208 protein-coding genes, 3 tRNA genes, 3 rRNA genes, 1 pseudogene and 4 riboswitches are annotated in these 229222 nt (G+C 73.2%); of the genes and pseudogenes, 110 read left to right on the forward strand and 105 right to left on the reverse strand.

The features are described from left to right. Positions 1-293: hypothetical protein (locus ATJ88_RS18180; protein WP_211287422.1), on the forward strand; the 293-nt coding region annotated here is incomplete at its 5' end. Positions 294-400: 107 nt separating this feature from the next. Here ATJ88_RS18180 and ATJ88_RS00010 read toward each other — a convergent pair. From ATJ88_RS00010 to ATJ88_RS00020, 3 genes and pseudogenes are all read right to left on the reverse strand, one after another. Next, positions 401-1891 (reverse strand): annotated as a pseudogene (locus tag ATJ88_RS00010) (APC family permease). Between the two features lie 87 nt (positions 1892-1978). Then, positions 1979-2803 (reverse strand): ABC transporter permease, encoded by an 825-nt coding sequence (locus ATJ88_RS00015; RefSeq protein ID WP_098461802.1) that lies wholly within the window; start codon positions 2801-2803, stop codon positions 1979-1981. Then, on the reverse strand, positions 2800-3651 hold the full coding sequence (locus tag ATJ88_RS00020; RefSeq protein WP_342744864.1) for an ATP-binding cassette domain-containing protein: 852 nt from the start codon (positions 3649-3651) through the stop codon (positions 2800-2802). The genes ATJ88_RS00015 and ATJ88_RS00020 overlap by 4 nt, the downstream gene beginning before the upstream one ends. Positions 3652-4011: 360 nt before the next feature. Here ATJ88_RS00020 and ATJ88_RS00025 point away from each other — a divergent pair, with 360 nt between their 5' ends. Continuing rightward, on the forward strand, positions 4012-4872 hold the full coding sequence (locus ATJ88_RS00025; RefSeq protein WP_211287423.1) for a TetR/AcrR family transcriptional regulator: 861 nt from the start codon (positions 4012-4014) through the stop codon (positions 4870-4872). Positions 4873-5012: 140 nt separating this feature from the next. After that, positions 5013-6290: a beta-ketoacyl-[acyl-carrier-protein] synthase family protein gene (locus ATJ88_RS00030; RefSeq protein WP_098461807.1), complete on the forward strand. Its 1278-nt coding sequence runs from the start codon at positions 5013-5015 to the stop codon at positions 6288-6290. A 103-nt stretch (positions 6291-6393) separates the two neighbouring features. Here the strand turns inward: ATJ88_RS00030 and ATJ88_RS00035 are convergent, their stop codons facing one another. After that, a complete protein-coding gene (locus ATJ88_RS00035) occupies positions 6394-10080 on the reverse strand; it encodes a S8 family serine peptidase (RefSeq protein WP_098461808.1) in 3687 nt (1228 codons plus the stop codon). A gap of 141 nt (positions 10081-10221) precedes the next feature. Here ATJ88_RS00035 and ATJ88_RS00040 point away from each other — a divergent pair, with 141 nt between their 5' ends. Together ATJ88_RS00040 and ATJ88_RS00045 are read left to right on the forward strand one after the other, a co-directional pair. Continuing rightward, positions 10222-11295: a helix-turn-helix domain-containing protein gene (locus ATJ88_RS00040; RefSeq protein WP_098461811.1), complete on the forward strand. Its 1074-nt coding sequence runs from the start codon at positions 10222-10224 to the stop codon at positions 11293-11295. Between the two features lie 114 nt (positions 11296-11409). Next, a complete protein-coding gene (locus ATJ88_RS00045; protein WP_098465013.1) occupies positions 11410-12003 on the forward strand; it encodes a DNA-3-methyladenine glycosylase I in 594 nt (197 codons plus the stop codon). A 4-nt stretch (positions 12004-12007) separates the two neighbouring features. Here ATJ88_RS00045 and ATJ88_RS00050 read toward each other — a convergent pair whose 3' ends face one another. Then, a complete protein-coding gene (locus tag ATJ88_RS00050) occupies positions 12008-12451 on the reverse strand; it encodes a DoxX family protein (RefSeq protein WP_098461812.1) in 444 nt (147 codons plus the stop codon). A gap of 147 nt (positions 12452-12598) precedes the next feature. Here ATJ88_RS00050 and ATJ88_RS00055 point away from each other — a divergent pair, with 147 nt between their 5' ends. From ATJ88_RS00055 to ATJ88_RS00065, 4 genes are all read left to right on the forward strand, one after another. Beyond that, entirely contained in the window at positions 12599-13330 is a 732-nt protein-coding gene (locus ATJ88_RS00055) for a ZIP family metal transporter (protein WP_098461814.1), read from the forward strand. 1 nt (position 13331) lies between these two features. Beyond that, positions 13332-14456, forward strand: a complete 1125-nt coding sequence (locus tag ATJ88_RS00060; protein WP_098461815.1) for an App1 family protein phosphatidate phosphatase — start codon at positions 13332-13334, stop codon at positions 14454-14456. A 155-nt stretch (positions 14457-14611) separates the two neighbouring features. Next, entirely contained in the window at positions 14612-15055 is a 444-nt protein-coding gene (locus ATJ88_RS18185; RefSeq protein ID WP_170023461.1) for a hypothetical protein, read from the forward strand. Beyond that, the gene (locus tag ATJ88_RS00065) at positions 15043-15639 is read left to right on the forward strand and encodes a TetR/AcrR family transcriptional regulator (RefSeq protein ID WP_170023463.1); all 597 of its coding nucleotides are present in this window, start codon (positions 15043-15045) and stop codon (positions 15637-15639) included. Before ATJ88_RS18185 ends, ATJ88_RS00065 begins: the two co-directional genes overlap by 13 nt. A gap of 1 nt (position 15640) precedes the next feature. Here the strand turns inward: ATJ88_RS00065 and ATJ88_RS00070 are convergent, their stop codons facing one another. Continuing rightward, positions 15641-16285, reverse strand: a complete 645-nt coding sequence (locus tag ATJ88_RS00070) for a lysophospholipid acyltransferase family protein (RefSeq protein WP_098461818.1) — start codon at positions 16283-16285, stop codon at positions 15641-15643. Between the two features lie 61 nt (positions 16286-16346). Next, positions 16347-17588 (reverse strand): NYN domain-containing protein, encoded by a 1242-nt coding sequence (locus tag ATJ88_RS00075; RefSeq protein WP_098461820.1) that lies wholly within the window; start codon positions 17586-17588, stop codon positions 16347-16349. Positions 17589-17761: 173 nt separating this feature from the next. Between ATJ88_RS00075 and ATJ88_RS18190 the strand changes: the two genes are divergently transcribed. After that, positions 17762-18868 (forward strand): hypothetical protein, encoded by a 1107-nt coding sequence (locus ATJ88_RS18190; RefSeq protein WP_211287424.1) that lies wholly within the window; start codon positions 17762-17764, stop codon positions 18866-18868. 104 nt (positions 18869-18972) lie between these two features. On the opposite strand, the gene ATJ88_RS00085 is transcribed toward ATJ88_RS18190, so the two are convergent. Next, positions 18973-21585 (reverse strand): helix-turn-helix transcriptional regulator, encoded by a 2613-nt coding sequence (locus tag ATJ88_RS00085; protein WP_098461821.1) that lies wholly within the window; start codon positions 21583-21585, stop codon positions 18973-18975. Positions 21586-21719: 134 nt separating this feature from the next. Then, a riboswitch (SAM riboswitch) is annotated at positions 21720-21827 on the forward strand. A gap of 5 nt (positions 21828-21832) precedes the next feature. Here ATJ88_RS00085 and ATJ88_RS00090 point away from each other — a divergent pair. Next, entirely contained in the window at positions 21833-22813 is a 981-nt protein-coding gene (locus ATJ88_RS00090) for a methylenetetrahydrofolate reductase (RefSeq protein WP_098461822.1), read from the forward strand. Positions 22814-22905: 92 nt separating this feature from the next. Next, positions 22906-25326, forward strand: coding sequence for a 5-methyltetrahydropteroyltriglutamate--homocysteine S-methyltransferase (gene metE, locus ATJ88_RS00095; RefSeq protein ID WP_098461823.1), 2421 nt, complete (start codon positions 22906-22908; stop codon positions 25324-25326). 156 nt (positions 25327-25482) lie between these two features. Here the strand turns inward: metE and ATJ88_RS00100 are convergent, their stop codons facing one another. Continuing rightward, positions 25483-25974 carry an SRPBCC family protein gene (locus ATJ88_RS00100; RefSeq protein WP_098461824.1) on the reverse strand — a complete coding sequence of 164 codons (492 nt, stop codon included), beginning with the start codon at positions 25972-25974 and terminating at the stop codon, positions 25483-25485. Between the two features lie 16 nt (positions 25975-25990). On the opposite strand from ATJ88_RS00100, the gene ATJ88_RS00105 reads away from it, so the two are divergent. Then, positions 25991-26326 carry an ArsR/SmtB family transcription factor gene (locus ATJ88_RS00105; RefSeq protein ID WP_211287425.1) on the forward strand — a complete coding sequence of 112 codons (336 nt, stop codon included), beginning with the start codon at positions 25991-25993 and terminating at the stop codon, positions 26324-26326. A gap of 163 nt (positions 26327-26489) precedes the next feature. Further along, a complete protein-coding gene (locus ATJ88_RS00110; RefSeq protein WP_098461827.1) occupies positions 26490-26909 on the forward strand; it encodes an Hsp20/alpha crystallin family protein in 420 nt (139 codons plus the stop codon). Between the two features lie 106 nt (positions 26910-27015). Here the strand turns inward: ATJ88_RS00110 and rplI are convergent, their stop codons facing one another. From rplI to ATJ88_RS00135, 5 genes are all read right to left on the reverse strand, one after another. Next, positions 27016-27465, reverse strand: a complete 450-nt coding sequence (rplI, locus tag ATJ88_RS00115) for a 50S ribosomal protein L9 (RefSeq protein WP_098461828.1) — start codon at positions 27463-27465, stop codon at positions 27016-27018. Positions 27466-27483: 18 nt separating this feature from the next. Next, positions 27484-27720 (reverse strand): 30S ribosomal protein S18, encoded by a 237-nt coding sequence (gene rpsR / locus ATJ88_RS00120; protein WP_068203247.1) that lies wholly within the window; start codon positions 27718-27720, stop codon positions 27484-27486. A 66-nt stretch (positions 27721-27786) separates the two neighbouring features. Next, a complete protein-coding gene (locus ATJ88_RS00125) occupies positions 27787-28329 on the reverse strand; it encodes a single-stranded DNA-binding protein (protein ID WP_098461830.1) in 543 nt (180 codons plus the stop codon). Between the two features lie 120 nt (positions 28330-28449). Further along, a complete protein-coding gene (rpsF, locus tag ATJ88_RS00130) occupies positions 28450-28740 on the reverse strand; it encodes a 30S ribosomal protein S6 (protein ID WP_098461831.1) in 291 nt (96 codons plus the stop codon). A 154-nt stretch (positions 28741-28894) separates the two neighbouring features. Continuing rightward, positions 28895-31402 carry a transglycosylase domain-containing protein gene (locus ATJ88_RS00135; protein WP_141538576.1) on the reverse strand — a complete coding sequence of 836 codons (2508 nt, stop codon included), beginning with the start codon at positions 31400-31402 and terminating at the stop codon, positions 28895-28897. A gap of 317 nt (positions 31403-31719) precedes the next feature. On the opposite strand from ATJ88_RS00135, the gene ATJ88_RS00140 reads away from it, so the two are divergent. The 4 genes from ATJ88_RS00140 (at position 31720) to ATJ88_RS00155 (ending at position 37087) form a co-directional block, all read left to right on the forward strand. After that, positions 31720-32385 (forward strand): PadR family transcriptional regulator, encoded by a 666-nt coding sequence (locus tag ATJ88_RS00140; protein ID WP_098461840.1) that lies wholly within the window; start codon positions 31720-31722, stop codon positions 32383-32385. Beyond that, entirely contained in the window at positions 32382-33473 is a 1092-nt protein-coding gene (locus ATJ88_RS00145) for an inositol-3-phosphate synthase (RefSeq protein ID WP_098461841.1), read from the forward strand. The genes ATJ88_RS00140 and ATJ88_RS00145 overlap by 4 nt, the downstream gene beginning before the upstream one ends. Positions 33474-34113: 640 nt before the next feature. Continuing rightward, positions 34114-35454, forward strand: coding sequence for an MFS transporter (locus tag ATJ88_RS00150; protein ID WP_098461843.1), 1341 nt, complete (start codon positions 34114-34116; stop codon positions 35452-35454). A 151-nt stretch (positions 35455-35605) separates the two neighbouring features. Then, positions 35606-37087: a DHA2 family efflux MFS transporter permease subunit gene (locus ATJ88_RS00155; protein WP_098461844.1), complete on the forward strand. Its 1482-nt coding sequence runs from the start codon at positions 35606-35608 to the stop codon at positions 37085-37087. Between the two features lie 6 nt (positions 37088-37093). Here ATJ88_RS00155 and ATJ88_RS00160 read toward each other — a convergent pair whose 3' ends face one another. Then, positions 37094-38287, reverse strand: a complete 1194-nt coding sequence (locus ATJ88_RS00160) for an MFS transporter (RefSeq protein WP_211287426.1) — start codon at positions 38285-38287, stop codon at positions 37094-37096. Positions 38288-38353: 66 nt separating this feature from the next. After that, on the reverse strand, positions 38354-39826 hold the full coding sequence (locus tag ATJ88_RS00165; protein WP_425432637.1) for a CCA tRNA nucleotidyltransferase: 1473 nt from the start codon (positions 39824-39826) through the stop codon (positions 38354-38356). A 168-nt stretch (positions 39827-39994) separates the two neighbouring features. On the opposite strand from ATJ88_RS00165, the gene ATJ88_RS00170 reads away from it, so the two are divergent. From ATJ88_RS00170 to trxA, 6 genes are all read left to right on the forward strand, one after another. Beyond that, a complete protein-coding gene (locus ATJ88_RS00170) occupies positions 39995-40600 on the forward strand; it encodes an NUDIX hydrolase (RefSeq protein WP_098461847.1) in 606 nt (201 codons plus the stop codon). A gap of 10 nt (positions 40601-40610) precedes the next feature. After that, a complete protein-coding gene (locus ATJ88_RS00175) occupies positions 40611-42713 on the forward strand; it encodes a DUF6049 family protein (RefSeq protein WP_098461849.1) in 2103 nt (700 codons plus the stop codon). Further along, positions 42710-44446, forward strand: coding sequence for a murein biosynthesis integral membrane protein MurJ (gene murJ / locus ATJ88_RS00180; protein WP_098461851.1), 1737 nt, complete (start codon positions 42710-42712; stop codon positions 44444-44446). The genes ATJ88_RS00175 and murJ overlap by 4 nt, the downstream gene beginning before the upstream one ends. A 106-nt stretch (positions 44447-44552) precedes the next feature. Continuing rightward, entirely contained in the window at positions 44553-46400 is a 1848-nt protein-coding gene (locus ATJ88_RS00185) for a protein kinase family protein (protein WP_098461852.1), read from the forward strand. A 95-nt stretch (positions 46401-46495) separates the two neighbouring features. Beyond that, the gene (gene trxB, locus ATJ88_RS00190) at positions 46496-47503 is read left to right on the forward strand and encodes a thioredoxin-disulfide reductase (protein WP_098461854.1); all 1008 of its coding nucleotides are present in this window, start codon (positions 46496-46498) and stop codon (positions 47501-47503) included. 33 nt (positions 47504-47536) lie between these two features. Then, on the forward strand, positions 47537-47863 hold the full coding sequence (gene trxA / locus ATJ88_RS00195; RefSeq protein ID WP_098461855.1) for a thioredoxin: 327 nt from the start codon (positions 47537-47539) through the stop codon (positions 47861-47863). A gap of 1376 nt (positions 47864-49239) precedes the next feature. On the opposite strand, the gene ATJ88_RS00200 is transcribed toward trxA, so the two are convergent. The 8 genes from ATJ88_RS00200 to rpmH all read right to left on the reverse strand — a co-directional run bounded on the left by ATJ88_RS00200 (position 49240) and on the right by rpmH (position 55806). After that, positions 49240-50574: a ParB/RepB/Spo0J family partition protein gene (locus ATJ88_RS00200; RefSeq protein WP_098461857.1), complete on the reverse strand. Its 1335-nt coding sequence runs from the start codon at positions 50572-50574 to the stop codon at positions 49240-49242. Between the two features lie 111 nt (positions 50575-50685). Then, positions 50686-51717 (reverse strand): ParA family protein, encoded by a 1032-nt coding sequence (locus ATJ88_RS00205; protein WP_425432638.1) that lies wholly within the window; start codon positions 51715-51717, stop codon positions 50686-50688. A 1034-nt stretch (positions 51718-52751) separates the two neighbouring features. Then, positions 52752-53387 (reverse strand): 16S rRNA (guanine(527)-N(7))-methyltransferase RsmG, encoded by a 636-nt coding sequence (gene rsmG / locus ATJ88_RS00210; protein WP_245852018.1) that lies wholly within the window; start codon positions 53385-53387, stop codon positions 52752-52754. 110 nt (positions 53388-53497) lie between these two features. After that, positions 53498-54007 (reverse strand): Jag family protein, encoded by a 510-nt coding sequence (locus ATJ88_RS00215; RefSeq protein ID WP_098461866.1) that lies wholly within the window; start codon positions 54005-54007, stop codon positions 53498-53500. A 9-nt stretch (positions 54008-54016) separates the two neighbouring features. Next, positions 54017-54958, reverse strand: coding sequence for a membrane protein insertase YidC (yidC, locus tag ATJ88_RS00220; RefSeq protein WP_098461868.1), 942 nt, complete (start codon positions 54956-54958; stop codon positions 54017-54019). 54 nt (positions 54959-55012) lie between these two features. Next, positions 55013-55309: a membrane protein insertion efficiency factor YidD gene (yidD, locus tag ATJ88_RS00225; protein ID WP_098461869.1), complete on the reverse strand. Its 297-nt coding sequence runs from the start codon at positions 55307-55309 to the stop codon at positions 55013-55015. Continuing rightward, positions 55306-55665 carry a ribonuclease P protein component gene (gene rnpA, locus ATJ88_RS00230; protein ID WP_098461871.1) on the reverse strand — a complete coding sequence of 120 codons (360 nt, stop codon included), beginning with the start codon at positions 55663-55665 and terminating at the stop codon, positions 55306-55308. The genes yidD and rnpA overlap by 4 nt, the downstream gene beginning before the upstream one ends. A 3-nt stretch (positions 55666-55668) precedes the next feature. Next, positions 55669-55806 carry a 50S ribosomal protein L34 gene (gene rpmH / locus ATJ88_RS00235; protein WP_013840089.1) on the reverse strand — a complete coding sequence of 46 codons (138 nt, stop codon included), beginning with the start codon at positions 55804-55806 and terminating at the stop codon, positions 55669-55671. Positions 55807-56132: 326 nt separating this feature from the next. On the opposite strand from rpmH, the gene dnaA reads away from it, so the two are divergent. The 12 genes from dnaA (at position 56133) to ATJ88_RS00290 (ending at position 69356) form a co-directional block, all read left to right on the forward strand. After that, entirely contained in the window at positions 56133-57563 is a 1431-nt protein-coding gene (dnaA, locus tag ATJ88_RS00240; protein WP_098461872.1) for a chromosomal replication initiator protein DnaA, read from the forward strand. Positions 57564-58116: 553 nt separating this feature from the next. Next, entirely contained in the window at positions 58117-59250 is a 1134-nt protein-coding gene (dnaN, locus tag ATJ88_RS00245) for a DNA polymerase III subunit beta (RefSeq protein WP_098461874.1), read from the forward strand. 76 nt (positions 59251-59326) lie between these two features. Beyond that, positions 59327-60223, forward strand: coding sequence for a phosphogluconate dehydrogenase (NAD(+)-dependent, decarboxylating) (gene gnd / locus ATJ88_RS00250; protein ID WP_098461875.1), 897 nt, complete (start codon positions 59327-59329; stop codon positions 60221-60223). 19 nt (positions 60224-60242) lie between these two features. Beyond that, a complete protein-coding gene (gene recF / locus ATJ88_RS00255) occupies positions 60243-61415 on the forward strand; it encodes a DNA replication/repair protein RecF (protein WP_098461877.1) in 1173 nt (390 codons plus the stop codon). A gap of 91 nt (positions 61416-61506) precedes the next feature. Further along, complete coding sequence (locus ATJ88_RS00260; protein ID WP_245852569.1) at positions 61507-61983, forward strand: DciA family protein; 477 nt, start codon at positions 61507-61509, stop codon at positions 61981-61983. A gap of 250 nt (positions 61984-62233) precedes the next feature. After that, positions 62234-64315 carry a DNA topoisomerase (ATP-hydrolyzing) subunit B gene (gyrB, locus tag ATJ88_RS00265; protein WP_098461880.1) on the forward strand — a complete coding sequence of 694 codons (2082 nt, stop codon included), beginning with the start codon at positions 62234-62236 and terminating at the stop codon, positions 64313-64315. 98 nt (positions 64316-64413) lie between these two features. After that, on the forward strand, positions 64414-67047 hold the full coding sequence (gene gyrA / locus ATJ88_RS00270) for a DNA gyrase subunit A (RefSeq protein WP_098461881.1): 2634 nt from the start codon (positions 64414-64416) through the stop codon (positions 67045-67047). After that, on the forward strand, positions 67047-67955 hold the full coding sequence (locus ATJ88_RS18635; RefSeq protein WP_245852020.1) for a DUF3566 domain-containing protein: 909 nt from the start codon (positions 67047-67049) through the stop codon (positions 67953-67955). The genes gyrA and ATJ88_RS18635 overlap by 1 nt, the downstream gene beginning before the upstream one ends. A 119-nt stretch (positions 67956-68074) precedes the next feature. Next, a tRNA-Ile gene (locus ATJ88_RS00280) sits at positions 68075-68148 on the forward strand. A 21-nt stretch (positions 68149-68169) separates the two neighbouring features. Further along, positions 68170-68289, forward strand: coding sequence for a DLW-39 family protein (locus ATJ88_RS18490; RefSeq protein WP_211287427.1), 120 nt, complete (start codon positions 68170-68172; stop codon positions 68287-68289). 27 nt (positions 68290-68316) lie between these two features. Continuing rightward, positions 68317-68392: transfer RNA gene (locus ATJ88_RS00285), tRNA-Ala, on the forward strand. A gap of 202 nt (positions 68393-68594) precedes the next feature. After that, positions 68595-69356 carry a DUF4839 domain-containing protein gene (locus ATJ88_RS00290; RefSeq protein ID WP_141538578.1) on the forward strand — a complete coding sequence of 254 codons (762 nt, stop codon included), beginning with the start codon at positions 68595-68597 and terminating at the stop codon, positions 69354-69356. A gap of 56 nt (positions 69357-69412) precedes the next feature. On the opposite strand, the gene ATJ88_RS18195 is transcribed toward ATJ88_RS00290, so the two are convergent. Continuing rightward, a complete protein-coding gene (locus tag ATJ88_RS18195) occupies positions 69413-70234 on the reverse strand; it encodes a hypothetical protein (RefSeq protein ID WP_098461884.1) in 822 nt (273 codons plus the stop codon). 87 nt (positions 70235-70321) lie between these two features. Between ATJ88_RS18195 and ATJ88_RS00300 the strand changes: the two genes are divergently transcribed. Next, positions 70322-70861 (forward strand): peptidylprolyl isomerase, encoded by a 540-nt coding sequence (locus tag ATJ88_RS00300; RefSeq protein WP_098461886.1) that lies wholly within the window; start codon positions 70322-70324, stop codon positions 70859-70861. 188 nt (positions 70862-71049) lie between these two features. Further along, on the forward strand, positions 71050-71781 hold the full coding sequence (locus ATJ88_RS00305) for a rhomboid family intramembrane serine protease (protein ID WP_342744821.1): 732 nt from the start codon (positions 71050-71052) through the stop codon (positions 71779-71781). 57 nt (positions 71782-71838) lie between these two features. On the opposite strand, the gene ATJ88_RS00310 is transcribed toward ATJ88_RS00305, so the two are convergent. Further along, a complete protein-coding gene (locus ATJ88_RS00310) occupies positions 71839-72096 on the reverse strand; it encodes a cell division protein CrgA (protein ID WP_098461887.1) in 258 nt (85 codons plus the stop codon). Between the two features lie 124 nt (positions 72097-72220). On the opposite strand from ATJ88_RS00310, the gene ATJ88_RS00315 reads away from it, so the two are divergent. From ATJ88_RS00315 to ATJ88_RS00325, 4 genes are read left to right on the forward strand one after another with little or no spacing between them, the layout of a single operon-like run. Then, a complete protein-coding gene (locus ATJ88_RS00315; RefSeq protein ID WP_098461894.1) occupies positions 72221-72952 on the forward strand; it encodes a DUF881 domain-containing protein in 732 nt (243 codons plus the stop codon). Continuing rightward, entirely contained in the window at positions 72949-73809 is an 861-nt protein-coding gene (locus tag ATJ88_RS00320) for a class E sortase (protein ID WP_245852021.1), read from the forward strand. Before ATJ88_RS00315 ends, ATJ88_RS00320 begins: the two co-directional genes overlap by 4 nt. Beyond that, complete coding sequence (locus tag ATJ88_RS18200; RefSeq protein WP_170023467.1) at positions 73809-73973, forward strand: hypothetical protein; 165 nt, start codon at positions 73809-73811, stop codon at positions 73971-73973. Before ATJ88_RS00320 ends, ATJ88_RS18200 begins: the two co-directional genes overlap by 1 nt. Beyond that, positions 73970-74623 (forward strand): aminodeoxychorismate/anthranilate synthase component II, encoded by a 654-nt coding sequence (locus tag ATJ88_RS00325; protein ID WP_098461897.1) that lies wholly within the window; start codon positions 73970-73972, stop codon positions 74621-74623. The genes ATJ88_RS18200 and ATJ88_RS00325 overlap by 4 nt, the downstream gene beginning before the upstream one ends. A 100-nt stretch (positions 74624-74723) precedes the next feature. Here the strand turns inward: ATJ88_RS00325 and pknB are convergent, their stop codons facing one another. From pknB to ATJ88_RS00360, 7 genes are read right to left on the reverse strand one after another with little or no spacing between them, the layout of a single operon-like run. Continuing rightward, positions 74724-76778: a Stk1 family PASTA domain-containing Ser/Thr kinase gene (gene pknB, locus ATJ88_RS00330; RefSeq protein ID WP_170023469.1), complete on the reverse strand. Its 2055-nt coding sequence runs from the start codon at positions 76776-76778 to the stop codon at positions 74724-74726. Continuing rightward, complete coding sequence (locus tag ATJ88_RS00335; RefSeq protein ID WP_098461899.1) at positions 76779-78212, reverse strand: serine/threonine-protein kinase; 1434 nt, start codon at positions 78210-78212, stop codon at positions 76779-76781. Next, complete coding sequence (locus ATJ88_RS00340) at positions 78209-79675, reverse strand: peptidoglycan D,D-transpeptidase FtsI family protein (protein WP_098461901.1); 1467 nt, start codon at positions 79673-79675, stop codon at positions 78209-78211. Before ATJ88_RS00340 ends, ATJ88_RS00335 begins: the two co-directional genes overlap by 4 nt. After that, the gene (locus ATJ88_RS00345; RefSeq protein WP_245852022.1) at positions 79672-81249 is read right to left on the reverse strand and encodes an FtsW/RodA/SpoVE family cell cycle protein; all 1578 of its coding nucleotides are present in this window, start codon (positions 81247-81249) and stop codon (positions 79672-79674) included. The genes ATJ88_RS00340 and ATJ88_RS00345 overlap by 4 nt, the downstream gene beginning before the upstream one ends. Then, positions 81246-82565 carry a PP2C family protein-serine/threonine phosphatase gene (locus ATJ88_RS00350; RefSeq protein WP_098461903.1) on the reverse strand — a complete coding sequence of 440 codons (1320 nt, stop codon included), beginning with the start codon at positions 82563-82565 and terminating at the stop codon, positions 81246-81248. Before ATJ88_RS00350 ends, ATJ88_RS00345 begins: the two co-directional genes overlap by 4 nt. Positions 82566-82571: 6 nt before the next feature. Further along, positions 82572-83057 (reverse strand): FHA domain-containing protein FhaB/FipA, encoded by a 486-nt coding sequence (locus ATJ88_RS00355; RefSeq protein WP_098461904.1) that lies wholly within the window; start codon positions 83055-83057, stop codon positions 82572-82574. 10 nt (positions 83058-83067) lie between these two features. After that, positions 83068-83787: an FHA domain-containing protein gene (locus ATJ88_RS00360; protein ID WP_098461906.1), complete on the reverse strand. Its 720-nt coding sequence runs from the start codon at positions 83785-83787 to the stop codon at positions 83068-83070. Between the two features lie 242 nt (positions 83788-84029). Between ATJ88_RS00360 and ATJ88_RS00365 the strand changes: the two genes are divergently transcribed. After that, positions 84030-84113: transfer RNA gene (locus ATJ88_RS00365), tRNA-Leu, on the forward strand. 321 nt (positions 84114-84434) lie between these two features. Here the strand turns inward: ATJ88_RS00365 and ATJ88_RS00370 are convergent. The 5 genes from ATJ88_RS00370 to ATJ88_RS18210 all read right to left on the reverse strand — a co-directional run bounded on the left by ATJ88_RS00370 (position 84435) and on the right by ATJ88_RS18210 (position 89625). Next, positions 84435-84761, reverse strand: coding sequence for a Fic family protein (locus ATJ88_RS00370; RefSeq protein ID WP_211287428.1), 327 nt, complete (start codon positions 84759-84761; stop codon positions 84435-84437). Between the two features lie 306 nt (positions 84762-85067). Continuing rightward, entirely contained in the window at positions 85068-85220 is a 153-nt protein-coding gene (locus ATJ88_RS18205) for a hypothetical protein (protein ID WP_170023470.1), read from the reverse strand. A 231-nt stretch (positions 85221-85451) separates the two neighbouring features. Further along, positions 85452-86132 carry a hypothetical protein gene (locus ATJ88_RS00375; protein ID WP_098461908.1) on the reverse strand — a complete coding sequence of 227 codons (681 nt, stop codon included), beginning with the start codon at positions 86130-86132 and terminating at the stop codon, positions 85452-85454. A 166-nt stretch (positions 86133-86298) separates the two neighbouring features. After that, positions 86299-87456: an SLC13 family permease gene (locus ATJ88_RS00380; RefSeq protein ID WP_098465020.1), complete on the reverse strand. Its 1158-nt coding sequence runs from the start codon at positions 87454-87456 to the stop codon at positions 86299-86301. A gap of 132 nt (positions 87457-87588) precedes the next feature. After that, the gene (locus tag ATJ88_RS18210) at positions 87589-89625 is read right to left on the reverse strand and encodes an Rv1352/Rv1906c domain-containing protein (RefSeq protein ID WP_098461910.1); all 2037 of its coding nucleotides are present in this window, start codon (positions 89623-89625) and stop codon (positions 87589-87591) included. A 262-nt stretch (positions 89626-89887) separates the two neighbouring features. On the opposite strand from ATJ88_RS18210, the gene ATJ88_RS00390 reads away from it, so the two are divergent. Continuing rightward, entirely contained in the window at positions 89888-93334 is a 3447-nt protein-coding gene (locus ATJ88_RS00390) for a S8 family peptidase (RefSeq protein WP_141538579.1), read from the forward strand. A gap of 58 nt (positions 93335-93392) precedes the next feature. Here the strand turns inward: ATJ88_RS00390 and ATJ88_RS00395 are convergent, their stop codons facing one another. Continuing rightward, positions 93393-94346, reverse strand: a complete 954-nt coding sequence (locus tag ATJ88_RS00395) for a TrmB family transcriptional regulator (protein WP_098461913.1) — start codon at positions 94344-94346, stop codon at positions 93393-93395. A 123-nt stretch (positions 94347-94469) separates the two neighbouring features. Between ATJ88_RS00395 and ATJ88_RS00400 the strand changes: the two genes are divergently transcribed. Further along, positions 94470-95270, forward strand: a complete 801-nt coding sequence (locus tag ATJ88_RS00400; protein WP_245852023.1) for an SDR family oxidoreductase — start codon at positions 94470-94472, stop codon at positions 95268-95270. Positions 95271-95396: 126 nt separating this feature from the next. Further along, positions 95397-96434, forward strand: a complete 1038-nt coding sequence (locus ATJ88_RS00405; protein WP_098461916.1) for a hypothetical protein — start codon at positions 95397-95399, stop codon at positions 96432-96434. 4 nt (positions 96435-96438) lie between these two features. Here ATJ88_RS00405 and ATJ88_RS00410 read toward each other — a convergent pair whose 3' ends face one another. Together ATJ88_RS00410 and ATJ88_RS00415 are read right to left on the reverse strand one after the other, a co-directional pair. Next, positions 96439-97104 carry a response regulator gene (locus tag ATJ88_RS00410; protein ID WP_098461917.1) on the reverse strand — a complete coding sequence of 222 codons (666 nt, stop codon included), beginning with the start codon at positions 97102-97104 and terminating at the stop codon, positions 96439-96441. Then, a complete protein-coding gene (locus tag ATJ88_RS00415; protein ID WP_245852024.1) occupies positions 97101-98357 on the reverse strand; it encodes a sensor histidine kinase in 1257 nt (418 codons plus the stop codon). The genes ATJ88_RS00410 and ATJ88_RS00415 overlap by 4 nt, the downstream gene beginning before the upstream one ends. Before the next feature lie 190 nt (positions 98358-98547). Here ATJ88_RS00415 and ATJ88_RS00420 point away from each other — a divergent pair, with 190 nt between their 5' ends. Continuing rightward, positions 98548-98727 carry a hypothetical protein gene (locus ATJ88_RS00420; RefSeq protein WP_098461921.1) on the forward strand — a complete coding sequence of 60 codons (180 nt, stop codon included), beginning with the start codon at positions 98548-98550 and terminating at the stop codon, positions 98725-98727. A 114-nt stretch (positions 98728-98841) separates the two neighbouring features. On the opposite strand, the gene ATJ88_RS00425 is transcribed toward ATJ88_RS00420, so the two are convergent. From ATJ88_RS00425 to ATJ88_RS00435, 3 genes are all read right to left on the reverse strand, one after another. Continuing rightward, positions 98842-100269 carry a pectate lyase family protein gene (locus ATJ88_RS00425; protein ID WP_245852025.1) on the reverse strand — a complete coding sequence of 476 codons (1428 nt, stop codon included), beginning with the start codon at positions 100267-100269 and terminating at the stop codon, positions 98842-98844. 87 nt (positions 100270-100356) lie between these two features. After that, positions 100357-101622 carry a threonine/serine exporter family protein gene (locus tag ATJ88_RS00430; RefSeq protein ID WP_098461929.1) on the reverse strand — a complete coding sequence of 422 codons (1266 nt, stop codon included), beginning with the start codon at positions 101620-101622 and terminating at the stop codon, positions 100357-100359. Positions 101623-101664: 42 nt separating this feature from the next. Next, positions 101665-102429, reverse strand: coding sequence for a GTP pyrophosphokinase (locus ATJ88_RS00435; RefSeq protein WP_098461931.1), 765 nt, complete (start codon positions 102427-102429; stop codon positions 101665-101667). A 316-nt stretch (positions 102430-102745) separates the two neighbouring features. Between ATJ88_RS00435 and ATJ88_RS00440 the strand changes: the two genes are divergently transcribed. Further along, a complete protein-coding gene (locus ATJ88_RS00440; RefSeq protein ID WP_098461933.1) occupies positions 102746-105454 on the forward strand; it encodes a pectate lyase family protein in 2709 nt (902 codons plus the stop codon). A gap of 91 nt (positions 105455-105545) precedes the next feature. On the opposite strand, the gene ATJ88_RS00445 is transcribed toward ATJ88_RS00440, so the two are convergent. The 3 genes from ATJ88_RS00445 to ATJ88_RS00455 form a co-directional block, all read right to left on the reverse strand. Further along, positions 105546-106109 (reverse strand): hypothetical protein, encoded by a 564-nt coding sequence (locus ATJ88_RS00445; RefSeq protein WP_211287429.1) that lies wholly within the window; start codon positions 106107-106109, stop codon positions 105546-105548. A gap of 78 nt (positions 106110-106187) precedes the next feature. Beyond that, positions 106188-106574 (reverse strand): DUF302 domain-containing protein, encoded by a 387-nt coding sequence (locus tag ATJ88_RS00450; RefSeq protein ID WP_098461936.1) that lies wholly within the window; start codon positions 106572-106574, stop codon positions 106188-106190. A 23-nt stretch (positions 106575-106597) separates the two neighbouring features. Next, positions 106598-106981 carry a hypothetical protein gene (locus tag ATJ88_RS00455; protein WP_098461937.1) on the reverse strand — a complete coding sequence of 128 codons (384 nt, stop codon included), beginning with the start codon at positions 106979-106981 and terminating at the stop codon, positions 106598-106600. Positions 106982-107137: 156 nt separating this feature from the next. Here ATJ88_RS00455 and ATJ88_RS00460 point away from each other — a divergent pair, with 156 nt between their 5' ends. Beyond that, a complete protein-coding gene (locus tag ATJ88_RS00460) occupies positions 107138-107635 on the forward strand; it encodes a DUF6328 family protein (protein ID WP_098461939.1) in 498 nt (165 codons plus the stop codon). Here the strand turns inward: ATJ88_RS00460 and ATJ88_RS00465 are convergent. Continuing rightward, positions 107604-108299 (reverse strand): DUF2306 domain-containing protein, encoded by a 696-nt coding sequence (locus tag ATJ88_RS00465; protein WP_098461940.1) that lies wholly within the window; start codon positions 108297-108299, stop codon positions 107604-107606. The genes ATJ88_RS00460 and ATJ88_RS00465 overlap by 32 nt on opposite strands. Positions 108300-108453: 154 nt before the next feature. Here ATJ88_RS00465 and ATJ88_RS18215 point away from each other — a divergent pair, with 154 nt between their 5' ends. Continuing rightward, positions 108454-109089 carry a hypothetical protein gene (locus ATJ88_RS18215; RefSeq protein ID WP_098461942.1) on the forward strand — a complete coding sequence of 212 codons (636 nt, stop codon included), beginning with the start codon at positions 108454-108456 and terminating at the stop codon, positions 109087-109089. 198 nt (positions 109090-109287) lie between these two features. Here ATJ88_RS18215 and ATJ88_RS00475 read toward each other — a convergent pair whose 3' ends face one another. The 3 genes from ATJ88_RS00475 to ATJ88_RS00485 are packed head-to-tail and all read right to left on the reverse strand — an operon-like array spanning position 109288 to position 112178. Continuing rightward, positions 109288-110217: an NmrA family NAD(P)-binding protein gene (locus tag ATJ88_RS00475; RefSeq protein ID WP_098461943.1), complete on the reverse strand. Its 930-nt coding sequence runs from the start codon at positions 110215-110217 to the stop codon at positions 109288-109290. 9 nt (positions 110218-110226) lie between these two features. Continuing rightward, entirely contained in the window at positions 110227-111327 is a 1101-nt protein-coding gene (locus ATJ88_RS00480) for an alpha/beta hydrolase (RefSeq protein ID WP_098461945.1), read from the reverse strand. 47 nt (positions 111328-111374) lie between these two features. Further along, on the reverse strand, positions 111375-112178 hold the full coding sequence (locus tag ATJ88_RS00485) for a Nif3-like dinuclear metal center hexameric protein (protein WP_098465022.1): 804 nt from the start codon (positions 112176-112178) through the stop codon (positions 111375-111377). A gap of 71 nt (positions 112179-112249) precedes the next feature. On the opposite strand from ATJ88_RS00485, the gene ATJ88_RS00490 reads away from it, so the two are divergent. Beyond that, complete coding sequence (locus tag ATJ88_RS00490) at positions 112250-113425, forward strand: pyridoxal phosphate-dependent aminotransferase (protein ID WP_098461946.1); 1176 nt, start codon at positions 112250-112252, stop codon at positions 113423-113425. Between the two features lie 69 nt (positions 113426-113494). Here ATJ88_RS00490 and ATJ88_RS00495 read toward each other — a convergent pair whose 3' ends face one another. Continuing rightward, positions 113495-113995, reverse strand: coding sequence for a CBU_0592 family membrane protein (locus ATJ88_RS00495; protein ID WP_098461948.1), 501 nt, complete (start codon positions 113993-113995; stop codon positions 113495-113497). Positions 113996-114173: 178 nt separating this feature from the next. Here ATJ88_RS00495 and ATJ88_RS00500 point away from each other — a divergent pair, with 178 nt between their 5' ends. The 6 genes from ATJ88_RS00500 to ATJ88_RS00525 all read left to right on the forward strand — a co-directional run bounded on the left by ATJ88_RS00500 (position 114174) and on the right by ATJ88_RS00525 (position 120965). Beyond that, entirely contained in the window at positions 114174-115082 is a 909-nt protein-coding gene (locus tag ATJ88_RS00500) for a LysR family transcriptional regulator (protein WP_098461949.1), read from the forward strand. Positions 115083-115232: 150 nt separating this feature from the next. Then, positions 115233-115327, forward strand: a riboswitch (glycine riboswitch). Between the two features lie 89 nt (positions 115328-115416). Next, positions 115417-118341, forward strand: a complete 2925-nt coding sequence (gcvP, locus tag ATJ88_RS00505; protein ID WP_098461951.1) for an aminomethyl-transferring glycine dehydrogenase — start codon at positions 115417-115419, stop codon at positions 118339-118341. Between the two features lie 9 nt (positions 118342-118350). Continuing rightward, a complete protein-coding gene (gcvT, locus tag ATJ88_RS00510; protein WP_098461952.1) occupies positions 118351-119535 on the forward strand; it encodes a glycine cleavage system aminomethyltransferase GcvT in 1185 nt (394 codons plus the stop codon). 44 nt (positions 119536-119579) lie between these two features. Continuing rightward, positions 119580-119948, forward strand: a complete 369-nt coding sequence (gene gcvH, locus ATJ88_RS00515; RefSeq protein WP_098461954.1) for a glycine cleavage system protein GcvH — start codon at positions 119580-119582, stop codon at positions 119946-119948. Between the two features lie 248 nt (positions 119949-120196). Next, entirely contained in the window at positions 120197-120430 is a 234-nt protein-coding gene (locus ATJ88_RS00520; RefSeq protein WP_098461955.1) for a helix-turn-helix domain-containing protein, read from the forward strand. Between the two features lie 112 nt (positions 120431-120542). Beyond that, on the forward strand, positions 120543-120965 hold the full coding sequence (locus ATJ88_RS00525; RefSeq protein ID WP_098461957.1) for a (deoxy)nucleoside triphosphate pyrophosphohydrolase: 423 nt from the start codon (positions 120543-120545) through the stop codon (positions 120963-120965). A gap of 99 nt (positions 120966-121064) precedes the next feature. Here ATJ88_RS00525 and ATJ88_RS00530 read toward each other — a convergent pair whose 3' ends face one another. From ATJ88_RS00530 to ggt, 3 genes are read right to left on the reverse strand one after another with little or no spacing between them, the layout of a single operon-like run. Beyond that, a complete protein-coding gene (locus ATJ88_RS00530) occupies positions 121065-121637 on the reverse strand; it encodes a P-loop NTPase family protein (protein WP_098461958.1) in 573 nt (190 codons plus the stop codon). 37 nt (positions 121638-121674) lie between these two features. Then, positions 121675-122220, reverse strand: coding sequence for a P-loop NTPase family protein (locus ATJ88_RS00535; RefSeq protein ID WP_098461960.1), 546 nt, complete (start codon positions 122218-122220; stop codon positions 121675-121677). Positions 122221-122261: 41 nt separating this feature from the next. Continuing rightward, the gene (gene ggt, locus ATJ88_RS00540) at positions 122262-124160 is read right to left on the reverse strand and encodes a gamma-glutamyltransferase (RefSeq protein ID WP_098461961.1); all 1899 of its coding nucleotides are present in this window, start codon (positions 124158-124160) and stop codon (positions 122262-122264) included. A 110-nt stretch (positions 124161-124270) separates the two neighbouring features. Between ggt and ATJ88_RS00545 the strand changes: the two genes are divergently transcribed. Then, positions 124271-124834, forward strand: coding sequence for an MOSC domain-containing protein (locus ATJ88_RS00545; protein WP_098461963.1), 564 nt, complete (start codon positions 124271-124273; stop codon positions 124832-124834). Between the two features lie 21 nt (positions 124835-124855). Further along, positions 124856-125074 (forward strand): hypothetical protein, encoded by a 219-nt coding sequence (locus ATJ88_RS00550; protein WP_098461964.1) that lies wholly within the window; start codon positions 124856-124858, stop codon positions 125072-125074. 61 nt (positions 125075-125135) lie between these two features. On the opposite strand, the gene ATJ88_RS00555 is transcribed toward ATJ88_RS00550, so the two are convergent. Continuing rightward, positions 125136-126449 (reverse strand): MATE family efflux transporter, encoded by a 1314-nt coding sequence (locus tag ATJ88_RS00555; protein ID WP_245852027.1) that lies wholly within the window; start codon positions 126447-126449, stop codon positions 125136-125138. Positions 126450-126753: 304 nt separating this feature from the next. Between ATJ88_RS00555 and dnaB the strand changes: the two genes are divergently transcribed. Continuing rightward, entirely contained in the window at positions 126754-128121 is a 1368-nt protein-coding gene (gene dnaB, locus ATJ88_RS00560) for a replicative DNA helicase (protein ID WP_098461968.1), read from the forward strand. A 301-nt stretch (positions 128122-128422) separates the two neighbouring features. Here dnaB and ATJ88_RS00565 read toward each other — a convergent pair whose 3' ends face one another. The 3 genes from ATJ88_RS00565 to ATJ88_RS00575 all read right to left on the reverse strand — a co-directional run bounded on the left by ATJ88_RS00565 (position 128423) and on the right by ATJ88_RS00575 (position 130921). Continuing rightward, complete coding sequence (locus tag ATJ88_RS00565) at positions 128423-129109, reverse strand: NAD(P)H-dependent oxidoreductase (protein ID WP_098461969.1); 687 nt, start codon at positions 129107-129109, stop codon at positions 128423-128425. Positions 129110-129221: 112 nt separating this feature from the next. Continuing rightward, positions 129222-129872, reverse strand: a complete 651-nt coding sequence (locus tag ATJ88_RS00570; protein WP_098461971.1) for an NADPH-dependent F420 reductase — start codon at positions 129870-129872, stop codon at positions 129222-129224. Continuing rightward, positions 129869-130921, reverse strand: a complete 1053-nt coding sequence (locus tag ATJ88_RS00575; RefSeq protein ID WP_098461972.1) for an LLM class flavin-dependent oxidoreductase — start codon at positions 130919-130921, stop codon at positions 129869-129871. Before ATJ88_RS00575 ends, ATJ88_RS00570 begins: the two co-directional genes overlap by 4 nt. A gap of 92 nt (positions 130922-131013) precedes the next feature. Between ATJ88_RS00575 and ATJ88_RS00580 the strand changes: the two genes are divergently transcribed. After that, positions 131014-131493 carry a MarR family winged helix-turn-helix transcriptional regulator gene (locus ATJ88_RS00580; RefSeq protein WP_245852028.1) on the forward strand — a complete coding sequence of 160 codons (480 nt, stop codon included), beginning with the start codon at positions 131014-131016 and terminating at the stop codon, positions 131491-131493. A 249-nt stretch (positions 131494-131742) separates the two neighbouring features. On the opposite strand, the gene ATJ88_RS00585 is transcribed toward ATJ88_RS00580, so the two are convergent. Beyond that, on the reverse strand, positions 131743-132957 hold the full coding sequence (locus ATJ88_RS00585) for an FAD-dependent monooxygenase (protein WP_098461974.1): 1215 nt from the start codon (positions 132955-132957) through the stop codon (positions 131743-131745). A gap of 94 nt (positions 132958-133051) precedes the next feature. On the opposite strand from ATJ88_RS00585, the gene ATJ88_RS00590 reads away from it, so the two are divergent. Then, entirely contained in the window at positions 133052-133702 is a 651-nt protein-coding gene (locus ATJ88_RS00590) for a TetR/AcrR family transcriptional regulator (protein ID WP_211287430.1), read from the forward strand. Positions 133703-133752: 50 nt separating this feature from the next. Here the strand turns inward: ATJ88_RS00590 and ATJ88_RS00595 are convergent, their stop codons facing one another. After that, positions 133753-134610, reverse strand: a complete 858-nt coding sequence (locus ATJ88_RS00595; RefSeq protein WP_098461977.1) for an SDR family oxidoreductase — start codon at positions 134608-134610, stop codon at positions 133753-133755. Positions 134611-134691: 81 nt separating this feature from the next. Further along, a complete protein-coding gene (locus tag ATJ88_RS00600; protein WP_098461978.1) occupies positions 134692-135126 on the reverse strand; it encodes a cupin domain-containing protein in 435 nt (144 codons plus the stop codon). A gap of 265 nt (positions 135127-135391) precedes the next feature. Here ATJ88_RS00600 and ATJ88_RS00605 point away from each other — a divergent pair, with 265 nt between their 5' ends. Both ATJ88_RS00605 and ATJ88_RS00610 read left to right on the forward strand, forming a co-directional pair. Then, positions 135392-135631, forward strand: a complete 240-nt coding sequence (locus ATJ88_RS00605) for a helix-turn-helix domain-containing protein (RefSeq protein WP_098461980.1) — start codon at positions 135392-135394, stop codon at positions 135629-135631. Further along, positions 135624-136868, forward strand: coding sequence for a type II toxin-antitoxin system HipA family toxin (locus tag ATJ88_RS00610; RefSeq protein WP_098461982.1), 1245 nt, complete (start codon positions 135624-135626; stop codon positions 136866-136868). Before ATJ88_RS00605 ends, ATJ88_RS00610 begins: the two co-directional genes overlap by 8 nt. A gap of 98 nt (positions 136869-136966) precedes the next feature. On the opposite strand, the gene ATJ88_RS00615 is transcribed toward ATJ88_RS00610, so the two are convergent. Genes ATJ88_RS00615 through ATJ88_RS00635 form a run of 5 tightly spaced genes read right to left on the reverse strand, consistent with a single transcriptional unit; the run spans position 136967 to position 143041 of the window. Next, positions 136967-138799, reverse strand: coding sequence for a family 43 glycosylhydrolase (locus ATJ88_RS00615; RefSeq protein ID WP_098461983.1), 1833 nt, complete (start codon positions 138797-138799; stop codon positions 136967-136969). Between the two features lie 60 nt (positions 138800-138859). Then, on the reverse strand, positions 138860-139849 hold the full coding sequence (locus ATJ88_RS00620) for a glycoside hydrolase family 43 protein (RefSeq protein WP_098461985.1): 990 nt from the start codon (positions 139847-139849) through the stop codon (positions 138860-138862). Beyond that, entirely contained in the window at positions 139846-140733 is an 888-nt protein-coding gene (locus tag ATJ88_RS00625) for a carbohydrate ABC transporter permease (protein ID WP_098461986.1), read from the reverse strand. Before ATJ88_RS00625 ends, ATJ88_RS00620 begins: the two co-directional genes overlap by 4 nt. After that, the gene (locus ATJ88_RS00630) at positions 140730-141728 is read right to left on the reverse strand and encodes a carbohydrate ABC transporter permease (RefSeq protein WP_098461988.1); all 999 of its coding nucleotides are present in this window, start codon (positions 141726-141728) and stop codon (positions 140730-140732) included. The genes ATJ88_RS00625 and ATJ88_RS00630 overlap by 4 nt, the downstream gene beginning before the upstream one ends. Positions 141729-141730: 2 nt before the next feature. Continuing rightward, positions 141731-143041 (reverse strand): ABC transporter substrate-binding protein, encoded by a 1311-nt coding sequence (locus ATJ88_RS00635; RefSeq protein WP_098461990.1) that lies wholly within the window; start codon positions 143039-143041, stop codon positions 141731-141733. Between the two features lie 145 nt (positions 143042-143186). On the opposite strand from ATJ88_RS00635, the gene ATJ88_RS00640 reads away from it, so the two are divergent. From ATJ88_RS00640 to ATJ88_RS00665, 6 genes are all read left to right on the forward strand, one after another. After that, positions 143187-144203: a LacI family DNA-binding transcriptional regulator gene (locus ATJ88_RS00640; protein WP_098461991.1), complete on the forward strand. Its 1017-nt coding sequence runs from the start codon at positions 143187-143189 to the stop codon at positions 144201-144203. A 75-nt stretch (positions 144204-144278) separates the two neighbouring features. Beyond that, positions 144279-146105, forward strand: a complete 1827-nt coding sequence (locus ATJ88_RS00645; protein ID WP_098461993.1) for a glycoside hydrolase family 2 protein — start codon at positions 144279-144281, stop codon at positions 146103-146105. 248 nt (positions 146106-146353) lie between these two features. Then, positions 146354-147448, forward strand: coding sequence for a fatty acid desaturase family protein (locus tag ATJ88_RS00650; RefSeq protein WP_098461994.1), 1095 nt, complete (start codon positions 146354-146356; stop codon positions 147446-147448). A 102-nt stretch (positions 147449-147550) separates the two neighbouring features. Then, complete coding sequence (locus tag ATJ88_RS00655; protein ID WP_098461996.1) at positions 147551-147904, forward strand: LapA family protein; 354 nt, start codon at positions 147551-147553, stop codon at positions 147902-147904. A 37-nt stretch (positions 147905-147941) separates the two neighbouring features. Beyond that, complete coding sequence (locus tag ATJ88_RS00660; protein ID WP_141538580.1) at positions 147942-148205, forward strand: hypothetical protein; 264 nt, start codon at positions 147942-147944, stop codon at positions 148203-148205. A gap of 449 nt (positions 148206-148654) precedes the next feature. Further along, on the forward strand, positions 148655-149008 hold the full coding sequence (locus ATJ88_RS00665; protein WP_098461999.1) for a hypothetical protein: 354 nt from the start codon (positions 148655-148657) through the stop codon (positions 149006-149008). Positions 149009-149032: 24 nt separating this feature from the next. Here ATJ88_RS00665 and hutI read toward each other — a convergent pair whose 3' ends face one another. The 5 genes from hutI to hutH form a co-directional block, all read right to left on the reverse strand. Beyond that, the gene (hutI, locus tag ATJ88_RS00670; RefSeq protein ID WP_098462001.1) at positions 149033-150205 is read right to left on the reverse strand and encodes an imidazolonepropionase; all 1173 of its coding nucleotides are present in this window, start codon (positions 150203-150205) and stop codon (positions 149033-149035) included. After that, entirely contained in the window at positions 150202-151509 is a 1308-nt protein-coding gene (locus ATJ88_RS00675; RefSeq protein ID WP_245852029.1) for a formimidoylglutamate deiminase, read from the reverse strand. The genes hutI and ATJ88_RS00675 overlap by 4 nt, the downstream gene beginning before the upstream one ends. A gap of 116 nt (positions 151510-151625) precedes the next feature. Next, positions 151626-152837: an allantoate amidohydrolase gene (locus tag ATJ88_RS00680; RefSeq protein WP_245852030.1), complete on the reverse strand. Its 1212-nt coding sequence runs from the start codon at positions 152835-152837 to the stop codon at positions 151626-151628. Beyond that, a complete protein-coding gene (gene hutU, locus ATJ88_RS00685; protein WP_098462002.1) occupies positions 152834-154495 on the reverse strand; it encodes a urocanate hydratase in 1662 nt (553 codons plus the stop codon). Before hutU ends, ATJ88_RS00680 begins: the two co-directional genes overlap by 4 nt. Positions 154496-154519: 24 nt before the next feature. Continuing rightward, positions 154520-156079 carry a histidine ammonia-lyase gene (gene hutH, locus ATJ88_RS00690; protein WP_098462003.1) on the reverse strand — a complete coding sequence of 520 codons (1560 nt, stop codon included), beginning with the start codon at positions 156077-156079 and terminating at the stop codon, positions 154520-154522. A 108-nt stretch (positions 156080-156187) separates the two neighbouring features. On the opposite strand from hutH, the gene ATJ88_RS00695 reads away from it, so the two are divergent. Then, positions 156188-156976, forward strand: coding sequence for an IclR family transcriptional regulator (locus ATJ88_RS00695; RefSeq protein ID WP_098465026.1), 789 nt, complete (start codon positions 156188-156190; stop codon positions 156974-156976). 116 nt (positions 156977-157092) lie between these two features. Beyond that, entirely contained in the window at positions 157093-158277 is a 1185-nt protein-coding gene (locus tag ATJ88_RS00700; RefSeq protein ID WP_098462004.1) for an AI-2E family transporter, read from the forward strand. A 9-nt stretch (positions 158278-158286) separates the two neighbouring features. Here the strand turns inward: ATJ88_RS00700 and ATJ88_RS00705 are convergent, their stop codons facing one another. Continuing rightward, on the reverse strand, positions 158287-159033 hold the full coding sequence (locus tag ATJ88_RS00705) for a sulfite exporter TauE/SafE family protein (protein WP_245852031.1): 747 nt from the start codon (positions 159031-159033) through the stop codon (positions 158287-158289). Between the two features lie 87 nt (positions 159034-159120). On the opposite strand from ATJ88_RS00705, the gene ATJ88_RS00710 reads away from it, so the two are divergent. From ATJ88_RS00710 to ATJ88_RS00760, 11 genes are all read left to right on the forward strand, one after another. Next, positions 159121-159567: a GNAT family N-acetyltransferase gene (locus ATJ88_RS00710; RefSeq protein ID WP_098462005.1), complete on the forward strand. Its 447-nt coding sequence runs from the start codon at positions 159121-159123 to the stop codon at positions 159565-159567. A gap of 652 nt (positions 159568-160219) precedes the next feature. Beyond that, positions 160220-161738 (forward strand): 16S ribosomal RNA (locus tag ATJ88_RS00715). A gap of 512 nt (positions 161739-162250) precedes the next feature. Further along, positions 162251-165366, forward strand: a 23S ribosomal RNA gene (locus ATJ88_RS00720). A gap of 113 nt (positions 165367-165479) precedes the next feature. Beyond that, positions 165480-165596, forward strand: a 5S ribosomal RNA gene (gene rrf, locus ATJ88_RS00725). Together the 16S, 23S and 5S rRNA genes form the textbook arrangement of a ribosomal RNA operon. 215 nt (positions 165597-165811) lie before the next feature. Then, positions 165812-166339, forward strand: a complete 528-nt coding sequence (locus tag ATJ88_RS00730) for a hypothetical protein (protein WP_098462006.1) — start codon at positions 165812-165814, stop codon at positions 166337-166339. 94 nt (positions 166340-166433) lie between these two features. Further along, positions 166434-167021: a DUF305 domain-containing protein gene (locus ATJ88_RS00735; RefSeq protein WP_245852032.1), complete on the forward strand. Its 588-nt coding sequence runs from the start codon at positions 166434-166436 to the stop codon at positions 167019-167021. 66 nt (positions 167022-167087) lie between these two features. Then, positions 167088-168011 (forward strand): WD40/YVTN/BNR-like repeat-containing protein, encoded by a 924-nt coding sequence (locus tag ATJ88_RS00740; protein ID WP_098462007.1) that lies wholly within the window; start codon positions 167088-167090, stop codon positions 168009-168011. Positions 168012-168113: 102 nt separating this feature from the next. Continuing rightward, positions 168114-168270, forward strand: a riboswitch (cyclic di-AMP (ydaO/yuaA leader). A 132-nt stretch (positions 168271-168402) separates the two neighbouring features. Further along, positions 168403-169353, forward strand: a complete 951-nt coding sequence (locus ATJ88_RS00745) for a M15 family metallopeptidase (RefSeq protein ID WP_098462008.1) — start codon at positions 168403-168405, stop codon at positions 169351-169353. Between the two features lie 81 nt (positions 169354-169434). Next, positions 169435-172176, forward strand: a complete 2742-nt coding sequence (locus ATJ88_RS00750) for a helix-turn-helix transcriptional regulator (protein WP_098462009.1) — start codon at positions 169435-169437, stop codon at positions 172174-172176. A 135-nt stretch (positions 172177-172311) separates the two neighbouring features. Next, complete coding sequence (locus ATJ88_RS00755; protein WP_098462011.1) at positions 172312-173136, forward strand: alpha/beta fold hydrolase; 825 nt, start codon at positions 172312-172314, stop codon at positions 173134-173136. 11 nt (positions 173137-173147) lie between these two features. Beyond that, positions 173148-173990: an alpha/beta hydrolase gene (locus ATJ88_RS00760; RefSeq protein WP_098462012.1), complete on the forward strand. Its 843-nt coding sequence runs from the start codon at positions 173148-173150 to the stop codon at positions 173988-173990. Between the two features lie 58 nt (positions 173991-174048). Here the strand turns inward: ATJ88_RS00760 and ATJ88_RS00765 are convergent, their stop codons facing one another. The 3 genes from ATJ88_RS00765 to ATJ88_RS00775 form a co-directional block, all read right to left on the reverse strand. Continuing rightward, a complete protein-coding gene (locus ATJ88_RS00765; RefSeq protein WP_098462014.1) occupies positions 174049-175284 on the reverse strand; it encodes an alkaline phosphatase family protein in 1236 nt (411 codons plus the stop codon). Between the two features lie 82 nt (positions 175285-175366). After that, positions 175367-176569: a chromate efflux transporter gene (chrA, locus tag ATJ88_RS00770; protein WP_098462015.1), complete on the reverse strand. Its 1203-nt coding sequence runs from the start codon at positions 176567-176569 to the stop codon at positions 175367-175369. A gap of 86 nt (positions 176570-176655) precedes the next feature. After that, positions 176656-177219 carry a TIGR03086 family metal-binding protein gene (locus ATJ88_RS00775; RefSeq protein ID WP_211287431.1) on the reverse strand — a complete coding sequence of 188 codons (564 nt, stop codon included), beginning with the start codon at positions 177217-177219 and terminating at the stop codon, positions 176656-176658. A 184-nt stretch (positions 177220-177403) separates the two neighbouring features. On the opposite strand from ATJ88_RS00775, the gene ATJ88_RS00780 reads away from it, so the two are divergent. Further along, a complete protein-coding gene (locus tag ATJ88_RS00780) occupies positions 177404-177697 on the forward strand; it encodes a hypothetical protein (RefSeq protein WP_098462018.1) in 294 nt (97 codons plus the stop codon). Positions 177698-177745: 48 nt separating this feature from the next. Here the strand turns inward: ATJ88_RS00780 and ATJ88_RS00785 are convergent, their stop codons facing one another. The 5 genes from ATJ88_RS00785 to ATJ88_RS00805 all read right to left on the reverse strand — a co-directional run bounded on the left by ATJ88_RS00785 (position 177746) and on the right by ATJ88_RS00805 (position 183707). Continuing rightward, positions 177746-178681: an SDR family oxidoreductase gene (locus tag ATJ88_RS00785; RefSeq protein ID WP_098462020.1), complete on the reverse strand. Its 936-nt coding sequence runs from the start codon at positions 178679-178681 to the stop codon at positions 177746-177748. 141 nt (positions 178682-178822) lie between these two features. After that, on the reverse strand, positions 178823-180217 hold the full coding sequence (locus ATJ88_RS00790) for a polysaccharide deacetylase family protein (protein ID WP_098462021.1): 1395 nt from the start codon (positions 180215-180217) through the stop codon (positions 178823-178825). Positions 180218-180335: 118 nt separating this feature from the next. Continuing rightward, entirely contained in the window at positions 180336-180983 is a 648-nt protein-coding gene (locus ATJ88_RS00795; RefSeq protein WP_098462023.1) for a response regulator transcription factor, read from the reverse strand. Next, complete coding sequence (locus tag ATJ88_RS00800; protein WP_098462024.1) at positions 180980-182317, reverse strand: sensor histidine kinase; 1338 nt, start codon at positions 182315-182317, stop codon at positions 180980-180982. The genes ATJ88_RS00795 and ATJ88_RS00800 overlap by 4 nt, the downstream gene beginning before the upstream one ends. A 226-nt stretch (positions 182318-182543) precedes the next feature. Then, positions 182544-183707: a ThuA domain-containing protein gene (locus ATJ88_RS00805; RefSeq protein WP_098462029.1), complete on the reverse strand. Its 1164-nt coding sequence runs from the start codon at positions 183705-183707 to the stop codon at positions 182544-182546. Positions 183708-183825: 118 nt separating this feature from the next. Here ATJ88_RS00805 and ATJ88_RS00810 point away from each other — a divergent pair, with 118 nt between their 5' ends. The 4 genes from ATJ88_RS00810 (at position 183826) to ATJ88_RS00825 (ending at position 187986) form a co-directional block, all read left to right on the forward strand. Beyond that, positions 183826-184848, forward strand: a complete 1023-nt coding sequence (locus ATJ88_RS00810; protein ID WP_170023471.1) for an RDD family protein — start codon at positions 183826-183828, stop codon at positions 184846-184848. A 60-nt stretch (positions 184849-184908) separates the two neighbouring features. Continuing rightward, positions 184909-185592 carry a phosphatase PAP2 family protein gene (locus ATJ88_RS00815; protein WP_098462032.1) on the forward strand — a complete coding sequence of 228 codons (684 nt, stop codon included), beginning with the start codon at positions 184909-184911 and terminating at the stop codon, positions 185590-185592. Beyond that, on the forward strand, positions 185593-186306 hold the full coding sequence (locus ATJ88_RS00820; RefSeq protein WP_098462034.1) for a phosphatase PAP2 family protein: 714 nt from the start codon (positions 185593-185595) through the stop codon (positions 186304-186306). Between the two features lie 90 nt (positions 186307-186396). Beyond that, the gene (locus ATJ88_RS00825) at positions 186397-187986 is read left to right on the forward strand and encodes a catalase (RefSeq protein ID WP_098462035.1); all 1590 of its coding nucleotides are present in this window, start codon (positions 186397-186399) and stop codon (positions 187984-187986) included. Positions 187987-188051: 65 nt separating this feature from the next. On the opposite strand, the gene ATJ88_RS00830 is transcribed toward ATJ88_RS00825, so the two are convergent. Next, positions 188052-188264 (reverse strand): PspC domain-containing protein, encoded by a 213-nt coding sequence (locus ATJ88_RS00830; protein ID WP_098462037.1) that lies wholly within the window; start codon positions 188262-188264, stop codon positions 188052-188054. A gap of 86 nt (positions 188265-188350) precedes the next feature. After that, complete coding sequence (locus ATJ88_RS00835; protein WP_098462038.1) at positions 188351-189037, reverse strand: DedA family protein; 687 nt, start codon at positions 189035-189037, stop codon at positions 188351-188353. Between the two features lie 93 nt (positions 189038-189130). Between ATJ88_RS00835 and ATJ88_RS00840 the strand changes: the two genes are divergently transcribed. The 13 genes from ATJ88_RS00840 (at position 189131) to ATJ88_RS00895 (ending at position 197311) form a co-directional block, all read left to right on the forward strand. Further along, on the forward strand, positions 189131-189784 hold the full coding sequence (locus ATJ88_RS00840; protein WP_098462040.1) for a GyrI-like domain-containing protein: 654 nt from the start codon (positions 189131-189133) through the stop codon (positions 189782-189784). A 68-nt stretch (positions 189785-189852) separates the two neighbouring features. Continuing rightward, positions 189853-189918, forward strand: a riboswitch (guanidine-III (ykkC-III) riboswitch). Positions 189919-189934: 16 nt separating this feature from the next. Further along, positions 189935-190249 (forward strand): DMT family transporter, encoded by a 315-nt coding sequence (locus tag ATJ88_RS00845; protein ID WP_098465029.1) that lies wholly within the window; start codon positions 189935-189937, stop codon positions 190247-190249. A 2-nt stretch (positions 190250-190251) separates the two neighbouring features. Beyond that, the gene (locus ATJ88_RS00850; RefSeq protein WP_098462041.1) at positions 190252-190608 is read left to right on the forward strand and encodes a DMT family transporter; all 357 of its coding nucleotides are present in this window, start codon (positions 190252-190254) and stop codon (positions 190606-190608) included. Positions 190609-190617: 9 nt separating this feature from the next. Next, on the forward strand, positions 190618-191160 hold the full coding sequence (locus ATJ88_RS00855) for a GNAT family N-acetyltransferase (RefSeq protein WP_245852033.1): 543 nt from the start codon (positions 190618-190620) through the stop codon (positions 191158-191160). Between the two features lie 21 nt (positions 191161-191181). Further along, a complete protein-coding gene (locus tag ATJ88_RS18220) occupies positions 191182-191448 on the forward strand; it encodes a hypothetical protein (RefSeq protein WP_170023472.1) in 267 nt (88 codons plus the stop codon). After that, entirely contained in the window at positions 191445-191918 is a 474-nt protein-coding gene (locus ATJ88_RS18225) for a type II toxin-antitoxin system VapC family toxin (protein WP_170023473.1), read from the forward strand. The genes ATJ88_RS18220 and ATJ88_RS18225 overlap by 4 nt, the downstream gene beginning before the upstream one ends. 152 nt (positions 191919-192070) lie before the next feature. After that, positions 192071-192391, forward strand: coding sequence for a DUF4235 domain-containing protein (locus tag ATJ88_RS00865; RefSeq protein ID WP_245852034.1), 321 nt, complete (start codon positions 192071-192073; stop codon positions 192389-192391). 76 nt (positions 192392-192467) lie between these two features. Continuing rightward, on the forward strand, positions 192468-193925 hold the full coding sequence (locus ATJ88_RS00870) for an MDR family MFS transporter (protein ID WP_245852035.1): 1458 nt from the start codon (positions 192468-192470) through the stop codon (positions 193923-193925). A gap of 96 nt (positions 193926-194021) precedes the next feature. Continuing rightward, positions 194022-195629: an Ig-like domain repeat protein gene (locus ATJ88_RS00875; RefSeq protein ID WP_141538582.1), complete on the forward strand. Its 1608-nt coding sequence runs from the start codon at positions 194022-194024 to the stop codon at positions 195627-195629. Between the two features lie 34 nt (positions 195630-195663). Continuing rightward, on the forward strand, positions 195664-195903 hold the full coding sequence (locus ATJ88_RS00880; RefSeq protein ID WP_098462046.1) for a hypothetical protein: 240 nt from the start codon (positions 195664-195666) through the stop codon (positions 195901-195903). A gap of 67 nt (positions 195904-195970) precedes the next feature. Next, complete coding sequence (locus ATJ88_RS00885; RefSeq protein WP_211287432.1) at positions 195971-196459, forward strand: nitroreductase family deazaflavin-dependent oxidoreductase; 489 nt, start codon at positions 195971-195973, stop codon at positions 196457-196459. 71 nt (positions 196460-196530) lie between these two features. Then, complete coding sequence (locus ATJ88_RS00890) at positions 196531-196845, forward strand: STAS domain-containing protein (RefSeq protein WP_098462047.1); 315 nt, start codon at positions 196531-196533, stop codon at positions 196843-196845. A gap of 16 nt (positions 196846-196861) precedes the next feature. Continuing rightward, positions 196862-197311: an ATP-binding protein gene (locus tag ATJ88_RS00895; RefSeq protein WP_098462049.1), complete on the forward strand. Its 450-nt coding sequence runs from the start codon at positions 196862-196864 to the stop codon at positions 197309-197311. Positions 197312-197330: 19 nt separating this feature from the next. On the opposite strand, the gene ATJ88_RS00900 is transcribed toward ATJ88_RS00895, so the two are convergent. Beyond that, positions 197331-199589 (reverse strand): SpoIIE family protein phosphatase, encoded by a 2259-nt coding sequence (locus ATJ88_RS00900; protein WP_098462050.1) that lies wholly within the window; start codon positions 199587-199589, stop codon positions 197331-197333. A gap of 79 nt (positions 199590-199668) precedes the next feature. Here ATJ88_RS00900 and ATJ88_RS00905 point away from each other — a divergent pair, with 79 nt between their 5' ends. After that, complete coding sequence (locus tag ATJ88_RS00905; protein WP_098462052.1) at positions 199669-200076, forward strand: VOC family protein; 408 nt, start codon at positions 199669-199671, stop codon at positions 200074-200076. Positions 200077-200172: 96 nt separating this feature from the next. Here the strand turns inward: ATJ88_RS00905 and ATJ88_RS00910 are convergent, their stop codons facing one another. From ATJ88_RS00910 to ATJ88_RS00930, 5 genes are all read right to left on the reverse strand, one after another. Continuing rightward, a complete protein-coding gene (locus ATJ88_RS00910; RefSeq protein ID WP_098462053.1) occupies positions 200173-202515 on the reverse strand; it encodes an arylsulfatase in 2343 nt (780 codons plus the stop codon). Then, the gene (locus ATJ88_RS00915; RefSeq protein ID WP_098462055.1) at positions 202512-203555 is read right to left on the reverse strand and encodes an ABC transporter substrate-binding protein; all 1044 of its coding nucleotides are present in this window, start codon (positions 203553-203555) and stop codon (positions 202512-202514) included. Before ATJ88_RS00915 ends, ATJ88_RS00910 begins: the two co-directional genes overlap by 4 nt. Before the next feature lie 73 nt (positions 203556-203628). After that, positions 203629-204387: an ABC transporter ATP-binding protein gene (locus ATJ88_RS00920; protein WP_098462056.1), complete on the reverse strand. Its 759-nt coding sequence runs from the start codon at positions 204385-204387 to the stop codon at positions 203629-203631. Continuing rightward, on the reverse strand, positions 204360-205268 hold the full coding sequence (locus ATJ88_RS00925; protein ID WP_098462058.1) for an ABC transporter permease: 909 nt from the start codon (positions 205266-205268) through the stop codon (positions 204360-204362). Before ATJ88_RS00925 ends, ATJ88_RS00920 begins: the two co-directional genes overlap by 28 nt. Before the next feature lie 111 nt (positions 205269-205379). Continuing rightward, on the reverse strand, positions 205380-205997 hold the full coding sequence (locus tag ATJ88_RS00930) for a cupin domain-containing protein (protein ID WP_098462059.1): 618 nt from the start codon (positions 205995-205997) through the stop codon (positions 205380-205382). A 174-nt stretch (positions 205998-206171) separates the two neighbouring features. Between ATJ88_RS00930 and ATJ88_RS00935 the strand changes: the two genes are divergently transcribed. After that, positions 206172-206981, forward strand: a complete 810-nt coding sequence (locus ATJ88_RS00935; RefSeq protein ID WP_245852036.1) for a helix-turn-helix transcriptional regulator — start codon at positions 206172-206174, stop codon at positions 206979-206981. 45 nt (positions 206982-207026) lie between these two features. Here ATJ88_RS00935 and arfB read toward each other — a convergent pair whose 3' ends face one another. From arfB to ATJ88_RS00950, 3 genes are all read right to left on the reverse strand, one after another. After that, a complete protein-coding gene (gene arfB, locus ATJ88_RS00940; protein ID WP_098462061.1) occupies positions 207027-207473 on the reverse strand; it encodes an alternative ribosome rescue aminoacyl-tRNA hydrolase ArfB in 447 nt (148 codons plus the stop codon). Between the two features lie 70 nt (positions 207474-207543). Further along, a complete protein-coding gene (locus ATJ88_RS00945; protein ID WP_098462062.1) occupies positions 207544-208554 on the reverse strand; it encodes an NADP-dependent oxidoreductase in 1011 nt (336 codons plus the stop codon). Between the two features lie 25 nt (positions 208555-208579). After that, a complete protein-coding gene (locus tag ATJ88_RS00950; RefSeq protein ID WP_098462063.1) occupies positions 208580-208963 on the reverse strand; it encodes a DUF1304 domain-containing protein in 384 nt (127 codons plus the stop codon). Between the two features lie 36 nt (positions 208964-208999). On the opposite strand from ATJ88_RS00950, the gene ATJ88_RS00955 reads away from it, so the two are divergent. After that, positions 209000-209656: a TetR/AcrR family transcriptional regulator gene (locus tag ATJ88_RS00955; RefSeq protein WP_342744824.1), complete on the forward strand. Its 657-nt coding sequence runs from the start codon at positions 209000-209002 to the stop codon at positions 209654-209656. Positions 209657-209753: 97 nt separating this feature from the next. Here the strand turns inward: ATJ88_RS00955 and ATJ88_RS00960 are convergent, their stop codons facing one another. From ATJ88_RS00960 to ATJ88_RS00975, 4 genes are read right to left on the reverse strand one after another with little or no spacing between them, the layout of a single operon-like run. Further along, on the reverse strand, positions 209754-210806 hold the full coding sequence (locus ATJ88_RS00960; protein ID WP_098462066.1) for a sulfate/molybdate ABC transporter ATP-binding protein: 1053 nt from the start codon (positions 210804-210806) through the stop codon (positions 209754-209756). Beyond that, a complete protein-coding gene (locus ATJ88_RS00965) occupies positions 210803-211621 on the reverse strand; it encodes an ABC transporter permease (protein ID WP_098462068.1) in 819 nt (272 codons plus the stop codon). Before ATJ88_RS00965 ends, ATJ88_RS00960 begins: the two co-directional genes overlap by 4 nt. Then, entirely contained in the window at positions 211618-212448 is an 831-nt protein-coding gene (modA, locus tag ATJ88_RS00970) for a molybdate ABC transporter substrate-binding protein (RefSeq protein WP_245852037.1), read from the reverse strand. The genes ATJ88_RS00965 and modA overlap by 4 nt, the downstream gene beginning before the upstream one ends. Then, positions 212445-212849 carry a TOBE domain-containing protein gene (locus ATJ88_RS00975; protein ID WP_098462069.1) on the reverse strand — a complete coding sequence of 135 codons (405 nt, stop codon included), beginning with the start codon at positions 212847-212849 and terminating at the stop codon, positions 212445-212447. The genes modA and ATJ88_RS00975 overlap by 4 nt, the downstream gene beginning before the upstream one ends. Positions 212850-213045: 196 nt before the next feature. Between ATJ88_RS00975 and ATJ88_RS00980 the strand changes: the two genes are divergently transcribed. The 5 genes from ATJ88_RS00980 to ATJ88_RS01000 all read left to right on the forward strand — a co-directional run bounded on the left by ATJ88_RS00980 (position 213046) and on the right by ATJ88_RS01000 (position 217105). After that, positions 213046-213687 carry a sugar O-acetyltransferase gene (locus ATJ88_RS00980; RefSeq protein ID WP_098462071.1) on the forward strand — a complete coding sequence of 214 codons (642 nt, stop codon included), beginning with the start codon at positions 213046-213048 and terminating at the stop codon, positions 213685-213687. After that, positions 213684-214286 (forward strand): TetR/AcrR family transcriptional regulator, encoded by a 603-nt coding sequence (locus ATJ88_RS00985; protein ID WP_098462072.1) that lies wholly within the window; start codon positions 213684-213686, stop codon positions 214284-214286. Before ATJ88_RS00980 ends, ATJ88_RS00985 begins: the two co-directional genes overlap by 4 nt. A gap of 17 nt (positions 214287-214303) precedes the next feature. Continuing rightward, a complete protein-coding gene (locus ATJ88_RS00990; protein ID WP_098462074.1) occupies positions 214304-215575 on the forward strand; it encodes an MFS transporter in 1272 nt (423 codons plus the stop codon). Then, the gene (locus ATJ88_RS00995; protein ID WP_211287433.1) at positions 215572-216603 is read left to right on the forward strand and encodes an adenosine deaminase; all 1032 of its coding nucleotides are present in this window, start codon (positions 215572-215574) and stop codon (positions 216601-216603) included. The genes ATJ88_RS00990 and ATJ88_RS00995 overlap by 4 nt, the downstream gene beginning before the upstream one ends. 181 nt (positions 216604-216784) lie before the next feature. Then, positions 216785-217105, forward strand: a complete 321-nt coding sequence (locus ATJ88_RS01000) for a DUF5808 domain-containing protein (protein ID WP_098462075.1) — start codon at positions 216785-216787, stop codon at positions 217103-217105. A gap of 54 nt (positions 217106-217159) precedes the next feature. Here the strand turns inward: ATJ88_RS01000 and ATJ88_RS01005 are convergent, their stop codons facing one another. The 6 genes from ATJ88_RS01005 to ATJ88_RS01030 form a co-directional block, all read right to left on the reverse strand. Then, positions 217160-217819 (reverse strand): hypothetical protein, encoded by a 660-nt coding sequence (locus ATJ88_RS01005; RefSeq protein WP_098462077.1) that lies wholly within the window; start codon positions 217817-217819, stop codon positions 217160-217162. An 89-nt stretch (positions 217820-217908) separates the two neighbouring features. Beyond that, entirely contained in the window at positions 217909-218079 is a 171-nt protein-coding gene (locus tag ATJ88_RS18230; RefSeq protein ID WP_098462085.1) for a hypothetical protein, read from the reverse strand. Between the two features lie 33 nt (positions 218080-218112). Beyond that, the gene (locus ATJ88_RS01015) at positions 218113-218391 is read right to left on the reverse strand and encodes a metal-sensitive transcriptional regulator (RefSeq protein ID WP_098462086.1); all 279 of its coding nucleotides are present in this window, start codon (positions 218389-218391) and stop codon (positions 218113-218115) included. A gap of 23 nt (positions 218392-218414) precedes the next feature. Continuing rightward, the gene (locus ATJ88_RS01020) at positions 218415-220103 is read right to left on the reverse strand and encodes an FAD-dependent oxidoreductase (protein WP_098462088.1); all 1689 of its coding nucleotides are present in this window, start codon (positions 220101-220103) and stop codon (positions 218415-218417) included. Between the two features lie 84 nt (positions 220104-220187). After that, positions 220188-220478, reverse strand: coding sequence for a UBP-type zinc finger domain-containing protein (locus ATJ88_RS01025; RefSeq protein ID WP_098462090.1), 291 nt, complete (start codon positions 220476-220478; stop codon positions 220188-220190). 136 nt (positions 220479-220614) lie between these two features. Continuing rightward, positions 220615-224988 (reverse strand): S8 family serine peptidase, encoded by a 4374-nt coding sequence (locus tag ATJ88_RS01030; protein WP_098462091.1) that lies wholly within the window; start codon positions 224986-224988, stop codon positions 220615-220617. A gap of 184 nt (positions 224989-225172) precedes the next feature. On the opposite strand from ATJ88_RS01030, the gene ATJ88_RS01035 reads away from it, so the two are divergent. Then, positions 225173-226864 (forward strand): NAD(P)/FAD-dependent oxidoreductase, encoded by a 1692-nt coding sequence (locus ATJ88_RS01035; RefSeq protein ID WP_098462093.1) that lies wholly within the window; start codon positions 225173-225175, stop codon positions 226862-226864. A gap of 28 nt (positions 226865-226892) precedes the next feature. Here ATJ88_RS01035 and ATJ88_RS01040 read toward each other — a convergent pair whose 3' ends face one another. The 3 genes from ATJ88_RS01040 to ATJ88_RS01050 are packed head-to-tail and all read right to left on the reverse strand — an operon-like array spanning position 226893 to position 229183. Continuing rightward, positions 226893-227351 (reverse strand): nitroreductase/quinone reductase family protein, encoded by a 459-nt coding sequence (locus tag ATJ88_RS01040; protein WP_098462094.1) that lies wholly within the window; start codon positions 227349-227351, stop codon positions 226893-226895. A gap of 60 nt (positions 227352-227411) precedes the next feature. Next, complete coding sequence (locus ATJ88_RS01045) at positions 227412-228221, reverse strand: ABC transporter permease (RefSeq protein WP_098462096.1); 810 nt, start codon at positions 228219-228221, stop codon at positions 227412-227414. Next, positions 228218-229183 (reverse strand): ATP-binding cassette domain-containing protein, encoded by a 966-nt coding sequence (locus ATJ88_RS01050; protein ID WP_245852038.1) that lies wholly within the window; start codon positions 229181-229183, stop codon positions 228218-228220. The genes ATJ88_RS01045 and ATJ88_RS01050 overlap by 4 nt, the downstream gene beginning before the upstream one ends. Between the last annotated feature and the right edge of the window lie 39 nt (positions 229184-229222).

The following is a 229222-nucleotide window of genomic DNA, read 5'->3' on the forward strand; positions in this document are numbered from 1 at the left end:
ACCTCACGGGCGACATGTTCGACCTCATGGCGGCCGGGTTCGTCCTCAAGAGCGTCGGCATGGTCATGGTGCTCGGCGTGCTGCGCGCCGGCGGCGAGGTGCGGTTCTGCCTGCTGCTCGACGCCGGGGCGCAGTGGGGACTGCTGCTGCCCGTCGCGTGGGCTGCGGGACGTCGCCGGGCGTCCGCCCTCGTCCTGTTCGCCGTGCCCCTGCTGGAGGAGGCCGTGCGGATCGTCGTCGCGGGCGCGCGCATCCGGTCGCGGCGGTGGTTGCGCGACCTGGTCGTCACCTGACCCGGACGTCGCCCCCGCGACCCCGCGGACGCGACGAGCGTGCCGGGAGACTCCTCGTCCACAGGCTGCGAGGAGCTCCTGGCACGCTCGTCGTACGGACGGACCGGTCAGCGCTTCGGGTAGCCCGCCTGCGGCTTGTCGGTGTCGAGGTCCTCGACGTGCTCGAAGTGGATCTTCTCGTGCTTGGCCGTGCGGCGGTACAGCCAGGTGAAGAACGACAGCACGAGGCCGACGGCGACGAGCGCGCCCGCGATGAGGTACTGCTCCTGCTGCTCGGCCGCTGCGCGCCAGGGCCCCGCGAGGAACGCGCACGTGAGCGCCCCGACGACGGCCAGCGGCGTCCACGTGCGGAAGTGCTGGTGCTCGACGGGCCGGCGGCGCAGCACCAGCAGGGGCGACGTTCACCACGGTGAACACGACGAGCAGCAGCAGCGACGTCGTGCCACCGAGCAGCGCGATCGCGTCGGACCCGGCCTCGGTGCCGCTCTGGCGCACCACGTAGGTGATCAGGCCGTAGGAGATGAGCGTGGTCACGACGATCGACACCCACGGCGTCTGCCGGGTGCGGTGCACGCGGCCGGAACGCGCGCGGCAGCACCCCCTGGTTGGCGAGCCCGTACAGCAGGCGCGACGCCATGAGCATGTTGATGAGCGCCGAGTTCGCGACGGCGAACATGCCGATGAACGGGAAGATGACGTCGAACGGCAGGTTCGGGGCGCCCGCCGCCACCACCTGGGTCAGCGCGGACGCCTTCGTCGGGTCGGTGAGGTCGCCGACGGGCACCAGCGCCACCGCGGTGGATGGCGACCGCGACGTAGATGAGCCCGGTGACGGACAGGCCGGTGAGCATGACCCGCGGGAAGTCCTTGACGGGGTCCTTGCACTCCTCGGCCATGTTGACGGAGTCCTCGAACCCGACCATCGCGAAGAACGCGAGCGTCGTTGCGGCCGTGACGGCGAGGAACACCGACTTGTCGTCGCCCGACTCGAACACGACGACGCGCGAGAAGTCCGCACGCCCCTGGGTGACGCCCCACAGGCCGACGAAGATGACGAGCAGCAGACCCGACAGCTCCACGAGGGTGAGCACCACGTTCGCCTTGACGCTCTCCCCCACGCCGCGGAAGTTCACCAGGGCGACCAGCGTCATGAACCCCAGCGCGATGAGCAGCAACGGCGTCGAGCCGTCCGCCATCCCCAGGCCGAACCCGTCGTTGAGGAACCCGGCGAACGCGTTGGACGCCGTGGACGCCGACGTGATCCCCGAGCTCATCACCATGAACGCGACGACGAAGGTCACCAGGTGGATGCCGAACGCCTTGTGCGTGTACAGCGCCGCACCGGCCGCCTGCGGGTACTTGGTGACGAGCTCCAGGTACGAGAACGCCGTGATCGTCGCGACGACGAACGCGATGAGGAACGGCGCCCACGCCGCACCCCCCACCTCGCCGGCGACCTGCCCCGTCAGGGCGTACACGCCCGTGCCGAGGATGTCCCCGACGATGAACAGCAGCAGGAGCTTGCGCCCCATGACTCGCTTCAGCCCGGGCTCGGCGGGGTCGCCGCTCTGCTCGGGTGCCTCGGTCGTCCGGCTCATGGCCGACCTCCTCGTCCACCTGGTCCCGGATGTCGGGATTCCGTCGTCCATGAAACCCGCCGACGCGGGATCGCGCGCGTCGAGCGGTCAGCGACGCCGGCGGAACGCCGCGGCGGAGGCCGCCGCGAACACCGCCGACAGGCCCACGCACCAGGCGACGGCGAGCACGATCGTGTCGGTGAGGGCGTCACCCGTGGGAGCCCCGGGCGTGCCGCCCACGAGCAGGCCCCGGACGGACTCGATGACCGGGGTGACGGGCTGGTGCTCGGCGAACCCGCGCAGCCAGGTCGGCATGGACTCCACGGGCACGAACGCGCTCGACACGTACGGCAGGAACATGACGACGAACGTGAAGCCGCTCGCGGCGTCGGGCGAGCGGACGAGGACGCCCACCAGCACCGCCGACCACGTGATGGCGTGCAGGAACAGCACGAGGACGCCGATCGCGCCGAGCCACCCGGCGACGTCGGCGGTCGGTCGGAACCCGACGGCCCACGCGACGGCGAAGACGATCGCCGTGGTGAGGAGGTTCTTCACCAGGCTGGCCGCGACGTGCCCCGCCAGGACGGTCCACGCGACGACGGGCATCGACCGGACGCGGTCGATCATGCCGCCCGACATGTCGCGCTCGACGAACAGGGCGGTGCTGGCGGCGCCGAACCCGGCGGCGAGCAGGATGATGCCGGGCGTCGCGTAGGTGATGTACGACGTGCCGACGTCCATCGCCCCGCCGAACACGTACGTGAACATGAGCAGGATGACCACCGGCAGGACGGCCGCCGTGATCATGGAGTCGACGTCGCGGACCGTGAGGCGGACGGCACGCGCGGCCATGGCCCCGAGGTCGGCGACGAGGCCGCGCACGGCACCGACGGGGGCGTCGGAACGGGCGGGCAGGGTGAGCGCGGTCATGCCGCCACCTCCGTCGCGGTCCGGGCGGACGCGGGCGCGGCACCGTCGTCGTCCGGCGGGCCGTCACCCCCGGACCGGGCGGGGTCGACGCCGCGGGCGTGCCGGCCGGTCAGGGTGAGGAAGACGTCGTCGAGGGTAGGGGCGGTGAGGTCCCAGCGCAGCGGGGTGACGTCGGTGGCCTCCACCCGGCCGAGGAGCTCGCGCACCCCGCCGACGCTGCCGTCGGTGGGCACGCGCACACGGACCGCGCTCTCGGTGACCACGGGGACCCCGGCGGCCCCGAGCGCGCGCACGACCCGGTCGGCGTCGTCGGCGTCGGCCAGCACGAGGTCGAGCCCCGCCTCCCCGACGCGCCGCTTGAGCTCGCCCGGGGTGCCCTCGGCCGCGACCCGGCCGCCGTCGACCAGGGCGACGCGGTCGGCGAGCCGGTCGGCCTCCTCCAGGTACTGGGTGGTGAGGAACAGGCTGGTGCCCTGCGCGACGACCTCGCGCACGACCTCCCACAGCGCGAGGCGGGAGCGGGGGTCCAGGCCGGTGGTGGGCTCGTCGAGGAACAGCACCTCGGGACGCGTGACGAGTCCGGCGGCCAGGTCGAGGCGGCGGCGCATGCCGCCGGACCACGTGCCGACCTGCCGGTCGGCGACGTCGGCGAGGTCGAACGCGTCGAGGAGGTCGAGGACGCGTGCCTGCGCGGTGCGCTGCGGCAGGTGGGAGAGCCGGCCATCATCGCGAGGTTCTCGCGGCCGGTCTGCTTGTCGTCGACGGCCGCGTGCTGGCCGGTGAGGCTGATGCGCTCGCGGACGTGCCGCGCCTGGGTGACGACGTCGTACCCGGCCACCGTGAGCCAGCCGGAGTCGGGCGGCAGGAGGGTGGCGAGGATGCGGACGGTGGTGGTCTTGCCGGCACCGTTCGGGCCGAGGAGGGCGAGGACCTCGCCGCGGTGCAGCGTGAGGTCGACGCCCCTCAGGACGGTCTTGCGCCGGCGGCCGGTGCCGTAGGCCTTGGTGAGGGCCTCGGCGCGGACGACGACGTCGGCGGGGTCGGTCATGGTGACTCCTTCGATCTGCGTCGGCAACAAACTGTTTATGGTCTACGCGTTACTGTGGATGCTATACACAGTGCGTGGGGGCGCGTCAAGAGCCGCGTCTCGCGCCACGTCGCGGCCCCGCGACGGACACCCACCCCCGGGGCAGGGCACGATGGACCCGATGAGCACCGACCCGACCGACCTCACGATGCAGCGCCTCTGGGGCCGCCAGCCCCGCCCCCGGCGCGGCCCCAAGCCCGCGCTCAGCGCCGAACGGATCGTGGAGACCGCCTTCGAGCTCGCCGAGGCCGACGGGCTCGACGCGGTGTCGATGGCACGCGTCGCCGAGACCCTCGGCTGCTCCCCCATGGCGCTCTACCGCCACGTCAGCAGCAAGGACGAGCTGCTCGTGCTGCTCACCGACCGGGTCGCGGCGCTCCTGCCCGACCTCACGCCCGGGCTCGGCTGGCGCGCCGGGCTCGAACGGTGGACCCGCCTCCAGATCGAGCTCGTCGTCGCGCACCCCTGGTACCTCGACCTGCCCCTGGCCACCGCGCTCCCCGGCCCGCACCGGCTGCGCTGGTTCGACCAGGCGCTCGAGGCGCTGTCCGGCGTCCCCCTGCCGTTCGACGAGAAGCTCGGCATCCTCGGGCTGCTCGCCCAGCACGTCCTCGGCGAGGCGCAGGTGCAGGTCGACACCCGCCGTGCCGCCGTCGCGACGGTGCGGGCCACCACCGGCGTCGCACCCGACGTCCCCGACGCCGACCTCGACCCCGACGCCGTCGACCGCGCCAACCTCTACTACGACTTCGAGAAGCTCCTCACCAGCCTGGCGACCCCCGAGCACTACCCCCACCTGTTCGCGGCCGCCGCGGCGTGGGACCCGCAGGACGCTCCCCCCGCGAGCCCCACGGACGACATCGCGTTCGGGATCGGCGTCGTGCTCGACGGGATCGAGGTGTACCTCCGGCGCCGCACCGGCGGGGCCGTCGACAGCCCCGTCCCCGCACCCGCCGATCCCGACCGACCCCCCACCACCTGACGAACCGGACCCTTCCATGGCGCAACATCGCAGGTCACAGGCTTGCGCGTGTCACTGGAGCCCGGCCGTCCCGATAGGGCAGGGTGGGGTACGAACGGCCCCGCCTACGCAGGGCCGCCCGGCGACGGAGGTGCCCGCAGGTGCGACGGACGGTGGTCACAGGGATCGGGGCGGTCACGCCCCTCGGCCTCACGCTCGACGAGACGTGGCAGGGGTTGCGCACCGGCCGGTCCGGGGTGGGCGCCCTCGACGCCGACTGGCCCGCCGACGTGCCGGTCCGGATCGGGGCGCTCGTCGACGACCGGTTCGCCGACGCCCTCCAGGTGCGCGAGCAGCGGCGCACCGACCGCGGGGAACAGCTCGCGCTCGTCGCCGGCCGGCAGGCCTGGGACGACGCGGGCGCCCCCGACGTCGAGCCGGAACGCCTCGGCGTCGCGATCGGCACCGCCAACGGCGGGTTCGGCACCACGCTGCGCCAGCACCTGCTCCTCAAGGAGCAGGGGCACCGCGCCGTCAGCCCGCACGCCGTCACCATGGTGATGAACAACGGCCCCGCCGCCTGGGTGTCGATCGACCTGGGCGCGAAGGCCGGGGCGCGCGCCCCCGTCAGCGCCTGCGCCGCCGGCGTCGAGGCGATCCTCGCCGCCCGGTCCATGATCCGCGACGGCGACGCCGACGTCGTCGTCTGCGGCGGCGTCGAGGCCACGGTCGTCGACCTGTGCGTGTCCGCGTTCGCCCGCTCCCGCGCCATGTCGACCCGCAACGACGAGCCCGAACGGGCGTCCCGACCCTTCGACGTCGCCCGCGACGGCTTCGTCATGGGCGAGGGCTGCGTGCTGCTCGTCCTGGAGGCCGAGGAGCACGCCCGCGCGCGCGGCGCCCGCGTCCGGGGCGTGGTCGAGGGCGGCGCCCTCACCTCCGACGCCCACGACATCGTCGGCGGCGAGCCCGGCAACCAGGCGCGCACCGTCGGCCTCGCCCTCCGCTCCGCGGGCCTGACGCCCGCCGACGTCGGGTTCGTGCACGCCCACGCCACCTCCACCCCCGCCGGCGACGTCAACGAGGCCCGCGCCCTGCGCGCCGTGTTCGGCGACCCCCCGCCCGTCACCGCCACCAAGGCGTCCACCGGGCACCTGCTCGGCGCGTCCGGACCGCTCGGCGTCCTCGCGGCGCTCGGTGGGCTGGGTGGTCTCGCGAGTCCCGGGAGCCGCAGGGGGCCGACCGGCACCGCAGGGCTCGACGCTCCGGGGGCGTCCGGGGACGCCGTCGTCCCGCCGACCCTCAACCTCGACGACCTCGACCCGCAGATCGACCTCGACGTCGTCACCGCCGCCCGCCCGACGACGGCACGGCACGCCCTGGTCGACGCGTTCGGGTTCGGCGGCCACAGCTCCGCCCTGGTGCTGTCACGGGACTGACCCCGACCCCCTGGACGCAACGAGCGTGCTGGGTCGGTACCTCAAACCGTGGTTTGAGGTACCGACCCAGCACGCTCGTTGCAGCAGAGAGGGGGGACAGGCGTCAGCTCAGGCCGAACGCCCGCACCACCTCCTGCGTGACCGCGTTGCCCGCGTCGTCGTGCGCCGTCGTGCGCAGCGACACCGACCCGCCACCCTTCGGGGTGCTCAGCTGCGCGGTCCAGTCGTCACCGGAACGCTCGACGGTCACGGGCGACCACGTGGCGCCCTCGTCGTAGGACACCTCGAGGGCGACGTCCGTCACGGTGCCCGCGCCGACGGCGCCCACCGGGTGCGCGACCTCCAGGCCGACCGTCGTCCGGCCGCCGGCACGCACGGTGCCGTCGAGACCCGTCGCGACGTCGTAGCCGATCCCGAGCAGCGGCAGCGTGCCGACGTCGGCACGGTCGGTGACGAACGTCCACGCCGACGCGGTGCGTGTCGACCAGGCCCACGTCGTGGGCTCGACGGTCGTGTCGAGCTCGTAGCGGTACGTCTGCGGCCCGGCGGCGTCGGTCCGGGACCACGAGATCGACTGCGACGCTCCGGAGCGCAGCAGCGTGTCCCCCAGGTAGAGGCGCGACGCGATCTTGCGGCCCGACCCGAACGAACCGGTGAGCTCGCCCGGACCGGACGCCGTCGGCGTGTTCATCTTGAGGATCGTGCCGGTGTTGTTCGCCAGCCAGAAGCCGTCGCCCTGGCGCGGCGCGGTGACGCCGAACCAGTCGATCGTCTGGGTCTGCCCCGCGGTGTAGCGGGTCTGGAGGTCACGCACCTCCCGACCGTTCGCCGCGTCCACGGCGGCGAACCACGCGGCACCCGCACCCACGGCTGCCGGGCTGAGGTAGGTGACGTGCTCGGAGGCCGACTCCCAGGCCTGGCTCATGCCGAGGCACTTGAGCAGGAACGTCGAGCAGTCGTAGCGCAGGAGGTTGAGCGGGCGCGCCTCGGTGTCCGCGAACCGGTCGGTGACGACCGCGAGGTCGCCCGTGCGGGGTGCGACGACGAGGTCCGCGGGCGCCGAGCCCTCCCACGTGCGCTGGTAGTCGTACGCGTAGCCCGGGTAGGCGTCGGCTGTGCCCCGGATCGACGCGGTGCCGGCGGACAGCAGCCGCTCGCCGTCGGCGGCGCTGACCGACACCGTCGGCACGGTGCCGCCGGCGAGGTCGAACAGGGTGCCCGGGCCGTCGTTGACGACGACGAGCAGGGCGGCCCCGGCGTCCCGTGCCGCAGCGGCACGGGCGAGCGGGGTGACCGTCGCGCTCCTCGTCACGACCAGCGCCTTGCCGGCCGCGTCCACGGCCGCGACCTCGGCGGGCGTGCCCGTCCCGGCGGCGACGACCTCCAGGTCGACCTTCCCGTCGAGGCGGGTGCTGCGCGACTGGTAGACGGTGTCGAGCGTCCACGACGACGGCGTGTGCGCGCGGACCTCGAGCAGCGGCGCGAGACGGGACCAGCGGGCCGTCAGGTAGTACGGCCCGTCGGGGACGTCCCCGGTGGGCAGCACCCACGCCTCCGCGCCGGGGGCGACGGGCGTCGACATGCCGAACGGGATGCCGCCGGAGGGCGCGTGGTACCAGTCGACACGACCGGCCTGCGCGACGCTGGGGCGCGGGGTGTCGAGCCGCACGGGGGTGGCGTCGCGGGCGTCGAGCACGACGTGCACGTCCCCGTCCTCGACGGCGACGTGCGGCTCGGCCAGCCAGTACAGACGGTCGGTGCCGTCGTCGTCGGCGTAGCGCAGCTTGGTGGACACCGCGAGGGTGCGCGGCTCCACGCGCTTCGTGGCGATGCGGCCGTCGGCGTCCGCCTGCTCCGTGCGGAACACGCCGTTGGTGTAGTCGTAGACGAGCACCTCGGCGCCCGCGACCGGCGCACCGGACGTGCCCAGGACGGTGACGTCGACGTCGTACTTCTCGACCTCGCGGCTCAGGCCGGTGCCGGTGCGGGCCACGACGGTGCCCGCAGCGTCGGTCGCGACGACCTCGCCCAGGTAGTGGCCGGTCACGGGGGCGTCGGCGAACGACGCGGTGGCGTCCACCGTGGCGGTGCCGTGCGCGGGGACGACGACGTGGTCGGCGGAGAGCCGCACCACGTCGGCGGGACCGTCGGAGGTGGTGGACAGGTCGAGCGCGAGCTCGGCGTCCGTGTCGTTGAAGTAGGTGATGGTGCGGGTCTGCGGCGTGGGATCCGGGTCGCCCCAGGTGGCCAGGCCGAAGAAGACGGACCCGGTGGCGGACACGTCGTCGAGCGTCGCGGGGACGTCGAGGCGGCCCGTGCCGACCTCGTACAGGCTGCCGTCGACCTCCGTGGCGGACGACATGAGGGCGTCCTTGAGGCGCTGCGCGCCCCAGTCGGGGTGCTCGACGGCGAGCAGCGCGGCGGCGCCCGCGACGTGCGGCGTCGCCATGGAGGTGCCGCTCATCGTCGTGTAGTAGCCGGACCCGCGGGTGTGGTGGGAGCGGGCGGCGGTGATGTTCACGCCGGGGGCGGCCATGTCGGGCTTGAGGCCCTCGTCGAGGCCGCGCGGGCCCTGCGACGAGAAGGAGGCGAGCCGGTCGTCGTCGTCCGTCGCGGCGATCGTCAGGGCGGCGTCCGCCGTGCCCGGGCTCGTCACGGTGCCGGGGGCGCCGGAGTTGCCGGCCGCGACGACGAACAGCACGTCGTGCTCCGCGGACAGCGCGTTGAGGGACTGCGCCATCGGGTCGGTCTGGTCGGTGAGGGCGTCGTCGCCGAGGCTCATGCTGACGACGTCCGCGTCGGCCTCGGTGGCGGCCCACTCCATGCCGGCGATGATCCACGAGTCGAGGCCGTAGCCGTTGTCCGCGAGGACCTTGCCGACCGCGAGCTCGGCGCCCGGCGCGACGCCGGTGTTCTTCCCGTCGCTGGCCGCGCCGGACCCGGCGACGGTGGAGGCGACGTGGGTGCCGTGCCCGGCGCCGTCGGCGACCTCCTGGCCGGGGACGAACGAGGCGGTGGTCACGACGGCGTCGGCGAGGTCGGGGTGGTCGAGGTCGACGCCGGTGTCCAGGACGGCGACGCGGGCGCCGGTGCCGTCGTTGCCCGCGGCCCACGCCTCGGGCGCGCCGACGAGCGGGACGGAGACGTCGAGGGTCGCGGAGACCCGACCGTCGAGCCACAGCTTGGTCCAGCCGCCCACGAGGGTCCCGGGCGCGGTGGCCGACCGGGTGCCGCGCGTGGTGGCGGCGCCGGTGACGGCGGCCCAGAAATCGCTCGCCTCGTCCGCGTCGGTGCGCAGCGCGGCGCCGTCGACCGACGGCAGGTCGAGGGTCTTCGTGCTGCCCGCGGGAGCCTTCGGGGTGCTGCGCAGCCGCGCGGCGTGCTGCGCGATGACGGGGATGCCGCCGGAGGCGTCGTCGTAGCCGTACTCGACGAGGTCGGTGACGTTGAACAGCTCCCGGTCCAGCGCGTCGGAGGCGAGGTACGGCAGCGCCGCGTCGGGCACGACGTAGGTGTCGCCGTCGACGACGAGGGTCTGCGCCGGCGCGGTGGATCCCGGTGCGGGGTCGACCGTGATCGCCTCCTGGCCGTCCGTCGTCGTGGCGACGTGGACGACGTCGCCGGTGACGAGCGTGACCGTGACGGTCTCGCCGGTGGACGCGCCGGCGGTGGCCGCCGAGGTCGAGCCGTTGTCGGTGGGCGGGGTCGCTCCCCAGCCGGGGAGGACTCCCACCGCCAGCACGGCTCCCGCCGCGGTCGCGGCGATCCCGGCTCGGACGAGTGGTCGCATGGTGGCGCCTTTCGCGAGAACTGTTCGGTGCCTCGGGACACTTTCAGGCAACACGTGGCGGGCACAATGGCGGAGACTGGCGAGAATGCGCCATGACGGGAACCCGCAAGGACGGTCCCCGGGCAGGGAGGGGTGCGAGAGATGACGGACGGCAGCGTGCCGGGCGACGACGTCGGCGACCTCCTGGGCACCGCCGCCGGGCTGTCGGCCGACCTGCTCGCCGTCTACCGGCTGCTGGTCGCGACGCCGGGCGCGTCGGCGGGTCACGTCGCCGCGACCCTGGACGTCCCGCGGGGCGCCGCCCGCGAGCGCCTCGCCGCGCTCGCCGAGCGCGGGTTCGCCAGCGTCTCGGCGCGTCCCGACGACGGTGGCGACACCGGTGACGACGACGTCCGGTACGTGGCCGCGCCACCGTCGGTGGTGCTGGGCGGGCGCCTGGCCGCGCACGAGGTGGCGGTGCGGCGCGCGCAGGCGGAGCTCGACACCCTGGAGGAGATGTACCGGCACGCGGGTGCGGAGGGTGGCGCCGACGACGTGGTGCAGGTGGTGCGCGGCGCGGCCGAGGTGGCGCACTGGTTCGCGCGGGTGCAGTCGGGCGCGCGCGGCGAGGTGCGGGCGTTCGTGCAGCACCCGGTGGCGGTGACCGGTGCGGACGAGAACCACGTGGAGGACGAGCTGGTCCGCCGGGGCGTGCGGTACCGGGTGCTGTTCGAGCAGGCGGCGCTGGACACGTTCCCGGGCGGGCTGGACGCGTTCGCGGCCGGGCTGCGGGCCGGGGAGTCGGCGCGGGTGATCGACGCGCTGCCGCTGCGCATGGTGATCGCCGACGACGGCCTGGCGCTGCTGCCGGTGCTCAGCGCGCCGGAGCGGGCGTCCGCGGCGGCGATGCTGGTACGGCCGAGCGCGCTCCTCACGGGCCTGATCGCGCTGTTCGACACCCTGTGGACGCGCGCGGCCCCCGTCATCCTCGACGCGCCGTCCGGTGTGCCGTCGGTCGGGGTGGCGGACGACGTCGACGCCCGCCTGTTGTCCCTGCTGCTGGCGGGGAGCACGGACGAGTCGGCGGCGCACCAGCTCGGCATCTCGACGCGGACGGTGCAGCGCCGGATCCGCGAGCTGATGGACCGGGCGGGCGTGCGCACGCGCGCGCAGCTCGGGTGGCACGCGGCGCGCGCGGGGTGGGGCGACGAGCCGCCCGGCGCCGAGCGTCTCTGAAAGTCCGGGGTGTGGGCCTGATCCCGGACTTTCAGAGACGCTCGACGGTGGACGGAGCGCACCGGGCCTGTGGACGACCGCCACGGTGTCGGTCCCGTGCGGCAGCCTGAGGCCATGACGACCGCGACCGACCCCTCACCGGTGCCCGCCGGCCGCTGCTTCGGCGACGGCGACCCCCTCTACGCGCACTACCACGACACCGAGTGGGGCCTGCCGGTCCACGGCGAGGCCGAGCTGCTGGAACGGATCGCGCTGGAGGGCTTCCAGTCCGGGCTGTCGTGGCTGACGATCCTGCGCAAGCGGGAGGCGTTCCGGGAGGTCTTCGGCGGGTTCGAGCCGGAGCGGGTCGCGGCCCTGGGCCCGGACGACGTCGAACGGCTCCTGGGCGACGCCCGGATCGTGCGCAACCGCGCCAAGATCGAGGCGACGATCGCCAACGGCCGCGCCGTCCTCGCGCTGCACGAGGCCGGGCGGACCCTCGACGAGCTGTTCTGGTCCTTCGCTCCCCCGCCGCGGGCCGCCCGGGTGGCGACGTGGACGGACGTGCCGGCCCTCACCGACGAGTCGAAGGCGATGGCCAAGGCCCTGAAGAAGGAGGGTTTCCGGTTCTTCGGTCCGACGACGGCGTACGCGGCGATGCAGGCGTGCGGCCTCGTGGACGACCACCTGGCCACGTGCCCGGTCGTGCTCGGCGCGGCCACGTCCTGACGGATCAGTCCCGGTGCAGGGCGCGCCGGGTCGCCGACCACGCGCCGGTCGACCACAGGGCGAGGGCGACGAGGACGGCCTGGAACGGCAGGCGGGCGAGCCGCTTCGCGTCGGTGTCGAGCCCGAACCCGTCCTGGTGCTCCAGCCACTGCGCGACGTTGCCGGGGAAGATCACGACGAAGAACGCCGCGGCGATCAGCCCGACGGCGACCTTCCACCGGGACAGGGCGACCAGCGACCCGCCGATGACGATCTCGACCACGCCGGACGCGAGGACGGTGACGTCCTCGTCGACGGGGAACCAGGACGGCACCTGCGCCCGGAACTCCTCGCGCGCGACGGTGAGGTGGGAGATCCCCGCGCCGGCGAGCGCCAGGCCGAGGGCGATCCGCCCGAGCGTGCGCGGGAGGGAGGTCGCGGTGGGCTTGGTGAGCTCGGCGAGGTCCATGCCCGCGATGCTTCCACCGGTGGTCCGGGACCGCACCCGCGGACACGGCCCGGGCGGTGCGGGGTGCGGGCGGCCGGCGGCGTGGGCCGGCGGCGTGGGCCGGCGGCCCGAACGGCGGACCGGGCCCTGATCTGGTCGAATGTTCCGGTGGAGGGCTTCTGGTGGGGACTGCTGGGCAGCTCGTCGCTCCTGCTCGGCGCGGGGATCGTGCTCGTCCGGCCCCTGAGCCAGCGGGTCGTGGGGCTCGTCATGGCGTTCGGCGCGGGCATCCTCATCAGCGCGGTCGCGTACGACCTCGTGGAGGACGCCGCGGAGTCGACGGACGGCGGCTGGGTGCTGCTGGTCGGGCTGACGGCGGGTGCGTCCGCGTTCTTCGTGGGCGACCTGCTGATCGACCGGCGGGGCGGCCAGGGGCGCAAGCGGTCCACGGGCGAGCAGGCCCAGGGGTCCGGTGGCGCGATCGCGCTCGGCACCGTGCTGGACGGCGTGCCGGAGTCGGTGGTGCTGGGGGCGACCCTGGTGGGCGGCGGCGGGATCAGCGTCGCGATGCTGGCCGCGGTGTTCCTGTCGAACCTGCCCGAGGCGATGTCCGCGACGGCGGGCCTGCGGCAGGCCGGCACGTCCCGGGCGCGGCTGTTCCTGCTGTGGGGCGGCACGACCCTGGTGTCGGCCGTCGCGGCCGGGGTCGGCTACGCGGCGCTCGGCTCGGCGTCGGCGGCGACCGTCGCGCTCGTGCAGGCGTTCGCCGCGGGGGCCCTCCTGACGATGCTGGTGGACACGATGATCCCGGAGGCCGCGGAGTTCGCGGGCCCGGTGGGAGGACTGATGACGGTGCTGGGTTTCGCGGCGGCCTTCGGGCTGTCCCAGGTGGGTGGTTGACATGACGACCTCCCCCGACGGCGCTCGGACGGACCGGGGCGCGGGCCAGACCGCGGGCCGGGGCGCGGTGGCGACACCGCACCCGACGCAGCGCCCCCACCTGGCGGCCGTGGTCGAGGACGCGTTCTACGACGTGCTCGGCGGCGTGCTGCGGCGCCTCGGCTGGCGTCCGCGGGTGCAGCCGTTCACCGGCTACGGGTCGCCGGACCGGGTGCGGGTCCTGGCGCGCGTGCTGCTCTCTCCCCCGCAGGCCGCGCGACGGGACGAGCGCCGCGCCGCTCGGCGCGGGTTCCGGCACTTCCTCACCGTCCCCGCCCCGCAGACCGACGTGCGTCTCCACGTCGGCGGACGCACGTACGCGGTGGTGACGGACCGGTCCGGGTACGTGGACGTCGAGATCGACCTCGACGCGCCGCTGGGGCCCGGCTGGCAGGACGTGACGATCGAGCCGCGCGACCCGGTGCGCGACGTCGTCGGGGAGCGCGCGGTCGCGCCGCTGCTGGTGCTCGCGCCCGCCGCCCGGTTCGGCGTGATCAGCGACGTCGACGACACGACCCTCGTCACCGCCGTCCCCCGCCCGTTGCTCGCCACGTGGAACACGTTCGTGCGGCACGGCACCGCACGCCGCGCGGTGCCGGGGATGCCGGTGCTGTACCGGCGGCTGCGGGACGAGCACGCGGACGCCGTCGTCGTCTACCTGTCGAACGGAGCGTGGAACATCGCGGGCGCCCTGCGCGCGTTCCTGTCCCGCAACGAGTACCCCGCCGGTCCGCTGCTCCTCACCGACTGGGGTCCCACGCTGACCGGCTGGTTCCGCAGCGGCCCGGCGCACAAGGCGTCCAGCATCGACCTGCTGATGTCCCGGTTCCCCGACGTGCGGTGGCTGCTGGTGGGCGACGACGGCCAGCACGACCCGGAGATCTACGCCCGGGCGGTGGAGCGGTGGCCCGGGCGGGTGCGCGCGGTCGCCATCCGCCAGGTCGGCGGGGGCCGCCCGGTCGCCCCCGACCAGCTCGACGGCCTGCTCGCCGACGACGTCCCGGTGGTCCGCGCGCCGGACGGCGCCGGGCTGTGCGAGCAGCTCGCGCAGGTGCCGGGCATCTTCGACGGCCCCGCCACGCGCTGACGACGGGTGCTCGGCGCTGCGGGTCGGTCACGGTGTCGACGCGTGGTCGGGCGCGCCGTCCAGAGATCGTGATCCATCTCATCGGCGGACGGCTTCATCATCTCGCTCTCGACGAGCTATTTTGATGACGACACGACGTCTTCAAAGGAGCAAGTATGACCACCGATGTGGCCGCAACCCGGCCGTCTCTCGTATCCACGATGCGCCGCGGAGCGCTCCACGGAGCACGGATCACCGCTTGGGCGATCTTCGCGATGGCCTGGGGTCAGATCGCGACCGCCGGCTATGGCCTCTTCGCCATCGACTCGTTGCCCATGACGGATGCCGGTAGCCTCGACGCTCATCGGCTGCTCGGCTATGCGACGGAGATTGTCGGGCTGGTCCTGGTCGCTCTCGTGGTGGCGGCCTGGCCCCGCTGGTTCCTCCTCTGGCCCACGCTGACGCTGCTCGCGGTGCTGATGGTGCAGCCGGTTCTTCAGCGCCTCGGCGACGACGTGGCGATGCTCGGTGCGGTGCATGCCGCCAACGCGATCGTCACAATCGGCCTCTCCCTCCTCATCGCCCGACGAGCAGCCAAGGAGCTGACGTGCCACGGCTGACCAGCGGGAGCACGATCTCCGAGCACCGTGCCCATGTCGAGTCCAACCTGCTCGATGCCTTCGAGACCGTGCTGGCGGACGTCGGCTGGGACGCGCTCACGCTCCGCGATGTCGCCGTGCAAGCCGGGGTGAGCCGCACCGTCGTCTACAACTACTTCCGCGACCGCGCATCGATGCTCATCGCGTGGACGGGACGGGAGATGGACCAGTTCCTGGACCTGTGCGAGCGCGAGCTCGCACCGGCCAAGGGTCCGGTCCGACGCCTCGAGCTGCTCGTGAGCCTCGTCCTGGCTGAGTACGCCTGCCAGCGCGGCCCCGCCCTGGAGATACACGGCGTACTTTCCCCCGCGGACAAGGCCGCCCTCATGGATCACGTCGAACCCTTGCGGGACCTGGTCACCCATATCCTTCGCACCGGGCACGACGTGGGGGTCATGGACTGCCCGGACGTCGACATGGCAGCCCAGGTCGTCCTCGCCGCCCTTGAGTCCCAGCGTGATGCGTTGCACCAGGGTGGACGGCTCGACGACGCGGCCGAGCGACTGTGGCCACTCGTCCAGCGCATCATCGGAGTGATGAGCTAGCTCAGGCGACGAGCTCCTGGCCGCTCATCGCGTGGATGGACGCCATGACCTGGTCGGTGAGCTCGCGGCGGGCCTGGGCGGGCTTCGTCCCGGCGGCGATCTGCCGGGACGGGTCGATCGGCGGGCCGAACTGGACCTGGATGCCGCGCACGGGCCGCGGCATCTTGCCGACGGGCTGCACCTTGTCGGTGCCGCGCAGCGCGACCGGGACCACGGGGGTCGACCCCGCGAGCGCCAGCCACGCGACACCCGTGTGCCCCTTCTGGAGGCGTCCGTCGCGGGAGCGGGTGCCCTCGGGGTAGATGCCGAACGCGCCGCCGCGCTGGAGCACGAGCAGGGCGTCCTCGAGCGACCGCTGCCCGGCGCGCGGGTCGGTGCGGTCCACGGGGATGTGCCCCATCGTGGTGAAGAACCACCGTGACACGCGGCCCTTGAGGCCGCGGCCCGTCCAGTACTCGGCCTTCGCGATGAAGGTGACGTGCCGGGGCACCACGAGCGGCAGGATGATCGAGTCGATGAACGACAGGTGGTTGCTCGCGATGATGACGGGCCCACGGGTGGGGATGTGGTGCAGGCCGGTCACCCGGGGCCGCAGGAAGACGGCGACCAGGAGCGACGCGATCAGCTTCAGCACACGGTAGGTCACGGCCCCATTGTGCCCCGGGCGAGGGCCGGTGCCGTGAACCCCGCCCGGGTACGGCCCGGTGTCAGGCCGCGGTGCCGAGCGTCACCACGTAGTCGTCGGCGTCGTCGTCCCAGGCCAGGGCCACCGCGCCCGCCGCCTCGGCGCCCTTGCAGAACTGCAGGAAGCCGCGGTAGCCGAGCGCCTTCTCGGAGAAGTCGGGGCGGCGCTTGCGCAGGTGGTTCTTCAGGCCGGAGAGCTGCGCGGAGCCGCCCTCCTCCGCGACGACGGAACGCAGGAGGTCGAACGCGCCCGCACCGTCCTGCTGCTCGGGCAGAGCGACCACGGGGTCGCCGGTGGAAGGCCCGTCGGACAGCACGACGACGTCGCGGTCGGCGAGGTAGCGCAGGAACTCCGTGAAGGTACGGAAGCCGTAGTCCGCCTCGGAGAACGTGGGCTCCTTGCGCACGAGGGTGCGCTTGAGCTGCGACGCCGTGATCGAGCCGGACGACGACGCCTGCAGCCCGGCGAGGGTCTGGGCGACCTTGACCTCCATGGGCGCGTCGGCGGCCGGCGCGTCGTCGTCCTCGTCCGGGACGGGCGCGGGGACGGGCTCGGGGGCCGGTGCGGGGTCGGCCTTGCGGCGACGGCGGCCGCCGGACGACGCGGGTGCGGCGTCCTCGGCCGGCGGCTCGACGGCGGTCTGCTGCTCCTTGGCCGCCTCCGCGGCGGGGGCCTCGGCGGGCGAGGTCGTCGACGCGGCGACCTTCGCGCGGCCTCCGCGGCCGCCCGAGGTCGACCGGCGTGCGGCACCGCGCCCGGACGGCTTGCGCTCCGACTCGTCGGGGACGTCCACGCCCTCGAGGCGGTCGTAGAAGATGAACTCGTCGCACGACGACGGCAGGAGCCGGGACGTGGACTTCTCGACGCCGACCCCGATGACGCGCTTGTCGAGCTCGCGCAGCTTGTTGACCAGCGGGGAGAAGTCGGAGTCGCCTGTACACATGACGAACGTCGAGATGTACTCCCGCTCGAACGCCATCTCGATGGCGTCGACCACCATCTTGATGTCCGCCGCGTTCTTGCGCGACGCCCCCATCCGCTGCGGCATCTCGATCAGCTCGACCTGGTGCCGGGTCAGCGCCCGCCGGTCCTCGTCGAAGTACGACCAGTCCGCGTAGGCGCGCCTCGTCACCACCCGGCCGCGCACCGCGAGGGCGTCCGCGATCGGCTGGAAGTCGAACTGCATCCCACCCAGGTGCTCCCGCGCACCCAGCGCCAGGTTCTCGTAGTCCAGGAAGACGGCCAGGCGCTCTTCGGTGTCCATGCCCGCCAGCCTATGCCGCGCGGGCACCCACCACCCTCCCGGCCGTCCCGCGCCCCCGCTCCTGCACGGGCACCACCCACTCCGGGCACCGGTACCACCCATCCGCGGGCCCCCGAACCGTGCGCGCGCGAGGTGGACCGGAACCTGGGCACGACCGAACCCAGGAGACCCCCATGCGCGCCCGTCCCTCGACCACCCGCACCGTCCTCGCCGCCGGCGCGGCCACCGCCCTCGTCCTGCTGCCCGTCGGCATCGCCGTCGCGGGCGGGTCCGACGCGCCGGTCCCCTACGACGTCTCCCCGGCAGGCCTGACGCTCCCCGCCGGGTCGACGTTCCCCGACAACGGGCACGTCAACGTCAAGTACACCGTCGACGGTGTGAAGAAGAACGCGCACGTGCACTTCGAGTCGCGGAACAACCAGCCGTCGGGTCAGTTCATCGGGCGCGACTTCCTGCCCTGGTCGTACCTGATCTCCGCCGACGACTTCTGCATCACGTGGGTGCAGGTGTCGACGTTCAACGAGCACTTCGGCGAGGGCGGTCAGGACCCCGTCTGCACGACGCCCGTCGAGCCGACGCCGGAGCCCACCCCGACCGAGCCGACGCCCGAGCCCAGCGAGCCCACGCCCGAGCCCACCGACCCGGTCACCCCCACCCCGGACCCGACCGAGCCCACCCCGACCGAGCCCACGCCCGAGCCCAGCGAGCCCACGCCGGAACCCACCCCGACCGAGCCCACGCCCGAGCCCAGCGAGCCCACGCCGGAACCCACCCCGACCGAGCCCACGCCCGAGCCCAGCGAGCCCACGCCGGAACCCACCCCGACCGAGCCGACGCCGGACCCCAGCGAGCCGGTCACCCCCACCCCGGACCCGACCGAGCCCACGCCCGAGCCCACCGACCCGGTCACCCCCACCCCGGAGCCCACCGACCCGGTCACCCCCACCCCGGAGCCCACCGACCCGGTCACCCCCACCCCGGAGCCCACCGACCCGGTGACCCCGACGCCCGAGCCGACCGGCACCGTCGTGCCCACCCCGGACCCGACGGAGCCCGCGGACTCGACGACCGTCGTCGACACGGACGACCCCACGACGGGCGGCCCGGCGACGAGCACCGTCACGACCACGGTCACGACGCGGGACGCCGCGACGCAGGGTGCGGTCGTGGACCGGCTGCCCTGGACGGGGTCCGCGGCGCTGACCACGGGTGCCGTGGCTGCCGGTCTGGTGCTGGCGGGCGGCGCGGTGCTGCTGGTCCGCCGCCGGCTCTCGCACTGACCGTCGCACGCACGCTCACGCTGCGTCACGCACGGCCCGCCGTCCGGCACGACCGGACGGCGGGCCGTCGTGCGTCCGGACCGGTCGGGCCGCGGCCGGTCCGGTCAGGCGGAGCGGTCGCGCAGCAGCGCGACGAGGGCGGGGCGGCCGTCGACGGCGAGCTTGCGGTAGACGCGGTTGAGGTGGTTCTCGACCGTGGACACGGTGATGCCGAGGCGGTGCGCGGCCTGCTGGTTGGACAGTCCTGCCTCGACGAGCCGGACCACCTCGAGCTCGCGCACGGTGAGCCGGGCGAGGTCCACGGCCGGGACGAGCGAGGCGATCATCTCGGCGGGCAGCACGTCGGTCGCCTCGTCGACGAGCCGGTCGGCCGGGGCGACGTCGCCGGCGGACCGGAGGATGCGGACGGCGAGGGCGAGCGCCCGCCCGGCGACGAGCACGGCGCCGCGGGTGCGGGCGTCGCGGTAGAGCGCGAGCGCGGGTTCCGGACCGGTCGCGCCGCCCGCCCGCGCGAGCGCGATCATGTCGTCGATCCCGTCGCCCTGACCGGCGGGGAGGCAGCGCGCGAGCCGGTCGGCGCGCCCGTCGTCGGGGGCGGCGCCGAGGGCGAGGATCCCCGCCACCCCGGCGGCGGCGGCGTAGCCGCGTGCGGCCAGCAGGTCGGCCTCCGCCCAGTAGGCCTCGGCCTCCGCCGCGGGGTCCCCGGCGGCGCGCGCCGCGACGACGGGCTCGATCCAGCCGACGGACATGAGCGGCCAGGGGCCGGGCACGGTGGTGACGTCCTGCGCCTGGCGGGCGAGCAGCAGGGCGCTGTCGACGGCGCCCTGCTGGAGGGCGGCGTACGCCCCGAGGGCGAGGTTGCCGACGGCGTGGTGGAACTGGCGCAGGGGGATGACGCCGACGGACATGACGGCGCCGACGTGGTCGCGCAGCTCGGAGAACCGGCCGAGGGTCGCGAGGGCGAGGGAGCGGGTGTACCCGTGCAGCCACACGCCGTCGAGGTCGAGGTCGTCCAGGGCCTCGTCGAGGCGACGGTCGGCCTCCGCGAGCGCCTCCCGGGGGCGTCCGGCGAGGACCTTGGCGAGGCCGAGCGCGGCGTGACGGGGCCGGTCCCACGCCCCGGTGGCGGGGGTGGCGGCCAGGACGGCGAGGGCGTCGGCGGCGTGCCCCTGGGCCACGAGCCGTTCGGCGTGGACCACGCCCTCGACCTCGTCGCGGAGCGCGGTGACGCTGCTGGGTTCGGCGTCGGCGGGCCGGGGGGCGTCCGGGTGGGCGCGGGCGGGACGCTCGCCGGCACCTTCGACGACGAGGGTGAGGCGGTCGTCGAGCGCCGCGAGGAGGCCGGCGAGGCCGGGTTCCTGGGCGAGGGTGGTCGGCAGGGGTGCGGTGAGGGCGTGGTGGGCGGCGGCGCCGTCGTCGTCCTCGACGACGCACCGCACGGCCTCCATGGCGCGCAGCACGGCGACGGTGACGGGGTCGCCGGACTCCTCGGTGGCGGCGACGACCTCGGCGGCGCCCTTGGCGCCCTGGACGAGCAGGGTCTCGAGGTAGGGCACGGCGGTGTCGGCGGTGGGGCGGTGCTCCCACTCGGCCCGGCGGACGGTGCGCTGCCGCAGGACGTGCTCGGCGATGAGGCGGGCGCGGACGCCTGCGGCCTCGCGGCCGCCGTCGCTGGTGGACACCTCGAGGGCGGCTCGGACCTGCCGCGGCTCGACGACGGGGCCGCTGAGGCCCTCGGGTTCCTCGCCGGAGAGCGCGAGGCTGATCTCCTGGGTGACGCGCAGCCGGAGCGTGCTGCGGCCGGCGTTCTGGAACTGCTCGGCGACGAGCGGCGGGTAGAGGGTCACGTAGTCGTGCTCGGCCTGGCGCAGCGTCCGGAGCAGGCCGTGGCCGTCGAGGGCTTCCAGGACCGGCCACGGGACGAGGCGGCGGGCGACGGTGGTGGTGACGGGACCGGCGAGGGCGAGCACCTGGACGGCGTGGAGCGCGTCGGCGTCGAGGCTGACGGTGAGGCGTTCCACGGTCGCCGACAGCGCGGGCGCCCAGAGCTCGCCGCGGGCCCGCCAGACGCCGTCGACGCGGACGAGGTGCCCGGCGCGGCGGGCGGTCCGGACGACGGCGTCGACGAACCCGGGCAGTCCCCCGGACTTGGCGTGGATGCGGCCGGCGGTCTCCGCGGCGAGCGGTCCGCCGAGGACGCTCTCGGCGAGGCGGGCGGAGTCCTCGTACGACAGGGGCGGCAGCTCGACGCGGTCGACGGGGGTGACGGACGCGACGAGGCCGCGCCCGTCGGCGGCCAGCAGGGTGGGGCGGGACGTGGCGACGAGGGGGAACGGGACCCGGCCCCAGGCGGCGACGAGCGCGCCGACGGACTCCTCGTCGAGGTCGTCGACGTCGTCGACGAGCAGGACGAGGCGTCCGCCCTGGGCCAGCCGTTCGACGGCGGTGACGTAGGTCGCCAGGAGGGAGGCGCCGCGGGTGGGTCGGTCGGCGCCGAGGTCGCTGACGGCGAGGGCCTCCAGCGAGTGGTCGCGCAGCGCGCGGGCGCCGCGGACGGCGAGGACGCGGTGGCCGTCGTCGCCGAGGAGCTCGCCGAGGCGTTGCAGGACGGCGGTGCGGCCGGCGCCGGGCAGGCCGGTGACGACGGCGCTCGTGCCGGAGCGCACGCCGTCGAGGAGGTCGGCGGTCACGCGCTCGTGCAGCCGGGGCAGCGCCATGGGGTCATGCTAGGAAGGACGGACGCGACGTGCCTGGTGAGCGGTCGTCGTGGTGGGGCGACGAGAACAGACGGAGATGTCTCACGATGTGGCCGGTGTTGTCCGAGGGTCGAACGGGCTCTAGAGTCGTCGGCAAGCCATCCAGAGCGGCCGAGAGTCCTGGCTCGACGACGCCGCAGCAACCCGTTCTCCGACGGAAGCCTCCCGAGGACGAAGGTGCTCAACACCAGGCCCGATGGAGTGACGCATGGTCGCAGAGGCACAACCGCACCCGCACCGCCCGACGGTGAGCTTCGAGCTCATGCCGCCGCGGCGGCCCGACGCCGCGCCCCGGTTCTGGGAGACGGCGCGCCGCCTCGTCGACGCCCGTCCCGACTTCGTGTCGGTCACGTACGGCGCCGGCGGCGGTGACCGCGACACCGCGCGCGAGGTCGTCTCCACCCTGCTCGCCGGCACCTCCGTGCTGCCGGTGGCGCACCTGACCTGCGTCGGCGCGTCCCGCGAGGACGTGTCCGACGTCATCGACTCGTTCCTCGAGGCCGGCGTGCGCACCGTCCTCGCGCTGCGCGGCGATCCCCCGAAGGACCAGCCGGACTGGCGCCCGCCCGCGGACGGCGTGCACTCGTCCGTCGAGCTCATCGCCCTGCTCCGCGAGGTCGAGGCGCGCCGCTGCGCGTCCGACCCGTCCACCGCGCTGCGCGGCGCCGCCCGCCCGCTGACGATCGCCGTCGCGACGTTCGTCGACGGGAACGTCCAGGCCGGCACGACCCGCGCCCAGGAGGTGCAGCGCCTCCTGGAGAAGCAGCAGGCCGGGGCGTCGTTCGCCATCACCCAGCTGTTCTACGAGGCCGCCTCGTACACCGACTTCGTCACGGAGGCCCGCGCGGCCGGCGTGACGATCCCGATCCTCGCCGGGCTGCTGCCCACGACGGACCCACGCCGGCTCCGTCGCGTCGAGGAGCTCACCGGCGTCCGCGCGCCCCAGCACCTGCTGGACGCGCTCGACGCCCTGCCGGACCCGGAGGCGCAGCACGCCTACGGCACGGCGTACGGCAGCGAGCTCGCCCAGCGCGTGCTCGACGCCGGCGCCCCCGGCCTGCACGTGTACACGTTCAACCAGTACCGTCCCGCTCTGGACCTGCTCGAGGGTGTTCACCTCGGCGGTACGCCGTCCGACGGCGTCGACCTGGCCAGAAGGCCGTGGGTACCGAGCATCCCCGCAGTCTGACCCGCTGACCGCCCGCGGCTCCCCCGTCGTCCTCCACGACGACGGGTGCCGCGGCGTACCTCGGCGACGTCACCCATCACTGAGGAGAGCTCATGTCCAGCACCGACCACCCGACCACCCCCGTCACCCCGACCACGGGCCCGGCCTTCCCCGGCGGCACCGTCCTCGGCTACCCCCGCATCGGGCGCCGCCGCGAGCTCAAGCGCGCCGTGGAGGCGTTCTGGGCCGGCCGCACCACCGCCGCCGAGCTGGAGTCCGCCGCCGCCGACCTGCGTCTCGCCACGGTCCGCCGTCTCGTCGAGCTCGGCCTCGACGCGACCGACGGCTCCGTGCCCGGGTCGTTCTCGTTCTACGACCAGGTCCTCGACGTCGTCGCGACGCTCGGCGCCGTCCCCGCCCGTTTCACCGGCCTCCTCGACGAGTCCGGCCGGCTCGACGTCGCGGGGTACTCCACCGTGGCGCGCGGCGCCGGTGACCGAGGCGTGTCGGGCGCCGCGCTCGAGATGACCAAGTGGTTCGACACGAACTACCACTACCTCGTGCCGGAGATCGGCCCGGACACCCCGATCTCGTTCGTCGACGACCGGTTCGTCGCGGCGTTCGTCGAGGCGAAGGAGGCGGGCGTCGTGACCCGCCCGGTCGTCGTCGGGCCGGTGACGTTCCTCGCGCTGTCGAAGGCCGCCGACGACGCACCCGAGGGCTTCCGGCCCCTCGACCGCCTCGACGACGTCGTCGCCGCGTACGCCGACCTGCTGCGCGCGCTCGCCGCCGCCGGTGCGCCGTGGGTCCAGCTCGACGAGCCGGCGCTGGTCACCGACTCCGTCGACGCGACCTTCGCCGAGCTGTCGGCGGCCGTGACCACCGCGTACGGCGCCCTCGCGACCGACCTCGCGGTCGGCACCGACCGCCCGGCGGTCCTCGTCGCGGCGCCGTTCGGCGGCCTGCGCTCGGACGCCGGCGACGGGCTCGCGCTGCTGGCCGGCACGGACGTCGACGCGATCGCCGTGGACCTCGTCAAGGGTGCCGTGCCCACCGGCGCCGTCCCCGGTCTGGCCGGCAAGACGCTCGTCGCGGGCGTCGTCGACGGCCACAACGTGTGGCGGGCGGACCTCGCCGCCAAGCTTGACGTCGTGGACGCCCTCGCGGGCCTCGGCGCGGGCGGCCTCGCCGTCGGCACGTCGACGTCGCTGCTGCACGTGCCCCACGACGTGGAGGACGAGGTGTTCGGCGGCCCCGGGACGCCCGGCACGGTGCTCGACCCGCGCCTGCGCGACTGGCTCGCCTTCGCCGACCAGAAGGTCGTCGAGGTCGCGACGCTCGCCCGCGGCCTCGCCGAGGGGCGGGACGCCGTCGCCGCCGAGCTCGCCGCCTCCGCCGCCGCCGTGGCGTCGCGGACCGCCGCGGCGGGCGTCGTCGTGCCGGCCGTGCGCGAGCGTGCCGCCGCGCTCACCGACGCGGACTTCGCGCGCGGGTCGTACGCCGACCGCGCCGCCGCGCAGGCCGAGCGCCTGGACCTCCCGCCGCTGCCCACGACCACCATCGGGTCGTTCCCGCAGACCCCGGAGATCCGCCGCGCCCGCGCCCTGTGGACGAAGGGCGAGCTGTCCGACGCCGACTACACGACGGCGATGCGCGCGGAGGTCGCCCGGGTCGTGCGGCTCCAGGAGGACCTCGGCCTCGACGTCCTCGTGCACGGCGAGCCCGAGCGCAACGACATGGTCCAGTACTTCGCGGAGCACCTCGACGGGTTCGCGGTCACCGCGAACGGCTGGGTGCAGTCCTACGGCTCCCGCTGCGTGCGCCCGCCGATCCTGTGGGGCGACGTGCAGCGCCCCGCCCCCATCACCGTCGAGTGGTCGGCGTACACCGCGTCCCTGACCGACAAGCCGGTCAAGGGCATGCTCACGGGCCCCGTGACGATCCTCGCGTGGTCGTTCGTGCGCGACGACCAGCCGCTCGGCGACACCGCGAACCAGGTGGGACTCGCGCTGCGCGACGAGATCGCGGACCTCGAGGCCGCCGGCATCGGCATCGTGCAGGTCGACGAGCCGGCGCTGCGCGAACTGCTGCCGCTGCGCAAGGCCGACCAGCCCGCCTACCTCGACTGGTCGGTGCGGTCGTTCCGTCTGGCCACGTCGGGCGTGGACACCGCCACGCAGATCCACACCCACCTGTGCTACTCGGAGTTCGGCGAGGTCATCGGGGCGATCGACGGCCTCGACGCCGACGTGACGTCGGTCGAGGCGGCGCGCTCCCGCATGGAGATCGTGCCGGAGCTGCGCGACGCCGGGTACTCGCGGGGCATCGGGCCGGGCGTGTACGACATCCACTCCCCCCGCGTGCCGTCCGTCGACGAGGTGACCGAGCTGCTGCGGCTCGCCGCGAAGTCGATCGACCCGCGCGTCGTGTGGGTGAACCCGGACTGCGGCCTGAAGACCCGCCGCTACGAGGAGACCGTGCCGTCGCTGGAGCACCTGGTCGCCGCCGCGCAGGCGGTCCGCGCCACGCTCTGACGCCAACCCGGCGCCGGCCGTCGTCGGGGCGGTGCCGGCCGAGGCCGACCATGCGGTGGGCGCCCGTCTGCTCGTGCGGACGGGCGCTCACCGCATGGTCCGCCGGTGCGGGTCCGTGGTCGGCGGGGACCCCGCACGGCGCGGCCCGCCCGGGGGTCAGCCGGCGTTGCGGTCCACGTAGAAGCCGTCGCGCAGGTTGATGCCGTGCTCGACCCACGCCTTGAGCGCGGCCAGCATCCCCGTCCAGCCCTCGCAGTTCCCGAACGCGTTGCGGGCGCCGTCGGGGGTCGCGCTCCACGCGGACTCGGTGATGGTGACCAGGGTCGCGGTGTCGCCGTCGAGCGGCTCGAGCTCGAACGTCGTGCGGGTCCGGCCGCTGCCGTCGGCGGTCGCCTCACCGCCCCACTCGATGACGATGCGGCGGGGCGGGACGGCCTCGACGACGGTCACGGGGAACCGTCCGGGGAAGTCGGCGAAGTCCCACGTGACCTCCTGGCCCGCCTCCAGGCGCCCGCGTGCGCCACCGGTCGTGAAGTAGCGGGAGAGCTGGGCGGGGTCGGCGACGGCCTCGTAGGTCACCCGGCACGGACGCGCGATGCGCCCGGACACCGTGAAGGTCAGTTCCGTGAGCTGCTGCGTCTCGTTCATGTTGTATTTTTACCACATGAACTCTTCCGGCGACAGGACGACGGCCGCCTCCGACGACGACCTGGTCTTCAAGGCGCTCGCCTCACCCCACCGACGCCGGATGCTCGATGCCCTGCGGGAGGCGACGCGGACGACGGGCGAGCTGGTCGCCGCGGTCCCCGAGCTCGACCGCACCACCGTCCTGCAGCACCTGCGGGTCCTGGAGAGGGCCGGCCTGGTCACCGGCCGCAAGGTCGGCCGCGAACGCCGACTCGCGCTCGCCCCGCTGCCCATCAAGCGCATCCACGACCGCTGGATCAGCGACTACACCCGCGCCGCGGTCGAGCTGCTCGACCGCCTCGACCAGGGGTGAGCAGGGCCGATGCGGCTGTTCGCTCAGGGCGAACAGAGGACGTTGGCACTCTGGCATCGAGAGTGCTAATCCTGGAGGCGTAGCCAGGTGACGCCGGAAGGACCGGCGCACTGCTCGCGGACAGGGCCGCGGACACGCGGCCCCATCGAGGAGGTGATGCGCGATGGCTACGTACTGGGACCCGTTCCAGGAGATGGACCGACTCTTCGGGTCGATCGCGGCGAACAACCGCACCGCACCCGCCATGCCGATGGACCTCTTCCGCGAGGGCGACCACTTCGTCCTCGCCGTCGACCTCCCCGGCATCGACCCCGGCAGCATCGACGTCTCGTGCGAGGACCGGACGCTCACCATCCGCGCCGAACGCACCCCCCGCTCCGGCGAGGGCCAGTGGCTCCTGCGCGAACGCACCACCGGCACCGTCGCCCGACAGGTCGCCCTCGGGCGCGGGCTCGCGCTCGACGACATCAGCGCGTCGTACGCCGACGGCGTGCTCACCCTCACCATCCCCGTCGCCGAGGAGGCGAAGCCGCGCCGCATCGAGGTCACGCACGCCCGCACCGACCACACGATCGAGGCCTGACCCAACTCTCCTCCCACCACCCGAGCCGCCGCGCCGAGCCATGCGACGCACGAAGGCCCCGGCTCCCCTCGCGGGAGGCCGGGGCCTTCGGTCAGACGTCAGGCGTTCAGCCCGCGACGACCTCGAGCGCGATCTTCGCCGACACCTCGGGGTGCAGGCGGACCGACACGGTGTAGCCACCGGTCGACTTGATCGGCTGGCCGATCTCGATCTTGCGCTTGTCGATCGACGGACCACCGGCCGCGGAGACCGCGGCGGCGATGTCGGCCGTCGTCACGGCACCGAACAGGCGGCCGGACTCACCGGCGTGCGCCGACACGGTGTACGTGCGCGACTGGATCGACTCGGCGACCGACTGGGCGTCGTCGCGCGAGGCGATCTCGCGGGCCTTGCGAGCCTTGCGGATCGCGGAGACCTGCGACTCGGCACCCTTGGTCCACGGCGTCGCCAGCGAACGCGGGACGAGGAAGTTACGGGCGTACCCGTCCTTCACCTCGACGACGTCGCCGGGCTCACCGAGGCCGGTCACCTCGTGGGTCAGGATCAGCTTTGCCATGATCTGTGATCCTTCCGGTCAGCGGGCCGACGACGAGTACGGCAGCAGGGCCATCTCGCGCGCGTTCTTGACGGCCTTGGCGATCTGGCGCTGCTCCTGCACGGAGACGCCGGTCACGCGACGGGCACGGATCTTGCCGCGGTCGGAGATGAACTTGCGAAGCAGAGCGGTGTCCTTGTAGTCCACCGACTCGATCTTCGCGGCCTTCAGCGGGTTGGCCTTCTTCTTGGGCTTGCGCACCACAGGCTTCGCCATGGTGGTCGCTCCTTCACAGGTGCAGTCCCCTGGCGGGGACGGGGTGATCGTGGGTGTGGACGACGATCAGAACGGGGGTTCGTCCGAGAACCCGCCACCCGCGTTCGACGGACCTGCCGTCGCCCACGGGTCGTTCTGCTGACCGCCGCCGGAGGAGCCGAAGCCGCCGCCCTGGTTGCCACCGCCGGCGTTGCCGCCGCCGTAGCCACCGCCACCGCCGAAACCGCCACCGCCGCCACCGCTGCGCTGGGCACGAGTGACCTTCGCCGAGGCGTACCTCAGCGACGGACCGATCTCGTCCACCTGCAGCTCGACGACGGTGCGCTTCTCGCCCTCGCGGGTCTCGTACGAGCGCTGCGTCAGACGGCCCTGCGCGATGACGCGCATGCCCTTCGTCAGCGACTCCGCGACGTTCTCCGCGGCCTCGCGCCAGATGGAGCAGCGCAGGAACAGCGCCTCTCCGTCCTTCCACTCGTTCGACTGACGGTCGAACGTGCGCGGGGTGGACGCGATCGTGAAGTTGGCGACGGCTGCACCCGACGGGGTGAAGCGAAGCTCCGGGTCCGCGGTCAGGTTTCCGACGACCGTGATGACGGTCTCACCAGCCATGCCAATCTCCTTCGTTCGTCCGCACGGTTCGGCTGTGCACGATTTCCAGGTGGCATCCCATCACGAGGCACCGACAGGTGCCCAACCGACGGGGATGCCGGCGTCTCGGCTCAGCTGGTCTCAGCGAGCGTCGGCGCGCAGGATCTTGGTGCGCAGCACGGCCTCGTTCAGGCCGAGCTGGCGGTCCAGCTCCTTCGCGGTGTCCGAGGTCGACGTGAAGTCGACGACGGCGTAGATGCCCTCGGAGCGCTTGTTGATGTCGTAGGCCATACGGCGACGACCCCAGATGTCCACGTTGTCGACGGAACCGCCCTCGGTCTTGATGACCGTCAGCAGCTTCTCGAGCGACGGGGCAACGGTGCGCTCCTCGACCTCCGGGTCCAGGATCACCATCAGTTCGTACTGACGCATGAGTTCAACCCACCTCCTCTGGTCTCAGCGGCCACGGTCGTTCCGTGGCAGGAGGGTTAGTGCGTGCGTCGGCCGCGCCCGGAGAGGCACGGCCAGTCGTCCAGGATACCCGGTGCCGGGCACCCTGGACGAGGTCGTGGTCAGGTGGCGTCGGTCACCCCTCGTCACCGCCGCCGCCACCGCCGCCGCCACCGCCGGGATTCCCGTTGCCCGGGTCCTCGGAGGTCGACGGTTCGGGGTCGGGCTCGGTCGGCAGGGTGATCTCCGGACCGCGCGAGACGCCGAGGGTCACGGTGCTGCCGTCCTCGACGGTGTTGCCGGCGCCCGGGTCGGTCCAGATCACCACGCCGACCGGCTGGTCGCTGTACTCCTCGACGGTGCTCACCTGGAGCCCGAGCCGCCGGAGCTGGTTCTCCGCGGCGGCCGCGGGCTGGCCCGCCACGTTCGGCACGGCCACACCCTCGGGCTCGTCCGACTCGCCCGTCGACACCCACAGGGTGATCGTCGAGCCCGCGGGCACCTTCCCGGAGTTGCTCACGTTGACGACGGTGCCCTTGCGCGACTCGTCGTCCTGCGCCTGCGTGGAGACCGTCAGGCCGAGGTCCTGCAGCGCCTTCGTCGCGCGCGCCACGTCCATCCCGACGAGGTTCCCGGGCACCTCCACCCACTCCGGGGTGGACTCGCTCGGGGACGGCGACGGGGACGGCGAGAACGACGGACGCGGCGGCGTGTACTCGGGGAACTCCACGACCTCCTTGCCGTCGAGCGCGACCTGCATGAAGTCGGTCCACGCCTCGGCCGGCCACGTGGAGCCGGTGATCTCGGGGTAGCCGCCGAACGTGTCGATCGGGTCCTGCCCGCCGATGACCCCCTCCTCGAGATCGAAGTCCCGGTACTGCCGGACGTTGACGACCGTCGCGAGCTGCGGCGTGAAGCCGGCGAACCACGCCGTCTTGTTGTCGTTCGCCGTACCGGTCTTGCCCGCGACCGGGCGTCGCTGGCCGTCCGGGCCGGTGAGCTCCAGCGCGGCGCGTCCCGAGCCCTGCTCGACCACCTGGGTCATCGCGTACGTGGCGGGCGTGATGACGTCCGCGGTGAAGCGGCGCTCCGCCGTCATCTCCGGCTCGTAGCGCAGCGAGCCGTCGAGGTGCTCGACCTTCGCCACGAAGTGCGGCTTCACGTAGTAGCCGCCGGACGCGATCGTCGCGTACGCCGAGGCCATGTCGATCGGGTACACGTCGGCGACGCCGAGCACGTTCGACGTGACGTCGGGGATCACGGTGTCCTCGCGGATGCCGAGCCGGTGGGCGACCTCGACGGTCTTCTCCGGTCCGATCTCGTCGTTGAGGGTGGCGTACACCGTGTTCACGGAGTTCGCGGTGGCCTTCACCAGGTCGATCTGGCCGAAGCTCTGCTGGCCGAAGTTGGTCGGCCACGGCTTGCCGTCCTCGACGAACTGCCCCGGCGAGTTCCCGTCGAACGTCTCGTCGAGGGTGTACCCCGCCTCCAGGGCGCCGATGAGCGTGAACGGCTTGAACGTCGAACCGGCCTGCACGGCGTCGTCCGTCGCCATGCTGAGGTACTGCTTGGTGTAGTCCGGGCCACCGTACGCGGCGACGACGGCACCCGTCTCCGGGTCGATCGAGACGATGGAGGGCCGGATCTTGCGGTTCGCGTCGTCCGGCATGTTCTTGACGATCTTCGCGGCCTCGCGCTGCAGCTTCGGCTTGATCGTCGTGTAGATGCGCAGGCCGCCGGACTCGAGCTCCTCGTCGGAGAACCCGTTGGTCTTCAGCTCCTTCTTCACCGCGGCCATGATGTAGCCGCGCTGACCACCGAGGCTGTTGGTGGTCTCCTTCTCCACGAAGTCCGGGAACCCGTCGGCCTTGGCGGACGCCGCCTCGTCGGCGGTGATGTAGCCCTGCTCGGCCATCCGGTTCAGGCTGCGCTCCCAGCGGTCCTGGGACACCTCGGGGCCGACCGACGGGTCGTACCTCACCGGGGACGGGATGATGCCGGACAGCATCGCGGCCTCGGAGTAGGTGAGGTCCACGGCGTCCTTCGCGAAGTACGCCTTCGCGGCCGCCTGGATCCCGTACGCGCCGCGGCCGAAGTAGATCGTGTTGAGGTAGCGGCCCAGGATCATCTCCTTCTCCTGGGTCTGCGTGATCTTCAGCGCGATGATCGCCTCGCGCGCCTTGCCCACCAGGTCGGTGGTGCTGCCCAGGTAGTACCGCTCCACGTACTGCTGCGTGAGCGTGGACCCGCCCTGGCGGGCGCTGGGGTTGCGCACGTTGTTGACGACCGCGCGGAACAGGCCCTTGACGTCGATGCCGGGGTCGTCCCAGAAGGTCGCGTTCTCCGAGGCGACGACGGCGTTGCCCACGTAGTCCGGCAGCGTCTCGAAGTCGACGATCTCGCGCTGCATCTCCGAGAAGGAGCCGACCTCCTTGCCGTTGCCGTAGTAGACGGTCGTGGCCTGGTTCTGGACCTCGTCGAGGTCGTCGGGGATCTCCGTGGAGGTCCAGGCGGCGAAGAAGACACCGCCGCCCAGGGCGATGCCGGCCAGCAGGCAGCCGACGACCACGCGCCAGGACGGCAGCCACCGCTGGACGACACCCTTGCCGCGGCGGGGATAGTTCCAGAAGCGACGCATGCGCATGTTCGCCACGTCCACCTTTCGATCGGTCGGTTGCCCGGCGCCCGACCCGTCGGAGGGCAGGAGCAGCCAGGGGAACCCTAGGCGATCGGCCTGGCGCGTTGTCCAGGCCGAACAACGCCTGACCGGCTTTCTTGCCGCCTGTCCGCAGACCCCTGCCCGCGGCTCCACGTCCCCTTCACAAACAGGCGTACCGTCGGGGTCCGATGCCCCGGGCAGCGGCCGCGTTGCCGCGACCGACGCACCGGCCTATCCTCACGATGTATCGACTCGATACAACGAGTCGACGCCGTCAGGACGACCGGAGGGAGGGGAGCCTGGTGCGCAGCCGGTCCAACGTGCTCGAGACCGCCGTCCTCGGCCTCCTCAGCTCCTCGCCCCTGCACGGCTACGAGCTGCGCAAGCGGCTCAACCTGCTCCTCGGGTCGTTCCGCGCCTTCTCGTACGGGACGCTCTACCCCGCCCTCAAGTCGCTCGTCGCCCGCGGCCTCATCGAGACCGCCGACCCCGAGCCGGCGCCCACCCGCGCGACGACGCCCTCGACCGGCCGACCGGCCGCGGGGACCAAGCCCCTCGCCGGCCGCCGTGGACGCATCGTGTACCGGCTCACCGCCGAGGGCAAGGAGCACCTTCAGACCACTCTCGCCTCCGCAGGCCCCGCGGCCTGGGAGGACGAGAGCTTCGACGTCCGGTTCGCGTTCTTCGCGCAGACGGACGCCGAGACCCGCCTCCGCATCCTCGAGGGCCGGCGCACCCGGCTGACCGAGCGGCTGGAGGCTGTCCGGGAGTCCGCTGCCCGGACCCGCGAGCGGCTCGACGAGTACACGCTCGAGCTGCAGCGGCACGGGCTGGAGCAGGTCGAGCGCGAGGTGCGCTGGCTCGACGGGCTCATCACCACCGAGCGCGACCGCGTCAGCGGCCGCGACCGCGACCGAAACGCCGGGGCGCACGACGCCCCGGCCCAGAGAAACAAGGAGCGAGGATGACCTCCGTCCGCGTTGCCATCGTCGGAGTCGGGAACTGCGCGTCGTCCCTGGTGCAGGGTGTGCAGTTCTACCGCGACGCCGACCCGTCCGACACCGTCCCGGGCCTCATGCACGTGCAGTTCGGCGACTACCACGTGCGCGACCTCGAGTTCGTCGCGGCGTTCGACGTCGACGCGAAGAAGGTCGGGTTCGACCTCGCCGAGGCGATCTACGCCTCCGAGAACAACACGATCAAGATCGCCGACGTGCCGCCGACCGGCGTCATGGTCCAGCGCGGCCCCACGCTGGACGGCCTCGGCCAGTACTACTCCGCCACCATCGACGAGGCCGAGGGCGACCCGGTCGACGTCGTCCAGGCGCTCAAGGACGCGCAGGTCGACGTCCTCGTGTCCTACCTGCCGGTGGGCTCCGAGGAGGCCGACAAGTTCTACGCCCAGTGCGCCATCGACGCGGGCGTCGGCTTCGTCAACGCCCTGCCCGTCTTCATCGCGTCCGACCCCGTCTGGGCGAAGAAGTTCGAGGACGCCGGCGTGCCGATCGTCGGCGACGACATCAAGTCGCAGGTCGGCGCCACGATCACGCACCGCGTCCTCGCGAAGCTGTTCGAGGACCGCGGCGTCGCGCTGGACCGCACGTACCAGCTGAACGTCGGCGGCAACATGGACTTCAAGAACATGCTGCAGCGCGACCGGCTGGAGTCCAAGAAGGTCTCCAAGACGCAGGCCGTCACCTCCAACCTCACCGGCACCCTCGCCGGCAAGAAGGAGGACCGCAACGTCCACATCGGCCCGTCCGACTACGTGGCGTGGCTCGACGACCGCAAGTGGGCGTACGTCCGCCTCGAAGGCCGCGCGTTCGGCGAGGTCCCCCTGAACCTGGAGTACAAGCTCGAGGTCTGGGACTCCCCCAACTCCGCCGGCATCATCATCGACGCCATCCGCGCCGCGAAGATCGCCAAGGACCGCGGCATCGGCGGCCCCATCCTGTCCGCGTCGACGTACTTCATGAAGTCGCCGCCGGTCCAGATGGAGGACACGGAGGGTCGCGCGCAGCTCGAGGCCTTCATCCGCGGCGACGTCGAGCGCTGACCTGCGGCACGACGACGGCGCCGTCGTGCGTTGACGCGAGTCAGCGCACGACGGCGCCACTCAGCGCAGTTCCCCGCGACTCAGCGTTGCGTTGCGCGACTCAGCGCGGTTGTGCGCGAGTCAGCGCTGGCCGCCGCGACTCAGCGCAGAACCCGGCGACTCAGCGCGATTCAGCGCGATTCAGCGCGACTCAGCGCGGTTCAGCGCGACTCAGCGCGACTCAGCGCGACTCAGCGCGACTCAGCGCGACTCAGCGCACGACGCTGGACAGAACGACTGGTCGAAGCAACCGCCCTGCCCTGGCAACCCGGTCGCTGTGCTGACTCACGTGACGTAACGCTGACTCACGGGAATCTGCGCTGACTCGCGCAGAACCGCGCTGACTCACGAGAATCTGCGCTGACTCGCGGAGGTCGCTCGACCCGGGACGAGCGCGGGGTGACGCCCCGACGGCGGGTGGTGGGTCCCGCGCGTCGTCGTCAGGCCCGAAGTGGAGGGCCCCCTGGGGCCCGTGAACGCGACGGCGCGCGGGACCCACCACCCACCGCGCCCACCGCGACCCGCGCTGAGCCGCGCAACGCGACGCTGACTCGCGCGGAACTGCGCTGACTCGCGGACGACGGCATGGGAAGGTGGGCACGTGGGGGCACTGCGAGAGACCGTGCACGACCTGCGCGACCTGCTGCGGCTGCCGCGGTTCCGGCGCCTGTTCGCCGTCCGGCTGGTGTCCCAGGCGGGCGACGGCATGTTCCAGGTCGGGCTGGCGTCGCTGCTGTTCTTCTCCCCCGAGCGGGCGGGTACCGCGGTCGGGGTGGCGGGAGCGTTCGCGGTCATGCTGGCGCCGTTCACGGTGGTGGGTCCGTTCGCGGGCGTGCTGCTGGACCGGTGGCGTCGCCGTCAGGTGCTGGCGGTCGGGAACGCGGTGCGGGTGCTGGTGACGGCCGCGATGGCGGCGGTCATGCTGACGGTGGGTCTGGACGGTCCGGGCGGGGCGACGGTGATCGTGCTCGGGCTGGTGGCGTTGAGCGTCAACCGGTTCCTGCTGGCGGCGCTGAGCGCGGGCCTGCCCCGCGTGGTGGACGGTCCGCTGCTGCTGACCGCGAACGCCCTCACCCCGACGCTCGGGGCGGGGGCGCTGTTCGTGGGCGGTGGCGTCGGGTTCGTGCTGGGGCTCGGGCTGGCGCCGGGGGCGTTGCACGACGCGGCGGCGCTGCTGTGCGCGGCGGTGGTGTTCGGGGTGGCGTTGTTGCTGACGTTGCGGCTGGGCCGGGACGAGCTGGGTCCGGACCGTCCGTCGCGGGAGCCGCTGGGTGCGGAGCTGGTGGCGGTGGCGCACGGCCTGGCCGACGGCGCCCGCTACCTGGTGGCGCGGCGTACGCCGGGGCAGGGTCTGCTGGTGATGGCGGCGCACCGGTTCCTGTACGGGGTGGTGTTCATCGCCGCGATCCTCATCTCCCGCAACCTGCTGGCGGAGCCGGGCGACACGTCGGCGGGCCTGGCGAACTTCGCGCTGGTCATCGCGATGACGGGGGTCGGGGGTGCCGCGGCGGTGCTGGTCACGCCGGTGTTCTCGCGGCGCACGGGTCCGCAGGGGTGGATCGTGTGCATGCTGCTGCTGGCGGCGGCGTCGCAGCTGCTCCTGGCGACGGTCCCGACGCGCACGGTGGTCCTGGTGGGGGCGGGTCTGCTGGGGCTGGCGGCGCAGAGCGCGAAGATCGCGGTGGACACGATCGTGCAGCGCGACACGCACGACGACTACCGGGGGCGGGCGTTCGCGTTCTACGACGTGCTGTACAACGCGGCGTTCGTGGGCGCGGCGGTGCTGGCGGCGTGGGTGGTGCCGGACGACGGCTGGTCGCGCGCGCTGTTCGTGGTGCTGGCGGTCGCGTACGTGCTGGTGGCGACGTGGCTGGGGCTGCGTGGCGCGCGCGTGCCGGCGGACGTCCCGGTCGCCGTCGGGCCGAGGCCGGCCACCGCCTGACGGTGCTGGACGGCACCGATGAGTCGGGGCCGGAAATCAGGTCGACCCTGGCGTCGGGAATACGGCACGCTCGAGGAGCACTTCTTCTGTCAGACCTCTGGCGTGCGCAGCGTGGCCCGCGATCCAGGCAGCCCGAATCTTGAGGGGAATCATGACTGCCCACACCTCCGAGGCCCCGCCCGGGCCTTCCGTCCCGCCCGAGCGGGACGCCGACCATCTGTCCCGCGAGCACTTCGTCGTCATCGCGCTGCTGCTCGTGTCCGCGTTCGTCGTCATCCTCAACGAGACGACGATGGGGATCGCGCTGCCGGCGATCATGGACGAGCTGGACATCACGCCGGCGGTCGGCCAGTGGCTGACGACGGCGTTCATGCTGACGATGGCGGTCGTCATCCCGACGACGGGCTGGCTGCTGCAGCGGCTCGGCACGCGGGGCGCGTTCGTGCTGGCGATGTCCCTGTTCTCGACGGGGACGCTGCTGGCGGCGCTGTCGCCGGCGTTCGGGCTGCTGGTGACGGCGCGCGTCGTGCAGGCGACGGGGACGGCGATCATGATGCCGCTGCTCATGACGACGGTGATGACGCTGGTGCCGCCGCGGCACCGCGGCCGGGTCATGGGCAACGTGTCCCTGGTCATCGCGGTCGCGCCGGCGCTGGGCCCGACGATGTCGGGCGCGGTGACGACGTCGCTGGGCTGGCGGGCCGTGTTCTGGGTGGTGCTGCCGATCGCCCTGACGGCGCTCGTGGTGGGCGCCCTGATGGTGCGGGACGTCGCGACGCGCGCGAACAACCGTCTCGACCCGGTGTCCCTCGTGCTGTCGGCGTTCGCGTTCGGCGGTCTGGTGTACGGCCTGACGGCGTTCGGCGAGGCCGCGCAGCACGAGATGCCGGTGCCGCCGGCGGTGCCGGTCGTAGTGGGCGTGCTGGCGCTGGGCGCGTTCGTGTGGCGTCAGCTGGTGCTGCAGCGCACGGACGCGGCGCTGCTGGACCTGCGGGTGTTCCGGGCGCCGGGGTTCACGGTGGGCCTGTCGGTGATGGCGGTCAGCATGATCGCGATGTTCGGCATGATCATCGGCCTGCCGCTGGTGCTGCAGGAGGCGATGGGTCTGGAGCCGCTGGCGAGCGGTCTCATCATGCTGCCGGGCGGCCTGCTCATGGGTCTGCTCGGGCCGGTCGTGGGCAACCTGTACGACAAGGTGGGTCCTCGCCCGCTGGTCATCCCGGGCCTCGCGGCCGTGGGGGTGTCGATGGTGCTGTTCGCGACCCTGACGACGTCGTCGCCGGTGTGGTGGGTGGTGCTGGGTCACCTGGTGCTGAGCCTCGGGCTGGCGCTGGTGTTCACGCCGACGTTCACGTCGGCGCTGGGCGGTCTGGTGCCGAGCCTGTACTCGCACGGTTCCGCGGTGATCAGCACGCTCCAGCAGCTCGCGGGAGCCGCGGGCACGGCGCTGTTCGTGGCGCTGCTGACCGTGCGGTCGGTGGCGCTGCTGGACGACGGCGCGTCGGCGGCGGAGGCGACGGCCGGGGGCGCCGAGCTCGGCTTCACGGTCGCGGCGGTCGTGATGATCGGTGCGATCGCGGTCGCGACACGGCTGCGGCGTGCGCCCGTGGTCGAGGGCGCTGCCGCGCACTGAGCGACGTCACCGCGGCGGGGTGCCGGCCACCTCGCCGCGGTGGGCGTCCGACGTCGCGGGACGGAACGCGGGGGCGAGCGCGACGACGCCGAGGGCGAGCACCGCGGGGACGGCGAAGGCCCACCGCAGGTCGGCGAGCTCGGCGACGCCGCCGACGACGGCCGCTCCCAGGACGAACCCCACGTAGTTGAAGACGTTGACGCGCGCCACGGCGACGCCGGTCCGGTCGAGCGCACCGGCGACGGAGAACGCGAGGGGCACGACGACGCTGAGCCCCAGCCCGGTGGCGCCGAACCCCAGGACCGCGACCGACGGCGTCGGTGCGACGGCGACGAGCAGGAGGCCCGCGGCGCCGACGGTCCCGCCGACGACGACGGTCCGGCGCGGCCCGACCCGGTCGACGACGGTGTCGGCGGCGAGCCGCCCGACGAGCTGGCACCCGAGGTAGGCGGCGAGCCCGAGGGGTGCGACGGCGTCGGCGGCGGCGAGGACGTCCGCGACGTACTTGGTCGACCAGCTGGAGACGGCGGAGTCCGCGAGGTAGACGATCGCGACGGCGGTCCCGACGAGGAGGACGGGACGCCAGGGCACGGGCACGGCGGCGACGACCGGCACGGGACCGGCCGGGGACGACGTCGGACCGTCGGCGCGGGCGTCGAGGAACGGGGCCGCGGCGAGGTCGACGGCGACGCCGACCACGGCGACGAGCGCCAGTCCCCCGGCGAGGCTCCAGCCGAGGCCGTGCGCGAGCACCGCGGCGAGGGCGCCGAGGATCCCGCCGACGCTCCAGCAGCCGTGGAACGAGTTGAGCAGGCTGCGTCCGTACCGGCGCTGCACCGCGACGCCTTGCATGTTCATGGTCGCGTCGACGACGCCCAGCAGCAGGCCCACGACCGCGACCACGGGGTACAGCACGAGGGCGGAAGGCGCGAAGGCGGTCGTCAGGACGGCCACCGCGACGAGCGGGCCGGCGACGCGCAGGAGCCACGCGCTGCCCGTCCGCGGGGCGAGGTGACCGGCGAGGACGCTGCCCGCCCCGGCGACCACCGGCACGACGAGCAGCACGAGCGTGAGCTCGGCGTCGGAGATCCCCAGCCCGCGCTGGAGGGTCGGCACCTGGGCCAGCAGCCCGGCGAAGCACAGGCCCTGCACGAAGAAGAAGGCGCCGGCCGCCGCGCGTGCCCTGCGTTCGGTCCCCACGAGAGCCTCCGCTCGCCCCTGCGCCCGCTCCACCGCGGGCGCCCGGGGCAACCCTAGGCCCGCGGGTCAGCCCTGACGAGCCCCCCACCAGGCGCGCAGCTCGTCGGCGGCGCGCTCCTCGCCCAGCGGGCCGTGCTCCATGCGCAGGGCCAGCAGGTGCTGGTAGGCCTCGCCGACCTGCCGGCCGGGTGCGATGCCGAGGACCGCCATGATCTGCGTCCCGTCGAGGTCGGGACGGATCGCGTCGATCTCCTCCTGCTCACGGAGCTGGGCGATGCGCTGCTCGAGGTCGGTGTAGGCGTCCGAGAGGCCCTTCGCCTTGCGCTTGTTGCGGGTGGTGCAGTCGGCGCGGGTCAGGCGGTGCAGGCGCTCCAGCAGCGGCCCCGCGTCGGTGACGTAGCGACGCACCGCCGAGTCGGTCCACGCGCCGTCGCCGTAGCCGTGGAACCGCAGGTGCAGCTCCACGAGGCGCGCCACGTCCTTGACGACGTGCTTCTCGAACTTCAGGGCGCGCAGCCGCTTCGCCACCAGCTTGGCGCCCACGACCTCGTGGTGGTGGAAGCTCACGCCGCCGCCCGGCTCGAACCGGCGCGTGGCCGGCTTGCCGATGTCGTGCAGCAGCGCCGCGAGCCGCAGCACGAGGTCCGGAGCGGGCACCGCGCCGTCGGGACCCGTCTCCTGCGCGATCGCCTGGTCCAGCACGATGAGGGAGTGCTCGTAGACGTCCTTGTGGCGGTGGTGCTCGTCGATCTCCAGGCGCAGCGCCGGCAGCTCGGGCAGCACCTGGTCGGCCATGCCGGTGTCCACGAGCACGCGCAAACCCTCGCGGGGCGACGCCGCGCACAGCAGCTTCGTCAGCTCGGCCTGCACGCGCTCCGCGGACACGATGTCGAGGCGCGACGCCATCTGCTCGATCGCGGCCCGGGTGGCGTCCTCGACCGAGAAACCGAGCTGGGCGGCGAACCGGGCGGCACGCAGCATCCGCAGCGGGTCGTCGTCGAACGACCGCTCCGGCTCGATCGGCGTGCGCAGCACACCTGCCGCGAGGTCGGTGAGACCGCCGAACGGGTCGACGAACGTGAGGTCCGGCAGGCGCACCGCCATCGCGTTCACCGTGAAGTCACGCCGCGACAGGTCACCGTCGAGGGTGTCGCCGAACGCGACCACCGGCTTGCGGGACGACGGGTCGTACTCGTCGGTGCGGTACGTCGTCACCTCGACGACGACGTCGTCCGCGCCGTCGCGGCCGAACCGGCGCGCGCCGATGGTGCCGAACTCCTTGCCGATGTCCCAGTGCGCGTCGCCCCACCGCGCGAGCAGGCGCTGCGTCTCGTCCGGGGAGGCGGAGGTCGCGAAGTCGAGGTCGGCGCTCGCGCGGCCCAGGAACGCGTCGCGCACCGGACCGCCCACGAGGGCCAGCTCGTGCCCGGCGGCGGTGAACACCTCGCCCAGCTCGATCGCGGCGGGCGCCATCTCGGTGAGCACGCCGAGCGCGCGGCGCAGCAGGGCCGCGGGGGGCAGAGGTTCAGCAGTCGACACGACGTCCCATCCTCCCAGATACCCGACCCGGGTGCGCACCGGCACGCCCCGCGGTGCCCGACCGTCGGGCGGCACGGCCCGCGACCTGCACCGCCGCCGCGGCACGTGGTCGGCCCGGCCCCGTCCGGGGTCGTCCGGCGGAGCGGGTGAACTCGGTAGGGTGGGCCCATGTCATCCGCGGTACCGGCACCAGGGGCCCCCGAGGGGCGCCCGTCCGTGCCGGTGCCCGTCCCACCCGGGGGGCACCCTCTGCGCGTCGACCCCGCCCGTCTCGCGACCGGCGCCGTCGGTCCGGCCGCCGGCGTCCCCGCCGGTCAGCTGCCCGTGGTCGACGAGACCTCCGCCGGCGGGCTCGTCGTCGACCCGCACCGCTCCGGACCGCGTGCCGCCGTCATCCTGCGGCGCAACCGGGCGGGCCGGCTGGAGATGTGCCTGCCGAAGGGCCACCTCGAGGGGCGCGAGACGCCCGCGGAGGCCGCCGTCCGCGAGATCCACGAGGAGACCGGCATCATCGGGTCCGTGCGCACCACGCTCGGTGTCATCGACTACTGGTTCAGCGGCGACGACCGCCGCGTCCACAAGGTCGTGCACCACTTCCTGCTGCGTGCCGAGGGCGGCACCATCACCGCCGCCGGGGATCCCGACGGGGAGGCCGAGGACGCCCGCTGGGTGCCGCTCGTCGACCTCCCCGAGCTCCTCGCCTACCCGAACGAGCAGCGCCTCGCCGCCACCGCGCTGCAGGTCATCGGCCGGACCCCGGACCTCGTCGAGTGAGCGTGCCCGCGTGAACCCCTCCCGTCCGGCCGGGTCGCTGCCCGGCGCCCTGGCCGTCGCGCCCGTCCTGCTCCTGCTGCTCGCGCTGCTGGTCGGCACGCCCGTCGCCCCCGCCCGCGCCGCCGACGGCGACGTCACCGTGGAGCTCGTCGCGGTCGCGCCGACGGTCGTCGGCCCCGCCGGCACCCAGCGGGTCACCGCCCGCGTCACCAACCCCGGCACCGGGACGGTCACCGGCCTGCGCGCCGAGCTCGGCGTCGGGTGGCGCGTCGTGGCGAGCCGCGCCGACGTCGCCGCGTGGACGGACGGCGGTCGCGGGGTCGCCACCGGCCAGCTCGACCTCCCCCTCGACGACCTGGCTCCCGGCACGTCCACCGACGTCACGTTCGAGCTCGACGTCCGCTCCCTCCAGCTCGGCGCCGACGCCGAGTGGGGACCTCGCGAGATGTCGGTCCGCGTGTCCGACGCCACCGGCACCCGCGCCGTCCTGCACTCCTTCCTCCTCTACGACCCGGACGGCGGCACCCGCCGGGCGGGGCGGACCGCGCCGGACGCGGTCGGGCTCGCCGTCGTCGCCCCCCTCACGGGTCCCGCGCTCGACCCCGCCGCGCCCGACGAGTACGTCGACGCCGTCGCCGACAGCACCGCCGACGGGGCGACCGCCGGACGCCTCCTCGACGCCGCCACGAACGGCAGCGCGCCGCTGTCGCTCGCCGTCGACCCCGCCGTCGTCGCGGCCGCCGCCACCAGCACCGACACCGCGGCGAACACCTGGGCCGACCGCCTCCAGCGGGCCGGTGGCGCCGACGTCACCCTCCTGCCCCCGTTCGACACGGACCTCGCGGCCCTCGCGCACGCCGACGTCGATGCCGCGGCCGTCGCCGACCTCACCGACCTCGACGTGCTCGACACCGACTGGACCCCGCCCGACACCTGGGACACGCGCGTCGCCTGGCCCGTCGGCACCCCCGACCGGCCCACGCTCGTCGCGGCCACCGCGAGCGGTGCGCAGCACGTCGTCGTCGAGTCCGGCGCCCGCGCCCCGGCCAGCACCGTCCCCTCCGCGGTCGGCACCGCCGCCGCCGGCGGCGACGACGTGCCCGTCGTCGTCGCGGACGAGACCCTCAGCGCCCTGGTGGCCGGGACGTCCACCGACAGCTCGACACCCGAGCTGCTCCAGCACCTCCTCGCCGACACGGCCGTGCTCGCCACCCAGGCCGGCTCGTCGGCCGCCGACGTCGACGTCGTCGCGACCCTCCCCCGCGGCTGGGCGCCCGACGTCGAGGCGTTCGACACCGTGCTGTCGACCCTCGCCGCGCAGGACTGGGTGGACGTCTCCCCCTTCAGCCGGCTCGTCGACACCGAGCCCGGCACCACCTACGCGGTCGACCGGGACGCCGTCTCCGACGCCGAGCTCGACCCCGCCTCCGTGACGGACGTCGTCACGACCCGCGCCGGCCTCGACGCCTTCGCGACCGTCGCCGACGACCCCGCCGCGCTCACCGGCTCCGCCCACCGCGACCTCGCCGCCCCGCTGTCCGTCGCGTTCCGCACCGACCCCGACGCCCGCGCCAGCGCCGTCGGCCTCGCCACCGCCCAGGCCGACCAGATCCAGGACGGCATCGCCGTCGCCGACCGCGCCGACGTCACCCTCATCAGCGACGCCGGGAACCTGCCCGTGCGCATCCGCAACGACCTGCCCGTCGACGCGACCGTCACCGTCCGGCTCACGCCCGACGACCCGCGCCTCGTCGTCGAGACCAGCCCGACGACCGTCGTGGCCGCCGGCACCTCCCGCGACGCCGAGGTGCGGGTCCGCGCCATCGGCTCCGGCGACGTCACGCTCGCCGTCGAGGTCCTCGCGCCCAGCGGCGTCGCCGTCACCGACCCCACCGAGCTCACCGTCAAGGTGCGCGCCGGGTGGGAGACCGTCGGGACCGCCGTCATCGCGGGCGGCGTCGGCCTGCTGTTCGTCGCCGGCATCTGGCGCACCGTGCGCCGCGGTCGCTCCGACCGCCGCACCACCGGCGAGCAGGTCACCGAGGCCGCCGTCCCCACCGGACCGCAGCACACCATCCCCACCGACGACCACCCGGAGGACCGCGCACCATGACCGCCGAGCCGCCCGTGCCGAACTCCGGCGGGCCGTCGCCCGACGACACCGGGTCGCCCGCCGCCGGGAGCAGCACCGGCGGCGCGGGCGTCCGACGCGCCAGCCTCGGTCGCGGGTCCCTCGCGATGTCGCTCGGCACCACGGCGTCCCGCGCGTCCGGCCTCGTGCGCACCATGCTGCTCGTCGCGTGCGTGGGGGCCACGGGCACGGTCGCCGACGCGTTCGACATCGCGAACAAGCTGCCCAACATGCTGTTCGCGCTGATCTCCGCCGGCGTCCTCCAGGCGGTGCTCGTGCCGCAGATCCTCAAGTCGATGCAGGCGCACAACGCCCGCGAACGGCTCGACAAGCTGCTCTCCATCTCCGGGCTCGGCCTGCTGTCGGGCACGATCGTCCTGGTCGCCGCCGCGCCGGTCGTCGTGCACCTCATGACCCTCAGCCCCGCCTGGACGCCCGAGGCACGCGAGCTCGCCGTCGTGTTCGCCTACTGGTGCCTCCCGCAGGTGTTCTTCTACGGCCTGTACACCCTGCTCGGGCAGGTGCTCAGCGCGCACGGCCGGTTCGCCGCCTACGGGTGGGCGCCCGTGGCGAACAACGTCGTCTCCCTGATCGGGTTCGGCGTGTTCCTCGTGCTGTTCGGCGACGCGCCCGCCGCGGGCATCACCGACCTGTCGTCGTGGACCACCACGCAGACGCTGCTCCTGGCCGGCACCGCGACGCTCGGGATCGCCGCGCAGGCGCTGCTGCTCATCCTCCCGCTGCGCCGCGCCGGCTTCCGCTGGGGCTTCCGGCTCGGGCTCCGCGGCATCGGGCTGCGCTCCGCCGGCAAGGTCGTCGGCTGGACCATCGGCGCCGTCGTGCTCGAACAGCTCGGCGTCATCTACCTGACCAACGTGCTCGGCGCCGCCGGCCAGACCGGCGCCGACGCCGACACCGCCCTCGCCGGCAACGCCGCGTACACCAACGCGATGACGATCTACCTGCTGCCCCACTCCCTCGTCGTCGTCTCCATCGTCACCGTCCTGTTCCCGCGCATGAGCGCCGCCGTCACCGCCGGCGACCTGCCCGCCGTGCGCCGCGACATGTCGATCGGGCTCCGCTCCGCCGGCGTGTTCTCCGTGTTCTCCGCCGCCGCGCTCATCACCCTGGCGCACCCGCTGGTCAAGACCCTCGTGCCGACCGCGTCCGGGCTCGCCGTCGCCGCCATCGCGCCCATCCTGCAGGCCATGGCCGTCGGCTGCATCGCGCTCGGCGCCACCGTCCTCGTGCGCCGCATGTACTTCGCGTTCGAGGACGGGCGCAGCGTCTTCGTCATCCAGATCTTCGCCACCGTGTCGATGGTCGTCGCCCTGTGGATCGCCGTCGAGACCCTGCCCGTCGAGTACTGGGCCGTCGCCGCCGGCGGCGCGTTCGCCCTGTCCACCTGGATCTCCCTGCTGCTGCGCGTGCGTGGCATGAGCCGCAAGCTCCAGGGCATGGACGGCGCCCGCGTGCTGTCCCTCTACGGGCGCGCCGCGCTGTCCGCGCTCGTCGCCGCCGGGCTCGGCTGGCTCGCCGTCGAGCTCCTCGGCTGGACCGAGGACGCGTCCTGGACGTGGGCCCTGCTCGTCACCGCCGTCGCGGGGACCGTCATGGCGGTCACCTACCTCGGCCTGCTCAAGCTGCTCCGCGTGCGCGAGCTCGACGACGCACTTGCGCCGATCCTGCGCAGGGTTCGTCGGGGCGCGTCATGACGGGCCTCGTCGTGAGCACTTCCCCCTACCATGGACCGATGGAGCGGCACACCCGCTGGTCCGGCCAGGGTCCACACCCCCACCACACCACCACGGAGGCGTCCAGGTGAGCAACGTCCAGCCCGGGACCGTCATGGTCGACCGTTACCGGCTGACCCGCCCCGCCGCGACCGATCTCGCCGAGGCGGAAGCCTGGGAGGCGCAGGACCAGATCCTCGACCGCGGCGTCCGCGTCACTTTCGTGACCGGCCCGAACGCCCCGGCCGCCATGGACGCCGCCCGCCGCGCAGCCCTCGTCGCCGACCCCCGGCTCTGCCGTGTGCTCGACGTCGGCAGCACCGACCTCGGCGACGGCGAGAAGTCCTACGTCATCACCGAGCCCTACGCCGGCGAGTCCCTCACCCAGATCGTGTCCCGCGGACTCGTCGACGCCCAGCAGGCACGCGCCCTCGTCGGCGAGGCCGCCACCGCGCTCGAGGCCGCCCGCCAGCGCGGCGTGCACCACCTCGCCCTGCGCCCCGAGGCCGTCCGGGTGGACGGGCACCGGGTCGTCGTCACCGGGCTCGGCATCGACGCCGGCCTGGCGGGCGTCGAGGCGTCCGACGTCGACGCCGGGGCGACCGACGCGCGCGGCCTCGTCGCGCTCGGCTACTACGCGCTCACGGCCCGCTGGCCCGGCGAGCCGCTCGACAACCCCTGGATCGCGACGGACGCCGTCCGCCCGCTGCCCGCCCAGGGCGACGCCGACGGCGCCGTGCCCCTGTCGTCCCTCGTCCCGCACGTCGACCCCGAGCTCGACGCCCTCGCCCGCCGGACGTTCGGCGCCGGCGACGACGTCCCCGCAGGCCCCGGCGACGTCATCGCGGCCCTCGAGCCCTGGGGACAGGTGTCCGTCATGGCCGCTCTGCCCCAGTTCGTCCAGCCGACGCCGGACCGACCCGTGCGCGCCTCCGTCCTCGGGACCGGCAGCACCGGCGAGAGCCGACCCGGCACCCCGCCGCCCGCCCCGCCCGTGCGCCGCCCGTCCACCACGGGCCGCATCGCCCGCGCCGGGGCCGTCGGAGCCGTCGCCGGCGCCGCCTACGGGCAGGCCGCACCCACCGCCGCCTACTCCCCCGCGGGCTACGGCACGCCGCCCACCGCGCCGCCCGCGCCCGCCCCGTACGGGCAGCAGCCCGCCCCGCAGCCGGCCTACGCCGCCCAGCCGGTCCAGGGCCAGCAGCACGCCCCCGTGCCCGCCCCGCCCGGCGGCTACGGCGCCCCGCCCGCGCCCCCGTCCTCCGGCAGCCCCACCACCGGGTCGTTCGCGTCCACCGCCGCCCCCAAGCGGCGCGGCGTCAACCCGACCCCCATCGTGCTCGGCATCATCCTCGTCCTCGTCGTCATCGCGGCCGTCTGGGCCGTCGGGCAGGCCGTCCGCCCGTTCGACGCGCCGCCGCCCGTCGCCGAGACCTCCGAGAGCGCCGCCCCCACCGACGGCGCCACCGAGGGCAGCGAGGCCACCCCGACCGAGGAGGAGACCCCCGAGGTGCGGCCCATCATCGACACCGGTGCCGTCGTCGCGCTCGAGGGCGAGGCCGACAAGCCCGAGGCCGCCGAGCTCGCGTACGACTCCGACCCGTCGACGTTCTGGTACACGTACACCTACCGCAACAACCCCGTCTTCGGCGGGTACAAGCAGGGCCTCGGCTACGAGATCCGGCTCCGCGAGAACGCCCCCGTCTCCCGCGTCGACCTGCTCACCAACAGCGACGGCGGCCACTGGGAGCTCCGGAACACCGACGCGGACGACCCGTCCGGCGGCGACCTCCTCGCCGAGGGCTCCTTCGAGTCCGAGACGGCCATCAAGCTCGACGAGCCCGTCATCCTCGGCGACATGGTCCTGTGGATCACCGAGCTCCCCACGACCGACGGCGACTACCGCCTCGAGCTCAACGAGATCACCCTGTCCTGACCCCGGAACACACGGCGACGCCGGTGTGTTGACAACCCTGGCGAGCCCGGGACCCCGTCCCGGCGCCGGACCATGACCGACCACCTGGAGCGAACGTGACCGACCAGTCGACCTCGACCCCGACGCACGACATCGTCATCGTGGGATCCGGCCCCGCCGGATACACCGCGGCGATCTACGCGGCACGAGCCGGCCTGGCGCCCGTCGTCATCGCGGGCTCCGTCACCGCCGGCGGTGCGCTCATGAACACCACCGAGGTCGAGAACTTCCCCGGCTTCCCCGGCGGCGTCCAGGGCCCCGAGCTCATGGAGCAGCTGCGGGAGCAGGCCGAGAAGTTCGACGCCAAGGTCCTGTGGGACGACGCCGAGACCCTCGAGCTGGACGGTGACGTCAAGACGATCGTCACCGGCAGCGGCGAGACCTTCCGCGCCCGCGCCGTCATCCTCGCCACCGGCTCCGCCTACCGCGAGCTCGGCCTCGACGACGAGAAGCGCCTCTCCGGCCGCGGCGTCTCGTGGTGCGCCACCTGCGACGGGTTCTTCTTCCGCGACCAGCACATCGTCGTCGTGGGCGGCGGCGACTCCGCGATGGAGGAAGCCACCTTCCTCACGCGGTTCGCGTCCAAGGTGACCGTCGTGCACCGCCGCGACTCCCTGCGCGCCTCCAAGATCATGGCCGACCGCGCCACCGCGAACGAGAAGATCGAGTTCGCCTGGAACAGCGCCGTCGTCGGCATCGAGGGCGAGGACAAGGTCACCGGCCTGCGCCTCCAGAACACCGTCACCGGCGAGGAGACGCACCTCGACGCCACCGGCCTGTTCGTCGCCATCGGCCACGACCCGCGCAGCGAGCTCCTCCGAGGCCAGATCGACCTCGACGACGAGGGCTACGTCCTCGTCGAAGGCCGGTCCACGCGCACCAACCTGCGCGGCGTCTTCGCCTGCGGCGACCTCGTCGACCACACCTACCGTCAGGCCATCACCGCCGCCGGCTCCGGCTGCGCCGCCGCCCTCGACGCCCAGTCCTTCCTCTCCGAGATCGCCGGCCAGGACGAGGCCGCGCCCGAGGAGCTCCCGGCCGCCCTCGACGCCGTCGCCGGCTGACCGACCTCCCACCCACCACCGAAGGAGCCCCACATGGCCACCGTCGCCGTCACCGACGACACCTTCAAGACCGAGGTCCTCGAGTCGGACGTCCCCGTCCTGGTGGACTTCTGGGCCACCTGGTGCGGCCCGTGCCGCATGGTCGCCCCCATCCTCGAGGAGCTCTCCGAGGAGTACGAGGGCAAGGTCAAGATCGTCAAGCTCGACACCGACGCCAACCAGGCCACCACCATGGCCTACGGCATCACCTCGATCCCCACGCTCAACGTCTACTCCGGCGGCGAGATCGTGAAGTCGATCATCGGCGCGCGCCCCAAGCGCGCGCTCGCCGAGGAGATCGACCAGGTCCTCGCGTCCTGACCGACCCGCCCCCACGAAGGCCGCTCTCCCTCGGGAGGGCGGCCTTCGGCGTTCCTGGTGACGTCCTCGCGCGGGAGTGTGCGTCGTCGCTCCGGGGTGTTGCCGCGCCCGGCTGGTGTTCCCCTCCTGCCGACACCGGGCCTTCGTGGACACGGGGTGCCCAGGGCTCGCGGTTGATGCGATCCGGGCTCACGCCGCACCGCGCAGCCAATTGCGGTGCCGCCTCCGCGTTCCGCGTCCCGGCGGCCCACGCCTCACGCCTCGCGCCTCGTGGCCCTTGCCTCACGCCTCGCGGCCCACGCCTCGCGGCCCACGCCTCGCGGCCCACGCCTCGCGGCCCACGGCCCACGGCCCACGGCCCACGGCCCACGTCTCCACGCCTCACGTGAGGCAGGAGCGCGTGCGCGAGCCGAGCAGTGACGTAGCTGGGGTGTGGCGCGGCGCTGCCGGAGGCGGCGCTGCCGGGGGCGGCAGCGGCGAGTTGGCCGACGGCGGCGCGCCCGAGGGCGCGCAGGTCGACGCCGAGCGTGGTCAGGGACGCGTCGACGAGTGACGCGATGTCGGAGCGTCCGGTGCCTGTTTCACGTGAAACATGGCGGTGTGCACTGGAGCCGTCATGTCCGACAAGCCGGAACAGGTGGGCGCCCAAGCTGTTGCCAGACCGTCCCGGCTTCCCGCAGGTGCCCGTGAACCACGGGAGCCTTGCCGTCGCGGGGCGGGCGTCGCCGCTCACCTCGGCCGGGGTGTCGGTGCGGGGCATCGGCCGCCCATGGCGTCGGGCTGTCGGTGCGGGCCATCGTGATGGCGTTCCCTTGCCCGGTCTGGTTCACCGCCCCGGCCCCCCGTATCCTGCGCCGGGCCGTTCCAGAGCCCCGCACCTCGCTCCATGCTGGCCCCTACCCCCACGCTGCACCGCACGTCAGCCCGAGGCATCGCCCCGCACGCGCCTGCGTACGTCTCAGGGCTGCGAGACATCACAGGTCGCCGCGCTGCCCACGGTTCGTCGTGACGAGGCACCGACTGCAGGCGCTGATCTGCGAGTCCGGGCAGGTCGCCGCGCTGCCCACGGTCACCGTCACGAGGCACCGACTCCAGGCACTGGTCGGCATGTCCGGGCAGGTCACGGCACGTGATGGCCCTCATGACCGTCCGGATCTCACCGGTGGCGTGCGGCCCTGTCGTCCGCGCCCAACCCTGCGGTCGTCGCATCGACGCTCGGCCTCCGCACCGAGCGCGCGCAGACTGCGCCCCGGGCACGCATCGAGCACCGCGCCTCTCGCTCCCGCCGTCCACGCGCTGGTGAGCCCTCGACCGCCACCACGCACGAGGCCCCGCTGTTTCACGTGAAACAGCGGGGCCTCGACCGTCAGGAGCCGTCAGGGCTTGAGCAGGCCGGGATCCTCCGGGGCCATCACCGCCAGGATCCGGTTGAGGTCCTCGACCGAGGCGAACTCCACGGTCATGCGGCCCTTGGTCTTCCCGAGGTCCACCTTGACGCGCGTCTCGAAGCGGTCGGACAGGCGGGTGGCCAGCTCCGTCATCGCCTCGCTGCGCTGGCCGGCACGCGGAGACCGCCGCGCCGGCTTCTCCGCCCCTCCGTCGGCCATGAGGGTGACGATCTCCTCGGTCGCACGCACCGACAGGCCCTCGGAAACGATGCGCTGGGCGAGGCGCTCGATCTCCGCGCCGTCCGACAGGCCGAGGAGCGCGCGAGCATGCCCCGCGGACAGCACGCCGGCCGCGACACGTCGCTGGACCAGCGGCGGCAGCTTCAGCAGACGCAAGGTGTTCGAGATCTGGGGACGGGAACGGGCGATGCGTACCGCCAGCTCTTCGTGGGTGCACCCGAAGTCGTCGAGCAGCTGGCGGTAGGCGGCCGCCTCCTCCAGGGGGTTCAGCGCGGCGCGGTGCAGGTTCTCGAGCAGCGCGTCCCGCAGCATCTGCGAGTCCTCGGTCTCCCGCACGATCGCCGGGATGACTTCGAGGCCTGCCGCCTGGGCGGCGCGCCAGCGCCGCTCGCCCATGATGAGCTCGTAGCTGCCGTCGCCGTCGAGGTCGGGACGCACGATGATCGGCTGGAGCACGCCGATCTGCGAGATGGAGTCGACCAGCTCGTCGAGGTCGCCCTCGTCGAACACCGTGCGGGGCTGGCGCGCGTTGGGTCGGATCGCCAGCACCGGCAGCTCGGCGAACCGCGCACCAGGTACGGGAACGAGGTCGTCGTCAGCCACCGGGGCAGCGACCGCCGATGCGGAGCTGCTGACCGCCGGCATCTCTCCCGTGGCCGTGGCGGCGGCAAGATCGTCGGGCGCGTCGTGCTCGGCCACCAGGACGGTCGTGACGACTCCGAGCTCCTGGATGGCATCGGACTCCGAGGCCTCCGACTCCAGTCGCGAGGCCAGACCGGCCAGCTCCGACAGCGGGTCTATCCCGGCGTCCGCTCCCCCGCGTGCCTGACTGTTGATCGCCAGGCGACCGCCGGCGATCGCCGAGTCCCAGGTCGCCGTCCTCCGGTCCCCCCGACTGGCACTGGTCGCCGAGTCGGTCGAGGCGCCGTCCCGTGTCGTCGCGTCCTCGTCAGCCGCCGCGACCGACGTCGACGGCGACGGGCCGGACGACGGGAAGAACACGTCGACCGGCTTCTCCTGAGGCGGTCCCTGCGGGATGAGGGCGCCCAGCCCGCGACCCAGACCGCGCTTCTTCTGGCTCATGATCCCCCGGCCTCCTGGTCGTCGACGGGACGTCCGAACCCGCCGACCTCGCTCTTCCGACGCGGTGAGCACACCTCGCCGTTCGTCACCCTGTTCACGATGCTACGCGCGTCACTGCAGGTCAGCGCGTTGAACGGCATGCTCCGCCAGCTCCCGCGCGGCCTCGAGATAGGCCAGTGCACCGGTCGAGCCAGGATCGTACGTCATGACCGTCTGCCCGTGCGAGGGCGCCTCGGAGATGCGCACAGACCGTGGCACGGTGGTCCGGAGCGTCTGGTCGGGGAAGTGGGTCCGCACCTCCGTGGCCACCTGCTGGGCGAGGTTCGTCCGCCCGTCGTACATCGTCAGGAGGATCGTCGAGACGACCAGCTCCGGGTTCAGGTGAGCCTTGATGAGCTCGATCGTCTTGAGGAGCTGGCTGAGGCCCTCGAGCGCGTAGTACTCGCACTGGATGGGGATCAGGACCTCGCGGCCCGTGACGAACGCGTTCACCGTCAGCAGGCCGAGGCTCGGCGGGCAGTCGACGAACACGTAGTCAATGGGCTCCTCGCCCCGCTCGACGCGGTCCCGCAAGTAGATGTCGAGAGCCTTGCGCAGCCGCGTCTCGCGGGACACCAGGGACACCAGCTCGATCTCCGCACCGGAGAGGTCGATCGTCGCGGGCACGCCCCACAGGCCCTCGACGTCCGGGCAGGCCTGGACGGCCGTCGCGAGCGGGGCGTCGTCGACCAGTACCTCGTAGATCGACGGGGTGCCGGCACGGTGATCGATGCCGAGCGCGGTCGACGCGTTGCCCTGGGGGTCGTTGTCGATCACGAGCACCTTGAGCCCCGCGCGTGCGAGACCGGCAGCGACATTGACGGTCGTCGTCGTCTTGCCGACGCCACCCTTCTGGTTCGCCACCGTGATGATCCGGGTCTGCTGAGGACGAGGGAACCGTCGACCTGAGAGGTCGATGCGACGGCGTGCGTCCAGAGCGAGCTGTGCCGCCAGTGGGGTCTCCTCGTCCATGTCCGGGACGGAATCCATCAAGGCACTGCGTTGCGCGTCGGGGTCAGGCGCGGGGATCTCCTGCACGGGCCACCCGTCGCCCGTCGTTTCACGTGAAACGTCGGTGTCCGCCCATCGGCCCTCGGACGGCACGTCCGGGTGCTCCGCTCTTATGCTCACCGGTGTCCTCCACGTCGCGACTCCATGCCGCGATCACTCTACGGGCTCGTAGGCCGGAGCGGACGTCCGACAGCCCGGATGCGCTCGACTCCACGAGGATTCCTTTGACCACGGCGTTCGCCTGGCGCTGCGGTGGTCCCTGAGGCCCAGAAGCTCCGATCCTGCACGGGCGGCCCTCGATCAGACTGCCGGGGGAACGGACGGCTTCGTTTCACGTGAAACGGCAGACCGGCCACGGAGTACTCGAACGCCGCCAGCCCATGCTCCTCGCCTGTCGGCCCCACCCTTGGCGTCCGGGGACCTGGAGCGTTCCCCGCGTGTCAGTGCGGGCCAGCATCACTCCACGCGTCAGGTGTCGGCGATCGAGGCGGGCGGTCACGCGGCGCTGACCAGGGAGAACGCCGGTTCGGCACCGGTTCCTCCTCGCTGACCCCTCGACAGGAACGGGGCAGCGCGGCATCCGACCCCATCGGCCCACATCGCAGCCCAGGCACCGCCCCCGCGGCTCCCTCGCCAGAGCCGATCGACGCTGGGTGCGCCCTGTTTCACGTGGAACACCCATCGACCCGCGAGACAGTGCACCGATCTGCCCCGTCGCGCTCGGAGCGGATGCGTCGCACCACTGCCACAGCGAGCCGAGGCCGGCTCACCCGGCGTCGCCACCCTGTTCCGTCGATCCCCAGGGCAGCCAGATGGACTGGCTGCCCTGCGCTCGATGTCAGGCGGCGCCACAGCAGGCTCGCAGAGCCTCGAGTCGACGCGCTGTTTCACGTGAAACATCACCGGCGCCGACGCCCCTACGACTCCCCCGGGTGCCACCGCACGCCACCAGCGCTGTTTCACGTGAAACGGCGCGGCGCCTCCGCGATCCCCTCGACGAGAGACCCCGGGTGGGACGCCTCGCCCGAGGTCCCCGGGGGACTCCGCGTCAGGGCCCCGCCGCGGCCGGGTGCGCGACCTGGAGAGGGCCAGGGATCGACGCTCCGCGACGCGGATGCCGCGTCTGATCAGCCCCGACGCACCCGAAGGATGGTCGTCGTCTCGACGCCCGGCACGGTCGCGCCCTCGAGGATCTCGGGCTCGCCCGCCTTGAAGGACCGCAGCACCTTGCGCGCCGGGTCGATCTCCTTGTCGACGTTGCGCCCCTTGAGGACGATCATCTCGCCGCCGCGCCGCAGCAACGGCATGCTCATCCGCGCGAGCTTGGACAGCGCCGCGACGGCGCGGGAGGTGACGACGTCCACCTCGAACGCACCGTCGTACTCCTCGGCCCGGCCGTGCTTGACCTCGACGTTCGCCAGGTCGAGGTCCTCGGCGATCTCCGTGAGCCAGGCGACCCGCCGTTCCATGGGCTCGACGAGGTAGACCTGCGTCTGCGGTCGCATGAACGCGATGACGATGCCGGGGAGGCCGGCTCCGGAGCCGATGTCGGCGACGGTCCGCGCCTCGCCGAGGTAGGGAACCACAGCCGCGGAGTTCAGCAGGTGCCGCTCCCACAGGCGCTCCACCTCGCGGGGGCCGATGAGTCCGCGCGTCTCGCCCTCGTCGCGCAGTCGGTCGTGGAACCGCACCGCGGCCTCGTAGGCGTCACCGAAGAAGTCCTTGACCTCGGCGCTCGTCCCGATCGTCTCGTCCGTACCCATGGTTCCCATCCTGTCTCATCCGCGTCCTGTGCTGCAGCGCGACGGCCCCGTGGGACCGGCAGACGAAGGCCCGCCGTCTCCGGTGAGACGGCGGGCCGGCGTCGGTTCGTTCAGTGGGCGGTCGCCGGGTGGATGACGACGTGCCGGTTCGGCTCGGTGCCCGCGGAGTCGCTGACCAGGCCCGCAGCCGCGACGACGTCGTGCACGACCTTGCGCTCGAAGGCGTTCATCGGCTCGAGCGAGACGGTAGTGCCGCTCTCCTGGACCCGCGCGACGGCGTCCTGCGCGACGGACTCCAGCTCGGAACGGCGTCCCGCCCGGTAGCCGCCGACGTCCAGCATGAGTCGGCTCCGCTCCCCCGTGCGGGCGAGGACGGCGAGGCGGGTGAGGTCCTGGAGTGCCTCGAGGACCTCGCCGTCGCGCCCGACCAGGGGCGACAGGAGCTCGGGCGCGTCCTCGGACACGATCTCGACGGCGGCACGGTCGTGCTTGATGTCGAGGTCGATGTCTCCGTCGAGGTCGGCGATGTCGAGGAGCTCCTCGAGGTAGTCGGCCGCGATCTCGCCCTCTTCCTCGAGACGGGCGACGGTGGACTTCTCGGGGGTCGTGTCAGCGCTCATCGGTCGACCTCACTTCTTCTTCTTCTGGCGGTTCTTCCGCACGGGCTGCTGCCGCTGGCCGCGGACCTCGGGCGCCTCGGGGGCCTCGTCCTCGGTGACGACGTTCCCCTGCTTGGCCGCCTTGAGGGCCTTCTTCTCGTTGAGGAGACGCTCGGCCTCGGACCCGGGCGCGGGCATGCGCTTGATCGTGTAGAACTGCTGCCCCATCGACCAGAGGTTGGTCGTGGTCCAGTAGATGAGCACACCGACCGGGAAGTTCACGCCGGAGATGAGGAAGATCAGCGGCAGCGCGTACAGCATGATCTTCTGCGTGTTCGCCATCGGGCCCTCGAGCGCGGCCTTGGGCATGTTCTTCATGGTGAGCTGGCGCTGCGTGAAGAACGTGGTGGCGCTCATCGCGACGATGAGGACGAGGATGACGGCGCGGACGCTCCAGTCCTCCGTCTGCATGAAGACGTCGGAGAGCTTCGCGCCGAGGAGGTCGGAGTTCTCGATGTCGCTGGCGACGGCCGCGTTGATGGGACCGATCGGGTCCTTGGCGCCGGTGGCGATGGGCTGCAGGTTGTAGAGCACCCGGAACAGGGCGAAGAAGATCGGCGACTGCAGCAGGACCGGCATGCAGGACGCGAACGGGTTCGTGCCGTGCTTGCGGTACAGCTCCATGGTCTCGCGGCCCATGGCCTCGCGGGACGACGGGTCCGTCTTGCCCTTGTACTTCTTCTGGATGGCCTGCAGCTCGGGCTGCATGATCTGCATGCCGCGGGACGCCTTGATCTGCTTGAAGAACAGCGGGATCAGGAGGATACGGATGACGATCGTCAGGGCGACGATGGACAGGACCCAGGCGAGCCCGGGGCCGTCCTGCATCCCCAGGGCGGTGAGCACCTGGTGCGAGCCGTACATGATCCAGGCAACGACCCACTGGATCGGGTACAGGATGGTGTCGATCATCCCGGTTTGTCTCCTCTGTCGGAAGTCCGTGCTCCGGGCGGCGCGTCCCGGGGCTCAGTGCGTGTGGGCGCCGCTGTGCTCGTGCGTTCGAGCCGGCGGGACGTCGTCGACGCCGCCGAGGCTCCAGGGGTTGCACCGCAGGATCCGCCAGAGGGCGAGGCCGGTACCGCGCAGAGGTCCGTGCGTGCGGATCGCGACGAGCGCGTAGTGGGAGCAGGAGGGGTAGTACTTGCAGGTGGGGCCGGTCATCGGTGACACGACCGCCTGGTAGACGCGGATCGCCCCGACCAGCACGGCCGTGGGGACGATGCGCAGGAGCTCGCGTCCTCTGCTCAGGATGGGGGAGCTCATCGGACGGGCCCGGAGGCGCGGTCGAGCGCGCGGTCGATGCCGCGTGCGACGTCCCGTTCGAGGTGGGCGTAGTCGACGTCGAGGGCGCGCGGAAGCGCGCGCAGCACGACGAGGGTGTCGTCGGGCAGCACGCTGATGCGCTGTGCTGCGGCGGTGCGCAGACGGCGTTTCACCAGGTTGCGGTGCACGGCGTGGCCCACGGCCTTGGAGACGACGAGACCGACGAGTGGTCCGTCCGTCCGGTCCGCGTCACGGACCAGATGGACGACCACCGTCGGTCGTCCCGCGCGCGTGCCGCCGCGCACCGCCCGTTCGAAGTCGACCGAGCGGCGCATGCGGCGCGCCGCGGGGAGCATCGCTCAGGCAGAGAGCTCGGCGCGACCCTTGCGGCGGCGGTTCGCCAGGATGGCGCGGCCGGCGCGGGTGCGCATGCGAAGGCGGAAGCCGTGGGTCTTGGCACGACGGCGGTTGTTCGGCTGGAAGGTCCGCTTGCTCACGAGGTACTCCAAGAAACGTCGGGGAGGCACACCGTCTGGTCCTCGACGATGTCGGTCAGGTTGCAGGTCGTCCGCTGCAGCGGCAGTGTGACGGCCGGGCCGACCCAAGGCCTGCGCCCGAGTGTGGGCGCGCAAAAGTACCTGGAACGGCTGTCCGACGTTACGCCGTCGCGGGCTCTCAGGTCAACTGCTGCCGACGTGACGACGACGACACGCGTGGTCCTGCCGGTGGAGTTTCCACACCGCTGTCCACAGGGTCCACAGGGTGTGGAAAACTATGTGGACACTGCACAGCGACGCTGCACCGAGCAAGCCGGAGGAACCCCGTGCCACAGTCCGACGCGAACATCACCGACGTCTGGTCCCAGACGTTGGCGACCCTCGAGGCCCGCTCGGACATCTCCGCCCGGCAGCTCGCGTTCATCCGGCTCGCCAAGCCGATGGCCATCCTGGACGACACCGTGTTCATCGCGGTCCCCCACGAGCAGACCCGCACCTACCTCGAGACGAGCGCCCGCGACCAGCTCGTGTCGGCGATGTCCTCGACGCTGGGGCGCGACGTCCGCTTCGGCATCACGGTGGACCCCGAGCTGAGCCACGAGTCCCTGACGGGCCCCGCCCAGGACTACGCGCCGCCGGTGGAGACGCCCGCGGAGCCGGACGTGCCCGTGACGGTGCCGACCTCGCCGCTGCCCGCCGACCGCAAGGATCGGGTGGAGCCGACCCGGCTGCACCCGAAGTACATCTTCGAGACGTTCGTCATCGGCTCGTCCAACCGGTTCGCGCACGCGGCCGCGGTGGCGGTGGCCGAGGCGCCGGCCAAGGCGTACAACCCGCTGTTCATCTACGGCGACTCGGGGCTGGGCAAGACGCACCTGCTGCACGCGATCGGCCACTACGCCCACAACCTCTATCCCCACGTGCGTGTGCGCTACGTGAACTCGGAGGAGTTCACGAACGACTTCATCAACAGCATCGGTGACGGTCGCACGGGTGCGTTCCAGCGCCGGTACCGCGACGTCGACGTGCTCCTCATCGACGACATCCAGTTCCTGCAGGGCAAGGAGCAGACGATGGAGGAGTTCTTCCACACCTTCAACGCCCTGCACAACGCCGACAAGCAGGTCGTCATCACCTCGGACGTGCCGCCGAAGAAGCTGGACGGGTTCGAGGACCGTCTGCGGTCCCGGTTCGAGTGGGGCCTCATCACGGACGTGCAGCCACCCGACCTGGAGACGCGGATCGCGATCCTGCGCAAGAAGGCGGCGAGCGAGCGCCTGGACGTCCCGGCGGAGGTCCTCAGCTACATCGGCTCGCGGATCTCGACGAACATCCGCGAGCTGGAGGGCGCGCTGATCCGCGTCACGGCGTTCGCGAACCTCAACAAGCAGCAGGTGGACCTCGCGCTGGCGGAGATCGTCCTCAAGGACCTGTTGACGGACGACGACCAGGCGGCCGAGATCACCCCGGCGGTCGTCATCGCACAGACGGCCGCCTACTTCGGTCTGACGATCGAGGACCTGTGCGGGACGTCGCGGTCGCGCGTGCTGGTCACGGCGCGGCAGATCGCCATGTACCTGTGCCGCGAGCTGACGGACCTGTCGCTGCCGAAGATCGGTCAGCAGTTCGGCGGTCGGGACCACACGACGGTCATGCACGCGAACCGCAAGATCGCCGGTCAGATGGCGGAGCGCCGGTCGACGTACAACCAGGTGACCGAGCTGACGAGCCGCATCAAGCAGCAGCACCGCGGCTGATCCGGCGTCGTCCCCACCGGTCCACACCTGTCCACGAGGGTGTGGACGGGCTCCGCTCACAGGGTTGCCCACAGCCCCTCCTCCGGAATCGTCCGGATCGGGGCGAGATCTCCCCAGCGTGTGGACACGCATGGTGGACAACTCGGTCGGACTCGGGCAGGCCGTCGTGCACACCTGTGGACAGATCTGTGGATGCCTGTGGAACACGCCGCCGTACCGGTGGACGAACACCAGGTGAACGGTGGACGCCTGTGGGTACAAGATGCGCCGCCCACAGGCACCGCCGGCCACCCACAGGTTGTCCCCACCCGCTACCCACACGCCGACACGGCCTCTGACCTGCGGCGACATCGGTTCTCCCCAGATTCCACAGGTGCTATGACGACGATGAACGTGTTCTTCAAGGGGATGGACGACCCGCCTTCATCACCCGACGCAGCCCGGGACGAGCGACCGACCGGCCGAGGCTCGGCGCGGTAGTGTGGGGGCCGGTGCGGTACCGCCACCTGCCCGGACGGCACCGACGCACCGCACGAGAAACCTGAGGAGTGGGATGAAGTTCCGCGTCGAGCGCGACGTCCTGGCCGAGGCCGTGACCTGGACGGCTCGCACCCTCCCCACGCGCCCCCCGGCACCGGTGCTCGCCGGTGTCCGGATCGAGGCGGACGCCGCCGGCACGATCGTCCTGGCCAGCTTCGACTACGAGGTCTCGGCACGCTCCGAGATCGCGGCCGAGGTCGCCGAGCCCGGGACGGTGCTCGTCTCCGGCCGGCTGCTGGCGGAGATCTCGCGTGCCCTGCCGAACAAGCCGGTGGACGTCTCGGTGGAGGGCAACAAGGTCGTCCTCACCTGCGGGGCGTCCCGCTTCACGCTGCTGACGATGCCGGTGGAGGAGTACCCGTCCCTGCCGACCCTGCCCGAGCTCACGGGCACGGTCTCGGGCGACGCGCTCACGCACGCGGTCGCGCAGGTCAGCGTCGCGGCGAGCCGCGACGACACGCTCCCCCTGCTGACGGGCGTCCGCGTGGAGATCGAGGGCGAGCGGATCACGCTGCTCGCCACGGACCGCTACCGCCTCGCGCTGCGCGAGCTGACGTGGACGCCGGCGACCCCGGGCTACTCGACGGTGGCCCTGGTGCGCGCCCGCACGCTCAACGACGTCGCCAAGTCCCTCGGGTCGGGCGGCGGCCTGGTCAACATCGGCCTGTCCACCGGCGAGGGTCTGGACCTCATCGGCTTCGAGGCCGGCGGACGCCAGACGACCTCGCAGCTCGTCGACGGGGACTACCCGGCCGTGCGCCGCCTGTTCCCCGACGCGACGCCCATCCACGCCGTCGTCCCCACCCAGGCGCTCATCGATGCGGCCAAGCGCGTGTCGCTGGTCGCCGAGCGCAACACCCCGATCCGGCTGGCGTTCTCCGAGGGCCAGGTCGTGCTCGACGCCGGCCAGGGCGACGACGCGCAGGCCTCGGAGGCGCTCGAGGCGGTCCTGGTGGGCGAGGACATCCAGGTGGCGTTCAACCCGCAGTTCCTGCTCGACGGCCTGGGTGCGCTGGGCACCGACTTCGTGCGGCTGTCGTTCACCCACCCCAACAAGCCGGTGGAGTTCACGGGCCAGGGCTCGCTCGACGGCGAGGACTCGTCGGAGTACCGCTACCTGCTGGTGCCGATCCGCTTCTCGTCCTGACCCGGTCCGTCGCAGCCCGCGCGGCGGCGACGGACGCGCCCTACGCTCGCACCGACGGCTACCGGAGGTTATCCACATGGTCACCCACCTGGGTCTTGTCGGTCTGGGCAAGATGGGCAACAACATGCGCGAGCGGCTGCGTCGCGGCGGCATCGAGGTCACGGGCTACGACCCGCGACCGGAGGTGTCGGACGTCGCGACGCTCGCGGACCTGGTGGCGGCCCTCCCCGGCCCGCGACGCGTGGTCTGGGTGATGGTGCCCGCCGGCGACCCGACGCGGTCCGTCGTGCGCGAGCTGGGGACGCTCCTGTCCGAGGGCGACGTGGTCGTCGAGGGCGGGAACTCCCACTACCCGGAGGACCAGGCGCGCGCGGCCGAGCTGGGCGAGCACGGCGTCGGCTACGTCGACGTGGGTGTGTCCGGCGGCGTGTGGGGCCTGGAGAACGGCTACGGCCTGATGTGCGGCGGCTCGGAGGCCGACGTCGAGCTCCTCATGCCGGTGTTCGACGCGCTGCGGCCGGAGGGTCCCCGCGAGGAGGGCTTCGTGCACGCCGGCGGTGTCGGCGCCGGGCACTTCGCGAAGATGGTCCACAACGGCATCGAGTACGGCCTGATGCAGGCGTACGCGGAGGGCTACGAGCTCCTCGCGGCGAAGGACGGCCTGGTCACGGACGTGCACGGCACCATGAAGGCGTGGATGCGCGGCACGGTGGTGCGGTCGTGGCTGCTGGACCTCATGGTGCTCGCCCTGGAGCACGACCCGAGCCTCGCGGCGATCGACGACTGGGTCGACGACTCGGGCGAGGGCCGCTGGACCGTGGACGAGGCCATCGACAACGCGGTGCCGCTGCCCGTGATCTCCGCCGCGCTGTTCGCGCGCTTCGCGTCCCGCCAGACGGAGTCGCCCGCCATGAAGGCGGTCGCGGCGCTGCGCCAGCAGTTCGGCGGGCACGCGGTCAAGCCCGCCACGTAAGCGGCGCGAGACTGGTCCCATGTACGTCTCGCACCTGTCTCTGCTGGACTTCCGCTCCTACGAGGCGGCCGACGTCGAGCTCGAGCCCGGTCCGAACGCGTTCGTGGGGCGCAACGGACGCGGCAAGACGAACCTCGTGGAGGCGATCGGCTACGTCGCGACGCTCGGCAGCCACCGCGTCGCGAACGACGCCCCCCTCATCCGGGCGGGCGCGGACCGTGCGGTGGTGCGCGCCCGCGTGGTGCGGGCGGACCGCGCCTCCACCGTGGAGCTGGAGATCACGGCGGGCAAGGCCAACCGGGCGCGGATCAACCGCGGTCAGCTCGGCCGGGCGCGGGACGTCCTGGGGATCCTGCGCACGGTGCTGTTCGCGCCGGAGGACCTCGCGCTGGTCAAGGGCGACCCGGACGGCCGACGACGTTTCCTCGACCAGCTCGTCGTGCAGCTCCTGCCGCGGGCGGCGTCCGTGCACGCGGACTACGACCGGGTGCTGCGGCAGCGTTCCGCCCTGCTGAAGTCGTTGCGGGGGCACCGGGCGGCGGGCCGCTCCCCCGACACCGCGACGCTGGAGGTCTGGGACGCCCGGGCCGCGCAGCTCGGCGCGCAGGTGCTGGCGTGGCGCACGTCGTTGGTCCGTTCCATGGCGCCGCTGGTCGCGGACGCGTACGCGCAGGTCAGCGACTCCGACGGCGAGGCGGTGGTCGAGTACCGCTCGGCGGTCCTCGACGCCGCGGACGGCACGGACCAGGGCGACCTGGAGAAGGCGATGCTCGCCGTGCTGCAGGAGCGCCGTGACGCCGAGGTGGAGCGCGGGCAGAGCTTGGTGGGCCCGCACCGTGACGACCTCGTGCTGGCCCTCGGCGGCCTGCCAGCGAAGGGGTACGCGAGCCACGGGGAGTCGTGGTCGTTCGCGCTCGCGCTGCGCCTGGCGTCGTTCCGGCTGCTGGGCGGGGCGGACGAGCTGACGGGTCATGCGGTCTTCTGGGACCCGGACCACGGCTCGGACGCGGATCCCGTGCTGATCCTGGACGACGTGTTCGCGGAGCTGGACGTGCGGCGCCGTGAGCGGCTGGCGGAGCTGGTGCTGCCCGCCCGCCAGGTGCTCGTGACGGCGGCGGTGCCGCAGGACGTCCCGGAGCTGCTGGCGGGCGCTCGCTTCGAGGTGACGCCGGGCGTGGTGCGGCGTGTCTGACGCGTCGGCGGACGACGACGCCTCGGGCGGTCCGCGGGAGCGTGACCCGCGGCCCGTCGCGGCCCGCGGCGACCTCACGCCGCCGTCGGAGGTGGCTCGGGAGGCGCTGAACCGGGCGAAGGCGGCGGCGCGGGCGAAGGGCCTGCGGCCGGGCGCCCCGTCGCGTCGCTCGCCCCTGGCGGAGCCGCACACGGAGCGCAAGGGCCCGGGGGCGCGGGACCCGCGGACGCTGTCGGACGTCGTGGGCCGGCTGCTGCGGGACAAGGGCTGGACGCAGGACGTGTCGGTGGGCGGCGTGATCGGCCGGTGGCGCGAGGTCGTGGGCGACCAGGTGGCGGACCACTGCGTCCCGGAGACGTTCGAGGACAAGGTGCTGGTGGTCCGCACGGACTCCACGGCGTGGGCGACGCAGGTGCGGATGCTGACGCCGACCCTGCTGCGACGGCTCGCCGAGGAGGTCGGCGAGGGCGTCGTGGAGCAGGTGCAGGTGCTCGGTCCGGCGGGGCCGAGCTTCCGCCGCGGACGCCGTTCGGTGAGGGGTCCGGGGCCCGGCGACACGTACGGCTGACCGTCGGCGCGGCAGGTGTGGAGAACCCTGTGGAAAACGTGGGGCAACGCACACGCGCGGGGGCGTCGGACCCGCGGTTTCACGGGCATTCGCGGTAGACTCGTCTGGTGTTCCGGGGGGCGTCCCGGGGCCGATTCGAGCACCGACGAGCAGCCGGCACGCCACCCCTGTGCCATTCCCGTGCGCTGCGGCCCGGACGCGTCCGGGTGCCCCTGTCGCGTGCGTGGAACGACGAGGAGTGCTCCCGCCTGTGGCACAGCGATCCGACGGCGCCTACGACGCCGGGAACATCACCGTCCTCGAGGGTCTCGAGGCGGTCCGCAAGCGACCCGGCATGTACATCGGGTCCACCGGCGAGCGAGGCCTGCACCACCTCGTGTACGAGGTCGTCGACAACTCGGTGGACGAGGCGCTGGCCGGGCACGCGGACACGATCGACGTGACGCTGCTCGCCGACGGCGGCGTGCGCGTCCGCGACAACGGTCGTGGCATCCCGGTGGCCATGCACCCGACGGAGGGCAAGCCGACCGTCGAGGTCGTCATGACGATCCTGCACGCCGGCGGCAAGTTCGGTGGCGGCGGGTACGCGGTCTCGGGCGGTCTGCACGGCGTGGGCATCTCCGTGGTCAACGCGCTGTCGACGCGCGTGGTGACCGAGGTGCAGCGCGACGGTCACGCGTGGCGCCAGGAGTTCGCGGACGGCGGCAACCCGGTCACGGGCCTGGAGCAGCTCGGCGAGTCCACGCAGACGGGCACCACGCAGACGTTCTGGGCCGACCCCGGCATCTTCGAGACGACGGTCTACGACTTCGAGACCCTGCGGTCGCGGTTCCAGCAGATGGCGTTCCTCAACAAGGGCCTGCGCATCACGCTGACCGACGAGCGCGTCGAGCACGTGTCCGGTCCGGACGAGGTCACGGGCACGCTGGACTCGCGCGACGTGGTGGCCGCGCTGGCCGCGCAGGACGAGGACGCCACGGCCTCCCCGGACGACGCGGTGCACGACGCCGAGTCGGTCGCCGGTCCGGTGCGCACGGTCACCTTCAAGTACGACGGCGGTCTGACGGACTACGTCCGGCACATCAACGGCGCGAAGAAGGCCGAGATCGTCCACCCCGAGGTCATCGACATCGAGGCGGAGGACACGGAGGCGACCATCTCCGTGGAGATCGCGATGCAGTGGACGACGGCGTACAGCGAGTCGGTGCACACCTTCGCGAACACGATCTCGACGACGGAGGGCGGCACGCACGAGGAGGGCTTCCGTGCGGCGCTGACGACGCTCGTCAACAGCTACGCCCGGGAGAAGGGGATCCTCAAGGAGAAGGAGGAGAACCTCACGGGCGACGACATCCGCGAGGGCCTCACGGCGGTGCTCAGCGTGAAGCTCGGCGAGCCGCAGTTCGAGGGCCAGACGAAGACGAAGCTCGGCAACACCGAGGCGAAGTCGTTCGTGCAGCGGGTGGTCCGGGAGCGTCTGGTCGACTGGTTCGACTCGCACCCCAACGAGGCGCGCGACGTGATCCGCAAGGCGATCTCGGCGTCGCAGGCCCGCATCGCGGCCCGCAAGGCGCGCGAGGCGACCCGGCGCAAGGGCATCCTCAGCTCGGGCGGCATGCCCGGCAAGCTGAAGGACTGCCAGTCGGGCCGTCCGGAGGAGTGCGAGATCTACATCGTCGAGGGTGACTCGGCGGGCGGTTCCGCGGTTCGCGGCCGCGACCCGCACCACCAGGCGATCCTGCCGCTGCGCGGCAAGATCCTCAACGTGGAGCGGGCGCGCCTGGACAAGGCGCTGTCGAACGCCGAGGTGCAGGCGCTGATCACGGCGTTCGGCACGGGCATCGGCGAGGACTTCGACATCGCGCGGCTGCGGTACCACAAGATCGTGCTCATGGCCGACGCCGACGTCGACGGCCAGCACATCTGCACGCTGCTCCTCACGCTGCTGTTCCGCTACATGCGTCCGCTCATCGAGCACGGGCACGTGTACCTCGCCCAGCCGCCGCTGTACCGGCTCAAGTGGTCGAACGCCCCGCACGACTACGTGTACTCCGACCGGGAGCGCGACGCGTTCCTCAAGGAGGGCCTGGCGAGCGGCAAGCGGATCCCGAAGGAGAACGGGATCCAGCGGTACAAGGGTCTGGGCGAGATGGACTACAGCGAGCTGTGGGACACCACGATGGACCCGGAGCACCGCACGCTGCTGCAGGTCACGATGGACGACGCGGCCGCGGCGGACGAGATCTTCTCCGTGCTCATGGGCGAGGACGTCGAGTCCCGCCGCAGCTTCATCCAGCGCAACGCCAAGGACGTCCGGTTCCTCGACATCTGACCCCGGCGGACCGTGTACATCCATGCACGGTCCGCTTGTACATCGGATGACGAGGACAGGATCCGCGCCCCGGCGGCGCAGGAAGGAACGATGACACGGTGACGGACGAGACCCCGGGCCCCGAGAACGACCTCCCCGAGGACGGCTCCCCCGAGACCCCCGTGGCGGTGCGCCACGGGCGCATCGAGCAGGTGGACCTCCAGCTCGAGATGCAGCGGAGCTACCTCGACTACGCGATGAGCGTCATCGTCGGGCGCGCGCTGCCCGACGTCCGTGACGGCCTCAAGCCGGTGCACCGGCGCGTGCTGTACGCGATGTACGACGGCGGCTACCGGCCCGACCGCTCGTTCTCGAAGTGCTCGCGCGTCGTCGGCGACGTCATGGGCAAGTACCACCCGCACGGCGACACGGCGATCTACGACACCCTCGTGCGCCTCGTGCAGGACTGGGTGCTGCGCTACCCGCTGGTGGCCGGCCAGGGCAACTTCGGTTCCCCCGGCAACGACCCGGCTGCGGCCCCCCGGTACACCGAGTGCCGCATGGCGCCGCTCGCGCTGGAGATGGTCCGGGACATCGAGAAGGACACCGTCGAGTTCCAGGACAACTACGACGGCCGCACGCAGGAGCCCACGGTCCTGCCGTCGCGCATCCCGAACCTGCTGGTCAACGGCTCGGCCGGCATCGCGGTGGGCATGGCGACCAACATCCCGCCGCACAACCTCCGTGAGGTCGCCGAGGGCGTCCGCTGGCACCTGGCGAACCCGGACGCGTCGAAGGAGGAGCTGCTCGCGGCCCTCATGAAGCGGATCAAGGGCCCGGACTTCCCGACCGGCGCGCAGATCCTCGGCACCAAGGGCATCGAGGAGGCGTACCGCACCGGTCGCGGCTCCATCACCATGCGCGCGGTGGTGAACATCGAGGAGATCCAGAACCGGATCTGCCTCGTCATCACCGAGCTGCCCTACATGGTCAACCCGGACAACCTCGCGGCGAAGATCGCCGACCTCGTCAACGACGGCCGCATCCAGGGCATCGCGAACATCCGCGACGAGACGTCGGGCCGCACCGGCCAGCGCCTCGTCATCGTGCTCAAGCGCGACGCGGTGGCCAAGGTCGTGCTGAACAACCTGTACAAGCACACGCCCCTGCAGGAGAACTTCAGCGCGAACATGCTCGCGCTCGTCGACGAGGTGCCGCGCACGCTCAGCCTCGACGCGTTCGTGCGCCACTGGACGACGCACCAGATCGACGTCGTGCGCCGCCGCACCGCGTTCGAGCTGCGCGAGGCCGAGGACAAGATCCACGTCTACGTGGGCTACCTCCGCGCGCTCGACGCGCTGGACGAGGTCATCGCGCTCATCCGCCGCTCCCCCGACGTCGAGCAGGCCCGCACGGGCCTCATCGAGCTGCTCGGGATCGACGAGGTGCAGGCGAACGCCATCCTCGCGCTCCAGCTGCGCCGCCTGGCCGCGCTCGAGCGGCAGAAGATCCTCGAGGAGCACGCCAAGCTCGAGGCCGTGATCGTCGACTGCCGCGACATCCTCGCGCGCCCGGAGCGTCAGCGGGACATCGTCGGCGCCGAGCTCGACGAGGTCACCGACAAGTGGGGCGACGAGCGCCGCACGACGATCCTCCCGTACGACGGGGACATGTCCGTCGAGGACCTCATCCCCGAGGAGGACGTGGTCGTCACGATCACGCGCGGCGGCTACGCCAAGCGCACGCGGTCGGACAACTACCGGGCGCAGCGCCGCGGCGGCAAGGGGGTGACCGGCGCCAAGCTCCGCGAGGACGACATCGTCGAGCACTTCTTCGTCACCACGACGCACAACTGGCTGCTGTTCTTCACGGACGCCGGCCGCGTCTACCGCGCGAAGGGCTACGAGCTGCCCGAGGGCGGCCGGGACGCCAAGGGTCAGCACGTCGCGAACCTGCTGGCGTTCCAGCCGGGCGAGCGCATCGCCCAGGTCCTCGCGCTGCGCGACTACGACGCCGCCGAGCACCTCGTGCTCGCCACGCGTCGTGGCCTCGTGAAGAAGACGCGGCTGACGGACTACGACTCCCCGCGCAGCGGTGGCCTCATCGCGATCAACCTGCGCGAGGACGACGAGGGGAACGCGGACGAGCTGGTCGCCGCCCGCCTGGTGAACTCCGACGACGAGCTCATCCTCGTGTCCCGCAAGGGCCAGTCCATCCGGTTCGCGGCCGACGACGAGACGCTGCGCCCGATGGGCCGCGCGACGTCGGGCGTCACGGGCATGAAGTTCCGCGAGGGCGACGAGCTGCTGGCCGCGGACGTCGTGCGTCCCGACACCGCGCTGTTCGTCGTCACCGAGGGCGGTTTCGCGAAGCGCACCCGCATCGACGAGTACCGCGTCCAGGGCCGCAACGGCTACGGCATCAAGGTCGCGAACCTCGTGGAGGCCCGCGGCGACCTCGTCGGGGCCCTGGTCACCGAGGACGACACCGAGGTGCTCGTCATCATGCAGCAGGGCAAGATCGTGCGCTCACGCGTCGACGAGGTGAACCTGACGGGCCGCAACACGCAGGGCGTCACGTTCGCCAAGCCGGCCAAGAAGGACCGCATCATCGCGATCGCCCGGAACGTCGAGCGTCGTGAGGACGACGAGTCGGCTAGCGTGGAGGAGCAGCCCGTCGAGGACGGGCTCACCGACGAGGCCCCGGCGAGCACGCCGGAGCAGCAGGACGAGACCGGGGACGGTAACAGCTGATGGCCAGCGACAACACCTCGCCGAAGGCGGGGACGAGGACGGCGGAGGCGGCCGCGGACAGCACGCAGCCGCTGGCCCCCGTGGACGCCTCGGACGCGGGCACGACCGACGCCGCGTCGGTCCCGGGCACGAAGAGCACCGCGACGGGCTCGTCGAACGGCGCCGCATCCAACGGCGCCGCATCGAACGGTGCGGCATCCACCGGTGTCGCGTCCCAGCCCACGCCGACCGCCGCACCGGCGTCCGACGAGGCCACCGCGCCGGGCACGGCCGTCAAGGACGGTGCCGTGAAGGCCGCCGCCGCCGCCCTCGCGGCGGCCCGCACCGCCGCGAAGAAGGTCCAGTCGGCCGCGTCGTCGGCATCCGCGAGCGTCGCGGGGTCGCAGCCCGCGCAGGGCTCGTCCGCCACGCCGCCGCCGGCGGACGCCACGGAGTCGGCGTCGCGCCCCCAGATGCACTACTCGGCGGGCGGCGTGCACGGCACGGCGCAGCCGGAGCAGACGGGCGGGAACGACGCCCCCGAGCCCGTCGAGGAGGCGGCGCTGGGCAGCCCACGCCGCGTCCGCCTGTCGGTGTCGCGCATCGACCCGTGGTCGATCATGAAGCTGGCGTTCCTGCTGTCGGTCGCGATCGGCGTCATGACGGTCGTCGCGACGGTCGTCGTCTGGTACTCACTGAACTCGCTGGGCACGTTCGCCACGATCCAGGAGTTCATGGTGGAGACGCTCGGCCCGCAGGCCGTGAACCTCACCCAGTTCGTCGAGTTCGAGCGCATGGTGTCCCTGGCGACGCTCATCGCGCTGGTGAACATCGTGCTGCTGACCGCCATCGCCACGATCATGGCGATGCTGTACAACATCACGGCGGCGCTGGTCGGGGGCATCCACCTCACGCTGACGGACGAGTGACGGGCTCCGTCGCCGACCGCGACGGACGTCACACCGGTCCTGCCCCCGCCGGGTTTGGGGGCAGGACCACCGGTACGGTAATGTTCCGTGCTGCACGCGCTTCTCGGAGCAGCGTGCATGGGGCTATAGCTCAGACGGTTAGAGCGCTTCCCTGATAAGGAAGAGGTCGGAGGTTCAAGTCCTCCTAGCCCCACATCCGACGAGGAGGTCCAGCATGAAGAAGCTGATGATCGTGCTGCTCGCCGCTGCGGCGGGCTACCTCGTCTGGCGCCGGGTCTCCACCGACGCGGCCGACCGGGACCTGTGGACCGAGGTCACCGACACCCTCGACTGAGCCCCCGGCTCGTCGAACCTCCCCCTCGGGGCCATGGCGCAATTGGTAGCGCACCTGCTTTGCAAGCAGGGGGTTAGGGGTTCGAGTCCCCTTGGCTCCACCATCCACGACGAGAGCCCCCGTCCTCAACGGACGGGGGCTCTCGTCGTGTTGGAAGCACTTCAGTAGCCGAGTAAAGGCACCTTGAGAACGGAGTTCACCCACCGGGATTGCTGAACTCCTCCAACCGGACGGCTAGCGTGTGGGCGTTTGACCGGTCTTGGGGAGGAAGTTCGTTGCGTGCTGGAGTAGTGGTTGGTGCGTTGGTGATTCTGGCGGTAGTGGCGGGGTGCAGCGACGGGGAGCCGCCGACGATGCCGGATGTGGTGGGTCAACAACTCGACGTTGCGTTGAGCGACATCGACCGCGCCGGCATTTCAGACGAGGCAGAGATCATCGGTGGTGGCCTCTTCGGCGTGGTGGACGAGTCGAACTGGACCGTGTGCGATCAGTTGCCCCTTGCAGGTGATGCGGCAGTGGAGCAACCGCGACTCACCGTGGAACGGGCATGCGGTGGGGACTCGGCCTTGGAAGGGGTGCAGACTGACGAGGACGAGTCTGAGCTCGAAACGAAAGCGTCGGAGGATGTGGCGGGCACAGGGGTGAAGGAGGGCGCTGACGGCATTGGTGACCCAGGGGTGCTTACCCGCAAGTCAAGTGACGAGATGGCCGCAGTGCTCGACGAGCGGGACAACTGCTCCGAGCTCATCGGTGCGTTTGCCAAGAAGTACCAGGGCCAAGAGATCCAGTTCAATGGGACGTTCGTGTACATGGCTCTGCATGGCGACTACAGCACGAGGTACGACTTCCTGATCCAGCAGGGTGACGTTGACCCCTCCGCTGCAGGGACGGGGCCTGTGTTTCAGTTCAGAGATGTGAACATCGTGCACGACCTGCATCTCGCCGGCGACATCCCCGAGACGGTCGGCCAGGGGGACAGGGCCCGCTTCACGGCCGAGGTTTCCGAGTACAACCCGGACACCTGCGTACTCCAGCTACGTCCAGTGCGGACCGTCATTCGGCGCTGACACGAGAGCCCCCGTCCGGTGAGGACGGGGGCTCTCGTCGTCTGCGTCGGGACGAACTACTTGGTGTCGTCCGTGTCGCCGGTCTTGTCCTCGACAGCGCGGCCGGCGTCCTCCACCGCCTCGGCGGCGTCCTCGGCGGCCTCGCCCGTCTTCTTGCGGGCGCGGGACGCGCGGGCGGCGACGTCCTCGCGGACCTCCGCCGCCTTCTCCGTCAGCTTCTCGCCGGCCTCACGGCTCTTGGCGACGGCGGCACCGGCGGCCTCGCCGACGGCCTCCGCGGCGTCACCGACGACGTGCCGGGCGTCCCGGGCGGCGCCGTCGAAGTCCGGGGCGGTGGACTGCTCCCACGGCTCGGCCCAGGGGTCGTTCTGCGGCTGGGCGCGACGGTAGAACGCGTACCCGGCGGCCGCGGTCGCACCGAGGACGGCCGTCCACACGAGCGCCTTGCGCCGTCGGCCCTTGCGCTGCTGCTTCTTGGCGGCCTTCTCCGCCTCCTTGGCCGCCTTGTGAGCGGCCTTCGCCACCTCCTCCGCGGTGGCGCCCGCGCGAGCCGCGGCGGCATTGAACGCCGTCACCAGCTTCGGCAGGTACTCGTCGACGATCTTCTCGTGGGCCGTGTCGACCAGCGGCCCGGCCTTGGTCGCGGCCTGCTCGACGCGCGGGGCCGCGGCCTGCACGCTGTCGTTCCAGGCCTTCTCGGCGCGCGGGCGGAGCCACTCGACGAACGAGTCCACGCGCGGCGACGCCCAGTCCTTGGCCTGACCTGCTGCGTCGCGGGCACCGTCGGCGGCGCGGGAGCCCGCACCGACCAGTGCGGCCGCGACCTCGGCGGCCGAGTCCTTCACCTTGTCCGTGTCGATCTTCGGGGTCTGCACCATGACCCCACTCTGCCACCGAGGCTCCCCGAGCGCACCGTCACACGCCCCTCGGCCCGACGGACGGCCGCAGGTGCCAGAATGGGAAACATGTTCGCAACCCTGCACACCTCCGCCGGTGACATCCGTATCGAGCTGCTCCCGGACCACGCTCCGAAGACGGTCGCCAACTTCGTCGGGCTCGCCCAGGGCACGAAGGCCTGGACCGACCCGCGCACGGGCGCCGAGCGCACCGACCCCCTGTACGACGGCGTGATCTTCCACCGGGTCATCGACAACTTCATGATCCAGGGCGGTGACCCCCTGGGCACCGGCACCGGTGGCCCCGGCTACACCTTCAACGACGAGATCCACCCCGAGCTCGGCTTCTCGGAGAAGTACATCCTCGCGATGGCGAACGCCGGCAAGCGGCGCAACCCGGTCTCGGGCGAGGTCGAGGGCACCAACGGCTCGCAGTTCTTCATCACCACCACGGAGACCCCGTGGCTGAACGGCAAGCACACCATCTTCGGCAAGGTCGCGGACGACGAGTCCCGCACGGTCGTCGACGCCATCGGCACGACCCGCACCCGCCCGGGCGACCGCCCGGTCGAGGACATCGTCATCAACTCGGTCACGATCGAGGACTGACCTCCCCCGACCCGGACCGACCGACCCGACCCGCGGAGGGCCGAGCCATCTCCACGCCACAGCCAGCCCCGCAGCAGGGGGGCGAGGCCCCGGTGTGCCCGCGTCACCCGGACCGGGTCGCCTACGTCCGCTGCCAGCGCTGCGGGCGCCCCACGTGCCCCGAGTGCCAGCGTCCGGCCGCGGTCGGTGTGCAGTGCGTCGACTGCGTCGCCCAGGCGGCGCGGTCGACGCGCAGCGCCCGCACCCTGTTCGGGGCGACGGTGCGCGAGGGCCGGCCCGTGGTGACCCTGACGATCATCGCGCTGTGCGCGGTGAGCTGGGTCCTGCAGCTCACGACGCCCTCGTGGACGTCGCAGTGGGCGTTCGCTCCGTGGATCGCGCAGGAGGAGCCCTGGCGGTTCCTCACGGCGGCGTTCCTGCACTCGCGCAGCCCGTTGCACATCCTGTTCAACATGTACGCGCTGTGGCTCGTCGGACCGTTCCTCGAGCAGGCGTTCGGCCGGGCGCGCTTCCTCGCGCTGTACGTCCTGGCGGCCGTCGGCGGCTCGGTCGGCGTGCTGCTGCTGGCGTCGCCCTACGAGGCGAGCTGGATGCAGGCCGTCGTGGGGGCGTCCGGCGCCGTGTTCGGCCTGTTCGGCGCGATCATCCCGGTGCTGCGGCGCATGGGACGCGACGCCGGACAGATCGTCGTCCTCATCGCGATCAACATGGCGCTGCCGCTCTTCGTCGGGGGCATCGCCTGGCAGGCGCACGTGGGCGGGCTGGTCGTGGGCCTGGTGATCGGCGCCGGGTACGCGGCCGCCCCGCGCGAGCGGCAACGACTGGTCGGGTGGGCGCTGCCCGCCGTCGTCGCCGTCGCGCTCGTCGGGCTGACGGTCTGGAAGTACTCGACCGTGCCCGCCCTGATCAACCTGTTCTGAGGACTGTCCCCAGGGTTGTACACAGGTGTGGAATCACACCCGTGTACTTGTACAGCCCTACTTCCAGCGGGTCGTCAGCGCGAAGCCGGAGATGATCAGCACGAAGCCGACGACGAGGTTCCAGTTGCCGAGGGCCGGGATCGGCAGGCCCAGGTTCTGGCTCGTCAGGTAGTAGGTGACGATCCACGCGAGACCCGCGATCATGAGCGTCAGCATGGTCGGGACGAGCCAGCGCGGGTTCAGCGACGTCCGTCCCGGCACGGCCACGGGCTCGGCCTTCTTCTTCTCCGGCTTCGACGACTTCGACTCGGACACGGCTGGACTCCTGTCAGCTCTGGTGCGACGTGAGGACGGGCCTGCACGCCGACGACGGTTCGTCGTCTAGCGTAGTGGCCAGCACGCCGCGCCCGTGCATCGTCATCGACCAGGAAGGCCTGACATGAGCCCACGGATCCGCTCCGGGATCCTCGTCGGGACCGTGCTCGGCCTGTCCGGGGTCCTGTTCACTGTCTCGGCGCAGCTCGACGACGACGACCAGGACCGGCACAGCGAGGACCTCGCGTCCGTCGTCGCCGACGAGTCGGACCGGGTCGAGGAGCTCACCGAGCAGGTCACGACCCTCGACGACGAGATCGACGCCCTGAGCGATGCCGTGGCGCAGGACGTCCCGTCGCGCGGCACCGACCTGCGTGCCCGCGAGGGCGTCGCGTCCGGGGCGTGGCCGGTCGCCGGGACCGGGCTCACCGTCGCCCTCGAGGACGCGCCGTCGTCGGCGCTGGACGTCGAGGGCGTGCGGCCCGACGACCTGGTGGTGCACCAGCAGGACCTGCAGCACGTGATCAACGCCCTGTGGGCGGGCGGAGCGGAGGCGATGACGCTCCAGGGGCAGCGGGTGACGTCGACGAGCGCGTTCCGCTGCTCGGGGAACATCCTGCTGCTGCACGGACGGGTGTACTCCCCGCCGTACGTCGTCGAGGCGATCGGGGACCCGGACCGTCTCCAGGCGTCCCTCGACTCGTCGCCCGGGGTGGGCGTGTACCGGCAGTACGTCGACTGGATCGGCCTCGGCTACGACGTGCGGCGCGAGGACGCGATCGAGATGCCGGCCTACACGGGCGGCAAGGAGCTCGAGCACGCCGAGGTGCCCGAGGGCACGGACGTGTTCTCGTGAGGCACGTGCGGGACGCCGTACCGAGCGGCCCGCCCCCCGGAGCACCGGCCCCGCCCGCGCACGGCCGGGTGCGGCACCGTGGCGGGGTGCTCGGCGCGGTCGTCGGGTTCGTCGGCGAGCTGCTCATCACCGCCGGGGTGTTCCTCGGCCTGTTCGTCGTCTGGCAGCTCTGGTGGACCGACGTGCAGGCGGACCGGGTGCACACCGAGGTGATGGCGGCCCAGGACTGGCCGGACCCGCCCGTGGTGACGGAGGCCGACGAGGGTCCGGCCGTCGCGACGGAGCACCGCGGGGAGCCGCCGGTGCTGGACGAGCCGCCGCTGGAGGACGTGTTCGCGCGCTTCTACGTGCCCCGCTGGGGTGGCGACTACGAGGAGCCGGTCGCGCAGGGCGTCGACAAGGCGACGGTGCTGGACCGGCTCGGCATCGGCCACTACCCGGGCACCGCGATGCCGGGCGACGTCGGCAACTTCGCCGTGGCGGGCCACCGCACCACGTACGGCAAGCCGTTCCACCGGGTGGCCGAGCTGAAGAAGGGTGACGCGCTCATCGTCCGTACCAAGGACACCTGGTACGTGTACAAGATGACGGAGCACCAGATCGTGTGGCCCCACCAGGTCGAGGTGGTCTCCCCCGTGCCCGGGCTGATGCCCGGCGAGCCCGTCCCCGAGCTCACCCGGCGGTTCATCACCATGACGGCCTGCCACCCCATGTACTCCGCGGCGCAGCGGTACATCGTGCACGGCGAGCTGGACTACTGGGCGCCCGTCAGCGAGGGCACCCCGGCCGAGCTGCTGGACGCCGGCTACGACGTCCAGGCGGCGGCCGCTACCCTCGTCCCGACGGGGGTGAGATGATGTACGGCCTGCTGTGGCGCGCCCTGCCGGGGCCCGTGTGGCTCCGCGTGCTGCTGGTCCTGATCCTCCTCGCGGCGGCCGTCTGGGTCTGCTTCGAGTGGGTCTTCCCCTGGTTCTCCGAGTACGTCCCCATCAACGACAACACCGTCGAGGCGCACCCATGACCTCCATCCTCGTCGTCGACAACTACGACTCGTTCGTGTACACGATCGTCGGCTACCTCGACCAGCTCGGCGCGCGCACCACCGTGGTGCGCAACGACGCCGTGCCCGAGCCCGACGCTGACGGCCGCTTCTGGCACTCCGACGGGACGCCCTTCGACGGCGTGCTGGTCTCGCCCGGGCCGGGCACGCCCAAGGAGGCCGGGTCGTCGGAGGACGTCATCCGGGCCTGCGCCCGCTCGGCGACGCCCATGCTGGGCGTCTGCCTCGGCCACCAGGCCCTGGCCGAGGTGTACGGCGCGACGGTGTCGCACGCGCCCGAGCTCATGCACGGCAAGACGAGCCTCGTGGAGCACGACGGCGTGGGCGTGCTCGACGGACTCGCCGCGCCCTTCACCGCGACCCGCTACCACTCGCTCGCCGTCGAGCCGCACACCGTCCCGGCCGAGCTCGAGGTCACCTGCACGACCGCCAACGGCGTCGTCATGGGGCTCCAGCACCGTGACCTGCCGCTGCACGGCGTGCAGTTCCACCCGGAGTCCGTGCTCACCGAGGGCGGCCACCGGCTGCTCGCGAACTGGCTCGCCGTCTGCGGCGACGCCGGCGCCGTCGAGCGGTCCGCCGGCATGGCCCCCCTGGTGCACGTGGCCTGAGCCCTCAGCGGCCGCGCCGCATCACCTCGCGCACGACGGAGCCCCGCCGCCGACACTCTCCGTGTCGGCGGCGGGGCTCCGTGATTCCTGCGCGGACCTGTCAGGGGGACGGCGGACCGCTGTCGTCGTCACCCTCGTCCTCGGTCGCGGCCGGGGTGGGACCGCCCGCGGAGCAGTCCTGCCCGGGAGCACCGGTCGACACGGTGATCGTCACGTTGCTGCCGACCTCGACCTCGGTCCCGGCGGGCGGGTCCGACGCCGTCACGTAGCCCGGGCAGTACTCCTCCGAGCCCGCGGTGGTCTGCACGGCGTTCAGGTTGGCCTCGCTGCTGAGCGTCGACACGGCGTCGTCGGCGGACATCCCCGTGACCTCCGGGACGTCGACCATCTCGGCCTCCGGCTCCTCACCGATGGTGAGGGTGATCCGGGTGTCCTGGCCGACCGTGCCCGCCTCGGGCGACTGCTGCACGACCTTGCCGACGTCGCCGGCGTCGTCCACGGGCATCGACTCGGTGTCGTAGCGCAGGTCGAGGTCGTCGAGCGTCGCCTTCGCGGACTCCTCCGTCTGACCGATGAGGTTCGGCAGGTCGACCTGGCCGCTCGCGACCACGAGGTCGACGGTGTCGCCGGGGTTGACGGCCTCGCGCGGGCCGGGGGCGGAGGAGATGACCTCGTCCTCCTCGGCGCCGGCCTGCGCCTGCTCGGAGACGTCACCGACGGACAGGCCCGCCTCCTCGATCGCGTCCTGGGCGTCGTCGAGGCTCATGCCGGTGACGTCCGGCATCGGGAAGGTCTCCGGACCGCCGGAGAAGTACACCTCGACGGTGCTGCCGACGGCGACCTGCTCGCCGGAGCCCGGGTCGGACCTCGTCAGCGTGCCCTCGGGCTCCTCCGACTCGCCGTCGATGCGCTCGGAGTACACCAGCCCGACGTCGGTGATCGCCCGCTGCGCCTCGGTGCGGCTCATCGTCGACGAGAGCTCGGGGACGACGACCGTCTCCGGCTCGTCGTTCCCGCTGTTCAGCACCAGCAGGGTGATGATCGTCGCCAGCGCGATGACGCCGATCGCGATCAGCGTCCACATGAGGGCCTTGCGGTTCGGCTTCTCGTCCTCGTCGGGCGGGTTGGGTGACCCGACCCCCGTCTGGTCGGCGGGCAGCCCGGTCGCACCCCACGGCGCGGCCTGCGTCGGGTTCATGACCTGCGTGCCCGCCGGGTCGCCCAGGACCTGCGTGGCGGCGTAGCCGGCGCCCATCGCGGCCGCACCCATGCCCAGCATGGGGGCCGTCACCGAACCGCCGCGCATCGCCGACTCGAGGTCCGCACGGAACTCCGCGGCGGACGAGTAGCGGTGGTCGCGGTTCTTCGTCAGCGCCTTGAGGGTGATGCGGTCCAGCACGTCGGGGACGTCGCTCGCGATCTCCGACGGGCGCTGCGCCTCCTGGCCCACGTGCTGGTAGGCGAGCGCGACCGGGGAGTCGCCCACGAACGGCGGGCGCCCCGTCAGCAGCTCGAACAGGACGCAACCGGTCGAGTACAGGTCGCTGCGGGCGTCGACCTGCTCGCCGCGCGCCTGCTCGGGCGACAGGTACTGGGCCGTGCCGATGACGGCCTGGCCCTGGGTCATCGTCGCCGCGGAGTCCGCCACCGCGCGCGCGATGCCGAAGTCCATCACCTTGACCGCGCCCGTCGGCGTGATCATGACGTTCGCCGGCTTGATGTCGCGGTGCACGATGCCCGCGTGGTGCGAGTACTCCAGGGCGCTGAGGATCCCGACCGTGATCTCCACGGCCTCCTCGATCGGCACCGCGGCGCCGTCGGCGAGGATGTCGCGGACCGTGTGGCCCTCGACGTACTCCATGACGATGAACGGGATGTGGACCTGGTTGCCGGTCGGGTCGGTGGAGATGTCCTCGCCGGTGTCGTACACCGCGACGATCGCCGGGTGGTTCAGGGCGGCGGCCGACTGCGCCTCGCGGCGGAACCGGGCGAGGAACGACGGGTCGCGCGCCAGGTCGGACCGGAGCACCTTGATGGCGACGGTGCGGCCGAGGCGTGCGTCGTGGCCGATGTGCACCTCGGCCATGCCTCCACGGCCGATGAGCTCACCGACCTCGTACCGTCCCGCGAGCACGCGGGGAGTGTTGTCCACCACTCAGACGTCCTTCTCGGTCGTGGCCGCCCCCAGCAGGGGCGACGGTTCTGGGAGCATCATCCCAGAGTCGGGCACGGTCGACGCCTGCGACATCACGCCGATCCGCGTGGTCGCGGCCGTCAGGGCGCCGGAGGCGCCGTCGTCACCGTCGGAACCGCCCAGGAGACCGCTGACGACGGACGCGACGGCGAGCACGACCAGCAGTCCCAGGAGCGCGAGCAGGGGCCACGAGAAGCGGCCGAGGGGGCCCAGGCGCTGGCCCGTCGTCGTCGACGCGCGCCGGGCCGGCGGGTCGTCCGGCCGGTGCAGGTCGCTGCGGCTGCGCGTGCCCTGCGGCGGGGTGGGGCGGTGCATGGAGGTGCTGCGCAGGTCGCGCCGCGCCGGGTAGGACCGGGGCGGCGGCGGGGTGTCGCGCGGCGACTCGGGGGCCGTGGGCGGGCGGGTCGGCACGGGGTCGGGACGCGTGCGCTGCCGCGGCGCGGCGGGGACGTCCGACGGCGTGTCGGTGCGGCCCTGGGCGTCGTCGGGGCGGGCGTGCCGGACCGGCGCGGGCTTCCCCGTGCGGGCGGCGCGGCGCGCGGCGCGCGACCGGGCGCCCAGCGGGTCCTCCGCGATCTCGTGGGCGAGCGCGTCCAGCTCGTTGGCCAGGGCCTCCCCCGAGGCCGGTCGGCGGCCCGGGTCCTTGGCGAGCAGCCGCATGATCACGTCGACCAGGCCCGGGTGCACGGTGGTCGGCAGCGGGGGCACCGCGCTGTTGACGTGCGCGACCGCGATGTCCACCGGGGTGGAGCCGGTGAACGGCCGCCGTCCCGCCGTCGCCTCGTACGCCACGATGCCCAGGGCGTACAGGTCGGACGCCGGCGTCGCGGGCTGCCCGACCGCCTGCTCCGGGGAGAGGTACTGGGCGGTGCCCATCACCATGCCCGTCGCCGTCATCGTCGCCTGGTTCGCCGCCAGGGACACCCCGAAGTCGGTGATCTTCACCGCGCGGGTGTTGTGCTCCAGCAGGATGTTGCCCGGCTTGACGTCGCGGTGCACCACCTTCGCCAGGTGGGCGTGGTGCAGGCCGCGCGCCGTGGCCGACAGGATCGGCAGGAGGTGGCGCGGCGCGATGACGGGTTCGCGCTCCAGCAGGTCGGCCAGCGGTTCGCCCAGCACGAGCTCCATGACGAGGAACCCGGCGCCGTCCTGCTCGCCGTAGTCGTACATCTGCGCGATGTTCGGGTGCGACAGGGCGGCGCTGTTGCGCGCCTCCGTCCGCAGCCGCTTGAGGAAGTCCTCGTGGCCGGTGTACTCCTCGCGCAGCACCTTCACGGCGACGTCGCGGCCCAGGTAGCCGTCGTCGGCCACCCACACCTCGCCCATGCCGCCGACGGCGATGCGCCGCGTCAGGCGGTAGCGGTCGCCCAGGGAGATGCCCACCGCCGGCCTCATCCGTTCAGCACCGCTTCCATGACGGCCTTCGCGATGGGGGCGGAGACGGAGCCGCCGGTCGCCTGGCCGCCCAGGTCGCCGCCGTTCTCCACGACGACGGCCACGGCGACCTGCGGGTCGTCCGCCGGCGCGAAGCCCGTGAACCACACGTGCGGCGGCTCGGAGTTGTCGCCGTGCTGCGCGGTGCCCGTCTTGCCGGCGACCCGCACGCCCGAGATCTGCGCGCTGGTGCCCGAGCCGTCCTCGACGACGCTCACCATCATGTCGGTGAGCGCGGCGGCGGTGCTGCTGGACACGGCGTCGCCGAGGCTGGAGGGCCGCGTCTCGGAGACGACCTCGAGCTCGGGGTTGCGCACCCGCTCCACCGAGTAGGGCTCCATCAGCTCGCCGCCGTTGGCGATGGCGGCGGACGTCATCGCGACCTCCAGCGGGGTGGCCGCCACGCTGCCCTGGCCGATGCCCGACAGCTCGACCCGGTCGGTCGACATGCTGCTCGCGTCGGGGTCGTACTGGCTCACGGCCGAGGCGAAGGGGATGCTGAACGAGCTGCCGTAGCCGAACTTCTCCGCCTGCTCGTCCATGGCCTCGGCGCCGAGGTCCCCGGCGAGCCCGAGGTAGGCGGTGTTGCAGGAGATCCGCAGCGCGTCGGCGAGCGTCATCTCGCCCGACGACGCGCACGACGTGCCGGCGAAGTTCCCGACGTCCGTGCGGGTGCCCGTGAGGGTGTAGGTCGAGGGCGCCGGGACGACGGTGTCGGGCTCGTAGTCGCCGCTCTCCAGCGCCGCGGCCGTGGTGACCAGCTTGAACGTCGACCCCGGTGGGTAGATCGTCGCGGTCGCGCGGCTCTCCAGCGGCTTCTTGTCCCGGTCGTTGAGCAGGTCGAGGTACGCCTCGTTGGCGTCGCCCGTGTCGTGCGAGGCGAGGTCGTTCGGGTCGAACGTCGGCTTCGCCACGAGGGCGAGGATCCGTCCCGTGGAGGGCTCCAGGGCGACGACGGCGCCCCGCTGGTCGCCGAGCGCGTCCCACGCCGCCTGCTGGGCGGCGGGGTCGATGGTGAGCTCCACCGCCGACCCCTGCGCGTCCGTGCCGGTGAGGACGTTCTGCAGGCGGTCGACCCACAGGGCGTCCGCGGTGCCGGCGAGGAAGTCGTTCTCGGCCCGCTCGATGCCGGAGGTGCCGCTCACCAGCGAGTAGTAGCCGGTCAGCGGGGCGTACAGGCGGCCCTGGGCGTACTCGCGCTGGTAGTTCCACTCGTCGTCCACGGGGACCGAGCTGGCGATGGCCTCGCCGCCGACGACGATCGGTCCGCGGTCCGTGCCGAACTGCTCGTACAGGGCGCGGGCGTTGCGCGGGTCGGAGTTGAGGTCGTCGGCCCGGAAGAACTGGATCCACGTCGTGGAGACGAGCAGCGCCAGGAACATGACCATGACGATGGAGGCGAGGCGGCGGGTCGTGGTGTTCACCGCTGGTCACCTCCCTCGGGGTGCTGGTCGGGGTCGATTCTCTCGGTGGGTGCGGCCGGTGTCCCGGTGCTGTCCCCGTCGCGGTCGGCGATGCGTCGTCGGGGCAGCGGGCTGCCCTGCGCGGGCGTGCCCTCGGGGCCGGTGGCGTCCTCGCCGTCGGGCGCCCCCACGAGGATCGGTTCCGGCTCGCGCGCCCCGCCCGCCGAGACGTGGCCGCGCACGGGCAGGTCGGAGGGTCGGCGGGCGATGTCGGAGATGCGCAGCAGCAGGGCGATGACGATCCAGTTCGCGAGCAGCGACGACCCGCCCTGCGCCATGAAGGGCAGGGTGAGGCCGGTCAGCGGGATGACGCGCGTGATGCCGCCGACGACGACGAAGATCTGCAGCGCCATGACGAACGCGAGACCGCCGGCGAGCAGCTTGCCGAACCCGTCGCGCACCGTGAGGGCGGCCTTGAAACCGCGCTGCACGACGAGCAGGTAGGTCAGGAGGATGGCCGCGAGGCCGGTGAGGCCGAGCTCCTCGCCGAGGGCGGCGTAGATGAAGTCGGAGAAGGCGTACGGGATCTGGAAGGGCCGGCCCTCGCCCCAGCCGGTGCCGAACAGGCCGCCGTTCGCCATGGAGAACATGCCCTGCACGAGCTGGTACGACCCGCCGGGGTCACGCTCGTACTGGGCGGCGTCGAAGGGGTGCAGCCAGACGTCGATGCGCGCGCCGACGTGCGGGAACAGCTGGGCGGCCGCCAGCGCTCCGGCGGCGAACATCGTCAGGCCCAGCAGGATCCAGCTCGACCGGGCGGTCGCCTGGTACAGCATGGCGACGAACAGGCCGAAGAACAGCAGCGACGTACCGAGGTCGCGCTGCATGACGAGGACGACCAGGGACGCGGCCCACACCACGAGGATCGGTCCGAGGTCGCGCAGGCGCGGCAGGTGCAGCCCGAGGATCTTCGGCCCGGCGAGGGCGAGCGTGTCGCGGTTGACCACGAGGTAGCCGGCGAAGAACACGGCGAACGCGATCTTCGCGAACTCGGCGGGCTGCAGGGAGAAGCCGCCGACCGTGATCCAGATGCGGGCACCGTTGATCTCCTGGCCGAGGCCGGGGATCAGGGGCAGGGCGACCAGGGCCAGACCGACCAGCATCGCGGTGTACGTGTACCGCCGCAGCCAGCGGTGGTCCCGCAGCAGCCAGAGCATCGCGAAGGCGACGGTGGCCCCGATGAGGGACGCCTGGAGGTTGCCGGCCGCGGAGGCGCCGGCCATGGCGCGGGAGCCGGAGATCTCCAGGCGCCAGATCATGGCGAGGCCGATCCCGTTGAGCAGCACGACGGCCGGCAGGATCACCTGGTCGGCCCACGGGGCGCGCAGACGCAGGACGACGTGCGCGACCAGGGCGGTGGCGGCCAGCAGCAGGCTGCGGGTCCAGAACCCGTCGGGCAGCTCGCCGCGGATCGACAGCCCCACCATCGCGAAGCCGCCGATGCCTCCCGCGAGGGCGATGACCAGCAGGAAGATCTCGGCGAGGCGCAGCGGACGCCGTCGGCGCGGGGTCACCGCCGGGCTGTCGACGCTCACGCGGACGCCCCCTCGGCGTCGGCGGACGCGGACGGTCGGGGCGACGGCTTCGCGCTGGTGGACGGCGACGGCGACGGGCTCGGCGTGACGCTCGGCGTCGGCGTGGGCGTCGGGGTGGGGAGCGCCTCGGCGATGAGCTCGTCGGCGCGCACCACGGCCTCGTCCAGGGAGGAGGCCCGGATGGTGCCGTCCAGACGTTCCGTCCAGTAGGCCGGCAGCTCGTCGACGGACGTGCCCGTGAGCTCGACCGGCCGGGACAGCGTGAGCGGGCCCGCCTCCTGCGGGATGCCCTGGTAGACCGCGACCTGACCGTCCGCGATCCCCACGTAGTACTGGTCCTGCGTCCACCCGTACGCCCACCACGCGCCGTACCCGAGGCCGCCGAGCACCACCAGCCACACGACCACGGCCAGCCAGGGGCGGCGGCGCGGGCGCTCCTCGTCGTCCGGGTCCTCGTCCTCGTCGTCCTCGTCGTCGGACGACGCCGCGGGCTGCTCCGGCGCGGCCTCCTGGTGGGCCAGCGCGGGCGACGTGCCCTTCGCGGCGGCGCCCACGACCTGCTTCGTGTCGGCCGGGGCGGCCTCCTGGTCGGTGTCGACGACCTCCGCCACGACCACGGTGATGTTGTCGGTGCTGCCGGCCGTCATGGCGAGCGTCATGAGGATGTCGGCGGCCTCCTCGACGGTCTCCGACTCCACGAGGACGTCGGCGAGCTGCTCGCCCCCGACGAACCCGGACAGGCCGTCCGAGCAGAGGAGCCAGCGGTCGCCCGCGCGCGCCTCCCGGATCGACATGTCGGGGGTGAGGTCGACGTCGAAGTCGCCGAGGACGCGCATGACGACGTTGCGCTGCGGGTGGGTCTCGGCCTCGTCCGGGGAGATCCGCCCGGTGTCGACGAGGTGCTGCACGAACGTGTGGTCGACCGTGACCTGCGTGAGCGTGTCGTCGCGCAGCAGGTAGGCGCGCGAGTCGCCCAGGTGCGCCATCGCCAGGGTGTTCCCCGAGCGCAGCAGCGCGGTGACGGTGGTGCCCATGCCGGCGAGGTCCGGGTCGACCTCGGAGGCGTGCACGAGGTCCTGGCGGGCCTGCTCGACGGTCCGCTCGAGGTCGGCCAGGGCCTGCTCGGGGCCGTGGTCCGGGGTGTCCAGCGGGGCGAGGGCCGCGACCGCCAGGGCGGAGGCGATGTCACCGCCCGCGTGTCCGCCCATCCCGTCGGCGACGACCAGCAGGTTCGGACCCGCGTAGGCGGAGTCCTGGTTGTCGTGGCGCACGAGCCCGACGTCGGACCGCGCCGCGTAGCGCAGGGCGAGTGTCACTCCGGATCACCCCTGCAGCTCGACGACGGACCGGCCGATCTGCACGCCGACCCCCGGGGGCAGGTGCGTCGGTCCGCCCACCCGCTCGTCGCCCATGTAGGTGCCGTTCGTGGACCCGAGGTCCTCCACGTACCAGTGGTCGCCCTGCGGGAAGATGCGGGCGTGGCGCGACGACGAGTAGTCGTCGTCGAGGACGAGCGTGCAGCTGGGTGCACGACCGATGAGGATCGACGACGTCGACAGCGGCAGCGTGGTGCCGGTCAGGGGGCCGGCCGTCACGACCAGCCGGGTCGGGCCCGACGACTTGGCCGCCGCGCGCGCGGGGGCCGCGGACTGCTCGGCCGGGGCGGACGGCTCGTCGGCCGTCCTGCGGCGCCCGCGCGGGGCGCGCAGGGCCAGGTCGCGGCGCAGCACCGCGACCGCGGAGAGCACGAACACCCAGAGCAGCACCAGGTAGCCCAGCCGCAGCAGGGTGATCGTCAGCTCGCTCATCCTCGGTCGATCACCAGTCCTCGGTCTGCCGGCCGGCCTGGGTGCCGGTCCAGAACATGATGCGGGTGCGGCCGATCGTCAGCGTGTTCCCGTCCAGGAGCGTCGCGGCCGGGACCTGGTGGCCCTCCACGAACAGGCCGTTCGTCGACCCGAGGTCCGTGGCGACCACGCCCTCCGGCGCGACGCGGATCTCCAGGTGCCGACGGGACACGCCCGGGTCGTCCACCACGATGTCGGCGTCCGCGTCCCGGCCGATCACCGTGACGGGACCGGTCAGCAGGTAGCGCTGGCCGTCGATGTCGATCAGGGGGTGCCGGGTGCTCGGCGCGGGGTTCGTCGCGGGTGCCACGTTGCCGCGCACGGTCGCCGACCGGATCTGGAACCGGCCGCCCGTCAGCTCGTCGTGGCGTTCGAACGACACGCTCACCGGACCCACGAACGCGTAGTGCTGCGACGCCGCGTACTCGGTGAGGTTCGTGGCGAGCTCGTCCGCGAGGGTCTCGGCGCCCCAGTTCTGCACCTGCTCGAAGTCGGGCGCCGACAGGTCGATGGTGAACTCGTTCGGCGCGACCGTCCGGTCGTGCCCGACGACGGCGGCACGGTCGTCGATCTCGCGCCGCAGCCGGCTCGCGAGCTCCACCGCCTTGACCTCGCCCGCGCGACCGACCTTCGCGAACGCGTTGTTCATCAGTCGCTCCACACTCTTCTCGAAGCGGTCCAGCGCGCCCATGCCACCTCCTCCCGTCGCCCGCATCCGTTTGCGGGCAGACTATCCAGATCGTAGGCAGCGGCGCACCCACCCCGCCCACGAACCTGTGGATTTCGTGCGAATGCCTCGCGCAGACCCTCCCGCCGAGGTCACGGCCCGGTCACGGGCCCGGGCGGCCGGTGCGGCTGTGACGCACGTCCCCGTCCCGGGCGGTCGATCGGGTTGGGATCCGACCCTCGCGCCGTGCTAATCTCCTTCAGCACGCGCGAGTGGCGGAATAGGCAGACGCGCACGGTTCAGGTCCGTGTGCCCGAAAGGGCGTGGGGGTTCAACTCCCCCCTCGCGCACGTGAAGAAGTCCCGGTCAGGTTCTCCTGGCCGGGACTTTCTGCGTCCCAGGTCGGTGCGGAGCGGTGTACGACGGCGTTCGACAGCTCTGCGCGTGGCCGGCAGGGTCCTTGGGGTCTTGGGATGAGTTGGGCGGTGTGCGGAGGCATCGGAAGGTACCTCAGGCCGCCGCACGGCCACTGCTCCGGCCATCGTCGAAACGTCAGTCCGAGTTTCCACTGAAACCGGGGTGCGAGACTGGCCGTGCCTCCGCGGCGTAGCAAGGGCAACGCTCCTCTGGCGAACGAGGGAATGCCCAGCACTACGGGCGTTGGGTGACGTTCAACCCTCCTCGACCGCGACAAGGCCGACCAGGTCTGCGAGCTCACTGGGGTCGCGGGCCCGGTCGAATCGGCGCAAGGCTGGGATGTAGAGCGTCTTGTCCAGGTCCCAGTCAAACACGACCGCGGGCTCGTCATCGGGCGTCGCGGCGAGCAGGACGAGGTCGGCCAACAGTCGGGTTGACCTGCCGTTGCCGTCGGCGAACGGGTGGATCCGCACAGCCTCGGCGTGCGTGGCAATCGCCAATTGCTTGGCCGTCCAGTCCGACGCGTGTTCCCAGCGGTATCGCAGGTTCTCGAGGGTGGATCGCAGCTCGACCGCGATCATGACCGGGTCGATGCCGATGCTGAGCTCGCGCTGGGGGGGCTACGCCCGCCCAGGTCCAGATATTCTCGTAGAGGCGAGCATGCAGATCCCGAAGCGTCCAATCGGTCAGCAGATCGGTCAGGGATAGCTCGCCCGCCGCGGCGCGCACCACGAACGCTTCGCGCACCGCGTCCTCGTACGCCTGCTCCAGCTCATATACCGAGGTCATCGTTACCGGGTCTCCGATCGCCTCGGCGACCTCCGGCAGAAGGGCGTCCAGCTCCTCGAAGTCGAGCGGCGTGCTGCCGTAGTCCGGGTCGAGCCCGCTCACTTCGTCCGCGCGGGGCGCGCCGCAACATAGCGGCCGGTTTCCGCAGAGCGCGTCGAGGACTTGACGGCGCGACCTTCGAGCTTCGCGGGCGCTCTCGTCGAGCGAACTGCTACCCGTGCGGCGTCGCTCGCACTGATCTTCTTGGCCATCTGCCCACCTCCGTCGCAGTCTTCTCCAGAATAGCGCCGGGCCCAGCGTCGGCGACCTACCGGTCGACACAGCGAGTGCGGCCTCATGTCCGATGGCTCACGGTGTGCCTCGATGCCCAGTCTCGGTGTGCCTGGCAGCGGTGCCTCACCGGTACGTGGTGGTCAGCGAGTTTCTTGCGGGGCAGGCCGGGGCCGCCTGGTCAGGCTCCGACAGGCGAGATCCCCATCTCGCTAGTCGCGTCCGCTCTCGTAGCGCCAGATGCGGTGATCGAGGACGCGCTCGGACACCCCCATGCTCGCGGCCGCGTCCTTGACTGCGGCCCTCGCTCGGATATCACTGACCCGCACGCTCTCGCCGACGGCGCGCGTCACGAACCGGCGGATCATCGTGTCGGCCTTCACTCCTTCGGTGCCGACATGCATGAGCAGGTAGTCCCACGACGCCAGCCCCAGTCCCCGGACTCCTCGCCATGCCCGTTGCGCTGCAGCGAGGGTGCTGTCGGAGGCGCCACGCAGATCGGCTGCCGACGTGATGCCCACTTCTTCCAGCGCGGAGACGCCGGCGACGAGAGCCGAGACCTTCAAGACCTGTCCCTGCCTCCCCCGGCCGGTACCCGGAGCGATCGACCGGTTGAACGTGTCGACCACCTGCTCCGGACCGCCGCCTCGTTCGATGAAAGCGAGCAGCTCCGGCCCGGAATCGTGCTCGGGCTCTGCGCCCTCGCCTCGGCGCGCCTGCCGGTAGCGGCGAAGGATGCTCTCCACGGCGGAGTACCGGCTCTGCAAGGAGAACACCGAGTCGATGGCCGCCAGCGCCAACGAGTCCGGGTAACCCGTCGGAACCTTCCACGTCTCGGGGATGCCAAGCACCCGTCCGGCCAGGACCTGAACCGCCGCGCCGTCGTCGCTCATGGCCCGGAACGTATCTGAAGCACGGCCAAGTCCCCTCGGCCACGCTGAGCGCCGTCGGACATTCACCCGACACGACCCGGGCCAACGGCAGCCCTGGGGTGCAACGGACCTGCGAGTTCACGCTCGGCTGATCGGGTCCGCTCGAGTCGCGCCCCCCACCGCGGGGTCAGGTCAGGACGACGGCCGCGACGCCCGCGGCGACGGCGAGCGGGGCGAGCACCACGCCCTGCAGCACGACCCGACGCACGAGCCCGGTGGGCTGTGCCGCCCAGGCGTGGCGGCGGTACTGCTGGAGCCAGAGGAGCGTGGCCAGCGAGCCCCACGGGGTGACGAGCGGTCCGGCGTTGACCCCGACGAGGAGCGCGGCGAGGCGGGCGTCGCTGCCGGTGACGGTGGGGGCGAGCGCGAGGTAGGCGGGCAGGTTGTTGACGCCGTTGGCGGTGAGCGCGCCGACGGCGGCGACCTGGGCGAGGTCGCCGGGTCCGGTGCCGGCGCCGGTGAGGTGGGAGAGCAGCGCGGTGAGGCCGTGCGCGTGCCACGTGCCGACGGCGACGAACAGCCCGGCGGTGACGATCGCGGTCCGCCACGGCACCATCTGCGTGACGGGCACGGTGATCGGGACGCGCCGCCAGGCCGTGGCCGCGCCCAGCACGGCCGCCGCGACGACGGCGGTGGGCAGCACCGGCAGCTCGATGGCGAACGCCGCTCCCATGAGCAGCACGACGACGCCCGACACCCGCAGCAGCACGGGGTCGCGCGGCGCGCGGCGCGGCGGGACGTCGTACCGGCCGTGCAGCGCCCGGCGGTGCAGCACGGCGAGGGCCGCCACGACGACGACCAGCACCGCGACGGCGGGTGCCGCCATCGTGCCGACGTAGCCGTCGTCGAACGACCGGGCCGCCATGAGGTTGGTGAGGTTCGAGACGGGCAGCAGCAGCGACGCGGTGTTCGCCAGGGCGAGGACGCACAGGGCGAGCGGCAGCGGGTCGCGTCCCGTGCGGCGGGCGACGGCGATCACGGCGGGCGTGAGCAGCACGGCGGTCGTGTCGAGGGACAGGACCACGGTGCAGGCCGTCGCGACCGCGACGACGAGGAGCCACAAGATCGCAGGTCGTCCGCGGGCGAGGCGTGCGGCGCCGTCCGCGACGGCGTCGAACAGGCCCGCGCCGGCGCACAGCTCGGCCACCACGGTGAGGACCACGACGAACCCGAGCACCGGACCCGTGAGGGCGGCGAGTTCGGCGAAGTCGTCGGCGGGCAGGGCGCCGCTCAGCGGGAGCAGCAGGACCAGCGCGGCGGCGACGATCCACAGGTGCGGTGTCACGACGGCCCACCACCCGTGGCGTCCGGCGCGGGTCACCGAGGGCTCGGGTCGTGCGGCACGCCCCGAGGGTAGCCCCGGGGGACGGCGCGGGCCCGCCGGGGTGTCCCCCGACGGGCCCGCGTCACGGCGTCGTCAGCTGCCGATCCGCTTCCAGCGGCAGCCGAACGTCTCGAAGCCCTCGTCGGAGCTGCGGATGCGCACGGTGTCCCCGGCGTCCCCGGAGCCACGGGCGATGACGTTCCGGCCCTGGGGCCCGGTGTAGCCGAGGAACGACCGCAGGCGGGTCCAGTGGCACTGCTCGTCGGCGAACACCGGTCCGGACGTCTCGTACAGTCCGGGTCGGAGCTGGCTGCCGACCTTGAGCACCCCGTCCGCCGCGGTCCGGCTCTGCTGGCCCCCGACCGGGTAGAACTTGTACCAGGAGCCGCAGCCGTATGTACGGAAGTACTCGTCGGACGACTTGATGGTGACGATCCGTTGTCCGTACCCGTAGTCGTTGGCCAGCTCTCCCTTGGCGGTGTTCCTCGCGTCGGAGCGTCGCGACCAGGTGCACCACGTGTCGCCCCAGGCGTAGGCCACGTACGTGCCCGGCTTGATGTCACGGCCGACCTTGAAGGTGCCCTCCCGGGTCAGCGCGGGCCTCGGCAGCTTGACCTTCGACGTCCGGTCGCTGGTGCGCGACGTCGGCAGGTAGGTCTTGCGGTGCGCGGTGACGGTGACGGTGACGCGCTTGCCGTAGTCGGCCCCGCGCAGCTTGTACGTCCGGCCGGTGGCGACGGTCTTGCCGCCGACCTTCCACCGGTAGGTGAAGGACGACGGGTCGGGGTCCCAGTTCCCGCGGGTGACGCGCAGGGTGGAGCCGAGGCGGACCTCGCCGGTGATCTTCGGCTGCGGTGTGCGGGTGAAGGGCTTGGCGACGGCGGCGCCGCTGCTGGTGACGGCCTTGGCGGTGAAGCCGGTGCGGTACCCGGTGACGGTGACGGTGATCTTCTTGCCGGCCTGCTTCGCCTTGGGTGTGTAGGTGGACGACGTGGCGCCGGAGATGGCGCGGCCGTCGATCTTCCACCGGTAGCGCAGGGTGGTGGGGCGCGGCGACCAGGAGCTGGTGCGGGGCTGCGCGGTGAGCTTCTTGCCGACCTTCGCCTTGCCGCCGACGAGCCCGGCGATGGTGGGCCGGGGTGCGGACAGCACGCCGGCGGCGACGGTGCGGGCGGCGCTGGTGCGGGTGACGGGCGCGGAGCCGCTGCGGGTGCCGGTGACCTTGACGGTGAGCCGGTCGCCGCGCTGCGCGGCGGTGAGCGTGAAGGTCGAGGCGTCGGCGCCGGAGACGGCGCGCCCGTCGGCGTACCAGCGGTAGGTGAGCCGGGTCCCGGTGGGCCAGGTGCCGGGCCGCGCGGTGACCTTCTTGCCGACCTGCACGGTGCCGGAGATCGTGGGGGTGGGCCACACGGGGGCGGCGGCCACGGTGACGGCCGCGGTCTCGGCCGTGGCGTCGTCGTGGCCGGCGAGGCTGCCGACGACGCGCAGCACGAGGGACCGGCCGGCGTGCGCTGACGTCAGGGTGAGGGTGTCGGCGGTGGACACGGGCGTCCCGTCGACCAGCCACGTGGTGGCGAGTGCCGTCCCTGCTGCCCAGGTTCCGGGGTCGGCGGCGACGGTCGAGCCGACCTCGACGCGTCCCGAGACCTTCGGCGTCCCCGGGCGGAGGGTGCCCGGCGCGACGGTGCCGACGGGCACGCGGACCGTCGCCGACGCGGGCGGGTCGCCGGGCAGGGTGCCGGTGACGTCGAGCGCGAGCGTGGTGCCCACGAGGTCGGCCGTGGGGGTGAGGGTGTGGGTGGTCGCGCCGGCGACCGGTACGTCGTCCGCGACCCACTGGTAGGTGAGGTCCAGGCCGGTGGTGGGCTGCCAGTCGGAGGCGCGCCCGGAGACGTCGAGGCTGCCCCCGACGGCGATGTTCCCGTCGACGAAGAACGTCTCCGGGGCCGGGGCGACGACCTGCGGCGTCACCGGCGCGGAGACGCTGGGCGTCGGCTCGGGCAGGGGGTCGTCGGCGGACGCGGGGGCGACGCCGACGGTGGGGCCGACGAGCAGGGCGAGGGCGGTGGTGACGGTGACGAGGGCGCGCGGGCGGCGGCGCCGGCCGGCGTGCACGGTCGAGACGGGCAACGTTGTCCCTTCGGTGGGCGTCGACCGAGGCGTCGACGCGCGCCGAACCTAGCGCGGGCTCCCACCCCGTTCCCAGGGGTTTCGCAGGAGACCTGCGCCACAACCGGACATTTCACCCGCTCGGGCCCTTGCGGAGACCGGTGGGCGCGGGCCGTGGCGTGTTCGCGTCATGGCGTGGACACGTCACCCGGAGGCCTCCCGCGGGCCCGTCCGCGGTGCGAGCGTGGGGCCACCCCCGTCCTCGACAGATCGGAAACCGACGATGTCCCGTCCACCCTCCGCACGTCTCCAGCGGTCGTTGGCGGCGGCGGGCGCCGTCGCGGCCGTGGCCGCGACGTCGTTCGTGCTGCCCTCGTCGGCCGCCGACGACCCCGACCTCGGGGTCCCCGGCGACGCGCTGTTCAGCACCGCGGGCCGCGCCGACGACGCCGCGACCGGACCGACGACGACGCCGGTCACGCTGGTGACGGGTGACACGGTCCTGCTGACCGTCGCGGCGGACGGCTCCCCGACGGTCGCGGTCCCCGGTGACGTCGAGGTGGTGACCAAGCGGGTCGGCGACGACCTGTACGTCTACCCCACCTCCGTCCTGGACGCGGTGCGGGACGACCGGCTGGACCCCGAGCTGTTCAACGTGACCGGTCTGGTGGCCCAGGGCTACGGGGACACCGAGCGCGACGACCTCCCCCTCATCGTCTCGGGCGCGGTCCCGGCGTCGCGGGCGGCGGGCGTCACGTCGACGGCGGAGCTGGAGTCGATCGGCGCGACGGCCGTCACGGTGGACAAGGACGGTGCGGGGGCGCTCCTCGGCCGCCTGCTGGGCACGGCCCGCTCGGCGGGCACGGCGCAGAAGGTGTGGCTGGACGCCATGGTCCCGGCGCTCGATGACCCGACCTCGGACCTGGTGACGTCGACGTCCGTGCCGGCGGCCACGGCACTCGACCCGGGCACGGGGGTCGAGCAGACGGGCGCCCCGCTGGCGTGGGACCGCGGCCTCACCGGGGCCGGCGTCACCGTCGCGGTGCTGGACTCCGGCTACGACGCGACCCACCCGGACCTCGAGGGCCGCGTCGTCGGCACCGCGGACTTCACCGGGCGTGGCATGACGGACTCGGGCGGGCACGGCACGCACGTCGCCTCGACGATCGCGGGCACCGGGGCCGCCGACCCGAGCCGCGTCGGGATGGCCCCGGACGCGGACCTGCTGGTCGGGCACGTCCTCAACGACACGGGCGGGCAGCTGTCCTGGATCGTCGACGGCATGGAGTGGGCCGTGGAGTCCGGCGCGGACGTCGTCAACATGAGCCTCGGCAGCCGCGACTCGTCGGACTGCACCGACCCGCTGTCCCTGGCGGCGCAGGAGCTCACCACGACGTCGGACACGCTGTTCGTCGTGGCGGCCGGCAACGACGGGTCGGCCCGGTCGACCGTCGCGTCCCCCGCCTGCGTGGAGGGGGTGCTCACCGTCGCCGCGGTCGACGCCGACGGTGCGACGGCACCGTTCTCGAGCCGCGGCGCGACGGTCGGCGAGCACCGGGTCAAGCCCGACGTCGCCGCCCCGGGCGTACAGGTCGTCGGAGCCTGGGCCACGAGCCCGGGTGGCGTCCGCTACCGCGCGATGTCCGGCACGTCGATGGCGTCCCCGCACGTCGCCGGTGCGGCGGCGATGGTGCGCCAGGCGCACCCGGGCTGGACGGCCGCGCAGGTCAAGGCCGCGATCACGGCGGGCGTGAAGGACGAGCGCGCCGACGGCGTGTACGCCCAGGGCGCCGGTGAGCTGTGGGTGCCGGGGGCGGTGGACGCGGAGGTGACGACGCCGTCCGGCGTCCTGCTGGGTGCGTTCGACTGGCCGCACGGCCGCGATCAGCGCACGACGACGTCGGTGACGTACACCAACGGCTCGGACGAGGACGTGCGCGTGTCGGTCGCGGTCGCCGACCTGCTCGGCGCCGACGGCGGCACGGTGCCGTCCTCGCTGGTCCAGGTCGACCACCGGCCCGTCGTGGTGCCGGCGGGCGGCAGCGTCGACGTGCCGGTGTCGGTCCGGCCGGACCTGCCGCTGCGCGACGACGCCTACGGCGAGATCGGTGCACGGCTCGTCGCGACGGTGACCGACGCGGCCGGCTCCCGCTCGACCGTGACGACCGCCGTCGGCGCGTGGGTCGAGCCGGAGACCGTCGAGGTGACGTTCCGCGTCCTCGACGGCCTGGGCGAGCCGGCGACCCGCGGCGTCCTGGACGTCACGGACCTGCACCAGCCGACGCGGTCCTACACGCCGCTGACCGGCACCGACCAGACCCTGGCGCTCCGCGCGGGCGAGCACTCCGTGGCGGCCCTGGTCCGCACGGACGACGCCGACGGCGCCGAGTGGGCGTCGATCAGCGTGCCCTCGGCGATCCTGGACCGCGACCGGACCGTCGTCCTCGACGCCCGCGACGCCGTGCCGGTGACGGTGGAGGCGGACCGCCCCCTCGACCTCACGTCCGGCAGCCTGGTCGCGCAGCGCACCTGGGACGACACGTGGATCGTCGAGACGGCGGTGCGGGCGAACGGGACCACGTTCGCCGTCGCGCCGACGGCCGCGGTCCGTCGCGGCACGTTCACGCAGGCCACGTTCCTGCGCGGTCTCGAGCCGGGCACCCCGGAGGCGGACAGCCCGTACGTGTACAACCTCGCGTTCGTCGAGGAGGGACGCGTCGGCACGGACCAGGCGCGGACGGCGCACGACGCCGACCTCGCGACGGTCACCGAGCACTGGTACGCCCAGCGGGACGGCTGGCGGGCCGTCGAGGTGGCGCAGGTCGTCCCGGCGCAGGGCGGCATCGTCACCGTGTCCGGGACGGGGGCGATCAACACGCCCACCACGCGGACGGCCTACTACTCGCCCGACGTGCCCTGGCGCCAGTCGGCGTCCAGCACGACGCGCATGGCCGAGACGTGGACGGACCCCGTGCGCACCTACGGCGCGGGCGAGCAGCGCTCGACCGACTGGTTCAAGCTGCCGACGAGCACCGCCCTGCCCGCCGACGCGAGCGGCGCCCCCGGCCGGGTCGCGGAGCGGCAGGGCACGCTGGTCGGCTTCGCGTTCCCGCACTGGCAGGACACCGTCGACGGACGGTTCGGCGAGGCCGGGTTCCGGGACGTCGGGAACGTGCAGGTCTGGGTCGACGGCGTGTACCGGGGGGCCTCGGCGTTCCCCCGCGCACAGCTCACCGTGGCTCCGGGGTCGCACGAGATCCGGATGTTGCTGACCCAGCTCCGCTGGGGTCGTGGCGACACGTGGGAGCTCGGGACCGGTGCGATGACGACGTTCAGGTTCGTCTCGGACCAGCCGGACGGCGACGAGGTCGCGGCCCTGCCGGTCGCGATCCCGCGCTACGACGCCGACGTGGACGACCACAACCGGGCCCCGGCGGAGGACGGGTTCCCGGTGGCGGTCGAGCTGCACGGTCAGGACGGGTACGACCCGGGCGCCGTCGTGCAGATGTCCGCGCAGTTCACGTTCGAGAAGATCGACGTGCGTGGGAGCAAGGCGCCGTCGGAGTACACCTGGACGGACGCGCGCGTGGAGCGTCGTGACGGACGGTGGGTCGTGCTGGTCGACAATGCCGGACGCTCGGGCGAGACGGTGTCGCTGCACGTGTCGACGACGGACGAGCACGGCTCCGCGGTCGACCAGTACCTGATCGACCTGTACGCGGTCGGCTGACCGGACCGACCGCCGGGTCGGCGGACGTGGTCGGCGGGACGGGTCGTCGCGGCGGGGTTCACACCCAGCCGCGGCGGCCCGCCTCGTAGCCGAGCTGGACGCGGGACCCGGCCTGCGCCCGGTCCATCATGATCCGGACCCGCCGCTGCACGGTGCGGACCGACAGCCCGAGGTGGCTGCCGATGGCCCGGTCGGTGAGGCCCGTGAGCAGGAGGGTCAGGACGTCGACGTCGACGGCGTCGAGCACGCTCGTCGCGGTGGTGCCCTGCGGCAGCAGGTGTGCCGCGGAGCGCCAGACGGACTCGAAGTGCTCCAAGAGGACGTCGAGCAGGGCGCTCTCGTGGACGAGCAGCGCGCCGGTGCCCTCCGTGCCGTCGCCGGTGCGCATGGGGAGCATGGCGATGCGGCGGTCCACGGCGAGCATGCGGATCGGCAGGGTGGCGGCGACGCGGACCTGCTCGCCGCGGCGGAGACCTTCGCGGGCGTCGTCGACGAAGCCGGGACGGTCCAGCACGTCGCGCTCGACGACCACCCGGTAGTCGACGCCGCGCTCCAGCGCACGGTCCTCGTCGGTGCCGGGGGCGGCCGCGACCACGTCCGTCCGGACGAACGCGACGACCTCGTGGGTGGCGCCGCGCTGCAGCTGGGTGAAGCGCTGCGCGACGGCGGCCCGCCCGTCGACGACGTCCACGACGTCGGCGAGGCCGTGGCCCGAGCTCGCCCGGTAGAGCGCGGACAGCTCGCCGAGCTCGAGCTCGGCCCGGCGGAGCGCGTCGTGGTGCTCGACGAGGAGGGCGCCGATCGCCATGTCGGGCGGTGACGCGGTGAAGCGGTCGCGGTCGGACGAGGAGCGTGCGACCAGGCCGCGGCGCTCCAGGTCGACGAGGTCGTGGCGGACGCCCGTCGCCCGGCGTCCGAGGGCGGCGGCGAGCTCGTCCGGCGCCGCGGAGCGCCGTGTGACGAGGTGCCGGTAGACCTCGAGGACCTGCCCGTCCAGTCCCAGTGCGTCCATGCGTCGACCTCCTCCGTCGCGGTGGCAGGGTAACGGCCCCAGGTCACCGGGAGGTTGCCCGGGGCTCCCGAACCGGCGTGTCCGTGGTGTCACGGACCGGCACCCTGCCTCGTCGGAGGGGGCATGAGCGAGAACAGGGCGCAGGGCATGCGGGTCGCGGTCGCGGGCGCGACGGGCACGGTCGGGCGGCACGTCGTGGACGTGGCGCGCGAGCACGGCCACGAGGTCGTGCCGTTGACGAGGTCGACGGGCGTCGACCTCACCACGGGCTCCGGACTGACGGAGCGTCTCGCCGGGGTGGACGCCGTCGTGGACGTGACGAACGCGCTCGTCCGGTCGCGGCAGGACGCCGAGGCGTTCTTCGGTGGCGTGACACGGACGTTGCTCGCCGCGGAGCGCGCCGCCGGGGTGGGGCACCACGTGGCGCTGTCGATCATCGGCGTCGACGACGTCCCGTGGGGCTACTACCAGGGCAAGCAGCTCCAGGAGCGGCTGGTCGCGGCGAGCGGGCAGGGCTGGAGCGTGCTGCGCGCCGCGCAGCTCCACGAGTTCGCGGGCCAGGTGCTCGACGCCGCGCGGCTGGGCCCCGTCAGCCTGGTGCCCCGGATGCTGTCGCAGCCGGTGGCGGGCCGGGAGGTCGGCGAGGCGTTGGTGGACCTGGTCGAGCGAGGACCGCAGGGCCGGGTGCCGGACCTCGCGGGTCCGGAGGTGCTCCTGCTGCACCGGGCGTCGCGGCGGCTGGTCCGGGCGCGCGCGCTGCGCCGTCTCGTGGTGCCCGTGCCGATGCCGGGCGCGGCGGGCCGGGGGATGCGGGACGGCTCGCTGACGGCGCAGGGCGACCCGGGTGCGGCCGTCGGCCGGACGACGTTCGACGCCTGGCTGGCCGCGCTCCCCGGTGCCGGGGACGGCGCGCGCGTGCGCTGACGTGGGGATCCGCGCCGGCGGGGTTCCGTACCGAGCCGGCGCGGAACTGTACCGAAGTACAGGTCGGGTCGCGGGGAACGTTCCTACCGTCGGTGGTGTCCTGGCACGACGACGTCGAGGAGCGACATGCGGGGTCTCCAGCTCACCAGCACGTACCTTCCTGACGACGTGCCGTCGCCGTACGACCTGCGCCTCGGCCCGGTCCGCGGGGACGCCGCCCGCCGCGCCGGCGGTCACGCCCCGACGACCTCCGGGCCGCTCGCGGTCGTGGACGACCGGGCGCCGGTCACGGCGCTCGCCCTCGCCTGGCCGTCGGACGTCGCCGAGGACCGCCCCGACGCCGCGACGGTCGACCAGGCGCGGCGTGCGGCGATCTCCCGGGAGGTGCTGGAGCACGGGTCGGACGTCGTGGTCGACGTCGTCTGGTCGCCCGGGACCGGGGCCGACCTGGTGACGTTCGTGCTGCCGCACGCCGCCGCCGTGGACGAGGCGCCCCGCCTCGTGGACGTGGTGCGTTCCCGGCTCGCGCACCCCGACCCCGTGGTCGCCGTCGTCGGCCCGGCCGACGTCGTGGCGGGCACCGCGGCGCTCACGACGCGCCGCCTGCGACCTCCCGCCCCGCCGGTCGTGAGCACGATGCGGCAGAGCCGTGTCCAGGGGTTCGACCAGGTGTGCATCATCGGCGCGGACCCGGCGGCCGAGGTCGGGCACGCCGCCACGCTGGTGTCGCTCTGCCGCGCCGCCGCCGGCCCCGGGAGCCTCGTCCCGCAGGCGCTGTCCGACGCGGGGGTGCGGGCCTCGGTGCAGCCGGTGCGCTGCCTGCGCGACGGCGCCCCGGTCATCACCTGGCACGTCGTGTGCCGGGCCGGGGACAGCATGCTCACCCTGGAGACCCTCGCCGCCACCCTCCTGGACCCGCGGCTCACCGCGGACCCGGCCGCGACCGACGCCACCCGGGAGGTGGTCCGGGAGAACCTGCGACGGGTCCGGCGCTCGCCGCAGGGCCTCGCGGGGTCGCTCGCCGAGTACTCGGTGATGGGCTGGGGCGCGCACCTGCTGGCGGACCCCGACGCCGCGCTGGACGACGTCGAGCCCGCGGACCTCGCGCAGGCGACGGCCGCGCTGGTCCGGCCCGTCGCGGACGTCCTCGGCTGGGAGGGCTGAGGGTTCAGGAGTCGTCGCGGAGGTCGACGAGCCCGTGGCGTGCCGCGGTGACGAGGATCTGCACGCGGTCGCGCACCCCGAGCTTCTCCATCACCTTGACGAACCGCGCCTTCACCGTGGACTCGGTGACGTACAGCTCCTGCGCGATCTCCCGGTTGCTCATCCCGCGGGCCAGCAGCCGGATGACCTCCAGCTCCTTCTCCGTCAGCGCCGCCAGGAGCGTGGCGTCGGGACGCACCTGGGCCGGCACCGACGCCTCCAGCCCGCGCACGACGTGCCGTGCCACCTCGGGGGACAGCACGGCGTCCCCGGCGGCGACGGTGTGCACGGCGGCGATGATGTCCCGCGGCAGGGTGTCCTTCACGAGGTAGCCCGACGCCCCGGCCCGCAGCAGGTCGATGACGTAGCGGTCCGTGGAGAACGTCGTCAGGCCCAGCACCGCGACGTCGGGGTGCTCGGCGAGGATCTGCGCGGTCGCGGCGACGCCGTCCAGGACGGGCATCTGCATGTCCATGAGCACGACGTCGGGCCGCAGCGCGGCGGTCTGCTGGACGGCCACCCGCCCGTTGGACGCCTCCCCCACGACCTGGATCGACGGGTCGGCCGACAGGTAGTCGCGCAGGGTGTCGCGGATCATCGACTCGTCGTCGACCAGCAGCACCTGGATCATGCGTTCGGGACTCCCTCGGTGGTGGGGCGGACCCGCGCGTCCAGCGGGATCGTCATGGTGGTGCGCCAGCGGCCGTCGTGGGCGCCGGCCGTGAGCTCGCCGCCGAACACCTCGCAGCGGGCGCGCATGGCCTCGAGGCCGGTCAGCGACGAGGAGATCGGGGCGGCGGTCGCGACGACGTTCGTCGAGGCGAGGGTGACGCTGTCCGGCCCGACGGTGAGCCGTAGCTCGACGGGGGCGGCGGCGTCGCCGTGCTTGAGGATGTTGGTGCCCAGCTCGCGCACCGTGCGGCGCAGGGCCTGGCGCAGGCTGGTCGGCACGCGGGAGACCGCCCCGGTGGTGGTCAGGTGGGCCGTGAACCCGGCGCGTTCGAGGGCGTCGCCGACGCCGTGGAAGTCGCGGACGAACGCGGCCGCCGTCGTGGTCTCGCCGGACATCTCGAGCGCCTCGACGGTGCTGGCGCCGGGTTCGGCGGGATCGCCCGGGCCGACGCCGACGGCGGTGGGCGGGGCGTCCTCCTTGAGGAGCACGACGAGGCTGCGCAGGTTCTGCAGCGCCTGCTGCGCGGCCCGCCCGATGTTGTCGAGGATCGCGGTCGTCTTGTCGGGGTCGGCGACGAACTCCGCGCGCCGTGCCTGCATGGCGATGATCGTGACGTCGTGCGCGACGATGTCGTGCAGCTCGTGGGCGAGCCGGGTGCGTTCCTCGTTGCGGATCCGGGCCTGGCGTTCCTCGAGCTCGCGGACCTGGGTCTCGCTGTGCTCGGAGCGGAGCCGGAAGAAGTTGACGGTGAGCCCGGCCACGGCCGCGAGGAGCGTGAGGACGGCGAGCCCGGCGGCGAGGACGGCGCCGTCCGGGTTGGCGACGAGCACCAGCGGCATCGTGGCGACGGCGGAGGCGGCGACCACCGCGGCGGCCACCCAGGGCAGCAGGTACGTGCAGAACCCGATGACGAGGATCGTCGGGAAGGCGAAGGCGGACACCAGCAGGGACTGGGCGCCGAGGGCGAGGACGGCGGCGAACGCGACGAACCAGGCGGCGGTGGCGGGGACGGGGCCGATCGCCAGGCCGAGCACGGGGACGTAGGGGAGCAGGAGCTCGGCGACGCCGCGCGGGGACGACAGCTCGAGCGTGCCGCCGGTCGCGTCGAGCGCGACGAGGCCCAGGAACGCGAGCACGAGCAGGACCCGCGCGACCCAGCCTCCCGGCAGGGGCCGGACCTGTCCCGTCGTCCGCACCGTCCCTGCTGTCACGTTCGTCAGGATAGGCGGGCGCGTCGTACGGCGGCCTGCGCGGGGCCGGATCCTGAGACCTCCACCACCCGCTTGTACTTTCGTACATCGCAGAAGTCGACTTCCGTCTATCGGCCGACGACCTGAGCCCCGGGATGGTCGATCCGACCCCGGGACGCCCCGGGGATCCGCACACGGAAGAGGTCGTCACATGCTCACCTCCACGATCGCCGGCACGCTCGTCGCCGCCGCTCTCGTCGGACCGCCGGCCGAGGCCCCGGTCGAGCTCGCCCCCGTGACGTCTCAGGTCGTCGTCGTCGGCACCGGCCCGGACGTCTCGACGGACTACTGGCGCGAGATGTGGTGCATCACCCTCGGCTGGTGCAAGTAGAGACGTCGGGCGCATCGTCCCGCCACTGTCCCGCAGGGCCGCACCGGAGGGTTCCCGGTACGGCCCTGCGTCCTTCCCGGCCGCGGGTGTGGCGCCCCCGCGACCGCGACCTGCTCAGGACACGGCGGGGACCACGGCGTCGCTCGGTGCCTGCACGGGCAGGATCGCCCCGGTGCGGTGCTTGCCCCACGCCTTCACCGCGGCCGGTGAGGTCAGCACCTCGAGGTCGTAGACGTCCGCGGGGTCCCAGTCGACGCCCCAGGTGATCTCCGCGGGCAGCGTCGCCCGCAGGTCCACGGGCTGCATCGCGAACCACGAGCCGGAGTCCACGAACGACCCGCCCGCGCCCCAGACCAGGCGGGACGCGTCGGCGCCCGGACCCGTGTACTCGAAGAGGTTGCGCTCCGAGACGACCTGCGACTCGACGCCGACCCCGATGAAGTAGCCCGCACCGGGTCGCACCGGTGACACGGGGTCCTTCACCGAGGCCGTGAAGTAGTTGTTGACGACGTGCGCCTTGCCGAACCGCACGCGCGGGGAGCGCTGGGTGACGCCGTCGAACACGTTGCGCACGAACGTGACGTTGAGCCGGCCCTCGTCGGTGTCGCCGTTGTCGTCGCCCGAGCCGATGAGCATCGCCTTGTCGTGGTCCTCGACCCTGCTGTTCGACATCGTCACGAAGTCGGTGCCGTCCTTGAGGTCGAACAGGCCGTCGTGGAAGTTGACCGGCTTGCCGTTCGGACCGGTCGGGGCCGTGCTGTCGGGGAACCGGCCGTCGGTGAGGGTGACGTGGTCTAGCCAGATGTTCGTGCTGGTCACCGACGACACGGCGTCGAAGCGGGCGTTCCACGAGCCCTGCTCGCCGTCCCACGGGTCCCAGCTGCTGAAGAAGTCGCGGGGCGCCTCGACGGTGAGGTTGCGGACCACCACGTCGTGCGCGAGGTGCAGCATCACCGTCGCGCCGCGGATCTCGGCGTCGTCGCCGACGCCGAGGATGGTCGTCTCGCTCGGCACCGAGATCTCGGTCTGCCGCTTGAGGTTGTTGCTGCCGGTCTGCCGCTTGCGCCGCTGATCGCCGCAGTAGTCGTGGGTGGCGTCGCTCCAGCCGGTCTCGGTGAAGCAGCTGAGGTACTTCTCCAGGTCGTAGCCCGGGGCGTAGTCCTGCTCGCCCATGAGCGTGCCGTCGGCCCGCTCGTTGCCGTCGATGACCCCGTCGACGTAGATGACCTTCGGCGCGGTGCGCTGCCCGCCGTTGTCGAGCGCGGCCAGCAGCTCGGCGCGCGTGGACACGACGTAGGTGGACGACGCGGGGGCGCCGGCCCCGCCGTCGGTGCCGCCGTTCGCGGTGGCCCACCCGGTGGGGGCCGCGTCCTGGGCGAGGTCGTGGACGGCGGACAGGTCGTCCGGGGCGGCCTGGGCGGCGGGTCCGAGCGGCGCGGCGAGGGCGCCGGCGGTCAGGACCGCGGTGGCGATCGCGAGACGACCACGGCGGCGGACGGCGGGTCCGGTGGCGGTCGGGTGGGGGGTGGCCTGGTGGGGCACGACGACTCCTCGACGGTGAGAAAGCGGTTTCTCATCCACCCTGACCGAGGGTCGAACGGTTGTCAACAGCAACGGACCGGGCGCGGTTCAGCGCTCGAAGCCCCACTCCCGGTCGGTCAGCATCCGGGCGACGGCGAGCCCGATGGCGAGCGCGGCGACGACCAGCGCGGCCTCGACGGCATAGGCGAGCGCCTGCGTCGTCTCGCCGTTCGAGAGGTAGTAGATCGCCCGGTAGGCGGTGGCGCCGGGCACCATGATGACGACGGCCGGCACCGACACCGTCACCCGCGGCACGTTCATGCGGGGGGCGACGACGGCCGCGAGCAGGCCGACCAGCAGCGCGACGACCGCCGCGGCGGCCTGGACGGGGACGTCGAGGTCGACCATCCACAGGCGCACGACGTTCGCGACCATCCCGACGAGCGCGGCGGCCAGCGCCATCGACCACGGGCTGTTGAACATCAGGGCGAACCCGAGGACGCCGAGGAAGCTCGCGAGGAACCGCAGGGACAGCAGCAGCCCGGCGTCCAGCCCGGGCGGGACCTCGGGCTCCGGCGTGAACCCGACCAGCATCGACACGGCCCACAGGGCCAGCGCGGCCGACGTGAGGATCATCAGGGCGTAGGTCAGCCGTGCGACGCCCGCGGAGAAGTCGAGCTTCGCGAGGTCGAGCGCCCCGGTGACCAGCGGGAACCCGGGCACGAGGAACAGCACGGCCGACACGTACCCGGCCTCGTGGCTGGTCGCGGCGCCGCCGAGCGCCCCGAACGCCGCGAGGAGGAGCACGTAGGTGAGCGTCGCGAGGGCGGCCGCGAGCATCGTGACGCCGAACTGGTTCCAGCCCCGGTGCACCAGGGTGCGGCGCAGGTACTGGCCCGCCCCGGCGCCGAAGAACACCCCGATCACCTCGACGAGCCCACCGTTGTTGAGGAAAGCGAACGCGGCGCACGCCACCGCCGCCCACAGGGCGTTGAGGACGGCGGGGTACAGCGGGCGGGCGGACTGGATGCGGTCCAGCGCGCGGGTGGCGTCCTCCACCGTGACGGGGGCGCGCCGCTCGACGTCCTGCGCGAACCGTTCCAGGGCGCACAGCCGGTTCGCGTCGATCCCGACGGACCGGACCTCGGTCACCTCGGTGCGAAAGCTCGACCCGCGGTGCGACGTCGTCGTGATCTCGGTGAGGGTGACGTGCGCGTGGTGCTGCTCGATCCCCAGGGAGCGGGCCACGCGGGCCATCGAGGCCTTGACCCGGTAGGCGCCGGTCCCGGCGGACAGCGACAGGCGGCCGACGCGCAGCGCGACGCCGGAGCGGCGGATGAGCTCGAGCTCGGCGTCGTCGGGGGTGGTGGGCACGGCACCATCCTGGCGGGCGCCGGGGCGGCGCGCGCGCCGTCGTCAGGGCCGCGGTGCCTCGGGCGTGTCGTCGTGCTGGTGCGGCGAGGGCCGCACCTCGTCGCGCAGGCGTCCCATGCGGTCGTCGAGGTCGGCCGCGAGGCGGGCGGCGTCCTCGATCTCGGCGGCCAGGTGCGGCGGCATCTCGGCGCGGTACTTGTAGTGGAGCTTGTGCTCCATCGACGCCCAGAAGTCCATCGCGATGGTGCGGATCTGCAGCTCGACCGTGACGTGCTCGACCGTGCGGGACAGGAACACCGGGACCTCGACGATGAGGTGCAGCGAGCGGTACCCGTTGGGCTTCGGATGGGCGATGTAGTCCTTGGTCGTCAGGAGCCGCAGGTCCGCCTGGGTGCTGAGCATCTCGGCGATCCAGTAGACGTCGGACACGAAGCTGCAGGTGATGCGGATGCCCGCGATGTCGCGGATCTCGGCGCGGATCGCGGGGACGGCGAGCTCGGTGCCCTGGCGCAGCGCCTTGGTGAGCATGCTGTCGGGCGACTTGAGCCGGGTGCGGACGTGCTCGATGGGGCTGTAGTCGTACGTGCTCTCGAACTCCTGGCGCAGGATGTCGATCTTGGTGGAGACCTCGTCGATGCCGAACCGGTAGATCATCCGCAGCTGCTGGAACTCGTCGCGCAGCGCGCGGAAGCGGGCCAGCATGTCGTCGGTGATCCCGTCGGGGGTCGCCGTCCCCGCGCCGGGCTCGGCCCGCAGCCAGGCCAGCAGCTCGCGGTCCACGTGCACGGCCCGGGTCGTCTCGTCCATCTCTGCTCCCTGTCGTCCTGCCGCCTTCCTCAACGGTCCGGGCGTCGAGGGCGTTCCGTGCCGGGGCGCCGGTCCTGGCCGACGGGAGGGTCGTCACCACGGTAAGCGCGGTGGGGGCTTGCCGAGTGGGAAACCGGTCTCTAGAGTGGGAAACCGGTTCCTAGCGGAACCTGTCTCATCTGGGTGACCCCGTTCCACCGTCGGACCGGGGTTGCGACAGGGGCCTCGTGATGAGTCCGCGCGTCGACGACGACGCGTGCGTACGACCCGGCGACCACCGGGGCACTGCCCGATTCGACGACGAAGTGAGGCAACGATGAGAAGAGCAGCCGCAGCCCGGCTCACCGCGGCAGGGGCCACCTTGGCCCTCGCCGCCACGATGGGCGCGACCGCCCTGTGGACGACCGACGCGCAGGCCGCGACCGGCACCGCCACGGGCTTCGCCACGCAGAACGGCGGGACGACCGGCGGCGCCGGCGGCCAGACCGTCCGGGCCACCACCGGTACGCAGATCCACCAGGCGCTGTGCAACAGGGCCGCCGACGACACCCCGATCATCATCGAGGTCGAGGGCACCATCAACCACGGCAACACCGCGAAGGTGTCCGGGGACTCCTGCAACACCGCCGACGGCGTGATCGAGCTCAAGGAGATCAGCAACGTCACCCTCGTGGGCGTGGGCTCCGGGGCGCTGTTCGACGAGCTCGGCATCCACATCCGCTCGGCCGAGAACATCATCATCCAGAACGTCCACGTGCGGAACGTGAAGAAGTCCGGCTCCCCCACCTCCAACGGCGGCGACGCCATCGGCATGGAGTCCGACGTCTCCAACGTCTGGGTCGACCACGTGACCCTCGAGGCGTCCGGCGGCGAGTCCGAGGGCTACGACGCCCTGTTCGACATGAAGGCGGACACCACGTTCGTCACGCTGTCGTACTCGATCCTGCGCAACTCCGGTCGTGGCGGCCTCGTGGGGTCCAGCGACTCCGACACGGGCAACGGCCCGGTGACCTACCACCACAACCTGTACGAGAACATCGACTCCCGCACGCCGCTGCTGCGCGCGGGCACCGCCCACTCGTACAACAACCACTACCTCGGCCTGGTGAAGTCGGGCATCAACGCCCGCCTGGGTGCGAAGGCCCTGGTGGAGAACAACTACTTCGAGGACTCGCGCGACCCGCTCGGCACGTTCTACACCGACGACATGGGGTCGTGGGAGGTCGCGGGCAACGTCTGGGACAACATCACCTGGTCGGCCGAGGGCAGCGACAACCACCCCGCGGGCCCGGAGCCGACGTCGACGACGAACGTGAGCGTGCCCTACGCCTACGACCTCGACGCGGCCGCGTGCGTCCCGGCCCTGCTCGCCGCCACCGCCGGCGCGAACAAGGGCCTGCAGGTCTCGGACGGGTCCTGCTCGCCGCAGACCCCGGAGCCCACCCCGACGCCGACGACCGAGCCGACCACGGACCCGACGGGCGAGCCCACCACCGAGCCGACCGAGCAGCCGGAGCCCGGTACGGGAGCGATCTACGTCGCCCCGAACGGCACCGCGGGCGCGGCCGGCACCCTCGCCGCGCCGACGACGCTCGCCACGGCGATCACCCGCGTGCAGCCGGGCGGCGAGATCTACCTGCGCGGCGGCACGTACAACCTGTCGCAGACGATCACCATCCAGCCGGGCAACGACGGGACGTCGTCCGACCGCACCCTGCTGTCGGCGTACCCCGGCGAGAAGCCGGTGCTGAACTTCTCCGCGCAGGCCGAGAACTCCGCCAACCGCGGCCTCGCCATCGGCGGCGACTGGTGGCACGTCTACGGCATCGTCGTGGAGCACGCCGGCGACAACGGAATCCTGCTGGGCGGCGACAACAACGTCATCGAGCGCGTCGTGACGCGCTTCAACCACGACACCGGGCTGCAGATCGCCCGGCTCGTCGCGGGTGCCCCGTCGAGCGAGTGGCCGTCGAACAACCTCGTGGTCTCGTCCGAGTCGCACGACAACGCAGACTCCGACGGTGAGGACGCCGACGGTTTCGCGGCGAAGCTCACCGCCGGTCCCGGCAACGTGTTCCGCGACACCGTCGCCCACCACAACATCGACGACGGCTGGGACCTGTACACGAAGACCGACACGGGCCCCATCGGCACGGTGACGATCGAGAACTCCCTCGCCTGGGAGAACGGCACGCTGTCCAACGGCGCCCAGGCCGGCAACGGTGACCGCAACGGGTACAAGCTCGGCGGCGAGGACATCCCGGTCAACCACACCATCCGCAACTCCTACGCGGTGGACAACGGCAAGCACGGCCTGACGTACAACTCGAACCCGGGCTCCATCACGGTGACGAACAACGTGTCCGTGGGCAACGCCCAGCGGAACTTCTCGTTCGACGAGGGCACGCACCGCTACAGCGGCAACACGTCCTGCGACTCGGGCTCGAACGACAAGACGGTCGGCACCGACCTCGGCGGCAACCAGTTCGACACCGGGTCCAACGGGTCGCGCTGCTCGGCCTACGACGGTGACCTCGCCTGGTGGTTCGCGGCCGACGGGTCCCTGCAGGTGAGCTTCGGCGGGTCCACCCCGACGCCCACCCCGACCCCGACCCCGACCCCGACGCCCGAGCCCACCCCGACCCCGACGGCCCCGACCGGCACCAACCTGTCGATCGGCGCCGGCTCGGACGGGTCGAGCAAGGCGAGCGGCACCAGCTACGGCAACGTGCGTGACGGCGACCTCGCCACCTACTGGTCGCCGTCCGGGTCGACCGGCACCATCTCGATCAAGTGGGACTCCGCGAAGACGGTGTCGAAGATCGTCGTGAGGACGGCCTCCGGCAGCGGCTCGATCACCGGCTGGCGGATCGTGAACAACGACACCGGTGCGGTGCTGAAGTCCGGCACCGGGACCCCCGGCACGGTGAGCTTCACCGCGACGTCGCTGTCCAAGGTCAACCTGGTCATCACCGGCGCCTCGGGCACCCCCCGGATCGCCGAGCTGGAGACCTACGCGGGCTGACCCCGGTCGGTCCCGCCTGACGTCGGAGCCCCGGCCGGTCCCCACGGACCGGCCGGGGCTCCGGCACGTCCCGGCGGCACCGCCGGACCCGTCAGGACACCGTGAACGCCGCCACGCGACCGGACACGTCGCTGACCTCGTCGATCCACCCGGAGACCGCTCCACCCGCGTCGAGGAACGCGTCGTGCAGCTGCACGTCACAGCGGTGGAACGTCTCCACGGAGCCGACGTGGCCCAGCAGGGCGAGCAACGGCCCCGCGAGGTCGCCGCCGCCCTCGTCGTCCGAGGTCCGCGCCGTGCAGGCCGCGAGGGCGGTGGCGAGGAACACGTGGACCCGCGCGCCGTGGAACCACGGCTCCGCGTACAGGATCGCGACGAGCGCCCCCGGCTCGTCCGGCCCGAACGACGTGCAGCCCTGCACCCCGGGACGGATCGTGCAGAACAGCACGGGCGGCGCGGCGGTGAGCGTCACGTCGGGCCGCGCCTGCCCGGCGTGGATCGGCCGGGGCTCGGTCGACAGGGAGCCGGACGCCGGGGCGGCCGCGAGGAGCAGGGGCAGGAGGACGGAGATCGCCGCCACCAGGGCGGCACGCGCGACGCTGCGCGCGGGGCGGGACATGGGGACCACCGGCTCGGACGGCGTGGTTGCTGACACCTGGAGGGAGGGTCCCGGCACACCCGTCGATACCGTCCGGGCGCCGCTTCACCCGGCGCCGGGACGCCGCTCGGTCGCTCAGCCGAGCGCGTCGAGGGCGGCGCGCAGCCGCACGCCGGCGTCCTGCGCGACGGCGGCCAGCTCGGGGCTGTCGGCGACGGACATCATGGCGTGCGGGTCGACGGCCTCGACGACGGTGGCCCCGTCCGCCTCACGGACGACGACGTTGCAGGGCAGCAGCGCACCGACGGACGGGTCGGCCTGGAGGGCCCGGTGCGCGAGCGGGGGGTTGCAGGCGCCGAGCACGAGGTAGGGCGGCAGGTCGACGCCGAGCTTGGTGCGCAGGGTGGCGGCCATGTCGATCTCGGTGAGGACGCCGAACCCCTGCTCGGCGAGCGCGGCGCGGACGGCGTCGACGGTGTCGGCGAACGGGGTGGTCAGGGTGGTGCTGAGCGTGTAGGTCACGGGTCTCCTCGGGTCGTGGGTGGTCAGACGGGGCAGGCCGCGGCGGCGGCAGGCCGGCGCTGGTAGAGGCCGATCGCGGTGGCGACGACGGCGACCAGCGCCATGGAGGCGGAGCCCGGTGCGGACGTCAGGAGCAGGACGGGCGCGACGACGGTCGCGCCGGCGACGACGTCGCAGGGTCCGCAGCCGAGGACGCTGCGCCAGGTGTGGCCGGCCGGGGGCACCCACGTGGCGACGGTGGCGGCGCCGAGGGCGGCGCTGACGGCGAGGAGCACGGTGGTGACCGGGTGGCCCGGACCGCCCGCGGCCGTGACGTACCAGGCGAGCAGCAGGGGGAGGGCGAGGGCGCCGACGGCGAGGCGTCGGCGGCTGCGGGGGCGTCGGACGGTGGCGGGCGGGACGGTCATGCGGGGTGCTCCTCCGCGAGGCCGGGGTGGGTGCGGCGGCCTCGTTCCCCCACCGTATACCCCCCTGGGTATACGGTCCAGACGGGCGGCCACCACCCCTCGCCCCCTCGCCCCCCGTCCGCCACCATGGACCGCAGGGACGACGAAGGAGGTGCGGTGAGCGACGACGCCACCGGGGCGCTCGCGGGCGGCGTCGGGCACGGCCGGCCCGAGACGCCCGAGCAGCGGTCCGACCGCAACTGGAACGAGCTGCTCCAGGAGCTGCGCGTGCTCCAGACCGGCGTGCAGATCCTCACCGGGTTCCTGCTGATCCTGCCGTTCCAGTCGACGTTCTCCGGCCTCGACCGGTACCAGGTCGCCGTCTACCTGGCGGACGTGCTCGTCGCGATCACCGCCACCGGCCTGTTCATCGCGCCCGTCGCGCTCCACCGCGCGCTGTTCCGGGAGCACCGCAAGCCGTCGGTGGTCACCGGCGGGGACCGCCTCACCCGGGTCGGGCTCGTGTTCCTCGCCGCGTCGCTGTCCGCGACCGCCCTGCTGGTGTTCGACGTCGTCGTGGGGCGCGTCGCGGGGTGGGTGGTCGGCGGGAGCGTCGCCGTGCTGCTCCTCGGGCTGTGGGAGATCATGCCGCTCGCGGTGCGGCGGCGCGGCTGAGACCGCGGCGGCGCAACCACAGCTCGGCGACGACGAGGTTCGGCACCCAGCACCCGAACGGCACGAGCGCGTACGCGCGGTCGAACGCCGCCGCCGGGTCGACGTCGAGCAGCATCACCTGACCGCCGACCAGCAGGCCCGTCCACAGGCGCAGGGTCACGGCGGCGAACGTGAGCGCGAACGTGCGGGTCATCCACCGCCGGTGCGCGGCGACGTCGCCCGCCCGGATCGCGCGGAAGCCCTGCCAGGCCGTCCACACCCACGCGGCCCCGAGGAGCCCGAACCCCGCGGTGCCGATCGGACCGGCGTGGTTGAACGGCGCGAGCACGATCCCCGCGGTCCCGGCGACGAGGATCGCCGCCACGGTGACCCGGCCCGCCCACCGGTGCACGGCGGGCACCCGGCGTCGCAGCCCGGGCCAGAGCTGCACCGGCGACAGCAGGAGCGCGACGCCCCCGGCCACGACGTGCGTGAGGAGGACGCCCCGGACCACCGCCGGGCGGGCGGCGTACCCCGCGGCGAGCCCGACGTCGTCCGCGGCGAGGGTGTCCAGGGAGGCCGTGAGGTAGGGCGTGACGGCCACGGCCGCGACCGTCACGCACAGCAGGGTGAGGACGCTCAGGCTCCACGGGTGGCGCGACCTCGTCGTCGTCGGTGCGGTCATGGGTCCATCGACCCACGGGCGGGGGCGCGCACGGATCCGGGGCCGTACCGGAGCGTCCCCTGAACCGTCCCGGACCCGGCCCCGGGGTCCACCCTGGCCCCGCCCCCGTGGAACGCCTGGTGGCAACCGATTTCCATCCGCTAGGTTGCCACGGGTGAGCCGCAACGACGCGAGACATCTCCCCCTGACCACCGCCCTCCTGGCGACCGCCGCCCTGCTCCTCGCCGGGTGCGCCGCCGCCGACGACGAGCCCGACGACGTCGTGGCCGCCGACGCCTCGGCCCCCGCGGCCGTCGCCCCCGCCACGTCCAGCGACTGCGCCGGCGGCGTCGTCGTGGACCCGCAGGGCTCCCCCGACGAGCAGAAGCTCTACACCGCCATCGTGCTGTCCAAGGTCTCCGGGTCCGGTGAGGTCGCCGTCGTCGACTCCTGGGACCGGCAGGAGGACGCCGGGCTCAAGGTCCGCGGCGGCGCGACCGACGCGCAGCAGGCCGTCCTCGACGACGCCCTCGCGGGCGGGCTGCTCGCGGTCCAGCGCGCGCCGCGCCTCGCCGACCCCGCCGAGCTGCTCGTCGGCAAGGACAAGGGCCGCTACGTCCAGTACTCGTACACGCGCCGCAGCACCCAGGACGTCGTCGTGTCCTGCGCGGACGGCACCGAGCCCGTCGAGGCGTCGTGGACCAGCTTCGAGCTCGTCTCGACCGGGCTGTCGTCCTGCACCGACACGCCCGACCCCGTCAGCGAGTTCGTCGCGGCCGACGCCATCAGCACCTACTGCGACCGGGCATAGGAAGACCCGCGGGTCGGAGATCGACTCCTGCCGTGCTGGACGAGGGCACGGCACCCGCGGGTCCCGGTGGTCGCGGGTCTCAGCCCGCGACCACCTCGTAGGTCCGAAGAGTCTTCACTTCTCGGATCACCTCCTTTCCGGTACGTGCTCCGAGGCTAGGCCGCTCCCCCGCGACCGCCAACGGAATTTCCGGGACCTTCACACGACGTCCGACGGCGGCGGCACGGCCAGCAGGTGCTCCCACTCCGCCGGGTAGTCGTCCAGCCACTGCTCGAACGACCGCGCCGGCCGCCCCACCAGGCGCCCCACGTCCCCGGACACCGCCGCCAGCGCGCCCGCCGCGATCGCCTCGTACGACGAGATCCACCCCGCCAGCTCCACCGCCGACGCCCCCAGGTGCTCGCGCGACGCGTACGCCTGCCGCACCGACTCCGCCTCGTACCGGATCTCGCGGCCCGTCGCCGCGGACAGCAGGCCCGCCACCTCCGTCAGCGTGAGCGCCTGCGGACCCGTCACGTCGTAGACGACGCCGTCGTGGCGGCGCGGGTCCTCGTCCAGCAGCACCGCGGTCGCGACGTCCGCGACGTCGTCGTGCGACACCGACGCGACCCGCCCCGAGCCCGCAGGGCCCCGGATCACGCCGTCCTCCCCCACGAACGACGCCAACGCCTGGTGGTAGAGGTTGTCCCGCAGCACCGTCCAGCGCACCCCGACGGACCGCAGGTGCTCCTCGGTGTGGAAGTGGTCGCGCGCGAACGTGAACACGGCGTCCGGGGCGGCACCCACGAACGACACGTACACGACCCGCTCCACCCCGGCCGCCACGGCCGCGTCGATCGCCGCGACGTGCTGCGTCACCCGGTCCTCGCCCTCGCGGGCGCTCACCAGGAACACCGACTGCGCGCCCGCGAACGCGGCCCGCATGCCCGCGGCGTCGTCGTACCCGGTCGCGGTGACGACCTCGCACTCCGGCAGGGGACGGCCGTCCGCCAGGCGGGGCGCCCGCGCGGGGTCCCGCACCACGAGCCGCTGCCGCGCGCCCTCGGCCGCCAGCCGGAAGGCGAGGCGCGAACCCAGCCGCCCCGACGCGCCCGTCACGGCCACCAGCCCGTCGCCCGACCACCTCATGGAGCCACGCTACGTGCGACCGCCCGCGGTCGCCGGGCGGGAGCGCCCACCGAACCAGCGGCGCCACCGGGACGGCCCCGGCTCCGGCGCGGGTTCCGGGGGCGCGGCCGGCGGCGGCGCGTAGGCGCGCCACCAGCGGTCCAGCTCGCGCCAGACGACGTCGCGCACGGGTGCGGCGGACAGGGTGACGTCGTGCAGCGCGCCCTCGACGCGGCACAGGGTGACCAGGGGGCCGAGCTGGACGGTGCGGCGGGCGACGCCCTCGACGTCGAGCACGGTGTCGGTGCGCATCATGTCGTCGCTCCAGCGCAGCGGCGTCGTGGAGCGGGTGGACAGCAGGACGAGCACCGGCGCGTCGATGTGCAGGCCGCGGGCGACACGGTCGTGGCCGGAGAAGATCGCCGCCATCCACGCGGGCGTGGCGCGCCAGCCCTCGTCGGGCCGCCACGCCGGGTCGATGTCCCACTCGCCGTCGAACCGGGACGACACGGACCGGACGTAGTACCCGAGGTCGACGTTGATCAGGTGCCGCTTGGGGGCGAGCGCGGCCTGGGCGCGCATGCTCGGCTCCAGCACCATGCGTCCGACGCGGCGCGTCTGGAACTCGAGCCACGGGCTGTTGAGGACGAGCGCGTCGGCGCGACCCGGCCGGTGCTCGCACCACAGGCTCAGCACGAGACCGCCGGTGGAGTGACCCATGAGGACCAGGCGGCGGTCGGACTCCACCTCGGGGCCGTGCCCGAGCAGGGCGAGCGCCGCCTCGACGTCCTCGTCGTACGTGCGCAGCCGCGTGACGAACCCGGGGGTCTGGTGCTCCCGGATGCTGCGCCCGTACTTGCGCAGGTCCAGGGCGTGGAACCGCACGCCGCGCCGCTCCCAGAAGTCCGCGAGGTGCGCCTGGAAGAAGTAGTCCGTCCAGCCGTGCACGTACAGCACGTCGGTGCGGGCGTCCGGGACGCCGTCCGCCGTCCCGGGCCGGACGCGGCGCACCACGGTCGCCACGACGTCGCCCTCGAAGTCGGGCGCGAGGTCCAGGGTGCGCTGCTCGAAGCCGGGCAGGACGTCCGGGACCCAGCCCGGCGACGTCGGCGGCGGGGCGGCGGGCTCCATGGCCCGAACCTAGGCGGCCCGGGCGCGGGCCGCGACCGGACGCCGCGTCAGACGGCGCGCAGCAGGTCCGGCGTGGGCAGGAACGTCACGGGGACGTCGACGACGTCGCGCAGCCAGGCGGCGAACCCCGACATCCCGGCCTGCTCGCTCGGCAGGTGCCCGACGACGACCAGGCCCGTGCCCAGGATGCGAGCGGCGTCCGTGGCGTACGACGCCGTCTCCCACTCGTGCGCCTCCCCCACGAGGACGACGTCGACGTCGTCGCGGCGCAGCAGGGCGCGGTTGCGCGCGAACCCGCGGAACCCGAGGTCGAGCGCGACCCGCCGCACCGGGGTGTCGGGGTCGCCGGCGAACCGCAGCTGCGTGGAGCCGAGGACGTCGGCGACGTGGCGGGCCAGCGCGCCGAGGGTCGTGGCGGGGACGTCGCACACCGCGGTGCCGTGCGCGGCCTCGGCCGGGTCGAGCGTCCAGCCGAGCGCGTCGGCCGTCCCGGCGTCGACGCCGTCGGGGCGGCGGTCGTGCCAGGCGTCGTGCACGCGCCACACGACCAGGCCGTGCTCGGCCACGTACGCGGCCTTCGCGGCCTGCACGGGGTCGCCCTCCGCGACGAGCACGGGCACCTGGTCGCCCTGGTGGTCGAAGTACGGCGGCTCGTGCGTGACCACCACGTTCGCGCCCGCCGCGACGGCCCGCTCCAGCACGTCGAGCGTCGCCAGGGTCGTCACGGCGACGCCGGTGACGACGGTCGCCGGGTCGCCGGCGTCGATCCCGTCGACGGTGGTGGGGCGGGCGTCCACGCCCAGGGCCGCGGTGGCGCGGGCGACCAGGTCGCCCGCCGTCGTCGTCGTCACGGCGTCCACGCTACCGGCGCGCGGGTGCCCGACCGTCCTGCCGGCACGTCCGTCGCGGGCATGATGGGGGAATGAAGGTGTCGCGCCGCAGCCACGTGCCCCCGTTCGCCGTGATGGAGGTGCTCGCCGCGGCCAACGCGCGGCGCGCCGCCGGGCACGACGTGCTCAACCTGTGCGCCGGGGAGCCGTCCACGGGGGCGTCCGACGTGGTGCGCGAGCGGGCCGCGGACCTGCTGCGCGGCGCCGACCTCGGGTACACCGAGGCGATGGGCGTCCCCGCGCTGCGCGCCGAGATCGCCGGGCACTACCGCCGCTGGTACGACGTCGAGGTCGACCCCGCCCGGATCGCCGTCACCACGGGGTCGAGCGGCGGGTTCGTCCTCGCGTTCCTCGCCGCGTTCGACGTCGGCGACCGGGTGGCGCTGGCCCGCCCCGGCTACCCGGCGTACAAGAACATCCTCGCGGCGCTCGGGTGCGAGGTCGTCGAGCTCGACTGCGGCCCGGCCACGCGCTACCAGCCGACCGTGTCCCAGCTCATGGAGGCGTACTACGGCGGCGGGTTGGACGGCGTCGTCGTCGCCTCCCCGGCCAACCCGACGGGCACGATGATCACCCCGGCCGAGCTCGCCGCCGTCGCCGAGTGGTGCGCCGCGCACGACGTCCGCCTCATCAGCGACGAGATCTACCACGGCATCGCCTACACCGACGACGTCCAGCAGTCCACGGCCGCCACGCACACCGACCGCGGCGCCGTCGTCGTCAACTCGTTCTCCAAGTACTGGGCGATGACGGGCTGGCGGCTCGGCTGGCTCGTGCTGCCCGACGAGCTCGTCGCCCCCGTCGACGCGCTGGCCGGGAACGTCGCCCTGTCTCCCCCGGCGCTCGCCCAGCACGCCGGCATCGCCGCCTTCACGCCCGAGGGGTACGCGGCCGCTGCGGACAACGTCGCCGCCTACGCCGCGTCGCGTGCGGCGCTGCTCGACCGGGTCGACGAGCTCGGCTGGCGTCCCGTCGCCCCCGCCGACGGCGCGTTCTACCTCTACGGGAACGTCTCCCGGTTCGGGATGGACGCCGTGACGTACTGCGCCCGGCTGCTCGCCGAGGCCGACGTGGCGATCACGCCCGGCACGGACTTCGACGGCGAGCGGGGCGGCGACTGGGTGCGGCTGTCGTTCGCGGCGGCGCCCGACGTCGTGGCGCGCGCCGTGGACCGCATCGTGGCCTGGCAGGCGACCCTGGAGGACTGATGCCCGGCCCCGGGGACGCCGACGCCCCGCGGTCCGGGTCGGACGGCGGGGCGTGCGGGGCGGTGGTGCTCAGGCGACGACGGGCACCCGCAGCGCGACGGGCACGGTCTCCGTCGTGACGGACGGCACCACGACGGGCACCGCGCCGGTGAGGGTGACGGACTCGGCGGCCCGCTCCGCGTCGGCCAGGTCGAGCGGGGTGTCCACGAGCGGCAGGTCGACGTCGAGGACGGTGGTGTCCGGGGCGACGGCCTCGTGGTGCTCGGCGCCGGCGGCCGTCGTGACGGTGACGGCGGGAGCGGCCTGCTGCTCGGCCAGCCGGGTGCGGTGCGCGACCAGGAGCGTCTGGATGCCGATGACGACCCACGCGACGTTCGCGGCGGCCGACGGCCACACGCCGTTGATGCCGGCGACGACCATCATGAGGAGCGCGGCCGCGATGTTGGTGAGCTGGAAGGCCCACGAGCTCGACGTCCAGCGACCCTTGCTCACCTGGGCATAGGCCACCAGGCCGGCGGCGGCGCCGACCCAGCCGAGGGCGGTGATCACGGTGACGAGGGTGGACGACATCTTGGCTCCGGGCACGACGGTGGCAGCAGGCTGCCAGGGCAGGGTGAGGGGGAAGCGCCGGGTCCCGGGAGCCGGGTCCCCCCGGGGTGGTCCCCGGGGCCGGCGCTGACTCCATGGTGAGGCAGATTTTCGTTCAGCACAATTTCATGCTTCTCCGTGTGGGAGTTAGCATCGCTACATGGCCGCCGACCCACGAAGACTTGCCTTTCTCCTTGCCGTGCACCGCGCGGGAGGCGTGCTCGCGGCAGCAGATCTTCTGCACGTGACCCCGTCCGCCGTGTCTCAGCAAATCGCTCGTCTGGAGCGCGAGGAGGGCTTCCCCGTCCTCGACCGGGGACCCCGCGGCGTCACCCTCACGCCCGCCGGACGCGTCCTCGCGGACGCCGCCGAACGCATCGAGTCCGAGCTGCTGGAGGCGCGCCAGGCCATCGCGAACCTCGGCGAGGGCGTCACCGGCTCCGTCGCCATCGGCGCGTTCCAGTCCGCCATCCGCGCCGTCGTCGCCCCCCTGCTCGCGCCGCTGGCCGAGCAGTACCCCGGCATCACCATCGACGTGCGGGAGCACGAGCCCGCCGACTCCCTGCGGATGCTGCGCGCCGGCGACCTCGACATGGTGCTGCTCGAGCGCGACGTCGACGTCGACTCCCCCGCCCCCCGCGGCTCCCACGACGTGCCGCTCCTGGACGAGCCGTGGCTGCTCGTCGTGCCGCTCAGCCTGCCCGCGCCCGAGCGCATCGACGACCTGAGCGACGTGCCGTGGGTCGGCGCCATGCCGAACACCGCCGCCGACCTCGCGCTGCGCCGCCTCGGTCGCACCCTCGGCACGTCCCTGGAGGTCCGGCACTCGTTCTTCGACTTCGACACCGCGCTCGCCCTCGTCGGCGCCGGGCAGGGGCTCGCCATGCTCCCCGCGCTGGCGGTCCGCCGGTCCGAGCCGCCGGAGGGCACCCAGATCGTCTCCCTGCCCGGACTCGGCTCCCGCCGCATCGTCGCCCGGCACCGCTCCACCCGCCACGAGCCCGGACCGGCCGTGCGCGCGGTGGTCGACGCGATGGTGGACGTCGCGCGCGACCTCGAGCTCGGCTGAGACGGAGGCGCAGCGCAGGGTGCGGGCCGAGGGACGAGGCGCTCGCCCGGAGCGGAACCGCAGGCTCGGCCGACGACGGACACGGTTGAGGCGGCTGACCTGAGACCGGGATCACCCGGGTAGACTCGCGCACACAACCGCACAGCCGCTCGAACCGTGTCGGGAGAGTCTGCCGGCGTTCCGGCAGCGCCGAAGGAGCAAGCCCTCCCCGGGAATCTCTCAGGCCCACGTACCGTCACGGCGAGGCACCTCTGGAAAGCGACGCGTCGGCGACGGCGGGTCCACCGACGGGGCAAGCCGGACGCCGACGCGACCGGCCAAACTCTCAGGTCCCATGACAGAGCGGGGAGGGCCACGTCGACCGACCCTGGAGCGCCCTGTGTCCCACTCCCCCGCCGACCCGGACCTGTTCGCCGACCGGCACCTCGGCCCGCGCGCCGACGAGACCGCGACGATGCTGGCCGCCCTCGGCTACGCGGACCTCGACGCGCTCGTCGACGCGGCCGTCCCGGCGTCGATCCGTCAGCCCGCCGCCCTGGACCTCCCGGCCGCGCGCACGGAGACCGAGGTGCTCGCGCACCTGCGCGAGATCGCGGGCCGGAACCAGGTCAAGCGGCAGATGATCGGGCAGGGCTACTACCCCGCGGTCACCCCTGCCGTGATCCGCCGCAACCTGCTGGAGTCCCCCGCCTGGTACACGGCGTACACGCCGTACCAGCCGGAGATCTCGCAGGGGCGCCTGGAGGCGTTGCTGAACTTCCAGCAGATGGTCGAGGACCTGACGGGCCTGGAGATCGCGGGCGCGTCGCTGCTGGACGAGGCCACGGCGGTCGCGGAGGCCGTCGCGCTGATGTGGCGGGCGTCGCGGGCCAAGGAGGGGTACGTCGTCCTGGACGCCGACCTGTTCGCGCAGTCGCTCGCGGTGACCCGCGGGCGCGCCGACGCGGTGGGGCTGCCCGTCGTGGTCGCGGACCTGTCCGACGGCCTGGAGGCCGGTCTCGCGGCGGCGGGCCCGCTGCCCGGGGGCGACCTGGTGGGCGTGGTCGTGCAGCAGAGCGGCGCGTCGGGCCGGGTGCTGGACCTGCGCGGCGTGGTCGCGGAGGCCAAGGAGCGGGGCGCGCTGGTCACGGTCGTGACGGACCTGCTGGCGCTGACCCTGACGACGTCGCCCGGCGAGCTCGGCGCGGACGTCGCGGTGGGGTCGGCGCAGCGGTTCGGCGTGCCCCTGTTCTACGGCGGGCCGCACGCGGCGTACATCTCGGTGCGCAAGGGCCTGGAGCGGCAGCTCCCGGGCCGACTGGTGGGCGTCTCGGTGGACGCGGACGGCGCGGTGGCCTACCGCCTCGCGCTGTCGACGCGCGAGCAGCACATCCGCCGCGAGAAGGCGACGTCGAACATCTGCACCGCGCAGGCCCTGCTGGCGAACGTGGCGTCGATGTACGCCGTCTACCACGGGCCGCAGGGGCTGCGGGCGATCGGCGAGCGGGTGCACGGCCGGGCCGTGGCGCTGGCCGCGGGCCTGCGCGCCGCCGGGGTCGCGGTGGTGCACGAGTCGTTCTTCGACACGGTGCGGGTGTCCGTGCCGGGGCGTGCGGAGGCGATCGGCTCGGCCGCCGTCGAGGCGGGCTACAACCTGTACGTCGCGGACGCCGATCATGTACAGATCGCGTGCGACGAGACCACGACCAGCGACGACGTCGCGGCCGTCCTCGCGCTGTTCGGCGCGGCGCCCGCCGACGCGGGCGAGGACCTCGGGCTCGGCGACGCCCTGCTGCGCACCACCGGGTACCTCGAGCACCCCGTCTTCCACCGGCACCGCTCCGAGACGGCGATGCTGCGCTACCTGCGCGCCCTGAGCGACAAGGACCTCGCGCTGGACCGCACGATGATCCCGCTCGGCTCGTGCACGATGAAGCTCAACGCGACGGCCGAGATGGAGCCGATCAGCTGGCCGGAGTTCGCGGACCTGCACCCCTACGTGCCGGCCGACCAGGCGCTGGGCTACGCGGAGCTCGTGGGGACGCTCCAGGACCAGCTCGCCGAGATCACCGGGTACGCGGCGGTGTCCGTGCAGCCCAACGCCGGTTCGCAGGGCGAGCTCGCGGGCCTGCTCGCGATCCGCGCCTACCACGCCTCGCGCGGCGAGGCGCAGCGCGACGTCGTCCTCATCCCCGCCTCCGCGCACGGCACCAACGCCGCCTCGGCGACGCTCGCGGGCCTGCGCGCCGTGGTCGTGGCGACCGCCGAGGACGGCGAGATCGAGCTCGCCGACCTGCACGCGAAGATCGCGCAGCACGCCGGCCGCGTCGCGGCGATCATGATCACCTACCCGTCCACGCACGGCGTGTTCGAGGACCACGTGCGCGAGGTCTGCGGCGCTGTACATGACGAGGGTGGTCAGGTGTACATCGACGGCGCGAACCTCAACGCGCTGGTCGGGCTCGCCCGGCCGGGCGAGTTCGGCGGCGACGTCTCGCACCTCAACCTGCACAAGACGTTCTGCATCCCGCACGGCGGCGGCGGCCCCGGCGTCGGCCCGGTCGCGGTGGCCGAGCACCTGGTGCCGTTCCTGCCCGGCGACCCGACGCCGGGCGCGAAGGCCGCGGAGTCCGCCGTGACGGCCGTCTCGGCCGCGCCGCACGGGTCGGCCGGCATCCTGCCGATCTCGTACGCCTACCTCGCCCTCATGGGCCCTGACGGACTCGTGCGCGCCACCCAGCACGCCGTCCTCGCCGCGAACTACGTCGCGCAGCGCCTCGCCCCGCACTACCCCGTCCTCTACACGGGTCACGCCGGGCTGGTCGCCCACGAGTGCATCCTCGACCTGCGCGCCATCACCGCCGAGACCGGCGTGACCGTCGACGACGTCGCCAAGCGGCTCGTCGACTTCGGGTTCCACGCCCCGACGATGGCGTTCCCCGTCGCCGGCACCCTCATGGTCGAGCCCACCGAGTCGGAGGACCTCGCCGAGCTGGAGCGGTTCGTCGAGGCGATGGTGCACATCCGCGGCGAGATCGACGCCGTCGCCGCGGGCCGCTGGGACGTCGCCGACTCCCCGCTGCGCCAGGCGCCGCACACTGCGGCGTCCGTCCTCACGGACACCTGGGACCGCCCGTACAGCCGCGAGGAGGCGGCGTTCCCCGTCGCTCGCCTGCGGGACGCCAAGTACTGGCCGCCGGTGCGCCGCATCGACCAGGCCCACGGCGACCGCAACCTGCAGTGCTCCTGCCCGCCCGTCGCGGCCTACGCCGAGAACTGAGGACCCGTCATGCCTGAGACCGTGCCCGAGGCCGCGACCGCGGCGGCGACCCTGTCCCCCCTGCACGACGAGCACGTCGCGCTCGGGGCCAACCTCACCGAGTTCGGCGGGTGGCTCATGCCGCTGCGCTACACGTCCGACCTCGCCGAGCACAAGGCGGTCCGCGGGGCCGCCGGCCTGTTCGACCTGTCGCACATGGGCGGCATCTCCGTCACCGGACCCGATGCCGGGGCGTTCCTCGACCACGCGCTGATCGGCAACCTGTCCGGGCTGGCCGTCATGCGCGCCCGCTACACGATGATCTGCGCGCCCGACGGGGGAGTGCTGGACGACCTCATCGTCTACCACGTCGCGCCGGGGGAGTACTTCGTCGTCGCGAACGCGGCGAACGCCGCGACGGTGCTGGTGGCGCTGCTGGAGCGCGCCGCCGGGTTCGACGCGCAGGTCCGCGACGTGTCCGCGAACCAGGCCCTGATCGCCGTGCAGGGCCCGCGGGCGGAGGAGATCCTGCGCGAGGTCCTCACCGAGGACGCCGAGATCTCCGGCGGCACCGCGCTGGACGACCTGCGCTACTACGCCTGCCTGGGCATGCGGTTCGGCGACGAGACCGTGCTGGTCGGCCGCACCGGCTACACCGGCGAGGACGGGTTCGAGGTGTGGGTCGACGTGCCGCACGCCGTCGCGCTGTGGCGCGCGCTCCTCGCCGCGGGGGAGCCGTACGGCCTGGTCCCGGCAGGGCTGTCGGCCCGCGACTCGCTGCGGCTCGAGGCCGGCATGCCGCTGTACGGGCACGAGCTGGACACCACGACGACGCCGTTCGAGGCGGGGCTGGGGCGCGTCGTGCGCCTCGACAAGACGTCCGAGGACGGCACCCCGGTGGACTTCGTGGGCCGCGAGGCCCTGGCCGCGCGCAAGGACAGCGCGCCCGCCCGGGTGCTCGTGGGTCTGCGGGGGACCGGGCGGCGCCCGGCCCGTGCCGGCTACCCCGTGGTGCGTCCGGGCGCCGACGGCGCCCCGGGCCCGCAGGTCGGCACCGTCACGTCGGGCGCGCCGTCGCCCACCCTCGGCAGCCCGGTCGCGATGGCGTACGTGACGCCCGAGGTGTCCGCCGAGGGCACCGAGCTGGCCGTCGACGTGCGCGGGCGGGCCGAACCGTTCGTCGTCGTCGCCCTGCCGTTCTACCGTCGTGGCTGAGCCACGTCCCTGACCCCCGTACTTTCCCGTAGAGGAGCTTGATCATGGCCGACTTCCCCGCGAACCTGCGCTACTCCGTCGAGCACGAGTGGATCGACGACGCGTCGCCCGCCACCGTGGGCGTGACGTCGGTGGCCGCCGACGCGCTCGGCGACGTCGTCTACCTGGAGCTGCCCGAGGTGGGCGCCACGATCGAGGCCGGCACCGTCGTCGGCGAGATCGAGTCCACCAAGTCCGTCTCGGAGCTGTACTCCCCGGTGTCCGGCACGGTCGTCGAGGTCAACACCGCGGCCGTGGACGACCCCGCCGTCGTCAACGCGGACCCGTTCGGCGCGGGCTGGCTGTTCAAGGTCGAGGTGTCGGCCGAGGGGCAGCTCCTGAGCGCCGAGGAGTACGCCCAGCACACCGCCTGAGCAGTCGTGACCAGATCGTGATGTAATTTGTGGCCCGACCCGGCAACGACGCAGTCAGCCCGCTGACCTGCGACGATGGCGGGTCGCGGCGCGTCCGGGCCCGGCCGGGAGCCTCGTGGGGCCTCCGGTTGCGCAAACTCGCGGACGTGATCCGCGTCATGAATGGCGGTCATCACACTCTCTCCACGTGACGGCAGATCCCCAGGTCGACCACGAAAGGTCGGCGGCTGTCAATGGAGGAAAGAACGATGAGTGCTATCGAGCTCGACCGGACGTACACCAACCCCGGTCTGACCCGCCGCGAGCAGGTCGTGCTGTCGAACCTCTCCGAGGACGTGACCCTCGAGCAGATCGCCAGCCGCCTCTTCGTCACGCGGAACACGGTGAAGTCGCAGGTGCGCAGCGTCTACCGCAAGCTCGGGGTCTCCACCCGCGCCGACGCGGTCGCCTGGGCCGAGGAAGCGGGGATCCGCCAGTTCTGATCCGAGTCACGGTCACGAGCCCCGCCACCACTCGGGGGATGTCGGTGGCGGGGCTCGTGTCGTCCCCGGACGGAAACGGGCGCGAAACCTGACCGATGGCAGAATCGCGCCCATGACCCGACGCCTCGTGGTCGCCACGGCGATCGTCGACTCGCTGGACCGCCCGACGCGACTGCTCGCCGCCCGCCGGTCCCGCCCCGTCGAGCTCGCCGGCCGCTGGGAGTTCCCCGGCGGCAAGGCCGAGCCGGGGGAGGCGCCCGTCGACGCCGTGCACCGCGAGATCCGCGAGGAGCTCGGCGTCACCATCACGCTCGGCGACGAGATCGTCGGGCCCGACGACGGCGGCTGGATCATCACCGACCGCCACGTCCTGCGCCTCTGGTTCGCCACCGTCGACCAGGGCGAGCCCGTGCCGCTCGTCGAGCACGACGCCCTGGAGTGGCTCACGCCCGACACCCTGTGGACGGTCGACTGGCTCGACGGCGACGTCCGCATCGTCGAGGCCCTCGCCCCGCAGCTCACCCCCGCCGGCTGACCCGGCGACCCGGCGCACCTCCCCGCGAGTCAGCGCAGGTTCCCGCGAGTCAGCGCAGGTTCCCGCGACTCAGCGCACGAAGACGAGGTCGCAGCGCGGTCAGCGGGCGGCCAGCCCGGCGAGCCAGCGGTCGGCCTCGCGACGGCTGCGCAGCCGCACCACCGTGACGTGAGGTGCGTCGTCGGCGAGCCGTTCGTCGAGGCGGTCGAACTTGTGGCGGGTGGTCCACGCCCAGCGCACGACGTGCTCCTCGTCCCGCAGGATCGTCCACAGCGGCGGTTCGACGTTCCCGTTCCACAGGACGGTGCGGTGGATCCGTCGGGAGATCGTGCGTCGCAGCACCTGTCGCATGACGACGTGGACGGGGAGGTCGAGCCACACGAGCAGCTCGGCGCGACGGAGCAGGATCGGACGGGCCGGCTGGTACTGCCACTCCGTCACCCACGCGTCGGACGCGGCCAGCGACCGCACCTCGTCCATGAACTCGGGGCGTGGCACCCAGCCGGGGCCGTGGAACAGGCCGTCGAGCTCGACGTGGGGCAGGTCCAGGAGCCGTCCGAGGTGCCGGGCCAGGGTGGTCTTGCCCGCCCCGGCGGTGCCGGCGACGAGGACGCGACGCGCTCGCGGGCCGTCGGGCCCGAGGTGGTGGGTGCGTGGGCGGTCGTGGCGCACGGCGCGACGCTACCGCTCGACGACGTCCCGTGGGAGGTCAGCGGGCCAGCCCGGCGAGCCACCGCTCGGCCTCGCGGTGGCTGCGCAGCCGTACGACGACGACGTGCGGCGCGTCCTGCGGGAACGCGGCGACACGGGCTGCGGTGTCGTGCCGGGTGCGCCACGCCCACCGCACGATGTGGTTGCGCTCGGTGAAGAACGTCCACAGGGGCGCCTCGCGGTTGCCCGCCCACAGCTCGGTGCCGCGCAGGCTGCGGAGGACGGTGCGGCGCACCACCTGCGTCATGACGACGGGTGTCGGCAGGTCGAGCCACACCACGGCCTGGGCGCGGGCGAGCAGCACGGGCCGGGCGGGTGGGTAGAGCCACTCGGTGACCCAGGCGTCGGACGCGGCGAGCTCGGTGACGTCGTCGAGGAACTCGGGTCGTGGCGTCCAGCGGGGGCCGTGGTGCAGGGCGTCGATCTCGGTGTACGGCACGTCGAGGGCGGCGCCGATGCGCCGGGCGAGGGTGCTCTTGCCCGCGCCGGACGTCCCGGCGACGAGGACGCGTCGCAGGGCGGGGGAGGGGCCGGTGCCGGGCACGTCGTGAACCTAGCGGACCGTCCCCGCCCCCGCCTGCGGCGTCAGTGACGGACGGGCCGGAGCACCATGGCGGCGCCGCCGCCGCGTCGTCGGGGCTCGGACACGGCGGTGAGGAGTCCGTCGTCACTGATCTGCACGGCGGTGGCCGCGCCGATCTCGGCGGCGGACGTGAACTGGTCGCCGGACGCCACCAGCGTGTGCCCGTACGTCTCCAGCGCCGGCCCGTACGCCGCGATGAACTCGGGCTCGGCGATGACGTTCGCCGTGTTGCGCTGGGTCGCGCGGGGTGCAGCGAGGGCCAGGTCGATCGGCATCCCCCGGTCGAGATGGTTGGTGAGGGTCTGCAGGACCGTCGTGATGATGGTCGACCCGCCGGGGGAGCCGAGGGCGAGGACGGGGTCGCCGTCCCGCGTCACGAGGGTGGGCGCCATGGACGAGCGGGGCCGCTTGCCGGGCTCGATCCGGTTCGGGTCCTCGGCGTCCCACACGAGCGAGAAGTCGGTGAGCTCGTTGTTGAGGAGGAACCCGCGGCCCGGCACGACCATCCCGGAACCGCCGGTCTGCTCGATGGTCAGCGTGTACTCGACGACGTTCCCCCACCGGTCCACGACCGTCAGGTTGGTCGTCGACACGTTCTCGGTGTCGTCCCGCTCGGGCGCGATCGTCTCGCCGCACGCGGAGTCGTCGGCGTCGACGTCGCCCGGCGGCACCGGCTTGGCGGCCGCCGCCGTCGGGTCGACGAGGCACGCCCGCTCGGCCGCGAAGTCGTCGGACAGCAGGGTGTCGAGCGGGACGTCGACGAACGCCGCGTCACCGAGGTAGGCGCCACGGTCGGCGAACGCCAGGGCGGACGCCTCCAGGTAGTGGTGCAGGTAGTCGACGTCCGACATCGACGCCAGGTCGAACGTCTCCAGGATGTTCAGCGCCTCACCCACCGTCGAGCCGCCGGACGACGGCGGCGCCATCCCGTACACGTCGTACTCCCGGTAGTCCGACACCGTCGGGGCCTGCACCCTCGCCTCGTAGGCGGCGAGGTCCTCCAGCGCGAGGTAGCCGGGCGGCACGGGGAGCGTCGTCGCGGGGTCGGTCACCGGCTCCTGCACGGCCGACACCATCTCGGCCGCCAAGGGCCCTGTGTAGAACGCGTCCGTGCCGCGCTTCGCGAGCAGCGCGTACGTGCGCGCCAGGTCCGGGTTGCGGAACCGGCTGCCCACCTGCGGCGCGTCGCCGCCCGGCAGGAACAGGTCCGCCGTCGCGGGGAACGCCGCGAACCGTGCCGCGTTGTCCAGCGTCTGCTGCCGGAACGTCGCGTCGACGACGAAGCCCCGCTGCGCGAGCGTCGTCGCCGGCCGCAGCGCCCTGGCCAGCGACCACGTGCCCCACTCGTCCAGCGCCGTCTCCCACGTCGCCGCCGTCCCCGGCGTCCCCACCGACACGCCGCTCGTCACCAGCTCCGGTGTGAACCGGTACGGCGCACCCGTCGCCGGGTCGAGGAACGCGTCGCGCGGCATCGCCAGCGGCGCCGTCTCCCGCCCGTCGATCGTCGACACCTCGCCCGTCGCGGCGTCGTAGTGGAGGAAGAACCCGCCACCGCCGATCCCCGCGCTGTACGGCTCCGTCACCCCCAGCGCGGCCGCCGCCGCCACCGCCGCGTCCACCGCGTTCCCGCCACGACGCAGCACGTCCAGCCCCACCCGGCTCGCCTCGGCGTCCACCGTGGCGACCGCCCCGCCGTACCCGACCGCCGTCGGGACCTTGTCGTCCCACCGGCCGTGCCGTGCGCTCTCGGCGCCCGACGACGACGGCGGCCCGGCGCTCGCGGTGGTCGCGACGGCGGTGGTGGCAGCGAGGGTGGCCGCGGCGACGGCGGCGACCAGCCGGGGGCCGGTGCGCCGTCTCGTGCCGGGACGGGTCCGGGGTGCGGAACGACGGTGGTCCATGGGTCCTGCCTCTCGGTCGGGCGGAGGAACGTCCAGGGTCACCACCGTCGCGCGGGGCAACGGTTCTCGCGACCGGAGACGCCGGCCGGCGGGTGGGGGAGACTGCGGGGGTGAGCGTCCACGAGTACCCCGTCGAGGTGCTGCACCTCCTCGTCTCGCCCGAGCACGCCTACTTCGGGCGGCCTCGCGACGGTGCCGCGGACGTGCCGACGGCGGACGTCGAGGAGGTGCGGGTCGTGGCGGGCAAGGGGATCGTCGGGGACCGGTTCTTCGGCAAGGCCGCGCACATGGACGCCGCGGTGACGCTGTTCGCCGTGGAGGCGCTGGAGGGTGTGGCGCACGACCTCGACGCCGGGCCGTTCGACCCGTTGGCGCCGCGTCGCAACGTGGTGCTGCGCGGGGCGGAGCTGGGGCCGCTGGTGGGGCACGACGTCACCCTGCGCACCGGTGACGGGTCGGTGACGCTGCGCGTGGGTCGGCCCGCGAACCCGTGCGCGTGGATGGACCGGGTGCTGGCCCCGGGCGCGTTCCACGCCCTGCGTGGCCGGGGCGGGGTGCGCTGCATGCCGCTCACCGACGGGACGCTGCGCCGTGGCTCCGGGGTGCTGGAGAGCCCGGTGGAGCTCGACCCGGCGCGGGCCGGTCTGGCGGTCCGCAGGCCCCGGCTGCCCTGAGCGGGGACTACGCTGGGCCCCATGAGCGACTTCCAGGTGAACCCGGCCCCGAAGAACGACGCCCCCGGCGCCATGCTCGGGCGGGTCATCGTCTCGATGATCCTGTTCGTGGGTGGCCTGGTCCTCATCGGCACCGGCGCGATCGCCGACCCGGCCATCGCCCCGTACGTCTTCACCGGCGGCATCCTGGCGATCGGTCTGGCGTTCGGCCTCCCGATGATCGGCGCTTCGGAGCGCTGAACCGGAGCGAGCTTGCGAGTGCAGGTTCAGCGCGACCACGAGACCGAGCGCTGAGCCGGAGCTAGGCCCCCGTCACCATCCAGGTCGTGCCGCGTGCGCGCAGGCCGGTGGTGAGGGCGCGGGCGAGCATGAACACGCCGGCGAACGCGATCCACAGCCAGGCGAGCCCGGCGGCGCCGTCGGGTGCGAGGGCGCGGACGGCGAGCGCGACGGGCGCGTAGGCGACGAGCGTGAGCATGCCCGCCCAGGCGAGGTAGCGGCCGTCGCCGGCGCCGATGAGGACGCCGTCGAGGACGAACACCCAGCCCGCCATGGGCATGAGGACGCCGGTGACGACGAGCCCGGCGGTGATGGCGACGCGCACGTCGGGGTCGGTGCTGAACAGCGGCGCGATCCACCACGATCCGGCGGCGAGGATGACGCCGATGACGGCGCCCGCGCCGACGCCCCACTGGAGGCAGCGGCGCAGCACCTCGCGGACACGGTCGGTGTCGGCGGAGCCGAGGCCGTGGCCGACGAGGGCCTGCGCGGCGATGGCGAGGGCGTCGAGCGCGAACGCGGCGAGCCCCCACAGGCTGTTGACGACCTGGTGACCGGCGAGCGCGGTGGCGCCGAGCCCGGTGGCGACCCACACGGTGAGCAGGATGGCGAGCCGCAGGGACACGGTGCGCACGAGCAGGGGGGCGCCGGTGACGGCGTTGGCCCAGATCCCGGCGTGGTGGGGGCGCAGGGAGGCGCCGCGGCGGCGGGCCCCGCGGACCACGACGACGCCGAGGACGACCGCCATGGTGAGCTGCGCCGTCGTCGTGGCGAGGGCGGACCCGGCGATGCCCATGCCCGCGCCGTAGACGAGGGACACGGAGCCGACGGCGTTGAGGACGGCGCCGCCGGACGCCACCCACAGGGGGGTGCGGGTGTCCTGGAGGCCGCGCAGCACGCCCGTGGCGGCCAGCACGAGGAGCATGCCGGGCAGGCCGGGCGCGGACCAGCGCAGGTAGGTGACGGCGTGCGTGGCGACCTCGCCGTCGGCGCCCATCGCGGACACCGCCCACGGCGCGACGGCGGCGAGCAGCGCGGCGAGGACGACGCCGAGGCCCAGCGCCAGCCACAGCCCGTCCACACCCGACTGGAGGGCCTCGCGCTCGGCCCCCGCCCCGAGGCGGCGCGCCACGGCCGCCGTGGTCGCGTACGCGAGGAACACGCACAGCCCCACGAGCGTGAGCAGCAGCGTCGAGGCGAGCGACAGACCCGCGAGCTCGGCCGTGCCCAGGTGCCCGACGACGGCGGTGTCGACGAGGACGAAGATCGGCTCGGCGACGAGCGCCCCGAGCGCCGGGACGGCCAGGGCGAGGATGTCGCGGTCGAGCCGACGCACGTCACTCACCTTTCTTTCCTCCACAGCCTGCGAACAGCGAAGGCGCAGGTCAGAGGCGATCCGAGGGTTGTACACAGGAGATGTCCCCAGGTGTGCACAGGGTTGTCCACCGTCTGTGCACAGGGCGTCGGTAGTCTTCCACACCCCTCTCCACACCTGTGTCCACAGGCTCCGTTGCAGACGGTCGCGGGCGCGCCTAGCGTCGTCCCGAGTGTCGGTAGGGCACGGTAGAACGAGATCACGACGGCGAGCCGCAGGCTCGCGGCCGGGGTCGGGTGCGGCACGTGCCGACGAGGGGGAGAGCATGTCGATCGAGGAGCTCGAGGCGGGTTACGGCTCGTCGTCCGGAGCCGCGTTCGACCGCACCCCGCCGCAGGACATCGATGCCGAGATGAGCGTGCTGGGCGGCATGCTGCTGTCCAAGGACGCCATCGCGGACGTCGTCGAGCAGATCCGCGGCAACGACTTCTACCGCCCTGCGCACGAGGCCGTCTACGAGGCGATCATCGACCTCTACGGCCGTGGCGAGCCCGCCGACGCCATCACCGTCGTCGCCGAGCTCACCAAGCGCGGCGAGATCGGCCGCATCGGCGGCGCCTCCTACATCCACGACCTCATGGCGGGCGTCCCCACCGCCGCCAACGCCGGCTACTACGCCCGCATCGTGCAGGAGCGCGCCGTGCTGCGCCGCCTCGTGGCCGCCGGCACCAAGATCGTCCAGCTCGGGTACGCCACCGACGGCGGCGACGTCGACGCCGTCGTCAACAACGCCCAGGCGGAGATCTACGCCGTCACCGAGCGCAAGACGACCGAGGACTACATGCCGCTCGCCGACATCATCGGCGGCACCATGGACGAGATCGAGGCCGCCGGGAACCGCGGCGAAGGCATGACCGGCGTGCCCACCGGGTTCGCCGACCTCGACCGCCTCACCAACGGACTCCACCCCGGCCAGATGATCGTCATCGCTGCGCGCCCCGCAATGGGCAAGTCAACATTGGCCATTGATATTGCCAGGGCTGCCTCTATTAAACACCAGAAGGCGTCAGTCGTCTTCTCCCTGGAGATGAGCCGCAACGAGATCACGATGCGACTCCTGTCCGCCGAAGCGCGCGTCCACCTCCAGAAGCTCCGCAACGGCTCCATGGGTGACGACGACTGGCAGAAGCTCGCCGGTGTCATGGGCAAGGTGTCCGAGGCGCCGATGTTCATCGACGACTCGCCCAACATGTCGCTCACCGAGATCCGCGCCAAGTGCCGCCGACTCAAGCAGAAGCACGACCTTCAGCTCGTCGTCATCGACTACCTCCAGCTGATGTCCTCCGGCAAGAAGGTCGAGTCGCGTCAGCAGGAGGTCTCCGAGTTCTCCCGCGCGCTCAAGCTTCTCGCGAAGGAGATCGAGGTCCCCGTCATCGCGCTGTCGCAGCTGAACCGTGGTCCCGAGCAGCGCGGTGACAAGAAGCCGCAGATGTCGGACCTTCGTGAATCGGGCTCGATCGAGCAGGACGCGGACATGGTCATTCTTTTGCACCGAGAAGATGCTTATGAGAAGGAGTCTCCTCGCGCTGGAGAGGCCGACCTGATCGTGGCCAAGCACCGAAACGGTCCCACCGACACCATCACCGTCGCGTTCCAGGGTCACTACTCGCGTTTCGTCGACATGCAGGTCTGACGCGTCGTTGTCGACGTGCAGCCAACATTGCCAATTCCTCCAGACAGGTTGCTCTGGGGGCACTGTCGGATCCTTGGACGGATCGACTTCGCGCACTCGGGTCGCGCCTCTGTTGGTTCGTCATCGAGCTGCGGGGATCCGCCTCCGAGGCGGACGTGCCCAGGAACCTACCAGTGCAGGAGTGTCGCCCGGCGTGCCCTCCGCGTGAGGCGGGCGTCGCCGCCGGTCACGCCGCCCTCGACGCCACGAGACCCGGCGCCCCGCGCGCAGGACGTAGCCCAGGCGAGCTCGTCCCGTTGCGTCAGGGGTGAGGGCGCGGACGTACTTCCTCGCCGCGAGTGCGCAGGTGCTGCTCACGTACCGCGTTCGGGGTGCGGTCGGGGTCGAGGAACCGTGCCGCGAGCGCCTGGGCCTCGCGCAGCCCGGCGTCCCGGTTCTCGGTCTTGTCGGTGCCTTCGACGTCGAACACCAGGTGGCTCTCGACGTCGTCGATGCCGCAGTAGGCGAAGGTGCCGACGTCGATCTGGGTCTGCATGGCCTCGCGGTAGCCGTAGCGGTCGTAGGTGCGCTCGGTGGAGCCGGCGAGCCCGAGGAGCAGGGTCGGCGTGTTGGTGAGCTTCGAGGCCACCGGCGCCCGACCGCGGTCCTGCACGCCTGCTCCGTACTGGTAGGCCCAGCCGCCGGTGAAGACGCGCTCGATCCAGCCCTTCATGAGGGCGGGCATGCCCCACCAGTAGACCGGGTACACGAAGGCGAGGCGGTCGGCGGCCTCGACGCGGGCGTGCATCTCGGCGATCCCGGCCGGCGCAGGCCCGCCCCAGAAGTGGTCGTGGTCGGCGGTGCCGAAGCGCGGGTCGAAGTCCTCCTCGTGCAGGTCCAGGAGGTCGATGGTGTGTCCCGCGGCGTGGACCGGCTGGTGGAACGCGTCGACGACGGCGCGGGGGTAGGACGTCGGCACCGGGTGGGCGAACACGGTGAGCAGGTGCATGGAGCGGGCCCCAGTTCGGTCGTGGGTGCGGGAGCGGGTCGCTTCACCGCCGGTCTTCGACCGTGTCAGAGATCCGGCCTGGTGTCAGCGGTCGCGCTCGGCGCTGCGCGGGTCAGCGCTGGGCGGCCACGACGAGGTCGCGGAGCTCCTCCGCGCTGACGTTCGCCCCGAACGCGGCGTTCCCGGGCTCCAGGTGGCGCCCCGCGGCGAGGGGGCCGATGTCGACGGGGTCGAACCCGAGGCGGTCGACGACGGCGACGACGGTGGCGACGTCGTCCGGCTCGTCCCCGGCGACGGCGATCGCCTTGCGGTGGGGGTCACCGGCAGGTCGCGCGCCCTCGTCGAGGTCGTGGTAGCCCATGTGATTGAACGCTTTGACGACGCGCGCGCCGGCCAGGAAGTCCTGGACGAGCTCGCTGGTGGAGGTGGCGGGGTGGGCGAGGTCGTCGCGGTGCCCGTCGATCTCCCACCAGTAGTTCATGGCGTCGACGACGAGCTTGCCGGTCAGGGCGTCGGCGGGGACGGTGTGGTGCTTGCCGAGCGGCAGGGCGAGGACGACGACGTCGGCCTTGGCGGCGGCCTCGGTCGCGGTGACGGGTTCGGCGCCGGGGGCGAGGACCTCGACGGTCAGGGCGATCCGGGCCGGGTCGCCGGAGCCTGCGACGAGGACGCGGTAGCCGGCGGCGACGGCGAGGCGGGCCAGCACGGTCCCGACCTTGCCTGCGCCGAGGATGCCGATGGTCTGGACGGTGTCGGTGCTCATGCGGGGTCCTCGGGCCGGTCGGCGAGCAGGTCGCGGACCATGGGGACGACCTTGGTGCCGTAGAGCTCGACGTTGCGCGTCCGGGCGTCGGCGGGCTGCGCGCCGGTGGTGTAGATGAGGTCGAACCGGCCGACGTCGAGCGCTGTCACGGCGGCGGCGATCTTGCGGGCGACGGTCTCGGGCGACCCGACGTACAGGGAGCCGCCGGCGATCTCGGCGTCGAACTCCGCCTCGGTGATCGGGGGCCAGCCGCGGGACGCGCCGATGCGGTCGCGCTGGGTGCGGTAGTGGGGCCAGTAGATCTCGCGGGCCTCGTCGTCGGTGTCGGCGATGAAGCCGGGGGAGTGCATGCCGACGGGGTGGGCGGTGGTGCCGAGCTGCGTGGCGGCGCGTCGGTAGAGGTCGACGTAGGGGGCGAACCGGGCGGGCTGGCCGCCGATGATCGCGAGCATGAGGGGGAGGTCGTAGTGCGCGGCGCGGACGACGGACTGCGGGGAGCCGCCGACGCCGACCCACGTGTTCAGGTGCCCGGACTCCGTCTTGGGGAAGACGTCGGCGTCGGTCAGCGCCGGGCGCGTGGTCCCGGCCCAGGTGACGGGCTGTTCCTTGAGCAGCTCGGCGAAGAGCTGGATCTTCTCCTCGAAGAGGATGTCGTAGTCGGCGAGGTCGTAGCCGAACAGCGGGAACGACTCGGTGAACGAGCCGCGCCCGAGGATGACCTCCGCGCGGCCGTTCGACAGGGCGTCGACGGTGGCGAACCGCTGGAACACGCGGACGGGGTCGTCGGAGGACAGGACGGTCACGCCGGAGGCGAGCCGGATGTCCCGGGTGACGCCGGCGAGCCCGGCCAGCACGGTGTCCGGGGAGGAGATGGCGTACTCGGGGCGGTGGTGCTCGCCGAGCGCGATGACGTCGACGCCGGTCTGGTCGGCCAGCACGGCCTCCGCGACGACCTGCCGGATGGCGGCGGCGTGCGAGACCAGGGTGCCGTCGGCGGCCATGGGGCGGTCGCCGAACGAGTCGAGGCCGAACTCCACGGTGGTGCTCATCTCTCGTCCTCCGAGTTGATACGTCAATAGTTGACGCGTCAATAGTGCCTCCGGCATGATGGACATGTCAACACCCAGCGAGGAGGGCCATCGTGGCCGAGACGACGACGCGACGCGCGCCCACGACGCAGGAGCTGGCCGCCTGGCGCGCGTTCATCGAGACGACCGAGGCGCTGCGCTCCCGCCTCGGCGCCCGGATGCAGGCCGAGTCGGGGATCTCGATGCAGGACTACGCCGTGCTGCTCGCCCTGCGTGAGGCCCCCGAACGCAACCTGCGGTCCTCCGAGCTCGCGGACGTCGTCGGCTGGGAACGCAGCCGGCTGTCGCACCACGTCGGGCGCATGGAGCGCCGCGGCCTCGTCGAGCGCCAGGGCCCCGCCGGCGGCGGCTGGGGGTCCTGCGTCCACCTGACCGCCGACGGTGCCGCCGTCTTCCGCCGCGCCTCGGTGCCCCACCTGCAGGCCGTCGCCGAGCTGTTCGTCGACGCCCTCACCCCGGAGCAGGTCGACGCGGCCGGCCAGATCGCCCGGACTCTGGGTGCCCGTCTCGCCGAGGACGACACGTCGCGCTGAGGGCCGCGACGAGACCGGCACGGTGGCCCCGCCCGGGGCGGTGGGGTTGTCTTTCGTTGATGACGAGCTCCGCGTCGGTGCGCGTGGTGTGCAGCCGCCAGTGCTCGGCGGCGATCGAGTCCGGCCCGCGGTGAGGCGCGCACCGGACGACGCCGTCACGGTGGCGTCGGCACCGCCGGCGGACGACGACGGGTACCCGAGGGGCTCCTACCTGCGAGCGATGCCCGGCCCCGAGCGACCCGGACGACGTCAGGGCGCGGCGACGTCGACGGACTTCTCCCGGAACCGGCTCGCGATGAACGACCGCATGGCCTTGTTGGTGAGCCGGTTGCTCGTCATCGTGGACATGACGCCCCGCAGGGCGAGGTCGCGGCGGTTCTGCGGGACGAACATGGCGAGGCCGTCGGTGCGCCCGGACTTCTGCTGCACGGCGACGAACGGTCGCAGGCGCTGCTCCCACTCCCGCAGGGCGCGGGCGGGGTTGCCGGGGTTGCGGGCCAGGGTGGTGCCGAGGAGGTCGGCGCCGGCGAGGCCGAGCGACGCCCCCATCCCGGAGTAGAGGGTGAGGCACCAGGCGGAGTCGCCGACGAGGACGACCCGGTCGGAGTGCCAGGTCGGCATGTCGACCTGGTGGACGGAGTCGAAGAGGGTGTCGTCGACGTCGGCGAACTGACCGAGCAGGTTCTCCAGGACGGGTCCGGCGGGTTCGGGTCCGAAGGCGGCGCGCAGCGACTCGAGCGGCGGGCGGCGGAACTGGGCGTCCTCGTCGTCGGTCCGGTAGGTGAGGAGCAGCCCGGGGGCGTGGTCGGCGAACGGGAAGACCCAGGCCGCGCGGCCCTCCTCGGCGAGGGTGAGGCCGTCGCCGGTGCGGAACCCGGGGACCTGTTCCTTGAGCAGGGTGGCGGCGATGATGTGGTTCAGGGGCCGGAGCAGCTCGGAGTCCGGGCCGAACACGAGGCGTCGGACGGTCGACCGCAGGCCGTCGGCGCCGACGACGAGGTCGAAGCGTTCGGTGGTCCGGGTCTCGTGGTCGCCGGTGGCGGTGCTGAGGGTGACGTCGACGCCGTCGGGGTGCTCGTCGACGGCGACGGGGGTGGTGCCGTAGCGGATCTCGACGTCCTCGCCGATCTGCGCGTGGAGGGCGGCCTCGATGTCGCCGCGCATGATGAGGCGGGGTTCGCCGGGCAGGTCGCCGTACCCCATGCTCGGTCGGCGCCGGGTGCCGGAGCGGTCGACGTCGTACGTCACGCCCTCGGGGTCGATCCGGTTGCCGATGGCGTCGAGGACGCCCATGCGTTGTGCCGTGGCGCGGCCGGTCTCGAACAGTCCGACGAAGTAGCCCGCGGGCCGGCGTCCGGGTGCGCGTTCCACGAGCAGTGGTTCCCAGCCGATCTCCCGCAGTCGCATCGCGGCGGCCAGTCCGGCGATGCCGGTCCCGACGACGAGGGCGCGCGGTGCAGTCATCCCGTCACTCCGATCTATGCCGAGAACTCTTCTCCACTTGATCCCGAGCGTAGCACTAACCGGAGGTGTCACCTCCGCTTGTAGGATGGTCGGCATGAGCACGTCCACCGCGCCCGAGCCGCGACCCCTGCGCGCCGACGCCGAGCGCAACCGGCAGCGCCTCGTCGCGTCCGCCCGCGAGCTGTTCGCGACCCGTGGCCTCGAGGTCACGCTCGACGACGTCGCCCACCACGCCGGGGTCGGCGTCGGGACCGCCTACCGCCGGTTCGCCAACCGCGCCGAGCTCGTCGAGGCCGTGCTGGCCGGCGCCGTGGACCGGGTCGCGGACGTCGCGGAGCGGGCGCTGACCAGCGACGACCCGTGGGGCGCGTTCGAGCAGTTCTTCCTCGAGGCCACCACCGACTTCGCCGAGAACCGCGGCCTGCGGCAGATCCTGCTCGAGGGCGGGCGCGGCACCGGCGCAGGCTTCGACGCCGCGCGGGACCGGCTCGCCCCCGCCGTCGAGGCGCTCATCACCCGGGCGCAGGAGTCCGGGCACCTGCGCACCGACATCGCCCCCACGGACTTCCCGCTCATCCAGCTCATGCTCGGCGCCGTCACCGAACGCAGCCGCGACGTCGCCCCGGACCTGTGGCGGCGGTACGTCACGCTCCTGCTCGACGGGTTGCGCACCCACCGCGACTCCCCCACCCCGCTCGGGACGCCCGCGCTGAGCAGCGACGACCTCGACCGCAGCACGGCCTAGCCTCGGGCCGCGCCGTCCGGACTCGGCGTGCGTCAGGCCGCGGCGAGGCGTCAGGCCCGGGCGTCCCGCAGGAACTGCTCGAGACCGGTGGGCGCCCGCCCCGTGAGGTGCTCCACGGCGTCGCTGACCTGCGCCATCACACCGCTCGCGATCGCGGTGTACGTGCTGACCCACGCGTCGACCTGCCAGTCCGGCGCCCCGTACGGCGCACGCGACGCGTACGCCTCCGCGAGCGTCTCGTCGTGGTAGGTCACCGGGGTCCCGCGCACCGCCGTCAGCACGGACGCGGCGTCGTCCAGCGTCAGCGCCTCCGGGCCGGTGAGGTCGTAGGTCCGGCCCGCGTGCGGGCCGGGGTCCGTGAGGACGGCGGTCGCCGCCCGTGCCACGTCGGCCCGGGTGACGAACGCGCACGCCCCGTCCCCGGCGGGACCGCGGATGACGCCGTCGTCGCCCACCATCGCCTCGATGAAGTCGAGGTAGAAGCTGTCCCGCAGGAACGTCCACGCCATCCCCGAGTCGCGCAGGTGCTGCTCGGTGGCGTGGTGGTCGCGCGCCAGCGTGAACGTGGCGTCCGGGGCGGCACCGAGGAACGACGTGTAGACGACGTGCCCGACGCCCGCGGCGGCCGCGCCGTCGACGAACGTGCGGTGCTGCGCCAGCCGGTCGGCGCTCTCCGAGGCCGACACCATCAGCACGACGTCGACGCCCGCCAGGGCCTCGCGGACCGCGTCGAGATCACCGAACTCGGCGGCCCGGACGTCGGCGACGTGCGGGTGCTGGGGCAGCCGGGGGCTGGCCGGGTCGCGGACCACCAACCGGTGCGGGACCCCGCGCGCGTCGAGCGCCCGGGTCACCATCCCGCCCAGCTGGCCGGTCGCGCCGGTGACGGCGAGCGTCGAGGCGGTCATGGGCGTCTCCTTCGGGTGCGGTTGCCGGACCAGCCTCGCCGCTCGCGGACGTCCCGGCCACCCGGGGGCGTCCCGGAACGGTCAGGCGTCGTCGGCGGCGGTCGGCAGGCTCCCGTACACGTCGTCGTCGACCGGCTCGAGCCACTCGTTGCGGACGTCCCCGCCCGGGGTGATGAAGGCGAGGTGGCTGAACCACGAGTCGGCCTTCGCGCCGTGCCAGTGCTTCGTCCCGGCCGGCACGCGGACCACCGACCCCGGCTCCAGGCTGACCGGCTCCTCGCCGTCGGCCTGGTACCAGCCGCTGCCCGCCGTGCACAGCAGGACCTGGTCGCCACCGCCGTCGGTGCCGTGGTGGACGTGCCAGTTGTTGCGGCAGCCCGGCTCGAACGACACGTTGCTCACCGGGACGCTGCCGCCCGCGAGCGGGGCGAGGTAGCTCTGCCCGACGAAGTACTGCGCGAACGCGTCGTTCGTCTCCCCGAGGGGGAAGGGCTGGTCGAACTCGTGGGTGCTCATGCCGTCTCCTTGTCGTTCCGGGCGCTGTGGTCGCGCGAGGACGGGGCGCCGTTCGCGGGGTGCCGCCGGCGCGTGGTCATGCCCCCAGGTTCGCCCCGGACCAGGTGTCCACGACAGGCACTGCTGGTACACCCCTCGCCGGGGCGGGGCTTGGTAGCCGTGCGACCCGCGCTCTCGCGTGACGTCGATAAAGTAGTCAAGGACCTTGACTACTTATCCGTAGTCGACCAGGATGACTACGGATAAGTAGTCGGAGGAGGCCCGCATGGCATACCAGGGCAAGGTCACCGGGCCGGAGTCGCTCGGGCGCATCCTGCAGCAGGCCAGGCTGCTCAACGGATGGAGCCAACGGGAGCTGGCCGCGCGCATCGGGACGACCCAGCGCTACATCTGGGAGATCGAAGCCGGCAAGCCGTCGATCTACACGGAGCGGCTGTTCGCCGTCCTGCGGGAGACAGGCACCGAGCTCTCGGCGACGATCGAGCCGCGGCACGACGATGAGTGACCTGACGGTCGAGCTGTACGGGACGACGATCGGGTCGTTGACCGGACAAGGTCAGGGCTTCGACTTCGTCGCCTCCCCCCAGGCGGTCGAGGTGTTCGGCCTCGACAGTCTCGTGCTGTCCGTGGCGGTACCGCTGGCAGCCGTCCCGGCGCGGGCGCGGCGAGCCAGACGCCAGAACTTCTTCCGTGAGCTCCTGCCCGAAGGGCAGATGCTCGTCCGGCTCGCCCAGCAGGCCCGTGTCGCGCAGCATGACGCCCTGGGGATGCTGCGCACCTATGGGCGTGACGTTGCCGGCGCCCTGCAGATCTGGGACCCGGACGTGCCAGGCGAACCTCGGTCACCTGCGCTCGAACAGCTGACCGAGGCGGGGGTCGGGAAGCTGCTGGACGAGGTGACCGCATTCCCGCTCGCGAACAAGCCAGACCGGGGAAAGACGTCGTTGGCCGGCGTCCAGGACAAGATCGTGCTGACCCGCACCAGCCAGGGGTGGGCGCGGGCCCTCGACGGCTACCCCTCCACGCACATCCTCAAGCCGGTCTCCCGCGAGTACCCGTCGATCATCTACGACGAGGAGTACGGCGCCCGCCTGGCGAGGAGACTCGAGCTGGCCGACTTCGACACGACGATCAGCGAGTTCGACGGTGTCCCGGCGCTCGTGGTCGAACGGTACGACCGCGACGTCGACAGTGCTGACCCGATGCCGCGGCGCGTTCACCAGGAGGACTTCAACCAGGCGCTCGGCCTTCAGGGCGACCAGAAGTACCAGCGTTACGGCGGGAAGGCATCGTTGGCGCGCGTCGCACGGGAGCTCACGCTGCTCGGCGACCGGAAGGCGCTCGACCGGCTGGCCCGCATGACCGTGCTCGCCGTCGCGGTCGGCAACCTGGACATGCACGCCAAGAACTTGGCACTGGTGCACCGCCGCGACGGTAGCGTCGAGCTCGCGCCCGCCTACGACGTCGTCCCGCAGACCCACCTGCCCAACGACGGCGAGCTCGCGCTCGCGGTCGACGGCGTCTACCGGCACGCCGCGGTCACGCGGGACCACCTGGTTGCCGAGCTCTCCTCCTGGGGGGTCCGCGACAGCGTGGCCGTCGTCGGTGACGTCCTGGTCGAGGTGCGCGACGCCGTCCAGCAGGAGGTGCCCCACTCGTCGGCGCATCAAGGGCTCGTCGAGGACATCGTGCGCTTCACCACCAACCTCCTGGGAGGTCGCGCCGTGGGTTCGGAGCCCTGACGGGCCGGGGCGGGGGCAGGGCGATAGAGCCGATCGCCGCAGAGTGACGCCGGCCCGGCGGCCGGGCCCGCCCGTCGGGGCGGGACCCGGCCGCGGGTTCACCGGACGTCGATGGCGTCGATCTCGGCGTACCAGGCCACGCGGGTCAGGGTCACGGTGTTCCAGCCGGGCTCGAGGTGCACCTCGTGCTCGACGACGTTCCAGTTGCCCCAACGGGTGTGCGGGTAGACGACGGTCCCCTGGGCGTCGCCGTCAACGCTCACGGCGTGCCGGGCCTGCAGCGGGTAGCCGCCACGCTCGGAGCCGTTGGCGAACCGGATGCCGAGCACCGACCGCCCGCCGTCCTCGGACCAGACCTGCACGGACAGCGAGCTGTCGGCGAAGTCGAGGCCGCCGACGACCTGCCCGCCGGAGGCGGAGGCGTCGGCCCGGGTGCGGGCCCGGACGATGTCGCCGTCCTCCGCCTCGTAGCGGGTGGCGTCGACGAGGTCCTCGGGGTGCACGGGGGTGGGCCGGTCCGTCCTGCCGGCCGACAGGTAGAGGGCGTCGATCTCCGCGAAGAGGCTCTCGCGGGTCAGGGTGATGGTGTTGGTGCCGCGCTTCAGCTGCACGGGGACCTCGAGCACCTGCCAGTTGCCCCACCGGGTGTGCCAGTACTCGGCGGTGCCGGCGTCGGCGCCGTTGACGGTGATCGCGTGCCGTGCGGTGGCGGGTCGACCGGTCTGGTCGAGCGAACCGTTCGCGAACCGGATGCCGAGGGTGTGAGGTCCGCCGCGGTCGGCCTCGACGGTGACCTCGATGCTGGAGTCGGCGTGGTCGAGCCCACCGACCTTGGCGAGGGCGGACGCCGTCCGGTCGGTCACGACCGACGCGTGGGACACGACGCCGTCCTCGGCCTCGTACCGGGCGGCCGCGCCCCGCACGACGGGCGTGCCGTCCGGCCCGTAGCTCAGCGCGGCGGTGTACACGCCCCGGTAGGTGAAGGTGTCGTCCCAGCCGTGGAACATGACGGTGGGGCGGCCGTGGCGGTCGTCGAAGGCGTCGAGACCGCCCGGTCCGACGACCTCGCCCGCGAAGTCCTCGCTGGTGAGCAGCTCCGCCTCGGCGACGTCGAAGGGTCCGGTGACGCTGTCGGCCACGGCCCACCCCGTGCGGTACCTGCCGCCGTAGTAGTCGTTGGCCGCGAAGTACAGGTAGAACCGACCGTCGTGCTCCACCATGGCGGGCGCCTCGACGACGGCGCCCTGCCAGGGCAGGTCGTTGCGCATCAGCTCGACGGGCGGGCCGGTGAGGGTGGTGCCGTCGGCCGAGAGCGGCTGGGCGTAGAGGATGGCGGGCAGGGAGCAGCAGTTCCCGTCGGTCTTCCACAGCAGGTGGAGCTGGTCGCCGTCGCGGACGGTGGCGGCGTCGATGGCGCCGCCCAGCTCGACGGGGCAGACCAGGGGCTCGCCGCGGGTGTCGACGAACGGCCCGTCGGGGCTCGTCGACGTCGCGAGGCCGATGCACTGCCGGCCCGACGCGGCGTCGCGGGCGGTGTAGTAGAGCGCGAAGCCGCCCTCGACGGCGGACACCTCGGGCGCCCACACGCAGTAGTCGACCGAGCCGTCGGGCAGGGTGCGGCAGGGTCCCACCCAGTCGCCGGGCGCCTCGCCGATGCCGGGTGCGGCGTCGGGCTCGGCCTTCCACTCCTTGAGGTTGCGCGAGGTGCGGTGCTGCACCTTCTGCGCGACGTTGTTGGTCGCGTACGCGTGGTACACGCCGTCGACGAGCAGGACGTCAGGGTCGGGGAAGTCCTCGTCGACGACGGGACTCGGCGGGTGGGGTGAGGCGCCCTGGGCGGACGCGGGGGCGGCGGCCACCAGGCCGACCGTGGCCGCGAGCAGACAGCTCAGGGCCGCGGCGAGGGCTCTGCGGGGCGTCGGACGGGACATGCGTGCTCCTTTGCAGCATCGGCGGTCCCCGGGTGGGCCGCCGCGGTCCTTGCGAGGTCGTCACGGGCCGGGCGGCACCGTGCCGGCGGGCCGCCGGACCTGAGGTCCGGCGGCCGTCCAGTCCAGGGGGAGGGTGTAGGTCTCGCGGGCGATGTACGCGCCGTCCCAGGCGTGGAAGACGAGGACGTCGCCGTCCGGCGTCCCGACGACGTCCTGCCCGCCGGGGCCCCGGTAGAGGCCGCCGGTGCTCCCGGTGGACAGCAGCGGCTCGGGATCCTTGGTCCACGGGCCCGTCAGGGCGGGTGCGGTGGCGTGCCCGACGGCGTAGGTGTCGTCGCCGTAGAAGCTCGCCGAGTACAGCGCGTGGTAGGTGCCGTCGCGCTCGAGGAGGGTCGGCGCCTCGACGAGGTCGCCCTCCCAGGGCAGGTCCTGCTTGAACAGCCGGAAGGGCTCCCCGTCGAGGGACAGGCCGTCGTCGGCGAGCGGTGCGGCCTGGATCCAGGTGTCGTGGCCGCAGCAGTTCCCGTCGTTCTTCCACACGAGGTACGTCTGCTCGCCGTCGCGGAAGACGTCGGCGTCGATCGCGCCGCCCTGGTCGACGGGGCAGACGAGCATCTCGCCGCCGACCACCTCGAAGGTGTCGAGCGGGCCCGCGGCGGCCGCGACACCGATGCACTGCAGTCCGGTGTCGCGGTCGCGGGCGGTGAAGTACAGCCGGTACCCGTCGTCGGTCGCGGCGACCTCGGGTGCCCACGTCAGGCCGGGGATGATCCAGGGCGGGAGGTCCGGCAGCGCGTCGCCGCGGTGCTCCCACGTGCGCAGGTCCGGGGAGGTCGCGACCTGCACGTTCGACGTGTGGTCGTTGGTCGCGAACGCGACGTACCCGTCGTCCGTCGCCACGACGTCGGGGTCGGGGAAGTCCCGGTCGATGACCGGCTGCGGACGCGGCACGTCGGGGGAGGGGGCGGCGTCGCCGCCACCGTCCGGCGCGCCGCACGCGGCGACGAGCAGGACGGCGGCGACGAGCGCCGCCGGTCGGCCGACCGTCATCCCTTGAGGCCCGACCTGGACACGCCCTCGATGATGAACCGCTGCAGGAACGAGAACAGCAGCATCACGGGCACCGACGCGATGACCGCTCCGGCCATGAGCACGTCGTAGCGCACCTGGTTGGCGCCCTGGAGGGTCGCCAGGCCCGCGGGGAGGGTACGGGTCTCCGGGCTGAACAGGACGTACACCGGCCACAGGAAGTCGTTCCAGTTGGTGAGGAAGGCCAGCAGCGCCAGGGTGGCCATCGCGGGTCGTGCCAGCGGGACGACGACCTGGACGAACACCTGGAAGCGGTTGGCGCCGTCCAGCAGCGCCGCCTCCTCGAGCTCGACGGGCAGGTTCATGAAGAACTGCCGCATGAAGAACACGCCGAAGGCGCTCGCGGCCGAGGGCACGATGATCGCGGTCAGCGTGTTCAGCCAGCCGAGCTCGGACACGATGAGGTAGTTCGGGATCACGAGGATGACGCCCGGCACCATGAGCATCGCGATGACGAGGGCGAACACGACCCGCTTGCCGCGGAACTCCATCCGCGCCAGGGGGTAGGCCGCCAGGGAGGCGGTCGCCACGACGAGCGCCGCCGTCGCGGTGGCGGCCAGCATCGAGTTGGCGAACCACGTCAGCACGGGGGTGTCCGGGGCGCTGAACAGGTACTGGTAGGCCTGCGTGGTGAACGGGTCGGGGATCCACGACGGCACCGTGCTGGCGGCCTCGGTGCGCGTCTTGAACGACGTGGCGAGCATGTACACGAGCGGGCTGACGAAGCCGAGCGCGAGCAGGTAGAGCACGAGGTAGCGCAGCGAGCGTCGGCGTGCGGGCCGCAACGACGGGTCGGTCCTCGACGTGCCGACCGGGGGTGCTGCGGTGTCCTGGAGGGAGGTCATGAACGCACCTTCTTGCGGGGACGGACGGCGTCACGGTCGCGGAAGAGCCAGAACACGAGCGCGCTGAGCGCCATGAGGACGACGGTCAGCAGGTAGCTCATGGCGGCCGCGCTGCCCATCTGGAACGAGCTGAGCCCGGTCTCGGCGATGCGCATGATGGCGGTGCGGGTGCTCCGGCCGGGCCCGCCGTCCGTCATCAGGTAGGACTGCCCGAACATGTTCGCCGACATGATGATCGTGTTGACCGTGACGAACATCAGCACGGGCCGCAGCCCGGGCAGGGTCACGTGGCGGAACCGCTGCCAGGCGCCGGCGCCGTCCATCTTGGCGGCCTCGTACAGCTCGGCCGAGATGTCCTGGAGCGCCGCGAGGTAGATGACGGCGTTGAACCCGAGGGTCCACCAGACGGTCACGCCGACGAGCGACGCCCAGGCGGCGGGCTGCGACGTGAGCCACGCGGTGGAGTCGGGCAGCCCGAGCACCCCGAGGTAGTGGTTGACGAGGCCGATGTTGGTGTCCAGCAGGTAGCGCCAGAGCACCGAGATGACGGCCACGCCGAGCACGTAGGGCGCGAAGTAGACGGCGCGCAGGAAGTTCCGCCCGGGGAACCGGGCGTTCATCATGAGCGCGACGCCGAGGGGCACGACGAGCAGCAGGGGCACGCTCAGGACGGTGAAGATCCCGGTGGCGCGCATCGACTCCCAGAACGGTCCGCCCGCGGTCGACGACGGGTCGAACAGGGCCTGGTAGTTGCTCAGGCCCACGAACGGGTGGGTGGGGAACGTGTAGTCCCAGTCGTGCAGGGAGATCCAGACGCCGAAGCCGGCGGGGAGCAGCACGAACGTGCCGAACAGCACGAGGAACGGCGCCAGGAAGAGCCAGGGCGTCGCCGGTGCGGGGGCGATCGGGCTGCGCCGACGGCGCGAGCCCGCGGGCGGGCCGGACGCCCCCGCACGTGCGGGGGCGTCCGGCCGGTGGGTGACCGCTTCGGACATCGTCAGCCGCCGAACCGAGCCAGGTTCTCTTCCATGAGCGAGGTGGCGCGCGCGCTCTCCTCCGTGAGGGCGGTCTCCGGCGGGCGCGTGCCGAGCACGCCGTCGGCCACCGCGACCTCGAGCGTCTCCGACTGGATGGTGCCCAGGCCGGGGACCGGCGGCAGGAACCGCATCGTGTCGATCGCGTCGGCGATCGGCTGCTGCACGGTGCCGTCGAGCACGCCGGACGAACGCACCGACTCGCGGGCGGGGATCATGCCGGCCTGCGCCCAGTCGCCGGAGTGCTCGCTCATCCAGGCGACGAACACCTGCGACGCGGCGACCTTGTCCTCGTCCGGGTCGTTCTGGTGCGCGAGGAAGAACTGGTGCGAGCTCGCCCACACGGCCTGCTCGCCCAGGACCGCGGGGACGGGCGCGGCCGCGTACGGCAGGCCGGAGTCCTCGAGGTCGTTGATCTGCCAGATGCCGTCGAAGGTGATCGACGTCGCGCCGTTCTTGAAGGCGACGTACTGGGCGTCCTGCGCGACGTCGGCGGGGCTGTAGCCGTCGTCGACGATGGAGCGCATCCACTCCAGGGACGCGACGCCCTCGGCGGAGTCGAACTGGGCGGCGGAGCCGTCCGTGGCGTAGGGCTCGCCGCCGCCCTGCCACTGCCCGGACAGGAACATCAGGTGCGCGGGCCAGCGGGCGGGCATCCAGAAGGGGTGCTCGTAGCCGGCGGCCTGGAGCTTGTCGAGCGCGTCGGCGAAGGAGTCCGCGTCGGTCGGGGCCTCGGTGATGCCGGCTTTCTCGAAGTGCTCGGTGTTGTAGTACATCGCCAGCGAGTGCACGTCCAGGGGCACGCCGTAGCGCTGACCGTCGTACTCGATGGCGTCCCAGATCGCGGGGGTGAAGTCGTCGGCGGTCAGGCCGATGCCGTCGAGCAGCGGGTCCACCGGGTCGATGACGCTGCGGGCGGCGTTGGTCGACAGCTGCTCGACGTGCATGACGCCGACGTCGGGGCCTTCGCCGGCGGTCACCGCGGCGGGGAGCTTCTGGTAGAACTCCGCCCACTCCACGGTGTTGGACTTGACGGTGATGTTCTCGTGCTCGGCGTTGAACTGGTCGACGAGGCCCTGCATGAAGGGGCCGTCGCCGCCGGTGAAGCCGTTCCAGTAGTCGATGGTCACGGCGGGGCCGTCGTAGGTGTCGCTGAACGCAGCGGGCTGCTGCTGTGCGGCGTCGCCGCCCGAGCATGCGCCCAGGGCCAGCACGCCGAGCGCCGCGACAGCCGCGGTGAGGCGCGTGCCTCGGGTGCGGTACGTCGTCGTCATGGTCGTCCTCCTCGTCGAAAACGGTGCGCGGTCGCGCTGGGGGCGAATGTACAGCGCTGTAATGTCGTTTGTCGAGAGTGGTGCCGTACCCCCGCGCGACCACTACGATCAGTGCGACCGGGGGGACAGGGGCGCGGAGGTGGCGATGGCGGGCAAGGGCCGGGTGCGGCTGGTCGATGTCGCCGAGCACGCCGGCGTGTCGATGAAGACCGTCTCGAACGTCGTCAACGGCTACGCCCACGTCCAGCCTGCCACCCGCGCGCGCGTGCAGGCGGCCATCGACGAGCTCGGCTACCGCCCGAACCTCACCGCGCGCCGCCTGGCCACCGGGAGGACCGGCATGATCGCGCTGGCGATGCCGGAGATCGACCACCCGTACTTCGGCGAGCTGGCCCGCCACGTGGCCGAGGTCGCCGCGACGCAGGGCTACCGGGTGATCATCGAGCAGACCCTGGGGGACGAGGCCGCGGAGCGCGCGGTCCTGCGGGACCGCGAGGCAGGCCTCGTCGACGGCGTGATCTTCCAGCCCATGCGCATCGCGACGCTCGACATCGCGCGGCTGCACCGCGACCTGCCGCTGGTGCTGCTCGGCGAGGTCGAGGCCCCGGTGACCACCGACCACGTCATGATCGACAACGTGCAGGCCGCGGCGGACGTCACGGCTCACCTGCTGGCCCAGGGGTGCACGCGCATCGGGTTCCTCGGCATGGTCGAGGGCGACATCACGGTGACCAACAGTCGCCGGCTGCTCGGCTACCAGGAGGCGCTGGTCCGTGCGGGCCTGCCGCTGGACCCCCGGCGGGTGCTCACCGTCGGAGGGTTCACCTCGGGCGACGCCGCGGCGGCGGTGCGGGCCGCGATCGCGGAAGGTCCGGCGTTCGACGCGCTCGTCTGCCGCGACGACCGGTTCGCCGTCGGCGCGCTGGCGGCGCTGCGCGAGGCGGGCCGGACGGTCCCCGACGACGTGGCGATCGCCGGCTGGGACGACTCGGCGCTGGCCCAGTGGACCTGGCCCGCGCTGACGTCGGTCGCGCCGGACAAGCACGAGCTGGCCCGGGTCGCGTTCGACCTGCTGGTCGAGCGGATGGGTGGCGCCCAGGGGGTCGGGCGTCACCGCGTGGTGCGGCACTCCGTGAGCGTCCGGGCCTCGACCGCCCGCTGAGCCTCCCGCGGATCGTGGAGGACTATTCCTGTGCGCACGCTTTACAGCGCTGTAGAAATGGTCCATCCTCAACCCATGCGTGAAACCTCGACGACGAGCCCCGCCAGCGGCGACGGCGCCTACCCCCGACCCCAGCTCGTCCGCCCGCGGTGGCAGGACCTCTGCGGCGAGTGGGACTTCGCCATCGGCGACCCCGCCGACGACGAGGGCGCGGCCCTCCGCCGCCGCGGCGCCGCCCTGCCGGGCCGCATCCGCGTGCCGTTCCCGCCCGAGTCGACCGCGTCCGGGGTCGGTGACACGCGGCCGTACGACACCGTCTGGTACCGCCGCGAGGTCACGCAGGCCGACGTCGTCGCGGCAGGCGGCGGGACGCAGGGCGACGTGCTGATGGTCCGTTTCGGCGCGGTGGACCACAGCGCCCAGGTCTGGGCGGACGGGGTGCTGCTCGGGGCCCACGACGGCGGTCAGACGCCGTTCGCCCTCGAGGTGCCGCCCGAGATCGCCGCGCGCGAGACGTTCACCCTCGTCGTGCGTGCCCAGGACGACCCCCGCGACGTCACCCAGCCCCGGGGCAAGCAGGACTGGCGCGACGAGCCCCACTCCATCTGGTACCACCGCACGACCGGCATCTGGCAGCCCGTCTGGCTCGAGGTGGTGCCGCGCACCGCCGTCGAACGCTGCGACTGGACGACGGACGTGCCCGCCGCCGCCGTGCGCTGCGACCTGCGACTGACCCGGCGCCCCGAGCCCGGCAGCACGGTCGAGATCGTGGTCAGCCACCAGGGCGACGTCCTGGCGCGCCAGCGCCTCGCGGTCGACGACAGCGAGACGTCGTCCGTGATCGGGCTGCACCGGCAGGGCAACGGCCAGGCGTACGAGGAGCTCCTGTGGTCCCCGGAGCGGCCCACCCTGCTCGACGCCACCGTGACCGTGACGGGCCCCGACGGCGACGTCGTCGACCACATCGCGTCCTACCTCGGGCTGCGCTCCACCGGCGAGGCAGGTGGACGCTTCCTGCTCAACGACCGCCCGTACTACGTGCGCGCCGTCCTCGAGCAGGGCTACTGGCCGCAGTCGCACCTCGCCGCCCCCGACGCCGAGGCGCTGCGGGACGAGGTGCGGCTCATCAAGGACCTCGGGTTCAACGCCGCACGCGTGCACCAGAAGGCGGAGGACCCCCGGTTCCTCTACTGGGCCGACCGCCTCGGCCTGCTCGTCTGGGGCGAGATCGCCGCGCCCTTCGCCTTCACCCCGCGCGCGGTCGAACGCACCCTGCGCGAGTGGGTCGACGTCGTCGCGCGGGACCGGTCGCACCCCAGCGTCGTGACCTGGGTGCCGGTCAACGAGAGCTGGGGGGTGCAGCACATCGCCCACGACGCGGCGCAGCAGCACTTCACCCAGGCCCTCTACCACCTCACCAAGGCGCTGGACCCCACGCGGCCCGTCGTCTCGAACGACGGCTGGGAGCACACCCGGTCCGACCTCCTCACCGTGCACGACTACACGACCAGCCGCGAGCCCCTGGAGGCGCGGTACGCCACGCACGAGGCGCTGGCCGACCTGCCCGGGCAGATCGGGCCCGCCGGCCGCCGGGTCGCGCTGCAGCCGTCCGCCGTGGCCGGCAAGCCCGTGATGGTCACCGAGTTCGGCGGCATCACCTGGGCCCCGGGATCACCCATCGAGACCTGGGGGTACGCCGTGGCCGACTCGGCCGACGACTTCGAGCGTCGGGTCCGGGACGTGTTCGAGGCCCTGTACGCCAGCCCGGGCCTCGCCGGCATCTGCTACACCCAGCTCACCGACACCCTCCAGGAGGCCAACGGGCTCGTCGACGAGAACCGCAAGCCGAAGCTGCCGCTGGAGACGATCCGCTCCATCGTGCAGGGCGAGCACCACCCCTGACCCGGGCAGCGCCCGGCAGCGCCACCGCGGCCCTCGACCCGCGACGCCACCACCGCGGCGAGACGGGTCGGGGGCACGGCGGAGCGGCGGGGCGGCCGCCGTCACCCGGACCGCACAGGCGTACGGTGGAGGTGTGGGTGTTCGAAGCAACGGCCCACACGAGGCCGAGCACGACGCCTCGCCGACGGGGGTCCACACCTCCGGTCCTGACGCGGGGTGGCCGGGCGAGCCCCAGGGGGTGACGGAACATGTCCGTCTCGAGTGAACGTCCTGTCCTGTCCGACGTGGCCGCCGCCGCCCGCCCGGCGCGGCGTGCGGCCCGCGACTACTCGGTGCTGGCGAAGATCGTGCGGGAGTCGGGTCTGCTGCGCCGCCGGTACGCCTACTACTGGGTCCGGCTGATCGGGGCGGTGGTCGCGTTCGGCCTGGTGTGGGCGGGGGTCGTGCTGGTGGGCGACTCGTGGTGGCAGCTGGCGCTCGCGGCGGCGCTGGCGGTGGTGCTGGCGCAGCTGGCGTTCCTGGGGCACGACAGCTCGCACCGGCAGGTGTTCCGGTCGCGGGCGTGGAACGACTGGACGGGCCGGGTGCTCGCGAACGGGTTCGTGGGCCTGAGCCACGCGTGGTGGACGGCGAAGCACGACGCGCACCATGCCGCCCCGAACCAGGAGGGGCAGGACCCGGACATCGCGTCGCGGGTCGTCGCGTTCACGCCGGCGGCGGTGGCGGAACGCCGCGGATGGCGGGCCTGGTTCGCGCGCCGCCAGGGCTGGTTCTTCGTCCCGCTGCTGACGTTGGAGGGGCTGAACCTGCACGTGGCGAGCGTGCGGAAGGCGCTGGGACGGCGCCCGGTGGTGCACCGAGCGGTGGAGGTCCCGGTGCTGCTCACCCGCCTGCTGCTGAACGTCGTGGTGCTGCTGGTGCTGCTGCCCCCGGCGATGGCGGGCGCGTTCCTCGCGGTGCAGCTGGGCCTGTTCGGGGTGCTGCTGGGCGGGGCGTTCGCACCGAACCACAAGGGCATGCCGATCGTGCCGGCGGACGCGGAGGTCGACTTCCTGCGCCGCCAGGTGCTGATGTCGCGCAACATCCGGGGGAACGCCCTCGTGGACTTCGTCATGGGTGGCCTCAACCGGCAGGTGGAGCACCACCTGTTCCCCAGCATGCCGCGCCCGAACCTGCGGCGGGTGCAGCCGCTGGTCCGGGAGTACTGCGCCCAGCTGGACGTCGCGTACACGGAGGTGGGGTTCTTCGCGTCGTACCGGATCGTCATCGGCTACCTCAACGACATGCAGCACCGCGCCCGGGACCCGTTCGGCTGTCCGCTCGCGGCGCAGCTCGGGCGCTGACGGGCCGCTCCGGGGCCGCCCGGGGAGGCGTAGAGTCGAGAGTATCCGGGTGAAGGTGCCTCGTCCGAGGCGCGCGGACCCGGAGGCGCAAGGGAGGCCGTCATGGCCACCACCCCTCCGACGCGGCTCACCTCCGCGGTCAACGGCAGTCCTCGCCGGTCGGTGACCGGCACCAGCCAGGTCCTTCCCGACAACCGGGGGAGCGTGAGGTCCCCGCGGAGCCGGGTCGGCGCACTCTGGGTCGGCATCTGCGTCGCGGCGCTCGTCCTCGTGGCCCTCATCGTCTTCATGCTCCAGAACACCAAGCCCGTGCTGGTGACGTTCCTGGGGTTGCAGGGGTCGGTCCCGCTGGCCGTGGCGCTGCTCATCGCCGGCGTCGGCGTCGGCGTGATCGCGCTGGTGATCGGCACGATCCGCATCACCCAGCTGCGGCGGCGCCTGCACGACCGCGGCTGAGCGATGCTCGGCGCCTGCTCTCCGCTACGGTCGGCGCATGGATCTCAGCCCGGTGCGACGTGTGGCCCGGCCGGTGGCCGTGGTGGCGCTCCTGCTCGCGGTCGCCGACGTGTTCCGGTGGGGCAACCGCTGGTACGTCTCGACGATGTTCGGCGGCGCGGCGAGCGGCGACCCGCTGGCGGTGGAGCGGCTGGTCGGCGCGTACACGGCCCTCCTGACCGGCCTGGTGTGGCTGGCCGTCGCGGTCGTCGCGGCGACCGTGGGGTGGCGGCTGCGCGTCGTGGCGACGGTGTCGCCGTGACGGCGCTCGCGCGCTGACCGGCGCTCGGGGCAGGAGCACGTGCTCGTGCATGTCGTGCCAGCCGTCGTCGTGCAGCACGAGGCGTCGACGGATGCCCTCGAGGACGGGCTGGCCGGTCGCGGCGATGGCCGCCACGTCGAGCGAGGGTGTCGTGGTGCGGGGCACGGTGCCACGTGTGTCGTCGCCGGGCGGGTCCGGCCGTGATGCGGACGCCCTCGACTCGGCATCCGCGGCTGACGAGGCAGGATGACGCCCGTGGACGGTGTGGAGTGGGAGGACGACGAGTTCGACGACCTGCGCGACAGGGAGTACGCGACCGTGTTGACCGCGGAGGCGGCACGGTGGCCGTGCCCGCCGTCCGACCTGCGGATCGATCCGCCCGTCGGGGACTTCCCGCTGGTGGCGTGGATCGACGTCGTCTCCGACGGTCTCGCGATCCTCACGGTGGGGTGCACTTCTTCGGTGACCGGGTCGTGGGCGACCAGGTGCACAACCAGCTCATGTTGCTGCCGGCCGTGCCGACGGCGATCGAGCTGCGGGCGTCGGGCGACCCGGCGTCGCTCGCGCGGGTCAGCAGCGACTGGTTGCAGGGGCTGCTCGAGCGCCGGTATGTGCGCGAGGAGTGGGTGCACCGACGGACCGTGTACGCCCACCGCTACGTCGTCGCGGGCACGGGGGAGCCGTTGTGCGAGGCGTTCGACTACCGGTCCGCTCCGGCCGGGCTCGGCAGCGGCACGAGTCGAGTGGCGATCGGCGAGCTGGGTCCCCCGGACCGGGTCGTCGAGGTCGAGGTCGAGCGCTGAGCCTCGAAGCGATCGGCGCGGTGGTCAGAGCGTCGTGACGACCTGCCGTCCCGCCTGCCACACCGCCGCGGTGAGGGGTACGCCGGGCCGGTAGGCGAGGTGCGCGGCCGACGGCGCGTCGAGGACGTGCAGGTCGGCCCGCCCTCCGACCTCGATCATGCCGACGTGGTCGGGGTGGTCGGCGAGCCCGAGCGCGAGGGCTCCGCCGCGGGTGGCGGCCCAGACGGCCTCGGCGACGGTGAGCCCCATCTGGAGGACGGCGGTGGCGACGCAGAACGGCATGGACGTGGTGTGGCTGGTGCCGGGGTTGGCGTTGGTCGCGATGGCGACGGTGGCACCGGCGTCGACGAGGGCGCGGGCGGGGGCGAGGGGTTGGCGGGTGGACAGGTCGCAGGCGGGCAGCACGGTGGCGACGGTCGACGACGACGCGAGCGCGTCGATGTCGGCGGGGGACAGCGCGTTGCAGTGGTCGACGGACGCGGCGCCCGCCTCGACGGCGAGCGCCACCCCGCCCGACGGGCCGAGCTGGTTGCCGTGGACGCGCAGCCCGAGCCCGGCGCGGCGTCCGGCGTCGAGGACCTCGCGGGACTGGTCGACGTCGAACGCGCCGTCCTCGCAGAACACGTCGATGAACTGCACCCAGGGGCGGACGGCGTCCAGCATGGGGCCGGTGACGAGGTCGAGGTAGTCGCGGGGGTCGAGCCTGTCGGGCACGAGGTGCGCGCCGAGGTACGTGACGACGTCGACCTGTGCGGCGGCGATGCGGGCGGAGGCCTCCTCGGTGGCGACGTCGAGCCCGTACCCGGTCTTGGTCTCGATGACGGTGGTGCCCTGCCGCAGCGCTTCGTGGCGCAGGCGTCGCAGGTTGACGGCGAGCTCGGCCTCGGTGGCGGCGCGGGTGGCGCGCACGGTGGTGGCGATGCCGCCGGCGGCGTACTGCTGCCCGGCCATGCGGGCCTCGAACTCGGCGGTGCGGTCCCCGGCGAACACGAGGTGGGTGTGGGAGTCGACCCAGCCGGGGAGCACGGCCCGCCCGTGCAGGCGCACGACGTCGTCGGTGGCGGGCGCGTGGGCGGCGGGGCCGATCCAGGCGACGCGGTCGCCCTCGACGACGACGGCGGCGTCGGTGAGCCGGTCCTCGCCGGCCCGGTGGGTGGTGAGCTCGCCGATGTCGGTGAGCAGGGTCGACCAGGTCAAGGTCGCTCCTTCGCGGGGTCGGGGAACCGGGTGAGCGCCTGGCCGAGCAGCAGTGCGGGGTCGCAGGCCCGGGGTCGGCCGTCGGTGGCGGGGGCGAGGGTGCCGCCGTGGGCGCGCACGGCCCCGCCGACGACGACGCGCCGCACGTCCGCGGCGGTCGCGGCGAGCACGACCTGGTCGGGGGTCGCGCCGACGGTCCGCACGGAGGCGGCGTCGACCTCGACGAGGTCGCACCACGCGCCGGGCCGGATCCCGCCGTCGAGGCCGAGCGACGCGTACCCGGCGGTGGTGGCCGCGGTGACGAGCTCGGTGGGCGCGAACCGCCCGCGCCGCCCGGACGCGAGGCGTTCCTCGGCTTCCAGGGAGCGGGCCTCGACGAACGGGTCGACGACGGCGTGCTGGTCGGTGCCGAGCGCGATGCGTGCCCCGGCGTCGGCGAGGCGCCGGGCGGGGCCGATGCCGTCGCCGAGGTCCGCCTCGGTGGTGGGGCACAGCACGGCGGTGACGCGGGCGTCGCCGAGGGCGCGGACGTCGTCGTCGGTGAGGTGGGTGGCGTGCACGACGGACAGCCGCGGGCCCAGCGCCCCGGCACGGGCGAGGACGCCGGTGGGGGTGCGGCCGTGCGCGGCGAGGCTGTCGGTGTTCTCCTGCGGCTGCTCGGACAGGTGGACGTGCAGCGGCACGTCGTCGGGGAGTTCCCGGACGATCTCGGCGATGGCGTCCGGCGGCACGCCCCGCACGGAGTGCAGCGCGGCACCGAGGACGACGTCGCCCGGCAGGGACGCGCGCAGCGCGGTCCACCGCCGGAGGAACCCGGCCGCCGTGCCGTCGCCGAACCGTCGCTGCTCGGGCGCGAGCGGCCGCCCGATGCCGCCGGTGAGGTAGCAGGTGTCCAGCAGGGTGAGCCGGATCCCCACGCTGCGCGCCGCCTCCGCGAGCGCCCGCTCCATCGCGTGCAGGGGCGCGTAGGGGGTGCCGTCGGGGCGGTGGTGCACGTAGTGGAACTCGCCGACGGCGGTCCAGCCCGCGGCGAGCATCTCCCCGTACACGCCGAGGGCGAGGTCGTGGTACCGGTCCGGGTCGAGCGCGGCGGCGGCGTCGTACATCTGCTTCCGCCACCGCCAGAAGTCCCCGCCGCCGGAGTGGGTGCGCCCGCGCAGCACCCGGTGGAACGCGTGCGAGTGCGCGTTCCCCGCGCCGGGCAGCACGAGTCCGAGCCGCAGGTCGCCGGGGCGGGGCGCGACGCCGCGTTCGACGGCGGCGGTCCGCCCGTCGTCGGTGACGGTGAGGCGTATGCCCGCCACCGCGACCCCGTCGATCAGCGCCGTCGCGCAGTGCACAGCCCTGTGGACGGTCGCTCCGATGCTCCGGCCCGCCGGGGCGTCGGAGCTCGCGGACGCCGCGGTGTCCTCGGCGCCGGTCACAGCAGACCCCGCAGCACGGTCGTCAGTGCGACGACGCCCTCGACGCAGTCCGCCAGCTCCGCGTGCTCCTCCGGTGCGTGGGACACCCCGGACGGGTTGCGGACGAACAGCATGGCGGTGGGGACGTGGCCGGCGAGCACCCCGGCGTCGTGCCCGGCGCCGGTGGGCAGCGCGGGCACGCCGCCGAGCCCGGCGGCGAGCCGGTCGCGCAGCGCCGGGTCGAACACGACCCGCCCGCTCCAGGACTCCTCGGTGACGCGCGCGTCGCAGCCCTCCGCGGCGGCGGCCTCGGTGGCGCTCGCGGTGATGCGGGCGACGAGGTCGCGGGTGTCGTCGTCGAGGTCGCTGCGGGCGTCGAGCCAGGTGGTGACGCGCGAGGGGATGACGTTGGTGCCGCCGGGGACGGCCTCGATCCGGCCGATGGTGGCGCGGTCGTCGCCGCGGACGGCGTCGCGCACGGCGAGGATGCCGCGGGCGGCGGCGACCATGGGGTCGCGGCGGTCGGTCATCCGGGTGGCGCCGGCGTGGTTGCCCTGCCCGGTGAAGTCGATCCGCCACCGGCCGTGCGCGAGGATGCCGGACGCGACGGCGAGCGGTCCGTCGAGGTCGGCGAGCGCCCGCCCCTGCTCGACGTGCAGCTCGACGAACACGCCGATGCGCGCGAGCCGGTCCGGGTCGGCGCCGACGTGCCGCGGGTCGGTGCCGTGCGCGGCGGCGGCCTCGGCGAACGTGACGCCGTCGGCGTCGCGCAGCGCCCGCACCCGGTCGGGGGACACGGACCCGGTGAGCAGGCGGGACCCGAGACAGGCGATGCCGAACCGGGAGCCCTCCTCCTCGGCGAACACGACGACGGCGAAGGGCCGGGTCGGGCGCACGCCCTGGGCCTGGAGCAGCGCGACGGCGTCCAGGGCGCTGACGACGCCGAGCGGCCCGTCCATCTCGCCGCCGCCGGGCACGGAGTCGAGGTGGCTGCCGACGACGACGGCGTCCGGGCCGGGGGCTCCCCACCAGGCCCACAGGTTGCCGTTGCGGTCGGTCTCGACGTCGAGGCCGAGCCGCTCGGCGCGCTCCACGAACCAGGTGCGCAGCTCCGTCTCGGCGGCGTCCCACACGTGCCGGGACCAGCCGCCGCGTCCGGCGTCCCGGCCGACGTCCACGATCTCGTCGAGGCCGGCCAGGCGGCCGTGCGCCAGCGCGACGTCGGTCACGCCTCCTCCATGGGGACGCGCAGGCCACGCTCGCGGGCGACCTCGCGGGCCCGCTCGTACCCCGCGTCGACGTGCCGCATGACGCCGGTGCCGGGGTCGTTGACGAGCACGCGCGCGATCTTCTCGGCAGCGAGCGCGGTGCCGTCCGCGACGACGACCTGCCCCGCGTGGATCGAGCGCCCGATGCCGACGCCGCCGCCGTGGTGCAGCGACACCCAGGTGGCGCCGGACGCGGTGTTGAGCAGGGCGTTGAGCAGCGGCCAGTCGGCGATGGCGTCGGATCCGTCGGCCATGGCCTCGGTCTCGCGGTAGGGGGAGGCGACGGACCCGGAGTCGAGGTGGTCGCGGCCGATGACGACGGGGGCGGACAGCTCGCCGGACGCGACCATCTCGTTGAACCGGAGGCCGGCGAGGTGGCGCTCCTGGTAGCCGAGCCAGCAGATGCGGGCGGGCAGCCCCTCGAAGTGCACCTTGTCGGCGGCGCCGGTGATCCAGCGCTTCAGCTTCTCGTTCCCGGGGAACAGGTCGAGGATTGCCCGGTCGGTGGCGGCGATGTCGGCGGGGTCGCCGGACAGCGCGACCCAGCGGAACGGCCCGAGCCCCTCGGCGAACAGGGGGCGGATGTACGCGGGCACGAACCCGGGGAAGTCGAAGGCGCGGTCGTAGCCGCCGAGCTGCGCCTCGGCCCGGATCGAGTTGCCGTAGTCGAAGACGACGGCACCGGCGTCCTGGAACCCGACCATCGCGGCGACGTGCTTCGCCATGGAGGCGCGGGCCGCGGTCGTGAAGGCCTCCGGGTCGGCCTCGGCGCGTGCGTGCCAGTCGGCCAGCGGCACACCTTCGGGCAGGTAGCTCAGCGGGTCGTGGGCGGAGGTCTGGTCGGTGACGACGTCGACGGCGACGCCCCGCTCCAGGAGCTCGGGGAACACGGTCGCGGCGTTGCCGACGAGGCCCACGGACAGCGGCCGGCGCTCGGCCTTCGCGGCGAGGGCGCGGGCGAGCGCGTCGTCGAGGTCGTGCGTCGTCTCGTCGAGGTAGCCGTGCTCGACGCGCCGCGCCAGGCGGGCCGGGTCGACGTCGACCACCAGCACGACGCCCTCGTTCATCGTCACGGCGAGCGGCTGCGCGCCGCCCATGCCGCCCGCGCCCGCGGTGAGCGTCAGGGTGCCGGCGAGCGTCCCGCCGAACCGCTGGTCGGCCACCGCCGCGAACGTCTCGTACGTGCCCTGGAGGATGCCCTGCGTGCCGATGTAGATCCACGACCCGGCCGTCATCTGCCCGTACATCGTCAGCCCCGCCTGCTCCAGGCGGCGGAACTCCGGCCAGGTCGCCCAGTCGCCCACGAGGTTCGAGTTCGCGATGAGCACCCGCGGCGCCCACTCGTGCGTGCGGAACACCCCGACGGGCTTGCCGGACTGCACGAGCAGCGTCTCGTCCGCGTCCAGCGTCTCCAGGGTGCGCACGATCGCGTCGAACGCCTCCCAGCTCCGCGCGGCCCGGCCGGTGCCGCCGTAGACGACGAGGTCGTCGGGGCGCTCGGCGACCTCGGGGTCGAGGTTGTTCATCAGCATGCGCAGCGGGGCCTCCGTGGCCCAGCTCTTCGCGGTGAGCTCGGGGCCGCGGGCGGCGCGGACGGGACGCGGCAGGTGCTCGGTCATCTCGGTCTCCAGGAGGGCGAAGGGTCAGGCGAGGGTGTCGACGGCGGACTCGGCGGCGACCAGCAGCGCCCCGGAGGCGACGTCGCGGACGACGTCCTCGATCTCGGCGGACAGGAAGCGGTCCGGGCCGGGGCCGGCCACCCGCTCGCGCAGGCGTGCGACGACGGCGGCGGTGCCCGGCGCGGGCTCCAGCGGGGCGCGCAGGTCGAGGGCGCGCGCCGCGGTCAGCGCCTCGATGGCGAGCACGCGGGCGAGACCGTCCACGGACCGGCGCAGCTTGCGCGCGGCCGCCCACCCCATGGACACGTGGTCCTCCTGCATCGCCGACGACGGGATGGAGTCGACCGACGCCGGCACGGCCAGCCGCTTGAGCTCCGACACGATGCCCGCGGCCGTGTACTGCGCGATCATCAGGCCGGAGTCGACCCCGGCGTCGTGCGCGAGGAACGCGGGCAGCCCGTGGCTGCGCGCCGGGTCGAGCATCCGGTCCGTGCGACGCTCGGCCATGCTGGCGACGTCCGCGACCGCCACGGCGAGGAAGTCCAGCACGTACGCCACCGGGGCGCCGTGGAAGTTGCCGTTCGACTCGACCCGCAGGTCCGGCGTCACCACGGGGTTGTCGATGGCGGACGCCAGCTCCCGGTCCGCGACGGTGGCCGCGTGCGCGAGCGTGTCCCGGGCCGCGCCGTGCACCTGCGGCGCGCACCGCAGCGAGTAGGCGTCCTGGACGCGGGTGCACTCCGGGCCCCGGTGCGACGCCATGACGCCCGACCCGGCGAGCATCCGCCGCATGTTCGACGCCGCGTCGCGCTGGCCGGGGTGCGGGCGCAGCCGCTGCAGGTCGTCCGCGAACGCCGCGTCCGTGCCGAGCAGCGCCTCCACGCTCATCGCCGCGGTGACGTCGGCCGTGCTCGCCAGGCGGCGCAGGTCGTGGATCGCGAGGGCCAGCATGCCGAGCATGCCGTCGGTGCCGTTGACCAGCGCCAGGCCCTCCTTCTCGGCCAGGACGACCGGCGCGATCCCGGCCGCGGCGAGCGCCTGCGCCGCGGGCACGAGGGCGCCGGAGGCGTCGCGCACCTCGCCCTCACCCAGGACGGCCAGCGCGCAGTGCGACAACGGCGCCAGGTCGCCCGAGCAGCCGAGCGAGCCGTACTCGCGCACCACGGGCGTGATGCCCGCGTTCAGCACCGCCGCGTACGCCTGCGCCGTCTCCAGGCGCACGCCCGTGCGGCCGGTGAGCAGGGTCGACAGCCGCAGCAGCATGAGGGCGCGCACCACCTCCCGCTCCACCTCGGGGCCGGAACCCGCGGCGTGGGAGCGGATGAGGCTCTGCTGGAGCTGGGCCCGGCGGTCCGGGGTGATGAACGTCGTCGCGAGCGCGCCGAACCCCGTCGAGATGCCGTAGTGCGGCGCCGGGTCGGTGGCGAGCGCGTCGATGGTGGCGCGGCTGGCGAGGACGGCGTCGCGGGCGTCGTCGCCGATGACGACGGGGGCGTCCAGGCGGGCGACGGCCACGACGTCGTCGATGGTCACGGGTCCCGTGCCGACGACCACCGTGGCGCGCGGGGGTGCAGAGGTGAGCATGGCTTCATCACACGGCACGGCACGGGCGTGCCGAAGGCCCGACGGCGAGGTTCTGTCTCACCCGTGAGACATTGTGGGCAGGTGCCCGCACCGCCGAAGGAGGACGCCGTGCCGACCGACCCGACCGCCCCCGCCGCCCGGCAGACCCTCGCGATCCTCCAGCACCTGGCGGTGCAGCGCGGCCCCGTGTCGGCGGCCGGTGTCGCCACCGCCCTCGGCCTGCCGCGCTCCACCGTCTACCGGCTGCTCGGCGTCCTCCAGGACTTCGGGTTCGTCCTGCACTTCCCCGAGGCGCGGCGGTGGGGGATCGGCCTCGCGGCGTTCGAGATCAGCTCCGGGTTCTCCCGCCAGGAACCGCTGACCCGGCTCGGGGGCCCGGTGCTCGCCGCCCTCGTGGACCGGCTCGGCGAGAGCGGGCATCTCGCGGTGCTGCACGGCCGCGACGTCGTCTACCTCATCGAGGAGCGCGCGCCCCGCCGCCCCTCGCTCGTCACCGACGTCGGGGTGCGCCTGCCCAGCCACCTCACGGCCTCCGGACGGGCCATGCTCGCCGTCCTGCCGCGCCCCCAGCTGCGCGCCCTGTTCCCCGACAGGAACGCGTTCGTGCAGCGCACCGAGAAGTCCGTCGCGTCGTACCCGGCCCTGTCCCGGCTCCTCACCGACGTCCGCATCCGCGGCTACGCCACCGAGGACGGCGAGATCACGCCCGGGCTCGCCTCCGTCGCCGTCGCCGTGCGCGACCACGCCGGGTGGCCGCTCGCCAGCATCGCCGTCACGTTCCCCGCCGACCGCGCCGACGACGTCACCGACGTCGTCGCCCGCGTCCGCGCCGCCGCGGCCGACCTCACCCACCGCGTCCAGGGCCAGCCCCTCACCGTCACCCGACCGCCCGCCTGAGCCGGGCGGGGCCCGGCGGGACACCCGACATGCCGGGCGGTGACACGCGTCGGCGGCCCGACCGGCGCTAGCGTCAGGGCGACCGGCGTGCGCCGGGACCACCAAGGAGGACGACGATGGGCCGCTTCGGCCGACGCACCAAGCCCCCGGCCCGCCGCGCGGCAGCGCCCGCCACCGCCGAGCGCCCCCGGCCCGAGGCGACCGAACAGCCCCCGCGCGGCGCCTCGGCCCTGTGGTCCGACGGGTTCGGCCGCGTCGGCACCCGGTCCGTGCAGACCCTCGCCGTCATCGCCCTCGTCGGCGTGCTGGCGTACATGGGCACCCGCCTCACCCTCGTCGTGGTGCCCGTGCTCATCGCGCTCGTGCTCTCCGCCGCGATCTCGCCGCTCGTGTCCCTCATGCGCCGGCGTGGCCTGCCGTCCCTGCTCGCCACCTGGATCGCCCTCCTCACGCTCGTCGTGCTGCTCGCCGCCGTCGTCTGGCTCGTCGTGCGCGCCGTCGTCGACCAGTGGGACGAGCTGCGCACCCAGGCGCTCGACGGCTTCGACTCCCTGCAGACCTACGTGCAGGACCTGCCCTTCGCCGTCTCCGAGGAGCAGATCGCGTCCGTGCGCGAGTCCGCGGCCGGCCTGCTGCAGTCCAGCGCCGTCGGCTCCGGCGCCCTCGCCGGTGTCTCCCAGACCGCCGACTTCGTCACCGGCTTCTTCATCATGGTCGTCGTCCTGTTCTTCTTCCTCAAGGACGGCCCCGCCATGTGGGAGTTCGCGCTGCGGCCCTTCGAGGGGAAGGCGTACGCCCGCGGGCAGCGCGTCGGAGCCGCCGCCGTCGCCACCCTCGGCGGCTACGTGCGCGGCACCGCGATCATCGCGATCGTCGACGCCGTCGGCATCGGGATCGGCCTCGCCATCGTCGGCGTGCCCCTCGCCGTCCCCCTGTCCGTGCTGGTGTTCCTGCTGGCGTTCATCCCGCTCGTCGGCGCCACCCTCGCCGGCGCGCTCGCCGCCCTCGTCGCGCTCGTCGCCGTCGGACCCGTCGAGGCGCTCGTCGTCGTCGCCATCGTCGTCGCCGTCAACCAGCTCGAGGGCACGTTCCTCCAGCCCGTCGTCATGGGCCGCACCCTCCAGCTCCACCCCCTGGTCATCCTCGTCGCCCTGACCGCCGGGACCGTGCTCGCCGGGATCACCGGCGCCGTGCTCGCCGTCCCCATCGCCGCGTCCGTCTGGCGCGCCATCCAGGTGTGGGACGGCCCCGACCTGCCCGCCCGGTTCGCCCGCCAGAAGCGCGCCGAGAAGGTCCGATGACGCCGCGCGCTACAGCAGGAGCAGGTTCAGCGCCCCGACGGCGACCATCACCGTGACCAGCCGCTCGAACAGCCGCTGGTCCACGTGGCCGATCACCCGGCGACCCACCCACGTGCCCAGCAGCACCACCGGCGCCAGCACCGCCCACAACGCCACCGTGTCCAGCCGCACGATCCCCACGCCCACCGCCACCGGCAGCTTGATCAGGTTCACCGTGCAGAAGAACCACGCCGTCGTCCCGAGGAACCGCCACTTCTCGAACCGCGACCCCAGCAGGTAGAGGCTCATCGGCGGTCCGCCGGCGTTCGCCACCATCGTCGTGAACCCCGCCAGCCCGCCGTACCCCACCGTCGCGACCCGCGTGTCCGTGCGCAGCCGGTCCCGCCACACGTTGAGCACGAGCAGGGCCAGCAGGATCGCGCCGATCGTGCGCCGCATGACGTCGTCGCTCACGTGCACCAGGAACACCGCGCCGAGCGCCACCCCGCACAGCACCGGCACGAGCAGCCGCCCGATCACCCGGAGGTCCGCGTGCTTGCGGTACGCCCAGATCGCGACGAGGTCACCGGTGATCAGCAGGAGCAGCACCGCGCCCGTCGAGTCCTTCGCCGGGATGACGAGCGCCGTCAGCGCCGCCGCGACCATCCCCAGCCCACCCAGCGCCGTCTTCGAGAAACCCACCAGCAGCGCGACCAGGACGACGACGGCCCACCCCGTCCACGGGACACCGGCGACCAGGGGAGCGGGCTCGAGCACGGGGAGAGCGTATCGAGGTGGCTCCGCGCCGCGGGGTGCCGGCCGTGCCTGACGGTGCGCCGGACGGCCGGGCCTAGGGTGACGTGCATGGTCGTCGTGAGCCGCGCCCGTCCCGAGCACGTCGGCCAGGTCTGGCCGCTGGCACGCGACTTCGCGACCTCGTCCTCCCCGGAACGCACCGTGTTCGAGCAGACCTGTGCCGCGCTGCTCGACCGGCCCGACACGCTCGTCGCGGTCGCCACGGTGGACGGCGTCGACGACGACGAGCCGAGCCGGGTCGTCGGGTACCTGCTCGCCTCGACCCACCTGACCTTCCTCGCGAACGGACCCGTCTGCTGGGTCGAGGAGGTCATGGTCGACGCGGGCCGGCGCCGGAGCGGTGTCGGGGCAGCCCTCATGGCGTACGCCGAGGACTGGGCCGCGGGCCAGGGGTGCGCCTACGTGTCGCTGGCCAGCCGGCGGTCCGGCGACTTCTACCGGGCACTCGGCTTCGACGACTCGGCGGTCTTCTTCAAGCGTTCCCTCGAGCGCTGACCGTCCGGGCCCGTGGAGGGACCGGGGCCCACCGGGCGATCGGGCTGGCGGAGGGTCCCCGGTGGGCGCCGCGGCCGTCGGTCACGGGTGGCGGTGTCGGGCCTCGTGCCGACCCGTCCAGCTCCCTCCCGCGTGCGGCCGCCCCCGGGCGCCGCGGCCCGTAGTGGTGCAGGCCACGTGGGGGCGCGTTGACGTGGGGCGGTCCGGTGGGTAATGTTCTCGGAGTTCAGCCCGCCGGGCGAGGCGGACACCGAGGAGACAACCTGAGGGTTGGGTACCGGTGGCCGGGCCGGGGTTGGGAACCATCTTCCTTCTGGGTCGGGGTGTTTTGTGCGCTCTGGTTCTGGGTGGGGTGTCTTCTGTTGTTTTTCGTGTGTTTTTTCGTGGCGTTCTTCGGAGCGGGGCGGATTTGCGCGGGAATGGCGGGGGCGCTAAGTTAGAGGGGTTGCCCCGGGCGGGGTTCGGACGAGGGTTCGGGCTTCGGATGGTGTGCGTCGGTTGTTTGAGAACTCAACAGTGTGCTTGATAGTCAATGCCAAATTTATTGAACCTTCATTGGTTCCTTTGGATCGGACATCTAGATTTTTGCTAGCTGTCTGGCCAGTATCGATTGGCATCGCACGCCCTTGGGGTGTGTGGTGTTTTTCTCTCTTTCACGGAGAGTTTGATCCTGGCTCAGGACGAACGCTGGCGGCGTGCTTAACACATGCAAGTCGAACGGTGAAGCCCAGCTTGCTGGGTGGATCAGTGGCGAACGGGTGAGTAACACGTGAGCAACCTGCCCTCCACTTCGGGATAAGCCTTGGAAACGGGGTCTAATACCGGATATGAGCGCCTGCTGCATGGCGGGTGTTGGAAAGTTTTTCGGTGGGGGATGGGCTCGCGGCCTATCAGCTTGTTGGTGGGGTAATGGCCTACCAAGGCGTCGACGGGTAGCCGGCCTGAGAGGGCGACCGGCCACACTGGGACTGAGACACGGCCCAGACTCCTACGGGAGGCAGCAGTGGGGAATATTGCACAATGGGCGAAAGCCTGATGCAGCGACGCCGCGTGAGGGATGACGGCCTTCGGGTTGTAAACCTCTTTCAGCAGGGAAGAAGCGCAAGTGACGGTACCTGCAGAAGAAGCGCCGGCTAACTACGTGCCAGCAGCCGCGGTAATACGTAGGGCGCAAGCGTTGTCCGGAATTATTGGGCGTAAAGAGCTCGTAGGCGGTTTGTCGCGTCTGGTGTGAAAACCTCAGGCTCAACCTGGGGCGTGCATCGGGTACGGGCAGACTAGAGTGCGGTAGGGGAGACTGGAATTCCTGGTGTAGCGGTGGAATGCGCAGATATCAGGAGGAACACCGATGGCGAAGGCAGGTCTCTGGGCCGCAACTGACGCTGAGGAGCGAAAGCATGGGGAGCGAACAGGATTAGATACCCTGGTAGTCCATGCCGTAAACGTTGGGCACTAGGTGTGGGGCTCATTCCACGAGTTCCGTGCCGCAGCTAACGCATTAAGTGCCCCGCCTGGGGAGTACGGCCGCAAGGCTAAAACTCAAAGGAATTGACGGGGGCCCGCACAAGCGGCGGAGCATGCGGATTAATTCGATGCAACGCGAAGAACCTTACCAAGGCTTGACATGCACCGGAAACACTCAGAGATGGGTGCCCCGTAAGGTCGGTGCACAGGTGGTGCATGGTTGTCGTCAGCTCGTGTCGTGAGATGTTGGGTTAAGTCCCGCAACGAGCGCAACCCTCGTCCTATGTTGCCAGCGGGTTATGCCGGGGACTCATAGGAGACTGCCGGGGTCAACTCGGAGGAAGGCGGGGATGACGTCAAATCATCATGCCCCTTATGTCTTGGGCTTCACGCATGCTACAATGGCCGGTACAGAGGGCTGCGATACCGCAAGGTGGAGCGAATCCCAAAAAGCCGGTCTCAGTTCGGATTGGGGTCTGCAACTCGACCCCATGAAGTCGGAGTCGCTAGTAATCGCAGATCAGCAACGCTGCGGTGAATACGTTCCCGGGCCTTGTACACACCGCCCGTCAAGTCACGAAAGTTGGTAACACCCGAAGCCCATGGCCCAACCCTTGTGGGGGGAGTGGTCGAAGGTGGGACCGGCGATTGGGACTAAGTCGTAACAAGGTAGCCGTACCGGAAGGTGCGGCTGGATCACCTCCTTTCTAAGGAGCACGTGGCCCTGGTGGCTCGTGGCCGGCAAGGCTCGCCCGTTCGGGTGGGTGTCGGTGGCGGGTCGCGTAGCTGGGGTCCATGCAGGCCGCTTGAGACGCCGACAGTGCGTCTGGTGGCTGCTCTGGGTGGAACATTGACTACGGTCGCCTGCGGGTGGCTGGTGCTAGTACGCCTCGTTCGCGGGGCTGGAACGCGCTGGTCGGTCGTCGGGGGTCGGTGAGCACACTGTTGGGTCCTGAGGCAACCGGCCATGGGTCGGGGGTTTCATGACGCGGGTCGTCGGTGGGTGTCATACCGCCTGGCTGCCTGGTGGGGGTGCGCACGCTCTAGGGTGTGGGTCCGCTGCCGGGGGGTGGGGTTGGTGGCATCGGTGCCGGCGGGTTCGTCCGTTGCTTGAGAACTGCACAGTGGACGCGAGCATCCCAGATGTTCAAGCTCATCATCTTCCCCTTGCGGGGTGGTGATGTGTTTTCTTGGATTTCTGTAGCATATTTGTAGTGTGTGTCGAAGTTTTTAAGGGCACACGGTGGATGCCTTGGCACTAGGAGCCGAAGAAGGACGTGGTAGCCTGCGATAAGCCTCGGGGAGTTGGCAAACGAACTGTGATCCGAGGGTGTCCGAATGGGGGAACCCGGCCGCAGTCATGTGCGGTCACCCTCGCCTGAATATATAGGGCGAGTGGAGGGAACGCCGGGAAGTGAAACATCTCAGTACCGGCAGGAAGAGATATTCCGTGAGTAGTGGCGAGCGAAAGCGGATGAGGCCAAACCGTGCGCGTGTCAAGCTGTCAGGCGTTGCGCGTACGGGGTTGTGGGACCTTCTGGAAGAATCTGACAGTTCTTCAGCCAGTAAGAAAGCCGTGTCATAGTCGAACCGCATTGAAAGGCGGACCGTAGAGGGTGTGAGTCCCGTAGACGAAATGGTGCGGCCTGGTGGAGGGGATCCCAAGTAGCACGGGGCCCGAGAAATCTCGTGTGAATCTGGCAAGACCACTTGCTAAGCCTAAATACTACCTAGTGACCGATAGCGGACCAGTACCGTGAGGGAAAGGTGAAAAGTACCCCGGGAGGGGAGTGAAATAGTACCTGAAACCGTGTGCCTACAATCCGTCGGAGCCTCCTTAGCAGGGGTGACGGCGTGCCTTTTGAAGAATGAGCCTGCGAGTTAGTGCTCGGTGGCGAGGTTAACCCGTGTGGGGAAGCCGTAGCGAAAGCGAGTCCGAAGAGGGCGATTCAGTCGCCGGGTCTAGACCCGAAGCGAAGTGATCTAGCCATGGGCAGGTTGAAGCGCCGGTAAGACGGCGTGGAGGACCGAACCCACTTAGGTTGAAAACTGAGGGGATGACCTGTGGTTAGGGGTGAAAGGCCAATCAAACTTCGTGATAGCTGGTTCTCCCCGAAATGCATTTAGGTGCAGCGTCACGCGTTCCTTACCGGAGGTAGAGCTACTGGATGGCCGATGGGCCCCACCAGGTTACTGACGTCAGCCAAACTCCGAATGCCGGTAAGCCAGAGCGTGGCAGTGAGACTGCGGGGGATAAGCTTCGTAGTCGAGAGGGAAACAGCCCAGACCACCGGCTAAGGCCCCTAAGCGTGTGCTCAGTGGGAAAGGATGTGGAGTTGCACAGACAACCAGGAGGTTGGCTTAGAAGCAGCCACCCTTGAAAGAGTGCGTAATAGCTCACTGGTCAAGTGATTCCGCGCCGACAATGTAGCGGGGCTCAAGTACACCGCCGAAGCCGTGGCACTCACACTTTGCCCAGCACCGACTTGATCGGTGTTCAGGCGTGTGGGTGGGTAGGGGAGCGTCGTGTGGGCAGTGAAGCCGCGGAGTGATCCAGCGGTGGAGGCCACACGAGTGAGAATGCAGGCATGAGTAGCGAATGACGGGTGAGAAACCCGTCCGCCGAATGACCAAGGGTTCCAGGGCCAGGTTAATCCGCCCTGGGTAAGTCGGGACCTAAGGCGAGGCCGACAGGCGTAGTCGATGGACAAGGAGTTGATATTCTCCTACCGGCGAAGAACCGCCCATACCGAATCCGGTGATGCTAACCGCCCCAAGGGCAGCACCGTGGTCTTCGGACCACACCGCTGCCGGCGGCGTGGGACCCGAACCGGTAGTAGGTAAGCGTATTAACAGGGGTGACGCAGGAAGGTAGCCCGGCGTGGCGATGGTAGACCACGTCCAAGGCCGTAGCCCGCTTCGTAGGCAAATCCGCGAAGCACCAGGGTGAGAGCTGACAGTGACCGCGTATGCGGGAAACGGGTGATCCTATGCTGCCAAGAAAAGCCTCGACGCGAGGTTCTAGCCGCCCGTACCCCAAACCGACTCAGGTGGTCAGGTAGAGAATACTAAGGCGATCGAGATAATCGTGGTTAAGGAACTCGGCAAAATGCCCCCGTAACTTCGGGAGAAGGGGGGCCTGATCCGTCAACACCCTAGCGGTGGGACGCGGTGAGGGCCGCAGAGACCAGGGAGAAGCGACTGTTTACTAAAAACACAGGTCCGTGCTAAGTCGCAAGACGATGTATACGGACTGACGCCTGCCCGGTGCTGGAAGGTTAAGAGGACGGGTCAGCTTCGGCGAAGCCCAGAATTTAAGCCCCAGTAAACGGCGGTGGTAACTATAACCATCCTAAGGTAGCGAAATTCCTTGTCGGGTAAGTTCCGACCTGCACGAATGGCGTAACGACTTCTCCGCTGTCTCAACCGCGAACTCGGCGAAATTGCACTACGAGTAAAGATGCTCGTTACGCGCAGCAGGACGGAAAGACCCCGGGACCTTTACTATAGCTTGGTATTGGTGTTCGGTGCGGTTTGTGTAGGATAGGTGGGAGACTATGAAACCCGCGCGCCAGCGCGAGTGGAGTCGCCGTTGAAATACCACTCTGACCGCATCGACCATCTAACCTCGGTCCGTGATCCGGACCAGGGACAGTGCCTGGTGGGTAGTTTAACTGGGGCGGTTGCCTCCCAAAATGTAACGGAGGCGCTCAAAGGTTCCCTCAGCCTGGTTGGCAATCAGGTGTCGAGTGCAAGTGCACAAGGGAGCTTGACTGTGAGACCGACAGGTCGAGCAGGGACGAAAGTCGGAACTAGTGATCCGGCGGTGGCTTGTGGAAGCGCCGTCGCTCAACGGATAAAAGGTACCCCGGGGATAACAGGCTGATCTTCCCCAAGAGTCCATATCGACGGGATGGTTTGGCACCTCGATGTCGGCTCGTCGCATCCTGGGGCTGGAGTAGGTCCCAAGGGTTGGGCTGTTCGCCCATTAAAGCGGCACGCGAGCTGGGTTTAGAACGTCGTGAGACAGTTCGGTCCCTATCCGCTGCGCGCGCAGGAAACTTGAGAAGGGCTGTCCCTAGTACGAGAGGACCGGGACGGACGAACCTCTGGTATGCCAGTTGTTCCGCCAGGAGCACCGCTGGTTCGCTACGTTCGGAAGGGATAACCGCTGAAAGCATCTAAGCGGGAAGCCTGCTTCAAGATGAGGTTTCCAACAGAACTTGTTTCTGTGAAGGCACCCAGCTAGACCACTGGGTAGATAGGCCGGAAGTGGAAGACAGGACCAAAGACTGTCGCAGCTGACCGGTACTAATCAGCCGACAACTTCACACACATTCACTTGCATGCACGCGTCCACTGTGCGGTTCCCGAGAAACGGGCACCACCCCCCCCACACCCCACGACCACGGGTGACACGAGGGGGGACCCTGACAACTCGATAACGTTACGGCGGTCATAGCGTAGGGGAAACGCCCGGTCCCATCCCGAACCCGGAAGCTCAGCCCTACAGCGCCGATGGTACTGCCCTGGAGACGGGGTGGGAGAGTAGGACGCCGCCGGACACCCTTCACAGCAGGCCCCCCAACCACCGGTTGGGGGGCCTGACTGCTCTGCACCCGAAACGCCCCAGAGGGGATGCAGCCTCTCCGATCGCACGGGAGACTCCCTGCCCACCGCGAGCACCCGTCGTGTGACCCGTCGGACAGCGTGACGGACGTGACCCCCGCGAAGGGCCTGGCTAGAGTGGCGATGTCGTCGTGGTCGTGAGGAGGTGCGTGTGATCAGGTCCCTGCGCGCTCTGCTCCTCGGGCGGCGTCAGCGGCTCTCGGCCGCCTTCCTCGTGCTCCTGCTGATCGTCGGCGTCGCGTTGATGCACGCCATGAGCGGGACCGCGTCGGGCCACGGGACCACGCGGGTCGTCGCCTCGGCGTCGGTGAGCAGTGGTCACCACGAGTCCGTGTCACCGCCGGCCACGGGCGACGGGTGGGGCGCGGCGTCCACCGCACCCGGCGCGCCGGACCGATCAGCTGCGTCCGCTCCAGCTGCGGCCGGCCTGACGACGACGGCGTCGACGCTCGTCCCGGCGGACGTGCCGTGCGACGACGGCTGCGGGCACCACCACGACATGGTCACCGCGATGTGCCTCATGGTGCTCGCGGTGCTTCTGGTGCTGACCCTGCCCGGCGCCCGCGGGCTGCTGCTCGCGGAGTCCGCCTGGCCTCGCGCGGGTGCCTGGCTCGCCGACTCGTGGCGGCGATGGGCCGAGGGGCCGTCGCTGCACGCCCTGGGGATCTCTCGGACGTAGTCCCGCACGGTTCCGTGGCGCGCCGTGGCGCGCCGCCGTTCCTGGGCCCGTGGCGGGCCCCCGTGTGGAAGACCCCGAGAAAGGCAAGACCCTCATGACGCACACCCTGATGCGGCGCGCCCTCGCGCCCGTCGTCGCCCTTGCCGTCGTCGGCGCGCTCGCCGCGTGCAGCGACACCGAACCGAGCGGTCCCGGTACCAGGGCCGCCGCCTCGTCCCAGGACTCGGCGGCGTTCAACATGGCGGACGTGATGTTCGCGCAGATGATGATCCCGCACCACGAGCAGGCGATCGAGATGTCCGACGTGCTGCTCGGCAAGGACGGGATCGACCCCGAGGTGGTCGACCTCGCGGAGCAGATCAAGCAGGCGCAGGGGCCGGAGATCGAGACGATGTCGGGCTGGCTCGACGAGTGGGACATGGGCATGGACGGCGCCGGTCACGACGCCGTGCACGGCATGATGTCCGGCTCGGACATGGAGTCGCTCGAGGAGGCGGACGGCGCGCAGGCCCAGACGCTGTTCCTCGAGCAGATGATCGTCCACCACGAGGGTGCGGTCGACATGGCCGCCGACGAGGTGGACGACGGACGGTTCCCGGCGACGGTCGAGATGGCGCAGACCATCGTCGAGACGCAGACGGACGAGATCCGGTTCATGGAAGACCTGCTCGCCGCCGAGTGACGCCCCCTGACGGCGGCGCCCGCCGGTGCGGGCGCCGCCGTCCCTGACGACTCCGAGGACCACCTCATGAAGACCGCATCCGCGCGCGCCCGCGCGCTCCTCTCGGCGGCGGTGCTGCCCGCTCTCGCCGCCTGTTCCACCCCCGCCGACGGCATCGACGACGCCGACGACCCGACGGGCGAATCGCTCGGCCACGTGCACGCCCTGGTGCACGACCCCGGCACCGACCAGCTGCTCGCCGCCACCCACACGGGTGTGTGGCTGCTGCCCGACCCGACCGCGCCGTCGTCCGGCGAAGACGCCGTCCGCCGGGTGGGCGCAGGCACGCAGGACACGATGGGCATGGCCCTCGGTCCGGACGGCGCGCTCTACGCGTCGGGTCATCCCGGCCCGGGCGAGGACCCGGACCTGTCCCCGCCGAACCTCGGCCTCCAGCGCAGCACCGACGGTGCGACGACGTGGGAGCCGGTGTCGTTGCGGGGCGAGGTCGACTTCCACGCCCTGACGACCGCGACGACCCCGGACGGCTCCGTGCGGGTCGCGGGGCTCGACTCCGGGACGTCCACGATCCTGGTGAGCGACGACGCCGGCCGGTCCTGGTCGCAGGGCGCGACGCTCGCGCTCCGCGACCTGGCGTTCCTCGCCGGTGAGGCGGACTCCCTGGTCGCGACGACGCCCGGCGGCGTGCAGGTCAGCGACGACGCGGCGGGTTCGTTCGCCCCCGTGCCGGACGCGCCGCTGCTGGTGCTGGTGGAGGTGCTGCCGGCCGGTGGCGTCGTCGGCCTCGACGACGCGGGAACGGTGTGGACGGCCGGGGACGACCTGACGGGTTGGCGGTCGCACGGCGGCACCGACGAGGTCGTGGAGGCGCTGACGACGGTCCCGACGGCGGACGGCAAGGACACGGCGCTCGTCGTCGCGACGTCCGCGGCGGTGCTGGTCAGCGACGATCTCGGCGGCACGTGGGACGAGCTGGCGGCCGTCCCGTGAGGCGCCGTGACCTGATCGTGACAATTCTCGGCGGACGGGATATGGTCCAGTCACCCCTCGGGAACGAGGGTCGTCCGGACGGACGCCGAGCCCTGTCACCGTCCCGGACCACCGACGAACCGAACGACAGGGGCGGGGGAACCACTTCCGGGCACTGCGGTGTCCTCGGGGTGAAGCCGAGCGGATGTCATCCGCTGGCCGGGTCAGTCTCCGACCCGAACCCGACAGCTAACTTCGTAGGCGTCAGGAGATCGTGCATGCCATCCCGCACCTGCGGGCGCCGTCCTGCGCCCCGCACCCCGGGCCTCGCGCCCGTCGCCGCTCCGTCGGCTCCGTCCTCCCGGTCGTCGCGTCCCGTGACGTGCGTCGCCGCGCACCTGCGGGGGGTGCGATGAGGCACGCGCGTGAGGCGGCCCCGACCGCGCCGCCCACCGTCACGTCGTCCGGCCCCCCGACCCGGTCCGCCGCGAGCCGCGGCCGCGGCCGCCACTTCGCCGAGCCGGCCCCGCGCCGGCACCGGCAGGGCCCGACCTGGTCGTCCCTCGCGCCGAAGAGCTGGCCCCTGAGCATCGGGGTGGGCCTCGCGGTGACGATGGCGACGACCACCGGACTCGCGGTGGCGTCCGGCACGCCCGTGCCCGTCCTGGGTGACGCGCCCGAGGGTGCCGCGCCGGTCGCGGACGCCGGGACGACGACGGACACCGTGGACGCGTCACGGGCGGCCGCCCTGCTGGCCGACCGTGACGGCGTCGGCGGCGGCGGGTCGGCGTCGCGCTCCGGCGTGCGCGCGGCCGCGCCCGTCGCGGCCGCCGCGACCGGTGGTGTCGTCGTCGACGCGGACGCCACCCTCACCACGGAGAAGGTGCGGGTGGACGTCGAGGCGGCTCCCGAGCCTCCCGTCCTGCCCGGCTGCGACGGCCTCGCGACCGGCGCCGGCACCAACGGCAGCATCTCGTCGTCCGAGATGTGCAACCTGTGGGACGGCGGCCCGGCGATCCGTGCGGACGCAGCCGTGGCGCTCGCCCGTCTCAACCAGGCGTACCGCGGGGTGTTCGGCGAGGACATGTGCGTCACCGACGGCTACCGCAGCTACAGCCAGCAGGTCGCGACGAAGGCGGCCAAGGGCTACCTCGCGGCCACGCCCGGCACGTCCAACCACGGGTGGGGCCTCGCCGTCGACCTGTGCCCGGAGACGTACGCGGGTGACCGGTGGACGTGGCTCGCCGCGCACGGCCCCGACTACGGCTGGGACAACCCGGACTGGGCGCGCGCCGGCGGGTCGAAGTACGAGCCGTGGCACTGGGAGTTCACCGCCGCGGTGGCCGTGAAGTCCGCCTACTGAGGGCTGCACCCCGCGCGGGCCGGCCTGCGACACCGCAGGTCAGCCCGCGCGTGGCAGGGACGGTGGCCCTATCGTCGTACCGTGCACGGCAGCACCGGCGGCCTGCTGGGCCGTGACGACGAGCGGCGACGGATCGCCGCCGTCGTCGGTGCTGCCCGGAACGGCCGTGGCAGCGCTCTCCTGCTCCTCGGTGAGCCGGGCGTCGGCAAGTCGTCGCTGGTGGCCGACGCGGTGCAGGACGCCGGGCTCGACGTGGTCCGGGCGGACGGGTTCGAGGCCGAGTCGTCGATGCCGTACGCGGCCGTGCAACGCGTCGTCGGGCGGCTGACCGGCCATCTCGACGCCCTCCCGGCCCGGCAGCGCGAGCCGCTGCTCGTCGCGTCGGGCAGCGCCGAGGGCCCGCCGCCCGACCGGTTCCTCGTCGGTCTGGGCGTGCTCAGCCTCCTCGCGGCGGCGGGGAGCAGCCGCCCGGTGCTGTGCGTGGCCGACGACGCCCATCACCTCGACGCCGAGAGCCTGGACGTCCTGGCGTTCGTCGCGCGTCGGCTGGGGGCCGAGCGCGTGGCCCTGCTGCTCGCCGGCCGCGTCGAGAGCGGGCTCGAGCAGCGCCTCGCGGGGATGCCGGTCCTGGAGGTCGGAGGCCTGGCACCCGAGCCCGCCGCCGCGGTGCTGAACAGGTCCGCCGGCGCCCCCTTCCCGCCGACGACGACCGCCGCCATCGTGCGGGCCACGGGTGGCAACCCCCTCGCCCTGACCGACCTCGCCGCCGACCCTCTGCTGCGCGAGCTCGACGGCCTCGGCCTCGGCCCCGACCCCGTGCCGATCGGCAGCCACCTCGAGGCCCACTACCTGCGCCGCGTCATGCACACGTCGGCCGCCGTGCAGGGGTGGCTGCTGCTCGCCGCCGCCGACTCCTCCGGCGACCCCCGGCTGCTCGCCGAGGCCGCACCACGCTGCGGGGTGAAGGTCGACGACGGCGACGAGGCCGAGGCGGCGGGGCTGGTCGCGCTCGACCCCGGGGTGCGGTTCCGGCACCCGCTCGTGCGGTCGGCCGTCTACCGGTCGGCGTCCGGGGTGCAGCGCCGTCGCGTGCACGCCGCGCTCGCGCGGGCCGCGGCCGACCTGGGACTGGTCGAGGCCGAGGCGTGGCACGCGTCGCGCACGGTCACCGGGGTCGACGCCGACGTCGCGGACCGGCTCGATCGGGCCGCGCTGCTCGCCGCCCGCCGCGGCGGGTCGACGTCGCGCGCCGGCATCCTCACGCGGGCGGCCGAGCTCACGCCGCCCGGGCCGGCGCGGGACGTCCGGCAGGTCGCGGCGGCGGAGGCGACGCTCGAGGCGGGGGCCGCCGACGTCGCGCGCCGCCTGCTGGGCACCGTCGACGAGTCCCGCCTCGACCCGGTGTCCCGCGGCCGGCTGGTGAGCGTGCGCAGCGCCGCGGCCATGTTCCTGGCGGACCCGGAGGGCGTGCGCTCGGCGTCCGCGGACCAGCTCCGGGCCGCGGACGCGTTCCGCGGCCACGACCCCGCCCGCGAGCAGGAGGCGCTGCTGCACGCGTTCGAGATGTGCCTGACCGCGGAGCGCCTGGTCACCGGGACGACGTTGGAGGCGGTCGGCCGCCGGGTGGCGCAGGGCGCCGCCGAGGCCGAGGGGGCGGGCGCCGTCGTGCTGCGCGGCATCGCCGCCCTGATGCTGGAACCGTACGCCCGTGCCGTCGGTCCGGCCCGCGCCGCCCTCGAGACCGTCCTCGCGCAGCCCGACGACCTCCTGCGGTTCCGCGGGACGCTCGTCGCCGCCGTCGGCGTGTTCCTCTGGGACGAGCGCGGCCGCGCGCGCGGGCTGGACCGGGCGCGGCGGGCGGCGCGCCGGCTCGGGGACCTGCAACGGCTCGACACCCTGCTGTGGGTGAGCGCGCTCGGGGAGCTCTCCGGCGGGACGGTCCGCCGGGCGCAGGAGTTCGACGACGGCGTCCGCGAGGTGCGTCGTGCGATGGGGTACGACGGCGAGAACGTCGTCAACGGCGCCGTGCTCGCGTGGACGGGGGCACCCGCGGCGCTCGTCGAGGCGGTCGCGGCCGGGGCCGAAGCGACCGGGTTCGGCGGCGTCGCGTCCTCCACCCTGTGCGCGCTGGCCGTCCGGGAGATCGCCGGCCGCGACCACGCGTCGGCCCGGGCCCGCCTGGACCCCTACGTCGTCCGGGATCCGTTCCTGCAGACCAGCCCGCTGTTCCTCGCCGACCACGCCGAGGCCGCCGTGCGCAGCGGGCACCCGGACGCCGCGGCGCGCTCCGCCGCCGACCTCGTGGCGCGGGCGGACGCCAACGGGTCCGCCTGGTGCCGGGGGCTCGCCGAGCGGGCCCTCGCGCTCACGTCGTCGGACGACGTCGAGCAGCACCACGCCGCGTCGGTCGCCGCGCTCGCGGCCACGGAGGCGACGGTCGACCGCGCCCGGTCGCACCTGGTGTACGGCGAATGGCTGCGTCGCGCCCGCCGGCGCCGGGAGGCGGTCGCACAGCTGCAGGAGGCGGTCGCGCTGTTCGACCGCAGCGGGGTCACGATGTTCGCGGCGCGCGCGGAAGCCGAGCTGGCCGCCGCCGGCGGGGCGCGGCGGCCGGTGCCCACCGGGGACGACCTCGACCTGACGGCCCAGGAGCGCACGGTCGCCCGCCTGGCCGCGGCGGGACGCACCAACGCCGAGATCGGTGCGCGGCTGTTCATCAGCCCCAACACCGTGGACTACCACCTGCGCAAGGTGTTCCAGAAGCTGGGGGTCACGTCACGACGCCAGCTCGCCGATCGGCTCGGTCCCCGTCCGACGGCGTGAGCGGCGGCGCGCGACGTCTCGTGGCGGGTGCCGGCGCGGCGCGGCCGACGGACTACGTGCCGCGCGTGGTCCGCTGCGGGTGACCGCCCGGCAGTGTCGGAGCGAAGCCGTTCCCGAGCACGCCAGGAGGTCACCATGCCGTACGTCACCACCGACGACGGGACCGAGATCTTCTACACCGACTGGGGTGGCGGCGGTTCGCCGGTGCTCCTCAGCCACGGCTGGCCGCTGAACTCCGACGCGTGGGCCGCGGCCGCGCTGTACCTCGCCGAGCACGGGCACCGGGTGATCGCCCACGACCGGCGCGGTCACGGCCGCTCCGGCCGGACGTGGGACGGCAACGAGATTGACACCTACGCCGACGACCTCGCCTGCCTCGTCGAGACGCTCGACCTGCGCGACCTCACGCTCGTGGGGCACTCGACCGGCGGCGGCGAGGTCGTGCGGTACGTGGGGCGTCACGGGACGGACCGGTTGGCCGGCGTCGTCCTGGTGTCCGCGGTCCCGCCGCTCATGCTGCGCACGGACGACAACCCGGACGGTCTGCCGCTGGAGGTGTTCGACCGGATCCGCGCCGGGGAGAAGGCCGACCGGTCCCAGCTCTACCGGGATCTGGCCGACGGGCCGTTCTTCGGCCACAACCGCTCCGGCGACGTCGACCAGGGGTTCCGGGACGCGTTCTGGCTGCAGTCCATGGCGTGCGGGCACCGCGCCGCCTACGAGTGCATCGCCGCGTTCTCCGCCACCGACTTCCGCCCCGACCTCGCCAAGGTCGACGTCCCCGCCCTGGTGATCCACGGGGACGACGACCAGATCGTCCCCTTCGACGTCGGCGGGAGGCGCTCGGTCGAGCTGCTGCCGGACGCCCGCCTGCTGACCTACCCGGGCAGCGGGCACGCCCTGCCCGACACCGACCGCGACCGACTGCACGCCGACCTGCTCGCCTTCATCGACGCCTGAGGAGCACCGCCATGACCGCACAGGGACCCGGACCCACCGCACCCGACACCGTCGTCCTCGTCCACGGCCTGTGGATGACGCCACGGAGCTGGGAGGGGTGGGTCGCGCACTACGAGAGCAAGGGCTTCACCGTCGTCACGCCGCCGTACCCGGGGTTCGAGATCGAGGTGGAGGCGCTGCGGGAGAACCCGCAGGTCATCGCCGACCTCACCGTCCCGGAGACGGTGGACCACCTCGCCGGCGTCATCGAAGCGCTGGACCGGCCTCCGATCATCATGGGGCACTCGTTCGGCGGCACCCTCACCCAGCTGCTGCTGGCCCGCGGGCTGGGTGCGGCCGGGGTCGTCATCGACTCCGCGCCGACCGAGGGCGTGCGGGTCAACCCGGTGTCGCAGGCACGGTCCCTGTTCCCGGCGCTGAAGAACCCCGCGAACCGGCACCGGGCCGTCGGCTTCACGCCGGAGGAGTTCCACTACGCGTTCACCAACACGCTGTCCGCGGAGGAGTCGCGGGCCGTGTGGGACCGGTACGCGATCGCCGCGCCCGGGTTCTGGGTGTGGGAGTACGGGCTGTTCGCCAACTTCAAGCCCGGGCACCAGGACACCTGGGTGGACTACGCCGCCCCGCGGGCGCCGCTGCTGTTCATCGCGGGGGAGCTCGACCACATCATGCCGCCGGCGGTGAACCGGTCGAACGCGAAGCACTGGGAGAGGTCGCCGTCGCTCACGGAGTACCGCGAGCTGGCCGGCCGGGACCACTGGACGTGCGCGGCCCCCGGCTGGGAGGAGGTGGCGGACCTCGCCCTGGAGTGGGCGTTGGAGCACGCGGTGAGCGCGGAGCGGGCCTCCTCCTGAGCGGTCGTGTGCCGCCGTCCCGGGACCTGCCGGGGCGGCGGTGCCGCGCGCGCCCGGGTCAGTCCGGGGGCCGCCCGGGCAGGTCCAACGACTCGGCCAGCACCCGACCCTGCGTGCCCGACGGCGGCGCGACACCCAGCAGCGCGGCGATCGTGGGAGCGACGTCGACGTGCCGGGGTGCGGCCGGGGGAGCGCCGGGCCGGACGCCGGACCCGGCGAGGAGGAACGCGACGTCGAGCTCGGCGGTCGTGCCGTGCCGTCCGCGGGGAGGGTGCCGGAGGAAAGCCGGGGCCGCGCCGCCCGGCGACCAGCCGGGCCGTGGTTCGACGACGAGCTCGCCGAGGCGCGGGCTCATGCGGTGCTCGGCCTGCTCGTGCCGGTCCCAGACTGCCTGGACCTGCGGCAGCGAGGCGACGGCCCGACGGATCGTGGCGACGGCGTCCGATCGGTGACGCGCGGCCCCGAGCAGGTGCAGGCTGGCGACCCCGCCGACGACGACCGCCACGTCGGTGCGGGGCTCGGGACGCCCACCGGGCCGCAGGATCTCGGCGCGGAGGCCCGCCCGGGCGAGCCGGCGCCGCAGGACGCGGCCGAACCCTCGGGTGAACGCCGTCATGCCGTGGTCGCCGAGCAGCACGAACGCCGTGCGGTCGGCCGTGCCGATCTCCTCGGTGGTGGAGACGAGGCGTCCGAGCTGCGCGTCGATCTCGCGCAGCGCAGCGGGGATCCGCGGGTGCCCGGGGCCGCCCGCGTGCCCGAGGCCGTCGAGGACGTCGCTGTAGACGGCGAGGAACCGGGGCGGGCCGGGCACGGTGACGGTGCGTCCGCCACTGCGCACGGGCCTGCCGCGGAGCACCGCGACGGCATCGTCGAACCGCCGTGTACAACCGCCGCCGGGCTGGGTGTACAGGGCGTCCGGGTCGCCGAACCGGGTGCCGTGGTCCTGCACGATCGGCCACTGCACGGACGCCACGGCCATGCCCGCGTCCCGCACGGCCTCGGCGATCGTCGGCACGGCGAGGTCCCGTTGCTGACCCTGCGCGGACCCCGCGACCGGGTCGAAGAAGTACGCCGTGTTGAGATGGCGCTCCGGCCACGCGCCGGTGGCGACCGACGCCCAGGACGGGTTGGTCACGCTCGGCAGCACGCCGCGCCCCGTCGTCAGACTGCCCCGGGCCGCCAGCGCGTCCAGGTGCGGCGTCGGCAGGTCCGCGGCGACGTCGAGGTACGCCGCGCCGAACCCGTCCAGCGCGACGAGCACCACGTGGTCGGCCGGCGGCCGGAGCGACTCCATCGGACCATCGTCGCCGACGCCGGGCCTCGCGTCAGCGGTGACACGTGCGCACGCGCCGGGCCGCGACGGGAGGCGGCGAGCCTCAGAGCAGGGCGAGCAGGACGCCCCCGGCGGCACCCACCAGGACGACACCCCACGGCGGCACCCGCCACGCCGTCAGCGCCACGAAGCAGACCAGCGCCAGGCCGAACGTCGCCGGCCCGGTGACGGCCGTGACGAAGACCGGGTCGTACAGGGCCGCGGCGAGGACGCCGACCACGGCGGCGTTCGCCCCCCGCAGCGCAGCCTGCGCGGACGGCCTGGCACGCACGGCGTCCCAGAACGGCAGCACGCCCACGAGCAGCAGGAACCCGGGCAGGAACACCGCGACCAGCGCCGCGGCGGCACCGAGCAGCGCGGAGCCGGGCAGCGCGAGAGCGCCCAGGTACGCCGCGAACGCGAACAGCGGGCCCGGCAGCGCCTGCGCGGCTCCGTACCCCGCGAGGAACTGCTCCGGGGTCACCCAGCCCCCGCCGACGGCCTCGGCCTCCAGCAGCGGCAGCACCACGTGGCCGCCCCCGAACACGAGCGCGCCCGACCGGAACGCGCCGTCCACGACGTCGAGCAGCCGCCCGCCCGTGACCGCCGCGGCCACCGGCAGCGCCGCCAGCAGGACGGCGAACAGCACGAGCGCCGCCGCACCCGTGCGGCGGGACACCCCGGACCGCAGCCCCGCCGGCGCGACCTGCTCGGCGGTGCGGCACCACAGCAGACCGGCCGCGACCCCCGCCGCGACGGCCCCCACCTGCGCCACCGGACCCCCGACCAGCAGCACGAGCAGCGCCGCACCCACGGCGATCCCCGCCCGCGGCGCGTCCGGCGTCAGGGATCGAGCCATGCCCTGCACCGCGTGCGCCACCACGGCGACCGCCACCACCTTGAGGCCCGCCACCACGCCCGCTCCGACGGTGGTGCCCAGCACCGACGTCCCCGAGGCGAACGCCACCATCAGCACCGCCGACGGCACCGTGAACGCGAACCACGCGGCCAGGGCACCCGCCCAGCCCGCCCGGGTCAGCCCGAGCGCGAACCCGACCTGGCTCGACGCCGGGCCGGGGAGGAACTGCCCGAGCGCGACGAGCTCGCCGTACGCGCGGTCGTCCACCCACCGGCGTCGCGCCACGAGGTCGTCGCGGAAGTAGCCGAGGTGCGCGACCGGACCCCCGAACGAGGTCAGGCCGAGGCGCAGGAACGCCCGGAACACCTCACCGGCCGTGCCCGGGCGGGCGGGGGTCGCGTCGGTCACCGTGGCCTCCGTTCCGTGGTCCGCACCGACCCTAACCGGGGTGCGGGCGGAGCCGCGGCGCACGGGCCGCCGTCACCGCCCGGCCGTCACCGCCCGGCCGTCACCGCCCGGCCGTCACCGGACGGCCACGCCGGGTCGCGCCCGGTGCGAGCCACGAGCCGGTCGAGTCGCGACGCATCCGCGGGCGCGACGACGGCCGGTCCGAACGGCGCCTCGCCGAAGACGTCGAAGAAGTCCTCCACGTGGTCGAGGCGGGTGCCGTCCACGACCAGCTCCTGACTCGTCGCACGGGCGAGGTCCCACCCGTGCACCGTCAGCTCCTCCACGGCGACGACGGCGTTGTGGTGCGCGTCCATGTCCACCCCGCCCGCCGACACCCGTCCCTCCCAGGCGGTCGGCGCACGCCAGGCGCACGCCAGCGCGTCGAGCTGCACGGGCACGGCGACGCGCCAGGCGTCGACCAGCGACGACGGCGGGCGCACGGGCTCCTTGCGGGCGTTGGCGGTGAACACGACGGTGAGCTGGTGGACGTGCGCGAGCAGGTCGGCGACCGTCCACCCGGTGCACGGGGTGGGCAGGTCGAGCTGGTCGTCGCGGACGCCGGCGACGAGCCGGCGCATCTCGTCGGTCGCGGGGGCGAGGTCGAACACGGGTGCTCCGTCCGGAGGGCTGCACGGTCTCCGGTGTGGACCGCCGAGGCGTCGCAACCTCATCGGCGGGCGCCTCCACCAGTATGTGAGACGACCTGACAAATCTCTTCCCGCCGTGCGGCGGCGCTGCCACGATCGGGGCACGCCGTCCGACGAGGGACGGCCCCGTCGAAGGTGAGGAAGCATGAACAAGAAGCTCGTGGGCGGACTGGTCGGCCTGGTCCTGGCGCTCGGTGCCGTCGTCGTCCCCGCCGGCACGGCGAGCGCGTTCGGTTCGGTGACGTGCCCGTCGGGACGCGTCGTCTCGTTCACCTCGGCCAAGCCGTTCTCGGTGCGCGTGTACGGCCCCAACCCGGGGACCGTCTACACGTCCTTCAAGTCCGGCACCGTCTACAAGGTGATCACCGGCCGGCAGAGCATCGCGGAGTGGCACATCGTGTCCTCCTCGGCCACCGTCACGCCGGGCTGCACGGTCTGACGAGGGATGCCGGGGTGCGTCGTCGGCCGCTCCGACGACGCACCCGGCTCAGGCGAACCGGACGCCCGTCAGCTCCTCGGACGTGGTCCACAGGCGGGCCGCGTCCCCGGTGCTGCGCAGCGGCGCCCACGGCGTCCGCTCGGCGGGCGCACCACCGGCCCCGCCGAGGCCGCGCGGCCCGTAGAACCGTCCGTCCGCGTCGGGCGCGGTGGCCGCCAGGACGGCAGGCAGCGCGGCGCTGGCAGGAGTGCCCACCAGCAGGCCCCGCGCGGACAGCCAGCGGACGACGCGCACCTCGCGGGTGTCCTGCGCGCGCCCCATCTCGGGGCGGGCGGCGAGCAGGCTCGTGGGTGCCACCCCCGGGTGCGACACCGCGCTGGTGATCCCCCAGCCCGCGGCGCGGCTGCGGCGCGCGAGCTCCAGCCCGAACAGCGCGCACGCCAGCTTCGACTGGGCGTAGACCCGCATCCCGTCGTAGGAGCGCTCGGCGTCCAGGTCGTCCCAGTCGATCGTGGCGCGGCGGGCCGCGATGCTCGTCTGGGACACGACGCGGGCCTGCCCCGCCCGCAGCAGGGGCAGCAGGCCGGCGGTGAGCGCCACGTGCCCCAGGTGGTTGGTGCCGAGCTGCAGCTCGAACCCGTCCGCGGTGGTCCGGCGCTCGGGCGGCGTCATCACACCGGCGTTGTTGACCAGCAGGTGCACGGGCGCGCCGTCCGCGAGCAGCTTGCCCGTGAACGCGGCGACGGACGCCAGCGACGACAGGTCGAGGTCGTGCAGGGTCAGCTCGGCGCCCGGGTGCCGGTCCCGGACCCGCGCGGCGGCGGACGCGCCCTTGGCCTGGTCGCGCACGGGCATGACGACCTCGGCGCCCGCGGCGGCCAGCCGTGCCGCGATCTCGAGGCCGACCCCGTCGCTCGCGCCCGTCACCACCGCCCGCCGTCCGGAGAGGTCGGGGGTCTCGACGTCGTACCGCCTGGCTGCCATCGGGTCGCTCCTGTCGTCGCGTCCGGACGCCGGTGCGGCGCCCGGGTACCACCGTGCCACCCCGGCGGAGCGCCCCTGCACGTCCCGGGTACCCGGGACTCCAGCCCGGAGGGACTGGGCGGCGGGCGACCGGCGCGCCCGTCAGTCCGCCAGGAGGTCGACCGGGACGAGGGTGTAGCCCTCCTTGCGCAGCGCGCGGATCAGCGGGCCGACGGCGTCCACCGTCGACGGGTGGATGTCGTGCATGAGGATGTTGCTGCCGTCCGTGACTCGGTCCATGACGTCCTCGCGGACGCGCTTCGGGTCGCGGGTGCGCCAGTCGTCCGAGTCCAGGCTCCACAGCACGACGTCCATCCCGGCGCTGGTCGCGATGCCGCGCACCCGGTCGTCGACGTCCCCGTACGGCGGGCGCACCAGGTAGGGGCGGAACCCGGTGGCGTCCACGATCGCGTCGGTGGTGCTGCGCAGCTCTTCGCGCACGTCCGCGTCGTCGAGCGTGGTGAGCAGCGGGTGGTTCCACGAGTGGTTGGCCACCAGGTGCCCGGCGTCCAGGATGTCCCGCGCGATGCCGGGGTTCCGCTCGACGTTGCTCCCCACCAGGAAGAACGTGGCGGGCGCGTCCTTCCGGTCGAGGATCTCGAGCAGCCGTTCGGTGTCCGCGACGGGGCCGTCGTCGAACGTCAGCGCGACGCACCTGTCGACCGTGCAGTCGACCCCGTCGGCCTTCGCCGCGGCACGTCGGGCGGAGACGATCCGGTCGATCCGGTCCGTCCACACCGCGCGGGTGGTGTCCTCCAGGGTGTCCCGCAGCTCGACGGCGGCGTCGCCGTCGACCTCGTCCGGCCCCGCGTCGAGGACCGCCGTGCCCTGCGCGGCAGCCTCGCCGAGGGTGTCCCGCAGCCCGGCGCCGACCTTCTCGCCCTCCAGGGCGTCGAGGGCGTCGCGGGCGTCCTGCACCGCCGGTTCCAGCGCGTCGTACGCCCACTCCCGGCGCGCCTGCACGACGGCGTCCGTCGCCTCGGCCACGTCCGCGGCCGCCGCGTCGAGGGCCGCCCGCGTCGGGTCCGAGTCCTCCACGACCTCCGCCTCCACCGCGGGCAGCGTCTCGGGGCGGAACGGGTTCGGCCGGGTCACGGCCTCGACCGTGCTCGTCGTCGTCGGGTACGTCACCGGGGCGTCCCGCAACGCCTCCGCGTCCTCCAGAGCGGCCGCCAGCGTGCGCCGCACCTTCGGGTGCTCCACCTGACCCCTGCTCTGCGTGAGCACCGGGCGGCCCTCGTCGATCGCGGCCACCACGTCGTCGTGACCCGCCGCGTACGCGGCCTCGGCGTCCGCCCGCGAGCCCGCCGCCGCCTCCTCCTGCACGGTGACCGCGGCGGCGTACCGCGCCTGCGTGTGCTCCCACACGCGGTGCTCCACGTCGGCGGCGACGACGACCGCCGCCACCACCAGCGCCACGGCCACCACCACGACCCACCACCACCGGCGATGACGGCGGGCGGGCGACGGGTCGGGCGCGTGCGGGGTGGTGCTCACCCCTCGATCCTCCGGCCTCCCGGACGCCCGGGTCGACCGCTGCGGGCGTGACGCTGCTCATGCCCAGGTCACGGCCCTGCCCGGTGCGGCGGGAGGTCCTGGCGCCGTCCGGTCCGCGTCAGGGCACCAGGCCGGACTCGTAGGCGGTGATGACGAGCTGGACGCGGTCGCGACGGCCGAGCTTGCGCAGCACCTCCGAGACGTGCGACTTCACGGTCTGCTCGCCGATGAACAGCGCGCTCGCGATCTCCGCGTTCGACAACCCACGCGCGACGGCGAGCAGCACGTCCGTCTCGCGGGCAGTCAACGAGTCCAGCGCGGCACGGCGCGGGCCCGAGCCCCCGCGGCGGGCCGCGAAGTCGTCGACGAGGCGGCGTGTCACCTGGGGGCCCAGCAGCATCGAGCCGTCCGCGACCATCCGGACGCCCTCGATCAGGCGTTCGGCGGTGACATCCTTGAGCAGGAACCCGCTGGCTCCGGCCTGCAGAGCGTCGAACACGTACTCGTCCAGGTCGAACGTCGTGAGGATCAGCACCCGTGTGCCGGGATGGTCGGACACGATCCGGGCCGTCGCGGCGATCCCGTCGAGCACGGGCATGCGTACGTCCACGACGGCGACGTCCGCCTCCGTCTGCGCGACGACCTCCAGCAGCGCGGCGCCGTCGGCCGCCGTCCCGACGACCTCCAGGTCCGGCGCCGACCCGAGGATCGCGGCGAATCCGTGCAGGACGACGGGCTGGTCGTCGGCGACGACGACGCGCGTCATGCCTGGCCGTCCACGGGCGTGGCCGCCACAGCGGGCACGTTCCACGAGGTCGTGTCCCCCGACGGCGCTCCTCGCTCCTGACTGACCTCCGGGCCGACCGGGAGCGTCACGACCAGCACGAACTCGCCGTCTTCCACGTCGGCGCTCAGGTCGCCTCCGAGCGCCTCCACCCGCTCCCGCATGCCGATCAGCCCGCGGCCCGGGTCGATCGCGCCCCGCCCCGATGTCGCGTTGGTGACGCGCAGGCCGATCACGGCGGACACGTCCGAGAGCGTTATCCGTACCGGTACGCCCGGGGCGTGCCGGCGCGCGTTCGTCAGTGCCTCCTGCACGGCGCGGTAGAGCACGTACCCCTGCGCGTCCGGTACGTCCTCGCAGCGTCCCGTCAGCGTCACGTCCTGGCCGGCCGCCCGGGCCGCCGCGACGAGGTCCGCGACGTCGCACGCGCCTGGCTGCGGAGCGCGCTCCGCCTCGTCGCTGCGGCGCAGCACCGCCAGTACCTGCCGCAGCTCGCCCAACGCCGAACGCGCGTCGGAGGCGATGGCGGCCAGGACCTCCCGGGTCGCCGTGTCCATCTTCGGGTGCGAGTACGGCGCCGACTCCGCCCGCACCGCCACCAGCGACACGTGGTGCGCGACGACGTCGTGCAGGTCGCGGGCCAGCCTGGCGCGCTCCGCAGCGACCGACTCCACCTCCAGCGCGCGCCGCTCGGTGGCCGCAGCGGCGTCGCTGCGCCTGATCGCCCGGTTCGCCACGCGGATCACCGCGGCGACCCCGACGACCAGCGCCACGGCGGCGGTGTAGATCAGCCCCGCGGAGATCGCGCGGCCACCGTCGTAGTCGCCCGCGTTCACCGGGCCGATCGGGAGCGCGGCGGGCACCCCGGTGAGTGCGTAGAGCCACGCGATCGCCACCGTCACGACGAGCGGGACGACGGCGCGGCGCCAGGAGTCCTGCAGGACCAGGCACGTGATCATCAGCAGCGCCAGCCACCAGCCCCACACGAACGTGCCCATCAGGAGAATGGTCACGAAAGGCCACGCTGCGAGGACGGTCGCGGTCACCGGCCGTCCGCGGCTGAGCAGGACGGCCACGATGCAGCTCACCCCACCGAGCGCACTGACGAAGAGGCTGAACTGGTAGGGAGCGTCGAACCACGACACCTGGGCCAGCCATGGGTCGACGGGGAGCAGAGCGCTGCTCGGTTCGGCCACGTAGTCCGCGTACGGGATCGTCCAGATGAAGGGCGATGTCAGCAAGAGGAGGGCGAGCAGGCCCGCCATCACGGCGGACGCGACCCATCGACGGTCGGCGGGGCGGGCGGGCGTCGTCATGCGGACGATCCTCGCTGCCCGGCCCGGCTGCGCACCACCACCTTGTGGGGGAGATCGGCCCGCCTACGGCGGGATTCTCTGGGTGCGGGTGCTCGACCCCTGGGAGTTGGCCGTCAGTTGTTGACGAGGTGTGGTCGCCGGTCGACCACGCCGCCGATGCTGGACCTCTCCGCACGCACGGACCGCCCGGCGCCGTGGGGCACCGGGCGGTCCGGGGTGCGGGCTGTCAGAGACCGGCCTCGGCGAGACCCTTCTGCCAGTCGGCGATGTCCTCGACCTTGTCCTGCAGGACGTCGCCGGCGTCGCCGCGCACGAGGGCGTCGGCGAGCACCGCGGTGGTGCGGAGCACGACGACGGCCTTGAGGGGCTTGTCGGCGTCGGCGAGCTGCTGGGCCTGGTCGAGCTTCTTGTCGAGGATCTTCGCGGCGGCGCGGTCGCGGGCGTTGCCGTCGGCGAGCTCGTCGACGAGGGCGTCGACCTCGGACCAGGTGACGCAGTTGCCGCCGCCCTCGACCTTCCCGGCGGTCCACTCCACGCCCCGCAGGACGGAGGTGAGGAAGACCGGGTCGGTCCACGACGCCTCGACGTGGCCGGCGCCCTGATACCAGGAGCGGCCGCCCTCGAAGTTCTGGCACCAGGCGATCGGGTGGTCCTCGCCCATGGTGCCGCCGGTGTACGTGGACTCGTCGAGCGTCATGAGGACGTGGACGTTGTCACGCGGGTTGAGCGTGTAGTTGTACCACTCGTCCCAGCGCTCCCACTCGAGGGGGACGCCCTCCATGGACGGGTGGGCGGGGCTCTCGACGCGCATGGTGGCGTACTGCTGCTGGGGGTGCCCGGAGAACCGGGCGCCGCCGCCGACGAGCTGCGTGTACCAGGCGTTGGTGTGCATGGAGTCGGTGGCGGCGTGCAGGCCGACGACGCCTCCGCCGGCGTGCACGTAGCCCTGCAGCGCGGCGACCTCGGCGTCGTCGAGGAGGCGCGGGGTGGCGGGGTTGAGGCTGTTGGTGTTGTCCACGGGGGAGACGAACACGATGGAGTCGTACTGCCCGAGCGCCTCGGCGCTGGTGAACGGCGTGGAGGGGAGGGTGAGGTCGGGCTGGCCCGGCGAGCCGGGGCCCCACCAGCCGGCGGAGGTGTTCGGCGGGTCCCAGACGTCCACGGTGAACCCGTTGTCCTGGCCGAGGCCGATGAGGGCGTGGGTGACCTCGTCGATGTGGGAGTGGCGGAACCCGAGGGTCTCGCCGACGACGAGGATCTCGTAGTCGTCGTCCGCGTCGACGGCGGTGGCGGTGGCGGGCAGTGCGGCGCCCAGGGCAGTGACGCCGAGGACGGCGACGGAGGTGGCGGTGGCCGCGGCGAGGCGACGGCCGGTGGATCGAGTGCTCATGACGCTCCCTTGCGCATGTGGCGGTGGCCGGTGTGGCGCTGCTCACTTTAGGCGCTCGCGGAGCAGATGTCAGGAGGTTGCGCACGATCTTTTGAAACTTGTCAGGCAAAAGTGGCGGATGACCTCCACGGACGGGCGCGGCACGGTGGACACCCGCCCCGTCTGGTTCGCCACCGGCGCGTCCCTGGGCCTGGCGACGCTGCCCGTGTGGGGCGAGAGCCCGGACGACGTGCGGCCCGAGCACGCGGTGTGGTGGACGGGCGGCACGCTGCTCGTCCTCGCCGTCCTCCAGGCGTGCACCGGCATGACGCCGGGCAAGCGGGCCGTCGGGATCGCCGTCGTCGACGCCCGGTCCCACCGGCCGATCGGCCTCGCGGGCACCCTGCTGCGCTGGTTCGCGCACTTCCTCGACGCGATCCTCATGCTCGGCTACCTGCGCGCCGCCTGGCACCACGAGGGCCGCACGTGGGCCGACTCCCTGCTCGGCACCGTGGTCGTCCGCTCCACCCGCCCGCACCCGCACCCCCTGGTCGCGTGGGTCCGACGCGTCGCCCCCCGCCTGCGGTGGCCGTCGTGGATCACCAGCACGGCGGCCCTGGCCGGGTGCGCCCTCGCCGCGGCGGCGTGCCTCGTGACCGGCGGCGGGGTCGACCGGACCGAACCCGTGCCCACCTCCTGCCGCGGCGACGGGCCCCTCGCCGCCACCACGATCGTCGAGACGACCCAGACGCAGCCCTGGGAGTCGCGGCTGGGCGTGCGCCGGGACGGGGAGCCGACGACCCAGGTCGTGGCCGGCTGGACGACCGGCCTCGGCCTCGACGACGAGGCCGGTCCCGAGGCCGGTCCCGAGGTCGGTCCCGTCGTCGTCTCGCTCGAGCTGCGCTCGTCCGACGGGTACACGCTGAGCTCCGTGGCGGACGACCGCACCGGCGAGCTCACCGGTGACGTCCCCGCCGGCGGCGACACCTACCTCATGTCCACGCTGCCCGCGCAGGTCGGCGGCACGGCCGCCGTCGAGGTGCCGGGCGACCCCGCCGGATGGACCGCCCGCACCGTCCTCGCCGACGCCACCGACGGCCGCGCGCTCGCCGAGTGCACCGTCCCGCTGCCCGACCCCGGCCCGGTGCTCGACCCGTGGTGAGCGCCACAGAGCGGACATCTCGCCGCGCGCGGGCGCGAGGTTGCCGCTAGCGTCCCGGGGATGCCGAGCCGAGCGACCCGTACCCGCACCCAGGCCCTGACCCGGGCCGTCGCCTGGGGCCTGGCCGGGTTCGTGCCGTTCCTCGTCCTCGCGTGGCTGGTCCGCACCAACGGCGCCCTGCACGACGCCGACCAGGCCGTGGTGGACGCCGCCGTCGCCGTCACCGTCGCGCACCCTGCGCTGCACACCTTCTGGTCGGCCTGGTCCGCGATCACGCAGCCCGGGCTCGTCATCGCCGCCGGCGCCCTGCTGGCGCTGTGGACCTGGCGCCGGCACGGTCTCGCGTCCCGGTCCCTGTGGGCCGTCGTCACCCTCGCGGTGTCCTGGGGGCTCGTGCAGCTCGCCAAGCTGCTCGTGGCGCGCGTGCGCCCGCTCGTCGACGACGCCCTGCTCGACGCGCCCGGCTACAGCTTCCCGTCCGGGCACGCGACGTCCGCCGCGACCGCCGCCGTCACCCTCACCCTCCTGGTCTGGCCGCTGCTCGGCCGCCGCGGACGGGTCGTGGTGCCGGTCGTCGCGACCCTGTTCGCCCTGCTCACCTGCGCCGACCGCATCTTCCTCGGCGTGCACTTCCCGACCGACGTCGTCGCCGGCCTGCTCCTCGGCACCGTCGTGTCGGTCTCGTCCTATCTCGGCTACCGCGGGTGGAACCCCTCCACCGGCACCGCAGCACCGGAGGCCTGAATGCACACGTTCGTCCACCGTTACGAGCTCGACGAGAGCCGACCCAGCGGCAGGCAGTTCGGCCGCGACCTGGCGCTGCGCGCGCTGCTCCCGGCCGCCGCCCTGTGGTGCCTGATCGTCGGGCTCGGGTTCCTCATCGTCGAACCCCTGGGCGACCTGCCCGCCGGCGACGGCATCGAGGGCTGGTTCGCCGAGCGTCGCACCCCCGTCATGAACACCGTCACCGAATGGGTCGGCCACCTGGGGATGACGGAGTTCGTCATCGGCGCGACCGCGCTCACCGTCATCCTGGTGTGGTGGCGCACCCGCCAGTGGTGGTTCGCCGTCGTGCCGGCGCTCGCGGTGTCCCTGCAGGCGCTGATCTTCCTCACGTCGTCCCTGGTCGTGGGGCGCGAGCGCCCGGACGTCGAGAAGCTGGACGACGCCCCGCCGACGTCGAGCTTCCCCAGCGGGCACACGGGGGCGTCGGCCGCCCTGTGGTTCACGCTCGCGATGCTGGCGCAGCGGATCGAGAACCGTGCGCTGCGCGTGACGCTGACGACGGTGTGCCTGGTGATCCCGTTCGCGGTCGGCACGTCGCGTCTGTACCGGGGGATGCACGGCCCGGCGGACGTGACGGCGGGCCTGCTCAACGGTGCGGTCTGCGTGGTGCTCGCGTGGGGCTACCTGCGCCGGGACGCCCGGCATGGCGCCGCGGCGGCCCGCACCGACTGAGCCTCTTCGTTGCCCCGGTCGCTGATCGCGGCCGGGCGACGCAGACTGACAAGGTTCTCGACCACCGATCCACGAGGAGGAGAGGGAACGATGACCGACATCCCCCAGCCCGACGACGGCACGTCGGTGAAGGCGAACCCGTCGCCCGAGTCGCAGCAGGGTTCCACGACGGACACCGGTGCACCCGCGGAGAGCGACCGCAACAGCCTCACGCTCGGCGCGGACGGCCCGATCCTGCTGCACGACGTCCACTTCCTCAACCAGATGGCGCACTTCAACCGGGAGCGCGTCCCCGAGCGCAACGTGCACGCGAAGGGCTCGGGCGCGTTCGGCGTCTTCGAGACCACCGAGGACGTGTCCGCGTACACGAAGGCCGGCCTGTTCCAGCCGGGCACCCGCACCGAGATGCTGGCCCGCTTCTCCACGGTCGCCGGCGAGCAGGGCTCGCCCGACACGTGGCGCGACCCCCGCGGCTTCGCGCTGAAGTTCTACACCGACGAGGGCAACTACGACCTCGTCGGCAACAACACCCCCGTGTTCTTCATCCGGGACACGATGAAGTTCCCGCACTTCATCCGCAGCCAGAAGCGGCGCGGCGGCAACGGCCTGCGCGACAACACCATGCAGTGGGACTTCTGGACGCTCAACCCGGAGTCCGCGCACCAGGTCACCTACCTCATGGGCGACCGCGGCATCCCGCGGACCTACCGGCACATGAACGGGTACGGCTCGCACACCTACCTGTGGGTCAACGCCGCCGGGGAGAAGTTCTGGGTCAAGTACCACTTCCACTCCGACCAGGGGGTGGAGGGGCTCACCGACGCCGACGCCACCCGCATCGCGGGCGAGGACGCCGACTTCCACCGTCGTGACCTGTCCGAGGCGATCGACCGCGGCGAGTTCCCGTCGTGGACCCTGTCGGTGCAGGTCATGCCCTACGAGGACGCGAAGGTCTACCACACCAACCCGTTCGACCTGACGAAGATCTGGTCGCACCGCGACTACCCCCTGATCAAGGTCGGCACGATGACCCTGAACAGGAACCCGGAGAACTTCTTCGCGCAGGTCGAGCAGGCGGCGTTCGAGCCGTCCGCGCTGGTGCCCGGCATCGGGTTCAGCCCCGACAAGATGCTGCTCGGGCGCGCGTTCGCCTACGCGGACACGCACCGGCACCGCATCGGGGCGAACTACCTCCAGCTCCCCGTCAACCGCCCCCGCGTCGAGACGAACACGTACACCCAGGACGGGCCGATGGCGTACGACCACCGCGGCGACGACCCGGTGTACGCGCCCAACTCGTTCGGGCGGGGCTACGCCGACTCCACCGGCGTCGTCGACACCTGCTGGGAGACCGACGGCGAGATGGTGCGCCAGGCGTACACGCTGCGGGAGCGGGACGACGACTTCTCCCAGGCCGGGACCCTCGTGCGCGACGTGTGGGACGACGGGCAGCGCGCCGCGTTCGTCAAGACCGTCGCCGGGCACCTGCTCGGCGGGGTGACGGGCGACGTCCTCGAGCGGGCGTTCGCCTACTGGAAGGCCGTCGACGCCGACACCGGCAAGCAGATCGAGGACCTGGTCCGCGGCGAGGCGGACCTCGGTGCACCGGGCGCCCAGCCGGGCGAGGCGAAGGCGGACGCGTCCGAGCCGATCGTCGAGTCGGACACGCACGCCGGCTGAGCACGACCGCGACGCACGGGCCTGCGGGACACCGCCGGCCCGTGCGTCGCCGAGCCCTCACCGTGTCAGGCGAAGGCCTTGCGCTGGTCGGGCATGAGGACCCAGAGGACCACGTAGGCGAGGACCTGCGGGCCGGGGATCAGCACGGACAACGCCGTCAGGACCCGCACCGTGGTGCGGCTCCAGCCGAAGTGGTCCGCGATCCCGGCGCACACGCCGCCGATGACGCGGCCCTGGACGGGGCGGTACAGCTTGCGGGTCTGCGAGGTGTCGCTCATGCCTCCACGCTACGGACGGCGGCGACGCGGCCGGTATCCGGCAACACCCCGGTCCGACCCTGGTCGCACCGGCGACGACGTGGGGGTCAGTCCCGCGGTCCGGGCGCGGTGCGACGCTCCTGGCGACGACGCCGCAGGCGGACGACGACGAACCACACCACCAGCAGCGCGAGGACCACGACGACGGCGTTCGACAGGATGCCCGACCACTGCTCCAGGACGGGCTTGATCGCCGGCCCGAACGCGAACCCGAGGCCCACCCACACCGCGTTCCACACGCCGGACCCGATGGTCGTGTACAGCGTGAACGACCAGAACGGCATCCGCTCGATGCCCGCCGGGATCGACACGAAGCTGCGCACCAGCGGCACGCACCGGCCGACCAGCACCGCGACGCGCCCCCACCTCGCGAAGAACGCCTCCGCCTTGTCGAAGTCCTCGCCGTCCATGAGGGGGATGGCCTCGACGAGCCCGCGCGTCCGGTCGCGGCCCAGCAGCCGCCCCAGGTACCACCACACCCACGCCCCGACGACGGAACCGAGCGTCGCCGCGACGACCGCCCACCAGGCGCTCATGCGGCCCTCGTAGGCGAGGAACCCGGCCGCGGGGAGCACGGCCTCCGACGGGATGGGCGGCACGAAGTTCTCCACCAGCACCGCGATGCCGACCCCCACCTCGCCCAGGGTCTCCATGAGGCTCAGCACCCAGCCGATGAACCCGTCGTACCCCTCCTGGGGGTGCGTCGCGGCAGGCAGCAGGCGGGTCAGGCTCATCGGTCTCCGTCCGGTCGGTGTCGGGTCCCAGCATCACACGGGGCCGCCCGCCGGACCGGGACGTCGCGGGCGGCGCCGGGTAGCGTCGGACACATGGCCGACGACGCCACCGACCCGCCCGTCCTCGCGCACCCGAAGGTCGACCTGAAGAGGCTGCACGGCGTGCTCTACGCCCCGCCGCGGGGGCGGTTCGTCGAGGTCGACGTGCCGCCCCTGACCTACCTCGCCGTCGACGGAGAGGGCGACCCCAACACGGCGACCGCGTACGCCCGGGCCGTGGAGGCCCTGTACGGCTTGTCGTACGCCGTGAAGTTCGCGAGCAAGAAGAAGCTCGGACGTGACTACGTCGTCGCGCCCCTCGAAGGCCTGTGGACGGCCGACGACCCCGGCACGTTCGTGCGGCGCGAGAAGGACGCGTGGCGGTGGACGATGCTGATCCTCCAGCCCGACTGGGTCGGCGCCGACCTCGTCGCCGACGTCACCGCGCAGGTCCGCGCCGCCAAGGACCTGCCCGCCCTCGACCTCGTCGAGCGTCGCACGATCACCGAGGGGCGCAGCGTGCAGATCCTGCACGTGGGGTCGTACGACGCCGAGGGGCCGGTGCTCGCCGAGCTCCACGACCGTTACCTGCCCGACCACGGGCTGACGTTCGCCGGCCCCCACCACGAGGTCTACCTGGGCGACCCGCGCCGCACCGCCCCTGACCGCCTGCGCACGATCCTGCGGCAGCCCGTCCGCCCCGCCTGACCAGGCCCGACGCCGGGTGGTGACGGTTCTGACATCGACCCCGGCGCCCCGCGTGGGTACCGTGGTGCCCGGAACCCGACGAAGGGTTCGCGGACGAGGGAGCTGTACCCGCACCACGACAAGACGGCCACGAAAGAGGTGCGTCTCGTCATGGCCTGGACCGTCCTGATCGTCTCGGGTGTGCTGGAGGCCGTGTGGGCCGCCGCGCTCTCCGCCTCCGAGGGCTTCCGCAAGCCCCGACCCACCGTCCTGTTCGCCGTCGCGCTCGTCGCGTCGATGGCGGGGCTCGCGTGGGCGATGACCGACCTGCCCACCGGCACCGCGTACGCCGTGTGGGTCGGGATCGGCGCCACCCTCACCGTGGTGTGGGGGTTCGTCACCGGGCAGGACCGCCCGAACGTGGCCCGCGTCCTGCTGCTCGTCCTGCTCGTCGGCTCGGTCGTGGGCCTCAAGGCGGTGAGCTGACCATGGCTTGGCTGATCCTGCTGCTCAGCGCCGTCGCGGAGGCCGTGTGGGCCACCGCGCTCGGCGCGTCCGAGGGCTTCTCCGTCCTCGGCCCCAGCATCGTGTTCTTCGTCTTCCTCGGCATCTCCATGGCCGGTCTCGGCTGGGCCGTGCGCCACATCCCGCTGGGCACCGCCTACGCCGTGTGGGTGGGCGTCGGCGCCGCCCTCACCGTGTCGTACGCGATGGCCACCGGCGAGGAGTCCCTCTCCGTCTTCAAGGTGGTGTTCCTCGTCGGCATCGTCGGGGCCGTCGTCGGCCTCAAGCTCGTCCCGCACGACACCCCGACCACAGCGGAAGGCACCCCCTACCGCGGCTAGGGTGCCGCCATGACGCTGCTGCGCAAGGCCGTGAAGTCCGACGCCGAGGCCTGCGGCCGGGTGCAGCACGCCTCCTGGGTGGAGACGTACACCGGGCTGGCGAGCGACGACTTCTGGGAGCGCGCGACACCCGCACGCTGCGTCACCGTCTGGGAGGGCTGGCTCGACGACGGGCTGGACGCCACGGTCGCGGAGATCGACGGCGAGGTCATCGGCTTCGCGTTCGCCCGCCCGGCCGTCGACGCCCGGCACCCGCCCGTGCGGGACGTCGAGCTGCAGACCCTGTACGTCCTCGCCGCGCACCACGGCACCGGCGTCGGGCAGGCGCTGCTCGACGCCGTCCTCCCCGACGGAGCACCGCGCAGCTCTGGGTCGCCGCCCGGAACCCTCGGGCCATCAGGTTCTACGAGCGCCACGGGTTCGTCGCGGACGGCGCCACCGACGACGGCGCGACGTTCGGCGGCATCGCCGCGATCCGCCTGGTCCGGTAGCGACATCGGAGAGTCCACGAGCGTCGTGCTCGACCTCGGAGCGAGGTGTTGCACCGCTTGACCATGGTGCAACACTGGTGTCATGCCCACGACCCTGCACCGTCATCAGGTGACCGAGACCGAGGAGGTGCACGCCGCCCTGGAGGTGGCGCGCACCGTGTGGCCGGACGACCCGCCCGCCAAGCTGCTGACGCGTCTCGCGCTGGTGGGTGCCGATCGGCTGACGTCGGACCCGACCACGCGCGGCGAGGTCCGACGCAGGGCGCTGGCCGAGCTGCGCGCGGCGCATCCGTGGCCGCAGGGCTCGGGGTGGCTGGAGGCGATGCGGGAACAGGACTGGGCCGAGTGACGGCGATCAGCGGGCCGGTCGTCGTCGACGCCAACGTCTTGATAGCGCTTCTGGACCCCGCGCACGTTCACCACGAGGCCGTGCAGCGGACTCTGGACCACATCACGCCCTCGGTCGAGATCGACACCGAGGCCGAGACTCAGCGGACGGTGATCGCGTACATCCATCCGCTCAACATGGCGGAAGTGCTGCGCGGGTTCCCCCCGGAGTCGCGGCACTCGGTGCTGGAGATGGTCGAGAGCCCCCTGGTGGGCATCGTGTCCAAGCCGATCCGTGACGCGCGCTCCGAAGCCATGCTGCTGGCGGACCACGCCAGCAGTGGGCGCGTGCGGATGCCGGACGCGTGTGTCCTGGCACTGGCGACCGTGTTCGACGTGCCGTTGCTGACGGCAGACAAGCGCCTGGCCGCCGCTGCCCGAGCCTCGGGGGGTTTGCAGGTGCTCGACCTGATGAGCCCGGAGCAGCCCTGACGCCCAGCAGGCCTCGGCGGCCGGCCGGGAGGGGCCGTGGCGGGTGCGACGGGCTGGCCGTCGTTCGACGTCACGTCGACGCGGGCACCCCATGTTCGACGCGGGGGAGTCTTCGGGGCGCGGACCGCGCCCGGACGTCCTAGCGTCGGGACATGACCGAGTACGAGATGAGCGGCGGTCGCGTCCAGAAGTCCGGGGGCAAGGCCGCGAAGATCCTGTACCAGCCGGTCGGCATCGCGAGCTCGATCGTCGCGGGCGTGGTCGCCGGGCAGGTGTTCAAGCAGGTCTACAAGAGGGTCGCGCCCAAGCACCCCGACGACGCCCCGGGTCCGCTGCAGTCGGAGTACCCGCTGTGGGAGGTGCTCGTCGCGGCGACCGTCCAGGGCGTGATCTTCTCCGTGACGAAGGCGCTCGTGGCGCGGGGCGGTGCGCGGGCGTTCGAGAAGCTGACGGGGGACTGGCCGGGCGACTGAGCCTCCGCCGCCCTGACCTGCGGCGTCGGCCCCGCCGCCCGGGAATGCGGGACGGGTGTGGCGGCTTGTCACGGTCGTGCCGCCGACCACCGCCGTCGGGCTGCGCTCCGAGCGCGGCCCGATCCTGCTCTCGCTCATGCTCGCGACCTCGCTGGTCGCGCTGGACGCCACCATCATCGCGACGGCGTCCGCGACGATCGCCACGAGCCTGGGCTCGTTCGAGCAGGTGCCCTGGCTGTTCACGTCGTACCTGCTGGCGGCCGCGCTCAGCACCCCGCTCGCCGGGCGGCTGTCCGACGTCCTCGGGCGCAAGCGGCTCATCCTCGCCGGCATCGGCCTGTTCCTCGCCGGGTCGGTCCTGTGCGGCGCCGCCTGGTCGATGACGGCGATGATCGTCGGGCGGGTCCTCCAGGGGCTCGGCTCCGGCGCGGTCATGCCGGTGTCCCAGACCATCGCCGCGGACATCTACACCCTGGAGGAACGAGCCCGCACGCAGGGCTACCTCGCGTCCGTGTGGGCGGTGTCGTCCGTCGTCGGGCCCGCCCTCGGCGGCGTGTTCTCCGAGTTCGTCGGCTGGCGGTGGATCTTCTGGATCAACCTGCCGCTCTGCGTGCTCGCCGGGTGGATGATCGTGCGCCGCTACCACGAGGCGCCCCGCACGGGTGAGCGGGAACCCATCGACTACGTCGGGGCGGTGCTGCTCAGCGGCGCCAGCGTCCTGCTCCTCCTCGGCCTGCTGGAGGGCGGCATCTCCTGGGCGTGGGCGTCCCCCGCGTCCGTCGGGGTGCTGGGCGGCGCGGTCGTGCTGGCCGCGCTGTTCGTCCGGCACGCCCTGCGCACCCCCCACCCCGTGCTCGACCTGCGGCTGCTGAGCGGCCGCCTCGTCGGCGTCGCCAGCGCGATCTCGCTGGTGGTCGGCGTCATCGTCCTCGGCCTGTCCACGTACGTGCCCATCTACGCGCAGGGCGTGCTCGGGCACGGGCCGCTGCTCGCCGGGTTCGCGCTCGCCGCGATGACGGTGGGCTGGCCGCTCGCCGCATCCAACTCCGGGCGGCTGTTCCTGCGCGTCGGGTTCCGGCTCACCGCCCTCACCGGGTCCACGGTGGTGCTCGTCGGGACGACGCTCATGCTGCTGCTCGGGCCGGCCACCTCGCTGCCCGTCGTCGCCGCCACCACGTTCCTCGTGGGGCTCGGCATGGGGCTCACCGCCGTGCCGCCCCTCATCGCCGCCCAGTCCGCCGCCACCCACGCCACACGAGGAGCCGTCACCGGCATGAACGGGTTCGCCCGCTCCCTCGGGTCCGCCGTCGGCGTCGCCGTGTGCGGCGTGGTCGTCAGCACGCACACCGCCCACGTCGACGGCACGCCGAGCGCCACCGACCTCATGCCCGCCCTGCACCTCGTCTTCTGGTTCGTCGCGGCCTCCGCCGTCGTGCTCGTGGCGCTCGCCGCGCTGCTGCCCGTCGACCGGCAGGCAGCCCGCGACCGGCGTGCCGCCGCCGCGGAGGCGGCCGTCGGCCGACCCGCCGAGTGAACGTCGGGTGAATCCTCGGCCCACGACGCCCGATCCGTCACCGAAGGTCCCGCGTCTTCGCTAGGTTCGCCTGCGGTGACGACGTGAGGAGACCCGTTGACCAGCCCAGACACCATGACCGGCACCCTCGTCCGACCTGACGGCGCAGGAGCCCGGATCGTCGCCGCCACGACCGCCCTCGTGCTCGCCCTGACGGTGCTCGTCGCACCAGGGGCGCGCGCGACCGACGAGGCGGTGGCGACGACGCTCCACGTCACCCAGCCGTACCCCTGGTACGCGACGGCGACCGCGTTCCACGCCCTCGACGTGCAGGTCTCGGCCCAGTCCGGGGAGCAGCCGAGCGGCGGGCGGATCTGGCTCGAGGTGGACGGCGTCCGCCGGAGCCTCACCGCGGAGTCCGGACGGGTCGTCAACAACACCCTGCTCGATGTCGGTGTCCACCCCGTGACGGTGCGTTACGACGCCCCTCCGGGCTACGCGCCGGCCGAGTGGAACGGGACCGTCGAGGTCGTCGACCGGCCGGCGGAGTCGACCCTGACGGCCACCGCGCCGGACGAGGTCGCCTACGGGAGCAGGTCCTGGGTGACGGTGAGCATCGACGTGCCCGGCCACACGTCGGACGGGACGTTCGAGCTCCGCGACGCGGGCACCGGCGACCTGGTCGCGTCCTCCGTCCACGACGACGGCGACGACGGTGGGCTGCTCCGCATCCCGACGAGGGGGCGGACGGGGCACCGGGAGTTCGTCGTCCGGTTCGTCAGCCACGCCACGCAGGCCGAGACGACCGTCTCGACCGAGGTCGCCAAGGCCGTCGAACCGCTGCAGGTGTGGTCGAACAAGCTCGTCGACGGGCGCTGGAGCACCAAGTCCGCCCCCTGGGACGTCGCCGTGTACGTCCCCGGCTGGGACGAGGCCGTGGCCGGCACCGTGTCGCTGTGGGACGGCGGGCGTCGCCTCCGGTCGCAGCACGTGGCCGACATGCGGGACCGCGCGGTCGTCTTCGACCTCGGAGCGGGTGACCTCGCCCCGGGTCGGCACACCGTCGAGGTGCGGCTCACCGGCTCGCCGCTGCTGGCGGACTCCCGCGCGACCCTGGTCGTGGAGGTCACCAGGGACCGGGTCGCCGTGACCTCCTCCGTCGACGGGGACGTGCGCTGGGGGCGGCCCTACTCCCTGGACCTGCAGCTCCGCGACGCCGAGTTCCGGTGGGAGCCCGCGCCCACCGGGACGGTCTCCGTGTACCGCGGCACGACCCGGCTCTGGAGCGGACGGCTCGACACGCACGGCGACGCCGTCGCGAAGATCGGCGGGACGAAGATCCGCCCCGGACGCACGACCCTCCGCGTCGTCTACTCCGGTGACACGCTGTACCGGCCCTCCACCACCTACCGGTCGATCACCGTCCAGAAGGCCCGGACCACGGTGCGCGCCCGCATCGTCGACAGGACGGTCGAGGGGTCGCAACGGGTCAAGGTCAAGGTCCGCGTGTCCTCGCCCTCGAACATCCCGGACGTCGGCACGCTCCACGTGAAGGTCGACGGCAGGACCGTGAAGACGGTGCGGCTCAAGAAGCACCACCAGGGCGCGCGGACCATCACGCTGCCGCGACTGTCTCGTGAGCACCACTGGTTGAAGGTGGTCCTCGCGAAGAGTGCCACGACGAAGTTCGGGACGTCACCCACCCGGTACTTCCAGGTCCGCTAGCATCCTCGCGGCCGAGACGAGAGGAACCTCCCTCGTGCTCGCCCTCACGGTGCTTGTCGCACCCGGTGCGCAGGCGACCGACGACGCCCCGCCTGTGACGATCGCCGTCGTCCAGGACGAGACGTGGTGGGAGGGCGGCGGCGAGCGTGGCCTCGCGGCCACCGCCGTCGGACCAGACGGTGAACCCGTCACCGGCCACGTGACGGCCGTGCTCGTGGCGACGCCGACGACGAAGAGCGCGAGGTCGCAGGACCGGTACTTCGACGCGTCCTGACCCGGTCGCCGGTCGCCGGGGCCTCTCGTAGGGTGGCGAACGGTCAGACCGACGAGGGGAGAGCCCGATGGTCCGATGGTTCCTCAGGGCGGTCGCCGCCGTCGCGGGGCTGGCGCTCGCGGCGTTCGGCGCGCTCGTCGTGGTGATGCGCACGAAGTGGGAGCCGGGGCTGCGGTTCGTGACCCGCCTGCAACGGCGGTACGCGCGCAAGGCCGGGCTGCGCCTGGCGGGCCGTCCGGGTGACGTCGCGGTGGTGGTGCACCACGTGGGGCGCCGGTCGGGGCGGTCGTACGCGACGCCGGTGACGGTGGAGGAGACGTCGGCGGGGCTGCTGGTGACGCTCCCGTACGGGCCGGGGACGGACTGGGCGCGGAACGTGCTGGCGGCGGACCGGGCGGTGCTGACGATCGACGGCGAGTCGGTGGAGGTGACCGCACCGCGCGTCATCGGCCTGGACGAGGCCGCGCCGCTGCTGTCCCCGCGGGAGCGGCGGGTGGCGCGGTTCTTCGGCGCGACGGACTTTTTGCTGCTCCGACCTGCTGATTCATCGGCCTGACGCAAGTTCCGGCAAAATAAGTCCGGTCGTGGCGGTCACGGCGCAGGACGGTGCGGACGGAGCAGTGACGGGTGGACGACGAGGTGACGCACGGCGGGGTCCGCATCGACCCGGACCGGGCACGCTGGACGATGTGGGGCGAGGTCGACGCCGCCGTGCAGACGAGGGTCGCACCCGACCTGGCGACGCACCTGCGCGAGACGGCGGACGAGGCCCTGACGGTGGACCTCACGGAGGTCACGTTCCTCGACTCGGGCGGCCTGCGCCTGCTGTACGACGCGGCCTCCGCGAAGCCGACGCCGCCGGTGCTGGTGGGGACGCCTCCGAAGGTGCTCGACCTGCTGAGGCTCAGCGGTGTGGATACGCTGTTCGTCCTGCAGGGCTGACGGGAAGGACGTGATCATGGCTCCACGACTCGCCACCGCGCCTGCGCCTGCGGACTTCGCCGAGGTGCGGTCCTGGCCGTTGCTGACCTTGGAGGACCTGGCGGTGCTGCGCGCCGACCTGGTGGCCTCCCTCCCTCCGTCGCCGGGCGGACGGCCCAGCCTGGAGGAGATCCCGGAGTCGGTGCTGCTGGTCGCGAGCGAGCTCGCGACGAACGCGTTGCAGCACGGTGAGGGTCCGGTGCTGGTGCGGCTCGCCGCACGGACGGACGAGTTCCTGCTGGACGTGCAGGACCGCACGCCCGCCGTGGCTCCCCGCATCGACCAGGGCAGCACCCGGGGCGGCGGCGGGTTCGGCATGCAGCTGGTCGTCAAGCTGGCCGACGAGGTCGGCTGGTACACGACGCAGGACTCGAAGCACGTGTGGGCCCGGTTCCGGGTGCGGACAAAGGCCCCCGCCGCAGTGTGAGCGTGAACGGCCCGCCGCCTCAGGGCGGCGGGTCGCGCCGGACGACGACGACGGTCGCGTCGTCCGCCGACGACGGCGCGCGGACCTGCGCGACGAGCGTCGCGGGGTCGACGGACCGGGCTGCGGCAACCCGCAGCCGGTCGAGGGAGTCGACGATGGACTCGTCCCGTCGCTCCACCAGCCCGTCGCTGAACAGCACGACGGCGCCGCCCGGCGCGACGTGCACCGTGCCGGAGCGGCCGCCGCGCCGCCCGACGCCGAGCGGGGGCTCCCCGAGGACGTCGGCGACGCGGGCCCCGTCGGGGCCCACCACGACGGGCGGCGGGTGCCCCGCGGTCACGTAGGTGACGTCGGCGGAGCCGGGCTCGACGGCGGCCAGGACGAGGGTCGCGGCCTGCCCGGGCAGGGTGGTGCGCAGCAGGTGGTCGACGCGGCCGACGGCCTCGACGATGTCGCCGCCCGCGAGGAGCAGGGCGCGCAGCGCGTTGCGGAGCTGGCCCATGGTGGCGGCGGCGCCGAGCCCGTGCCCGGACACGTCGCCGACGCTGACGACGACGCGGCCGTCGTCGAGGGCGAGCGCGTCGTACCAGTCGCCGCCGGCGAGCCCGCCGCCGGACGGCTCGTAGCGGGCCTCGACGGTCCAGCCGTCGACCTGGGGCAGGGACGTGGGCAGGAGGCTGCGCTGCAGCACGGTCGCGGCGCGGATGTCGCGGCGCCCGCGCAGCAGCAGGCCCTCGCCGAGGTAGGAGCGCAGGGACGTCGCGACGTCGACCTGCTCCTGGATCCAGGGTTCGCTGGTGCCGCGCACGACCTCCCGCCAGCGGTCGAACGACTTGCGGGGGGACAGGCGCACCGTGTCGCCCTCGCGGCGGGCGATGGCCTTGTTGTGCGGGTCGCCGCCCCAGTCGACGGTCTGGAGGACCTCGGCGCGCAGCCACAGGACGGACGCGCCGCCCGGCACCCGGGCCGCGAGCAGGCCGGCGACGCCGGGCACGATCTCGGCGAGCGCGGGATGGTCGGCGGCGAGCCGGTCCGTGGCCAGCACCTCGACGCCGAGCGCCGCGACGGCGCGGGCGAGCCGCAGGCAGGTCTCGTCGTCGGGCGTGGTGCCCTGGTGGGCGGTCCGGCCCTCGGCACCGACGAACACGCCGTCGGCGGGCACCAGGTCGAGGAGCCCGGGTTCCCCGGTGAGCGCGGTGACGAGGGGGACGTCGTCGTCGCGGGTGCCCGCGACGAGACTGGCGAGGACGCCCGCGGACCGGCGCGCGGCCGACGCCCGGTCGTCCTCCGCCTGCGTGACGAGCCGCACCGACAGCACGGAGCCGAGGAACTCCGCGGCGGTGCGTGCCGCGTACGACGGGGCGTGCGCGCCGGAGTAGTGGTGGCACGCGATGAGGCCCCAGAGCCGGCCGTCGCGCAGCAGCGAGATCGACATGGACGCGCCGACGCCCATGTTCTGCAGGTACTCGACGTGGATGGGGGACACGCTGCGCAGCGTGCCGTACGTGAGGTCGAGCGGCTGCCCGGTGACGGGGTCGTCGGTGGGCACGATCGGCACCGGCGTGTAGCCGATGTCGGAGATGAGCCGGATCCAGTTCTTCTCGTACAGGGCGCGGGCCTGCGGCGGGATGTCCGACGCCGGGTAGTGCAGGCCGAGGAACGCGTTGAGGTCGGCGCGCTTCGCCTCGGCGACGACCTCCCCGTTGTAGTCGGCGTCGAAGTGGTACAGCATCACGCGGTCGAACCCGGTGAGCTCGCGGACGCGACGCACGGCGACGTCGTACAGCTCGGTCATGGAGGTGGCGCGGTCGAGCTCACCGAGGGCGTCGCGGACCGGTTCGTACGTGGAGGTGTACGTGAGGGACGCGTGCCCGGAGAACGGTTCGAGCTCGACGACGAGCACCGGGGGCCGGTCGGCGGAGTCACCGGGCGCGTGGTGGAGCATCGCCTCGAACCGGGCGGGCTCCCCGTGCACGGGGATCTCGATCTCGAGCGGGTTGCGCAGGCGCGGGTCGCCGCCGGCGGCGACGTGGTCGAGCACGGTGCGGGCGGCGTCGGCGCCCACGACGGCGTCCAGGGTGGCGCCGAGCGCGTCGTCGACGGTGACGCCCAGCACGTCGGCGAGGTTCGCCGAGCACTGCGTGACGACGGTGTCGTCGGTGCGCAGCGCCAGCAGCACGCCCCGGGGCTGCACGAGCCCCGGGATGTGGATGGGCTCGCGCGCGCAGTTGTCCAGGTCGACGGCCTCGCCGGGCGCGAGGAACGCCTGCTCCGCCATCAGGCCCTCCTGGTCGTGGGTGCGATCGGTGAAGAATAACGTTTCGACCCCGGGATCTGCCTGTCGTTACGGTGTCACGGTGACGACGAGCGAACAGGTCAGGCGGGTCCGGCAAGTGCAGGTCACGTTCGACTGCGCGGACCCGGTGCGGGTCGCGCGGTTCTGGTGCGCGACGCTCGGGTACGACCCGACGCTGCCGGACGAGGACGACGGCGCGTGGGCCGTGGCCGAGGACCCGACGGGCGCCGGTCCGCGCCTCTACTTCCAGCGTGTCCCGGAGGGGAAGGTCGTCAAGAACCGCGTGCACCTCGACGTGCGCGCCGGGACCGGCCTCGTGGGGGACGAGCGGGTCGCCGTCCTGGAGGCCGAGGGCGCGCGGCTCGTGGCGCTCGGCGCGACACGGCTGCACATCCTCCTCGCCGACGACGAGAACGAGTCCTGCCTCGTCATGCAGGACGTCGAGGGCAACGAGTTCTGCCTCGACTGACCCCGGCCCCGCCCGGGCACGTCGCGGCCGGGCCCGCACCGCGACGACGCCCCGCAGGGCGTGGCTCGGCACGGACCCGGCACGCGGGACCGCCGCTCAGTCGTAGAACTCGGCGACGTCCTCCTCGACGCGGGCGACGAGCTCCGGGTCGTAGGCCGCGTGCTCGCCCGGCGTGAACGTGACGCCGGTCAGGCGTCCGGTGAACCGGAACGACCCGTGCCGCTGCGAGAGGTCCCAGTGGACGGGGCCGCCGCGGTTGACGCCGACGTCGATGCCGCTGAACGGCGCCATGCCGAGCAGCATCGTGACGTCGGCGAGCCCGCCGCGCGGCTCGCCGTCGACGCTCACGTCGATGCGCCACCGGAAGTCCGGCAGCCACGTGAACGCGGCGTGCACGGTGCCGGTGGCGAACCCACCGAGCGCGGCGTCGTGGAGGCGTCCGTACTCGTTGTACGCGAGGTGCAGCTCGCCGTCCTCGACGTACAGCGCGTAGCCGCCGCCCTGGTCGCCGTGCGCGACGAGGAACCCGTCGCCGGGCGCGGTGACCTCCGCGTCCACGGTGAACGACCGCAGCGACGTCAGCTTCGACGACCGGTACCGCTCGAGGCGCCGGGTGCGGCGGAGCAGCCGCACGGGCCGTTCCAGCGCCTGCTCGGCCGGTCGCCGCCCGGGCGCGAACGCGGCGCCGAGGGGGAACACGGTGTTGCGCCACGCGGCGTCGCGCCACGCCTCGGCGAGCTCGGCGACGCGCTCCGGCTCCTTCTCGGCGAGGTCGACGAGCTCGTTCGGGTCGGCGTCCACGTGGTAGAGCTCCCACTGCGGCTCGGTGAGCGACCGGCCGCGGGTGTGCAGGGACACCAGCTTCCAGCCGTCCCGGTAGTAGCCGCGCGACCCGCCGAACTCCGCGTACTGCTCGGGGTGGGTGGACGCCGCCCCGCCGTCGGCCAGCACGGGGCGCAGGGACACCCCGTCGACCTCCTGCGTGGGGCGGCCGTGCCGTTCGGCCAGGGGTTCCACCCCGACGAGGTCGAGGATCGTCGGCGTGAGGTCGGTGACGTACTGGTACTGGTGGCGCAGCCCGTCGTCGTCGGCGTCGCGCGGGAGCCCGGCCGGCCACGACACGAACAGCGGCACCCGCACGCCGCCGGCGTGGGTCTGTCCCTTGTAGAACCGGAACGGCGTGTTGGAGACCTGCCCCCAGCCGCGCGGGTAGTGGACCATCGTGCGGGGGCCGCCGATGAGGTCGGGGTCGCGGTCGACGTCCGCCTCCCAGTCCTGCGGCAGGCCGGCGATGTGCACGAACCGCGAGAAGTAGGAGCGCGTGCCCTCGGGGCCGCCCTCGGACGTGCCGCCGTTGTCCGAGGTGAACACGACGATCGTGTCGTCCAGCTCGCCGAGGTCGTCGACCACCTGGAGCAGGCGCCCCAGGTTCTCGTCGACGTTCGCCACCATCGCGGCGTACACCTCCATGTACCGGGCGTACAGGTCACGCGTCCGGGCGTCGAGCGCGTCCCAGGCCGGGACGTCGAAGCCGGGCTCCGTGGCCGACGGCGGCAGCGGCGTGTCGGGCGGGAACAGCCCGAGGTCGAGCTGGCGGGCGTGCCGGGCCCGGCGTACCTCGTCCCAGCCGTCGTCGTACCGGCCCCGCTGCGCGGCGATGTCCGCGGGCTTCGCGCCGAGCGGCCCGTGCATCGCGTGGTGCGCGAAGTACAGGAAGAACGGCTTGTCCGGCTCCTGGGCGCGCAGCGTCGCGAGCTGCGCGATCGCGTCGTCGGTGAGGTCGTCGGTCAGGTAGTAGTCGGCGGGCCAGTCGTCGGTGTCGACGGGCGTGTTGTCCCGCACGAGCTGGTTGGGGTGGAAGAACGAGTTGCAGCCCTCCAGCGTCCCGTAGAAGTGGTCGAACCCGCGCTGCAGCGGCCACGACGCCTTGTCCGCGCCGTCGTGCATGAGCGCGTCCCGCGTGAGGTGCCACTTGCCGAACGCGTACGTCGCGTAGCCCGCGGCCCGCAGCGACTCCGGCAGGGTCGCGACGTCCTGGTCGATCTCCAGGCGCAGGTTCGGGAACCCGGGGTCGGAGTTCGCGACGGACGCGAACCCGGCCCGGTGCGGGTTCAGGCCCGTCATCAGGGCGGCCCGCGCCGGGGAGCAGACGGGCGTCGTGTGGTAGTTCGTCAAGCGGTAGCCGCGGTCCGCCAGCGCGGACAGCGCGGGGGTCGCGATCTCCGAGCCGAACGGCGCGACGTCGGAGTAGCCCATGTCGTCGAGGATGACGACGATGACGTTCGGCGCGCCGGCCCGGGCGCCCCGCGGACGCGGCCACGCGCGGGTGGAGTCGGCGACCGTCTCGCCGATGCGGCCCGGGAACCGCTCGTAGCCGCGCGCGCCCGCGGGGACGTCGGGGTGCTGGGCGGGGTGCTCCTGAGAGTGCTGCGTGCTCACTGGTCGCCTCCGGTCAGCTGGTCGTCGTAGCGGTCGTCGTACTCGGTGGACACGTCGAGCGGCTCGGCGATGAGGCCGAGCGCCGTGTAGACGTCGGCCTGCTCCTGCTGCTTCGCCACCACGTCGTCGTCGATCGGCACCCAGCCGGAGCCGCGACGCTCCTGCGCGGCGAGCGCGACGGGCTCCGGCAGGCCGGTGAGCTGCGACGTCGTCGCCGCCCAGTCGGCGGCGTGGTCCACCGTCCAGTCGTAGGAGCGGCCCAGGCGCGCCAGGTAGTCGCCGATGGCGTCGGCCTTCGCGGGGTCGGCCAGCGCCGCCTCCGTCGCGACGACGTACGAGTAGCCGGTGGTGAAGCCCTCCCCGTCGCCGATGGTCACGGCCCCGTTCGCCTTGAGCTGCTGGAGCGTGGGGTCGAGGGACGCGACCGCGTCGACGTCGCCCTTCGCGAGCGCCGCGGCGGCGTCCGGCAGCGGCAGCTCGACGGGGGTGATGTCGTCGTACGAGAGGCCCTCGGCCTCCAACGCCCGCACCACCGTGTACTGGAGGATCGTCGCGGGCTGCACGGCGACCTTCTTCCCGGCGAGGTCGGCCACCGACGCGATGCCGGAGCCCGGGTTCGCGACGATCTCGACGAACGACTCGCCCTCAGCCAGGGTGTCCTGCACCGCGACGACCTTGACCGGGATGTCGCCGACCTGCGCGAAGATCGACGGCGTGTCGGCCATGACCGTCAGGTCGACGGCGCCCGACGGCACCGCCTCCATGAACGCCGGGCCGTTGCCGAACAGGGAGTACTCGACCTCGTAGCCGAGGTCGTCGCCCTCGCCGGCGGAGTCGAGGAGCGTCTCCTGCGTGATGGCGGTGCCGAGCTCGCCGACCCGCAGGACGACGTCGTCGCCCGCGGCGTCGGTGGCGGCGGAGTCGCCGCCGCAGGCGGCCAGGGCGAGGACGGCGGCGGACGTGGCGACGGCGGCGGCCGCGGCGCGTCCGGTGCGTGCGGGACGGGCGGGTGCGGGGCGGGACAGGCGTGTTCGGGGCATGACGGAGGAACCCTTCTCTCGGGCAGGACGTGTTGGTCGGGGTGGGGCGGGGGCCGCGGACGGCCGGCGGGGGCTAGTGGTCGTCGTCGCCCACGCCGAGCTCGGTGAGCAGGCGGGAGCGCAGGGCGGTGAACCCGGGGTCGGAGCGGCGGCCGGTCGTGGGCAGGTCGACCTGCTCGTCGAGGGAGAGCCGGCCGTCGGTGAGGACGATGACGCGGTCGGCGAGCAGCACGGCCTCGTCGACGTCGTGGGTGACGAGCAGGACGGCGGGCGAGTGCCGGGACACCAGCTCGCGCAGCAGGCGGTGCATGCGGATCCGGGTGAGGGCGTCGAGCGCGCCGAACGGTTCGTCCATGAGGAGCAGCTCGGGGTCGCGGGCCAGCGCGCGTGCCAGGGCGACGCGCTGCTGCTCGCCCCCGGACAGGGTCTTGGGCCACGCCCGTGCGTGGTCGGCGAGCCCGACCTCGGCGAGCAGCGCTTCGCCGCGGGCGCGGCCGGCGGCGTCCTTGAGCCCGAGCAGCACGTTGGGCAGCACGCGCGCCCACGGCAGCAGCCGGGAGTCCTGGAACGCCACCGCGCGCCGGGTCGGGACGGCGAGGTGGCCGTCGTGCTCGGTGTCGAGCTGGGCGAGGATCCGCAGCATCGTCGACTTGCCGGAGCCGGACCGGCCCAGCAGGGCGACGAACTCGCCGCGCCGGATCTGGAGCGTGACGTCGTGCAGCACGCCGCGGCCGTCGAAGGTGCGGGCGACGCCGCGGGCGTCCACGACGACGGGTGCGTCGGTGCCGGGCGGGACGGTGGTGCTCAGCGTGCCTGCAGTCGGGGTGCCCATCCGAGCGCCTTCCTCTCGAGGGTGCGGACCAGGACGTCGGAGACGAGACCCAGCAGGGCGTAGACGACGAGGCCGACGATGATGACGTCGGTGCGGGCCACGGTGCGGGCCTGCGTCATGAGGTAGCCGATGCCGGCGGTCGCGTTGATCTGCTCGGCGACGACGAGGACGAGCCACGAGATCGACGTGGCGAACCGCAGGCCGGTGAGGAACCCGGGCAGGGCGCCGGGCAGGACGACCCGCCGGACGAGCGCCCACCGGGACAGGTCGACGGTCTGCGCGAGCTCGACGAACCGGACGTCGACGGCGCGGATCGCGGCGTGCGTGTTGATGTACACGGGGAACGTGACCGCGAGGGCGACCAGCAGGATCTTGGTGGGCTCGCCGATGCCGAACCACACGATGACGAGCGGCTGGAGCGCGAGAATCGGCATGGCGCGCAGCATCTGCACGTTGGAGTCGACCAGGAGCTCGCCGGTGCGGCTGAGGCCGGTGAACAGCGCGAGCAGGACGCCGACGGTGACGCCGATGACGAGGCCGGTGCCCGCGCGCCCGAGGGAGACGAGCAGGTTCTCGCCGAGGACGCCGGAGGAGACGAGGTCGGCGCCGGTGGCCAGGACGGTGCCGGGCGACGGCAGCAGGAGCGGGGACACCCACTCCAGGGCGGTGGCGACCCACCACAGCAGCAGGACGAGCAGGGGTCCGGCGACGCGGCCGGCGACGGCCCGGACGCGCCGCCCCCGGTCGGGGCGGCGCGGGGGCGTGGTGAACCGGTCGTCGACGCCGACGCGCAGGGACTCGTCAGGGGGGACCGCGCGGAGCGCGGACACCCGGGTGGGCGGGGTGCGGGTGCCGGCGGGGGTGCCGGGGGGTGCCGTCATGGGTGGCCTCTCGCGGTGCTGCTCGGACGTTCCCTAGTAGTCCGACCGTATCGATCGGAATTAAACACTACCAAGGGGGGTCCGGATCGCGAGACACCTGTCCGCGGCGCGTCACGCCATCGCGAACCGGCCCGGGACACCCGCCACGAGACGGGCGGGCGCCGCCCACCCGGACCTCCCCGGGCGGACGTCCTTGCCCGAGCAGTAGTCCGGCGGGTCCTGCACGGGCAGGGTCACGGCGCCTCCGTCGGGCACGCCGTAGAACGTCGCGACGAGCACCGTCGGCTCGTCGCCCGGGTTCCACGCCGTGTGGATCTTGTCCCCGGGGTCGACGAACGCCTCGGACGTCGCGTACCGACGCTGCACGCAGTCCGTGGCCTGCTGGTACACCAGGTCGCCGCCGACGACCGACACCACGACGGGCCCCGGGTGGGTGTGCCACGGGAACCGCGCGCCGGGCTGCACGGTGAGGCGCGCGACCACCACGTTCCCGGCGTCACGCAGCCGGATGACGTCGCGACGCTCACCGGGCAGCCTGCGGTGGATCGTCACGCCGACCGCGTCGGGGAAGTCGGCGTGCGCCGACAGCACCTCGACCGCGACGGGCGGCGGGACGTCCTCGCCCACCGCCGGGCCCGCGACGGCGGTCCCGCCGACGAGGAGGGCGGAGGTGGCGAGCAGGGCGGCGTGCCGGCGGACGCGGTGCAGGGGGGTGGTCCGGGGTGTCATGGCGACTCCTTCGCCGGGGCCGGGTGGCTCCCGGCCGTCTTCCCCCAGCGTTCGTCGCGGCGTCCGTGCCGCCTATCCGACATCCGTCGTATCCGTGCCCGCGGACGGTGCACCCGGGAGCGTGCGCGCCCGACCGTGCCTACCGTGGTGCGCAGGCGGACCCGGGAGGACACCGTGACCCATGTCGACCCGACGAGCGACGACCTGGCCGCGCTGCGCGACATCCTCGACCTGGCCGACGCCGGTCGGCACCACGCCTCGGTCCCGGTCGTCTTCGAGGTCCTGCGTCGCCTCGAGGTCCTGCTCCGTGCCGACGGGGTTGCCTTCCACGCCCTCGACGCGCGCGACTTCAGCTACCGGCACGTCCAGGAGGTCGACGTCGGCGCGGAGTACCTGGCCGGCGGGTCGGAGCTCGGCCCGGTCGACCCGGCGGCGGGCGACGGGTCCGAGGTGCTGCTCGACCACTGGTGGGCGTCGCCGTGCAGCCTGGTCGAACGGACCGGCGCCCCGGCCGTCACCAGCCTGCGCGAGCACTACGGGCAGCGTCGCTGGGCCGAGCACCCGGTGCACCGGGAGTACCTGACGGTCGACGACGAGATCATCCTCGGCTACCCGGACGGGCCCGGCCGGACGCTGCGGCTGCTCGCGCCGCGGTACGACGGCCCGCCGTTCGGCGACCGGGAGCGGACCATCTGCCGGCTGCTCCTGCCGCACCTGCGCGACCTACTGGCCGCCGTCGTGACCGACCCGTCCGCCCCCGCCCCGCCGCAGGGGCTCACCGGTCGGCAGGCGGAGATCCTGCGGCTCGTCGCGCTCGGGATGTCGAACCGGGACGTCGCGGTGGCTCTCGGCATCTCGCCGACGACGGTGCGGACCCACCTGGAGCACGCGTTCGAACGCCTCGGGGTCACGACCCGCACCGCGGCCGTGACGGTGGCGTTCGCGGGTCAGGGACAGACGGCGCCGGTGCCCGCCGGGCGGTGAGGGCCGGACCCGAGCGGTCCGGCGAGCCGGCGGGGGGAGGCGCCGTCAGTCGTCGCGCGAGGGGCGCGACGAGCGCAGGCGCTTGGTGGTGGACCGCTGCTTCTTGGTGGTCAGGCGGCGCTCCTGCGAGCCGCGGGTGCGGCGGGTGGGGCGCCGGGCCGGGGCGGGCGGCGCCACGGCGTCGGCGACGAGCGCGGCGAGGCGGTGCGCGGCGGCGTCGCGGTTGCGCCGCTGCTCGCGGTGCTCGGCGGCGGTGACGGTGAGGACGCCGTCGACGAGGCGGTGCCCGAGACGCCCGGTGAGCCGGTCGCGCTGGACGTCGCTCAGGACGGCGGAGCGGCCCGCGTCCCACGACAGCTCGACCCGGGAGTCCGTGGTGTTGACGCCCTGCCCGCCCGGGCCGGAGGACCGGGAGAACCGTTCGGTGAGCTCGGCCCGGGGGATCGTCAGCGTGGGGCCGACGACGAGTCCGGGGCGGGCGGGGGCGGGCATGCCCCCATGGTGCCCCGGGCGGCGCCCGCCCGTCACGGAGATTGCGGGCGGGCGCCGTGGCGGGCCGCCGTCAGACGCGGACGACCATCTTGCCGATGTTGGCGCCGCGCATCATGTCGAGGAACGCCTGCGGGGCGTTCTCGATGCCGTCGACGACCGTCTCGTCCCAGCTGATCTTCCCGGCGGCGAACCACTCGGTCATGCGGGACTGGAACTCGGCGCCCAGGTGCAGGTAGCTCGGCAGGGTGAAGCCCTGGATGGTGAGGCCGCGCGTCACGACGTTCGCCAGGTTGTCGGGGCCGGGCGTGCGGGAGGTGTCGTTGTACTGCGCGATGGCGCCGCACAGGGCGAGGCGTCCGCCGTCGTTCATGCGGTCCAGGGCTGCCTCGAGGTGGTCGCCGCCGACGTTGTCGAAGAACACGTCGACGCCGTCGGGCGTGAGCGCGCGCAGCTGCTCGCGGACGGGGCCGTCCTTGTAGTTGAGCGCCGCGTCGTACCCGTACTTCTCCGTGAGGAGGGCGACCTTCTCGGGGGTGCCGGCGGACCCGACGACGCGGGACGCGCCGAGCAGGCGGGCGATCTGCCCGACGGCGGTGCCGACGGCCCCCGCGGCGCCCGAGACGAACACGGTGTCGCCCTCGCGCAGCCCGGCGATCGCGGTGAGGCCGACGTACGCGGTCAGGCCCGTCATGCCGAGGACGCCGAGCCGCAACGACAGGGGCGCGCCGGGGATCTCGGGCACGACCTGGAACCCCTTCGCGTCCTCCTGGACGACGTCCCGCCAGCCGAACTGGTGCAGCACGACGGCGCCGACGGGGACGTCGTCGGAGGCCGACTCGACGACGCGGCCGATCGCGCCGCCCGTCATCGTCTCGCCCAGCGCGTAGGGCGGGGTGTAGCTGCGGACGTCGTTCATGCGCCCGCGCATGTACGGGTCGACGGAGACGAACTCGTTGACGACGCGCACCTGGCCGGGGGCGAGGTCGCCGTAGGCGACCTGGACGGTGCGGAAGGTGTCGGCCGTCGGCCAGCCGGTGGGGCGGGCGGCGAGCTGGACCTGGGTGGAGACGACGTCGGACATGGGACCTGCTTCCGTGGTGCGGGGCTTACAGCGTGAGGCCGACGGCGAGGGCGACGACGGCGAGCAGCGGCAGGGTGCCCTGCTTGACGGCGGCGCCCCGCTTGTCGGGGGAGGAGAGCAGCAGCACTGCGGCGGCCGCCAGCATCGAGCCGGTGCCGGCGAGGACGAGGGCGTGGCCCGCGGCGTCGGAGCCGGCGGTGACGAGCACGATGCCGACGCCGGTGACGATCGCGAGGAACAGGTTGTAGAAGCCCTGGTTGAACGCCATCTCGCGGGTCGCGGCGGCCTCGGCCTCGGTGGTGCCGAAGACGGCGCGGGCCCGCGTGGTCCACACGACGGACTCGAGCCAGAAGATGTAGACGTGCAGCCCGGCGGCGAGGCCCGCCAGGACGAGTCCGGCGACGATCATCGGTGCTCCCTGTGCTGCGGCGGTCGCGTCGCAGTATTGCAACGCTCGTTCCACAAACTATACTGGAACGACCGTTGCAGCAACTGGGGGTTCGAGATGGGCAGGGCGCAGACCTTCGACACCGACCGCGTCGTACGCGCCGCGCTCGGGGTGTTCTGGCGCTCCGGCTACGAGGCCGCGTCCGTCCCCGCCCTCGAGGAGGCCACCGGCCTCAACCGGTCCAGCATCTACCACGCCTTCGGCTCCAAGCGCGGCCTCTTCGACGCCGCCGTCCAGGCCTACCTCGACGACGTCGTCCGCCCCCGGCTGCGGACGCTCACCGACGACACGGTCGACCACCCGGACCCCGACGCCGTCGTGCGGTACTTCACCGGGCTGCGCGCGGCGCTCGCGGCCACCGGCGAGATCCAGGCCGACAGCGGGTGCCTGCTCGTCAACGCCTCCGGCGCCCCCATCGCCCGCGACCCCGCCGTCCGCCGGGTCGTCGCGGACTACCGCGCCGAGCTCCGCGCCGCCCTCGGCCGCGGCGTCGACGCCCGGTACCCCGGTCGTCCGGCGGCCGAGCGCGACCGGCTCGCCGACCTCTGCACCGCCCTCGTCGTCAGCGCCTTCGCCCTCGTGCGCGTCGACCCCGACAGCGCGACAGGCGCGCTCGACGGCGCGCTGGAGCTGCTGGGCGCCGGCGGGCACTGATCGATCCTCGCCGCTCGCGCGACCGCGCCGACCTGGAGGTGGCGACGTCCGGCCGGGGCCCGGCGAGCCGTCGTGCACCGGTCGACGGCTCGGGTCGTCATGCCGGGTAGACGTCGACCTCCGCGGCCTTGACGGAGAACCAGACGTCCACGCCGGGGGCGAGGCCGAGCTCGGCGACGGCCCGCGGCGTGACGTCCGCGGCGACGAGGTCCCCGCGGACCCGCAGCAGGTCGCCGTGCGGCTCCACCGTGCGGACCGTGCCGGGCAGCAGGTTGCGCGGCGATCCGGGCACGGGGGCGAGGAACACCGCCACCGCGGCCGGGCGGAACGCGGCCACCGCCGCCGCGCCGACGGGCACCCCCGGGTCGTGGTGACCGTGCACCACCGCGCCGACGTCGGTGCGCACCCCGTCACCCGTCCACAGCCCCGTCAACAGGTTCAGGCCCGCCAGGGACGCCGCGAACGTGCTGCGCGGCCGACCGAGCACCTGAGCCGTCGGACCCTGCTCGACGACCCGGCCGTCGTCCACGACCGCCACCCGGTCGGCGAGCAGCAGCGCGTCGAGCACGTCGTGCGTGACCACGACCGCCGTCTGGTCGGCCAGGACGTGCCGCAGGGTCTGTCGCAGCGCGGGCGCGACGTCCACGTCGAGCGCCGCCATCGGCTCGTCCAGCAGCAGCAGCCGGGGCCGCGCCGCCAGCGCGCGGGCCACCGCGACCCGCTGCGCCTGCCCGCCCGACAACGCCCCCGGCCGGCGCGCCGCCAGCTCGGCGACCCCGACCCGGTCCAGCCACCCGGCGGCCCGGACCGCCGCCTCCCGGCGCCCGGCGCCCTGCGCCCGCGGGCCGAACGCCACGTTGTCCACCACGCTCAGGTGCGGGAACAGCAGCGGCTCCTGCGCGAGCAGCGCCACCTGCCGGTCGTGCGGCGCCACCCACGCGCGGGTCCGCCCCGCCTCGACGTGCGCGAGCGTCCGTCCGTCGAGCGCGACGACGCCGTCGTCCGGCCGCAGCGTCCCCGCCACCAGGCCCAGCGCCGTCGACTTCCCCGCACCGTTCGGTCCCAGCAGCGCCAGGGTCTCGCCGTCCGCGACCTCCAGCGCGACCTCCACGCCACGGGCGGCGAGCCGCGCCTCCATCGTCAGCGTCATCGGGCACCCCCGCGCCCGTGCGCCAGCCCGATGACGGCCACCGCCACCACGACGAGGACCGACGACAGCGCCACCGCCGCGTCCGGGTCGACCTCCCGCGCCAGGTAGATCTCCAGCGGCAGCGTGCGCGTCGTGCCCTGCAGGCTCCCCGCGAACGTGATCGTCGCGCCGAACTCGCCCAGCGCCCGCGCGAACGACAGCACCGCCCCCGACACCAGGCCCGGCCCTACCAGCGGAAGCGTCACCCGGCGCAGCACCGTCGTCGGGCGCGCCCCCAGGGACGCCGCGACCACGTCGTACCGGGAACCCGCCGTGCGCAGCGCACCCTCCAGGCTCACCACCAGGAACGGCAGCGCCACGAACGTCTGCGCGATCACCACGGCCACCGTCGTGAACGCCACCTGCAGGCCCAGGACCTCCAGTGTCCCGCCCAGCAACCCGCGCCGCCCGAACGTCGACAGCAGCGCGATGCCGCCGACCACCGGCGGCAGCACCAGCGGCACCAGCACCAGCGGTCGCAGCCACCGCAGCACCCGCGACCCCGAGCGGGCCAGCACCAGCGCCATCGGCACGCCCAGCACCAGGCAGACGACCGTGCTCGCGGCGGCCGTGCGCAGGCTCAGACCGAGCGCGACCCGCGCCGACTCGCTCGTCACCAGCGACCACCAGTCGCCCCAGTCGACACGCGTCGCCATCGCGACCAGCGGCAGCAGCACCAGCAGCCCGCCCAGCGCCGCCGGGACGTACGCCCAGCGGGGCAGACCCACCGCGACCTCGGACGACGCCCCGTGCGCGGCCGGCCGGGCGGACGTCATGACGACGGCGGCGCGAAGCCCACGCCCGCCAGCACCGCCCGGCCCTCGGGAGACAGGACCGCGTCGACGAACTCCGCCGCGAGGACCGGCTGCGCGGCGTCGGCCACCGCCGCGACCGGGTACGTGTTGACGGCGTTCGCTGCCTCCGGGAAGGCGACGCCCTCGACGGCGTCCCCGCCGCGCGCGACGTCCGTCACGTAGACCAGCCCCGCGTCGGCCTCGCCCGCCGCGACCTTGCCGAGCACGTCCGTGACGCTCTGCTCCTCGCTGTCCGGGGCGAGGTCGAGACCGGCGGCCTCGGCGACGCGCGCCGACGCGGCGCCGCACGGCACCTCCGGGGCGCAGAGCACCAGGGTCAGCGCCGGGTCGGCGAGGTCCGCCAGGCCCGTCACCCCCGCCGGGTTGCCCGCCGGGACGGCGATCGTCAGCGTGTTGGTCGCGAAGACCCGCGGGTCGTCGACGAGGTCGTCCGCGACGAGCCTGTCCATGGTCGCCGTGTCGGCCGAGGCGAGGACGTCGGCGGGCGCACCCTGCTGGACCTGCGCGACGAGGTCCGACGACCCCGCGAACGACAGCCGCACGTCCACCCCCGCGTGCGCGGCCTCGAAGTCCGCCGCGACCTGCTCGAACGCCTCCGTCAGCGACGCCGCCGCGAACACGGTCAGCGTCGTGGTGGCCGCGCCGTCGTCGCCCGCCGCGTCGCCCGACGAGCAGGCGGCCGTCGTGGCGGCCGCGCCGACCCCGAGCGCCACGGCGACGGCGACACGGCGCGGTGCACGGGTGCCGGACGTCGTCCGGGCCCGCCGGCCGGCGAGAGCGACGGTCACGCGGCGCCCCCCGGGGTCTCGACGACGACGTTCGTCGACTTGATGACGGCGACCGCGACGGAGCCGCGCTCCAGCCCGAGGTCGCGGACGGCCTCCGCGCTCATGAGCGACACCACGCGGAACGGGCCGCACTGGAGCTCGACCTGCGCCATCACCGTGTCGACGGTGAGGTCGGTGACGAGCCCGACGAACCGGTTGCGCGCCGAGCTCCGCATGCCCGGCGGCAGGCCGGGCGGCGTCGCGTGCTCGCGCGCCACCATCGCGACCTCGTACCCGTCCACGACCTTGCGGCCCGCGTCGTCGGTCGTCGCGGTCAGCAGCCCGCGGTCGATCCAGCGGCGGACCGTGTCGTCGCTGACGCCCAGGTAGACGGCAGCCTCGCTCACTCTCATCGTCGGCACGATCAGGACCCTAGTCCCTCGTCTGCGGTACGAACAGCCTGTCGAGCGCTCAGATGCGGTTTGCGTCCGAACAGCAGGGCCGTCCGATGAGGCCTGCAATGACTCGCGCGGAGGTGCGCTGACTCGCGGGGAGGTGCGCTGACTCGCGTCGGGTGTGGTGTGTACGGTCGTACGCATCATGGGTACGATCGTCCGCATGACGACGACCGACTACTTCGCCGGGGACCCCCGCACCAACCGGGAGCGCATGCTCGCGGGCGACCTCTACGTCGCCGACGACCCGGAGAGCCACCGGATCGCGCAGCACGCGTACACGCGCCTGGAGGACTACCGCCTCGCCACGGTCGCGGGCGACCCCGCCGCCGTGGAGATCCTCGCGGAGGTGCTCGGCACCCTGGGGGAGGGCGCGTTCGTCAAGCCGCCGCTCGCCGTCGACTACGGCGAGAACATCCACGTCGGGCCGGGCACGTTCGTCAACTACAACCTCGTCGCGCTCGACGTCGCGACCATCACCATCGGTGCCGACTGCCAGATCGGCCCCAACGTCCAGCTCCTCACGCCGACCCACCCGGTCGACCCGCAGCCGCGGCGCGACAAGCTCGAGGCGGCGCTGCCCATCACGCTCGGCGACAACGTGTGGCTCGGCGGCGGCGTCATCGTCTGCCCGGGCGTCACCATCGGCGACAACACCGTGGTCGGCGCGGGTGCCGTCGTCACGAAGGACCTCCCGGCGAACGTCGTCGCGGTCGGCAACCCGGCCCGCGTGATCCGCGAGCACATCGACCGGCCCGCCGCAGCCGGCGCCGGACCCGACGCCCCGCCGGACGCCGACGCGTGACGACGTCGCCGTCGCCGGGGCCCGCGGGGCCGGGCCGGGACCCCGCCACCGGCGGGCACCGGGCCCGCCGCCACGACCCCCACCGCCGCGACCGCATCGTCGACGCCTGCCTCGACGTCGTCGCCGAGCACGGCGTGGCCGGGACGTCGCACCGCCGGGTCGCGGCCGCCGCCGACGTGCCGCTCGGCTCGATGACGTACCACTTCGACGGGATGGACGACCTCCTGCGGGCGGCGTTCGGCCGGTTCGCGGAGCAGCAGGCCGCCGGGTTCGAGCGACGCCTGAGCGCCGCGGCCGACGTCGAGCAGGCCGCCGACGCCGTCGTCGCGCTCATCACCACCGACGTGTTCGCCACCCAGCGCGACCTCGTCCTGAGCCACGAGCTGTACACGCTCGCCGCCCGCGAACCCGCGTTCCGCACCCTGACGAACGCGTGGATGCACCGCAGCCGCGCCGCGCTCGCCCGGCACTTCGACCCCCTGACCTGCCGCCTGCTCGACGCGTTCGTCGAGGGCGTCACCATCCACCGTGCGCTCGACACCGAGCGGCCCGACGACGCCGTCGTGCGGACCGGCGTCCGCCGGCTGCTCGCCCGCTGACCCCGGAGGACCCCCGCATGACCGTCAGCGACGCCCCGGCCCCGACCGGCCCCACCGCCGCGGACCGCCGCGCCCGCGCGGCCGTGTCCGCGCTGTTCCTCACCAACGGCGCGCTGTTCGCGAACCTCCTGCCGCGCTACCCCGAGATCAAGGCCGCCCTCGACCTGTCGAACACCGTGTACGGCCTCATGGTGGTCGCGTTCCCCGCGGGCGCGATGCTGTCCGGCCTGGCGGCGGCCGCGATCATCCGGCGGTTCGGGTCGGCGGCGGTCGCCGTCGGCGGCACCGTCCTCACGGCGCTGGCGATGGTCGGCGTCGGGTTCTCCCCGTCCCTCGCCCTGGTCGCGGTGGCGCTGTTCGCCGGCGGCGCCGCGGACGCCGTGACCGACGTCGGGCAGAACGCCCACGGCCTGCGCGTCCAGCGGCGCTACGGGCGGTCGATCTTCAACTCGTTCCACGCGCTGTGGTCCGCCGGGGCGGTGCTCGGCGGCGGCATGGCGGCCGCCGCCATCGCGCTCGACCTGCCGCTCGGCGTGCACCTGACGATCTCCGGGACGATCTTCTGCCTCGTCGCGCTCACCGCCTACCGCTTCCGCCTGCCGGGCCACGACGCCGACGTCCGTGCCGCCGACGACGCCGCGGCGACCGCCCGCACCGGCGACGCCGGGCACGACCCGGCGGGCGACCACGGGACCGCCGGACCCGCGCCCCGCGGGGCCCGGGTCGGGCTGCTCCTGGCGGCGTTCGTCGTCGTCGCGACCGCCGGCGCGATCATCGAGGACGGCGCGAACGCGTGGGCCACGCTCTACCTGTCCGGGTCGCTCGGCGCCGTGGGCGCCGTCGCCGCCACCGGGTTCGTCGCGTTCATGGCCATGGAGTTCCTCGGCCGCGCCACCGGCGACCGGTTCGTCGACCGGTTCGGGCAGGCGGCCGTCGCCCGCGCGGGCGGCCTGCTCGTCGCCGTCGCCATGGGACTCGCGCTCGCCCTCCCGTCCGTCCCGACGACGATCGCCGGGTTCGCGCTCGCCGGGTTCGGCGTCGCCACCGTCATCCCCGCCGCGATGCACGCCGCCGACGAGCTCCCCGGCCTGCGGGCCGGCACCGGCCTCGCCGTCGTGTCCTGGCTGCTGCGCCTCGGGTTCCTGCTCATGCCGCCCGTCATCGGGATCCTCGCCGACGCCACCTCCCTGCGCGCCGCGCTGCTCGTCGTCCCCGTGGCGGGACTCACGGTCGTCGTGGCCGGGGCGATGCTGCCCGGGCGTCGTCGGGCTGGCACCATCGACGCGTGACCACCGCGCCCCCCGCCGCCACCGGCCCCGCCGCCCGCCCCGGCGCGAGCACCCTGCCGTTCGCCGAGCTGCACCTGCACGTCGAGGGGACGCTGGAGCCCGAGCTCGTCGTGGCGCTCGCCGAGCGCAACGGGGTGACGCTCCCGTACCCGGACGTCGAGGCGCTGCGCCGCGCGTACGACTTCACGGACCTGCAGTCGTTCCTCGACCTCTACTACGCGAACATGGCGGTCCTGCGCACGGCGGAGGACTTCGCGGACATGACCCGTGCCTACCTGCGGCGCGCGGCCGTCGCGGGGGTGCGGCACGCGGAGATCATGTTCGACCCGCAGGCCCACCTGGTGCGCGGCGTCCCGCTGGAGGTCGTCGTCGACGGCATCGCGTCCGTCCTCGCCACCAGCGAGGAGGACCTCGGCGTCTCGACCCTGCTCCTCGCGGCGTTCCTGCGCGACCGGGACGAGGACGAGGCGCTCGACGTGCTCGACCGGCTGCTCGCCCTCGGCGCGCCGATCGTCGGCATCGGCCTCGACCCCGCGGAGGTCGGCAACCCGCCCGCGAAGTTCGTCCGGCTCTTCGCGCGGGCCCGGGAGGCCGGGCTGCGGCGCATCGCGCACGCGGGCGAGGAGGGTCCGGCCTCCTACGTCACCGACGCCCTCGACCTGCTCGGCGCCGAGCGCATCGACCACGGCATCCGCAGCCTCGACGACGACGTCCTCGTCGACCGGCTCGTCGCCGAGCAGGTGCCGCTGACCGTGTGCCCGCTGTCCAACGTGGCCCTGCGGGCCGTCGCCACGATCGACGAGCACCCGCTGCTCGACATGCTGGAGCGCGGGCTCAACGTGTCCGTCCACTCCGACGACCCCGCCTACTTCGGCGGCCACCTCGACGACAACCTCGCGGCCCTGTCCGCAGGTCTCGGGCTCACGGACGCGCAGCGGGCCACGCTCGCCGCGAACTCCGTGCGGTCGTCGTTCCTGCCCGCCGAGCGCCGCGACGCCCTGCTCGCGGAGATCGACGCGGCGTCGTGACTCCGCACGGATCGGCCGCTGATGCGTGAGAGGTCAGGACGTCGGTCCGGGTCGGTGTCGGGACTCCTCAGGACTCGGCCCGGCGACACCTGAGGAACTGCGTCGGCGCCATGGCCCTCCGCGGCCCGAGAGGGCACGATGGGAGAAGAGGGGACCGACCGCACCCGACCCAGGAGCAGCGATGACGTCGACCGGCAAGAACAAGAGCGGGTTCAGCAAGGCCGTGAAGGTGGTGTCGCTGGCGCTCGTCGCCGCGGCCGTCACCAAGGAGTTGCGCAAGGAGCCCGACGAGCGGACGTGGCACGGCACCGTCGCCGGGTTCGTGCCCTACGAGCTCCGGTTCCCGACGATCGAGCGGATCAAGGAGCGCTGGTGGGCCCCGGAGAACCCGCAGATCTTCGGCCCGCGGGTCTGGGGCGTCGGCTGGGCCGTGAACGTCGGCCGCGTGGTCGCGCTCGGCCAGCGGTGGATCGACGACCGGCAGGGCTCCGCGTCCGACTGACGCGGCGGCCCGGCGGTGCTGGGCCGGCGGTGCGGGGCCGGCGGCGGGCCCGGCTCAGCCGTCGCAGGTTGACCGGTCGACGCCGACGCCCTCGTCGACGGAGACCCGCTCGACCGCGCCGGGCGCGGCGTCCAGCGTGCGCTCGACGCGGTCCGCGACCGCGCAGGCGTCCGCGCCGCGCGCCACGGTGAGCCGCGTCTGATCGAACCGCCGGTCGTGGTACACGTCCAGGACCTCCGGCATCGCGCGCAGCGCGAGGAGCCGGTCGGCCGCCGTCGTCGCCGGGGTGCCCCACTCGACATCGAACGACACGGAGGCGGGCAGGTCGAAGGCAGCGCCGGAGGGATCCCCCGCGGCGAGGTCCGGGTCCGAGACGATGCGGAGGGCGGAGATGTCGACGCCGCGAGCCGGCTCGAAGGACAGTGCCCGCTCCACGGCCGACCGCAGCGTCTCCTCGGACGCATCCGTGCTCAGCCGGACCTCGACCAGGCCACTGCCCAGGAAGGGCAGGTCGTTGCTCATGAAACCGTCCGCCGACAGGACCCCGTCGGTGCCCTCCATGTGGTCCACGAAGGCGTTCCTCGCGGCGGTGCCCGCGTCCACGGCGCAGCCGGTCAGCAGGAGCGACACCGCCACGGCGGCGAGGCCGAGGCGTCGCGCGGCGGAGCGTCGGCGGGGCGGGGGCGTGGCGGCGAGGCCGGTCCGGGGAGGCACCGGGCCATCGTCCCGGTCGGCCGCCGTCCGGACAAGCGCCGACGCCGGAGCCCGGCACGTCTGGTCAGGGGTGCCGGGCTCCGGGTGTCTCAGCGGCCGCCGAACAGGCGCGACAGGAACCCGCCGCCGCCGGCGCGCGGCTCGTCGTGACCGCCGCACCACTGCGCGGCGGGGACCGAGCGGCGCACGTCGTCGACGTGCATGCCGCAACCGGCCCAGGTGGTCTTGCCGCAGGTCCGGCAGAGGGTGGGCTGACACATGGGGCTACTTCTCCTTCAGGGGGGTCGGGTTGCTCAGGCGAGGCTGAGGAAGAGCTTCTCGAGCTCGGCGGTGGTCAGGCCGTCCTGCTCGGCGGCGGCCTGCTCGGGGTCGGTGACGCAGTCCTTCATCGCGGTCGCGATGATGGCGAAGCCCGCCCGGTCCAGCGCGCTGGACACGGCGGAGAGCTGCGTGACGACGTCGCGGCAGCTCCCGCCGGACTCGACGGACGCGATGACGGCGTCGAGCTGCCCGCGGGCACGCTTGAGACGGTTGAGCACGCGCCGCTGCGCGTCGGGGTCGTTGACGACCACGGTGGTCTCCTCTCGGACGGGTGTCAGCCGGCGGTCGCCGGCTCGGGGGTGACGATCAGGTCCGCTCCGCGGGCGTCGAGCGCCGCGCGCAGCGTGAGCATGCCGCCCGACAGGGAGGCGGAGTCGAGGCCGGCCTGCTCCAGGACGCGGTGCGCGATGTGGGAGCGCACCCCGGACCCGCACAGGACCCGCACCGGCCGGCCGGCCGCCGCGGTCACGACCTCGTCGAGGCGCTCGCGCAGCTCGGTGTGGGGCACGAGCAGCGACCCGGGCAGGTGCCCGGCGTCGAACTCGCCCTGGCTGCGGACGTCCAGCACGAGCGCGGTCTCCAGGGCGTCGTCGACGTCCTCCGGGTACCAGAGCCGCAGGGTGCCGTCGAGCACGTTGGAGGCGACCATCCCGGCGAGGTTCACCGGGTCCTTCGGGGCGCCGAACGGCGGGGCGTAGGCGAGGTCGAGATCGACGAGGTCGTCGGCGGTGAAGCCGGCGCGGATCGCGGTGGCGAGCACGTCGATGCGCTTGTCGACGCCGGCGCGGCCGACGGCCTGCGCACCGAGCACGCGCCCGTCCTGCGCCGCGACGTGCACGACGAGGTGGATCTGCTCCGCGCCCGGGAACCAGCCGACGTGGTGCGCCGGGTGCAGGTGCACGGTGCGGTGGTCGACGCCGGCGCGGGTCAGCGCGTCCCGGTTGGCACCCGTGGTGGCGGCGGTGAGCCCACCGACCCGGACGACCGCGGTCGCGAGGGCCGTCGGCAGGGGGCGCGCCGTCCCGGGGCGCAGGATCTGGTCCGCGACGAGACGGCCGGCGCGCGACGCCGGGCCGGCGAGCGCGACGGGACGACGGTCGCCGGTGACGGCGTCGGTCGCGACGGTGGCGTCACCGATCGCCCAGACGCCGTCGGCGCTGGTGCGGCCGCGCTCGTCGACGACGATGGCGCCGCGCTCGACGAGGATGCCGGCCTCGGCGAACACGTCCGTGTCGGGACGGACCCCGACGGCGAGGACGACGACGTCGGCCTCGACCCGGCCGCCGTCGCCGAGGGCGACGACGTCGTGGTCCGCGCCGTGCGTGACGGCGGTCGCGGCGACGCCGGTGCGCACGGTGACGCCGAGGCGGCGGAGCTCGTCGGCCACCAGGGCGCCGAGCTCGGGCTCCAGGGGGGGCAGGGGGTGGGGGGCGAGCTCGACGAGCGTGACGTCGAGGCCCTGCGAGGCGAGCGCCTCGGCGGCCTCCAGGCCGATGAACCCGGCGCCGAGCACCACGGCGCGGCGGGCGCCGGCGTCGACGGCGGACCGCAGGGCGGTGGCGTCGGCGATGGTGCGCAGGGTGCGCACGCGCGGCGAGTCGAGGCCCGGGACGGGCGGGCGGACGGCCCGCGCGCCGGGGGAGAGCAGCAGGGCGTCGTAGTCGACCTGCTCCTCGCCGGCGGGGGTGCGGACGGTGAGGGTGCGGGCGTCGGTGTCGAGGCCGACGACGTCGTGCCGGGGCCGGACGTCGAGGGCGAGCGACGCCTGGAGCGACGCGGGGGTCTGGACGAGCAGACCGTCCTCGGGCACCTCCCCGCCGACGTGGTAGGGCAGGCCGCAGCCCGCGAACGAGACGTGCTCGCCGCGGTCGAGGACCACGATCTCGGCGTCCTCCGACAGGCGGCGGGCGCGCGCGGCGGCGCTCATGCCGCCGCCGACCCCACCGATGATCACGATCTTCATGCCTCGAACTGTATACCCCTAGGGGTATATCTGGAAACGTGTCGTCGCTCACCGCGTCCCCCGCGGCGGACGCACCCGGAGGAATCAGGACACCTCGGGCGGCATCTCCCGACCCGGCACCAGCAGCTCGTCCACGTAGCACCAGCCCCAGTGCTCGCCCGGCTCCAGCGACCGCACCAGCGCGTGCCCCGACGTCCGGAAGTGGCGCGTCGCGTGCGTGTTCGGCGACGAGTCGCAGCAGCCGACGTGCCCGCACTCCAGGCAGGCCCGCAGGTGCACCCAGGAGTCCCCCGCCGCCACGCACTGCGGGCAGACGTCGCGCGCCTCCGGCGCGACCGGGACCACCTCGGTCAGGTGGGGACAGTCGACGGTCATGGGCTCCGCCCTCCGCTCGGCAACGGCTCCGAGCAGTCTAGGCACGCAACCCCGGCCCACCACCGGGACGCACGGGACGACGGACGCCGCCGGCCCCCCCCGCGGGGGACCGACGGCGTCCGACGACCGGCACCGGTCAGGAAGCCGCGGTCACCTCCGCGGGGAGCCGCAGCACGGCCACGCCCGACGACTGCACCGTGTACCCGTACACGAGCACCCGGTCACCGTGCGCCGCGAACGCCTGCAGGGCCAGGATCGTGTGCGACCCCGCCATCGCCTGCAGGTCGAACAGCCGACCCGTCGCGTCCCACACGACCGGCGTCTCGTAGTCCGGCTCCGACTCGGCCGCGCCGATCACGAGACCCTCGTCCGTGATCGCCGTGGCGGTGCCGTTGTAGCCCAGGTCCGGCAGGCGCCGCATGCCGTCGTCGGCCGTCCACAGGAACGCGTCGTCGCCCGACGTGCCGACGACGTCGCCGCCCGCGTTGATCGACGTCGCGACCGCGTCGAGCATCCCCGGCAGCAGGCCGAGGTCCTCGACCTCGCCCGCCGGCGACCAGCGGACCGCGTGCAGCACGCCGTCCAGCGCGGACGTGCCCACGGCCCAGCCCGCGTCGTTGACCGCCGTCACCCGCGTCCCGCCCGGGTCGGCGGACAGGTGCGGCAGGGCACGGAAGCCCGCCTCGCGCGTCCACACCCACGGGTCGGAGTACGTGTGCCACACGCCGTCCACCCGCTCGCGCAGGTACGACAGCCCGACGACCTGCTCGGGGTGCTCGTCGGTGGCGTCGTTGACGCCGTAGACGTACGTGGACTCGTACGGACGCCAGTCCGGCGCGCCGAGCGCCACCCGGGTGCCGTCCGGCTCCCACAGGGACGAGCCGATCTCGCCCTGGCGGGTGAGGACCTGCCCGACGGCGGTCCCCGCCTCGTTGACGTCCACGGCCGACCCGAGGAACCCGTCGGCGCCCATGTCGAGCACCGTCGCGCCGCCCTCGGCCGTCCACAGCACCGGCTGCGTGCGGGAGTCGACCTGCTTGTCACCCGCGACGACGCCCGACGAGTTCATCGCCGCGCCCACGAACGGGCGGTCCGTGGCGAGGATCTCCGCCGTCGGGGAGGAGACCGTCTCCACGACGACCTCCGCCGCGCCCACCTGCGTGCCCTGGGCGTTGGTCAGCGGGACCGTCCCCACCAGGGGGAGGGACCCGAACGGGTGCGCCAGCGCCGTGACGTCCACGTCCACGTCGAGCGTGTCCCCGGGCTGCAGCGCGGTGGCCGTGCCCGAGGTGACCTCCACGGTGCCGAGCGACGGCGAGTACACCTTCTCGGTGTAGTCGAAGGTCGCGACGCCGCCGGGTCCCGCCATGCCGGACACGATGACGGCGTAGCTGCCCGGCATCGGGTCGTGCACCACGACGTGCTCGGCGGTGTCGCCCACCGCCTGGCCGCGCGCGACCACCCGACCGGTCCCGACGTGCCCGAGCAGCACGTCCACGTCGGAGCCCTCGTGGGGGGTGACCGTGAAGTCGACGAGCGTCGCGTCGCGCGGTGCCAGCAGGTTGCGCTGCGTGTAGCCGCCCGCCGGGACCGTCGACCACAGGTCGACCGTCCGGCCCAGCGCACCCTCCGTGGGCGTCGCGGTCAGCGCGCCCCACGTGTTCGTCGCCGTCACCGACGCCGGCTGCGGCTCGTGCACGTCCGCCGACGACAGCGTGACCGCCGCCGGGTCCATGTCCACGCCCTGGAGCGCGACGGTCACGCCGAACCCGCTCGTCATCGTCGAGGCCCTGCGCGAACCCTCCACGACGAACTCCCACACGCCCGCCCGCGGCAGGACGTACGACCGCCCCGCCGGGTCGCAGCCCGGCGCCGCCTCGTAGCATGCGGCGCCGGAGTCCACCGGCATGCCCGCCGGGTCGAACGCCCGGACGCGCACCGCGCCCGACGTCGGCTCGCCCGCGTCGTCCGTCAGCGCCATCTGGAGGTTCTGCACACCGTCGGGCACCGCCACGAACACGGACGTCGCGCCGCCGCGGCCCACCGTGCCGGTCAGCTCGACCGTGCGCGACGGGACCGGGGCGACCTGCGTCGCCACCACCGTCAGCGGGACGACGTGGTCGACCCCCGGGGTGCGCGGGTCGTCGACGCGCAGCAGCGCGCTGTGCAGCCCCGCGGTGCGCGGCGTCGCCGTCACCGGGACCGTCACCGGCGCCCCGAGCGGCAGCTTCACTGTCGACGCGACGGAGAACGTGCCGTCGTCGCCCACCAGCTCCAGGCGGTGCGACACGGTCCGCTCGTCACCCGAGGTGCGGGTGACCTGGAGGTCGTAGGTCTTGCGCTCGCCCGGCGTGGCACCGCCCTGCGAGGGCAGGCAGCGGTCGTGGACGCCCGGGCCGCTGCCCGGCGTCGTCAGCACCGACGACAGCGACGTGCACACCGGCGCCGTCACCGTGTAGCCGGCGGTTCCGGGGCGACCGGCGCCCGGCTTCGCGAGCTGCTTCCACGCGGCCTGGACGTCGACGACGCCCCCGCCCTGCGCGGCCACCTGCACGCCGTCGATCAGGTCCGCCGTGTCCACCACGGCCGAGCGCACGCCCGCCGTGGTCACCGCGGTGCCCGTCGCCCCGGCCGCGGAGCGCAGCAGCGCGACCGCGCCCGCGACCTGCGGCGACGCCATCGACGTGCCGTTGAACATGCCGTACCCGGCGGGCAGGTCGTACCCGGTCTCCGCGACCGGCTCGCCGGCCAGCCACGTCGGGATCGCCGACACGGCCGCACCCGGGGCCGACACCGTCGGCTTGAGGGAACCGTCCTCCGACGGGCCGCGCGACGAGAACGGGAAGAGGTCCAGCGCCGCACCCACGCGGGCGCCGTAGTTCGCGAACCACGTGTCGTCGCTCACCGACGCCGCCACCGAGATCACGGCGTCACCGGTCGACGGCGCCGACACCGTGTTCACGCCCGGGCCGTCGTTGCCGGCCGCCGCGACGATGTCCACGTCGTACTGCCGCACGAGCTGGTCGTACAGCCGCGCGATCGCGTCCGACCCGTCGTTCAGGGGGTCCAGCCCGCCGATCGACACGTTGACCACGTCGACGTCGTGCTCGACGACGAGGTCGATCATGCCCTCGGTGAGCGCGACGGCCGTGCAGCCGCCCTGGTAGATGCAGGCACGGGCCGACACGATCTGCGCACCGGGAGCCGCGCCGCGGACCTCGCCGCCGAGCAGCCCGTTGCCCGCCGCGATGCCCGCGACGTGCGTGCCGTGCGCACCCGTGACCAGACCCATGTTGAGGTAGTCGGCCGTGCGGCCCACCCACACGCCGCCCAGGGGCGACAGGTCGACCCCGGGGCGGTACTCCACCGTGAACGGCTGGCTCTCCACCAGGTCGGTGTCCGGGTCGTCCACGCCCAGGTGGCCGACCTGCCCGGCGACGCCGTACTCGAACAGCGCCTCCTCCTCGACGAGGTCGCCGTCCTGGTCGCCGTCCACGCGGACCTCGCCGGTCTGCGGGTCGACGATGACCATCCAGGTGTCGTTCAGCTGGCCGTCGCGGTCGAGGTCGCCGGCCGCCTCCGACGCCGTCGAGATGTTCTCCCCGAAGCGCACGGAGTACCAGGAGCCCGCCGGGATCGTGTACGTCGTCCCGCCGTTCGTGAACGTCGGGCCGGTGCGCTTCGTCGACAGGCGGATCCAGGTGCCGTCGTTGTCGATCACCGGGTCCGTCGCCGTGAACGAGCCGACGATCTTCGGCTTCCCGTCGGTCGTGGTCCGCAGTGCCGGGTGGTCCAGGTCCACGCCCGTGTCCAGGACGCCGATCGTGGTGCCGCGGCCGTCCCACGTCGGGTGCGCGTCGGTGAACGCCACCGCACCGGTCTCCGCGACCGGCAGGTACGGGTTCGTCGCGCCCGTCGACGCCGACGGCGCCTCGGGCAGGTCCGCCCCGGTCGCGGCGGCCGCGTCGTCCGCGGTCGCGTCCAGCGGGGTGGGGTCGGGGACGTCGACCTGCCGGTCGAGGTCGACGGCGAGCACCGCGTCCGCCGCCGCGATCTCGATCACGTCGTCGGTGGGGACGGTCGCCCGCACGTAGCCGAGGTCGTCCTCGGTGCGGCCGACGGCGCCGCCGTGGCGCTCCACCGTCCGCTCGACCGCGGCGGCCGTGCCCGGCTCCACCGCGAGGAGCACGGTGACGGTGTCCTCGTCCGCGGCCTCGGCCTCGCCCAGGAGCCGCTGGTCGGCGTCGCCGAGCTTCTCCTCGACCGTCGCGGCCTCGTCGTCGTCGGTCTGCGCGACGAACCCGGCGTCGTCGCCGGTCCCGTCGCCCGGCAGAAACAGGTCGTCGTCGGTGCGGACCGCGTCCACGACGTCCGACGCCAGGACGAGCGCGTCGTCGTCGGGCGGGGCGGCCGTCGCCGCCGGGGCGACGGCCGCGACGCCGAGCGCCGCCGTCGCGAGAAGGGCGGCGGCACGCCCGATGGGGCGCCGCCGGAGTGCTGTCGATGGCATGGGTGTCTCCCTGGGGCCGGTCGAGAAGTGTCTGAACGGTCCCCGGGAAGGGTTTGCCCGGTCAACGGTTCGTGCTGGCGGATCTGCGCCATGGCGGCAATGCGCCACGGCCCGGCCGGCACCCGCCGTCGGCCTCGGCCGCCGTCCGCGCGACGAACCCCCGCCCCGCTCCTACGCTGACCGCATGGGTGACCGCCCCGTGATCCTGCTCGCCGCGGACCGGCACGCCGGCACCGTCGAGGCCGAGTTCCGCGCCCGCTACGACCGCGACTACCGCATCGAGGTCGTCGGCGACGCCGCTGCCGCGCTCGACCGCTTGCGCGCGCACGTCGCCGCGGGCGTCCAGGTCGCGATGGTCGCCGCCGAGCAGCACCTGCCCGACGGCACCGCCGCCGAGCTCCTCCACCAGGTACCGGCCGTGCTCTCCACCGCGCGCCGCGTCGCCCTGGTGCCCGGCGAGGAGTACGCCGCCGCGCTCGACGAGATGCGGGCCGCGCTCGCCCGCCGTGACATGGACACGTTCGTCGGCATCCCGCGCGGCGCCCGCGACGAGGAGTTCCACGTCGCCCTCATCGAGCTGCTGTCCGAGTGGGGCTGGTCCGTCGCGCGCCCCACGGTCACCGCCACGGACGTCGTCGCGGCGCCCGGCGACCGCACCGCCGCCGCCATCCACGACCTCCTCGACCGGCTCGGCGTCCCGAACCGCACCCTCGACCCGCACGGCGACGAGGGTCGCGCCCTGCTGGAGGCCGCCGGCCCCGACGCGGAGCTGCCCGTCGTGCGGGCCTTCAACGGCAGGGTCCTCGCCGGCGCCACGCCGTCGGGCGTCGCCGAGGCCATGTACGGCGGCTACGACTCCATCCCGCCCGGCGAGATCGCCGACGTGGTCGTCGTCGGGGCCGGGCCGGCCGGGCTCGCCGCCGCCGTGTACGCCGCCTCCGAGGGCCTCGCCACCGTCGTGCTGGAGCGCGACGCCATCGGCGGTCAGGCCGGGTCCAGCTCCATGATCCGCAACTACCTCGGTTTCCCCCGCGGGATCTCCGGGATGCGCCTCGCGCAGCGGTCCCGCGTGCAGGCCGGCCGGTTCGGCGCCCGCTTCTACACGGGCCGCCCCGCCGTCCGCATCGAGCCCGGGCCTGCCGACGAGCCCGAGCACCACCACGTCCACGTGGACGGCGTGCAGCTCTGCGCCCGCACCGTCGTCCTCGCCACGGGCGTCGCCTACCGGCGGCTCGGCGTCCCCGGCATCGACGACCTCGTCGGCGCCGGCGTCCACTACGGCGCCGCCACGTCCGCGGCCCGCGAGATGACCGACCTCGACGTGTACGTCGTCGGCGGCGGCAACTCCGCCGGGCAGGCGGCGGTGCACCTCGCGAAGTTCGCGGGGTCCGTCACCATGCTGGTGCGGCGCGCGAGCCTCGCCGAGACCATGTCCGACTACCTCGTGCGCGAGATCGCCGCCACGCCCACCATCACCGTGGCCACCCGCACGGCCGTGGTCGACGGCGGCGGCGACGGCCGCCTGCAGTACCTGTGGACCCAGGACCTCGACACCGGGCAGCGCGCCAAGACCCACGCCGACGGCCTCTTCTGCCTCCTCGGCGCCGAACCCGACTGCGGGTGGCTCCCCGACGGCCTCGCCCTCGACGACCACGGGTTCGTCCTCACCGGCCGCGACGTCCCCCAGGACCGCTGGACCGACGGGGTGCCGCCCGCCAGCCTGGAGACGACCCTGCGCGGGGTGTTCGCCGTCGGCGACGTCCGCGCCGGGTCCATGAAGCGCGTCGCGTCCGCCTCCGGCGAGGGGGCGTCCGTCATGCCCCTCGTCCACGCGCACCTCGCGCTGCTGCGCGAGCAGGAGTACGGCTCCGCCTGAGTCGCGGTCCGGGCGCCCGCGGCCGAGGTCAGGCCCGCGGGGTCAGCTCCACCACGGGGATCTCGCGGTCCGTCTTGCGCTGGTAGCCCGCGAACTGCTCCGACTCGGTCGTGATCCGTGACCACGCCGTGGCGCGCTCGTCGCCGTGCAGCTCGCGCGCCGCGACCGGCACCCGGTCGCCGGCGACCTCGACCACGGCGTCGTCCGGGTGCGCGGCGAGGTTCCGGTACCAGTCCGGGTTGGTCGCGGCGCCGCCGGCCGACGCGACCACCAGCCAGCCGCCGCCGTCCGCGGGGAACCACGCGACCGGCGTCGTGCGCTCCTGCCCGGACCGGCGGCCCACCGTCGTCAGGGCGAGCAGCCGCATGCCCATGACCGGCTTGCCCGACCGTCGGGCACGGCGGGTGGCGACCTTGTTGACCCAGCGCAGGAGGGGACCACCGGGCATCCCGGCGCCGTGCGTGCCGCGGGGGTTGCTGAACGTCATGCTCCCTCGTTCCTCGTCGACGACGTGACCTCACGACCGTACGACATGGCGCGCAAGGCGTCAGGAGCGGGCGGTCCGGCCCTGCAGCGCGCGGAACGCGAGGACGAAGCTGACGGCGCCCACCACGGCGATCGCGGCGAGACCCTGCCAGAGGGCGGTGCCGTCCCAACCGTCCATGATGAGCGAGCGCAGCGCGGCGAGCAGGTAGGTCACGGGGTTGAACTGCGCGATCGTGGCGAGCCACCCGGTCAGCGCGTCCAGCGGCAGGAACGTCGTGGTGAGGAACGCGAACGGGAAGAACAGCAGGAAGCTGGAGTTCACGGCCGCGGGGTTCCCGGTCCGCAGCGCGATGGCGTAGGGGAACCCGGTGAACGCCAGCCCCCACAGGCCCGCGAGGAGGAGGAACACCAGGACGCCCGCGACACCCGTCGTGAACTGGACGCCGAGCGCGAAGCCGAGGACGAGCACCGGCACCGACAGGGCGACCACGAGGGCCAGGTCCGCGACCATCAGACCGAGCAGCAGCGCGGTGCGGTGCATGGGCGTGACCAGGAGCCGGTCGAAGTAGCCGCCGGTGATGTCCGTGACGAGCGCGCTCGCGCGGGACACGCCCGTGACCGCGAAGACGATCGCCACCGGGATCTGGAACGCCTTGAAGTCGGCGACCCCCGTGGCGGACGCGACGTCACCCAGCGCACCCACGTTCACCACGAAGAAGAACAGGGGGATCACCAGGGCGGGGACGATCGCCTCCGGCTCGCGCGGGATCTGCCGCAGCGCGCGGATCGCGACCGACGTGAGGTCGCGGCGGAACCCGGCCGGACGGGCCGTGACGTCGCCGCCGCGCCGTCGTGTGCGGTGCTCGGTCATGCGACCTCCCCTTCCTCGCCCTGGATGCGCTGGCCCGTCACGCGGAAGAACACGTCGTCGAGCGTGGGGCGGCGCAACGCCAGCTCGCGGACCGCGACACCGTCCCGGTCGAGGGCCAGGGCGATCGGGCTGACCGCCCGCGCGCCGTCGTCCACCGAGACCATCAGGGACGACCCGTCGATCTCGACGCCGCCCACCCCGGCGTCGGTGAGCCCGGCGAGCGTGGAGCGTGCCCGCTCCACCTCGTCACCGACGTCCACCACGAGGACGTCGGTGCCGATCGACCGCTTGAGCTCGTCGGGCGTGCCCTCGGCGACGATCGCCCCCCGGTTGATGATGCCGACGCGGTCGGCGAGGGCGTCCGCCTCCTCCAGGTACTGCGTGGTGAGGAACACCGTCATGCCGAGCTCGTCGTTGAGCCGCCGCACCTCCGTCCAGACGGCTGCCCGGCTCAGGGGGTCCAGCCCGGTCGTGGGCTCGTCGAGGAAGAGGACACGCGGGTTGTGCACCAGGGCGAGGGCCAGGTCCAGCCGCCGCTTCATGCCGCCCGAGTAGGTCGCCACACGGTCGTCCAGCGCGTCGCCGATGTCGATGAGCTCGCGCAGCTCCGCCACCCGGCGGCGCGTCTCCCGGGCGGTCAGACCGTAGAACCGTCCCTGGAGCCGGAGCATCTCCACGCCGGTCTGCTTGTCGTCGAGCGCTGCCTCCTGGAGCGCCACCCCGATGCGGAGCCGGACCGCCGTGGGGTCGTGCACGACGTCGTGCCCCGCGACGGTGGCCCCGCCGCGCGTCGGGGCGAGCAGCGTGCACAGCATCCGGGTCAGCGTCGACTTCCCGGCCCCGTTCGGCCCGAGGAACCCGTACACCTCGCCGTCCTGCACGGCGAGGTCGACGCCGTCCACGGCCGTCTTCGCGCCGAACCGGCGCTCGATGGCGTGCGTCACGATCGCGGTGCCCGTCATGCGTCGCTCCTTCCCTCGCTGCCCAGTCTGCGGAGACGT

The organism is Isoptericola jiangsuensis (assembly GCF_002563715.1).
Lineage (GTDB): Bacteria > Actinomycetota > Actinomycetes > Actinomycetales > Cellulomonadaceae > Isoptericola > Isoptericola jiangsuensis.

Bases quoted from the DNA above. Each gene is read 5' to 3' on its own strand.
- ATJ88_RS00015 (WP_098461802.1), bottom strand. From the start codon at position 2,803: ATGACCGCGCTCACCCTGCCCGCCCGTTCCGACGCCCCCGTCGGTGCC.
- ATJ88_RS00025 (WP_211287423.1), top strand. From the start codon at position 4,012: ATGAGCACCGACCCGACCGACCTCACGATGCAGCGCCTCTGGGGCCGC.
- ATJ88_RS00035 (WP_098461808.1), bottom strand. From the start codon at position 10,080: ATGCGACCACTCGTCCGAGCCGGGATCGCCGCGACCGCGGCGGGAGCC.
- ATJ88_RS00040 (WP_098461811.1), top strand. From the start codon at position 10,222: ATGACGGACGGCAGCGTGCCGGGCGACGACGTCGGCGACCTCCTGGGC.
- ATJ88_RS00045 (WP_098465013.1), top strand. From the start codon at position 11,410: ATGACGACCGCGACCGACCCCTCACCGGTGCCCGCCGGCCGCTGCTTC.
- ATJ88_RS00050 (WP_098461812.1), bottom strand. From the start codon at position 12,451: ATGGACCTCGCCGAGCTCACCAAGCCCACCGCGACCTCCCTCCCGCGC.
- ATJ88_RS00060 (WP_098461815.1), top strand. From the start codon at position 13,332: ATGACGACCTCCCCCGACGGCGCTCGGACGGACCGGGGCGCGGGCCAG.
- ATJ88_RS18185 (WP_170023461.1), top strand. From the start codon at position 14,612: ATGACCACCGATGTGGCCGCAACCCGGCCGTCTCTCGTATCCACGATG.
- ATJ88_RS00075 (WP_098461820.1), bottom strand. From the start codon at position 17,588: ATGGACACCGAAGAGCGCCTGGCCGTCTTCCTGGACTACGAGAACCTG.
- ATJ88_RS18190 (WP_211287424.1), top strand. From the start codon at position 17,762: ATGCGCGCCCGTCCCTCGACCACCCGCACCGTCCTCGCCGCCGGCGCG.
- ATJ88_RS00085 (WP_098461821.1), bottom strand. From the start codon at position 21,585: ATGGCGCTGCCCCGGCTGCACGAGCGCGTGACCGCCGACCTCCTCGAC.
- ATJ88_RS00090 (WP_098461822.1), top strand. From the start codon at position 21,833: ATGGTCGCAGAGGCACAACCGCACCCGCACCGCCCGACGGTGAGCTTC.
- metE (WP_098461823.1), top strand. From the start codon at position 22,906: ATGTCCAGCACCGACCACCCGACCACCCCCGTCACCCCGACCACGGGC.
- ATJ88_RS00100 (WP_098461824.1), bottom strand. From the start codon at position 25,974: ATGAACGAGACGCAGCAGCTCACGGAACTGACCTTCACGGTGTCCGGG.
- ATJ88_RS00105 (WP_211287425.1), top strand. From the start codon at position 25,991: ATGAACTCTTCCGGCGACAGGACGACGGCCGCCTCCGACGACGACCTG.
- ATJ88_RS00110 (WP_098461827.1), top strand. From the start codon at position 26,490: ATGGCTACGTACTGGGACCCGTTCCAGGAGATGGACCGACTCTTCGGG.
- rplI (WP_098461828.1), bottom strand. From the start codon at position 27,465: ATGGCAAAGCTGATCCTGACCCACGAGGTGACCGGCCTCGGTGAGCCC.
- rpsR (WP_068203247.1), bottom strand. From the start codon at position 27,720: ATGGCGAAGCCTGTGGTGCGCAAGCCCAAGAAGAAGGCCAACCCGCTG.
- ATJ88_RS00125 (WP_098461830.1), bottom strand. From the start codon at position 28,329: ATGGCTGGTGAGACCGTCATCACGGTCGTCGGAAACCTGACCGCGGAC.
- rpsF (WP_098461831.1), bottom strand. From the start codon at position 28,740: ATGCGTCAGTACGAACTGATGGTGATCCTGGACCCGGAGGTCGAGGAG.
- ATJ88_RS00135 (WP_141538576.1), bottom strand. From the start codon at position 31,402: ATGCGCATGCGTCGCTTCTGGAACTATCCCCGCCGCGGCAAGGGTGTC.
- ATJ88_RS00145 (WP_098461841.1), top strand. From the start codon at position 32,382: ATGACCTCCGTCCGCGTTGCCATCGTCGGAGTCGGGAACTGCGCGTCG.
- ATJ88_RS00155 (WP_098461844.1), top strand. From the start codon at position 35,606: ATGACTGCCCACACCTCCGAGGCCCCGCCCGGGCCTTCCGTCCCGCCC.
- ATJ88_RS00170 (WP_098461847.1), top strand. From the start codon at position 39,995: ATGTCATCCGCGGTACCGGCACCAGGGGCCCCCGAGGGGCGCCCGTCC.
- murJ (WP_098461851.1), top strand. From the start codon at position 42,710: ATGACCGCCGAGCCGCCCGTGCCGAACTCCGGCGGGCCGTCGCCCGAC.
- trxA (WP_098461855.1), top strand. From the start codon at position 47,537: ATGGCCACCGTCGCCGTCACCGACGACACCTTCAAGACCGAGGTCCTC.
- ATJ88_RS00200 (WP_098461857.1), bottom strand. From the start codon at position 50,574: ATGAGCCAGAAGAAGCGCGGTCTGGGTCGCGGGCTGGGCGCCCTCATC.
- rsmG (WP_245852018.1), bottom strand. From the start codon at position 53,387: ATGGGTACGGACGAGACGATCGGGACGAGCGCCGAGGTCAAGGACTTC.
- ATJ88_RS00215 (WP_098461866.1), bottom strand. From the start codon at position 54,007: ATGAGCGCTGACACGACCCCCGAGAAGTCCACCGTCGCCCGTCTCGAG.
- yidC (WP_098461868.1), bottom strand. From the start codon at position 54,958: ATGATCGACACCATCCTGTACCCGATCCAGTGGGTCGTTGCCTGGATC.
- yidD (WP_098461869.1), bottom strand. From the start codon at position 55,309: ATGAGCTCCCCCATCCTGAGCAGAGGACGCGAGCTCCTGCGCATCGTC.
- rnpA (WP_098461871.1), bottom strand. From the start codon at position 55,665: ATGCTCCCCGCGGCGCGCCGCATGCGCCGCTCGGTCGACTTCGAACGG.
- dnaN (WP_098461874.1), top strand. From the start codon at position 58,117: ATGAAGTTCCGCGTCGAGCGCGACGTCCTGGCCGAGGCCGTGACCTGG.
- gnd (WP_098461875.1), top strand. From the start codon at position 59,327: ATGGTCACCCACCTGGGTCTTGTCGGTCTGGGCAAGATGGGCAACAAC.
- recF (WP_098461877.1), top strand. From the start codon at position 60,243: ATGTACGTCTCGCACCTGTCTCTGCTGGACTTCCGCTCCTACGAGGCG.
- ATJ88_RS18635 (WP_245852020.1), top strand. From the start codon at position 67,047: ATGGCCAGCGACAACACCTCGCCGAAGGCGGGGACGAGGACGGCGGAG.
- ATJ88_RS18490 (WP_211287427.1), top strand. From the start codon at position 68,170: ATGAAGAAGCTGATGATCGTGCTGCTCGCCGCTGCGGCGGGCTACCTC.
- ATJ88_RS18195 (WP_098461884.1), bottom strand. From the start codon at position 70,234: ATGGTGCAGACCCCGAAGATCGACACGGACAAGGTGAAGGACTCGGCC.
- ATJ88_RS00300 (WP_098461886.1), top strand. From the start codon at position 70,322: ATGTTCGCAACCCTGCACACCTCCGCCGGTGACATCCGTATCGAGCTG.
- ATJ88_RS00315 (WP_098461894.1), top strand. From the start codon at position 72,221: ATGAGCCCACGGATCCGCTCCGGGATCCTCGTCGGGACCGTGCTCGGC.
- ATJ88_RS18200 (WP_170023467.1), top strand. From the start codon at position 73,809: ATGTACGGCCTGCTGTGGCGCGCCCTGCCGGGGCCCGTGTGGCTCCGC.
- ATJ88_RS00325 (WP_098461897.1), top strand. From the start codon at position 73,970: ATGACCTCCATCCTCGTCGTCGACAACTACGACTCGTTCGTGTACACG.
- ATJ88_RS00335 (WP_098461899.1), bottom strand. From the start codon at position 78,212: ATGAGGCCGGCGGTGGGCATCTCCCTGGGCGACCGCTACCGCCTGACG.
- ATJ88_RS00355 (WP_098461904.1), bottom strand. From the start codon at position 83,057: ATGAGCGAGCTGACGATCACCCTGCTGCGGCTGGGCTACCTGGTGCTG.
- ATJ88_RS00360 (WP_098461906.1), bottom strand. From the start codon at position 83,787: ATGGGCGCGCTGGACCGCTTCGAGAAGAGTGTGGAGCGACTGATGAAC.
- ATJ88_RS00370 (WP_211287428.1), bottom strand. From the start codon at position 84,761: ATGATCGCGGTCGAGCTGCGATCCACCCTCGAGAACCTGCGATACCGC.
- ATJ88_RS18205 (WP_170023470.1), bottom strand. From the start codon at position 85,220: ATGGCCAAGAAGATCAGTGCGAGCGACGCCGCACGGGTAGCAGTTCGC.
- ATJ88_RS00375 (WP_098461908.1), bottom strand. From the start codon at position 86,132: ATGAGCGACGACGGCGCGGCGGTTCAGGTCCTGGCCGGACGGGTGCTT.
- ATJ88_RS00390 (WP_141538579.1), top strand. From the start codon at position 89,888: ATGTCCCGTCCACCCTCCGCACGTCTCCAGCGGTCGTTGGCGGCGGCG.
- ATJ88_RS00395 (WP_098461913.1), bottom strand. From the start codon at position 94,346: ATGGACGCACTGGGACTGGACGGGCAGGTCCTCGAGGTCTACCGGCAC.
- ATJ88_RS00400 (WP_245852023.1), top strand. From the start codon at position 94,470: ATGAGCGAGAACAGGGCGCAGGGCATGCGGGTCGCGGTCGCGGGCGCG.
- ATJ88_RS00405 (WP_098461916.1), top strand. From the start codon at position 95,397: ATGCGGGGTCTCCAGCTCACCAGCACGTACCTTCCTGACGACGTGCCG.
- ATJ88_RS00410 (WP_098461917.1), bottom strand. From the start codon at position 97,104: ATGATCCAGGTGCTGCTGGTCGACGACGAGTCGATGATCCGCGACACC.
- ATJ88_RS00420 (WP_098461921.1), top strand. From the start codon at position 98,548: ATGCTCACCTCCACGATCGCCGGCACGCTCGTCGCCGCCGCTCTCGTC.
- ATJ88_RS00435 (WP_098461931.1), bottom strand. From the start codon at position 102,429: ATGGACGAGACGACCCGGGCCGTGCACGTGGACCGCGAGCTGCTGGCC.
- ATJ88_RS00440 (WP_098461933.1), top strand. From the start codon at position 102,746: ATGAGAAGAGCAGCCGCAGCCCGGCTCACCGCGGCAGGGGCCACCTTG.
- ATJ88_RS00455 (WP_098461937.1), bottom strand. From the start codon at position 106,981: ATGACCGTCCCGCCCGCCACCGTCCGACGCCCCCGCAGCCGCCGACGC.
- ATJ88_RS00465 (WP_098461940.1), bottom strand. From the start codon at position 108,299: ATGACCGCACCGACGACGACGAGGTCGCGCCACCCGTGGAGCCTGAGC.
- ATJ88_RS00475 (WP_098461943.1), bottom strand. From the start codon at position 110,217: ATGAGGTGGTCGGGCGACGGGCTGGTGGCCGTGACGGGCGCGTCGGGG.
- ATJ88_RS00480 (WP_098461945.1), bottom strand. From the start codon at position 111,327: ATGGAGCCCGCCGCCCCGCCGCCGACGTCGCCGGGCTGGGTCCCGGAC.
- ATJ88_RS00490 (WP_098461946.1), top strand. From the start codon at position 112,250: ATGAAGGTGTCGCGCCGCAGCCACGTGCCCCCGTTCGCCGTGATGGAG.
- ATJ88_RS00495 (WP_098461948.1), bottom strand. From the start codon at position 113,995: ATGTCGTCCACCCTCGTCACCGTGATCACCGCCCTCGGCTGGGTCGGC.
- ATJ88_RS00500 (WP_098461949.1), top strand. From the start codon at position 114,174: ATGGCCGCCGACCCACGAAGACTTGCCTTTCTCCTTGCCGTGCACCGC.
- gcvP (WP_098461951.1), top strand. From the start codon at position 115,417: ATGACAGAGCGGGGAGGGCCACGTCGACCGACCCTGGAGCGCCCTGTG.
- gcvT (WP_098461952.1), top strand. From the start codon at position 118,351: ATGCCTGAGACCGTGCCCGAGGCCGCGACCGCGGCGGCGACCCTGTCC.
- gcvH (WP_098461954.1), top strand. From the start codon at position 119,580: ATGGCCGACTTCCCCGCGAACCTGCGCTACTCCGTCGAGCACGAGTGG.
- ATJ88_RS00520 (WP_098461955.1), top strand. From the start codon at position 120,197: ATGAGTGCTATCGAGCTCGACCGGACGTACACCAACCCCGGTCTGACC.
- ATJ88_RS00525 (WP_098461957.1), top strand. From the start codon at position 120,543: ATGACCCGACGCCTCGTGGTCGCCACGGCGATCGTCGACTCGCTGGAC.
- ggt (WP_098461961.1), bottom strand. From the start codon at position 124,160: ATGGACCACCGTCGTTCCGCACCCCGGACCCGTCCCGGCACGAGACGG.
- ATJ88_RS00550 (WP_098461964.1), top strand. From the start codon at position 124,856: ATGAGCGACTTCCAGGTGAACCCGGCCCCGAAGAACGACGCCCCCGGC.
- dnaB (WP_098461968.1), top strand. From the start codon at position 126,754: ATGTCGATCGAGGAGCTCGAGGCGGGTTACGGCTCGTCGTCCGGAGCC.
- ATJ88_RS00565 (WP_098461969.1), bottom strand. From the start codon at position 129,109: ATGCACCTGCTCACCGTGTTCGCCCACCCGGTGCCGACGTCCTACCCC.
- ATJ88_RS00570 (WP_098461971.1), bottom strand. From the start codon at position 129,872: ATGAGCACCGACACCGTCCAGACCATCGGCATCCTCGGCGCAGGCAAG.
- ATJ88_RS00575 (WP_098461972.1), bottom strand. From the start codon at position 130,921: ATGAGCACCACCGTGGAGTTCGGCCTCGACTCGTTCGGCGACCGCCCC.
- ATJ88_RS00585 (WP_098461974.1), bottom strand. From the start codon at position 132,957: ATGACTGCACCGCGCGCCCTCGTCGTCGGGACCGGCATCGCCGGACTG.
- ATJ88_RS00590 (WP_211287430.1), top strand. From the start codon at position 133,052: ATGAGCACGTCCACCGCGCCCGAGCCGCGACCCCTGCGCGCCGACGCC.
- ATJ88_RS00595 (WP_098461977.1), bottom strand. From the start codon at position 134,610: ATGACCGCCTCGACGCTCGCCGTCACCGGCGCGACCGGCCAGCTGGGC.
- ATJ88_RS00600 (WP_098461978.1), bottom strand. From the start codon at position 135,126: ATGAGCACCCACGAGTTCGACCAGCCCTTCCCCCTCGGGGAGACGAAC.
- ATJ88_RS00605 (WP_098461980.1), top strand. From the start codon at position 135,392: ATGGCATACCAGGGCAAGGTCACCGGGCCGGAGTCGCTCGGGCGCATC.
- ATJ88_RS00610 (WP_098461982.1), top strand. From the start codon at position 135,624: ATGAGTGACCTGACGGTCGAGCTGTACGGGACGACGATCGGGTCGTTG.
- ATJ88_RS00615 (WP_098461983.1), bottom strand. From the start codon at position 138,799: ATGTCCCGTCCGACGCCCCGCAGAGCCCTCGCCGCGGCCCTGAGCTGT.
- ATJ88_RS00620 (WP_098461985.1), bottom strand. From the start codon at position 139,849: ATGACGGTCGGCCGACCGGCGGCGCTCGTCGCCGCCGTCCTGCTCGTC.
- ATJ88_RS00625 (WP_098461986.1), bottom strand. From the start codon at position 140,733: ATGACCTCCCTCCAGGACACCGCAGCACCCCCGGTCGGCACGTCGAGG.
- ATJ88_RS00630 (WP_098461988.1), bottom strand. From the start codon at position 141,728: ATGTCCGAAGCGGTCACCCACCGGCCGGACGCCCCCGCACGTGCGGGG.
- ATJ88_RS00635 (WP_098461990.1), bottom strand. From the start codon at position 143,041: ATGACGACGACGTACCGCACCCGAGGCACGCGCCTCACCGCGGCTGTC.
- ATJ88_RS00640 (WP_098461991.1), top strand. From the start codon at position 143,187: ATGGCGGGCAAGGGCCGGGTGCGGCTGGTCGATGTCGCCGAGCACGCC.
- ATJ88_RS00645 (WP_098461993.1), top strand. From the start codon at position 144,279: ATGCGTGAAACCTCGACGACGAGCCCCGCCAGCGGCGACGGCGCCTAC.
- ATJ88_RS00650 (WP_098461994.1), top strand. From the start codon at position 146,354: ATGTCCGTCTCGAGTGAACGTCCTGTCCTGTCCGACGTGGCCGCCGCC.
- ATJ88_RS00655 (WP_098461996.1), top strand. From the start codon at position 147,551: ATGGCCACCACCCCTCCGACGCGGCTCACCTCCGCGGTCAACGGCAGT.
- ATJ88_RS00660 (WP_141538580.1), top strand. From the start codon at position 147,942: ATGGATCTCAGCCCGGTGCGACGTGTGGCCCGGCCGGTGGCCGTGGTG.
- hutU (WP_098462002.1), bottom strand. From the start codon at position 154,495: ATGACCGAGCACCTGCCGCGTCCCGTCCGCGCCGCCCGCGGCCCCGAG.
- hutH (WP_098462003.1), bottom strand. From the start codon at position 156,079: ATGCTCACCTCTGCACCCCCGCGCGCCACGGTGGTCGTCGGCACGGGA.
- ATJ88_RS00700 (WP_098462004.1), top strand. From the start codon at position 157,093: ATGGGCCGCTTCGGCCGACGCACCAAGCCCCCGGCCCGCCGCGCGGCA.
- ATJ88_RS00710 (WP_098462005.1), top strand. From the start codon at position 159,121: ATGGTCGTCGTGAGCCGCGCCCGTCCCGAGCACGTCGGCCAGGTCTGG.
- ATJ88_RS00735 (WP_245852032.1), top strand. From the start codon at position 166,434: ATGACGCACACCCTGATGCGGCGCGCCCTCGCGCCCGTCGTCGCCCTT.
- ATJ88_RS00740 (WP_098462007.1), top strand. From the start codon at position 167,088: ATGAAGACCGCATCCGCGCGCGCCCGCGCGCTCCTCTCGGCGGCGGTG.
- ATJ88_RS00745 (WP_098462008.1), top strand. From the start codon at position 168,403: ATGAGGCACGCGCGTGAGGCGGCCCCGACCGCGCCGCCCACCGTCACG.
- ATJ88_RS00755 (WP_098462011.1), top strand. From the start codon at position 172,312: ATGCCGTACGTCACCACCGACGACGGGACCGAGATCTTCTACACCGAC.
- ATJ88_RS00760 (WP_098462012.1), top strand. From the start codon at position 173,148: ATGACCGCACAGGGACCCGGACCCACCGCACCCGACACCGTCGTCCTC.
- ATJ88_RS00765 (WP_098462014.1), bottom strand. From the start codon at position 175,284: ATGGAGTCGCTCCGGCCGCCGGCCGACCACGTGGTGCTCGTCGCGCTG.
- ATJ88_RS00780 (WP_098462018.1), top strand. From the start codon at position 177,404: ATGAACAAGAAGCTCGTGGGCGGACTGGTCGGCCTGGTCCTGGCGCTC.
- ATJ88_RS00785 (WP_098462020.1), bottom strand. From the start codon at position 178,681: ATGGCAGCCAGGCGGTACGACGTCGAGACCCCCGACCTCTCCGGACGG.
- ATJ88_RS00795 (WP_098462023.1), bottom strand. From the start codon at position 180,983: ATGACGCGCGTCGTCGTCGCCGACGACCAGCCCGTCGTCCTGCACGGA.
- ATJ88_RS00800 (WP_098462024.1), bottom strand. From the start codon at position 182,317: ATGACGACGCCCGCCCGCCCCGCCGACCGTCGATGGGTCGCGTCCGCC.
- ATJ88_RS00805 (WP_098462029.1), bottom strand. From the start codon at position 183,707: ATGAGCACTCGATCCACCGGCCGTCGCCTCGCCGCGGCCACCGCCACC.
- ATJ88_RS00810 (WP_170023471.1), top strand. From the start codon at position 183,826: ATGACCTCCACGGACGGGCGCGGCACGGTGGACACCCGCCCCGTCTGG.
- ATJ88_RS00815 (WP_098462032.1), top strand. From the start codon at position 184,909: ATGCCGAGCCGAGCGACCCGTACCCGCACCCAGGCCCTGACCCGGGCC.
- ATJ88_RS00820 (WP_098462034.1), top strand. From the start codon at position 185,593: ATGCACACGTTCGTCCACCGTTACGAGCTCGACGAGAGCCGACCCAGC.
- ATJ88_RS00825 (WP_098462035.1), top strand. From the start codon at position 186,397: ATGACCGACATCCCCCAGCCCGACGACGGCACGTCGGTGAAGGCGAAC.
- ATJ88_RS00830 (WP_098462037.1), bottom strand. From the start codon at position 188,264: ATGAGCGACACCTCGCAGACCCGCAAGCTGTACCGCCCCGTCCAGGGC.
- ATJ88_RS00835 (WP_098462038.1), bottom strand. From the start codon at position 189,037: ATGAGCCTGACCCGCCTGCTGCCTGCCGCGACGCACCCCCAGGAGGGG.
- ATJ88_RS00840 (WP_098462040.1), top strand. From the start codon at position 189,131: ATGGCCGACGACGCCACCGACCCGCCCGTCCTCGCGCACCCGAAGGTC.
- ATJ88_RS00845 (WP_098465029.1), top strand. From the start codon at position 189,935: ATGGCCTGGACCGTCCTGATCGTCTCGGGTGTGCTGGAGGCCGTGTGG.
- ATJ88_RS00850 (WP_098462041.1), top strand. From the start codon at position 190,252: ATGGCTTGGCTGATCCTGCTGCTCAGCGCCGTCGCGGAGGCCGTGTGG.
- ATJ88_RS00855 (WP_245852033.1), top strand. From the start codon at position 190,618: ATGACGCTGCTGCGCAAGGCCGTGAAGTCCGACGCCGAGGCCTGCGGC.
- ATJ88_RS18220 (WP_170023472.1), top strand. From the start codon at position 191,182: ATGCCCACGACCCTGCACCGTCATCAGGTGACCGAGACCGAGGAGGTG.
- ATJ88_RS00865 (WP_245852034.1), top strand. From the start codon at position 192,071: ATGACCGAGTACGAGATGAGCGGCGGTCGCGTCCAGAAGTCCGGGGGC.
- ATJ88_RS00885 (WP_211287432.1), top strand. From the start codon at position 195,971: ATGGTCCGATGGTTCCTCAGGGCGGTCGCCGCCGTCGCGGGGCTGGCG.
- ATJ88_RS00895 (WP_098462049.1), top strand. From the start codon at position 196,862: ATGGCTCCACGACTCGCCACCGCGCCTGCGCCTGCGGACTTCGCCGAG.
- ATJ88_RS00900 (WP_098462050.1), bottom strand. From the start codon at position 199,589: ATGGCGGAGCAGGCGTTCCTCGCGCCCGGCGAGGCCGTCGACCTGGAC.
- ATJ88_RS00915 (WP_098462055.1), bottom strand. From the start codon at position 203,555: ATGCCCCGAACACGCCTGTCCCGCCCCGCACCCGCCCGTCCCGCACGC.
- ATJ88_RS00920 (WP_098462056.1), bottom strand. From the start codon at position 204,387: ATGGGCACCCCGACTGCAGGCACGCTGAGCACCACCGTCCCGCCCGGC.
- ATJ88_RS00925 (WP_098462058.1), bottom strand. From the start codon at position 205,268: ATGACGGCACCCCCCGGCACCCCCGCCGGCACCCGCACCCCGCCCACC.
- ATJ88_RS00930 (WP_098462059.1), bottom strand. From the start codon at position 205,997: ATGACACCCCGGACCACCCCCCTGCACCGCGTCCGCCGGCACGCCGCC.
- arfB (WP_098462061.1), bottom strand. From the start codon at position 207,473: ATGCCCGCCCCCGCCCGCCCCGGACTCGTCGTCGGCCCCACGCTGACG.
- ATJ88_RS00945 (WP_098462062.1), bottom strand. From the start codon at position 208,554: ATGTCCGACGTCGTCTCCACCCAGGTCCAGCTCGCCGCCCGCCCCACC.
- ATJ88_RS00950 (WP_098462063.1), bottom strand. From the start codon at position 208,963: ATGATCGTCGCCGGACTCGTCCTGGCGGGCCTCGCCGCCGGGCTGCAC.
- ATJ88_RS00960 (WP_098462066.1), bottom strand. From the start codon at position 210,806: ATGACGCTGACGATGGAGGCGCGGCTCGCCGCCCGTGGCGTGGAGGTC.
- ATJ88_RS00965 (WP_098462068.1), bottom strand. From the start codon at position 211,621: ATGACGTCCGCCCGGCCGGCCGCGCACGGGGCGTCGTCCGAGGTCGCG.
- ATJ88_RS00980 (WP_098462071.1), top strand. From the start codon at position 213,046: ATGACGACGACCGACTACTTCGCCGGGGACCCCCGCACCAACCGGGAG.
- ATJ88_RS00990 (WP_098462074.1), top strand. From the start codon at position 214,304: ATGACCGTCAGCGACGCCCCGGCCCCGACCGGCCCCACCGCCGCGGAC.
- ATJ88_RS01000 (WP_098462075.1), top strand. From the start codon at position 216,785: ATGACGTCGACCGGCAAGAACAAGAGCGGGTTCAGCAAGGCCGTGAAG.
- ATJ88_RS18230 (WP_098462085.1), bottom strand. From the start codon at position 218,079: ATGTGTCAGCCCACCCTCTGCCGGACCTGCGGCAAGACCACCTGGGCC.
- ATJ88_RS01020 (WP_098462088.1), bottom strand. From the start codon at position 220,103: ATGAAGATCGTGATCATCGGTGGGGTCGGCGGCGGCATGAGCGCCGCC.
- ATJ88_RS01025 (WP_098462090.1), bottom strand. From the start codon at position 220,478: ATGACCGTCGACTGTCCCCACCTGACCGAGGTGGTCCCGGTCGCGCCG.
- ATJ88_RS01030 (WP_098462091.1), bottom strand. From the start codon at position 224,988: ATGCCATCGACAGCACTCCGGCGGCGCCCCATCGGGCGTGCCGCCGCC.
- ATJ88_RS01035 (WP_098462093.1), top strand. From the start codon at position 225,173: ATGGGTGACCGCCCCGTGATCCTGCTCGCCGCGGACCGGCACGCCGGC.
- ATJ88_RS01040 (WP_098462094.1), bottom strand. From the start codon at position 227,351: ATGACGTTCAGCAACCCCCGCGGCACGCACGGCGCCGGGATGCCCGGT.
- ATJ88_RS01045 (WP_098462096.1), bottom strand. From the start codon at position 228,221: ATGACCGAGCACCGCACACGACGGCGCGGCGGCGACGTCACGGCCCGT.
- ATJ88_RS01050 (WP_245852038.1), bottom strand. From the start codon at position 229,183: ATGACGGGCACCGCGATCGTGACGCACGCCATCGAGCGCCGGTTCGGC.